Source organism: Micromonospora sp. WMMD1102 (assembly GCF_029626265.1).
Lineage (GTDB): Bacteria > Actinomycetota > Actinomycetes > Mycobacteriales > Micromonosporaceae > Plantactinospora.
The window spans coordinates 8,072,301-8,300,886 of record NZ_JARUBN010000001.1 but is presented as its reverse complement, the minus strand read 5'-3'; the positions used below and the strand labels follow the sequence as shown (position 1 = coordinate 8,300,886).

209 protein-coding genes, 1 tRNA gene, 5 pseudogenes and 2 riboswitches (2 of these 217 only partly in view) are annotated in these 228,586 nt (G+C 72.0%); of the genes and pseudogenes, 84 read left to right on the top strand and 131 right to left on the bottom strand.

The genetic code is table 11. The features are described from left to right. On the top strand, positions 1-741 hold the 3' portion of the coding sequence (locus O7626_RS37745; RefSeq protein ID WP_278065716.1) for a class I SAM-dependent methyltransferase. It extends 54 nt beyond the left edge of the window; the window shows 741 of its 795 coding nt (coding positions 55-795); the start codon falls outside the window, past its left edge; it ends in the stop codon at positions 739-741. A 47-nt stretch (positions 742-788) separates the two neighbouring features. On the opposite strand, the gene O7626_RS37740 is transcribed toward O7626_RS37745, so the two are convergent. After that, positions 789-1,877, bottom strand: a complete 1,089-nt coding sequence (locus O7626_RS37740; protein WP_278065715.1) for a UDP-N-acetylmuramate dehydrogenase — start codon at positions 1,875-1,877, stop codon at positions 789-791. Positions 1,878-1,941: 64 nt separating this feature from the next. Here O7626_RS37740 and O7626_RS37735 point away from each other — a divergent pair, with 64 nt between their 5' ends. Together O7626_RS37735 and O7626_RS37730 are read left to right on the top strand one after the other, a co-directional pair. Beyond that, a complete protein-coding gene (locus O7626_RS37735; protein ID WP_278065714.1) occupies positions 1,942-2,703 on the top strand; it encodes a maleylpyruvate isomerase family mycothiol-dependent enzyme in 762 nt (253 codons plus the stop codon). A 128-nt stretch (positions 2,704-2,831) separates the two neighbouring features. Beyond that, positions 2,832-3,848 (top strand): LacI family DNA-binding transcriptional regulator, encoded by a 1,017-nt coding sequence (locus O7626_RS37730; protein ID WP_278065713.1) that lies wholly within the window; start codon positions 2,832-2,834, stop codon positions 3,846-3,848. A 58-nt stretch (positions 3,849-3,906) separates the two neighbouring features. Here the strand turns inward: O7626_RS37730 and O7626_RS37725 are convergent, their stop codons facing one another. Both O7626_RS37725 and O7626_RS37720 read right to left on the bottom strand, forming a co-directional pair. Then, on the bottom strand, positions 3,907-4,440 hold the full coding sequence (locus tag O7626_RS37725) for an O-acetyl-ADP-ribose deacetylase (RefSeq protein WP_278065712.1): 534 nt from the start codon (positions 4,438-4,440) through the stop codon (positions 3,907-3,909). Then, positions 4,440-5,279: an EI24 domain-containing protein gene (locus O7626_RS37720; RefSeq protein ID WP_278066499.1), complete on the bottom strand. Its 840-nt coding sequence runs from the start codon at positions 5,277-5,279 to the stop codon at positions 4,440-4,442. The genes O7626_RS37725 and O7626_RS37720 overlap by 1 nt, the downstream gene beginning before the upstream one ends. 75 nt (positions 5,280-5,354) lie before the next feature. Here O7626_RS37720 and O7626_RS37715 point away from each other — a divergent pair, with 75 nt between their 5' ends. Then, positions 5,355-6,341, top strand: a complete 987-nt coding sequence (locus O7626_RS37715; protein WP_278065711.1) for a YafY family protein — start codon at positions 5,355-5,357, stop codon at positions 6,339-6,341. A 16-nt stretch (positions 6,342-6,357) separates the two neighbouring features. Here the strand turns inward: O7626_RS37715 and O7626_RS37710 are convergent, their stop codons facing one another. Continuing rightward, complete coding sequence (locus O7626_RS37710; protein WP_278065710.1) at positions 6,358-7,272, bottom strand: SDR family oxidoreductase; 915 nt, start codon at positions 7,270-7,272, stop codon at positions 6,358-6,360. After that, complete coding sequence (locus O7626_RS37705; protein ID WP_278065709.1) at positions 7,269-7,679, bottom strand: helix-turn-helix domain-containing protein; 411 nt, start codon at positions 7,677-7,679, stop codon at positions 7,269-7,271. The genes O7626_RS37710 and O7626_RS37705 overlap by 4 nt, the downstream gene beginning before the upstream one ends. A gap of 70 nt (positions 7,680-7,749) precedes the next feature. Here O7626_RS37705 and O7626_RS37700 point away from each other — a divergent pair, with 70 nt between their 5' ends. Then, a complete protein-coding gene (locus O7626_RS37700) occupies positions 7,750-8,616 on the top strand; it encodes a nitronate monooxygenase (protein WP_278065708.1) in 867 nt (288 codons plus the stop codon). Here O7626_RS37700 and O7626_RS37695 read toward each other — a convergent pair. The 9 genes from O7626_RS37695 to O7626_RS37655 all read right to left on the bottom strand — a co-directional run bounded on the left by O7626_RS37695 (position 8,609) and on the right by O7626_RS37655 (position 15,833). Beyond that, on the bottom strand, positions 8,609-9,346 hold the full coding sequence (locus O7626_RS37695; RefSeq protein WP_278065707.1) for an alanyl-tRNA editing protein: 738 nt from the start codon (positions 9,344-9,346) through the stop codon (positions 8,609-8,611). The genes O7626_RS37700 and O7626_RS37695 overlap by 8 nt on opposite strands. 267 nt (positions 9,347-9,613) lie before the next feature. Then, the gene (locus O7626_RS37690; protein WP_278065706.1) at positions 9,614-10,501 is read right to left on the bottom strand and encodes an alpha/beta hydrolase; all 888 of its coding nucleotides are present in this window, start codon (positions 10,499-10,501) and stop codon (positions 9,614-9,616) included. Next, positions 10,498-10,812 carry a DUF2516 family protein gene (locus O7626_RS37685; protein WP_278065705.1) on the bottom strand — a complete coding sequence of 105 codons (315 nt, stop codon included), beginning with the start codon at positions 10,810-10,812 and terminating at the stop codon, positions 10,498-10,500. Before O7626_RS37685 ends, O7626_RS37690 begins: the two co-directional genes overlap by 4 nt. A 136-nt stretch (positions 10,813-10,948) precedes the next feature. Further along, the gene (locus tag O7626_RS37680) at positions 10,949-11,599 is read right to left on the bottom strand and encodes a hypothetical protein (RefSeq protein ID WP_278066498.1); all 651 of its coding nucleotides are present in this window, start codon (positions 11,597-11,599) and stop codon (positions 10,949-10,951) included. Next, the gene (locus O7626_RS41660) at positions 11,593-12,219 is read right to left on the bottom strand and encodes a helix-turn-helix transcriptional regulator (RefSeq protein ID WP_347404835.1); all 627 of its coding nucleotides are present in this window, start codon (positions 12,217-12,219) and stop codon (positions 11,593-11,595) included. Before O7626_RS41660 ends, O7626_RS37680 begins: the two co-directional genes overlap by 7 nt. Positions 12,220-12,346: 127 nt before the next feature. After that, on the bottom strand, positions 12,347-13,309 hold the full coding sequence (locus tag O7626_RS37670; protein ID WP_278065704.1) for an asparaginase: 963 nt from the start codon (positions 13,307-13,309) through the stop codon (positions 12,347-12,349). Positions 13,310-13,355: 46 nt separating this feature from the next. Continuing rightward, the gene (locus tag O7626_RS37665) at positions 13,356-14,192 is read right to left on the bottom strand and encodes a 3-keto-5-aminohexanoate cleavage protein (protein ID WP_278065703.1); all 837 of its coding nucleotides are present in this window, start codon (positions 14,190-14,192) and stop codon (positions 13,356-13,358) included. Positions 14,193-14,269: 77 nt separating this feature from the next. Further along, positions 14,270-15,382 carry a folate-binding protein gene (locus tag O7626_RS37660; protein ID WP_278065702.1) on the bottom strand — a complete coding sequence of 371 codons (1,113 nt, stop codon included), beginning with the start codon at positions 15,380-15,382 and terminating at the stop codon, positions 14,270-14,272. Between the two features lie 22 nt (positions 15,383-15,404). Next, positions 15,405-15,833: a Fur family transcriptional regulator gene (locus tag O7626_RS37655; RefSeq protein WP_278065701.1), complete on the bottom strand. Its 429-nt coding sequence runs from the start codon at positions 15,831-15,833 to the stop codon at positions 15,405-15,407. A gap of 58 nt (positions 15,834-15,891) precedes the next feature. Here O7626_RS37655 and O7626_RS37650 point away from each other — a divergent pair, with 58 nt between their 5' ends. Further along, positions 15,892-16,752, top strand: coding sequence for an aminotransferase class IV (locus O7626_RS37650; protein ID WP_278065700.1), 861 nt, complete (start codon positions 15,892-15,894; stop codon positions 16,750-16,752). A 24-nt stretch (positions 16,753-16,776) separates the two neighbouring features. On the opposite strand, the gene O7626_RS37645 is transcribed toward O7626_RS37650, so the two are convergent. Then, positions 16,777-17,370 (bottom strand): heme-binding beta-barrel domain-containing protein, encoded by a 594-nt coding sequence (locus O7626_RS37645; protein ID WP_278065699.1) that lies wholly within the window; start codon positions 17,368-17,370, stop codon positions 16,777-16,779. 34 nt (positions 17,371-17,404) lie between these two features. Next, entirely contained in the window at positions 17,405-17,509 is a 105-nt protein-coding gene (gene mtfM / locus O7626_RS37640; RefSeq protein ID WP_278065698.1) for a small membrane protein MtfM, read from the bottom strand. Between the two features lie 25 nt (positions 17,510-17,534). Between mtfM and O7626_RS37635 the strand changes: the two genes are divergently transcribed. Beyond that, a complete protein-coding gene (locus O7626_RS37635; protein ID WP_278065697.1) occupies positions 17,535-17,897 on the top strand; it encodes a DsrE family protein in 363 nt (120 codons plus the stop codon). A 25-nt stretch (positions 17,898-17,922) separates the two neighbouring features. On the opposite strand, the gene O7626_RS37630 is transcribed toward O7626_RS37635, so the two are convergent. After that, positions 17,923-18,801, bottom strand: a complete 879-nt coding sequence (locus tag O7626_RS37630) for a hypothetical protein (protein WP_278065696.1) — start codon at positions 18,799-18,801, stop codon at positions 17,923-17,925. A gap of 54 nt (positions 18,802-18,855) precedes the next feature. After that, positions 18,856-19,329: a winged helix-turn-helix domain-containing protein gene (locus O7626_RS37625; protein ID WP_278065695.1), complete on the bottom strand. Its 474-nt coding sequence runs from the start codon at positions 19,327-19,329 to the stop codon at positions 18,856-18,858. 317 nt (positions 19,330-19,646) lie between these two features. Here O7626_RS37625 and O7626_RS37620 point away from each other — a divergent pair, with 317 nt between their 5' ends. Then, entirely contained in the window at positions 19,647-24,044 is a 4,398-nt protein-coding gene (locus tag O7626_RS37620; RefSeq protein ID WP_278065694.1) for a S8 family serine peptidase, read from the top strand. 183 nt (positions 24,045-24,227) lie between these two features. Continuing rightward, positions 24,228-25,007: a hypothetical protein gene (locus tag O7626_RS37615; RefSeq protein ID WP_278065693.1), complete on the top strand. Its 780-nt coding sequence runs from the start codon at positions 24,228-24,230 to the stop codon at positions 25,005-25,007. Positions 25,008-25,045: 38 nt separating this feature from the next. Here O7626_RS37615 and O7626_RS37610 read toward each other — a convergent pair whose 3' ends face one another. The 4 genes from O7626_RS37610 to O7626_RS37595 form a co-directional block, all read right to left on the bottom strand. Further along, positions 25,046-25,840, bottom strand: coding sequence for a GAF and ANTAR domain-containing protein (locus O7626_RS37610; protein WP_278065692.1), 795 nt, complete (start codon positions 25,838-25,840; stop codon positions 25,046-25,048). Positions 25,841-26,030: 190 nt separating this feature from the next. Next, positions 26,031-26,501, bottom strand: coding sequence for a hypothetical protein (locus tag O7626_RS37605; RefSeq protein WP_278065691.1), 471 nt, complete (start codon positions 26,499-26,501; stop codon positions 26,031-26,033). Positions 26,502-26,959: 458 nt separating this feature from the next. Continuing rightward, complete coding sequence (locus O7626_RS37600; RefSeq protein WP_278065690.1) at positions 26,960-27,448, bottom strand: MarR family transcriptional regulator; 489 nt, start codon at positions 27,446-27,448, stop codon at positions 26,960-26,962. Positions 27,449-27,456: 8 nt separating this feature from the next. Further along, complete coding sequence (locus O7626_RS37595) at positions 27,457-28,704, bottom strand: FAD-dependent monooxygenase (RefSeq protein ID WP_278065689.1); 1,248 nt, start codon at positions 28,702-28,704, stop codon at positions 27,457-27,459. 121 nt (positions 28,705-28,825) lie between these two features. On the opposite strand from O7626_RS37595, the gene O7626_RS37590 reads away from it, so the two are divergent. Then, positions 28,826-29,638, top strand: a complete 813-nt coding sequence (locus O7626_RS37590) for an alpha/beta hydrolase (RefSeq protein WP_278065688.1) — start codon at positions 28,826-28,828, stop codon at positions 29,636-29,638. Here O7626_RS37590 and O7626_RS37585 read toward each other — a convergent pair. Then, the gene (locus tag O7626_RS37585; RefSeq protein ID WP_278065687.1) at positions 29,613-30,107 is read right to left on the bottom strand and encodes a nuclear transport factor 2 family protein; all 495 of its coding nucleotides are present in this window, start codon (positions 30,105-30,107) and stop codon (positions 29,613-29,615) included. The genes O7626_RS37590 and O7626_RS37585 overlap by 26 nt on opposite strands. A 48-nt stretch (positions 30,108-30,155) precedes the next feature. Beyond that, the gene (locus tag O7626_RS37580) at positions 30,156-30,656 is read right to left on the bottom strand and encodes a hypothetical protein (protein ID WP_278065686.1); all 501 of its coding nucleotides are present in this window, start codon (positions 30,654-30,656) and stop codon (positions 30,156-30,158) included. A gap of 166 nt (positions 30,657-30,822) precedes the next feature. Here O7626_RS37580 and O7626_RS37575 point away from each other — a divergent pair, with 166 nt between their 5' ends. Continuing rightward, positions 30,823-31,287, top strand: a complete 465-nt coding sequence (locus tag O7626_RS37575) for a hypothetical protein (protein ID WP_278065685.1) — start codon at positions 30,823-30,825, stop codon at positions 31,285-31,287. On the opposite strand, the gene O7626_RS37570 is transcribed toward O7626_RS37575, so the two are convergent. From O7626_RS37570 to O7626_RS37535, 8 genes are all read right to left on the bottom strand, one after another. Next, positions 31,274-31,531, bottom strand: a complete 258-nt coding sequence (locus O7626_RS37570) for a hypothetical protein (RefSeq protein ID WP_278065684.1) — start codon at positions 31,529-31,531, stop codon at positions 31,274-31,276. The two genes, O7626_RS37575 and O7626_RS37570, sit on opposite strands and share 14 nt — an antisense overlap. Next, on the bottom strand, positions 31,521-31,823 hold the full coding sequence (locus O7626_RS37565; RefSeq protein WP_278065683.1) for a hypothetical protein: 303 nt from the start codon (positions 31,821-31,823) through the stop codon (positions 31,521-31,523). The genes O7626_RS37570 and O7626_RS37565 overlap by 11 nt, the downstream gene beginning before the upstream one ends. A 349-nt stretch (positions 31,824-32,172) precedes the next feature. Beyond that, positions 32,173-33,171 carry a helix-turn-helix transcriptional regulator gene (locus O7626_RS37560; RefSeq protein WP_278065682.1) on the bottom strand — a complete coding sequence of 333 codons (999 nt, stop codon included), beginning with the start codon at positions 33,169-33,171 and terminating at the stop codon, positions 32,173-32,175. A 266-nt stretch (positions 33,172-33,437) separates the two neighbouring features. Continuing rightward, on the bottom strand, positions 33,438-34,961 hold the full coding sequence (locus O7626_RS37555; protein ID WP_278065681.1) for a class I SAM-dependent DNA methyltransferase: 1,524 nt from the start codon (positions 34,959-34,961) through the stop codon (positions 33,438-33,440). Then, positions 34,958-36,457 (bottom strand): restriction endonuclease subunit S, encoded by a 1,500-nt coding sequence (locus O7626_RS37550; protein ID WP_278065680.1) that lies wholly within the window; start codon positions 36,455-36,457, stop codon positions 34,958-34,960. Before O7626_RS37550 ends, O7626_RS37555 begins: the two co-directional genes overlap by 4 nt. Further along, positions 36,454-39,945 (bottom strand): DEAD/DEAH box helicase family protein, encoded by a 3,492-nt coding sequence (locus O7626_RS37545; RefSeq protein ID WP_278065679.1) that lies wholly within the window; start codon positions 39,943-39,945, stop codon positions 36,454-36,456. The genes O7626_RS37550 and O7626_RS37545 overlap by 4 nt, the downstream gene beginning before the upstream one ends. A gap of 280 nt (positions 39,946-40,225) precedes the next feature. Further along, positions 40,226-40,705 carry an SRPBCC family protein gene (locus O7626_RS37540; RefSeq protein ID WP_278065678.1) on the bottom strand — a complete coding sequence of 160 codons (480 nt, stop codon included), beginning with the start codon at positions 40,703-40,705 and terminating at the stop codon, positions 40,226-40,228. Further along, positions 40,702-41,118: a metalloregulator ArsR/SmtB family transcription factor gene (locus tag O7626_RS37535; protein ID WP_278065677.1), complete on the bottom strand. Its 417-nt coding sequence runs from the start codon at positions 41,116-41,118 to the stop codon at positions 40,702-40,704. Before O7626_RS37535 ends, O7626_RS37540 begins: the two co-directional genes overlap by 4 nt. 150 nt (positions 41,119-41,268) lie before the next feature. Between O7626_RS37535 and O7626_RS37530 the strand changes: the two genes are divergently transcribed. Next, entirely contained in the window at positions 41,269-41,889 is a 621-nt protein-coding gene (locus O7626_RS37530) for a GIY-YIG nuclease family protein (protein WP_278065676.1), read from the top strand. Between the two features lie 14 nt (positions 41,890-41,903). Here O7626_RS37530 and O7626_RS37525 read toward each other — a convergent pair whose 3' ends face one another. The 15 genes from O7626_RS37525 to O7626_RS37460 all read right to left on the bottom strand — a co-directional run bounded on the left by O7626_RS37525 (position 41,904) and on the right by O7626_RS37460 (position 54,369). Continuing rightward, complete coding sequence (locus O7626_RS37525; protein ID WP_278065675.1) at positions 41,904-42,329, bottom strand: nucleoside deaminase; 426 nt, start codon at positions 42,327-42,329, stop codon at positions 41,904-41,906. Further along, entirely contained in the window at positions 42,326-43,177 is an 852-nt protein-coding gene (locus O7626_RS37520; RefSeq protein WP_278065674.1) for an LLM class flavin-dependent oxidoreductase, read from the bottom strand. The genes O7626_RS37525 and O7626_RS37520 overlap by 4 nt, the downstream gene beginning before the upstream one ends. Before the next feature lie 144 nt (positions 43,178-43,321). Next, positions 43,322-43,843, bottom strand: coding sequence for a signal peptidase I (gene lepB, locus O7626_RS37515; RefSeq protein WP_278065673.1), 522 nt, complete (start codon positions 43,841-43,843; stop codon positions 43,322-43,324). Between the two features lie 151 nt (positions 43,844-43,994). Further along, on the bottom strand, positions 43,995-45,299 hold the full coding sequence (locus O7626_RS37510; protein WP_278065672.1) for a serine hydrolase domain-containing protein: 1,305 nt from the start codon (positions 45,297-45,299) through the stop codon (positions 43,995-43,997). 232 nt (positions 45,300-45,531) lie between these two features. After that, positions 45,532-46,173, bottom strand: a complete 642-nt coding sequence (locus O7626_RS37505) for a TetR/AcrR family transcriptional regulator (protein WP_278065671.1) — start codon at positions 46,171-46,173, stop codon at positions 45,532-45,534. After that, a complete protein-coding gene (locus tag O7626_RS37500) occupies positions 46,068-47,435 on the bottom strand; it encodes a methyltransferase (RefSeq protein ID WP_278066497.1) in 1,368 nt (455 codons plus the stop codon). Before O7626_RS37500 ends, O7626_RS37505 begins: the two co-directional genes overlap by 106 nt. Positions 47,436-47,466: 31 nt before the next feature. Then, positions 47,467-48,144, bottom strand: a complete 678-nt coding sequence (locus O7626_RS37495; protein ID WP_278065670.1) for a hypothetical protein — start codon at positions 48,142-48,144, stop codon at positions 47,467-47,469. Between the two features lie 150 nt (positions 48,145-48,294). Then, positions 48,295-49,083, bottom strand: a complete 789-nt coding sequence (locus O7626_RS37490; protein ID WP_278065669.1) for a MerR family transcriptional regulator — start codon at positions 49,081-49,083, stop codon at positions 48,295-48,297. Between the two features lie 30 nt (positions 49,084-49,113). After that, the gene (locus O7626_RS37485) at positions 49,114-49,875 is read right to left on the bottom strand and encodes an ABC transporter permease (protein WP_278065668.1); all 762 of its coding nucleotides are present in this window, start codon (positions 49,873-49,875) and stop codon (positions 49,114-49,116) included. A 9-nt stretch (positions 49,876-49,884) separates the two neighbouring features. Beyond that, complete coding sequence (locus O7626_RS37480) at positions 49,885-50,682, bottom strand: ABC transporter ATP-binding protein (RefSeq protein ID WP_278065667.1); 798 nt, start codon at positions 50,680-50,682, stop codon at positions 49,885-49,887. A gap of 218 nt (positions 50,683-50,900) precedes the next feature. Further along, positions 50,901-51,230: a DUF1416 domain-containing protein gene (locus tag O7626_RS37475; protein ID WP_278065666.1), complete on the bottom strand. Its 330-nt coding sequence runs from the start codon at positions 51,228-51,230 to the stop codon at positions 50,901-50,903. Continuing rightward, on the bottom strand, positions 51,227-52,075 hold the full coding sequence (locus O7626_RS37470; RefSeq protein WP_278065665.1) for a sulfurtransferase: 849 nt from the start codon (positions 52,073-52,075) through the stop codon (positions 51,227-51,229). The genes O7626_RS37475 and O7626_RS37470 overlap by 4 nt, the downstream gene beginning before the upstream one ends. 169 nt (positions 52,076-52,244) lie before the next feature. Then, positions 52,245-52,322 (bottom strand): Ms5788A family Cys-rich leader peptide, encoded by a 78-nt coding sequence (locus O7626_RS41655; protein ID WP_311202345.1) that lies wholly within the window; start codon positions 52,320-52,322, stop codon positions 52,245-52,247. Positions 52,323-52,458: 136 nt separating this feature from the next. Further along, positions 52,459-53,271 carry a DUF2993 domain-containing protein gene (locus O7626_RS37465; protein ID WP_278065664.1) on the bottom strand — a complete coding sequence of 271 codons (813 nt, stop codon included), beginning with the start codon at positions 53,269-53,271 and terminating at the stop codon, positions 52,459-52,461. Positions 53,272-53,367: 96 nt separating this feature from the next. Further along, on the bottom strand, positions 53,368-54,369 hold the full coding sequence (locus O7626_RS37460) for a hypothetical protein (RefSeq protein WP_278066496.1): 1,002 nt from the start codon (positions 54,367-54,369) through the stop codon (positions 53,368-53,370). Positions 54,370-54,799: 430 nt separating this feature from the next. On the opposite strand from O7626_RS37460, the gene O7626_RS37455 reads away from it, so the two are divergent. The 7 genes from O7626_RS37455 (at position 54,800) to pstB (ending at position 62,276) form a co-directional block, all read left to right on the top strand. Beyond that, positions 54,800-55,513: a response regulator transcription factor gene (locus O7626_RS37455; RefSeq protein WP_278065663.1), complete on the top strand. Its 714-nt coding sequence runs from the start codon at positions 54,800-54,802 to the stop codon at positions 55,511-55,513. A 250-nt stretch (positions 55,514-55,763) separates the two neighbouring features. After that, positions 55,764-56,822, top strand: coding sequence for a polysaccharide deacetylase family protein (locus O7626_RS37450; protein ID WP_278065662.1), 1,059 nt, complete (start codon positions 55,764-55,766; stop codon positions 56,820-56,822). 40 nt (positions 56,823-56,862) lie between these two features. Beyond that, complete coding sequence (gene mshD, locus O7626_RS37445) at positions 56,863-57,816, top strand: mycothiol synthase (RefSeq protein ID WP_278065661.1); 954 nt, start codon at positions 56,863-56,865, stop codon at positions 57,814-57,816. Positions 57,817-58,079: 263 nt separating this feature from the next. Further along, entirely contained in the window at positions 58,080-59,183 is a 1,104-nt protein-coding gene (pstS, locus tag O7626_RS37440) for a phosphate ABC transporter substrate-binding protein PstS (RefSeq protein ID WP_278066495.1), read from the top strand. Positions 59,184-59,232: 49 nt separating this feature from the next. After that, the gene (gene pstC, locus O7626_RS37435; RefSeq protein WP_278065660.1) at positions 59,233-60,396 is read left to right on the top strand and encodes a phosphate ABC transporter permease subunit PstC; all 1,164 of its coding nucleotides are present in this window, start codon (positions 59,233-59,235) and stop codon (positions 60,394-60,396) included. Beyond that, positions 60,393-61,484: a phosphate ABC transporter permease PstA gene (gene pstA, locus O7626_RS37430; protein ID WP_278065659.1), complete on the top strand. Its 1,092-nt coding sequence runs from the start codon at positions 60,393-60,395 to the stop codon at positions 61,482-61,484. Before pstC ends, pstA begins: the two co-directional genes overlap by 4 nt. A 15-nt stretch (positions 61,485-61,499) precedes the next feature. Then, positions 61,500-62,276 carry a phosphate ABC transporter ATP-binding protein PstB gene (gene pstB / locus O7626_RS37425; RefSeq protein ID WP_278065658.1) on the top strand — a complete coding sequence of 259 codons (777 nt, stop codon included), beginning with the start codon at positions 61,500-61,502 and terminating at the stop codon, positions 62,274-62,276. Between the two features lie 82 nt (positions 62,277-62,358). Here the strand turns inward: pstB and O7626_RS37420 are convergent, their stop codons facing one another. Continuing rightward, the gene (locus O7626_RS37420; protein WP_278065657.1) at positions 62,359-63,192 is read right to left on the bottom strand and encodes an NUDIX hydrolase; all 834 of its coding nucleotides are present in this window, start codon (positions 63,190-63,192) and stop codon (positions 62,359-62,361) included. An 85-nt stretch (positions 63,193-63,277) separates the two neighbouring features. Continuing rightward, a complete protein-coding gene (locus tag O7626_RS37415) occupies positions 63,278-64,273 on the bottom strand; it encodes a helix-turn-helix domain-containing protein (RefSeq protein ID WP_278065656.1) in 996 nt (331 codons plus the stop codon). Between the two features lie 224 nt (positions 64,274-64,497). Between O7626_RS37415 and O7626_RS37410 the strand changes: the two genes are divergently transcribed. Together O7626_RS37410 and O7626_RS37405 are read left to right on the top strand one after the other, a co-directional pair. Then, complete coding sequence (locus tag O7626_RS37410) at positions 64,498-68,844, top strand: S8 family serine peptidase (protein ID WP_278065655.1); 4,347 nt, start codon at positions 64,498-64,500, stop codon at positions 68,842-68,844. A gap of 176 nt (positions 68,845-69,020) precedes the next feature. Next, on the top strand, positions 69,021-69,860 hold the full coding sequence (locus O7626_RS37405) for a hypothetical protein (RefSeq protein WP_278065654.1): 840 nt from the start codon (positions 69,021-69,023) through the stop codon (positions 69,858-69,860). Between the two features lie 208 nt (positions 69,861-70,068). Here O7626_RS37405 and O7626_RS37400 read toward each other — a convergent pair whose 3' ends face one another. Further along, positions 70,069-70,722: a class I SAM-dependent methyltransferase gene (locus tag O7626_RS37400; protein WP_278065653.1), complete on the bottom strand. Its 654-nt coding sequence runs from the start codon at positions 70,720-70,722 to the stop codon at positions 70,069-70,071. Between the two features lie 286 nt (positions 70,723-71,008). Here O7626_RS37400 and O7626_RS37395 point away from each other — a divergent pair, with 286 nt between their 5' ends. Next, entirely contained in the window at positions 71,009-72,004 is a 996-nt protein-coding gene (locus O7626_RS37395; protein WP_278065652.1) for a Gfo/Idh/MocA family oxidoreductase, read from the top strand. Between the two features lie 61 nt (positions 72,005-72,065). On the opposite strand, the gene O7626_RS37390 is transcribed toward O7626_RS37395, so the two are convergent. Together O7626_RS37390 and O7626_RS37385 are read right to left on the bottom strand one after the other, a co-directional pair. After that, complete coding sequence (locus O7626_RS37390; RefSeq protein WP_278065651.1) at positions 72,066-73,067, bottom strand: inorganic phosphate transporter; 1,002 nt, start codon at positions 73,065-73,067, stop codon at positions 72,066-72,068. A 6-nt stretch (positions 73,068-73,073) separates the two neighbouring features. After that, on the bottom strand, positions 73,074-73,700 hold the full coding sequence (locus tag O7626_RS37385; protein WP_278065650.1) for a DUF47 family protein: 627 nt from the start codon (positions 73,698-73,700) through the stop codon (positions 73,074-73,076). A 364-nt stretch (positions 73,701-74,064) separates the two neighbouring features. Between O7626_RS37385 and sigJ the strand changes: the two genes are divergently transcribed. Further along, positions 74,065-75,036, top strand: a complete 972-nt coding sequence (sigJ, locus tag O7626_RS37380) for an RNA polymerase sigma factor SigJ (protein ID WP_278065649.1) — start codon at positions 74,065-74,067, stop codon at positions 75,034-75,036. 75 nt (positions 75,037-75,111) lie between these two features. Here the strand turns inward: sigJ and O7626_RS37375 are convergent, their stop codons facing one another. Next, entirely contained in the window at positions 75,112-75,615 is a 504-nt protein-coding gene (locus O7626_RS37375; RefSeq protein ID WP_278065648.1) for a DUF402 domain-containing protein, read from the bottom strand. A 317-nt stretch (positions 75,616-75,932) separates the two neighbouring features. On the opposite strand from O7626_RS37375, the gene O7626_RS37370 reads away from it, so the two are divergent. Beyond that, positions 75,933-78,191: an ATP-dependent DNA helicase gene (locus O7626_RS37370; RefSeq protein ID WP_347404882.1), complete on the top strand. Its 2,259-nt coding sequence runs from the start codon at positions 75,933-75,935 to the stop codon at positions 78,189-78,191. Between the two features lie 101 nt (positions 78,192-78,292). On the opposite strand, the gene O7626_RS37365 is transcribed toward O7626_RS37370, so the two are convergent. Then, positions 78,293-79,555, bottom strand: coding sequence for an AI-2E family transporter (locus O7626_RS37365; RefSeq protein WP_278065647.1), 1,263 nt, complete (start codon positions 79,553-79,555; stop codon positions 78,293-78,295). A 123-nt stretch (positions 79,556-79,678) separates the two neighbouring features. On the opposite strand from O7626_RS37365, the gene O7626_RS37360 reads away from it, so the two are divergent. Further along, positions 79,679-80,017, top strand: coding sequence for a co-chaperone GroES (locus O7626_RS37360; protein ID WP_278065646.1), 339 nt, complete (start codon positions 79,679-79,681; stop codon positions 80,015-80,017). Positions 80,018-80,123: 106 nt separating this feature from the next. Here O7626_RS37360 and O7626_RS37355 read toward each other — a convergent pair whose 3' ends face one another. Further along, on the bottom strand, positions 80,124-81,827 hold the full coding sequence (locus O7626_RS37355; RefSeq protein WP_278065645.1) for a PrsW family intramembrane metalloprotease: 1,704 nt from the start codon (positions 81,825-81,827) through the stop codon (positions 80,124-80,126). Positions 81,828-81,893: 66 nt separating this feature from the next. Then, positions 81,894-82,015: riboswitch (SAM riboswitch) on the top strand. A gap of 46 nt (positions 82,016-82,061) precedes the next feature. Between O7626_RS37355 and O7626_RS37350 the strand changes: the two genes are divergently transcribed. Continuing rightward, positions 82,062-83,381, top strand: coding sequence for an aminotransferase class V-fold PLP-dependent enzyme (locus tag O7626_RS37350; protein ID WP_278065644.1), 1,320 nt, complete (start codon positions 82,062-82,064; stop codon positions 83,379-83,381). A 151-nt stretch (positions 83,382-83,532) separates the two neighbouring features. Here O7626_RS37350 and O7626_RS37345 read toward each other — a convergent pair whose 3' ends face one another. Next, the gene (locus O7626_RS37345; RefSeq protein WP_278065643.1) at positions 83,533-84,753 is read right to left on the bottom strand and encodes an FUSC family protein; all 1,221 of its coding nucleotides are present in this window, start codon (positions 84,751-84,753) and stop codon (positions 83,533-83,535) included. A 252-nt stretch (positions 84,754-85,005) separates the two neighbouring features. Between O7626_RS37345 and O7626_RS37340 the strand changes: the two genes are divergently transcribed. Beyond that, positions 85,006-86,400, top strand: a complete 1,395-nt coding sequence (locus O7626_RS37340; RefSeq protein ID WP_278065642.1) for an FAD-linked oxidase C-terminal domain-containing protein — start codon at positions 85,006-85,008, stop codon at positions 86,398-86,400. An 18-nt stretch (positions 86,401-86,418) separates the two neighbouring features. Here O7626_RS37340 and O7626_RS37335 read toward each other — a convergent pair whose 3' ends face one another. Further along, positions 86,419-88,239: a glycerol-3-phosphate dehydrogenase/oxidase gene (locus O7626_RS37335; protein ID WP_278065641.1), complete on the bottom strand. Its 1,821-nt coding sequence runs from the start codon at positions 88,237-88,239 to the stop codon at positions 86,419-86,421. Between the two features lie 66 nt (positions 88,240-88,305). On the opposite strand from O7626_RS37335, the gene O7626_RS37330 reads away from it, so the two are divergent. The 5 genes from O7626_RS37330 (at position 88,306) to O7626_RS37310 (ending at position 95,070) form a co-directional block, all read left to right on the top strand. After that, the gene (locus O7626_RS37330) at positions 88,306-90,984 is read left to right on the top strand and encodes a S8 family serine peptidase (protein ID WP_278065640.1); all 2,679 of its coding nucleotides are present in this window, start codon (positions 88,306-88,308) and stop codon (positions 90,982-90,984) included. Between the two features lie 106 nt (positions 90,985-91,090). Then, the gene (locus O7626_RS37325; RefSeq protein ID WP_278065639.1) at positions 91,091-92,059 is read left to right on the top strand and encodes a GNAT family N-acetyltransferase; all 969 of its coding nucleotides are present in this window, start codon (positions 91,091-91,093) and stop codon (positions 92,057-92,059) included. A gap of 192 nt (positions 92,060-92,251) precedes the next feature. After that, on the top strand, positions 92,252-93,730 hold the full coding sequence (locus O7626_RS37320) for an alpha/beta hydrolase (protein WP_278065638.1): 1,479 nt from the start codon (positions 92,252-92,254) through the stop codon (positions 93,728-93,730). Positions 93,731-93,777: 47 nt separating this feature from the next. Further along, on the top strand, positions 93,778-94,521 hold the full coding sequence (locus O7626_RS37315) for a MerR family transcriptional regulator (protein ID WP_278065637.1): 744 nt from the start codon (positions 93,778-93,780) through the stop codon (positions 94,519-94,521). A gap of 39 nt (positions 94,522-94,560) precedes the next feature. Continuing rightward, on the top strand, positions 94,561-95,070 hold the full coding sequence (locus O7626_RS37310) for a DUF664 domain-containing protein (RefSeq protein ID WP_278065636.1): 510 nt from the start codon (positions 94,561-94,563) through the stop codon (positions 95,068-95,070). A 74-nt stretch (positions 95,071-95,144) separates the two neighbouring features. Here the strand turns inward: O7626_RS37310 and groL are convergent, their stop codons facing one another. The 3 genes from groL to O7626_RS37295 all read right to left on the bottom strand — a co-directional run bounded on the left by groL (position 95,145) and on the right by O7626_RS37295 (position 98,431). After that, positions 95,145-96,767, bottom strand: coding sequence for a chaperonin GroEL (gene groL / locus O7626_RS37305; RefSeq protein WP_107257537.1), 1,623 nt, complete (start codon positions 96,765-96,767; stop codon positions 95,145-95,147). 325 nt (positions 96,768-97,092) lie between these two features. Further along, on the bottom strand, positions 97,093-97,878 hold the full coding sequence (locus tag O7626_RS37300; RefSeq protein ID WP_278065635.1) for a hypothetical protein: 786 nt from the start codon (positions 97,876-97,878) through the stop codon (positions 97,093-97,095). A gap of 349 nt (positions 97,879-98,227) precedes the next feature. Next, entirely contained in the window at positions 98,228-98,431 is a 204-nt protein-coding gene (locus O7626_RS37295) for a cold-shock protein (protein WP_203864050.1), read from the bottom strand. A gap of 328 nt (positions 98,432-98,759) precedes the next feature. Between O7626_RS37295 and O7626_RS37290 the strand changes: the two genes are divergently transcribed. Further along, positions 98,760-99,383: a GNAT family N-acetyltransferase gene (locus O7626_RS37290; RefSeq protein ID WP_347404834.1), complete on the top strand. Its 624-nt coding sequence runs from the start codon at positions 98,760-98,762 to the stop codon at positions 99,381-99,383. Positions 99,384-99,414: 31 nt separating this feature from the next. Here the strand turns inward: O7626_RS37290 and paaN are convergent, their stop codons facing one another. From paaN to O7626_RS37255, 7 genes are all read right to left on the bottom strand, one after another. Next, positions 99,415-101,088 carry a phenylacetic acid degradation protein PaaN gene (paaN, locus tag O7626_RS37285; protein ID WP_278065634.1) on the bottom strand — a complete coding sequence of 558 codons (1,674 nt, stop codon included), beginning with the start codon at positions 101,086-101,088 and terminating at the stop codon, positions 99,415-99,417. Between the two features lie 133 nt (positions 101,089-101,221). Next, on the bottom strand, positions 101,222-102,238 hold the full coding sequence (locus tag O7626_RS37280) for a GNAT family N-acetyltransferase (RefSeq protein ID WP_278065633.1): 1,017 nt from the start codon (positions 102,236-102,238) through the stop codon (positions 101,222-101,224). Between the two features lie 410 nt (positions 102,239-102,648). Beyond that, entirely contained in the window at positions 102,649-103,944 is a 1,296-nt protein-coding gene (thrC, locus tag O7626_RS37275; protein ID WP_278065632.1) for a threonine synthase, read from the bottom strand. A gap of 13 nt (positions 103,945-103,957) precedes the next feature. Further along, positions 103,958-104,074: riboswitch (SAM riboswitch) on the bottom strand. A 108-nt stretch (positions 104,075-104,182) separates the two neighbouring features. Beyond that, positions 104,183-104,995 (bottom strand): ABC transporter permease, encoded by an 813-nt coding sequence (locus tag O7626_RS37270; protein ID WP_278065631.1) that lies wholly within the window; start codon positions 104,993-104,995, stop codon positions 104,183-104,185. Beyond that, a complete protein-coding gene (locus O7626_RS37265; protein WP_278065630.1) occupies positions 104,992-105,972 on the bottom strand; it encodes an ABC transporter ATP-binding protein in 981 nt (326 codons plus the stop codon). Before O7626_RS37265 ends, O7626_RS37270 begins: the two co-directional genes overlap by 4 nt. After that, positions 105,969-106,940: a hypothetical protein gene (locus tag O7626_RS37260; protein ID WP_278065629.1), complete on the bottom strand. Its 972-nt coding sequence runs from the start codon at positions 106,938-106,940 to the stop codon at positions 105,969-105,971. The genes O7626_RS37265 and O7626_RS37260 overlap by 4 nt, the downstream gene beginning before the upstream one ends. Then, positions 106,937-108,544: a PqqD family peptide modification chaperone gene (locus O7626_RS37255; RefSeq protein ID WP_278065628.1), complete on the bottom strand. Its 1,608-nt coding sequence runs from the start codon at positions 108,542-108,544 to the stop codon at positions 106,937-106,939. The genes O7626_RS37260 and O7626_RS37255 overlap by 4 nt, the downstream gene beginning before the upstream one ends. 104 nt (positions 108,545-108,648) lie before the next feature. On the opposite strand from O7626_RS37255, the pseudogene O7626_RS41650 reads away from it, so the two are divergent. Next, a pseudogene (locus O7626_RS41650) lies at positions 108,649-109,059 on the top strand (response regulator); the annotation flags it as partial. Positions 109,060-109,352: 293 nt separating this feature from the next. On the opposite strand, the gene O7626_RS37250 reads toward O7626_RS41650, so the two are convergent. From O7626_RS37250 to O7626_RS37240, 3 genes are all read right to left on the bottom strand, one after another. After that, positions 109,353-110,696, bottom strand: a complete 1,344-nt coding sequence (locus tag O7626_RS37250) for an ATP-binding protein (protein ID WP_278065627.1) — start codon at positions 110,694-110,696, stop codon at positions 109,353-109,355. Between the two features lie 526 nt (positions 110,697-111,222). Next, positions 111,223-112,113: an ABC transporter permease subunit gene (locus O7626_RS37245; protein WP_278065626.1), complete on the bottom strand. Its 891-nt coding sequence runs from the start codon at positions 112,111-112,113 to the stop codon at positions 111,223-111,225. Then, positions 112,113-115,100, bottom strand: a complete 2,988-nt coding sequence (locus O7626_RS37240) for an alpha/beta fold hydrolase (protein ID WP_278065625.1) — start codon at positions 115,098-115,100, stop codon at positions 112,113-112,115. The genes O7626_RS37245 and O7626_RS37240 overlap by 1 nt, the downstream gene beginning before the upstream one ends. Positions 115,101-115,475: 375 nt before the next feature. On the opposite strand from O7626_RS37240, the gene O7626_RS37235 reads away from it, so the two are divergent. The 7 genes from O7626_RS37235 to O7626_RS37205 all read left to right on the top strand — a co-directional run bounded on the left by O7626_RS37235 (position 115,476) and on the right by O7626_RS37205 (position 124,713). Beyond that, entirely contained in the window at positions 115,476-116,780 is a 1,305-nt protein-coding gene (locus O7626_RS37235) for a hypothetical protein (RefSeq protein ID WP_278065624.1), read from the top strand. After that, a complete protein-coding gene (locus O7626_RS37230) occupies positions 116,770-119,907 on the top strand; it encodes a nitrate- and nitrite sensing domain-containing protein (RefSeq protein ID WP_278065623.1) in 3,138 nt (1,045 codons plus the stop codon). Before O7626_RS37235 ends, O7626_RS37230 begins: the two co-directional genes overlap by 11 nt. Further along, complete coding sequence (locus O7626_RS37225) at positions 119,904-120,374, top strand: roadblock/LC7 domain-containing protein (protein ID WP_278065622.1); 471 nt, start codon at positions 119,904-119,906, stop codon at positions 120,372-120,374. The genes O7626_RS37230 and O7626_RS37225 overlap by 4 nt, the downstream gene beginning before the upstream one ends. A 73-nt stretch (positions 120,375-120,447) precedes the next feature. After that, positions 120,448-120,996 carry a DUF742 domain-containing protein gene (locus O7626_RS37220; RefSeq protein WP_278065621.1) on the top strand — a complete coding sequence of 183 codons (549 nt, stop codon included), beginning with the start codon at positions 120,448-120,450 and terminating at the stop codon, positions 120,994-120,996. After that, positions 120,974-121,759, top strand: coding sequence for an ATP/GTP-binding protein (locus O7626_RS37215; RefSeq protein ID WP_278065620.1), 786 nt, complete (start codon positions 120,974-120,976; stop codon positions 121,757-121,759). The genes O7626_RS37220 and O7626_RS37215 overlap by 23 nt, the downstream gene beginning before the upstream one ends. Before the next feature lie 53 nt (positions 121,760-121,812). Continuing rightward, on the top strand, positions 121,813-122,226 hold the full coding sequence (locus tag O7626_RS37210; protein WP_278065619.1) for a hypothetical protein: 414 nt from the start codon (positions 121,813-121,815) through the stop codon (positions 122,224-122,226). 90 nt (positions 122,227-122,316) lie between these two features. Beyond that, the gene (locus O7626_RS37205) at positions 122,317-124,713 is read left to right on the top strand and encodes an AAA family ATPase (RefSeq protein WP_278065618.1); all 2,397 of its coding nucleotides are present in this window, start codon (positions 122,317-122,319) and stop codon (positions 124,711-124,713) included. Positions 124,714-124,768: 55 nt separating this feature from the next. Here O7626_RS37205 and O7626_RS37200 read toward each other — a convergent pair whose 3' ends face one another. Further along, positions 124,769-125,179 carry a nuclear transport factor 2 family protein gene (locus O7626_RS37200; protein WP_278065617.1) on the bottom strand — a complete coding sequence of 137 codons (411 nt, stop codon included), beginning with the start codon at positions 125,177-125,179 and terminating at the stop codon, positions 124,769-124,771. An 89-nt stretch (positions 125,180-125,268) separates the two neighbouring features. Here O7626_RS37200 and O7626_RS37195 point away from each other — a divergent pair, with 89 nt between their 5' ends. Continuing rightward, positions 125,269-125,850, top strand: coding sequence for a TetR/AcrR family transcriptional regulator (locus O7626_RS37195; RefSeq protein WP_278065616.1), 582 nt, complete (start codon positions 125,269-125,271; stop codon positions 125,848-125,850). Positions 125,851-125,868: 18 nt separating this feature from the next. Here O7626_RS37195 and O7626_RS37190 read toward each other — a convergent pair whose 3' ends face one another. Both O7626_RS37190 and O7626_RS37185 read right to left on the bottom strand, forming a co-directional pair. After that, positions 125,869-126,387 (bottom strand): GNAT family protein, encoded by a 519-nt coding sequence (locus O7626_RS37190; protein ID WP_278065615.1) that lies wholly within the window; start codon positions 126,385-126,387, stop codon positions 125,869-125,871. Positions 126,388-126,578: 191 nt separating this feature from the next. Beyond that, positions 126,579-127,418 carry a hypothetical protein gene (locus O7626_RS37185; protein ID WP_278065614.1) on the bottom strand — a complete coding sequence of 280 codons (840 nt, stop codon included), beginning with the start codon at positions 127,416-127,418 and terminating at the stop codon, positions 126,579-126,581. A 233-nt stretch (positions 127,419-127,651) separates the two neighbouring features. Between O7626_RS37185 and O7626_RS37180 the strand changes: the two genes are divergently transcribed. Beyond that, on the top strand, positions 127,652-127,864 hold the full coding sequence (locus tag O7626_RS37180) for a hypothetical protein (RefSeq protein ID WP_278065613.1): 213 nt from the start codon (positions 127,652-127,654) through the stop codon (positions 127,862-127,864). Between the two features lie 38 nt (positions 127,865-127,902). Here the strand turns inward: O7626_RS37180 and O7626_RS37175 are convergent, their stop codons facing one another. From O7626_RS37175 to O7626_RS37155, 5 genes are all read right to left on the bottom strand, one after another. Further along, entirely contained in the window at positions 127,903-128,286 is a 384-nt protein-coding gene (locus tag O7626_RS37175; protein ID WP_278065612.1) for a DUF3263 domain-containing protein, read from the bottom strand. 243 nt (positions 128,287-128,529) lie between these two features. Further along, complete coding sequence (locus tag O7626_RS37170; protein WP_278065611.1) at positions 128,530-129,546, bottom strand: ABC transporter permease subunit; 1,017 nt, start codon at positions 129,544-129,546, stop codon at positions 128,530-128,532. Further along, on the bottom strand, positions 129,543-130,556 hold the full coding sequence (locus tag O7626_RS37165; RefSeq protein ID WP_278065610.1) for an ATP-binding cassette domain-containing protein: 1,014 nt from the start codon (positions 130,554-130,556) through the stop codon (positions 129,543-129,545). Before O7626_RS37165 ends, O7626_RS37170 begins: the two co-directional genes overlap by 4 nt. Positions 130,557-130,743: 187 nt before the next feature. Beyond that, positions 130,744-132,051 (bottom strand): cytochrome P450, encoded by a 1,308-nt coding sequence (locus O7626_RS37160; RefSeq protein ID WP_278065609.1) that lies wholly within the window; start codon positions 132,049-132,051, stop codon positions 130,744-130,746. Between the two features lie 304 nt (positions 132,052-132,355). Then, positions 132,356-133,141 (bottom strand): DeoR/GlpR family DNA-binding transcription regulator, encoded by a 786-nt coding sequence (locus tag O7626_RS37155; RefSeq protein WP_278065608.1) that lies wholly within the window; start codon positions 133,139-133,141, stop codon positions 132,356-132,358. Between the two features lie 248 nt (positions 133,142-133,389). Here O7626_RS37155 and O7626_RS37150 point away from each other — a divergent pair, with 248 nt between their 5' ends. From O7626_RS37150 to nagA, 3 genes are all read left to right on the top strand, one after another. Then, positions 133,390-134,319 carry a sugar isomerase gene (locus O7626_RS37150; protein ID WP_278065607.1) on the top strand — a complete coding sequence of 310 codons (930 nt, stop codon included), beginning with the start codon at positions 133,390-133,392 and terminating at the stop codon, positions 134,317-134,319. 92 nt (positions 134,320-134,411) lie between these two features. Beyond that, the gene (locus O7626_RS37145; protein ID WP_278066492.1) at positions 134,412-135,365 is read left to right on the top strand and encodes an ROK family protein; all 954 of its coding nucleotides are present in this window, start codon (positions 134,412-134,414) and stop codon (positions 135,363-135,365) included. Then, positions 135,362-136,498 carry an N-acetylglucosamine-6-phosphate deacetylase gene (gene nagA, locus O7626_RS37140; RefSeq protein ID WP_278065606.1) on the top strand — a complete coding sequence of 379 codons (1,137 nt, stop codon included), beginning with the start codon at positions 135,362-135,364 and terminating at the stop codon, positions 136,496-136,498. Before O7626_RS37145 ends, nagA begins: the two co-directional genes overlap by 4 nt. A gap of 105 nt (positions 136,499-136,603) precedes the next feature. On the opposite strand, the gene O7626_RS37135 is transcribed toward nagA, so the two are convergent. Beyond that, a complete protein-coding gene (locus O7626_RS37135) occupies positions 136,604-138,697 on the bottom strand; it encodes a hypothetical protein (protein ID WP_278065605.1) in 2,094 nt (697 codons plus the stop codon). Further along, positions 138,694-140,628: an HSP90 family protein gene (locus O7626_RS37130; protein WP_278065604.1), complete on the bottom strand. Its 1,935-nt coding sequence runs from the start codon at positions 140,626-140,628 to the stop codon at positions 138,694-138,696. Before O7626_RS37130 ends, O7626_RS37135 begins: the two co-directional genes overlap by 4 nt. Before the next feature lie 276 nt (positions 140,629-140,904). On the opposite strand from O7626_RS37130, the pseudogene O7626_RS37125 reads away from it, so the two are divergent. After that, positions 140,905-141,210, top strand: a pseudogene (locus tag O7626_RS37125) (type II toxin-antitoxin system RelE/ParE family toxin); the annotation flags it as partial. Next, a complete protein-coding gene (locus tag O7626_RS37120; RefSeq protein WP_278065603.1) occupies positions 141,207-141,521 on the top strand; it encodes a helix-turn-helix transcriptional regulator in 315 nt (104 codons plus the stop codon). The pseudogene O7626_RS37125 and the gene O7626_RS37120, both read left to right, overlap by 4 nt. A gap of 4 nt (positions 141,522-141,525) precedes the next feature. Here the strand turns inward: O7626_RS37120 and O7626_RS37115 are convergent, their stop codons facing one another. The 4 genes from O7626_RS37115 to O7626_RS37100 all read right to left on the bottom strand — a co-directional run bounded on the left by O7626_RS37115 (position 141,526) and on the right by O7626_RS37100 (position 143,474). Then, complete coding sequence (locus O7626_RS37115) at positions 141,526-141,663, bottom strand: hypothetical protein (RefSeq protein ID WP_278065602.1); 138 nt, start codon at positions 141,661-141,663, stop codon at positions 141,526-141,528. A 243-nt stretch (positions 141,664-141,906) separates the two neighbouring features. Continuing rightward, positions 141,907-142,377 (bottom strand): hypothetical protein, encoded by a 471-nt coding sequence (locus O7626_RS37110; protein ID WP_278065601.1) that lies wholly within the window; start codon positions 142,375-142,377, stop codon positions 141,907-141,909. Further along, positions 142,374-142,640 carry a DivIVA domain-containing protein gene (locus O7626_RS37105; RefSeq protein WP_278065600.1) on the bottom strand — a complete coding sequence of 89 codons (267 nt, stop codon included), beginning with the start codon at positions 142,638-142,640 and terminating at the stop codon, positions 142,374-142,376. Before O7626_RS37105 ends, O7626_RS37110 begins: the two co-directional genes overlap by 4 nt. Positions 142,641-142,838: 198 nt before the next feature. Beyond that, positions 142,839-143,474, bottom strand: a complete 636-nt coding sequence (locus O7626_RS37100) for a hypothetical protein (RefSeq protein ID WP_278065599.1) — start codon at positions 143,472-143,474, stop codon at positions 142,839-142,841. Between the two features lie 135 nt (positions 143,475-143,609). Here O7626_RS37100 and O7626_RS37095 point away from each other — a divergent pair, with 135 nt between their 5' ends. Together O7626_RS37095 and O7626_RS37090 are read left to right on the top strand one after the other, a co-directional pair. Beyond that, the gene (locus O7626_RS37095; protein WP_278065598.1) at positions 143,610-143,813 is read left to right on the top strand and encodes a DNA-binding protein; all 204 of its coding nucleotides are present in this window, start codon (positions 143,610-143,612) and stop codon (positions 143,811-143,813) included. Positions 143,814-144,163: 350 nt separating this feature from the next. Beyond that, on the top strand, positions 144,164-144,397 hold the full coding sequence (locus O7626_RS37090) for a winged helix-turn-helix domain-containing protein (RefSeq protein ID WP_278065597.1): 234 nt from the start codon (positions 144,164-144,166) through the stop codon (positions 144,395-144,397). 60 nt (positions 144,398-144,457) lie between these two features. Here the strand turns inward: O7626_RS37090 and O7626_RS37085 are convergent, their stop codons facing one another. From O7626_RS37085 to O7626_RS37065, 5 genes are all read right to left on the bottom strand, one after another. Continuing rightward, a complete protein-coding gene (locus O7626_RS37085) occupies positions 144,458-144,898 on the bottom strand; it encodes a hypothetical protein (protein WP_278065596.1) in 441 nt (146 codons plus the stop codon). Further along, on the bottom strand, positions 144,891-145,508 hold the full coding sequence (locus O7626_RS37080) for a hypothetical protein (RefSeq protein WP_278065595.1): 618 nt from the start codon (positions 145,506-145,508) through the stop codon (positions 144,891-144,893). Before O7626_RS37080 ends, O7626_RS37085 begins: the two co-directional genes overlap by 8 nt. Further along, positions 145,505-145,765, bottom strand: coding sequence for a hypothetical protein (locus O7626_RS37075; RefSeq protein ID WP_278065594.1), 261 nt, complete (start codon positions 145,763-145,765; stop codon positions 145,505-145,507). Before O7626_RS37075 ends, O7626_RS37080 begins: the two co-directional genes overlap by 4 nt. Before the next feature lie 97 nt (positions 145,766-145,862). Next, positions 145,863-146,468 carry a transposase gene (locus O7626_RS37070; RefSeq protein ID WP_278065593.1) on the bottom strand — a complete coding sequence of 202 codons (606 nt, stop codon included), beginning with the start codon at positions 146,466-146,468 and terminating at the stop codon, positions 145,863-145,865. Next, a complete protein-coding gene (locus O7626_RS37065) occupies positions 146,447-146,911 on the bottom strand; it encodes a winged helix-turn-helix domain-containing protein (RefSeq protein ID WP_278064424.1) in 465 nt (154 codons plus the stop codon). Before O7626_RS37065 ends, O7626_RS37070 begins: the two co-directional genes overlap by 22 nt. A gap of 401 nt (positions 146,912-147,312) precedes the next feature. Here O7626_RS37065 and O7626_RS37060 point away from each other — a divergent pair, with 401 nt between their 5' ends. The 4 genes and pseudogenes from O7626_RS37060 to O7626_RS37045 form a co-directional block, all read left to right on the top strand. Next, the gene (locus O7626_RS37060) at positions 147,313-148,287 is read left to right on the top strand and encodes a class I SAM-dependent DNA methyltransferase (protein WP_278065592.1); all 975 of its coding nucleotides are present in this window, start codon (positions 147,313-147,315) and stop codon (positions 148,285-148,287) included. After that, a complete protein-coding gene (locus O7626_RS37055) occupies positions 148,242-148,850 on the top strand; it encodes an N-6 DNA methylase (RefSeq protein ID WP_278065591.1) in 609 nt (202 codons plus the stop codon). Before O7626_RS37060 ends, O7626_RS37055 begins: the two co-directional genes overlap by 46 nt. Continuing rightward, complete coding sequence (locus tag O7626_RS37050; protein ID WP_278065590.1) at positions 148,847-150,052, top strand: restriction endonuclease subunit S; 1,206 nt, start codon at positions 148,847-148,849, stop codon at positions 150,050-150,052. The genes O7626_RS37055 and O7626_RS37050 overlap by 4 nt, the downstream gene beginning before the upstream one ends. A 46-nt stretch (positions 150,053-150,098) precedes the next feature. Continuing rightward, a pseudogene (locus tag O7626_RS37045) lies at positions 150,099-151,709 on the top strand (DEAD/DEAH box helicase family protein); the annotation flags it as partial. 234 nt (positions 151,710-151,943) lie between these two features. On the opposite strand, the gene O7626_RS37040 reads toward O7626_RS37045, so the two are convergent. Further along, positions 151,944-153,056 carry an ISAs1 family transposase gene (locus tag O7626_RS37040; protein WP_278060713.1) on the bottom strand — a complete coding sequence of 371 codons (1,113 nt, stop codon included), beginning with the start codon at positions 153,054-153,056 and terminating at the stop codon, positions 151,944-151,946. 145 nt (positions 153,057-153,201) lie between these two features. On the opposite strand from O7626_RS37040, the gene O7626_RS37035 reads away from it, so the two are divergent. From O7626_RS37035 to O7626_RS37015, 5 genes are all read left to right on the top strand, one after another. Further along, positions 153,202-154,926, top strand: a complete 1,725-nt coding sequence (locus O7626_RS37035; protein WP_278065589.1) for a type I restriction-modification enzyme R subunit C-terminal domain-containing protein — start codon at positions 153,202-153,204, stop codon at positions 154,924-154,926. A 127-nt stretch (positions 154,927-155,053) separates the two neighbouring features. Continuing rightward, on the top strand, positions 155,054-155,977 hold the full coding sequence (locus O7626_RS37030; protein ID WP_278065588.1) for a DUF3105 domain-containing protein: 924 nt from the start codon (positions 155,054-155,056) through the stop codon (positions 155,975-155,977). Positions 155,978-156,080: 103 nt separating this feature from the next. Beyond that, positions 156,081-156,425 carry a metalloregulator ArsR/SmtB family transcription factor gene (locus O7626_RS37025; protein ID WP_278065587.1) on the top strand — a complete coding sequence of 115 codons (345 nt, stop codon included), beginning with the start codon at positions 156,081-156,083 and terminating at the stop codon, positions 156,423-156,425. Then, a complete protein-coding gene (locus tag O7626_RS37020) occupies positions 156,415-156,909 on the top strand; it encodes an SRPBCC domain-containing protein (RefSeq protein WP_278065586.1) in 495 nt (164 codons plus the stop codon). The genes O7626_RS37025 and O7626_RS37020 overlap by 11 nt, the downstream gene beginning before the upstream one ends. Beyond that, entirely contained in the window at positions 156,906-157,283 is a 378-nt protein-coding gene (locus O7626_RS37015) for a dihydrofolate reductase family protein (protein WP_278065585.1), read from the top strand. Before O7626_RS37020 ends, O7626_RS37015 begins: the two co-directional genes overlap by 4 nt. Here O7626_RS37015 and O7626_RS37010 read toward each other — a convergent pair. The 3 genes from O7626_RS37010 to O7626_RS37000 all read right to left on the bottom strand — a co-directional run bounded on the left by O7626_RS37010 (position 157,280) and on the right by O7626_RS37000 (position 159,701). Beyond that, entirely contained in the window at positions 157,280-157,555 is a 276-nt protein-coding gene (locus O7626_RS37010; protein ID WP_278065584.1) for a hypothetical protein, read from the bottom strand. The genes O7626_RS37015 and O7626_RS37010 overlap by 4 nt on opposite strands. A 95-nt stretch (positions 157,556-157,650) precedes the next feature. After that, entirely contained in the window at positions 157,651-158,925 is a 1,275-nt protein-coding gene (locus tag O7626_RS37005) for an APC family permease (RefSeq protein WP_278065583.1), read from the bottom strand. Positions 158,926-158,948: 23 nt separating this feature from the next. Continuing rightward, complete coding sequence (locus O7626_RS37000; protein WP_278065582.1) at positions 158,949-159,701, bottom strand: phosphatase PAP2 family protein; 753 nt, start codon at positions 159,699-159,701, stop codon at positions 158,949-158,951. A 97-nt stretch (positions 159,702-159,798) separates the two neighbouring features. Here O7626_RS37000 and O7626_RS36995 point away from each other — a divergent pair, with 97 nt between their 5' ends. Continuing rightward, positions 159,799-161,001 (top strand): DUF4032 domain-containing protein, encoded by a 1,203-nt coding sequence (locus tag O7626_RS36995; protein WP_278065581.1) that lies wholly within the window; start codon positions 159,799-159,801, stop codon positions 160,999-161,001. Between the two features lie 19 nt (positions 161,002-161,020). Here O7626_RS36995 and O7626_RS36990 read toward each other — a convergent pair whose 3' ends face one another. Next, on the bottom strand, positions 161,021-162,994 hold the full coding sequence (locus tag O7626_RS36990; RefSeq protein ID WP_278065580.1) for an NAD-binding protein: 1,974 nt from the start codon (positions 162,992-162,994) through the stop codon (positions 161,021-161,023). A 117-nt stretch (positions 162,995-163,111) separates the two neighbouring features. On the opposite strand from O7626_RS36990, the gene O7626_RS36985 reads away from it, so the two are divergent. Further along, complete coding sequence (locus tag O7626_RS36985; RefSeq protein WP_278065579.1) at positions 163,112-163,648, top strand: MSMEG_6728 family protein; 537 nt, start codon at positions 163,112-163,114, stop codon at positions 163,646-163,648. Further along, positions 163,648-165,162 carry an NAD(P)/FAD-dependent oxidoreductase gene (locus O7626_RS36980; RefSeq protein WP_278065578.1) on the top strand — a complete coding sequence of 505 codons (1,515 nt, stop codon included), beginning with the start codon at positions 163,648-163,650 and terminating at the stop codon, positions 165,160-165,162. The genes O7626_RS36985 and O7626_RS36980 overlap by 1 nt, the downstream gene beginning before the upstream one ends. Positions 165,163-165,195: 33 nt before the next feature. On the opposite strand, the gene O7626_RS36975 is transcribed toward O7626_RS36980, so the two are convergent. Together O7626_RS36975 and lhgO are read right to left on the bottom strand one after the other, a co-directional pair. Continuing rightward, positions 165,196-165,435, bottom strand: coding sequence for a hypothetical protein (locus O7626_RS36975; protein WP_278065577.1), 240 nt, complete (start codon positions 165,433-165,435; stop codon positions 165,196-165,198). Positions 165,436-165,532: 97 nt separating this feature from the next. Then, on the bottom strand, positions 165,533-166,723 hold the full coding sequence (lhgO, locus tag O7626_RS36970) for an L-2-hydroxyglutarate oxidase (protein WP_278065576.1): 1,191 nt from the start codon (positions 166,721-166,723) through the stop codon (positions 165,533-165,535). A 278-nt stretch (positions 166,724-167,001) separates the two neighbouring features. On the opposite strand from lhgO, the gene O7626_RS36965 reads away from it, so the two are divergent. Continuing rightward, positions 167,002-167,310 (top strand): hypothetical protein, encoded by a 309-nt coding sequence (locus O7626_RS36965; RefSeq protein WP_278065575.1) that lies wholly within the window; start codon positions 167,002-167,004, stop codon positions 167,308-167,310. Between the two features lie 49 nt (positions 167,311-167,359). Further along, positions 167,360-167,989, top strand: a complete 630-nt coding sequence (locus O7626_RS36960) for a hypothetical protein (protein WP_278065574.1) — start codon at positions 167,360-167,362, stop codon at positions 167,987-167,989. Between the two features lie 283 nt (positions 167,990-168,272). Here O7626_RS36960 and O7626_RS36955 read toward each other — a convergent pair whose 3' ends face one another. Beyond that, positions 168,273-168,743 carry an NUDIX domain-containing protein gene (locus O7626_RS36955; protein WP_278065573.1) on the bottom strand — a complete coding sequence of 157 codons (471 nt, stop codon included), beginning with the start codon at positions 168,741-168,743 and terminating at the stop codon, positions 168,273-168,275. Then, positions 168,740-169,459, bottom strand: a complete 720-nt coding sequence (locus O7626_RS36950; RefSeq protein WP_278066491.1) for an XRE family transcriptional regulator — start codon at positions 169,457-169,459, stop codon at positions 168,740-168,742. The genes O7626_RS36955 and O7626_RS36950 overlap by 4 nt, the downstream gene beginning before the upstream one ends. Positions 169,460-169,834: 375 nt before the next feature. Here O7626_RS36950 and O7626_RS36945 point away from each other — a divergent pair, with 375 nt between their 5' ends. After that, on the top strand, positions 169,835-170,113 hold the full coding sequence (locus O7626_RS36945) for a hypothetical protein (RefSeq protein ID WP_278065572.1): 279 nt from the start codon (positions 169,835-169,837) through the stop codon (positions 170,111-170,113). A gap of 1,140 nt (positions 170,114-171,253) precedes the next feature. Here O7626_RS36945 and O7626_RS36940 read toward each other — a convergent pair. Continuing rightward, positions 171,254-171,330: transfer RNA gene (locus tag O7626_RS36940), tRNA-Thr, on the bottom strand. A gap of 326 nt (positions 171,331-171,656) precedes the next feature. On the opposite strand from O7626_RS36940, the gene ugpC reads away from it, so the two are divergent. Then, a complete protein-coding gene (ugpC, locus tag O7626_RS36935) occupies positions 171,657-172,748 on the top strand; it encodes a sn-glycerol-3-phosphate ABC transporter ATP-binding protein UgpC (protein ID WP_278065571.1) in 1,092 nt (363 codons plus the stop codon). A 145-nt stretch (positions 172,749-172,893) separates the two neighbouring features. Here ugpC and O7626_RS36930 read toward each other — a convergent pair whose 3' ends face one another. The 7 genes from O7626_RS36930 to O7626_RS36900 all read right to left on the bottom strand — a co-directional run bounded on the left by O7626_RS36930 (position 172,894) and on the right by O7626_RS36900 (position 183,226). Further along, positions 172,894-174,498 (bottom strand): right-handed parallel beta-helix repeat-containing protein, encoded by a 1,605-nt coding sequence (locus tag O7626_RS36930; protein WP_278065570.1) that lies wholly within the window; start codon positions 174,496-174,498, stop codon positions 172,894-172,896. A 167-nt stretch (positions 174,499-174,665) separates the two neighbouring features. Continuing rightward, a complete protein-coding gene (locus O7626_RS36925) occupies positions 174,666-176,027 on the bottom strand; it encodes a pectate lyase (protein ID WP_278065568.1) in 1,362 nt (453 codons plus the stop codon). Positions 176,028-176,281: 254 nt separating this feature from the next. Continuing rightward, positions 176,282-177,514 carry a Gfo/Idh/MocA family oxidoreductase gene (locus O7626_RS36920; protein WP_278065567.1) on the bottom strand — a complete coding sequence of 411 codons (1,233 nt, stop codon included), beginning with the start codon at positions 177,512-177,514 and terminating at the stop codon, positions 176,282-176,284. Beyond that, a complete protein-coding gene (locus tag O7626_RS36915; RefSeq protein ID WP_278065566.1) occupies positions 177,511-179,010 on the bottom strand; it encodes a mannitol dehydrogenase family protein in 1,500 nt (499 codons plus the stop codon). Before O7626_RS36915 ends, O7626_RS36920 begins: the two co-directional genes overlap by 4 nt. Beyond that, positions 178,998-180,311 carry an enolase C-terminal domain-like protein gene (locus O7626_RS36910; RefSeq protein WP_278065565.1) on the bottom strand — a complete coding sequence of 438 codons (1,314 nt, stop codon included), beginning with the start codon at positions 180,309-180,311 and terminating at the stop codon, positions 178,998-179,000. The genes O7626_RS36915 and O7626_RS36910 overlap by 13 nt, the downstream gene beginning before the upstream one ends. Before the next feature lie 61 nt (positions 180,312-180,372). Further along, positions 180,373-181,809, bottom strand: a complete 1,437-nt coding sequence (gene uxaC / locus O7626_RS36905; protein ID WP_278065564.1) for a glucuronate isomerase — start codon at positions 181,807-181,809, stop codon at positions 180,373-180,375. 91 nt (positions 181,810-181,900) lie between these two features. Beyond that, the gene (locus O7626_RS36900) at positions 181,901-183,226 is read right to left on the bottom strand and encodes a Gfo/Idh/MocA family oxidoreductase (RefSeq protein ID WP_278065563.1); all 1,326 of its coding nucleotides are present in this window, start codon (positions 183,224-183,226) and stop codon (positions 181,901-181,903) included. Positions 183,227-183,485: 259 nt separating this feature from the next. On the opposite strand from O7626_RS36900, the gene O7626_RS36895 reads away from it, so the two are divergent. The 5 genes from O7626_RS36895 (at position 183,486) to O7626_RS36875 (ending at position 188,680) form a co-directional block, all read left to right on the top strand. Further along, on the top strand, positions 183,486-184,649 hold the full coding sequence (locus tag O7626_RS36895) for a LacI family DNA-binding transcriptional regulator (RefSeq protein ID WP_278065562.1): 1,164 nt from the start codon (positions 183,486-183,488) through the stop codon (positions 184,647-184,649). A 111-nt stretch (positions 184,650-184,760) separates the two neighbouring features. Continuing rightward, positions 184,761-186,011 (top strand): ABC transporter substrate-binding protein, encoded by a 1,251-nt coding sequence (locus tag O7626_RS36890; RefSeq protein ID WP_278065561.1) that lies wholly within the window; start codon positions 184,761-184,763, stop codon positions 186,009-186,011. Positions 186,012-186,208: 197 nt separating this feature from the next. Further along, complete coding sequence (locus tag O7626_RS36885; RefSeq protein ID WP_278066490.1) at positions 186,209-187,069, top strand: sugar ABC transporter permease; 861 nt, start codon at positions 186,209-186,211, stop codon at positions 187,067-187,069. Then, positions 187,069-187,938: a carbohydrate ABC transporter permease gene (locus tag O7626_RS36880; protein ID WP_278065560.1), complete on the top strand. Its 870-nt coding sequence runs from the start codon at positions 187,069-187,071 to the stop codon at positions 187,936-187,938. The genes O7626_RS36885 and O7626_RS36880 overlap by 1 nt, the downstream gene beginning before the upstream one ends. A 10-nt stretch (positions 187,939-187,948) precedes the next feature. Further along, on the top strand, positions 187,949-188,680 hold the full coding sequence (locus tag O7626_RS36875; RefSeq protein ID WP_278065559.1) for a hypothetical protein: 732 nt from the start codon (positions 187,949-187,951) through the stop codon (positions 188,678-188,680). Between the two features lie 32 nt (positions 188,681-188,712). Here O7626_RS36875 and O7626_RS36870 read toward each other — a convergent pair whose 3' ends face one another. From O7626_RS36870 to O7626_RS36840, 7 genes and pseudogenes are all read right to left on the bottom strand, one after another. Beyond that, the gene (locus tag O7626_RS36870; protein WP_278065558.1) at positions 188,713-189,981 is read right to left on the bottom strand and encodes a hypothetical protein; all 1,269 of its coding nucleotides are present in this window, start codon (positions 189,979-189,981) and stop codon (positions 188,713-188,715) included. Further along, positions 189,978-190,721, bottom strand: a complete 744-nt coding sequence (locus O7626_RS36865; protein ID WP_347404833.1) for an ATP/GTP-binding protein — start codon at positions 190,719-190,721, stop codon at positions 189,978-189,980. The genes O7626_RS36870 and O7626_RS36865 overlap by 4 nt, the downstream gene beginning before the upstream one ends. Beyond that, complete coding sequence (locus tag O7626_RS36860; RefSeq protein WP_278065557.1) at positions 190,702-191,073, bottom strand: DUF742 domain-containing protein; 372 nt, start codon at positions 191,071-191,073, stop codon at positions 190,702-190,704. The genes O7626_RS36865 and O7626_RS36860 overlap by 20 nt, the downstream gene beginning before the upstream one ends. A 48-nt stretch (positions 191,074-191,121) precedes the next feature. Continuing rightward, a complete protein-coding gene (locus O7626_RS36855) occupies positions 191,122-191,526 on the bottom strand; it encodes a roadblock/LC7 domain-containing protein (RefSeq protein ID WP_278065556.1) in 405 nt (134 codons plus the stop codon). Further along, positions 191,523-193,310 carry an ATP-binding protein gene (locus tag O7626_RS36850; RefSeq protein ID WP_278065555.1) on the bottom strand — a complete coding sequence of 596 codons (1,788 nt, stop codon included), beginning with the start codon at positions 193,308-193,310 and terminating at the stop codon, positions 191,523-191,525. Before O7626_RS36850 ends, O7626_RS36855 begins: the two co-directional genes overlap by 4 nt. A gap of 178 nt (positions 193,311-193,488) precedes the next feature. After that, complete coding sequence (locus O7626_RS36845) at positions 193,489-194,796, bottom strand: PQQ-binding-like beta-propeller repeat protein (protein WP_278065554.1); 1,308 nt, start codon at positions 194,794-194,796, stop codon at positions 193,489-193,491. Between the two features lie 328 nt (positions 194,797-195,124). Then, positions 195,125-196,195, bottom strand: a pseudogene (locus O7626_RS36840) (Hsp70 family protein); the annotation flags it as partial. A gap of 982 nt (positions 196,196-197,177) precedes the next feature. Here O7626_RS36840 and O7626_RS36835 point away from each other — a divergent pair. From O7626_RS36835 to O7626_RS36825, 3 genes are all read left to right on the top strand, one after another. Beyond that, a complete protein-coding gene (locus O7626_RS36835) occupies positions 197,178-197,759 on the top strand; it encodes a winged helix-turn-helix domain-containing protein (RefSeq protein WP_278065553.1) in 582 nt (193 codons plus the stop codon). 315 nt (positions 197,760-198,074) lie between these two features. Beyond that, the gene (locus O7626_RS36830; RefSeq protein WP_278065552.1) at positions 198,075-199,286 is read left to right on the top strand and encodes an NB-ARC domain-containing protein; all 1,212 of its coding nucleotides are present in this window, start codon (positions 198,075-198,077) and stop codon (positions 199,284-199,286) included. A gap of 20 nt (positions 199,287-199,306) precedes the next feature. Continuing rightward, a complete protein-coding gene (locus tag O7626_RS36825; protein ID WP_278065551.1) occupies positions 199,307-199,975 on the top strand; it encodes a tetratricopeptide repeat protein in 669 nt (222 codons plus the stop codon). Positions 199,976-200,369: 394 nt separating this feature from the next. Here O7626_RS36825 and O7626_RS36820 read toward each other — a convergent pair whose 3' ends face one another. The 3 genes from O7626_RS36820 to cysS form a co-directional block, all read right to left on the bottom strand. Further along, the gene (locus tag O7626_RS36820; RefSeq protein WP_278065550.1) at positions 200,370-200,966 is read right to left on the bottom strand and encodes a GNAT family N-acetyltransferase; all 597 of its coding nucleotides are present in this window, start codon (positions 200,964-200,966) and stop codon (positions 200,370-200,372) included. Between the two features lie 80 nt (positions 200,967-201,046). After that, positions 201,047-202,219: a 23S rRNA (guanosine(2251)-2'-O)-methyltransferase RlmB gene (gene rlmB / locus O7626_RS36815; RefSeq protein WP_278065549.1), complete on the bottom strand. Its 1,173-nt coding sequence runs from the start codon at positions 202,217-202,219 to the stop codon at positions 201,047-201,049. Then, positions 202,219-203,640 carry a cysteine--tRNA ligase gene (gene cysS / locus O7626_RS36810; RefSeq protein WP_278065548.1) on the bottom strand — a complete coding sequence of 474 codons (1,422 nt, stop codon included), beginning with the start codon at positions 203,638-203,640 and terminating at the stop codon, positions 202,219-202,221. The genes rlmB and cysS overlap by 1 nt, the downstream gene beginning before the upstream one ends. Before the next feature lie 117 nt (positions 203,641-203,757). Between cysS and O7626_RS36805 the strand changes: the two genes are divergently transcribed. Further along, positions 203,758-204,441: a helix-turn-helix domain-containing protein gene (locus tag O7626_RS36805; protein WP_278066489.1), complete on the top strand. Its 684-nt coding sequence runs from the start codon at positions 203,758-203,760 to the stop codon at positions 204,439-204,441. A 79-nt stretch (positions 204,442-204,520) separates the two neighbouring features. On the opposite strand, the gene O7626_RS36800 is transcribed toward O7626_RS36805, so the two are convergent. From O7626_RS36800 to O7626_RS36780, 5 genes and pseudogenes are all read right to left on the bottom strand, one after another. Then, a complete protein-coding gene (locus O7626_RS36800) occupies positions 204,521-204,802 on the bottom strand; it encodes a PIN domain-containing protein (RefSeq protein ID WP_278065547.1) in 282 nt (93 codons plus the stop codon). Positions 204,803-204,920: 118 nt separating this feature from the next. Beyond that, positions 204,921-205,118 carry a hypothetical protein gene (locus O7626_RS36795; protein ID WP_278065546.1) on the bottom strand — a complete coding sequence of 66 codons (198 nt, stop codon included), beginning with the start codon at positions 205,116-205,118 and terminating at the stop codon, positions 204,921-204,923. Positions 205,119-205,410: 292 nt separating this feature from the next. After that, positions 205,411-205,557 (bottom strand): annotated as a pseudogene (locus tag O7626_RS36790) (HAD family hydrolase); the annotation flags it as partial. Between the two features lie 30 nt (positions 205,558-205,587). After that, positions 205,588-206,997 carry a class II fumarate hydratase gene (locus tag O7626_RS36785; RefSeq protein ID WP_278066488.1) on the bottom strand — a complete coding sequence of 470 codons (1,410 nt, stop codon included), beginning with the start codon at positions 206,995-206,997 and terminating at the stop codon, positions 205,588-205,590. 75 nt (positions 206,998-207,072) lie between these two features. Next, positions 207,073-210,069, bottom strand: a complete 2,997-nt coding sequence (locus tag O7626_RS36780; protein WP_278065545.1) for a BTAD domain-containing putative transcriptional regulator — start codon at positions 210,067-210,069, stop codon at positions 207,073-207,075. Positions 210,070-210,312: 243 nt separating this feature from the next. On the opposite strand from O7626_RS36780, the gene O7626_RS36775 reads away from it, so the two are divergent. Next, a complete protein-coding gene (locus O7626_RS36775; RefSeq protein ID WP_278065544.1) occupies positions 210,313-210,567 on the top strand; it encodes a hypothetical protein in 255 nt (84 codons plus the stop codon). Between the two features lie 171 nt (positions 210,568-210,738). Here the strand turns inward: O7626_RS36775 and O7626_RS36770 are convergent, their stop codons facing one another. Continuing rightward, a complete protein-coding gene (locus O7626_RS36770) occupies positions 210,739-210,981 on the bottom strand; it encodes a hypothetical protein (protein WP_278065543.1) in 243 nt (80 codons plus the stop codon). A gap of 174 nt (positions 210,982-211,155) precedes the next feature. Here O7626_RS36770 and O7626_RS36765 point away from each other — a divergent pair, with 174 nt between their 5' ends. Next, positions 211,156-211,362, top strand: coding sequence for a hypothetical protein (locus O7626_RS36765; protein WP_278065542.1), 207 nt, complete (start codon positions 211,156-211,158; stop codon positions 211,360-211,362). A 37-nt stretch (positions 211,363-211,399) separates the two neighbouring features. Then, positions 211,400-211,834, top strand: a complete 435-nt coding sequence (locus O7626_RS36760; RefSeq protein ID WP_278065541.1) for a VOC family protein — start codon at positions 211,400-211,402, stop codon at positions 211,832-211,834. Between the two features lie 1,662 nt (positions 211,835-213,496). Here the strand turns inward: O7626_RS36760 and O7626_RS36755 are convergent. Next, positions 213,497-214,240 (bottom strand): phosphotransferase, encoded by a 744-nt coding sequence (locus tag O7626_RS36755; RefSeq protein WP_278065540.1) that lies wholly within the window; start codon positions 214,238-214,240, stop codon positions 213,497-213,499. A gap of 618 nt (positions 214,241-214,858) precedes the next feature. Between O7626_RS36755 and O7626_RS36750 the strand changes: the two genes are divergently transcribed. Further along, positions 214,859-215,137: a hypothetical protein gene (locus O7626_RS36750; RefSeq protein WP_278065539.1), complete on the top strand. Its 279-nt coding sequence runs from the start codon at positions 214,859-214,861 to the stop codon at positions 215,135-215,137. A 74-nt stretch (positions 215,138-215,211) separates the two neighbouring features. Here O7626_RS36750 and O7626_RS36745 read toward each other — a convergent pair whose 3' ends face one another. The 6 genes from O7626_RS36745 to O7626_RS36720 form a co-directional block, all read right to left on the bottom strand. Then, entirely contained in the window at positions 215,212-216,048 is an 837-nt protein-coding gene (locus O7626_RS36745) for a fructosamine kinase family protein (RefSeq protein ID WP_278065538.1), read from the bottom strand. A 112-nt stretch (positions 216,049-216,160) separates the two neighbouring features. Next, a complete protein-coding gene (locus O7626_RS36740; protein ID WP_278065537.1) occupies positions 216,161-217,840 on the bottom strand; it encodes a fumarate hydratase in 1,680 nt (559 codons plus the stop codon). A gap of 175 nt (positions 217,841-218,015) precedes the next feature. Then, the gene (locus tag O7626_RS36735; RefSeq protein WP_278066487.1) at positions 218,016-219,389 is read right to left on the bottom strand and encodes a PQQ-binding-like beta-propeller repeat protein; all 1,374 of its coding nucleotides are present in this window, start codon (positions 219,387-219,389) and stop codon (positions 218,016-218,018) included. A 137-nt stretch (positions 219,390-219,526) separates the two neighbouring features. Next, positions 219,527-219,835 (bottom strand): hypothetical protein, encoded by a 309-nt coding sequence (locus O7626_RS36730; protein WP_278065536.1) that lies wholly within the window; start codon positions 219,833-219,835, stop codon positions 219,527-219,529. Further along, the gene (locus O7626_RS36725; RefSeq protein ID WP_278065535.1) at positions 219,828-220,400 is read right to left on the bottom strand and encodes a type II toxin-antitoxin system antitoxin SocA domain-containing protein; all 573 of its coding nucleotides are present in this window, start codon (positions 220,398-220,400) and stop codon (positions 219,828-219,830) included. Before O7626_RS36725 ends, O7626_RS36730 begins: the two co-directional genes overlap by 8 nt. A gap of 109 nt (positions 220,401-220,509) precedes the next feature. Next, complete coding sequence (locus O7626_RS36720; protein ID WP_278065534.1) at positions 220,510-221,730, bottom strand: MFS transporter; 1,221 nt, start codon at positions 221,728-221,730, stop codon at positions 220,510-220,512. Positions 221,731-222,026: 296 nt separating this feature from the next. Here O7626_RS36720 and O7626_RS36715 point away from each other — a divergent pair, with 296 nt between their 5' ends. Further along, positions 222,027-223,055, top strand: coding sequence for a DUF5937 family protein (locus tag O7626_RS36715; RefSeq protein ID WP_278066486.1), 1,029 nt, complete (start codon positions 222,027-222,029; stop codon positions 223,053-223,055). Here the strand turns inward: O7626_RS36715 and O7626_RS36710 are convergent. Further along, entirely contained in the window at positions 222,971-223,501 is a 531-nt protein-coding gene (locus tag O7626_RS36710) for an Lrp/AsnC family transcriptional regulator (protein WP_278065533.1), read from the bottom strand. The two genes, O7626_RS36715 and O7626_RS36710, sit on opposite strands and share 85 nt — an antisense overlap. Before the next feature lie 135 nt (positions 223,502-223,636). On the opposite strand from O7626_RS36710, the gene hppD reads away from it, so the two are divergent. The 4 genes from hppD to hisC are packed head-to-tail and all read left to right on the top strand — an operon-like array spanning position 223,637 to position 227,856. Continuing rightward, on the top strand, positions 223,637-224,857 hold the full coding sequence (gene hppD / locus O7626_RS36705) for a 4-hydroxyphenylpyruvate dioxygenase (RefSeq protein ID WP_278065532.1): 1,221 nt from the start codon (positions 223,637-223,639) through the stop codon (positions 224,855-224,857). A 32-nt stretch (positions 224,858-224,889) separates the two neighbouring features. After that, the gene (locus tag O7626_RS36700; RefSeq protein ID WP_278065531.1) at positions 224,890-225,531 is read left to right on the top strand and encodes an RDD family protein; all 642 of its coding nucleotides are present in this window, start codon (positions 224,890-224,892) and stop codon (positions 225,529-225,531) included. A gap of 28 nt (positions 225,532-225,559) precedes the next feature. Next, positions 225,560-226,711, top strand: a complete 1,152-nt coding sequence (locus O7626_RS36695; protein ID WP_278065530.1) for an RDD family protein — start codon at positions 225,560-225,562, stop codon at positions 226,709-226,711. Beyond that, positions 226,708-227,856, top strand: coding sequence for a histidinol-phosphate transaminase (gene hisC / locus O7626_RS36690; RefSeq protein WP_278065529.1), 1,149 nt, complete (start codon positions 226,708-226,710; stop codon positions 227,854-227,856). Before O7626_RS36695 ends, hisC begins: the two co-directional genes overlap by 4 nt. Before the next feature lie 48 nt (positions 227,857-227,904). Here the strand turns inward: hisC and O7626_RS36685 are convergent, their stop codons facing one another. Continuing rightward, positions 227,905-228,586, bottom strand: partial view of a PQQ-binding-like beta-propeller repeat protein gene (locus O7626_RS36685; protein ID WP_278065528.1) — the 3' portion only. 701 nt of this gene lie beyond the right edge of the window; only the last 682 of its 1,383 coding nucleotides appear in the window; its start codon lies beyond the right edge, outside the window — the gene reads right to left on this strand; it ends in the stop codon at positions 227,905-227,907.

The following is a 228,586-nucleotide window of genomic DNA, read 5'->3' as shown; positions in this document are numbered from 1 at the left end:
GCGGCCACCTGCGCCGACCTGCTCCGGGACGCCGCCGACCCGCTGGTGGTGGACCTCGGCTACGGGGCCAGCCCGGTCACCGTGGTCGAACTGCGGGCCCGGCTGGCCGCCGCCGTCCGGCCGGACGTCCGGGTGGTCGGCCTGGAGATCGATCCGGTACGGGTGGCCGCCGCCGAACCCGCCGCCGACCCGCCGGGGTTGACCTTCGAACGGGGCGGCTTCGAGCTGGCCGGGCTCCGCCCGGTGCTGGTCCGGGCGTTCAACGTGCTGCGGCAGTACGCCGAGCCGGAGGTGGTGCCGGCCTGGCGGCGGATGACCGGAGCGCTGCGACCGGGTGGCGTACTCGTCGAGGGGACCTGCGACGAGCTGGGCCGGCTGGCCGGCTGGCTGCTCGTCGACGCCACCGGCCCGCGCTCGCTGACCCTGGCCGCCCGACTCTCCACACTCGACAGTCCAGCCACCCTGGCCGAGCGGCTGCCGAAGGCGCTGATCCACCACAACGTGCCGGGGACCGGCGTACACGGGCTGTTCCTGGCGCTGGAGCAGGGGTGGCGGGACGCGGCCCCGTACGCCACGTTCGGCCCCCGGCAGCGCTGGCGGCGTACGGTCGAGGCGGTCCGGGCCGCCGGCTGGCCGGTACTGGACCGGCCGGCCCGGTGGCGGCTCGGCGAGGTGACCGTGGCCTGGTCGGCGGTGGCCCCGCCGGACCCCGCAGCCCCGGAAGCGGCCCGCCAGCCCTGACCGGGAACACAACCGAACCGGCTCAGCGGGCGCGGCCGGTCCGCGGCTCAGAGGGCGCAGTTGACCAGTACCGGCTCCGGGTGCAGGGTGGCGCCGAACCGGTCGTGCACCCCGTCCCGGATCTCCCGGGCGAGCGCCAGCAGTGCCCCGGTCGAGCCGCCGTCCCGGTTGGTCAGCGCCAGGGTGTGCTTCGACGAGATGGCCACCCCGCCCGGCCCCTGGTAGCCCTTCGGGAAGCCGGCCTTGTCGATCAGCCAGGCGGCGCTGACCTTGACCGTGCCGCCCGCACCGGGCCAGGACGGCGGTTCGCCGAGCCCGTCGGCCCGCTCCCGCAACGCCTGGTACGCCCCGGCGTCCAGCACCGGGTTGGTGAAGAACGAACCGACCGAGCGGGTGTCCGGGTCGGCCGGGTCCAGCACCATGCCCTTGCCGGCGCGCAGTGCGCGTACCGCCGCCCGGGCGTCGACCAGCGGCACCCGGTCACCGACCTCCACCCCGAGTGTCCGGGCCAGCTCGGCGTAGCGCACCGGGGCGGAGAGCGTCGAGCGGAGCAGCCGGAAGTCGACGGTGAGCACCGTCCAGCGGTCGTTGTACTTGAAGACGCTCGACCGGTAGCCGAAGGCGCACTCGGCCGCGCTCATCCGGGTCACCTTCCCGGTCAGCCGGTCGTACGCCTCGACCCCGGTGACCGTCTCCGCCACCTCCTGCCCGTACGCCCCGACGTTCTGGATCGGGGTGGCGCCGGCCGACCCGGGGATGCCGGAGAGGCACTCGACCCCCGACCAGCCGGCCTCGACGGTCGCCGCCACCAGGTCGTCCCAGGGCTCGCCGGCCGCCACCCGGATGGTGACCGCCGTCTCGTCCCCGCCGACCACCTCGAAGCCCCGGGACCGGACCAGCAGCACCGTGCCGGGGAAGCCCTCGTCCGCCACCACCACGTTGCTGCCGCCGGCCAGCACCAGCACCGGCTCGTCCCGCGACTCCGCCTCGCGGAGTTTTCCCGGTATGTCATCCGTTCGGGTCGCGGTGACCAGTCGCCGGGGCGCACCGCCGAGCCGCAGGGTGGTAAACCCGGCCAATCGTGTGGGATCGGCTGCGTCGGCGTCGGTTATCGGGCGGGCGTTAACGTCTGGCACACCATTCACCCTAGGCTGAGAGGTAGCCCGGCCGGTGGCGGCCCGGTCGCACGGGAGGATCGTCATGACCAGACTGCACGGCACCAAGGACTTCTGGCTCGGGGCACTCCGCGCCGAGGGGCCCACCTTCGGCGCCGCGGTCGCCGAGGCGCCGCTCGACATCCGGGTGCCGTCCTGTCCCGAGTGGACCATGATCGATCTGGTGCACCATCTCGGCTCGGTCTACGCCCGGGCCCGTGGGATCGTCAGCCGGGGCAACACCGAGCGGGCCGACCCGCTCACCGTGCCGGCGGGGCTGCCCAGCGGGCCGGCCGCGGTGCAGTGGTGGCGGCAGGAGTTCGACCAGCTGATGACGGTGCTGGACCGGGTCGACCCGGAGGCGCCGGCGTGGAACTACGCGCCCCAGCCGAAGCGGGCCGGGTTCTGGCACCGCCGGATGGCCCAGGAGACCGCGGTGCACCGCTGGGACGCGCAGATGGCGGTCGCCGCCGGCGAGCCGATCGAGGCCAAGCTCGCCGCGGACGGGGTCGGCGAGGTGCTGGACACCCATCTGCCGGCCGGCCGGCGCGCCTCCGAAGAGCCGTTCCACGGGGTCGTCCACCTGATCGCGACCGATGCCGGCCAGGAGTGGTATCTCCGGCTGCGCGGCGTCGGCGTCGCCCTGCTGGACACCGACACGATCCTGGACAGCGACGACCACCACGCCCGGGCGCAGATCTCGGGTACGGCCAGCGACCTGCTGCTGGCTCTCTGGGGCCGGCTCGGCTTCGACGCCCTCGACAGCGCCGGTGACGCCCGGCTGCTGGAGGGGCTTCGGGTCGGCTGAGCCGGAGCCGGGGGCACCCGGCACCGTCCCGGTGTACGGGGTTCCCCGGCCGGTACCCGCCGAACGGGCTTGTTGACCTTCGGGCGCGCGTGGAACCATTTCCCCGGCGGCTGAGCTGAGGAGCGGAGATGGCGGTGACCCGCGCGCGGCCCACGCTGGAGGCGGTGGCTCAACGGGCCGGGGTGTCCCGGGCCACCGTGTCCCGGGTGGTGAACGGCTCGACCACTGTCGCCGAGCCGATCCAACAGGCGGTCCGGCGGGCGGTCAGCGAGCTGGGCTACGTGCCCAACCTCGCGGCGCGCAGCCTGGTCACCCAGCAGACCGACTCGGTGGCGTTGATCCTGCCGGAGGCATCCACCCGGGTCTTCTCCGACGACCAGGTCTTCCCCAAGATCATCCTGGGGGTCAGCCGGGAGCTGGAGGCCGCCGGCAAGCAGCTCGTGCTGACCCTGGCCGAGTCGGCGGCCAGCCACGAGCGGGTCGGCCGCTTCGCGATGGGCGGGCACGTGGACGGGGTACTCTTCGCCTCGCTGCACGGCGCCGACCCGCTGCCCGGCGCGCTCGCCGAGGCCGGCCTGCCGGTGGTGTGCAGCGGCCGCCCGCTCGCCGACTCCCCGGTCCCGGTGCCGTACGTCGACGTCGACCACGTCGCCGGGGTGCGCGGGGCGGTCCGGCACCTGCTCCGCTCGGGACGGCAACGGATCGGCACCATCGCCGGCCCGCAGGACATGGTGGCCGGGATCGACCGGCTCGCCGGCTACCGGGCCGAGATCCGGGACGCCGGACGCCGGCCGATCGAGGCGTTCGGGGACTTCACCCGGGAGTCGGGTGCGGTCGCGATGCGGCAGCTGCTGGCCCTGGAGCCGGAGCTGGACGCGATATTCGTCGCCTCCGACCTAATGGCACACGGCGCCCTGCGTACGCTGCGCGAGGCGGGTCGCCGGGTGCCGGAGGACGTGGCGGTGATCGGCTTCGACGACATCGAGCTGGCCGGCTACACGGACCCGCCGCTGAGCACCGTACGGCAGCCGATCCAGGATCTCGGCCGGACGATGACCCGGCAACTGCTCCGGCTGGCCGCCGGGGAGCGGATCGAGCCGACCGTGCTGCTGCCGACCGAACTGGTGCTGCGCGCCTCCACCTGACTGGGCGTGGGCGTCCAGCTCTGAGCGGGCGCGGGCGTCCACCGCCCCGCCGTCGCGGTCAGTTCGGCGGTGGCTGGTCGAATTCTCGGCGTACCCGGTGGGCGGTTTCGGCGGTGGTGGCGTCGAAGAGCACCAGCCGGACGGTGCGCACGCTGGTCGGGCGGGCGGCGGTCAGCGCGGTGAACGCCTGCCGGAGGGCGTCCTCGACCGGCCACCGGTAGATGCCGGACGAGATCAGCGGGAACGCCACCGAGGTCGCGCCCAGGTTGTCGGCGACGGCCAGGCTGTTGGTGTAGCACCTGCGCAGCAGTGCCGACCGGTCGTCCCCGGTCGAGAAGACCGGGCCGACGGTGTGCACCACCCAGCGGGCCGGCAGGTTGCCGGCGGTGGTCGACACCGCCGCCCCGGTCGGCAGGCCGCGCCCGTAGTGGGAGGCCCGCAGCGCCCGGCACTCGGCGAGGATGGCCGGGCCGCCCCGGCGGTGGATGGCGCCGTCCACCCCGCCCCCGCCGAGCAGCGACGAGTTGGCGGCGTTGACGACGACGTCCACCCGCTGCTCGGTGATGTCGCCCTGGACCAGTTCGATTTCCATCAGGCCGTCCCGGGAGAGGCTGTTCCGGTGCTGGTCGCGGGTGCGCGACTGTGCCGGTCGGTGGGCTGGTCCAGCGTCCGGCGGGCCAGCAGGGTGGCGCCGGCCACCGCGGCCGGGGTGAGCAGCACCGCGCCGAGCGGGATCAGGAAGCAGAGGAAGACCGCGACCCCGAAGCCCAGGGTCAGCGGCCGGCGCGCCCGCAGCGCCCGCTGCCGCTGGGCGAGCCGGAGCCCGCGCCGCTGGAACGGCACCCCGACCAGGCCCATCGCCAGGAACCAGCCGCCGACCATCGCGGCGACCACGGGTACGACGAACTGGCCGACCAGCGGCACGAACCCGGCGACGAAGAGCGGTATCCCGAACAGCACCGACCGGCCCAGCAGGCGCGCCGCGTCGGCGATGCTCCGCCGCAGCGAGCGCCAGAAGGACAGCTCCACCTCGTCCGGCACCCCGCCGAAGCGCTCCTCCACCCGTTCGGAGATCTTCTCGTAGAACGGGTCGCCGATCACCAACGTGATCGCGGTGAAGGTGACCACCCCGAGCAGGCCGCCCAGGCCGAGCAGTGCGAAGCCGGCGACCAGCCGGAGGAGTTGGCGCGGCCCGTCGGACCAGTCGTCGGCGAACGGGGTGATCAGCGCGGCCAGCTCGTCGGCGAAGTAGACGAGTGTGCCGAGGCCGGCCAGGTAGAGCGCCCCGGAGATCATCGCGGGCACGATGCCGAGCAGTACCAGCAGCGGGCTGCGGCCGTAGACGGCGAGTCCCCGGAACAGCAGCCCGACACCGGAGCCGAATTCGGAGAGGAACGAGCCGACCCGGCGGCTGCCCGGCTTCACGGGGATGGCGGTCTGCACGACCGGCAAGCCTATCGGTCCGGCGCACCACCGGCATCACGACGATCGGGGCGGCCGGGCAGGATGGTAGGCGTGCGAGCCGCCCGCCTGATCTCCCTGGTCCTGCTGTTGCAGAACCGCGAGTCGATGACCGGCGCCGAACTCGCCCGCGAGCTGGAGGTTTCGGAACGCACGATCTACCGGGACGTACTCGCGCTGGGCGCCGCCGGCATCCCGGTCTACGCCGACCGGGGCCGGACCGGCGGTTACCGGCTGCTCGGCGGCTACCGGACCCGGCTGACCGGGCTGAGCCGGACCGAGGCCGACGCGCTCTTCCTCGCCGGGCTGCCCGGCCCGGTCGGCGAGATGGGGCTGGCCGACGTGGTGGCGACCGCCCGGCTGAAGGTACTCGCCGCGCTGCCCAGCGGGTTGCGGGACGCGTCGACCCGGGTGGAGCGGCGGTTCCACCTCGACGTGCCGGGCTGGTTCCGCAGCACGGACCCGCCCGCCGGGCTCGGCGAGCTGGCCGAGGCGGTGTGGCAGGACCGGACCGTCGAGTTCGGCTACCGCCGGGGCGACCGGGAGTCGACCCGGACCGTCGAGCCGTACGGGCTGGTGTGCAAGGGCGGCGGCTGGTATCTGGTGGCCCGGGTCGGCAGTGGCCACCGCACCTACCGGGTGGACCGGATGACCGGGGTGACCGTGGGCGGGCGGACGTTCACCCGGGACGACTCGTTCGACCTGGCCGGTTACTGGACCCGCCAGGCGGAACGGTTCGTCCGGGAGATCCTGCGCGAGGAGGTCACGATCCGGCTCAGCCCCGCCGGCCGGTACGCGCTGCGTTTCGTCGCCGAGCCGCCCGCCGTACGGGAGGCGGAGGCGAACGTCGGGGAGCCCGACGGGCAGGGTTGGGTGGTCACCCGGCTGCCCGTCGAGTCCCCCGACGTCGCGTACGGCCAACTGCTCAGCCTCGGCCCGGAGGTCGAGGTGCTCCAGCCGCCGGAGCTGCGGGCCCGGCTCGCCTCGGCGGCCCGGCAACTGAGCCGGCTCTACGGGGCCGACCAGCGGTAGGTCGGCCGCCGGCCGGTCAGCGGTAGCCGGTGGCGTCGGCGGGCTTGCCGGTCGCCTCCACCTCCACCATGTACCGCCAGGCGTCCGGCTGGCTGCCGTCGACGTCGGTGAAGCCGTACACCCTGGCGAGCTGGCCGCTGGAGAGCGACTGCCCGGACCAGCGGGCCTTGTCGGGGTCGGCGGCGAGTGCGGCGACCGCCCGGCCGACGAAGACCGGGGTCTCCGAGATGACGAAGTGCGGCTGCTTCTCGATCGCGTCCCGCCAGTTCTCCTCGGTGACGCCGAACTCGTCGAGCATGAACTCCGAGCGCAGCCAGCCCGGAGTGAGCGCGACGGCCGTGCCGCCGTACTCCTTCAGCTCGTGTGCCCAGAGGTAGGCGAGCCGGTTCACCGAGGTCTTCGCCAGGTCGAAGAAGGCCGACAGCCGGTAGTTCTCGTCGTTGTAGTCCTTGGTGCCGTCGCCGACCTCCACCACCAGGCCGCCAGGGTTGCGGATCAGCAGCGGCAGCGCGAAGTGGCTGGTGATCATGTGCGTGTGTACGGCGAGTCGCAGCGTGCGGAAGCCGTCGTCCAGGTCCTGCTCCCAGATCGGCTTGTACCAGCCGATCAGCCGGTCCGCCCCCCAGACGTCGTTGACGAGTACGTCCAGTCGGCCCTGTTCCCGGTCGATCCGGGCCACCAGTTCGCGTACCTGGTCGGGGACGAGGTGGTCGACCTGTACGGCTATCCCGACGCCGCCGGCCTCGGTGACCAGTTCGGCGGTTTCCTCGATGGTCTCCGGCCGGTCGACCTCGGAGCGTTTGTCCCGGGTGCTCCGCCCGGTGGCGTAGACGGTGGCACCGGCGGCTCCGAGCTGCACGGCGATCTGCCGGCCGGCGCCCCGGGTGGCCCCGGCGACGAGCGCGACCTTTCCGGTCAGTTCTGCGGTCATGACCCCGACCCTGGCACCGAATCCTGACAGCCCGCGTCAGAATTTGCAGATGCGGTCGGGACCACCGAGAGTTCCGCCGCCCAGCGCTCGGACCAGCGGACCAGCGGACGCAGCGCCTCGTATGCCCCACGCCCCAGTTCGGTCAGGGCGTACGCACTGTCCGGCCCCTGGCGCACCAGTTCCGCGTCGAGCAGCTCGGCGAGCCGCTGGCGGAGCACGCTGGACGACATCGAGTCGCAGCGCTGCCGCAGCGCCCGGAAGCCGAGCGGCCCGCCGTGCAGCTCCCAGACGACCCGCAGGCTCCACCGCCGCCCGAACAGGTCCAGCGCGGCCATCAGGGGTCGGCCGGTGGCCGAGCCCCGGACCGCTCGGCCCGGTCTCGGTGCGCCTCCGCTCGTCCCGGTCATCGGTGCTCCGCCCTTCCGCCCGCACCGGCGCGGTGGCCGGACCCGGCACCGGCCCTCGGCGCATGCGCTGGTGCTTCGATCGTTCGGGGTCAACCTGGTGCTGGACTTCCCGGTCGCGGCCAACCTCGCGGCCTGCCTGGCCGAGGGCGTACCGGTGGTCTCCACGTTCTGGGGCGACCCGGCAGAGGTACACGGGCCGATCGAGGCCGCAGGGGCGATGCACCTGCACACCGTCGGCTCGGTCGCCGAGGCCCGGCAGGCCGCCGAGGCCGGCGTCGACGTACTGGTGGCACAGGGCTGGGAGGCCGGCGGGCACGTACGCGGCCAGGTGAGCACGATGGCACTGGTCCCGGCGGTGGTGGACGCGGTCCACCCGCTGCCGGTGGTCGCGGCCGGCGGGATCGCCGACGGCCGTGGCCTGGCGGCGGTACTCACCCTCGGCGCCCAGGCCGGCTGGCTCGGCACCCGTTTCGTGGCCGCCACCGAGGCCGGCAGCCACGACGAGTACCGGCGGGCGGTGATGGCCGCCGATCCCGGCGACGCCGTACACACGGGTTGCTTCGACGGCGGCTGGCCGGACGCGCCACACCGGGTGCTGCGCAACGCCACTCTGGACCGCTGGCTGGCCGCCGGCTCGCCAGCCGGCCCGGACCGGCCCGGCGAGGGCGACGTGCTGGCCACCGACGCCGAGGGCCGGCAGCACCTCCGGTACGCCGACATCGTCCCGGTGACCGGGATGACCGGACAGCTGGACGAACTCGCCCGGTACGCGGGCCAGTGCGCCGGCACGGTCCGCGACGTGGCTCCGGCCGCAGCCATCGTCGAGTCTCTGGTCCGGCAGGCGGCAGAGATACTGAACCGGCCCGGCACGAACCCGGCCGGCGCCGACTCGCCCGGCCCCAGTCTGCCCGGCACCGGCTCGCCCCGGATCAGTTGACGAGCCGGACCCGGACCCGCCGGTTGGCCCGGCCCTTGCTCTCCACCTTGACCACCTGGACCTTGCCGATCTGGGCCGTCGAGGCGACGTGCGTGCCGCCGTCGGCCTGCACGTCCAGCCCGACGATGTCGACGATCCGGATCTCCTGCTCGTCGGCGGGAATCAGGTTGGACTGGGTGCGGATGATGTCCGGCAACGCCAGCGCCTCGTCCCGGGGCAGCACCTTGACCGCCACCGCCCGGTCGGCGGTGACCTCGGTGTTGACCAGGTCCTCCAGCCGGGCCTTGAAGTCGGTCGGCACCTCCGGCAGGTTGAAGTCCATCCGTGCCTCGCCCGGTTCCATGTTGCCGCCGGTGACCAGGGCGCCGAAGTCCCGGAACACCACCCCGCAGAGCACGTGCAGCCCGGAGTGGGTACGCATCAGCAGGCTGCGCCGGATGTCCTCCACGGCGCCGGTCACCGCCGTACCGACCGGCGGCAGCGGGTCACCCTCGGCCGGGATCAGGTAGAGGTCGTCGCCCTTGCGGGTGCCGGCGATCCGGGTCTGCACGCCCTGCCAGAGCAGCACCCCGTGGTCCGGCGGCTGGCCGCCGCCGCCCGGATAGAAGGCCGACCGGTCCAGCACGATCCCCTGCTCCGGGTCGGCGGAGAGCACCGTGCACTCCCACTCCCGCAGGGTCGGGTCGACGAGGTCGAGCCGGTGTGTCCGGCCGTGCTGCGAAACGCCCATAGCCCGCCACGTTACCCCGACCGGCGCCCGTCCCGGGGGTACCGGCGTCCGGGGCGACGGTCGCAGGTCGCCGGGCGGGTGCACAGCCGGGGCAGCTCGACAGTCTGCCGACGAGGTGGTGCCACCGGGCCGACGGGGTGGTGACCGAGCCGAGGAGGTGGTGCCACCGGGCCGACGAGGTGGTGCACCGCCCGGCAGCGGAGATGCTGCACCGCCCGGCGACCCGCCCAACCCGGCCGTCGACCACCGCCCGAGCGGGCGGCCGGGTCAGTCGTTGAGGAAGCCGGAGATCCGTTCGCGCAGGTCGGTGCGGTGTGTCCAGAGCAGGCCGGGCCGGTCGTAGACGTGCAGCGTCGCCGCCGGCAGCGCCTCGGCGAGCTGCTCGGCGACCGCGACCGGATGCAGGTCGTCGCCGGCAGAGCCGATCACCAGGGTACGGGCGGTGACCGCCGCCAGCGCCGAGCGCTGCCGGACGGCGGTCTGACCGGCCAGATTCGCCAGCCCGGCGGCGAGACCGTCCCGGGTCAGCTGGTCCACCCGCTGCCGCAGGTAGGCCCAGCCGGCCGGGGTGTTCCGCACCGCCGGTGGCACCTCGAAGGCAACCGCCTCGGCCACCTCGGCGGCGTCGCCACCGCGTACCGCGGCGAGCAGCTCGGTGAGCCGCCGCCGGGCCACCTCCGGACGGGGTTCGTCGAGTACGGCCGGCAGCACGAAGACCGCCCGCTCGAAGCGCTCGGGGCTCTCCCAGAGCAGCCGGCAGAGCGCACCGGCGCCGAGGCTGATCCCGAGTGCCCGGCTGGCGCCACCGAGGTCGGCGACGGCCCGAAGGTCGCGGGCCAGGTCGGCGTAGCTCCACGCGCCCTCGGGCGCCTCCGAGCGGCCGTGCCCACGGAACTGGAAGAAGATCTTGCGCCCGTTCACCGCGCTGCCCAGCGGCCGGGTGGTGGAGATGCCGGTACCGAGCCCGTGCGCGAAGACCGTCACCGGGTCGCCGTCGCCGGTGACCAGCCGCTCCAGCCGTACGCCGTGCGGCGTGGCGACCAGCTCGGTCTCCGGATCGGGCAGTGCCGGCCGGCCGCTGCGCGGCGCGGTCGGCCCCGGGCCGTACGTCCGTGGCCCGCCGTCGGGCGGCGGTGGCCAGCGGAAATCTCTCACCAGAAGCCTTTGCCGTCGGTCAGGTCACGAAGTCCGACCCGGACGTCGAGCAGATAGATCAACGCCGCCGCGATGCCGATCAGCGCGAACAGGTTGAGCGGCCGGTAGAGCAGCAGGGTGAGCACCAGGCAGACGGCCAGGATGGCGACCCAGGCTCCCTTGGGGAGGGTGCCGATCGCCGGGAAGGCGTCGGACCGTTGGGTGACGCAGTGCACGAGCGCGACGCCCTGGATCACGAGGGCGAAGACGATCAGCACCAGGTTGATGATGAAGACGACGTCGTCGAAGAAGAGCGGCGCGGCTGTGCCCATGGCGGAAAGCTTATGCCGGTGACCCCGGGTGCGTGCCACTTGGCGCACCCAGCCGAGGTCACCGGCGACTGACCGAGCCGGCCCGGCGGCCGTTCTCGGTGGCCGCCGGGCCGGCTCGGTCTCGTCGTGCCGGGAACTACTTCTCGGTCGCCGGGCGGGTGCGCTTGGCGGCCGGGCGGGTCGACTTCGCCGCCGGGCGGCGCTTCACCGCCGGGGTGCTCGGGGCCGTGCCGGTGGCCCCGGCCGTACCGGTGGCCTCGGCTGCCGCGGCCGGCTCCTTGACCTGCTCGACGACCTCGGCCGGGGTGGTGCTCAGTGCCGGCTGCCCGGCGGCGGTCACCGCCGGAGCCTCGGTGGCGGCGATGTCCGCGTTCACGGTGTCGGCGGCCTGCACGACACCGGAGCCGACCACCCGCTCACCCCGGGCGACGAGTTCGCCGTAGACGGCCACGGCCCGCTCCTGCGCGGCCTGGGCGCCGGCCACCACCACCGCGGCGTTGCGGATGGTCGCCTCGCGCAGCCGGTCGAGGTCCAGCTCCCCCTTTGCGGCGCGGTGCCGCAGGTTCGCCGCGCCGATGTTGGCGCCACGCAGCGTCAGCACGGCCTTCTCGCGCAGCTCGGCGGTGGTCGTCACGGCCTTCTCCCGCAGCTCGGAGCGGGTCGACTCCTCGCCGAGCCCGGTGACCACGGCGGGCAGCCGGCGCAGCTGCTGGTAGGCGAGTTCGCCGGCACCGGCCACCGCGTAGAGCGGGGCGGGGATCCGGGCGGTTCGGGGCTGGGTCATGATTTCTCCTCCTCGTCAGCGGCCGGGGTCTCCGTCGGAGTCGACGGCGCGGCCTTACCGACCGCCTTGCGGGCGGTCTTCCTCACGGCAGCCGGCGGCGTGGACCGCCCGCCGGGCCGGTTTCCGGTCGGTGGTGCGGCGGCGCCCGCCTCGGTCACCGCCACCGATTCGAGTACGGCCTCCGCCGGCTGCCCGCTGCCGGCCGGGCCGGCGGTTCCGCTGGCAGCGGCGGTTGCCGGGGCGTCGGCGAGATCCGGGTCGGCCGGTACGTCGGCGTGCCGCAGGTTCTCCCGGCGGAACGTCTCGTAGATCTGGCTCAGCGACTGCTTCTGCGACACCGTCAGGTCCGGGTCGGCCGCGATAGCGGCGAGGACGCCCTGCCCCTCGCGGTCGTCGAGCAGCCCGGCCCGCAGGTACATGGCCGGGGTGGAGACCCGCAGGGCGCTGGCCAGCTGCTGGAGTACCTCCGCGCTGGGCTTGCGCAGCCCGCGTTCGATCTGGCTCAGGTAGGGGTTGCTCACCCCGGCCTGCTCGGCCAGCTGCCGCAACGAGATCTTCGCGTTGCGGCGCAGGTCACGGATGAAGCCGCCGATGTCCCGCGGAAGGTCCTTCGGATTGGCCATGTCTCGACGGTAACCAGCTCCGCTTGCTCCTGCAAGCAGAATGCTTGCCAAAGTTAGCAATAGTTACCGGCGTCTCATCCGCACCGGCCGGGGCACCGAGCCGGCCGGGCGCACCGAGCCGACCGCCTCACCAGCGGGCGCGTACCGCCCCGACGATCTCGCCGCCGCCGTGCAGCGGCGACTCGGCCAGCTCGTCGAGGACCGGAGCCTCCACCGACAGCCGGCGCAGCGCCGAGACCAGCACCGGCATCAGGCCCCGCGACGCCCCGTCGTCGATCTTGACGGCCACCGCGCCGACCCCGGGCACCGCCACCGCGACGACGCCCTCCGCGCCGCTCTTGCCGAGCAGCCCGGGAACCCCGGCCATCAGCCGGGTGTCGTACGCCTCCGGGCCGGTGCCGGCGACCATCTCCGGGTACCCGCGCATCGCGTCCGCAACCGTCCGGGCCGGCGAACCCGGCTCGGCCGTGACGAGCCGCAGGTACGCCCGGGCGAGCCCGACCAGCGAGACCGCGAGCAGCGGTGCACCGCAGCCGTCGACCCCGACCGCCGCCGGTGGCTCGCCGGTGAACTCCTCGACCGTGGCGGTGATCCGCTGCTGGAGCGGATGCTCGGGATGCCAGTACCCGGCCACCGGCCAACCGGCGAGCTGGCAGCTGAGCAGCATCCCGACGTGCTTGCCGGAGCAGTTCATGTGCAGCCGGGACGGCCCGCCGCCGGCCCGCAGCAGGGCGTCCCGGGCCGCCCCGGAGATCGGCAGGTCCGGCGGGCAGCGCAGCGCGGACGAATCCAGCCCGGTACGCCGCAACAGCGCACCGACCCGGTCAACGTGCCGGTCCTCGCCGTGGTGGCTGGCACAGGCGACGGCCAGGTCGGCGCCGGTCAGCGGCAGTCCCGCCCGGAGCATCGCGACCGCCTGGAGCGGCTTGTTCGACGACCTGGGGAAGACCGGTCCGCGTACGTCGCCGGCCTCGGCGCGTACCGCACCGGTCGGGTCCAGCAGCACCACGGAACCCCGGTGCACGGACTCCACGAAGCCCGACCGGACCGCCTCCACCAGCGGTACGCCGCCGTCGTAGCTCTCGCCCATGGTCGCGGACGGTACCCATCGGGCCGACGTGACGGCCCGGCGCCCCTCACCGCTGTGCCGCGAGTCCCAACAGCTCACGCGCCTGCGCCGGACTCAGCGGCGGGCGCTGGGCGAGCTGGGCCAGCCCGACCGCGCGGGCCACCAGTTGCATGTTCGACTCCACCGGACGCCCCTTGGCGTAGGTGATGGTGTCCTCCATGCCGACCCGCAGGTGCCCGCCGGCCGAGACCGAGGCGAGCATCACCGGGATGGTGCTCCGGCCGATGCCGGTCGCCGAGAACGTCGTCCCGGCCGGCAGGTCCCGCAGCGCCTGGCAGCAGGCGACCAGCGCCTCGACGCTGCCCGGCATGCCACCGGGCACCCCCATCACGAAGTCGACGTGCACGTGCCCGCCGGCCGGCAGGCCGTACCGGTCGAGCAGCCGGCGCAGCGCGGCCAGGTGGCCGAGGTCGAAGATCTCGTACTCCGGCACGACGCCCCGGTCCTGCATTCGGGTGTGCAGGTCGACGACGAACTCCCAGCGGTTGAGGAAGACGTCGTCGCCGAAGTTGACAGTGCCCATGGTGCAGGAGGCCATCTCCGGGCCGGCGTCGAGCACCGCCAGCCGAGCGGACTCCGGGTCGGTCACCGCACCACCGGTGGAGAGCTGCACGATCAGGTCGGTGCCGTCCCGCAGCGCGGCCACGGTCTCCCGCAGCCGGCCCGGGTCGAGGGTGGGCTCGGCCCGGTCGTCCCGGACGTGCACGTGGATCACCGCCGCCCCGAGCGCCTCGCACTCCTTGGCGGTGAGCAGCAGTTCGTCGAGGGTGACCGGCAGGGCCGGGACCTCCGCCTTCGCCGACTCGGCCCCGGTCGGCGCCACCGTGATCAACGTGCCCGTCATGCCGGGATCCTAGCCGAGGCGCCCGTCGACCAACGCCGTCAGCAGGGCCGGGACCGCCTCGGGTCTGCCGGACGGAACTACTCCGGGTCGATCGCCGCGGCCGAGCCCTCGACCAGCAGCGCCGCGCTGTCGGGTACCGACCGCTTCAGCACGGCGAGCGCGACCGGACCCAGTTCGAAGTGCCGGACCGCCGTACCGACGAAGCCGACCGTGCGCCCGTCGGCGGTGACCGGGGCGCCGGCCGTCGGCAGCTGGTCGGTGGTCACCCCGTCCAGGTGCAGCAGCACCAACCGGCGCGGCGGACGACCGAGGTTGTGCACCCGGGCCACCGTCTCCTGCCCCCGGTAGCAACCCTTGTCCAGGTGTACGGCCGAGGCCACCAGCCCGACCTCGGACGGGATCGTCCGGTGGTCGGTCTCGAAGCCGACCCGGGGCAGCCGGTGCGCCACCCGCACCGCCTCGTACGCCCACAGCCCGGCGACCGGTGTGCCGGCGACGACGAGCGCGTCCACCACCTCCGGCACGCTGGCCCGGGGCACCAGCACGTCGACCCCGAGCCGAACCCGTCGCGCCCAGCCGCCGCCCGGAAGCGTGCGGACGTCGTACACGACGCTCGGTCGGGGTGGCACGGAGCCGGCGGCGAACTTCGGGCCCGGCACCCCGAGCAGGTCCGGTTCGGCCAGCCCGCTGACCCCGAGCGCGGCGACCGCCTCGCCGGCACCTGGGCCGACCAGGGAGAGCAGCGCCCAGTCGGCGGTGGCGTCCCGGGGGTCGACCCGGGTGAAGAAACGCATCTTCTCCAGATAGCCGAGGAGTCCCGTGGTGTCGCCGGGCTCGGTGTCCAGCCAGGTCGTCTCGCCGTCCTCGGCGACCATCGCGTGCTGCTCGACGTGCCCGTGCGGGGAGAGCACCAGCAGCTCGCTGCCCTGCCCGGCGCGCAGCGAGGCGAGGTGCTGGCTGGTCAGGGTGTGCAGCCAGCCGGCCCGCTCGGCACCGGGCACGGCGATCACGCCCCGGTGCGACCGGTCGACCAGCCCCACGTCGGTGGCGAGCAGCCGCTGCTCGCGGATCGGGTCGCCGTAGTGCGCGGCCACCGGGCGTACGCCGGCCGCGGCGTGCTCCGGCTCCGGCTGGTCCCGGGTCTCCTCGTCGATCGCCTCGACAGCCACCGCACCCGCGATGTCGATCATTACCGCCGCTCCCCGTGCTCCATTACCGCCGCTCCTCGCAGTCGCTCCGCCCGCAGACGCCGAAGAGCGCCACGTGCCCGATGTCGACCTGGAAGCCCCGTTCCGCCGCGAGCTTCTCGGTCAGCGGCCCGAAGATCTCCGGATCGACCTCGTCCACCGCCCCGCAGATCCGGCAGACCAGGTGCACGTGGGTGTCCTCACCCGCGGCGTGGTAGGTCGGCGACCCGTGGGACAGATGTGTATGGGTAACAAGCCCGAGGCGTTCGAGTAGTTCCAGGGTCCGGTAGATCGTGGTGATGTTCACTCCGGCGGCGACCTCACGGACCGCCGAGTGCACCTGCTCGGGAGTGGCGTGCCCGAGCTCCAGCACGGCCTCGAGGACCAACTGTCGCTGCGCCGTCAACCGCAGTCCACGGGAACGCAGCATCTCCGCAAGTGACGATTCCGACACCGACAAAGCATAGTGCGCATCGGCCGGGGCCGACGGGTCGGCGGCTACCCTCGGCGCCATGTCGAACGAACAACGGGTCGTCGCCGTACTCGGCCGGGGGTTGGTGCCGGCCGACGAGCCGGTGATCCGGGTGGACGACCGGGGCGTGTTACGCGGGGACGGGATCTTCGAGAGCATGCACGTCCGGGCCGGCCGGCCCTGGCTGGTCGACGCGCACCTGGACCGGCTGGCCCGGGCGGCGACCACCCTGCGACTGCCGCTGCCTGCCGTGGCGGAGCTGCGCGACCTGCTGGACACCGCCTGCGCCGGCTGGCCGGCCGACGCCGAGGGCCGGCTGCGACTGATCTGCACCCGGGGGCCGGAGGACGACACCGGGCCGACGGTCTACGCCATCCTCTCCGCGGTGCCGGAGGCGTCCCGCCGGGCCCGCCGGGACGGCATCCGGGTGGCGACCCTGCCGCTCGGGGTCGCCGCCGACGCCCGCACCGGCCGGCCGTGGCTGCTCAGCGGCTTGAAGACCACGTCGTACGCGCTGAGCGAGGCCGCCCGGCGCTGGGCCGCCGCGAACGGCGTCGACGACGTGCTCTGGACCTCGACCGACGGGTACGCCCTGGAGGGGCCGAGCGCCAACCTGGTCTGGCTGGCCGGCGAGCGGCTCTGCACCGTGCCGGCGGAGCAGACCGGGATCCTGCCCGGGGTGACCGCCGACTGGCTGCTCCGGCAGGCCGACGAGCTGGCCTGGAAGGTCGAGCACCGGCTGGTCACCCCCGCCGAACTGCACACCGCCGACGGGGCCTGGTTCACCTCCTCGGTACGCGGCCTCGCCGAGGTCCGCGAACTCGACGGGGTTCCGCTGCCCGCCTCGCCGCACACCGCGGTACTGGCCGACCTGCTCGGCTTCCCCGTCCCGAGTCACTGACCGGCCGGTGTCGAGCGGCGCGGGTCAGCCGCCGACCCGGAGCAGCCGGGCGGAGAGGTGCGGGGAGAGCGGGTGCCCGACCGCCGCCATCTCCTGCGCGTAGAGCAGCGCCCCCTCGACGATGCCGAAGAGCCGGTGCCCGCCGGTGACCTCCTTGGCGGTCGCGCTACGCACCACCGCGTCGGTGGCGATCTCGACCCGGGTGCCGGTGACCTTGCCGAGGTGCAGCTCCATGATCCCGGTCGGGGTGGTCAGCAGCACCTCCAGCTCGTCGGTGCCCTTGCCGTCGGCGTCCAGCACCGCCCGCCACCAGCCGACCTCACGCCCGGCGGGGCGGACCGGACGGCTCTGCTCGTCCAGGATCCAGGCCCGCGACTCGTAGTAGAGGAACGGCCGCCCGTCGTGGGTGATCCGGATCTCCTGGGCGTAGTCGAAGTCCTCGATGCTGGGGAACCCACCCCGCCCCCGCCCCCGCCACAGCCCCACGTACGGCAGCAGGCCGAGCAGCGCCGGGTGCAGGTCCGGCCCCTTACGCAGGTCGTAGGTCTCCTCGTACGGGTACGGCTCGACCGGCGGCGCGTTCAGCCAGGGCGGCGGCCCGATCGGGTTGTCGCTCACGTCATCCCTTCCGTTGGTGGCTGCGACACCGCACTCACCAACGACCTCTCGAAATTCTCACGGCCAGGTAGACCAGGTAACCGGCGAGCGCGCCGAAACCCGCGACCAGCAGGCTGACGAACCCAATCTCGGTAACCATGACGGGTAGATCCTATGCTGGCGGCATGGCACGCACCCTGGTCGTCAAGGCCACCGCCGGATCGGATTCGCCGGAACGCTGCGCGCAGGCGTTCACCGTGGCCGCCACGGCGGTCGCCTCCGGGGTCGAGGTGTCGCTCTGGCTGACCGGCGAGTCGAGCTGGTTCGCCCTGCCCGGCCGGGCCGACGAGTTCGAGCTGCCGCACTCCGCACCCCTGGCCGAGCTGCTGCACGTGATCCTGGCCGGTGGCCGGGTGACGGTCTGCACCCAGTGCGCGGCGCGCCGGGAGATCGGCGAGTCCGACGTCCTTCCCGGGGTGCGCATCGCCGGGGCGGCGGTCTTCGTCGAGGAGGCGATGGCCGACGGCGCCCAGGCGCTCGTCTACTGACCCGGGCGCCCCTCCGCGCAGCCGGTCATCCGGCGCAGCCGGTGCTGACGGCGACCCGGATCTGGCCGGCGCCGCTCTCCACCAGCACGCTTGTCGGGCCGCTGCGGTAGGCGTACATCTCGGTGCCGTCGGCGACCACGACGGCGCCGGCCGGGCGGGGCAGCGCGGCGCTCAACGGTCCGGCCGGCGTGCCCCGGCCGGTGGCCCGCGCGGTCCAGGTGGTGCCCTGCCCGGGGCAGGGCGCGGCGACCAGCCCGACCGGAGTCGGCTCGGTCGCGCCGAGCGCGCCGAGCAGCCGGAGCGGGTCCGGCTCGGCCGCCGGCAGCAGCAGCGGCCCGGACCGGATCTGCGGTTCACCGGAGACCGGCCGGCAGCCGGTGGAGACGGTCAGCTCGACCACCCCGGGACCGGCCTGCCCGCCGTCGACCGCCACGAACTCGCCCGCGTCGGCCCGCAGCGCGTGCACGCTTCCGTCGGCGCTGTGCCGGACCACGGCCCGGTACGCCGCCGGCAGCCGGTCGGCGATCCGGTCCAGCAGGGCGGGCACGTCCGCGTCCGGGGCGTGCATCACGACCGTGGCGTCCAGCGAGGCGCCGTCCCGGACGACCGTCAGTTCGCAGCCGTCGGTGACCCGTCGTTCGGCGATCTGGACCGCGACGTCCGGCCCGGCTGCCGCGACGAGTTGGCCGAGTGCCCGGTCGACCACCGGTCCGGCCTGCTCGACGGTGCGTTGCTCCTTCACCGTCGGCTCGTCCCGATAGACCGAGACGGCGGTGAGTGCCAGCAGCAGCACCGCCCAGCCGACCGGGCCGACGAACAGCCAGCGCCGCCACCGGGGCGGGGCCGGAGGGTCCGGCTGGCCGGGCCAGGTCGGTGCCGGGGCGTCGATGCTCACGCCCGCCATGGTGGCACGGCAGCCGTCGGGGGTCAGTGTCCAGGGGCGGTAGCCGTCGGGGGGTCAGTGTCCAGGGGCGAGCCGGTAGCCGACGCCGCGTACGGTCTGCACCTGCGGACCGCCCTCGACGGCGCGCAGCTTGCGGCGCAGCCGTTTCACGGCGGAGTGCAGGATGGCGGTGTCGCCGAGGTAGGCGCCGCCCCAGACCGATCCGAACAGTCGCTCGTACGTCCACACCCCCAGCGGCGCGCTGGCCAGTCGGGCCAGCAGTTCGCGTTCCAGCCGGGTCAGCGCCAGCGGCTCGCCGCGCCAGGTGACCAGGTGGCCGCCCGGGTCGACGGAGAGGTCACCGAGGCTCACCGGCCCCGGTTCGACAGGTGTCCCGTTGCCGATCGCCGGAAACAACATTGCCCGCAACTCGGACAGATCCGAACAGATGACGACAGTGCCGAAGTCGTCGAGTCGTCGGACCACCCGCTCCCGCACCGCGACATCCGTGGACACGCACACGACGAGCGGGACTTCTCCGTTTGCCACCTCGCTCCACTCCTCCCCCGTCGACTGCGGGCCCTAGCCAAACGGGTTTGACCGGGCGAGTCAACAGCGACGCTAACCGATGTAGGGCAATCGGCTCCCTCCTGACCGACATACGCCTAGTTACTGCCTAGATACTGGCCGACATCGGGCATTGATCACTACCCCGGATCAGCCAGAGCATTACTCCAAGCCGATGTGGGGGGCGCTGTCCGTGAGCAATCGTCGGACCCACGCGTGCCGGCAGCGCCGGGCGACCCGGAGCTGGCAGGAACAGGCTCCCGAGACGGCTCGGGACGCCGACCAGTGGGGGAGGAACCATGTCGCATCGATCCGGCCGGAGCCGGGCTGACCGGCCGAGACGCTGGCGTTTGGTGGCGGCGGCCGCCGCCGTGCTGCTCGGGGTCACCGCACAACCCGCGGTCGCCACGGCCGCCGGGCCGGAGGCGGAGGTGAGTCGGGAACTGCTCGCCGAACTCGCCGCCGAGGGCAGCACGACCTTCACCGTCTACCTGCGGGAACGCGCCGAGCTGAGCGGGGCGGCGCGGGTCGCCGACGCCGACGACCGAGCCGGCGCGGTCTACCGGACGCTCACCGCCACCGCCGAGCGCAGCCAGCGCGACCTCCGCGCCGACCTGGACAAGCGGGGGGCGAAGTACCGGTCGTACTGGATCGCCAACGTGCTGCGGGTGACCGGTGACCGTGCCCTGCTCGACGACATCGCCGCCCGGGACGACGTACAACGCATCGATCCCGCTCGTAACTACGAACTGATCAAACCGGAGCCGTTCCGGGCCACCACCGACGCCGGTACGAACGCGGCCGAGTGGAACGTCACGAACGTCGAGGCGCCCCGGGTCTGGTCCGAGTTCGACACCCGGGGCGAGGACGTGGTCGTCGCCAACATCGACAGCGGCGTGCAGTTCGACCACCCGGCGCTGCGCGGCTCCTACCGGGGCAACACCGGCAGTGGTTTCGACCACGACTACAACTGGTTCGACCCGGCCGAGGTCTGCGCCAGCGCGGCGCCGTGTGACAACAACGGCCACGGCTCGCACACCATGGGCACGATGGTCGGCGACGACGGTGCCGGCAACCAGGTCGGCGTGGCACCCGGTGCGAAGTGGATCGCCGCGAAGGGCTGCGAGACGAACAACTGCTCCGACGGCTCGCTGCTCGCCGCCGGCCAGTGGGTGCTCGCCCCGACCGACCTGAACGGGCAGAACCCCCGGCCGGACCTGCGCCCGGATGTCGTCAACAGCTCCTGGGGCGGCGGCCGGAACGACGAGTGGTACAAGCAGACCGTGGTCGCCTGGCGGGCGGCCGGCATCTTCCCCAGCTTCTCCGCCGGCAACGACGGGCCGGGCTGCAACACCACCGAGAACCCCGGCGACTACCCGCTGACCTACGCGGCCGGGTCGTACGACGTCAACAACAACATCTCCAGCTTCTCCGGCCGGGGCGTGTCCAGCATCGACGGTTCGGTGAAGCCGAACATCGCCGCACCGGGCAGCAACGTCCGGTCCAGCCTGCCCGGCAACGGCTACGGCACCGGCAGCGGCACCTCGATGGCCGCCCCGCACGTCTCGGCCACCGTCGCACTGATCTGGTCGGCGGCACCCGGGCTGAAGGGCAACATCCCGGCCACCGAACGGCTGCTCGACGACACCGCCACCGACGTGGACGCGCTCACCTGCGGCGGCACGGTCGACGACAACAACACCTTCGGCGAGGGCCGGCTCAACGCGTACCAGGCGGTGCTGGCGGCGCCGCGCGGCGACTCGGGACGGGTCACCGGCACCGTCACAGGTGCCGCCACCGGGGAGCCGGTCGCCGGTGCGCAGGTGCGGGCCGGCGAGATCGGCACCGTCACCGACCCCGACGGCAGGTACGCCCTGGTGCTGCCGGTCGGCACCCACGAGCTGACCGCCGCCGGGTACGGCCTCGTCCCCGGCACCGCCACCGTGACCGTGGCCCAGGGCGACGTACTCACCCAGAACTTCGCCCTGGCGGCGGCCCCGATGGTCACCGTCAGCGGCAGGGTCACCGACGGTTCCGGACACGGCTGGCCGCTGTACGCGAAGATCCAGGTCTCCGGCCGCCCCGGTGGCCCGGTCTTCACCAACCCGGCGACCGGCGCGTACTCGTTCACCGTCCCCGGCGGCGCCACCTACCGGCTGGACACCACGGTCGTCTACCCCGGCTACCGGCCGGTCAGCACCGAGGTGGCGGTCGAGACCGCCGCGAAGACCGTGAACGTCAGCCCCACCGTGCTGCCGGCCTGCACCGCCGCCGGCTACACCGCCGGGATCAGCGACCCGCTGCTGACGGAGAGCTTCGACGGCACCTCGGCCCCGGCCGGCTGGTCGGTGGTGAACCGCACCGACAAGGGGGGCTGGGCGTTCGACGACCCGGCCGGCCGGACCAACCTGACCGGCGGCACCGGCAACTTCGCCATCATCGACAGTGACGCGCTGGGCGGCGGCAACACCCAGGACACCGACCTGGTCACGCCGCCGCTGGACCTCTCCGGGACCGGTGCGCCGCTGCTGCGTTTCAACAGCGACTGGCGGGCGGTCGGGGTCAGCGACACCGCCGACGTCGACGTCTCCACCGACGGCGGCGGCAGCTGGACCAACGTCTGGCACCAGACGGTCAGCCGGCGCGGCCCACGGGTCGAGGAGATACCGCTGGACGCGGCGGCCGGCGCGCCGGACGTCCGGCTGCGGTTCCGGTTCAAGGGCACCTTCGCCTGGTGGTGGCAGGTGGACAACGTCGCGCTCGTCAACCGGACCTGCACCCCGAAGCCGGGCGGCCTGGTCGTCGGCTTCACCACCGACGCCAACACCGGCAACCCGTTGAACGGGGTGACGGTGGCCAGCGACAACCAGCCGGCCGACAAGGGCGTCTCGGCGGCGACCCCGGACGACCCGAACATCCCGGACGGCTTCTACTGGCTCTACTCCAGCCTGACCGGCGCGCAGCCGTTCAGCGCCAGCCTGGCGCCGTACCGGTCGGCCGGCAAGCAGGTGACGGTGGTGGCGGACGACGCCAGGCGGGCCGACTTCGCGCTGAAGGCCGCCCGGCTGACGGTCACCCCGACGAACCTGGAACTGCACCAGCCGTACGGCAGCACCCGGAACGTCACCGTGAAGGTCACCAACACCGGCAACGCGCCCGCCACGGTGCGGTCGCTGGAACGGGGGGCCCGGTTCAGCGAGCTCTCGGCGAAGGGCGCGGAGCTGGTGGAGTACCGGATGAAGGGGCTGAGCAAGGGTCGGACCGGGACGGCCTACGGGCCCGGCACCGGCACCGCCGCCGCGGCGCCGCAGGTCGACGACGCCTGGACCCGGGTGGCGAACCTGCCGGCGGCGATCTTCGACAACTCGGCGGTGACCCTGGACGGCAAGGTCTACTCGATCGGTGGCGGTGCCGACACCGGCAACGAGCGGAAGAGCTGGGTCTACGACCCGGCGACGAACGTCTGGACGGCGCTGCCGGACATGCCGACCGCACGGTCGAAGCCGGCGGTCGCCGCGCTGAACGGCCGGATCTACGTGCTCGGCGGCTGGGGTGCCGGTGACGCCCCGGTGGAGACGGTCGACGTGTTCGACCCGGGGACCGGCACCTGGACCACCCTGGCCGGGGTGACCAACCCGGCGCCCAGGGCGGCGGCGGCGTTCGCGACCAGCGGCGGCAAGCTCTACGTCGTCGGTGGCTGCGGCGACAACGAGTGCTCGGTGGACACCGCCGACGTGACGGTCTTCGACCCGATCACCGGCACGTTCGGCAGCGCCGCCGACTATCCGCAGGGCTCCTCCTGGATGTCCTGCGGTGGCGTCGGCGGCAAGGTCTACTGTGCCGGCGGGGTCGGCACGGTGGAGTTCAAGAACGGCTTCGTCTACGACCCGGCCAGCAACGCCTGGAACTCGCTGCCGGACATGCCGCTGGACCTGTGGGGTTCGCAGTACGCGGCGGCCGGCGGCATGCTGGTGCTGGCCGGTGGCGCCACTGCGGCGTCGACCACACTCACCAACCGGACGATCGGCTACGACCCGGTGGCCGGCGCCTGGGTGAACCTGCCGAACGCGCAGTTCGCCCGCTATCGGGGCGCCGGCGTCTGCGGGGCGTACAAGGTGGGCGGTTCGCCGAGTTCGTTCGTCGGGTCGGCGGAGACCGAGCGGCTCGGCGGGCTGGAAGCCTGTCTGGAGGGGGGCGAGGCGTCCTGGCTGAGCACCACGCCGGACACCTTCACCCTGGCGCCCGGTGCGTCCCGGACGGTCACCGTCACCCTGACCGCCACCGCGGCGGCCGGGGTCGCCCAGCCCGGCACCTACGCCGCCGAGCTGGGTCTGGTCACCGACAGCCCCTATCCGGTACCGGTGGTCGAGGTGGAGATGAACGTCTCGCCGCCCGGCAGCTGGGGCAAGATCCAGGGTACGGTCCTCGGCCGGACCTGCGGTGGTGCCGAGGTGCCGCTGCTGGCGACGGTCCGGGTCAACCCGGCCGCCGACCCGGCCGCCGGCCACACCCTGGCCACCAGGGACAAGGGTTTGTACTCCTGGTGGCTGCCGAAGGGCCGGTACGACGTGATCGTCGCCAAGGACGGCTGGGTGCCACAGGTGAAGCGGCAGCAGATCCAGGCCAGCCTGGTCAGCACGCTCGACTTCACCCTGGAACCGGTGAACCCGTGTCCGGCCCGGCTGGGCGGGATCTGACCGGCGGTTCGGCCGGGTGCTGACCCGGCGGTGACCGACGAGCGGCGGCGCCCGCCGTCCCCGGGTGGGGGCGGCGGGCGCCGCCGTTGCCGTCCGGCGCCCGCCCGGTGGCGGCGGCTCCGGGCGGTGGGTCGGGCCGGGGACGTTGACACTGCGGCCGTACCCGTTGGTAACCTGCCGGGCGTGATCGACGAGGCCGGATCGCCGCCCCCGCAGCACGTGCTCTGTGTGCTCGGCGCGGGGCTGGACCTCGACCTGGTGGCCCGGCTGGCGGCCGAGATCGGCGGCCCGGACTGCACCCTGGACGCGGAGTACTCCCGACCCGAGCCCGACCCGCGGATGGTCGCCTCGTTCCGGTCCTCGCTGACCAGCCCGAGCTTCACCGACGCCGACCGGCGGGCGGTGCGGGAGCACGACACGGTGGCGTACCTGCTCTCGCCGCCGGCCACCCGGCAGACCGCGATCGAGGTGTCCCGGCGGATGCTGGCGCTGACCGCCGCGCTGCTGCGGGCCGGCGCGACGGCGGTACGCAACGAGAGCAGCGGCCTGGCGCACGGCCGGGACCGCTGGCTCGACCTGGCCGACCGGGCCGCCGCCGCGACCGACGAGCCGGCCCTGGCGGTGGTGTTGCACCGGGCCTGGGTGAAGCGGCCCATCACCGACGGCGTCGCGGTCTACAGCTGCGGGATGCATCTGCTCGGCGCGCCGGACGTCGAGCTGCGCGCCGGGCCGCCGACCGGACCGGCCGGGCCGGCCGAGGTCGACCCGCAGGTACGCCTGCTCGACGCCCTGGCCCGCTATCTGCTGAGCGAGCCGGGCGGCCGGCGGGTCCGCGACGGTGAGACGTTCGCGCTCGCCCCCGACGCCCCGCACTGGGTGCTCGGCAGCCGCGACTGCGCCCGTTACGACCCCGACGACCTCTACCGCAACCCGTACGGCTACTGGTGCCTGACCCCCGGCTAGGGTTTACGGGGTCACGGAGTCGCTGATCCGTCCGCCGACTACTCGGGGGCCGGGGCGCGGCGCTGCTCCGGGCCGAGTTCACCGGTTTCGGCCAGGATCCGCGCGACCTCCGACACCTTGACGTTCGTGTGCTGGCTCGTCCGGACCAGCAGCACGAACGCCTGGTCGGCGGTGAGCCGGTAGCGCTCCATCAGGATGCCCTTGGCCTGGCCGATCAGGTCCCGGGTGCCGATCGCCTGGCCGAGGTCGTACTCCCGCCGCGCTCCGGCCATCGCCACCGCGGCGTGGGCGGCGAAGAGCAGCCCCACCTGCTCCGACTCGTCGTCGAAGGTGCCGGCCTCCGGTGAGTACAGGTTGAGTGCGCCGAGGTTGTCGTGCTCGACGTACAACTGGAACGAGAGCATCCCGCGTACGCCCAGCTCGGCGGCCCGGCCGGCGAAGTCGGGCCACCGGGTGTCCCGGGTGAGGTCGGCCACGCGTACGGTCCGGTGTTCGAAGACGGCGTCCAGGCACGGCCCCTGGCCGGTGTCGTACTGCGCCTGGTCGACCCGGCGGGCCAGCTCGTGCGTCGCCGCCCGGGTCCACACGGAACGCTTGCCCTGCACCACGGTCAGGCCGGCGAACGCCGTCCCCGGGATGGTCGGGACGGCAGCCGCCACGATGCTGGTCAGCGTGTCGTCGAGGCTCTCCTCCAGCTGGAGGGTGCGCGCCAGCTCACTGAGCGTCTGGGCCAGGTGCTCGGGTTTGACCCCGCCGGTGTAGCTCACCGAGGGCTGGCCCTGGCCGCCTGGATGGCTGTGGCCGCCCGTGCCGACGTCGCCGCTTCCCGTCATGGAACCTCACCACTCCCCGCGGCCACGGGCCGAACCTGCTCGTCGCCCGGAGCCTCGACCAGCGTCTGACCACCACCCTGATCCGGCATCGCCGTATCCGAACGGTAGCCCGGACATCCGTCCGAGTCGAATGTCGGTTGGTACGACGTGCCCGCCGGGCCGATCCCGCGCACGTCGGCGCCCGGGGTGCTCACTCCGCCGCGTTCGAGGGCCGGTCACCGTCACCGCCGGCGCCCTTCTCGAAGAAGAGGGACACGTCCTCGAAGCGCGAGCCGAGATAGAAGCAGAGCCCGAGCACCGCCGCCGCCACCGCGAGGGTGCCCGGTCCACCGGTCGAGATGTCCGGGCCGAAGAGACCGACGAACCATGGCAGTACGGCGAGCAGCAGCAGGTTGACCAGGACACCGGTCAACAGCCAGCGAAGTTTGGTCCAGGTCCCGGTGCGCCCCGATATCCAGCCGGAGTAGCCGGTGACGGTGCCGATCCAGTCCAGCCCGGCGTTGACCAGATAGGCGGCGAGCAGCGGAACGACCCAGCCCCAGCCCCAGCCGCCGTCGAAGTCCATGCCGGGCAGGGCCAGGCCGAGCACGGCGAGGGCGGCCGTCGGCAGGACCGCGACCGGGCTGATCGTGAGGCTCACCCGCCAGGTCAGCCCTGCCATCCGGGTACTCCCTCCCGCACGCCGTTCGCCTCGGCCACCGGCCGGTCCGCGGCTCCCCGTCGTCGACATCCGGATCGTCGGCCATCCCGCCATGCTATCGGCGTGATTCGATCTTCGGCTGCTCTGCTCCGGGTTGCTCCGGGTTGCCCAAACTGTTGCCGTCACGGGGTGTCGTCGGCGTACGAGTCCCGCCGTGGAGCCAGGTGTGCCGGAACCTACACATGCGCGGACGTGTGCCCGGACGGGTCACACGACTCGCCCCGAGCGCCAGTGCTCGCGGCCGAAGAGCGACTCCCGGCGACCGCGCTCCCGACGGCCGACCGCATCGACAACACCGGGGTCAGGGCGGCGGCCTTCCTGGCCGTACTCCGTCTTGGGCGGGCGCAGCCGCGTCGCGGTGCCAGCGCTTTCGTCCACGCGGTTCGCACGGTGCGACGTCCGGTCCCCCCGGCGGCGGCTCAGGCGGACCGCTGCGCGGTGTCGCCGCCGCGAAGGCGGTCCAGTTCGGCGAGGTACATCGCCCGCATGCGGTCATAGTGCCGGACCAGCAGCATGACCTCCTGGACGCTGTAGCCGTCGACGAGCCGCTCCGCCCGCTCGGCGAACCGTTCGTACGGCTGCTCCAACTCGGCGATCCGCTCCGGCCGCAGGGCGACGATCACCCGCCGCCGGTCCGCCGGATCGCGCTCGGCCGTCACGTAGCCCGCCTGCTGGAGCCGGCGGAGCATGCTGGTCACGGCCCCGGTGGTCAGGTTGGTCCGCTCGGCGACCTGCCCCGCGGTGGCGGATCCGGCGTCCGCCAGGTAGTCCAGGCACTCCAGGTCGCTCACGGTGAGGCCCAGCCGCTCCGCGATGGCGTACCGGAACACCATGGACAGCCGCGACATCTCCCGCCCGGCGCGCATGAGGTCGGCGATCGCGGACGCCCGGGCCGGCTCGTGGGACATGCCCGCAATCATGCCTCCGGCACGGTGACCCGGTGCAACCGAGGTAACACGCGCGTCAGCACCCAGTGCGGTGCGGCCGCGCCCCCGGTGAGCCGGCGCATCAGCCCGGCGGCGGTGTCGACGGCGCGGAAGGCGTAGGGCACCATCTCGTCCTGGTAGCCGGCGATCGCTTCCTCGACCGGCGTGCCGTTCGCCCGCGCCCTGACGAGCCGGTGGCCGAGCAGGGCGGCGTCGCGGAGCGCGGTGTTGCCGCCGTGGGCACCGAACGGCGGCATGACGTGCACGGCGTCGCCCATCATCGTCGCCCAAGGCACCGCCCACTGGCGCGGGCGCTGACCGGTGGCGAAGAGGTTGAGTACCGTGGCGTCCAGCTCGGCGGTGTCGACCAGCCGCCGGATGAGCGGGTGGAAGTCGGTGCTCATCCTGGCCGCCAGCTCCCGCAGCGCCAGCAGGTTTCCGCGGATGCCGACGGGCACCTCCTCCTGCCGGAGCAGCAGTCCCCACATGACGTAGTCGTCGCCGGTGGGCGCATAGCTGCCCGGTGCCAGGCGCGCGAACGCGGCGCGCGGGCTTTCGCCGAACCGCATGGAGGTGAAGAAGAAGGCCCGGCCCGGCCGGTCGGCGATGGCCAGGACCCCGCTGGTACGCAGCGCGTCCGGGATGACGCTCTCGCCGCCCAGCCGCAGGGGCGACCGGCCGTAGATGCCCGCCATCGGGGTGTTCGTCGGGCTTGCGTCCGGCATGAGCTGCGCGCGCAGTGCCGAGCCGACGCCGTCCGCGCCGACGACGACGGACGCCGCGACGGCCCGGCCGTCGGAGAACCGCAGCCGCAGCCCGGCCGGGCCGTCGCTGTCCACCGCGACGGCGGACTTGCCGTAGTGGATGCGTCGGTCCAGCCCGGACATCAGGATCGACCGCAGGGTCAGCCGGTCGACCTGGCGGGTCGCGTGCGACTCGCTCTTGAAGTTGATGGTGAACGCGTCCCGCAGTCGGCTGTCGGTGAAGCGCAATTGTCCGCCGGGCTCGTCGCCGGTGGTCAACGCCAGCCGGTACAGCGGGCGGGGCAAGCTCTCGCGCAGCGCCCTGAGCCCGTACCGGTCGAGGATGATCCGGTAGCCCTGCTGCCGGACGAAGGGTCCCGGGTCCCGCTCGTAGACGTGCACGTCGATGCCGGCGCGCATCAGGTACTGCGCGAGGCAGAGGCCGGAGAGGCCGGCACCGGCGATCGCCACGGAGAAGCCAGTCGATATTCTCATGCAGTTATCTTAATGACCAAGATGATTTCGGCAAGGGCGCCAGCGTGTCATGATCGCTCCCTGTGAAGCGTGCCCGGCGTGGTGCGCGGACCATGGACGGATGACTGGTCGTGGTGAACGGATGACGTCCAAGGCCGCCTGTCGCGAGTCTTCGACGGTCTACGAGGCAGCCGACGGCAGCGAGCTGCCCCTGCTGCTCTTCGAGCCGGCCGAGGGCACCCGGAGCACGGCCGGGATCGTCCTGTTCCACGGCGGTGCCCTGCGCACCGGCTCGGCCGACGGGCTGGCCCCGCACTGCCGGCAACTGGCGTCGCGCGGGATCTTCGCCGTGTCTGCCGGATATCGGCTGCTCGGTCAGGGTGCCGGAAGCATCGACGACTGCGTCGCCGACGTCCGGCGGGCGGTCGGACGCTTCGGGAGGCTGGCCGCGTCACGCGGGCTCGCGGCGTCCTGTCTGGCCTCGGGCGGCAGCTCGGCCGGTGCCCATCTCGCTCTGGTCGCCGCGATGATCTCCCCTGGTGACCCGGCAACGGCGCCCGAGCCCGGCGTCGCTGCCGTCGTGGCCCTCAACCCGGCGGGCCTGGATCTGCTCGCCTTCGCACCGGAACTCCGGCGCTCCATCGAACAGGCGGCCGGCATCGCTGCGGGACGGGCGAGCGACTACTCGCTTGTCGAGTTCGTGCGGCCGGGAAATCCGCCGATGCTGATCCACCACGGCACCGACGACGATGTTGAGCCGATCGACCACGTGCGGCGGTTCCGGGACGCGATGGTGCGGGCCGGTAATTACTGCACGCTGCTCGAATACGAGCATGCCGAGCACGGGTTCCACTACCCCGGCGACAGCGGGCACTTCGACGACGTCGTCGACGCCACGGCCCGGTTCCTCGCCGACCGGGTCGCAGCCGCTAGCGGGGCGCCACCCTCGGCATGATCCGCTGTTCCCCGGTGGCGGCCATCGAGTGCATCGTCCCGCTGGCGAGCGGGATCAGCCGGGCCAGGCCGGACTGTCCGTTGCGCCGGGCCAGCTCGGGCCCGAGGCGGGTCATCAGCAGAGTGAGCGCCGGCAGAGGCCGGACATAGAGGGTGATCTCGTTGATCAGGCCGTCAACGCCCAGGCGCAGCCGCTGGGCCTCGTAGAGCCGCGTCGTGCCGAGCTGCGCCTCGTAGAAGAGCGCCACGGTACGGCCGTCGGCGACCTGGTCGGTGTAGGTGAGGTCGTCGATTGCGGCCAGGGCCACTTCGAGCAGGGTACGTATCTGCCGGTGGCCCTGGAAGGTGAACCGCTCGGTGATCGGCGAAACGAGAGTGACGTCAGGGCTGAGGGCGGCGACCGCTCCGGCGGCGTCACGGGCCTCGCCGGCGGCCCGCCATGCGGCCACAGCGTCGTACGACTGATCCACGGTCACTCCCAGGTCTGCTGTGGTTGCCGGGCGGCAGATGAGGTCGACTCACCGAGACGGAGCCGCTGATCTTTGTTGCCAGCCTTCCCGGGATCGGCGAGCGTAGGAAACGGTAGTCGCAACCAGCAACACCGCCCCGGTGAAAAAGTAGGTGTTGATCCCGATGCCCGCCCAGAACTCGCCCACCGAGATGTCCTGCGTCCCCACGAAGCCGCCGCGACGGATACCCGTGACCATCAACAGGTTCTCGGCCATGCCCGGGACGCCCCTGACGACGAGCAACACGCTCCCGATCCACAGTGGCGTCAGCAGCACCCACCGAGGGAGAAGGCGAGCCGGCGGGCGGGCTGTAGCCACCACAACGGCTGCCCCAACGGCCGACATGACGATGAGTACGACGTTGTAGACGACGTAAGCCGTCATGCCCCAGGGGCCGTCACCGGTCGGATCGTCACCGGGAAACAGCACCAGGACCACGTGGGACAGCACAAAGAAGATCAACCATGCCAAGGCGCCGTACGCCCAGCGCGAACTCCTGAGAACAGACATACCAGTACCATCGCGAGGCGGGTCCGACGACGCCTCCCGCCGCAGCCGGGTTCGGCTCCCTCAGCAGAGGGAGGCAGGGTGGTCTCGACATCCGCAGGCTCGTCATCGGCGGCCGGCTGTGAGAAAGGAAGCGGACACTCACGGTCGGCGGGAGATGGCTACCCTCGTGAGCGACCGAGCGGGGGTCGGCATGGCGGCGCTGATCGAGCACACCGAGCTGTACGTCGATGTCGACTATCGACTGTTTGCCATCATCGACGACAGCAACGACCGGCGCAACGTGCCACCCCCGCCACACGAGCTCGGTCACTGGGTCAGCTCCACGCCGGGCTACGTGCTGGTCGAGAACATCGACGACGCCGTGGTGCTGGGCAGCGACACCCGGCTGGAGACGTGGGACGGGCCCGCCGACTTCGACCCGACCGGCTGGGACCGCAGCGACGTCCTCGAGGTGGCGTTCGAGTCGGGCATCCTCGGGTTCTCCAGCGGCACGGCCGGCGGCATCGCCGACGCCTACCGCCTTCCCCCGGGCCGCCGATGGAGCGTACGGCTGGCCTGGCGCAACGAGGCGCCACCCGCCCCGGACGAGCTGCCGACCGCGTCAGTCCTCATCCAGTTCAGTCCGGCCTGAGCCGCCGGGCCGGCCGGCGCGGGACCAGGCGCCGCAGCCCGGCGAGATGGACGAACACCTCGCGCTTGTCGACCGCATCGCCGCGCCGGTCGAGCACATACCCGGAAAGCCAGACCCAACCGTGGTACGTCGGCCTCGGATCCACCGACAGCACCCGGAACACCAGCGCCCGCTCCCCGGCGAACTGCACCGACGCCCGACCGTCGATCCGCAGCAGATCCCCGGGCCGGGGACTACCCGGCATGCCTCGCCAGCACGTCCACCCGAGCCATCAGCTCCATACACGGCTTGTGTGGCGGCACGGACTCCCAATGGCAGCACAACGGATCATGGCCACGAATCCAGACCCAGAGGTGGCCGCCGTCGGAGCGGGTGATGCCCTTGTCGACCCGGACGATCCGGATGTCGACGTACCCCTCGACGTCGGCGCCCCGGCGGTGGTGCGACCACTCGCCCGACTCGAACCGGATCCGGGTGTCGACCGGCAGGTCCGGAATCTCCGGCGGCGGAATGTGCGGCGGCCGGGTCACCGGCATGGCCCCGCCACCCGCAGCCAGCGCCGGCCGTCCCAGCGGTAGTCCCGCACCCGACGGCGGCGCCGGAACAAGCTTCGTACGGTCCTCAGCACGTCGTGACCTCCAGGTACGCCACGACGCCCCGGAGCACAGCTCACGGAGCGCCGCTCAGTGGGCGAATCATCGAGGCCGGTCCGAGATGTCGGGGGACGGCATCCCGGACCGACCAGGAACACCAACCAGGCCCTCGGAGCCACATGACCCGGACGACGTCCCCACACGCAGCGTCACCCGGAAGGCACGGTGAGATCCAGACAGTGGGCGTCCGTTGCCTGTCCGGTGGCCCATGTCCGGTGATCCGGACAGGCCGTCAGCCAGCGATGGAGAGAGCTTCCCGGTACTCCAGGGTCCACTCGGCATCCCGCTGATCGTCCGGCAATCCGTTCAGTCCAGCACGGAGGTTGTCTGCCGCCGACACACTGTCGCCGAGAGCCAGATACGCCAACCCGAGACCCATCCGGGAGAACGTCGGCGTCAGCCAATACGCGAGGGCCGGCGGCGTCTCCGATTCGGCCGCCGTCGTCAGGTCGCTGGCCTCGCCGAGCAGTTGCAGGGCGGCGGCACGGTCACCGATCAGCGCGTATCCGTGTGCGGCCTGCACCGCGTCCCCGACGCGCTGAAGGGCGTACGCCCCAGGGGTGTGGTACGCCGAGAGGAAGTGCCGGACGATCCCGCGCGGGTTGCCACGCTGGCGCTCGACGTAGCCACGGAAGTTCTCGACCTGCGCCGCGAGCGGGCCGCTGTCGACCGCGTCGGCCTCGTCCGCAGCCTCGATCAGCACTCGCGTCGCCTCCGCGTCGCGGCGCCCCTCGGCGTACAGCCAGCCGATGAACTGGGTCCACTCGGCGACGACCTCGTACAGTTCGGCCGTGTGCGGGCCACGGGCCTGCACGGCGAGGCTCTGCACGGTGCGCCACTGCGGCACGGACCACGGCAGCATCGCCGGGGCGGGCAACGCATCGTCAAGCCGGCGCTGGGCGGCCAACGTGTCGGCGAGTGTTCGCACGGTGGCGGCGTCCAACCGTGACGGGCGTGCGGCCACGTACGCGAGCCGTTGATCGTCGTCTGGAGTGGTCACGGCCGGTGCTTCGACCACGAGCGCGGCGAGCGTCCCTTCCGCTTGAAGGGCATCGTCCAGTCGCCAGGCGGCTTCGAGGGTCGGCTTGGCCCTGGCCGTCTCAAGGTCGTGCAACTGGCTCTTGCTGTAGTAGGCGCGGCGGGCGAGGTCTCGCAGAGACAGGTCGCGAGCGGTACGTAGTTCGCGCAGGCGCGCCGGGAATCGCGGGTCAACGATCGGCGTGTGCGGCATGACGTACTCCCAGGTTACGGCTGGGCTAATGGCGCTCCGGGCCTTACCCCCCGGACCACCGCTTCGGACGGTACACCTCACAGTTGCTTAGTGCGACCATCGTCCTGCTCCCCGTCACGCACGTCGGCCGCTCGGCGAGCACTCGCATGATCAGGTAGCGTTCGGCCGGCCAGAACCGGCCGAACGCTACCTGATCACAGACGTGATGCCGTGAGAATTGGCCAGCGACGACTGTTGGGCAGGTCGGGTTCCTCCGGTACGCGGGCCTACCTCGACTCCTCCGGCATGGCCCCTTCGACCGTAGTTGTCGTCGTACGCGACGACAACGCCTCGGCGATGGCACTGAACTCGCGCAGCGCGGCCTCCAGGTCCTCCACGATCTCCTGGGCGATCACCTCGGGAGGCAACAGCGCGTCGGCGTCCTCCAGCGAGGCGTCCTTGAGCCAGGTGATGTCGAGGTTGACCTTGTCCCGGGCAATCAACTCGTCGTAGTCGAAGGGCCGGAACCGCTCGGTCTCGACCCGTTCGGCGCGGTCCTTGCCGGGCAGGTAACAGTCGACGAAGTCTTGCAGGTGCTCCCGGCGCAGCGGGTTCTGCTTGAGCGTGAAGTGCTGGTTGGTGCGGAAGTCGTAGACCCAAAGCTTCGTCGTCCATGGTTCCTCACGGGCGCGCTTGCGCTCGAAGAAGAGCACGTTGGCCTTGACCCCGCCGGCGTAGAAGATCCCGGTGGGCAGCCGGAGCAGCGTGTGCAGGTCGTACTGCTTGAGCAGCCGGCGCCGGATCACCTCACCCGCGCCGCCCTCGAAGAGCACGTTGTCCGGCAGCACCACGGCGGCGCGGCCGTCGATCTCCAGCAGCGACGCGATGTGCTGGACGAAGTTGAGCTGCTTGTTGGCGGTCGTGGCCCAGAAGTCGTCGCGTTCGATCTCCCGCTCTTCGCGGGTCGCCCGGCCGTCCTCGCCAACCATCCGGATCGAGGAGCTGCGCCCGAACGGCGGGTTGGCCAGGACCAGACTGGCCCGCCGCTCCGGCTTCTTGCCAAGGGCGTCCCGCACCTCGATCAGCGACGGGCCGTTGGGCGTGCCGATGCCGTGCAGCAGCATGTTCATCGCAGCCAGCCGGGCGGTGCCGTCGACCAGTTCGGTGCCGCCGATCGCGCCGTGGGCGAGCCGACGTCGCTGGTCGGGGGTCAGCGTGGCACCGTGGTTGCGCATGATGTGCTCGTACGCGGCGAGCAGGAAGCCGCCGGTGCCGCAGGCGGGGTCGGTGATCGTGTCGTCCGGGGTCGGCAACATGCAGTCGACCATCGCGGCGGTCAGGGCACGCGGGGTGAAGTACTGCCCGGCCCCGGACTTGGTGTCCTCGGCACCCTTGGCCAGCAGTTCCTCGTAGGCGTCGCCCTTGACGTCGACACCCGCCTGCGACCACTTCTCCTTGTCGATCAGGTCCACGACCAGCCGCTTCAGCTTCGCCGGATCCTGGATCTTGTTCTGCGCCTTGCGGAAGATCGTGCCGAGCGTGCCAGGCTCGTGCGCCAGCCCGGTCAGAATCCTCCGGTACTGCGCTTCCAGTTCCTCACCGTCACTGTCCAGCAACGTCTGCCAGCTCAGCTCGTCGGGAACGATCTTCTCCGACCTGAGCGGCCGATTCGCCCGCTCGTCGGCCATCTTGAGGAACAGCAGGAAGGTCAACTGCTCGACATAGTCGATTGTGGAAACTCCGTCGTCGCGCAGCACGTCGCAGTAGTTCCAGAGCTTCTGCACCAGCCGGCGCGAATCCACATTACTCACAGCGGCAGCTCTCCCTGCTGGTAGTCACGACCGATCACCCTGGTCGGCGGCGCCGGCTTGTCCTTCTGGGTACGACGTCCACGCGCCGCCCGCTGCTTCGGCGGTACAGCCGCCCGCTCCGCCCTGATCCGCGCCAACAACTCCGACGCCGGCTCGTCGTTCGGGTCCTGCGGCACGAGCCGACCGGCGAACGCTGTCGCCAGCAGTGCAGTGCGTAGCCCGACAGCCTTGCGACGGGCGGACTCGATAGCCTTTTCCATTCCGTCCAACAACGACAGGTATTTCTCTGCCAATTCAACCAGGTGCGCCTGCTCGGCTAACGGCGGCACAGGGACGGGGAACTCTTTCATCTTACGCAGACTAATCGAGGCGAGATTGACGCTCTGGAGCCCGTTAACCTCGAACCATCGTCGCCCGAAGCCGTTCGCGTGCCACGCTAGCAACTTGGGATGCAGGACACCCTCGGAGATTCGGGCACGGAATACGTGATTCTGATGGATGCAATCGGGCACCTGATCCTCCCAAATCCATCCCCGACCAAGTTTGTCCCGATCGCCACCCTCATTGAGAAGTACGTCCCCTTGCCGAAGCCGCAACTGTTGAGCCTTTTGCGGCGCAACCCGGATATGCGCCACGTCAGTAAGGTCCAGATACGCCCGTTGCACGTTTGCAACCCGGAGGTACGGAACCTCGACGAAGCTCGGATCAGATTGTCGCTTACCGTCCTTCGTAACTCCACCCACAACATCAGCAATTTCCCGCAGTCGCATCCATTTCCATGCTTTAGGAAGAGGTGGCAGCTTACCGTCATCAACACCAGCTGGGTCGAGACGAGTGCCCGCCACGCGATCGGAGCGAAGGCTGAGCTGACCAGTACTCGCAGCGAGCATAACTTGGTCACGAAATCGGCTGACGCGGCCAGTAAGCGCAGATAACTGCGCAACCCCCGAATCAACAACCGATAAATGATCTTCAAGAACAGATACGATGCGGCACTGCTCGGCGAGTGGAGGAACTGGAACCGGGAAGTTTTTGATCTTCGATAGACTAATCGAGGCAAGATTGACGCTTTGAAGGCCATTTCGCTGGAACCAATGTTGACCGAATTCATTAGCATGCCACGCCAAAATCTTCGGATGGAGGACACCACCTCGAACGCGAGCCCGAAACACATGATTCTGGTGGATACAGCCTGGAATCTGGTCCTCCCAGATCCAGCCACGCCCCAGCTTGTCGCGGTCGCCACCTTCGTTCAAGAGCACGTCGCCCGCAAGAAGTCGAAGGCTCCGAGCCTTCTCCTCCGACACCCGAATCGTAGCCACATTGGAGAGGTCAAGATAGCCTCGCTGCACGTTGGCAACTCTGAGGTAAGGAACTTCGACGAAGCTCGGATCGGACTGCCGCTTGCTGTCTTTGGTTACACCTCCGACAACATCGGCAATCTCACCGAGGGTCGTCCACTCCCAGGATGGAGGGATTTCGAACGGAGCGCTCAAGCGGACAACTCCTGGTTCAGCTCGGTGATCAGGGGGGCGGCTCGGGTGCCGAAGGCGTTCACGTAGCCATCCACCCCGCCCCGCTCCGTGAACGGAGCCCCGTCCAGGTCCTCCGGCCGGAGTTCCACGCTCACCGCTATCACGTCCTTGATCCTCTCCAGCCACCACTCCTGGTCGGCTGTGAACGTAGCGCCGCCCTGCTTCTGCTGGTGCAGCCACCCTCGGAACCGCTCCTCGACCAACGACCGGTACGGCTTCAGCTCCTCGTCGATCCCCAACTCATACCTGACCAGCGAGATCAGGTCGGTGACGCCCCGGTTGCCCGGCTCCGCCGCCGTACGCCCCAGCAGCACGTACGCCTGCCAGAGCGAGTCCGGGGTCCATGCCTGCGGTGGCCGGGCGATCCGGGCCGCCAACTCCTTGAGCTGGTCGAACCCGACCCGCCCCTTCCCCTCGTAGAACACCTGTAACGCGGTTATCTCGTCCCGGTGCGTCTCCAGATAGTCGTGCCAGCTCCGCACGGTGACCTGGGCCCGCTCCTCCAGCGGCACCCCGCGCGCCTCCAGCAGCGTGTCGAGGTTGCCCTCGTCGATGACGATGTCGTGCGCCCGCCGGATTTCCATGATCCGGTCCCGCAGCTCGGGCTTGGCGGCCAGCGGGCGCAGCGCGGTCGCCATCAGCCCGCGTACCGCCTCCGGGCCGGCCTCCCGGGCGGCGTTCAACTGTTCCGGCGCGACCGCGTCGACCAGGCCGCGCACGATCTCGTTCATCGGCTGGCCGGCCAGCTCGTCAAGCTCGCGCTTCTCCTCCTCGGTGAGCTGCTGGCCCAGCCGGGAGAGCCGGGAGACGAGGGTGGCCACCTCGTCCGGGGTGGCTCTGAGCCGGCCCGCCTTGCCGAGCAGCTGGCTCAGCGACACCTGCCGTTCGGTGTGCCGTTCCAGGGGCACCGCCTCGTCCAGGTCGGCCTCGGTCACCCCGACCGCGTCGACGAGAACGAACCGGTCCTTCACCTCGGCGTCCTCGGTCACCGCCTGGAACTCGGCCGGGTCGATGGTCCGGGCGCCCCGCCCCTTCATCTGCTCGAAGTAGGTGGCGCTGCGCACCGGGCGGAGGAAGAAGACGCACTCCAGCGGGCGTACGTCGGTGCCGGTGGCGATCATGTCGACGGTGACGGCGATCCGCAGCTCGGGGCTGTTCCGGAACGCCTGGATCAGGTCGTCGGGGTTGTTCCCCTCCCGCCGCGAGGCATAGGTGATCTTCTGCGCGAAGTCGTTGCCCCGGGCGAAGACCTCGCGGACCATTTTGACGATCTCCTCGGCGTGGTTGTCGTCCCGCGCGAAGATGAGCGTCTTCGGCACCTTCGACCGCCCCGGGAAGATCTCGCCGAACAGCCGGTCCCGGAACGTCTCCAGCACCAGCCGGAGCTGCCCCCGGGAGATGACCGACCGCCCGACCTGGCCGCCCTCGTACGCGAAATCGTCCTCCAGCTCCTGGTAGCGCTCGGACCGGGTCCGCCGGTCCCGCAGCGGCACCACCGTGCCGGCCTCGATCCGCTCCCCGGACTCGGTGATCTGCGTCTTGATCCGGTACACGTCGAAGTCGACGTTGACGCCGTCCGCGACCGCCTGCTCGTAGGTGTATTCCGAGACGAGGTTCTGCTGGAAGAAGCCCAATGTCTGCTTCACCGGCGTCGCGGTCAGGCCGACCGTGAACGCGTCGAAGTATTCGAGCACCGCCCGCCACTTGCCGTAGATCGAGCGGTGGCACTCGTCCACCACGATCAGGTCGAACGTCTCCGGCGGGATCTCCGGGTTGTAGCCGACCTCGGCCGGCTCGTCCAGCTCGTAGTCGTCGTACGCCTGGTCGTCGGTGTCGACGTCCGGCAGCTCGCTGCCGCGCAACGCCCCGTAGAGGCGCTGGATGGTGGAGATGACGACCTTCGACGAGCCGAGCATGCCCGCCCCGGAGAGCCGATCGACGTTGTACAACTCGGTGAACTTCCGCCCGTCCCCCGGCGTCTGGTAGGCGGCGTACTCCCGGAGGGTCTGCTTGCCGAGGTTGTTGCGGTCGACCAGGAACAGGATCCGGTTGGCCCGCGCGTGCCTGAACAGCCGGTAGCTGCCGGTCACGGCGGTGAACGTCTTGCCGGCGCCGGTCGCCATCTGGACCAGCGACCGGGACCGGTCCTGCGACAACGACCGCTCCAGCCCCCGGATCGCGTCGACCTGCGCCGGCCGCAGCCCGTCGCCGTCGAGCGCCGGCATCGCGCGCAGCCGGGCCCGCAGCGTCGGCGCCGCCGGATCGTCGTCCGCCTCCCGCATCCACCGCGCCAGCGTCTCGGGCCGGTGGAAGGCGAAAACCTCCCGGGTACGCGGGGACGGGTCCAAGCCGTTCACGAACGCCGTCTCGGTGCCGGTGGCCAGGTAGCCGAACGGCAGCGGCTCGTCCCGCCGCCACGCCCGGATCCGCTGCTCGGCGGTCAGCCCGCCCCGGTAGCGGTCCAACTGTGCCTCGGCGTTCCGGGGGGCGGTCCCCTCCCGCTTCGCCTCGACGACCCCGACGAGCTTCTGGTCGACGTAGAGCAGATAGTCGGCCCGGCCGGTGGCGAGGGTGACCTCGCGGACGGCGATCCCCGGCCCGGCGAAGAGGTTGAGCTGGTTCTCGTGCTGGACGACCCAGCCGGCCGCCGCGAGCTGGCGGTCGATCTCCTGCCGGGTCTGCCACTCGTTGAGCGGCTCCCGGGACGCCCGCCGGGCCCGGGAGATGAACTCCTCCCGCTTCGCCGCCGAGACCCGGACCGGCTTGCGGGCGTCGAACTCCCGCTGCGCGTATTCGGCCTGCGCCTCCAGGGTGGCGACCAGGTCGACGGTGGTCTCCCGGCGGGCGTCCGCCTCGCGTACCGCCCGGTCCGCCGCCGCGACCGCCTCCGCCCTGGCGGCGGCGAGCGACTTCTTGCCGGCCAGCAGCAGCTTGGTCTGCGCCAGCTCCTCCTGATAGCGGCGAAGCGCGGCATGCAGCCCGTCCACCACCGACTGCGGGACCTGCTGCGGCGGCGGGCTCGGCGGCACGAACCCGATCGGGGTACGGTCCCCGGTCAGCGCCCGGTGGAACCACACGCCGAGTTCGAAGCTGGTCCGCAGCAGCTCCAACGCGCTGCGCACCTCGCCCAGGTGGTCGTGCACCGCCTTGTTTCCGACGTCGCGCAGCCGGTTGAAGGCGGCGAAGATGTGCGGCACCAGCGCGCCGCTGGCGTTCAGCGCCTGCACCTGGTGGAAGAAGCTCCCGCCCGCCGGATTCGCCCCGGTACGGCGTACCAGGTCCCGGGCCAGCACGTCGCCGAAGGTCCGGGTCTTGAACATGGCCGCCTGGGCGTCCACATAGACCAGTGATTCGGCACTCGCGCCATACCAGAGCAGCAGTGGGTGTGCGTGGAGGAAACCGAAGTTGGCGGACTGCTCCGCCAGTTTGCGTGTGTACCGAGGATCCATGAGTCCCACTCGCTCCGTAGCCGTCGGCGAACAGGTCAGGATAGTGCGCGGCGAGTGGGGACGAAGACCCACGAACGACCGACAAATAAGCGGCTCCGGGCGACTCACCCGTTACGAGTACGATGAATATCGGCTGCTCAGGCAATTGTTGATCAGAGTGTCAGGCGCACCGGCGATCCGGCCGGCGGCGACCGTCCGGCACTGTCGAGAAGCCGACACCGGACGGCCACCACCGACCCCGGGCGGCCGGATATCCCGCCTTCGGCAATGGGCGGATCGGCTATCGCTGCGCCTCGAAGTAATCTTTCATCGCCGGGTAGTAGTCGTCGAAGTTCGGCGCCGGTCGACCCTCGTGCGACGCCACCAGCGCGTCCAGGTAGTACTCCCAACCCGGTCCGACGTCGCCGACGCTCCCGGTGTCGGTCAGGTGCTGCGTGAACCGCAACTCGGTCACTCCCGCGTCCTCGGCCAGCGTCATGTCCAGGTTCCAGGTGCCGTGCTCGTCCACGGCGGAAACCGCCAGCCGGCGCGGCGGCTCGCACGCGTCGATGGTCAGCTCCATCCAGGGCTCGCCCTCCTCGTGCACCATCTGGACCTTGACGGTGCGTCCCGGCCCCGCGTCGCCCTGCCAGGGGCCGAACCAGCGTGCCGTACGCGCCGGGTCGGTGAGACTGGCCCAGACGTCGGCGACGGGAGCCCGGAAGGTGCGGGTCAGGACGAGGTCGTTTCCGAACAGTCGGCCGGTCGGTGTCGGGCTCATGCGGTCTCCTTCTGGGCTGGGTGCCGCTCGGTGGTTGCCTGGGTTGTCTGGGTTGGGCGCCGCTCGGTGGCCGGGTGCCGGTCGGCGGCCGTCTGCCGCTCGCGGCGGGTGCGGTAGACCTCGGTCTCCAGTGCGTCGAGGCGGTGCTGCCAGCCGGACGGGCGCATCAGCCGACCCAGCCACCCGGTCAGCTCGTCCAGCGGCGCGGTGACCAGCGTGTAGACCCGCCGACGTCCGTCAACCGTGTCGCGCACCAGCCCGGCCTCGCGCAGCACCCGCAGGTGACGGCTGACCGCCGGCCTGCTGATCACGAACCGGTCGGCGACCTGCCCGGCCGAGAGCGGCTCGTCGCGCAGCATCAGCAGGATCTCCCGCCGCACCGGATCGGCGATCGCGTTCACCACCTCGTCCACCCCGAAAGCGTAACCTATAGGTTACGCTTTCGTCGACGCCGGGCGGCACCCCGGACGCTGCCTCCACGCTCCGCACATACACATTTACGGTCGTCGGACACGATGGCCAGCCCGTTCGGCGCGCACCTCTCGGCGCCTAGCATCGCACCGATGAACACTCCCGAAATGCGACCCCACTATCCCCGCACCGACGACCTCCGCACCGACGAGGCCCGGGTCACGGAGGCCCTACGCCTGCTGTCCGGCGCGCCACTCGAACTCGACGTCGCCGTCAGGCGACTCGGCCGCGGCAGCGGCGTCTACGCCTGGTGGGCCGCTCCTTCGACCCTTCCCGACCTCCCCGGGCCGCCGAACGGGACCGTCCCCTCGCTCCGGCTGCTCTACCTCGGTCGGGCGACCAGCCTGCGGGGCCGGATCCTGCGCAACCACCTCCGGCGTTCGGGAAGCTCGACGCTGCGCCGGACCCTGGCCGGGCTCCTCGTGGCCGAGGGTTACCGGACGACCTGGACCGACCGCGTCGTCCTGGTCCCCGAGGACGAGACACGACTGACCGCATGGATGCACACGCACCTGCGCCTCACCTGGGCCGAGGACGCGGAGCCGGAGACCGTCGAGGCCGAACTCGTCCGGCGCCTGCATCCACCGCTCAACGTGCACGGCGTCGACCCCGAACACGTCCAGCCGACCGTGGTCGCCGCGAAGAACGCCTACGACACCAGCAGCAGCCCGGCCGAGCGGGAGCGGGAAGCCCCGCCCGCCAGACCGCGGTAGTGGTTCCGTGCGCCCTAGTAGTAGCTGTCGATCGGCTGACGTGCCTCTTCGAACAGCGCCGGCCCCTCGTACCGCACCGGCGCAAGCGGCGGGGTGGCCGGCTTGACCTGCTCGAACTGTTCGGCTGACAGGGCGTACACCACCCGGCCGAGGCCGGACCGGGCGATCGCGGTCGCACACATCGGGCAGGGCTCGCAGCTGGTGAACATCGTGGTGGCCGCTGCCACCTCGGGGCTGAGTTCCCGAGCGGCCCAGCGGGCCAGCTTCAGCTCCGGATGGGCGGTGATATCCGAGTCGGAGACCACCGTGTTGTGGTCCTCGATCAGGACCGCACCGTCCGCACCGACCAGCAGCGAGCCGAACGGCCGTTCGCCGGCCGCCCCGGCCCGGCTCGCGAGTTCCACCGCACGGCGGAGGAACTTCTCGTCGTCCGAAGTCATCGGTCCTCCTGGGATTTCTGGTACGCGGCCAGGGCCGCGAGGGTCTGCCAGGCGCGTTCGGGCCGGCGGATCTCGGCCAGGTCGCCGTTGAACGGGTCGAGCAACACCGTATCGGCGCCGAGCAGGCGGATCTGCTCGATATCGGCGATGATCTGGTCGAGGGTGCCGACCCCGGCGAGCCGTTCCGGGTCGGTGACCGCTTCCCGGGTCTCCGGCACCGCGATGCGTGGCATCAGCGCGGGCACCGGGCGGCCCAGTTCGTCGGCGGTGGACTTCAGCCGCCCGACCGCCTCGACCAGCCACCCGGGCGTGAACCGCAGCGGATGCCAGGCGTCACCGAGCAGTACGGCCCGACGGATGCCGGCGTCGCTGTTGCCGCCGACCCAGATCGGGATCGCCGCCGTGTCGTAGTCGTCGGTGTCCCGCCAGGCGTCGCGGATCGCCCGGAGGTACTCGTCGGTCAGCGCACCGCGCCGCCGGAACGGCACGCCGAGCGCCTCGAACTCCTGCCGGGCCCAGCCGACACCGACGCCGAGGACGAGCCGGCCACCGCTGAGCCGGTTGAGGTTCGCCGCCATCCGGGCGGTGAGCAGCGGATGCCGGTACGGGACGATGAGCACCGTGGTGCCCAGCCGGACCCGGTGGGTCACCCCGGCCAGCCAGGACAGCGTGGTGAACGGCTCGTAGAACGGCGCCGGATACTGCTCGGCAACGTCCGGGGTCACCGCGATGTGGTCGGAGACCATCAGCAGGTCGAAGCCGAAACCCTCGATCGTCTGCGCCCACCGCCGCAGCATGTCCGGGTCGGTCCCTGGGCCGAAGTTCGGTACGTTCACGCCGAGTTTCACGGGTCCCAGGCTAGTCAGCCTGACTCCGGCTTGTGAACGACATGATCGCCGCCTTTCCTCGTCTCTGCCGTGAACCCCACCGGCAGATCTCGGATCAGCGTCGGCCACCTCGGCAGATCCCTGCCCGTGTCGGGTGCGTGCTGGTCAGTCGGCCATCACGGCGAAGACCGACGACACCGGCACCGGCCCGGCACACCGGGAGTCGTTCGACCGGGCGCGGCTGTCGCCCATGACGAAGACGGAGTCGGCCGGCACGGTGACCGCCGCGAACCGGCGCGACCCGCAAGAGTGCGGGTTCGGCGGCTCGTCGAGCGACGCGTCCTCGGCCACGTACGGCTCGGCCAGCGCTTTACCGTCGACGGTCACCCTGCCCGAGGTGTCGCAGCAGGCGATGGTTTCGCCGCCGACCGCGACGACGCGTTTGAGCAGCGGCGCCTCACGGTCACCCCAGAGACCGCCCGGGGAGCGGAGCAGGACGACATCGCCGCGCCGCGGCTCGTAGGTGCCGCCGACTGTCCGTACGGTGACAACCTGGCCGGACTCGACCGTCGGCTCCATGCTGACGCCGCCCTGGGTGAACTGTTCGGTGGCCCCCGTCCCGGTCGCCTCACCGTCACCGCAGCCAGCGACAGCCACCACGAGAAGGAGCACCATCAGTCTGCGCATCCGACGGATGCTGCCAGAAGCGGCGCTGCCGCGCGGCCCGCCGGGCAGTCGAAGCGCGGGACGGTCGACGTCGACCGGCACTCGGACGTGGACGTCTCGACGCCTCCCGGTGAGGACCACCGGGAGGCGTCGAGACGGTGCGAGAACGGAACTACTTCGTGGTGGCCAGGGCGGGTGCCGCGCTGTGCAGGTCCGCCAGCACCGAATCCGGCACCGGCTTGTCGAGCGTCTCGCAGACGGACGCGTCGGTCGCGGCCATCGCCACCTTGTAGTAGTGGTCCCACCGGGCGTTCGGCTCGGCGTCGATGGGCTCGGCGTTGGCGACGCTGACCACCGTACGCCGGCCGTCGGCGGTGGCCAGCGCGATGCTGTGGTGCCCGAGGGTGTCACCGCCGTGGCCCCACACCGTGCCGCAGGCCGAGTCGAGCCTGATCAGGCCGAGCCCGTAGCCACCCTTCATGCCGAAGCCCTCCGGCAGCTCGACGGTGGTCTTCATCTGCTCGAGCTGCGCCTTCGAGAAGAGCTTGCCCTGGAGTACGGCGGAGAAGAACCGGGACAGGTCGTCGGTGTTCGAGATGACGGCCCCGGCGGCACCGCCCCAGCCACCGATCGGCCAGCTGGCCGTGTCGACGTAGACCGGCTCCGGGCCGGCGAGCCGCACCCCGTAGCCGTGCGCATAGCCCGGTCCGGTGTGCACGGCGCGGGGGTTGGCGTAGTAGGTGTGCCTGAGGCCGAGGGGTTCGGCGATGCGCTGCTGCACCAGTACCGGCAGGCTCTTGCCGGTCAGCTTCTCGAGGATCATCCCGAGCAGGGTGTAGTTGGTGTTGGAGTAGGACCAGTCCTTGCCCGGCGGGAAGTTCGGCTCGTGCTCGAACGCCACGGCGAGCAGTTCCCGGTCGGTCCACACCCGCTGCGGGTCGCTCACCACGCCGGCCATGAACTCCTCGTCGGCGGTGTAGCTGTACAGCCCGCTGGTGTGGTTGAGCAGCATCCGGACAGTGATGTTCCGGCCGTTCGGGACGATGCCCGGCAGATACCGGGCGACCGGCGCGTCCAGCTTGAGCTGTCCCCGGTCCACCAGTTGCAGGGCGAGGACGGCCGTGAAGGTCTTCGTGTTGCTGCCCGCCTCGAACTGGTCGCGCGGGGCCATCGGCCGCTCGGTGGCGATGTCCGCGAGCCCGGCGGCGGTACGGCTCACCCGGTGGTCCTTGCCGATCCGGGAGGCGAACCCGGGCGGACCGGCCGCCATCATGCTGCGGGCGACGTCCTCCATCACGGCGTTCCGGCCGGGATTGCCGGGCCTGGCCGGGCTGGTCACCTCGGGGCGCTCGTCGGCCAGCACGGCAGCGGCGGTGCCGACACCGGTGGCGGTCAGCGCGGCGGCGGCCGTCACCAGGATCGCGGCCATCCGGATCGGGCGTGACTTCCTGCTCGGCAATCGCTCTGTCGTCGTCATGCATCGATCCTGTCGACTTCCGTCGGCAAGGTCATTGCAGCTCACTGGCCAATCCGCGATCAGACCGCACTACCGGCGAGGTAGTGCCAGCCCTACCTCACCGCCCACCGGCGGGTGCACGGACGGGGCAGCTCGACAGTCTGCGTTCGGGACATGCCGCCGCAGCCAGCGCCGTCCGGGGCGGTCCGGTCCGGGGCAGGACAGGACCCAAGCCGCCAGCGCCCGGACCGGGTCAGGACTCCCGGGTACGCCGGGCCGCGCGCTCGACCGTGGCCTTCAGCGCCCGCCGGGGTACCGGACCCAGCTCGTCCACCACGTCGACCAGCAGGGCGAGCTGTTCGAGCGCGGCGAACGCCTGGTCCGCACCCGCCTCGTCCACGCCCTCGTAGAGTTCGAGCCCGACGAACGCCCCGGAGACCGCCCGGGCCAGCCCGCCGACGTCGGCGACCTCGGCGAACGGCGACCCGGTGAGCAGCCGGCGGAGCACGGTCTCGATCTCGGCGACCCAGAGCCGCAGGGCGGCGGCGACCGACTCGGCGAGCCGCCGGTCGGTCTGGGCGCCGGCCAGCAGTTGCGCGAGCACCGAGACGTGCCCGAGTTCCTTCTCCCGCTCGTGCAGCGTACGGCCGACGTCGAGGAGTTCGCGCAGGGTGCGTACCTCGGCGAAGCGGGCGGAGTAGGCCCGGACCCGGGCGGCGGTGTTGACCGTGCAGGCCGCCGCCAGCAGTTCGTCCACGCTGCCGAAGTGGTAGAAGACCAGCGCCTGGTTCACCCCGGCGGCGCTGGCGATGGTCCGGGCGGAGACCCCGGCGATGCCGTGTGCGCTGACGGCGGCGAGGGCACCGTCGAGAAGTCGCTGCTTGGTGTCGGACATCCCTCTCCTCGCGGCCGGGCCAGGTGCGGTGGTGCGATCATCGCATCGGTCACCAGTTGGGCCAGCCAGGCCACTCCCGGCAACCGCAGCGACCAGCCCAGACAGGCCCAGCCCAGGGTGACGTGCTCCAGTGCGCGGGCGACGGCGGCGACCCCCCGTTCCTGGTGGCCGTCGCCGCCCGCGTACCGGGCCCGGCGCAGTCCGGCCGGGTGCTCCGCGGCCGGGCGGAGGAGGAGCCCGCGCGGTCCGCGCCGGTTGAGGAAACCGCCCACGGCGGCGCACGGTCCGCAGTCGTCTTCCAGCCAGAGCAGCGCCGCCGGCCCGTCCGACGGGTACGGTCGCCAGCGCGGCAACCACTCGCGGACCTGGGACCGGTACCGGAGCCAGTCCGGCCCGTACCGGTTCGCCAGGTCCCGCCGCTCGCGCGGGCCGGCCACGCTGATCCCGAACGCCACGGTGGCCAGCGCGGCGGCGGCGAGCCAGCCGCTGCCGGCGGCCAACGCCAGCAGCAGGAGCAGTCCGACGGTGCTCAGCTGCATCGGTTTGCCGACGTAGGCGTACGGGCCGGTGGTGACCAGCCGGCGCGGCGGATCCCACGGGTACGGCGTCCCGCCGCCCCGGACCGCGAACTCCCGCACCGCCGCGAGTGCCGGTACGGCCACCAGCAGGCCGAGCTGGGCCAGCACGAACAGCCAGGACGCCGGCAGGCGGCCGACCCGCCCCCACGAGCCGTCGCCGACCTCGAAGACCACAGTGGGCAGCAGCCACAGCACCAGCGCGGTGAAGACGACCAGTTGCAGCAGTACCCGGGCGGCCAGCCGGCGCCGGTCGGCGCTCCACCTGCCGAGCAACTGGGCGGGCAGCGCCACCAGGAGCAGTCCGACGACCTCACCGACCAGCCAGGACGGCCCGAGCTGGACCAGCGGGCGCAGCTGCGGCATCGCCACCGCGTCGAGCCAGCAGAGCAGGCCGAGCGCCACCGGCAGCGGCAGTGTCCGGCGCAGCAGCACCGGCAGCGGCCCCCACAGCAGGGCCCAGCCGAGCCACAGGTCGACCGGCATGTCCCGGAGCGCGCCGTCGACCGGGGCGAACGCGTACCAGCCGGTGCGGCGGGCCAGTTCGGTCAGGCCGGCGATCCCGACCGCCGCAGCGACGAAGGCGAGCAGTGCGGCGAACCTGGAATTACGGGCCCGATCCACCCGGGCGGCGCCCAGCGTCAGCGCCACGGGAACCAGCAGGCACAGGTAGCGGGCCGCCGTCATGCCCACCCGGCCACCGCCGTCGCCGTCGCCGTCATCGCAGGTCGAGCATGTCGAGCAGGTGGCCGGTCCCCTCGTGCAGCAGGACGTCCTGGAGTGGACCGAAATACCAGGAGGGGTCCAGACCCCGCTGGTAGCCGACGGTCAGCCGGATCTCGCTGTGCCCGGCGTCGACGGCCTGCCAGTGCAGGTCGGCCCGCTGCCAGGTCAACCACCGCCCGGTGATCGAGGTGTCCTCGACGAACCGGAAGCCGATCCGGTCCGTCGTCACCGAGTCGACCTCGGCGACCAGCTGACCACCGGGCCCGTGCGACGTGCCGTGGTAGCTGAAGGTCCACCGGTCGCCGACCTCCAGCCCGGTCCCGTGTACGTGCCTGGGCACGGGCACGCCGAGCATCCGCAGTGGAACGGACCGGACCCCGGTGGGTCGGGGGCCGGCGGCCAGCCGGCCGGCGAGGTCACCGGCCGGGACCGCGACCACCCGTACCGTCTCGACCGACTGGTCCGGCGCGAGCCGGAACCCGGGCGCGGTGCCCTCGAAGCCGCCGACCAGCAGCAGCATCGGCAGCCCGACGAAGAGCAGGGCGCTGTCGGCCCGGCCGGCCCGTACGGTGAAGACGAAGGCGACCACGCCGACCCCGGCGATCAGGCCGGCGAGGATCCAGTTCGCCCGGCTCCGCCGGCCTGCTCGCGTCTCGTCCCGCCCGTCCATCCGCCCACCCCGCAGGACGTCGTTTTGAGCGATCGCTCAAAAGTCAGGCTAGCCGAGTTTGAGCGATCGCTCAACCACACGTCCGGCCCGCCTCCCGGTCGCCCGCGGCGGATCAGCCGGCCGGTCGGCCGGGCCAGTCAGCCGAGCGGGTCAGCCGGGCGGGTCAGCCAGCCGCTCCATCCGGGTCCAGCCGGTCCAGCCGCGCTCACGCATCAGCTCCAGCAGCCGGCGTGCCCGAGGGTCGGTCTCGACGGCGAGTCCGTGCATGAGGTCGAACGGCAGAGTGTCGCCCATCGCCTCGCCGACATCTGCCTCGCCGGCCGCGTACGCCTGCTCGAACAGGCCGGCCATGAGGTCGGCGAGTTCCGCCAGCCGCGACTCGGCGGCCACGTCGGACGGATCGCTCTCGACGAGCTCCGAGATGAGCCGGTAGAGCTGGACCTGTCGCGGGTCGTCGAGCAGCGCGAACTTCCCCGGCATGAAATCGCGGAGGCGATCGGGCCAGCGGGCCCCGAGCAGGATCCACCCGTCCCGTTCACCCCGCACGACCCGCTCCGACACCCCCATCTCGCGCAGCCGATCGAGATAGCCGGTCACCTCCGGCGGGAGCATCAGACTGTCCCCGGCGGTGAGCTGCGCGATCTGTTTCCGGCTCGCCTCCAGCCGCTCGATCTCGTCACGCAGCTGGCTGTCGATCCGCTCGACCGCCTCGGCGAAGCTCGGCTCGTCGGCTTCGAGCAGCTGACCGATCCGGGCCAGCGGTACGCCGGCGTTGGCGAGGGTGCGGATCTTGATGAGAGCCACCACCGCCGTCGCGCCGTACCGCCGGTAACCCGAATCGTCCCGGGCCGGCTCGGGCAGCAGGCCGATCTGGTGGTAGTGCCGCACCGCCCGCACCGTGACACCGGCGTACGCGGCCAGCTGACCGATCGTGAGCATCCTCTGATCCTGCCCCAACCCGCCCCCGGCTCAGGAGATCCTGCGCCGGTAGGTGATATCCGCGAACACGTAGGCGACGACGAGGATGCCGACACACCAGGCGAGGGCGGTCCAGATGTCGTTGCCGACCGGCTGCTCGGTGAACAGGGCCCGGATCGTGTTGACGATGGAGGTCACCGGCTGGTGTTCGGCGAAGGCGCGTACCGGGCCGGGCATGGTCTCGGTGGGCACGAAGGCCGAGCTGACGAACGGCAGGAAGATCAGCGGGTACGAGAACGCGCTCGCGCCCTCCACGGACTGTGCGGTGAGACCGGGGATCACGGCGAGCCAGGTCAACGCCAGGGTGAACAGGATCAGGATGCCGGCGACCGCGAGCCAGGCCAGCACGCCGGCGCCCGAGCGGAAGCCCATCAACAGGGCGACACCGACCACGAGCACCAGGGAGATCACGTTGGCCAGCAGCGAGGTCAGGACGTGCGCCCAGAGCACGCCCGAGCGCGCGATCGGCATCGACTGGAACCGCTCGAAGATCCCACCCTTGATGTCCGAGAAGAGGCGGAACGCGGTGTAGGAGATGCCGGACGCGATGGTGATCAGCAGGATGCCCGGGAGCATGTAGTCCACGTACGAGACCGGCCCGGTGTCGATCGCGCCGCCGAAGACGTAGACGAACATCAGCATGATGGCGATCGGCGTGATCGCGGTCGTGACGATGGTGTCCATGCTGCGTGTGACGTGCCGCATCGTCCGTCCGGTGAGCACGGCGGTGTCGGCGAGGAAATGTGTCGTCATCGTCGTCCTCTACTTCTCGTTCCGGCCGGTGCCGGTGTTCCCGACGACCGCGAAGAAGATCTCTTCCAGGGACGGCTGCCGCTCGACGTACTCGGCCTTGGCCGGCGGCAGCAGGTCCCTGAGCTGGGCCAGGGTGCCGTCGACGATGATCCGGCCCTGGTGCAGGATCGCGATCCGGTCGGCGAGCTGCTCGGCCTCCTCCAGGTATTGCGTGGTGAGCAGCACGGTCGTGCCGCCCTCGGCGAGCTGCCGGACGGCCTGCCACACCTCGATCCGCGCCTCCGGGTCCAGCCCGGTGGTCGGCTCGTCTAGGAAGATCACCGGCGGGCTCCCGATCAGGCTCATCGCGATGTCCAGCCGACGACGCATGCCACCGGAGTAGGTCGCCACCCGCCGGCCCCCCGCCTCGGTCAGCGAGAAGCGCCGCAGCAGGTCGTCCGCGATCGCACCCGGGTCCTTCAGGTGCCGCAGCCTGGCGACCAGGACGAGGTTCTCCCGCCCGGTGAGGATCTCGTCGACCGCCGCGAACTGCCCGGTGAGACTTATCGCCCCGCGCACCTCGGCGGCCTGGCTCGCCACGTCGAAGCCCTCGACCCGGGCCGTTCCCGCGTCGGCGCGCAGCAGCGTGGCCAGGATCCTCACCAGCGTGGTCTTGCCGGCCCCGTTCGAGCCGAGCAGGGCGAAGATGCTGCCCGGCGCCACGTCGAGGTCCACGCCGCGCAGTACGCGCAGCTCCTTGTATGACTTCTCCAGGCCGCGTACCTGGATCGCGGGCCCACGGGCCCGGTCGGTTGTCGGGGTGCTCATGGCGAACAGCGTGCGGGGTTGACGTAGCGTCAGGGTCAAGCCCGAGTTCCTGTGCCCCGGCTCACTCGGCGCGGAGGCCGACGGAATCCGGGCGGCCGGCCCGGTGCTCTCGTCGCGCTGTCGGTGCTCGACGCAGCAGGCCGCTGTCGGTGCTCGACGCAGCAGGCCCCGCCCGCGTCGGGAAGGCGACGCCGGCGGGGCCGGTGGTTTGCGGAAGGTCAGGCGACCGTGACGGCCACCTCGTTGATGCCCCGGCCGGCGGTGACCGAGAGGTCGCCGTTGCCATGCCGGGAGAGCGCCCGCAGCGTCCAGGTGCCGGGCGCGGCGAAGAACCGGAACTGCCCGGCCGGCGAGGTGACCACCTCGGCGGTGAACTCGCCGGTGGAGTCGAGCAGCCGGACGTACGCCCCGGGAACCGGGTCGCCGTTCTCGGCGCTGACGACCCCGGTGATCACGGTTTCCTTCTCCAGGTCCAGGCTCGCCGGCAGCGGAGCCGCCTGGTCGGGTGCCGCGCAGCCGGCGGCGATCGGAGCGGTCATGGTGCTCACGCCTCCCCCGGCTCGTCGCCGAGCGCCACCGGCACGCCGACAAGCGAGCCGTACTCGGTCCAGGATCCGTCGTAGTTCTTCACGTTCTGGTGCCCGAGCAGCTCCTTGAGCACGAACCAGGTGTGCGAGGAGCGCTCGCCGATCCGGCAGTACGCGATGGTGTCCCTGCCGCCGTCCAGCCCCGCCTCGCCGTAGATCCTGCGCAGCTCGTCGTCGGACTTGAAGGTGCCGTCCTCGTTCGCCGCCTTCGACCACGGCACACTGATCGCGGTCGGGATGTGCCCGGCCCGCTGCGCCTGCTCCTGCGGCAGGTGCGCCGGGGCGAGCAGCCGGCCGGCGTACTCGTCGGGGGAGCGCACGTCGACCAGGTTCTTGCTGCCGATCGCGGCGACCGCCTCGTCGCGGAAGGCCCGGATCGACAGGTCCGGCTCCTGCGCGACGTACTGCGTGGCGGGGCGGGAGACGGTCTCGGTGACCAGCGGGCGGGCGTCCAGCTCCCACTTCTTGCGGCCGCCGTCGAGCAGCTTCACGTCGCCGTGGCCGTAGAGCTTGAAGTACCAGTACGCGTAGGCGGCGAACCAGTTGTTGTTGCCGCCGTAGAGCACCACGACGTCGTCGTTGGAGATGCCGCGCTCGGAGAGCAGCGCCTCGAACTGGGCCTTGTTCACGAAGTCCCGGCGTACCGGGTCCTGGAGGTCGGTCTTCCAGTCGAGCTTGATCGCACCGGCGATGTGCCCGCCGTCGTAGGCGGTGGTGTCCTCGTCGACCTCGACGAAGACCACGCCGGGAGCGTCGAGGTTCTTCTCGGCCCAGTCGGCCGAGACGAGTGCGGTGTCGCGACTCATCAGATCACTCCTTGGTGAGGATTGTGTGTGAGCCTGCGCGTGCGGATCGACCGATGTGGTTGTCGCATGTCACGCGCGGGACCCAAAGGACGGGATCACGGGTACGTGCGACGGCGCCGCTGCCGGGCGTGGGGAAAGGCTTCAGAGGGAACGCAGGACAGCCCCGCCGTCAGATGACGGGGCGACACAGGCAGGTGGCCACGCGGCACAGGTCGACCGCGCGCCGTTTGGTGAGGAGCGTCCCCATGAACGGGGAGCTTACCAGTGCGACGAAGGCGTTACACAGGACCAACCACGATCCGGGATCGCCGGGCAACGCCGACCGCGCCCGGCACGACGCCGGGTCCGGCCCCGCCGGGACCGGACCGCTCGACCGGCCTCGCTCAGCTGACCTCGCTCAGTGCCACGTCCCGGGCGCTGGCGGTGACGGCCAGCCCGTTCGGCAGTGGCCGTACCTCGTGCAGTTGCAGTGCGAACGGCAGCGGCGGCAGCGGCACCCGGACCGAGAGCTGCCGGGCGAAGTTGTTGACGAAGGTCTGGATCACCGGGTTGTCCGGCAGGTCGGCGGAGCTGAGCCGGTCGAAGGTGATCACGATGTCGTCGCCGTCGACCGTCACGTTCGCGGTGCCCTGGACGGTCAGCTCCTGGTTGATGATCGGCACCTGCACCGGCGCGGTGACGCCGAGCTTGCCCTCCTGCTCCCGCAGCTGCACCCCGGGCCGGTCGATCAGCGCCACCACGCTGTCGTACGCCACCGTCCCGGTGCCCTGGACCGTCTTCGCGGTGACCTCGCCCTGGCCGGAGCGGAGCGTGTCCAGCGACGCGGTCACGTTCCGGGCGTCCACCGTCAGCTCCGGCACCTTCACGGTCGCGTCCGTCCCCTCCACCGGCCCCTGCACGTCCCGGAGCAGCACCTTGACCGAGTCGTACCGGCCGCCCACCACCTGGGTCAGGAACGGGAAACCGCCGACGGTCACCTCCGGCGCCGAGGACTGGATGTTCTTCCGGGAAATCTCCTTGTCGACCTGCTCGGCGACCATCCGCTCGGCCACCCCGGCGGCGACCCGGTCGGCCACCACCAGCAGCCCGGCGAGCACCAGGAGCAGGATGACCAGGACCACGAGCGCCCGGCGCCCCCTGCGGCGGCGGGGCTTCTCGCCGTACGTCCCGTCCTCTGCCGGATAGCTGTCCGCCACGCCGCCTCCCTGCTCCGGTCCCGTCGCCGGCCCCTATCTACCCGATCGGGCAGATCTCCAACCGCCGGGGCGGACCGACGCTAACAGAGTCGTTTCCTACAGGAAGAAGACGCTCATCGCGTACGCCGCCGGGGCGGCCAGGGCGAAGCCGCCGAGCGGTCCCTGCATGTGCCGGGCCACCCACATCGTCGGTGGTTCGCCGGCCATCAGCCGGCCCGCCTCGGCGTAGCCGACCCCGAGGTCGGCCAGCACGGCCGCGGCGGCGGCGACCAGTCCGATCATCGCGCCGCTGGTCGGGGTGAACGCCACCAGGTAGCTGCCGAGGATGCCGGCGGCGAGGGTGCCGAGCATCGCCCCGATCACCACACCGGCGGCGCCGCGCGGCACCTGCGGGGCCAGCCGGGGCCAGGGCAGCAGCGCGTCGGTCAGCCGGGCGACGGTCAGCGCCACCGCCGCCGCCGTCAGGCAGACGAAGATCGCCTGGGTGCCCTTCGGGATCCGGCTCAGCACGATCAGGGTGCCGAACGCGACCACCCCGACCACGATGAAGAGGGTGGCGCCGAGCGAGTCGGTCACCCGGGCCCGGTCCGCCGACCGGACGAGTTGCCCGAGTACCCCGACGAGGAAGCCGCCGGCCGCCACGTACCCGAGGGGGGCGAGCGCGGCGATCTGCGGCAGTACGGCGGCGGCGTCGGCAGCGCCCGCCGCCAGCACCGCGACCCCGCCGACCAGCAGCAGGGCCGGCGGTCGCATCGCCATGGTCCAGGCCAGCACGAAGAGCAACTGCACCCCGAAGACGACCACCGCGAACGGCAGCCGGGCCCCCGGGCCGGCGGTCTGGGCCCCGAAGATCAGGCCGGTGCCGAGTAGTCCGGCGAAGCCGGCGATCGCCACCGAGAGCAGCCGGCGTACCGGTACCGGCGGCAGTTCCTCGTCGTCGTCGAGGTCCGCCGGGTCCACCTCGCTGTCCGGCCGCGCCCCGCCGCCGCCCCGGTGGCCGCCACCGGGGCGGGAGCCGTCCGGGTCCCGCGGAGCGTCGCCACCGCGCGGGCCGTCGCCACCGCGCGGACCGTCGGGCGTCCGGGGGCCGTCGGGCAGCCTTGGGCCGTCGGCCGGGCGGGGGCCGTCGAAGGGGCTGCGGGGGTCCGGGCCGGCGGGGCGACCGCGCGGGTCCGGGGCGCGGTGCGGGCCGGCCGGACCCGGGCGGTTCTCCGGCCAGGAGTCCCGGCCTGTCTCCGGTGGCGTCGAGGGGTACACGCCCTGATCGTGCCAGATCGGCCGCCCGACGCGCCGGGCCCGGCCGCCCTCGCACGGCAACACGATCCGGAAACCTGCCGGTAATGACCGATCACACAACCGATGAACCGAACGTGTGAGAACACCCGACGGAAGTTCCGATAGGGTTGAGCCTTACCTGCCCGTCAGTGACGCCGGGACGACCCCAGTCTCCAGCGGTCCCGGAGTTCCCCGCCCGAGCGCCGCTGGCCACCGCGCGGCGCTCGACGCGCCGCCGGGACGGAGGTGATGTGTGGAGATCCTGCTGCTGGTGACCGCGCGTGCAGGCGAACCGTCCGTTGTGCTGCCGGCACTCGATTTGCTCCCCCACTCGGTGCGTACCGCCCCCCGCGATGTCCGCACCCTCGTCTCCGGGCCCAGCCCGGATGCCGTGCTCGTCGACGCCCGCTCGGAACTGAGCGAGGCGCGGGCCACCTGCCGGATGTTGCACGCCACCGGGCTCGGTGTGCCGCTGGTGGCGGTGGTGACCGAGGCCGGTCTGATCGCGCTCAACGCCGACTGGGGCGTCGACGACGTGATCCTGGCCAGCGCCGGCCCGGCCGAGGTGGAGGCGCGGCTGCGACTCGCGGTGGGCCGGCTGAGCAACGCGACCGCCGCGGCCGGCGGGCTGATCCGGGCCGGTGAGCTGAGCATCGACCCCGACACGTACGCCGCCAAGCTCAAGGGCCGCCCGCTCGACCTGACCTACAAGGAGTTCGAGCTGCTCAAGTTCCTCGCCCAGCACCCGGGCCGGGTCTTCACCCGGGACCAGTTGCTCCGGGAGGTCTGGGGCTACGACTACTTCGGCGGCACCCGCACCGTCGACGTGCACGTACGCCGGCTGCGGGCCAAGCTCGGCTCGGAGTACGAGTCGATGATCGGCACCGTCCGGCAGGTCGGCTACAAGTTCGTCACCCCGCCCTCCCGGCCGCTGCCGGAGTCGGAGAACGTGCCGCTGCCCGTCTGACCCGACCCGTCTCGACCACGAAGGCCATCCGGCGGCGTGCCGGGTGGCCTTCTGGCGTACCAGCGGCGGCGGCAGGTGGGCTTCCGGAAGGAGCGGTCCGGGAAATGCCAAAAACATGAGGATTCAGGCAATACGTACGTAGCCTTGACCGGGAACGTCCGGAGGAGGCAGAGGTGGCACCAGCGGTTTCCACTGCGGTTTTCGGCACGGTACGAACGGCTGCCCCCGACCTCCGCACGGCGGCGCGCTGATGCCCACCGTCTCCCGGACCCACATGCTCACGGTCGCCACCCTGGTCACCGCCGCCGTGCTCGGCGGCGCGTACGCGCTCGGGCACACCCTCGGCCGCCCCGGCGGCCCGTTCGCCCGGCCGGAGACCCGGGCCCAGCACCATCCCCAACCGGGCGGTACGCCTGGCGACCGTCCCGGGGACCCGGCGGGAAACGACTCCACCGGCGGACGGGCCGAGCCCGGACAGCGCGACGGGCCGACCGGACGACCGGGTGGTCAGCCGCCGCCGACGCCGTCCGCCAGCGCACCGGCCCGCGGCAGCGGCCAGCCCGGTACCGCCGAGTCGGACCGGACCCGGGCGTACCAGCCGGGGCAGCTCCCCGCCGAGCCGGGCGGGCCGTACGGCGCCCGGGTCAGCACCGGAGGTCCCCAGGTGGCGCTGACCTTCGACGACGGCCCCGATCCCCGGTACACCCCGCAGGCCCTGGCCGCACTGCGCGAATACCACGTCAAGGCGACCTTCTGCCTGGTCGGCGAGAACGCCCAGGCCCATCCCGAACTGGTCCGGGCGATCGTGGCGGACGGGCACACCCTGTGCAACCACACCTGGCGGCACGACACCGACCTCGGCAAGCGCCCCGCCGCCAGCATCCGGGCCGACCTGGAACGCACCAGCGAGGCGATCCGGGCCGCCGTGCCCGACGCCCGGATCGGGTACTTCCGGCAGCCGGGCGGCGCCTGGACCGCCCGGGTGGTCGAGGTGGCCCGGCAGTTGGGCATGACCTCCGTGCACTGGGCGGTCGACCCGCAGGACTGGACCCGGCCGAGCGCGGCGACGATCGCGACCCGGGTGAGCACCGGCATCGCGCCCGGGTCGATCGTGCTGCTGCACGACGGAGGCGGCAACCGGCAGGGCACCATGGTCGCGCTCTACTGGCTGCTGCCCGAACTCGCCCGGCAGTACGCGCTCGCCGCGCTGCCGACCGGCCTGCCGGACCCGGGCAGCCCGTCGGCGAACACCCCTGGGGTGGCCGGCGGGCAGCCGACGCCGGGCGGGCAGCCGGCGGTCGGCGGCTGACCCGAGGCGGTGGACGCCTCGCGCGGGTTACGGTGGACAGGTGATCAACGGCCAGGGGACGGGCCCGCGGGTGGCCAGGCTCGACGAACTCGGCCCGGCGGACGTGCCGGCGGTACTCGCGCTGGCCGGTGCGGCGGGCGTCGCCGACGGTGCCGACCCGCTCTCCGAGCACGTGACGCTGCGACTGCGGCACGCCGGGGCGGGCCCCGCCAGTCATCTCGTCGTGCGGGACCCGGCCGGACCGCTTGTCGGCTACGGGTTCCTGGAGGGGCCGGACGAGGCGGGGGAGGTCGACGCCGAACTCGTCGTACATCCGGGGTGGCGCCGGCAGGGGGTCGGCCGGGCGCTGGTCTCGGCGGCGCTGTCCGGCGTACCCGAAAGCGGAGCGCTGCTGGTCTGGGCGCACAGCGACCATCCGTCCGCCGCCGCGCTCGCCCTCGACCTGGGGCTGCACCGGTCCCGGGTGCTGTGGCAACTGCGCCGGTCGCTGCGGGACCCGCTGCCCGAGGTCGGCCTGCCGGCCGGGGTCGCCATCCGGGCGTTCCGGCCGGGCGTCGACGACGAGGCGTGGCTGGCCGTCAACCGGCGGGCCTTCGCCAGCCATCCCGAGCAGGGCCGCTGGAACTCGGCCGAGCTGCGGTTGCGGCTCGGCGAGCCGTGGTTCGACCCGGCCGGTTTCCTGCTCGCCGTCGAGGAGTCGTCCGGACGGCTGCTCGGCTTCCACTGGACGAAGGTGCACGACCGTACGGAGGCGGCCACCCCGATCGGCGAGGTGTACGTGCTCGGCGTCGACCCGGACAGCCACGGGCTGGGGCTGGGCCGCGCGCTCACCCTGGCCGGCCTGCACCACCTGCGCGACGCGGGACTGTCCCGGGTGATGCTCTACGTCGACGAGTCGAACGCCGGGGCGATGGCACTCTATGCCCGGCTCGGCTTCGCCAACTGGCTGCGGCACGTCCGCTACCGCTGGTCCGACACTCCGACGGCAGCCTGACCGAGCTGCGAGGCAGCGCTCACCACCGGTCGTGAACCGCGCTAATAGCCCTACTCGTCACACCGGTCCCACGGTTCACGGAACGGACATCTTGCCCTCAGGATCCGGCCACCCAGCCGGCTCTCCCTGTTCACCCTGCGTTCACTCACGACCGGCGAACCGGCTACCTGGCGCTCCTAACTTCCCTACTAGCCGGCCACCAGCCGGCTCCCGGGGCCGCGCCCCGGGCTTGCTAGGCACACAAGGTGAAGGGAACCTTTCAGGTGAAGCTCCAGCGGCACGGCACCATTGCCTGTCTCGCTCTGGTCACGGCACTGGCAGTCAGCGCGTGCGGCTCGGACAATAACGAGCCCACCGAGCCATCGGCCTCCGGCTCCGGCGCGGCGACCGACTGCGCCACGGGGACCATCAACGCCCAGGGCTCCTCGGCGCAGAAGAACGCCGTCGACGAGTGGCGCAAGGCATACCAGCAGAAGTGCACCGGCTCGACCATCAACTACGAGCCGAGCGGTTCCGGTGCGGGCATCCAGGCCTTCATCGCCGGCACCGCGGACTTCGCCGGCTCGGACTCGGCGCTCAAGGAGGACGAGCAGCCGAAGGCCGACGCCAAGTGCCCCGACGGCAAGGCCATCCACCTGCCGATGGTGATCGGCCCGGTCGCGATCGTCTACAACGTGAACGGCCTGGACAACCTCCAGCTCAAGCCGGCCACCCTGGCGAAGATCTTCGCCGGCAAGGTCACCAAGTGGGACGACGCCGCGATCAAGGCCGACAACCCGGGCGCGACCCTGCCGTCGACCACGATCCAGACCGTGCACCGCTCGGACGAGTCGGGCACCACCGACAACTTCACCGACTTCCTGGCCAAGACCGCCGAGGCCGACTGGACCTTCGGCAAGGGCAAGGCCTGGAAGGCGCCGGGCGGCACCGGTGCGGCCAAGTCGGACGGTGTGGCCAGCGCGGTGAAGCAGGCCGACGGCAGCATCAGCTACGTCGAGATGTCGTACGCCGAGAACGGCGGCCTGAAGATGGCCAAGATCGGCAACGGGGCCGGCGAGTTCGCTGAGCTGACCCCGGAGTCGGCCGGTAAGACCATCGCCGGCGCCGAGGTGACCGGCGAGGGCGAAGACCTCAAGATGAAGATCGACTTCAACACCAAGGAGGCCGGGGCGTACCCGATCGTCCTGGTGACCTACGAGATCGTCTGCTCCAAGGGCCTCGCCGCCGACAAGCTGGCGCTGGTCAAGGGCTTCCTGGGCTACGCCGCCAGCACCGAGGGGCAGGCCGACCTGACCGAGCTGGGCTACGCCCCGCTGCCGGAGTCGGTCCGCACCAAGGTCGAGGCGTCGGTCAAGGCTCTCGCCTGATCTCCACACAGATCACCCTCATAACTTCGTCAACGGAGCGAGCGAGCAGATGGGCGACACCCCAGACCGCTCGGCCAACGCCGGCACCGGCGGATCCCGAGTGACCATCGGTCACACCGGGTCCGCCGGTGCCGCGCTGTCGGTCGACGTACCCGTGACACCCGCGGACGGCGCTCCGGACGGAGCCGGCCGGCGCGACGACGGCAGCAACGGCTCGGGCCGCAGCGGCGGCACCGGCCCGGGTGGCGGCGGCCCCGCCCTCGGCGGCGGCGGCGCGCTGCCCCGCCGGCGGGCCTTCGGCGCCGAACGCCTCTTCGAGATCTTCACCCTGGCCGCCGGCACGATGGTGCTGGTCATCATCGTGGCGATCGCGATCTTCCTGGTCGCCAAGGCGGTACCGGCGCTGAACGCCAACACCGCCAACTTCCTCACCTTCGAGGGCTGGTTCCCCAACGAGGCGGAGCCGAGGTTCGGCATCGGCGCGCTGGCCTTCGGCACCGTACTCACCTCCGTGCTGGCGCTGCTGCTGGCCGTACCGGTGGCGCTGGGCATCGCGCTCTACCTGTCGCACTACGCGCCCCGCCGGGTCGGCACCGCACTCGGTTTCCTGGTGGACCTGCTGGCCGCCGTGCCGAGCGTGGTCTTCGGGCTCTGGGGCCGGGACTTCTTCTACGGCCCGGTGCAGGAGTTCTCGGTCTGGCTGAACAAGTACTTCGGCTGGATCCCGATCTTCGGCGGGGACGGGCCGTTCGGCCGGTCGATCCTGCTCGGCTCGCTGGTACTGGCCATCATGGTGCTACCGATCATCACCTCGCTCTCCCGCGAGGTGTTCCGGCAGACCCCGACCGCGAACGAGGAGGCCGCGCTCGCGCTCGGCGCCACCAAGTGGGAGATGATCCGCACGGCGGTGCTGCCGTACGGCCGGCCCGGAGTCATCGGCGCCACCATGCTCGGCCTGGGCCGCGCGCTCGGCGAGACCATCGCGCTGGCGATGACCCTCGGCATCGTCTCCAAGATCTCGTTCAACCTCATCGAGAACGGCGGGAACACCGTCGCGGCCAACATCGCCAACGCCTTCGGCGAGGCCAACGACGTCGGGCGGGGCGCCCTGATCGCCTCCGGCCTGGTGCTCTTCTCGATCACCCTGATCGTCAACATCACCGCGCGGGCAATCATCTACCGGCGCCGGGAGTTCACGGAGTCTGCCGCATGACGACGACACTTACCCCGGCACCCCCGGCGGCCGCGCCGGGGCAGAGCCCGCAACTGCGTACCCGGAAACTGCCCGTGGTGGCGAGCCTCGGCATCGCGGTGGCCGCCGTGGTGCTGGCCGCCGTCCTGGTGCACGGCACCGGGATCGGCGGCAACGCCCTGGTCGTCGCCCTGGCCGTCGTCTTCTACCTGGTCGGCCTCTTCGTCGCCAGCAACGCGGTGGAGGGGCGGCGGCAGGCACGCAACCGCACCTGGAGCGCACTGATCCACTCCGCCTTCGTACTCGCCCTGCTGCCGCTCGCCTCGGTCACCTGGACACTCGTCAGCAAGGGCCTGGAACGGCTGGACGGGGACTTCTTCGGCACCTCGATGAACAACATCGGGGCCCGGGACCCGGACGGCGGCGCCTACCACGCCATCGTCGGCACGCTGGAGCAGGTCGGCATCGCCACCCTGATCACCGTGCCGCTCGGCATCGCCTGCGCGATCTACATCGTCGAGTACGGCCGGGGCCGGTTCGCCTTCACCATCCGGTTCTTCGTGGATGTGATGACCGGCATCCCGTCGATCGTCGCCGGTCTCTTCGTACTGGCCTTCTGGATCCTGATCGTGTCGCCGTACTTCAACGACGGCCGCCCGGGCTACTCCGGCTTCGCCGCCTCGCTGGCGTCGAGCGTGCTGATGCTGCCGACGATCGTCCGGTCCACCGAGGAGATGCTCCGGCTGGTGCCGGCGCCGCTGCGGGAGGGTTCGTACGCGCTCGGCATCCCGAAGTGGAAGACGATCCTGCGGATCGTGCTCCCCACCGCGCTGCCCGGGATCGTCACCGGCGTGATGCTGGCCGTCGCGCGGGCCGCCGGGGAGACCGCACCGGTGCTGCTGGTGGCCGGCGGCGGCGCGGCGATCAACTTCAACCCGTTCGAGAACAACCAGTCCTCGCTGGCGCTCTTCGTCTACCAGCAGGCCGGGGACGCCTCCCGGTACGCACCGGCCCGCGCCTGGGCCGCCGCCCTCACCCTCGTCGCCCTCGTGCTGATCCTGACGATCGCGGCGAAACTGTTGGCCCGCCGCAACCGGTTCGGCCGCTGACCCGAAGGAATGATCATGGCCAAGCGAATCGACGCGACGAGCGTCACCGCGTACTACGGCTCGTTCAAGGCGATCGAGGAGATCAACCTCACCGTCGAGCCGAAGACCGTCACCGCGCTCATCGGACCCTCGGGCTGCGGCAAGTCGACCTTCCTGCGCACCATCAACCGGATGCACGAGGTGCTGCCCGCCGCCCGGGTCGAGGGCAGCCTCACCATCGACGACCAGAACATCTACGAGCGGGACGTGGACGTCACAGCCGTCCGCCGGATGATCGGGATGGTCTTCCAGCGGCCGAACCCGTTCCCGACCATGTCGATCTTCGACAACGTGGTCGCCGGGCTGCGGCTCAACGGGGTACGCCGCAAGTCGGTCCTGGCGGAGGCGGCGGAGCGGGCACTGCGCTCGGCGAACCTCTGGGACGAGGTCAAGGACCGGCTCGGCAAGCCCGGCGCGGGCCTGTCCGGCGGCCAGCAGCAGCGGCTCTGCATCGCCCGGACGATCGCGGTCGAGCCGCAGGTGGTGCTGATGGACGAGCCCTGCTCGGCCCTGGACCCGATCTCCACGCTGGCGATCGAGGACCTGATGTTCAAGCTGAAGGACCGCTACACGATCATCATCGTGACGCACAACATGCAGCAGGCGGCCCGGGTCTCGGACCGTACGGCCTTCTTCACGATCGAGCGGACCGGCGACCCCGGCCGGCTCATCGAGTACGACGACACCCAGAAGATCTTCAGCAACCCGAGCGTGAAGAAGACCGAGGACTACATCACCGGCCGCTTCGGCTAACGCACACTGAGGTGCGAGGAAGGGCCCGTTCTTATCGTTCGCTGTAGAGGAAGGGCCCTTCCTTGCACGCACCTTCCCCGGATCAGTCGAGGTGGATACGAGCGGTTGCGAGGTCTCCGGCCAACTCGATACGGGGCAAGATCGGCTCTGCCGGGTTCCGTCCGGCGGCGGCGGCCGGCACGGCGGCCAGGTCCGGGCAGGCGGCAATCTCCGCCAGTGTGATCATGGTGGGCGGCAGCATCGAAATCTCCCCCGCCTCCGTTCGGGCGAGCGCGTCCGCCGGCCGGATCCACGTGGTGTGGTCGGCCTCTCCGGAGACGTCCCGGGGCCGCTGCCCCGCCGGCAGCAGCGCGACGAAGAAGTACGTGTCGAAGCGGCGCGGCTCGACTTCCGGGGTGATCCACCGGCTCCATGCCAGCAGCAGGTCGGAGCGGAGGGTGAGCCGGCAATCCCGGAGCAGGTCGGCGAAGCCGGTGCGCCGGTTGACCAGCGCCTGCCGGGCCCGCTCCCACTCCTCGCCGCTGACGTCCCCGACCACCGCCTCCGGGTGCGGGCCGGCGAGCAGCACGCCCGCCTCCTCGAAGATTTCCCGGGCCGCCGCGCAGACGACCGCCTGGGCCGCCTCGGCGGCCAGGCCGAGCCGGTCGCCCCAACCGGCGGAATCCGGCCCACTCCAGTCGAGCCGGATCTCCGAGTCGCCCGGGTCGACGCTGCCGCCGGGGAAGGCGTACATGCCGCCGAAGGTCATGCCAACGGCGCGGCGGATCATGTACACCTCGAAGCCTGACCGGCGGGACGGGTCCGGCCGGAGCAGCAGTACGGTCGCGGCCGGCCGGGGCGGCGCCGGCGTCTCGCCTTCCGCGTAGAACCGGCGGGCGTGTGCGGCAATCGACTCCGGGGCGGCAAAGCTGGTCATGCAGCGAGGGTAGTTCGCCGGTCCGCGCAGCCGCGATCTCGCGTACCGCGAGGCGTCCGGACCAGCTTGCGAGCTGCCGGATCGGTCAGAGCCAGCCCCGGCGGGCGGCCCGCACGCCGGCCTGGAACCGGTTTTCAGCGCCGAGTTGGTCGAGCATCCGCCGCATCCGCCGCCGCATCGTCCGCAGAGACCAGCCGAGCTGTCGGGCGATCGCCTCGTCCTTCAGGCCGCTGACCAGCAACCGCAACAACGACTGGTCGTCCTCGGCCAGGTCGTCGAGCGCGTCGGTGTCGCCGCCCGGGAGTCCCCGCAGCGGCAGCGCCTGCTGCCAGTAGCTCTCGAACAGGTCGAGCAGTGCGGCCAACAGTGTCGACGAGTGCACGACGATGGCCCGTACGTTGGTCATGTCGAGCGTCAGCGGCAGCAGCGCGATCCGTCGATCCGCGATCGCGAGTTTGATCGGCAGGCCGGGGAGCACCCGGGCCTGCTCGCCCCGGGCGATGAGCTGGTCGATCTCGTTCAACGCGCCGGGTACCTCCAGCGCCTGCGGGGCGTAGACGGCGCGGTACCGGACGCCCCGGCTCAGCGTCACCGGTTCGATCGGATTCGACGCGGCAAGGGCGTACGGGGGTCGGTCGAGGGTCAGCATCTCCTCGCGAGCGTCCCGCTGCATTCGTACGAACCAGCCGCCGAGTGCAGCGCGTCCGATCAGTACCTCGATCATCTCGGCGGACCGGCTGTCGGACTGGGCGGCGGTGAACAGCTCGGCCAGTTCGCCGATCGTGTCGCGGGCCCGGTCCAACTCTGCCCGGCGGGCGTTGAGCAGCGACTCCAGCGCCGATCGGGGTTCGGTCGGGGCGTACCGACGGCGACGACCGGCGAGCCTGGTGACCAGGCCAGCCGCGCGGAGCCGGTCGAGCGCGGCCACCACCCGCTCGGCCCGCTGCCCGACCACCGCGGCCACCTCGGCCGGGGTGGTCGCCGGCCGGCCGAGCACCGCTCGGTAGACCGCCTCGTCGGACGCGTTGAGGCCGGCGCCGGCCAGCGCCACCTCGGCCGCCGGCACCTGCGCGGCTGGCATCTCTGCGGCTGGCATTCCGACCACTGGCGAGCCAGGCGCGGACGGATCAGCCAGGGACAGTTCGTCGAACGGGCGCGTCTCGGGCCGGGTGGATCCTGGCTCAAGCATGCGATCAAGGGTGGCCCAAGGGTGCCGTCGACCGCAATAGGCCAGGCAAGATCATAGCGTTCGCCCTGGTCGTACCGCTAGGACAGATAGCACCGGGTGTGGAAGCAGGAGGAACGATGCGACGAGAGCTGCGGTGGACGACGGGACACCGGGGTGCTGGAGTACGGTGGATGGCCGCCGGGCTCGGCGTACTTCTGGTGGTGACCGGTCCGGTGGTGCCGGCCGATCCGGCGCGGGCCGCCGACGAACCGTTGCGCCGGGTCATCGTCGAGCTGACCGGCCCGGCGGCGATCACGGCCGTGCCAGCGGCCGCTGGCGCCACCGCGTTGACCTTGGACGCCGCAACGGCACAGCGGCTCGCCGCCGCCCGGCAGACCCTGAGCGGCCAGCATCGGACGCTGCTGGACCGCGCGGACCAGGCCGGGATCACGGTACGGGAGCACCGCTCGACGACCTTGCTCACGAACGCCATCGCGATGCGGGTGTCGGAGTCGCAGCTCGCCCGGTTGCGCGGCCTGCCCGGTGTGGCGGCGGTGCACCAGGACCGCCCGGTGCGGGCGCACGTAGAACACAGCGTGCCGCTGGTCGGCGCACCGCAGGTGTGGGATCGCAGCGACGCCGACGGCCGGGCGGTACGTGGGCACGGGACCACCGTCGCCATCCTCGACACCGGTGTCGACTACACCAACCCCAGCCTTGGCGGCGGCTTCGGCCCTGGCCGACGGGTGGTCGGCGGGTACGACTTCGCCAACGGCGACGCCGACCCGATGGACGACAACGGGCACGGCACCCACGTGGCCGGGATCGTGGCCGGCAACGGCGCGGTGACAGGGGTGGCGCCGGAGGCGGAGCTGACCGCCTACAAGGTGCTGGACGGCGACGGCGCCGGGTACGACTCCTGGATCCTCGCCGGGATCGAGGCGGCGGTCGATCCGGCCAACCCGCACCGAGCCGACGTGATCAACATGAGCCTCGGCGCCCCCGGCGACGGTACGGACCTGATCGGCCGGGCCGCCACCGCCGCCACCGAGGCCGGCGTCGTGGTGGTCGCCTCGGCCGGCAACTCCGGGCCGGCCGCGCAGACCATCGGATCGCCGGCCGCCGCCGACGGGGTCATCTCGGTCGGCGCCTCGGTGAGCGGCCTCCGGCTCCCGACAGCCCGTCTGGAGGAGCCGGTACAGGCACCGCTGCAGACCTACCGGGCCGGTGTCTCGGCCGGGCCGCCGGCACAGCCGCTGCGCGGCGAGGTGGTGGACGTCGGCATGGGCGGCAAGGAGGAACTCGACCGGGCCGGCGACCTGCGGGGCAAGATCGTCATGATGATCGCCGACCCGCCGGAAACTCCTGAGTGGACCTCGCCCTCGTTCATCGAGCAGGCGCGGGAGCTGGAACGCCGCGGCGTACTGGCCGCGCTGACCTACCCCAGAGGCGGCGCTGGGCCGATGAGCTGGGACGCCACCACCGGAACGGCCACCGGCACCGTCGGCGGCGACGCGGCCGGCGAGGTCCTCGCCCGGCCCGGCACGCAGGACTCCGGCGACAGCTTCCGGTTGGAGAAGCTGGTCGTGCTGGGAATGGACCCGAACCAGCGCGACGAACTGACCCGCCACCTGGCCGCCGGGCCCGTACGGGTCTCCATCAGCGGTACGGACGCGACCGACCGGCTGGCCAGCTTCAGCTCGCGGGGACCGAGCGACCGGTTCACGCTCGAGCCGGACCTGACCGCCCCCGGCGTGGAGATCCGGTCGACCTGGCCGACGCGGCAGTGGGCGCCCGGCGAATTCCGGCTCAGCGGCACCAGCATGGCTGGCCCGCACGTCGCGGGAGCCGCCGCGCTGCTACGCCAGGCCCGGCCGACCCTGTCGGTGCCGGACCTCCGGTCGGCGCTGGTCGGCTCGGCCAAACCGCTGGCCGACCTCGGCCCGACCGAGCAGGGCGCCGGCCGGCTCGACGTCGCCGCCGCGGTCGTCACCGAGGTGGTCGCCGAGCCGGCGACGCTGAGCCTGGGACTGGCCGACATGTCCGGCACGGGAACCAGGGCCAGCGGGACGGTCCGGGTCCGCAACCTGGGCGACAAGCCCGCCGCCGTACGCTTCGGTGCGACCCGGGCCGGCGGCTCGATCGGCACCGTCGAGGTCACCCCGGACCGGGCGACCATCCCGGCCGGCGGCGCGGTGACCGTCACGGTACGGGTAGTGGCCGGCAGCGTGGACCTGGCCCGGGACAGCGAGCTGTCCGGCTGGCTCACCGCCGACCTGCCGGGCGACGCCGACCTGCGGGTGCCGTACCTGCTGGCGGTCCGGCCACTGATCGTGCACAGCACTCCGGACCCCTCCGACGGCCGTACCGAGGCGTTCGTCTTCAGCCCGGCGCCCCTGCGCGGGGAGCCGACGGTCCGGGTGGTGCCCCGCCGGGGCAAGCCGTTCGAGGTGGTCGCCCGGCACGACCACGACTCCTGGTACAGGGCCGAGATCGAGGTGGAGAAGGACGGCGTCTACCGGGTCGAGGCGCGAGCCGCGACAGCCACCGGACAACGCCTGATCGGGGCCGACGCCTTCGAGGTCGTCCCGCCAGAGAACCGGACGGGCGGGGACCGCTGGGAGATGGCCGGCCCGAACTCGAGCGCCTGGCAGCTGACCACCATTCCGAACGCGCCCCAGCGGGGCATCCTGACGACGTCCGCCTCGGCGGCACTGTGGCTGACCGACAACCGGGGCGAGAGCTGGCAAAGGGTGGACCGGCTGCCGGTGGCCAGGGGCGGGCGGGCCTCGGTGGTCGTCGACCCCCGCGACGACCAGCGGATCTGGTACGCCGTCAACGGCCGGTCCGGCGGCGCGCTGAACCACCTGTTCGACCCGACGTACCAAGGCAAGATCCTGTTCACCGAGAACAGGGGGAGAACCTGGACCACACTGGACTTCCCGGACACGCACATCTACCACCTGCTGAGCACCACGGACGGCCGGGCCCTGATCGCGGTGACCGCGGACGGGTTCCACCTCAGCCACGACCGGGGACGCACCTGGACGGCGTACCCGCAGGACTGGGACGATGCCCTGGTCTCGGCCGCGATCAGCGGAAACACCCTGGTGGTAGCCACTCTCCGGACGGTCTTCGCGGTTCCCGGGATGACCGGTGGACCACAGCCGGCCCGCCGGGTGCACGAGTCGGGGACCGACCAGGTCCGCGGGCTCGACGCGAACGACGACCGGACGATCGCGGTACGCAGCGACCGTACCGTCTGGGGCGCCACCGACCCGGCGGGCCAGTGGCAGCAGCTCGGCATCCTGCCCGGCTCAGGGGCCGGCACGCTCGAACTCCTCGACGGCGACACGTACGCCGGCGGCTTCGCCGAGGACTACGTCAGCCGGGACGGCGGGCGTACCTGGACCATCCAGGCGAAACCGGTCCGGGGACCGATGGACAGCGACTTCGACCGCTGGCCCGGCCAGCCCGGCACCGTGCTGGTCTCCGCTGAGCGGGGTGGGCTGTTCCGCACCGCGGACGGCGGCGCCAGCTACACCCGGCTCGGCGTGCCAGGGCTGACCGCATACGACCTGGTCGTCGGCCAGGGCGCGGACGGCGCACCGGCGCTCGTCGTCTCGACAGACTCGGACAGCTACCGCCGCCCCCTGCCGACCGGGCAGCTCCGGCCGACGGACACCGAGTGGGGAACCGCGGAGGAGGGCCGGCTGACCGGCACGGAGAGCCTGCTCGCCGGGGCGGCCCGGGATCCCCGGGTGATGTGGAAGTCCCTGGCCTATCCGTTCAGCGCCGAGGATGAGCTTCAGCGCAGCACCGACGGTGGCGCCACCTGGACCGCGAACCGGCGCGTCTGGGGTCGGGTGACGAGCCTGCACGTCCACCCGGCCGACACCAACCGGGTGGTCGCGGGCATCTTCGACGCCGGGTACGGCTTCGGCCTGGCCGTCACCCGGGACGGTGGCACGACCTGGAAGAACCTGTACCACGACCACACCTTCACCGCGGTGGCCGGTGACCCGGCCAGACCGGACCGGCTGTGGCTGGGTACCGCCGACGGGCTGTACCGGTCGGATGACCTAGGTCAGACGATCACGAAGGTCGGCGGCGCCGTCGACGCGGTGTACGTCGGCGCCGACGGCCGAGTCGTGGCGGGCGGCGAGCAGATCCGGGTCAGCGACAACGGCGGGCGTACGTTCGCGGTGGCCGACACCGGCGGGCTGCCGATGCGGGTCAGCGACATCGTCGCCGTGCCCGGGAAGCCCCGCACGCTCTATGCCGGGACCGACGCCCACGTCGCCTACGGCCTGCCCCGCAACGGCCGGGGCGTGCTGCGCAGCACCGACGGCGGACGGACCTGGCAGAACATCTCGGGCGGGCTACAGGCCGCCTCGGTGACCAGCCTGGCGGTAAGCCCGGACGGCCGTTGGCTGTTCGCGGGAACGGTGGACGCCGGAGCGCACAGGTTACGGATCCGCTGACCGGGCGGCGCCACCGGTTCGAGGCGGCGGCGAGGATAAGGCCGGGTCGGCCGGTCCCGCCCGTGATGACTCAGCACCACGGGCGGGACCGGCTTTCGGTCGGATGGCAGGGCGGAGAGGCCCGGCCGGGCTTGCGGCGTGGCCCGGCGCGGCAATCGATAAGGATTTATGACAGCATGTGCGATGATCGGATGGTGGACGAATACCTCGTTGACGCCGGCCTGCACCTGTTCGACTGTCGGAAGTTCCGCGAGCGGGTGGTCCCAGCCTTCCGCCAGTTGCACGGCGACGACGAGGCCGAGCCGTGGCTGGCGCAGGTGTGGCGGCCGGCCAGCACCATGTCGGCTCCCGTCCCCCGCTTCACCCCGCACCTGCGCCGCGTCACCGCGGCCCTGATGGCCGCTCCGGACCTGACCGGGTGGTGGCCGTCCGAGCTGGCCGTACCAGATCCACCACGGCCGAAGCGGCGAGTCCGAACACCGCCCGGGGACGGTCGGGCACCAGTCCCCGCGGCCGAGCCGGAGCCGGTCGAGGGCAGGCCAGAATGGGAAGACCTGTGCAGCCTGATGCTGGCGGTGCTGGAGCAGACCTGCCTTGGCGAAGGCGTCGCGGTCGCCGGCCACAGCCTGCTCGACTGGTGTGTGGACTCGCCGGAAGCCATGCTCCCGTACGACATCGAGGTCAGACAGCTGATGGAGTGGCTGGAGGAACGGTCGATGGCCTGGACCGCCGGAGACGAGGAGCAACCGGTCGGCGTCCGCGGGTGGCTCGACGCCGACGAATCGTGGCTGCTGGCCGACGCCCTGAGCTGCCACCAGCCGATCTACCAGGCGGCCACGATCGCCGAGATCGAGGCCGCCCGGCGCGTGCCGGGGGCGACCTGCTCCGACGGCAACAGCCACCCGTGGCAGCTCGCCGCGATCCACTCCATCGCGGCGATCGCGGCCGAACAGGGTCAAGGCATCGCCTTCGGCTGGAATCTGGAACCCGGATACCCGCCCTCATCCGCCGGCTGATCGCGCAGTCCGGTGCCAGAGGCCGCCGGCTTGGCCCCGCTCGCGACACCAGTACCAAGACCCGGCCGACCCATTACACTGGCGCAGGACCTCCCATGGCGGTCGTGCCTGCGCGTGTGACGCACGGGCCGGCCGGGTCATCGGTCGGCAGGCCCCGCCTTGTCGTCGACCGTCACTGCGACCCACACTGCGGACGCGTGTCAGGGCACTACAACATCCCGGGCTTGCGTGCCAGGAGAAAGGCCTGCTGGACCTTCTCGCGCGGCTCCGGCCCGCGGAGCAGCCGGGTGTGTTCGACCAGGCCGGCCTGCAGCAACAGCTCGGCGACATGATCAGGTGTCAACCGGTAGGCGTCGAGCGACACACTGTGGCCGTACCCCGGCTCGATGTGCAGACGCTCGTTGCCAGCTTGGAACGCGATCAGCGCATGGCCGCCTGGAGTCAGCACCCGGTGAAACTCGGCGAACACCACCGGCAACAGCTCTGGTGGTGTGTGGATGATCGAGTACCAGGCGACGATGCCGCCGACAGAACCCTCCTTCAGGTCCAATTCGGTCATGGACCCGTCGTCGAACCGCAGATCCGGGTACGTCCGGCGAGCCTCCGCCACCATCGCCGGCGACAGGTCGATGCCGAAAGCGGTTAAACCAAGAGAGCGCAGGTGTGCCGTGATACGGCCCGGGCCGCAACCGATGTCGGCGACCGAGCCGGCGCCAACGGACCGCACAAGGTCCGCGAACGCCGCAAGCATCGCAAGGTCCAGCGGCGTTTCCGGAGGTTCCGTACTCAGGAGGTTGGCATAGTCAACGGCGACGGTGTCGTAGGCGGCACGGGTGGCGCTCAAGTAGGACGGCTCGGTCACTTCGAGGATCGTAGCCGCTGCGTGTGCCCGGCTGCCGACAGCGACTTCAGCGATCAGCCGGTGAACCAGATCTGGTTCTCGTAGCTGTTGGTGCTGCCACCGGTATCTCACGGAGTACGTGGCGCTCATGCAGTCGCCGATGGCGCTTGTCGGCTCTCCTCGGCGTTCGTAGACTCCCCACTAGATCGACAAGGCGACGCGGCGCGGGCGACACGCACGCCGCAGACGCCATCACGACAGCCAATCTGGCGACCCAGGGCAGCCCGGGACAGATTGAAGGGGTGCCATGGCTCAGCGATACAGCCCTGGGAGAACGACACGTTGGGGCATCCTGGCCACCGGCTACATCGCCGCCACCTTCGTCGAGGACCTCCGGCTGCTGCCGGACGCGGAGGTCGTCGCCGTCGGCTCCCGCACGCTGGAGACCGCCCGCGCCTTCGCCGACCGCCACCAGATCCCCCGGGCGTACGGGTCGTGGCAGGAGTTCGCCGCCGACGACGACCTCGACGTGGTGTACGTCGCCACCCCGCACGCGGCGCACTTCGACGCCGCCAGCGCCTGCCTGGACGCCGGCCGGGCGGTACTCGTCGAGAAGCCGATCACCCTGGACCGGCCCGCCGCGCAGCGCCTCGTCGACGCGGCCACCGCCAAGGGGCGCTTCCTGATGGAGGCGATGTGGATGCGGTGCAATCCGGCCGTACTCCGGATCCTGGAACTGATCGCCGACGGGGCGATCGGCGAGGTGACCGGCGTGCAGGCGGACTTCGGGGTCGGCGGGCCGTTCCCGCCGGAGCACCGGATGCGGGCCCGCGCGCTCGGCGGTGGTGCGCTGCTGGACCTCGGGGTCTATCCGATCAGCCTGGCGCACCTGCTGCTCGGCGTGCCGGACCAGGTCCGCTCCTGGGCGAAGATCAGCCCGGAGGGGGTGGACGAGAACACCGGGGTCATCCTCGGCTACGACTCCGGCGCGGTCGCCACGCTGAGCTGCGGCATGATCGGCGCGACCCGGGTGGCGGCGACGGTCACCGGGCGGACCGGCCGGATCGAGCTGGCCCCGCCGTTCTACCGGCCGGGCCAGGTCACCCTGCTGCGCGACGGCGCCGACCCGGAACTGCTGCCGGTCGAGCTGGCCGGCTCGGGCTACCAGCACGAGGCGGCCGAGGTGCAGCGCTGCCTCGCCGCCGGGCTGCTGGAGAGCCCGCTGGTGCCGCACGCCGCGACCCTCGAGGTGATGGCCCTGCTCGACGACATCCGCGAACAGCTCGGCGTCACGTATCCGTGAAAGGAAGGGCCCCCGCTTATCGTTTTCTGTTGTAGCGGGGGCCCTTCCTTACACCTTCTGCCTAGAAGAGGGGGTTGACGAGGAAGTACATCAGGGCGCCGATCGAGCCGGCGGCCGGGAAGGTGAGCACCCAGGCGCCGACGATGTTGCCGGCGACGCCCCAGCGGACGGCGGAGAGCCGCTTGGTCGCCCCGACGCCCATGATCGCCGAGGTGATGGTGTGCGTGGTGGAGATCGGTGCGCCCAGCACCAGGGCGTTGAAGTAGAGCACGCCGCTGGCGACGGTCTCGGCGGCGAAGCCCTCCGGCGGACGCAGGTCGATGATCTTCCGACCGAGGGTACGGATGATCCGCCAGCCGCCCGCGTAGGTGCCGAGCGCCAACACCGTCGCCGAGGTCCAGAACGCCCACTCCGGGATGTGCTCGGCACTGTCCTGGTAGCCGCCGACGAAGAGGGCGAGCACCACGATGCCGATCGTCTTGGCGGCGTCCTGCATGCCGTGCCCGATCGACATCGCCGCCGCCGAGGCGGTCTGCGCCCACCGGAAGCCCCGGTTCAGCTTGCCCGGCTGCCCGTTCCGGAAGATCCACTGCACGGCGACCATCACCAGGTAGCCGAGGAGGAAGCCGACCAGCGGGGAGAGGATCATCGGCAGTACGACGTCCTCGCCGATGCCCTTCCAGAGCACCGTGCCGGAGGCGGCCAGTGTCGAACCGACCAGCCCGCCGATCAGCGCGTGCGAGGAGGACGACGGCAGGCCGAAATACCAGGTGACGAGATTCCAGGTGATCGCACCGATCACTCCGGCGAAGACGATGCCCAGGCTGGAGACGCCGGTCGGCAGGTCGACCAGACCGGAGCCGACCGTCTTGGCCACGTCCGCGCCGAAGTGCGCCCCGATGAAGTTGCCGATCGCCGCCATGGCGAGCGCGACCCGGGGAGTCAGCGCCCGGGTGGAGATGCTGGTGGCGATCGCGTTCGCGGCGTCGTGGAACCCGTTTGTGTAGTCGAAGAGCAGCGCGACGGCGATCACCGCCAGTACGGCGATGAGTTCAGGAGACACGGCGGGTCAGCTTTCCTTCACCGCGATGGTCTCGACCGTGTTGGCCACGTGCTCGAAGGCGTCACAGGCCGCCTCCAGCTCGTCGGCGACCTCCTTCATCTTCAGCACCGTCAACGCGTCGTACTCGCCGGAGAAGAGCCGGACCAGCAGCATCCGGTACGCCTGGTCGCCGTCGTTCTCCAGCCGGTTGCACTCGATCCAGTAGTCCTCCAGGTCCTTCATCGCCCGCAGCCGGGGCATCGCCTCGGCGGTGAGCTTGGCCTGCTGGTCGAGGACGTTCACCAGTTCGTGCATCTCCCGGGGCAGCGACGGCAGCTTGGTCAGCCCGTAGAGGTAGAGCAGGTTGCCGACCGCCTCCAGGTGGTCCATCACGTCGTCGAGCAGCGAGCCGAGCCGGTAGATGTCCTCCCGGTCGAACGGCGTGACGAAGGTAGAGTTGATCTTCTTGTACAGGTCGTGGGTGATCTGGTCGCTGTCGTGTTCGACCTCGGTGAGCCGCTCGCTCACCGACTGCACGTCGACTCCGGGCAGGGCCAGCTCGTTCAGCAGCTCGGTACCGCGTACCAGATTCTGAGCGGCTCTGCTGAACAACTCGTAGAAGGCGCCCTCGGAAGGGCGGAGGGAAAACTTCACGGCTCGGGTACCTCGTTGCGGTCGGCGGACGGGTGGCGGCGGGCCGCAGGAGGCTGCCCCTGGGGAATGCTAGGAAACCTCGGATCGGGATTCTCGCCCGCCCACCCCTGGTCGAGGGCGGTTCACCTGTCATTCACCCAACGTTCACCTAATTCCCCGACACGAGGGCACGAACCCCGGCGAACCGGCCCGAACGACAGGGGTGTGAGATTCGCCGCCCCGGCAACCGCCCGGCCACGCCGTCGGCGCCCAGTTCCACCCTTACCTCCCGGTCCGGGCACGAACTCGGCGGACACCCGCCTGCGGCCGCCCCCGCGCCGGAGCTAACCTCGCGACAGGGGACGTACGGCGGCAGGAGGCGGCGGTGCGGGATCTGGCCAGCGAGTTCGAGGCCGAACGGGAACATCTGACCATGGTCGCGTACCGGATGCTCGGCAGCCGGGCGGAGGCCGAGGACGCCGTACAGGAGACCTGGCTGCGGTACGCCGCCGCCCTGGCCACCCCGCAGGCCCGCGCCGAGGTACGCGACCTGCGCGGCTGGCTCACCACCGCCACCGCCCGGCTCTGCCTCGACGTGCTCCGCTCCGCCCGGGTACGCCGGGAGGCGTACCCGGGCGAGTGGCTGCCGGAGCCGATCGTGAGCCGGCTGCCCGGCCCGGCCGCCGACGGGACGCACGGGTTCGCCCCCGACCCGGCCGAGCGGGCCGCGCACACCGAACAGGTCGGCATCGCCCTGCTGACCGTGCTGGAACGCCTCAGCCCGGAGCAGCGGGTCGCGTTCGTACTGCACGACGTCTTCGCCGTGCCGTTCGCCGAGATCGCCACGGTGCTGGCCACCACCCCGGCCGCCGCCCGGCAGCTCGCCTCCCGGGCCCGGCGCGCGGTCACCGCCGACGGCCCCCGCCAGCCCGCCGACCCGGCCGAACACCAGCGGCTGGTCAGCGCCTTCCTCCGGGCCGTCGAGTCCGGCGAACCCGAGCGGCTGCTCGAGATACTCGCCCCGGAGGTGGTCTTCGTCGGCGACGGCGGCGGTCTCTTCCCGACCACCCGGCAGCCGGTGGTCGGCGCGGCCAAGGTCGCCCGGTTCGCGCTCGGGGTGATCCGCCGGGCCGCCTGGGAGACCGAGAACCTGCGGATGCGACCGGTACTCGTCAACGGCGCGCTCGGCCTCCAGATCGAGGGGGACTACCGGCCCGGCCAGCCGCTGCACGGCGTGATGTGGTTCGCCACCGCCGGGGGCCGGATCACCGCGGTCTACCACCAGCTGAACCCGGAGAAGCTGACCCGGGTGCCCCGGATCGCCCACGACGAGCACCGCTGGCTGCCTCAGGCATAGCATCCGCCAGGCGTCCGCGCCGCTGCCCCGGCCGTCCGCGCGGGTGGGGCTGGGTGGGGCTGGGCGGTGTCGGGATCAGACCACCAGGGCGAGCCACTTGCGGTACGCGGTCGCGAACGGCTCGGTGCCGTCGCCGAGCGCCCCGAGCAGCCACTCCGCCGCCGCCCTGGCCTGCGCCACCGTCTCGTCGGAATAACCGAACCGGACCCGGTGCTCGGCGAACTCGTCCTCGTCGCGCAACTCCACCAGCCCGGTGCCGCGCCGACGCACCACGTCGAGGTCGAGGTCGACCAGGTGGACGGTGTCCCCCTCCCAGCGGGCCGGGCTGGCGATGTCGCAGTAGACCTCGCTGGTCCGGGGCGGCGGGTTGAACATCGCACTCCACCAGGCGTCGTGCGGCACCAGCAGCACGAACGGGATCTGCTCCACCGAGGGCCGGCCGTGGTAGACCGACTCCGTCCCGGCGGTCACGCCGAGCCACACGCCGAGGTCGTCCTCGGCGAGCCTGCGGGCGGGGTAGTCCCGGTGTGCGGCGCCGTCGTACTTCCGGTAGACGACTCGGACCACATCGCTCGACATGCCCGCACCCTAACCGATGTAACCCAATACACGCCGTGCGCGAAGCGTCCGGTAGGCGTCGAAATCCACAACCCCTCCGGCTGCCCGGGAGGCAGGCGGGCACCCCTGGTCCGAGGGACCGGTCCGGGCCGTCGGGACCCGCCGGGCCGAGGGAGCGTGGCGGCGTCGGGCTCGACGGGTACGGTCGCACAGTGACCGTGCCCGCCACCGACTCCAGCGCCCCCACCCTGATCGGTTCCGAGGCGGAGGACTCCGGTCGGCCGCCCGCACCCCGGTCCCGCCGACGGCGTCGGGGCGACCGCCCCAGCGGGACGGAACTGCTCGCCGCGGCGGTCGGCGCCGTGCCCGGCGGAAAGGCGCGGCCGGGCCAGCAGCAGATGGCCACCGCGATCGAGGAGAGCATCCGCTCCGGCGAGCACCTGCTGGTGCAGGCCGGCACCGGCACCGGCAAGTCCCTTGCCTACCTCGCCCCGGCGCTGACCGTCGACGGCCCGGTGGTGGTCTCCACGGCCACCCTCGCGCTCCAGTCGCAGCTCGTCGAGCACGACCTGCCCCGGCTCGCCGACGCGGTCACCCCGGTACTCGGCCAGCGGCCGACCTTCGCGGTGCTCAAGGGCCGGCACCACTACCTCTGCCTGGCCCGGCTGGAGAACTCCACAGAGGACGAGCCGGAGGACGCGCTCTTCGACGCACCCGGCCGTGGCGGCGGTGCCGGTGGCAGTGGCGGTGGCGGTGGCGGTGGCGTCAAGTGGCTCGGTGAGGCTGGGCGGCTCGGCAAGCAGATCGAGCGGATCCGGGACTGGGCGATGGAGACCGAGACCGGTGACCGCGACGAACTCGACCCCGGCGTCGACGACCAGGCGTGGCGGCTGGTCTCGATGCCGGCCCGGGAGTGTGTCGGCGCGGGCCGCTGCCCCTACGGCGCCGAGTGTTTCGCCGAGGCGTCGCGGGCCCGGGCCCGCGAGGCGGACGTGGTGGTGACCAACCACAGCCTGCTCGCCGTCGACATGCTCGCCGGCCGGCACATCGTGCCGCCGCACAGGTTGCTGGTGATCGACGAGGCGCACGAGCTGGCCGACCGGGTCTCCTCGGCGGCCCAGGCGGAGCTGATCCCGGAGCTGATCGACCGGGCCGCCCGGCGCAGCCGGCCGCTGCTCACCCCGGAGCTGGCCGAGTCACTGGTCGCGGCCGGCGACGCGCTCGCGGTCGGGCTCGCCGAGGCGCCGGGCGGGCGGATCACCGGCGAGTTGCCGGGGCCGCTGCGCGAGGCGTGCACGCTGCTGGACGCGGCGACCCGGGGTGCGCTGGAGAAGATCGGCGACGTCAAGGCCGACGATCCCGACCCGGTGCGCAAGCAGCAGACCAAGGCGGTGCTCGACGACCTGTCGAAGACCGCCCAGCGGCTGCTGGAGGAGGCCGAGCACGACGTGGCCTGGGTGGAGAAGCCGGACGGTGGTGGCGCCGGCCGGCGGGCTCTGGTCGTCGCCCCGCTCTCCGTGGCCGGCACCCTCTCCACACACCTCTACGAGGACCGCACCGTGGTCGCCACCTCGGCCACGCTCGCCCTCGGCGGCAGGTTCGACACCGTGGCCCGGGCTCTCGGGCTGGCCGCCCCGACCGAGCCGGCGGCCGACCCGACCCGGCCACACCCCAGGGCGGCGGCACTGCGCTCCGGACGCCCGGATCCGGCCCGACCCGGCACGCCGACGGGCCCCAGCGAGGCGCCCCGGAGGCAGGCGGACCAGACGCAGGCCGGCGGGACGCAGGCTGACCGCGCGCAGGCGGGCGGCACGCAGGCGGGCGGCACGCAGGCCGACCGGACGCAGGCGGACGGGGCGAAGCCGGACCGGACGCAGGCGGGTGGGACGAGGTCGGACAGCGCGGCGGACAGCGCGGCGGCGGACGCCGGGTGGCGCTCGCTCGACGTCGGCTCACCGTTCGACTATCCGCGCCAGGGCATCCTCTACGTCGCCGCGCACCTGCCCAGGCCGGCTGCCTCGGGCCTGCCGGCGGCGGCCGGTGAGGAACTGCTCGGCCTGGTCGGCGCCCTCGGTGGCCGTACCCTCGGGCTCTTCTCGTCCCGCCGGGCGGCGTTGCAGGCCGCCGAGCTGCTCCGGGCGCGTACCGACCTGCCGATCCTGCTCCAGGGCGAGGAGGCGCTGCCACTGCTGGTCCGGCGGTTCCGCGAGGAGCGGGCGAGCTGCCTCTTCGGCGTGATGTCGCTGTGGCAGGGCGTGGACGTGCCTGGCGACGCCTGCCAGCTCGTGGTGATCGACCGGCTGCCGTTCCCCCGCCCCGACGAGCCGCTGGCGGCGGCCCGGGCGGCGGCGGTGGACGCCTCCGGCGGTTCCGGGTTCGCCTCGGTGAGCGTGCCGATCGCCGCCGTACGCCTGGCCCAGGGGGTCGGCCGGCTGATCCGGTCCACCGGGGACAAGGGCGTGGTGGCGGTACTCGACTCGCGGCTGGAGACCGCCCGGGGGTACGGCGCCTTCCTGCGCAGGACGCTGCCGCCGTTCTGGTACACCACCCGGCCGGACGTCGCCCGGGGCGCCCTGGAGCGCCTCGGCAAATCCTGACCGGTCCTGCCCCGACGGCTGGTCCTGCCAGGTCCTGCCCCGGCTCGTCCGGTGGCGCGGCGCCATCTCGGCCGCCGCGCCACACCGGGTACGGCGGCCGGCTACGGGGCCTTGGCGGCGACCACCACGGCGTCCGGCGGCACCTCGGGCGTCCGGCGGTGCGCCAAACGGCGGACCGCGGTGTTGAGCACCGCGATCAGCGGCACCGAGACCAGTGCGCCGACGATGCCGGCCAGCACCACACCGGCGGCGATACCGACGATCACCGCGAGCGGGTGGATCGCCACCGCCCGGCCCATGATCAGCGGTTGCAGGATGTGTCCCTCGACCTGCTGCACCCCGATCACCACGGCGAGGATGACAAGTGCCCGTACCCAACCGCTGTCGACGAGGGCGACAAGCACCGCCACCGCGCCGGAGAGGGTGGCCCCGACGATCGGGATGAACGCACCCAGGAAGACCAGGGCGGCCAGCGGGAACGCGAACGGGATGTCGAAGACCACCAGGAAGATGCCGATCCCGACCGCGTCGATGAACGCGACGAGTACGGTCGCCCGGACGTACGCGACGAGCGTCGCCCAGGAGGCCCGGCCCGCGTCGTCGACCCGCCAGCGGGCGGCCACCGGGAGCAGCCGGACGAGGAAGCGCCAGATCTTCTCGCCGTCCCGCAGGAAGAAGAACGTCGCGAAGAGCACCAGCAGCGCACCGGTGAGCAGCTCGGCGACGGTGGCGGCGGTGGAGACCGCCCCGCTGGTCAACGCCTGGGTGTTCTCGTTGATCCACTGCTCGCCCTGCTCGATGTACGAGTTGAGCTGGTTGTCCGACAGGTGCAGCGGACCGGTCTTCAACCACTCCTGGATCTGCCGGATGCCGTCGGTGGCGTTCCGGCTCAGGTCGGGTACGCCCTTGACGAACTCGTTCACCACCAGGGTGAGCGTGCCGACCACGGCCGCCAGGCCGGCGACCAGCACCACCGCGGTGGCCAGGGACCGGGGGAACCGGGCCCGGAGCAGCAGGCCGACCAGCGGGGCCAGCAGGGCGGAGAGCAACAGGGCGATGGCCAGCGGGATGATCACGATCCGGATCGTGCCGACCACCTTGAGCAGTGCCCAGGCGACCAGCCCGATCACGATCAGCCGCCACGACCAGGCGGCGGCGATCCGCAACGCGTGCGGCACGTCCGCGTCGTCCCGGCTCGACGTCGACGGGTGTACTTCCTCCTTGACCGGCTCGGGCACCACCGGCGCCGGCTCGGGCGTGGTCACCGCTGGCGGGTTCGCCGCCGCGACCTGGCCGCCGGACGGGTCCGACGAGGACCCGGACGCGCGACGGAGCCTTGCTCGTAGCTGCTCGAAACGGCGCAAGCGGACCTCCCACGGCGGATTGGCCTCCCTACCGTAGCCGCACCGGCACAGGTCGGCTCGGAACGCCCGGCGGGGTGACGGCCGACAACCTGCCTGGTGGCGGCACGCGGTACCGTTCCGGGCGTGATCGCCGAGGAAGACAACGACAACGGCCTGCCGATCCGCCTGCTGCACGACCGGGTGCTGGTCCGGGCGGACGGCGGCGAGGGCGAGCGGCGTTCGACCGCCGGCATCGTCATCCCGGCGACCGCCTCGATGGGCCGCCGGCTGGCCTGGGCGACCGCGGTGGGAGTCGGCCCGAACGTGCGCTCGATCGTCTCCGGTGACCGGGTGCTCTTCGACCCGGACGACCGGTCCGAGGTCGAACTGCACGGCCGGGAGTACGTGCTGCTCCGCGAGCGTGACGTGCACGCCGTCGCCGCCCGGCGGGTGGAGACCGACTCCACCGGCCTCTACCTCTAGAGGTCCGCCGCCGGCACCGCCGAAGGTTCCGGCCGACGACCGGCCCGCCTCTCGCCGGCCGGGCGGTGCCAGCCCGCCCCGCCGACCGGCCGCCGGGCTGGCCCGCTCAGCGCTGGTACGACCCCGGCCACCCGCCGCCGGCCGCTGGCGGCCCGCCGTACGAGCCGGGTGTCCCCGGGTACCCGGCAGGTCCGCCGCCGGGTACGCCCGGCACACCGGGGTACGGAGTAGGCGCCCCGCCGTACGGGCCCGGGTACGGTCCGGGTGCCCCGCCGTACGGGCCCGGGGTGCCCGGGTACGAGCCGTGGCCGGGGCCGGGGCCGGGGCCGGGGCCGGGGCCGGGGCCGGGGCCGGGTGGATAGCCGGCGGGAACAACCGGGGCGGGCGGGGGCGGTGGCGTCAGCAGTACCACCGGGATCGGCACCACCGGCTCGGCCGGTGCCGGCAGGGTGCGCCGCGAGCCGTCCGGGAAGGACAGGTGGTAGCGGGAGCCGTCCCAGATCCCGGCCGGTGCCTGCGGATCGCGGCCGACGAAGACGGTGCGGGCGGCCCGCATCGCGTCCAGCAGCCGGCGTTCCTCGTCCTGCCTCCGGGCGAGCTGCTCCGGCCGGCTGTGCAGCCCGCGCACCAGGCCGTCGCGGAGCAGGGCGAGCCGGCTCGCCGAGACCTGGAACGCCCGCATCGCCTTGAGGCCCTCGTCACCGGCGACCCGGCGGGCCCAGCGTCGGGCCGCGTGCCGCCGGCCGAGGGTGCCGAGCGCGGCCAGTTCGGGCGGCGTGAGCCAGCCCGCGGAGACGTAGTCGGGGAGCCGGCGCTGGGTCAGCCGCCCCTCCCAGCTGCGGACCCAGACGGCCAGGCCGACCACGCCCAGGAAGATCGGCACCATCAGCCCGACGTAGGTGTAGAGCAGGATCAGCGGCTCGCCGGAGAGCTGGGTGAGCACGGCGGCCAGGTTCCAGGCGCCGTGCAGGATCATCGCCAGCAGCAGGCCGGCCAGCGGGGCGAGGATCCGGATCGGCCGGCTGGCCGACCGGGCGGCGATGCCGAGCCCGATGCCGGTCATCGAGGTGAAGAGCGGGTGGGCGAAGCCGCTGATCAGGACCCGCAGGATGAAGATCCCGAACAAGTTTTGCGCGCCGGTCGCCGGGCCGTACCGGTCGACGCCCTCGGCGTAGCCGTGCAGACCGAAGTAGAGGATGTTCTCGACCATCGCGAAGCCGACCGCCGATAGGCCACAGTAGACGATGCCGTCGGTGATCCCGGACCACTTGCGGCGCTGGTAGAGCAGCAGCAGGAACGGCCCGAGCGCCTTGGTCAGCTCTTCGATGAAGGGCGCGACCAGCACCCCGACCAGCGGCAGGGGCAGCTCCAGGGTGTCACCGGCGAAGGTGTTGGTGCGCAGCGCGGCGAAGGTCGACACCGCCGCGCCCCAGCCGAGGCAGAAGGCGAGATACTTGATCGGTTCCGGGTCGTACCGGTCGAGCCAGAGGAAGCAGGCGACGAGCACCGGCACCGGCAGCGCCGCCGCGGCCAGTCCGATCAGCGGCGGCGTCACCCCGGCCGGTGACACCAGTTCCCACGCCATCAACACCGCGCAGACGACGATCAGGGTGACCGCCCCGATGGCCGTCAGCCGGCGGGCCAGGCTGGGCCGCTCGGAGGCCGCCGCCTCCGGCCCGCTGGCCGGTGGCGGCGGGAGCTGCGGCGGCGCGGCGGGCGGCCACGACGAGGTCGGCGACTGCGAGGTCAGCGACTGCGAGGCCGGCGACTGCGACTGCGGCGCCGCTGGACCGGGCGGGGTGTCGGCCATGTGATCAGCGTAGTTCCTCGCAACCGCCTGGCCCGACCACATCCGGCCCGGTTATGCTTCCGGGCAGGTCACGAGTGCCAGCGTCCAAGCCCCGGCTTGCTGGCCGGCAACCCTCGTCGAGGTTCGCGGTGGGGTGCCCCGGGTGATGACCGGGCTCGGTGCGGTTCCGCACCGGGCAAGCGCGGACCCCGTCTCCCGCCCTCCCGGGGTCCCTGACCACCGGAGGTGGCCCCGATGATTTCCCTTTCCGCGCCCGAGGTTCCCGTCCCGGCGCCCGCCGAACCGGGTCGCACCGTCACACCGACCGAACACCGCGCCGCGGCGGTCGACCGGGCCGCGACGGCGGGGCCGCTCGCCGTGCTCGGAGTGCCGGGAAAGGTCAACCTCGACTATGCCGCCACCGCGCCCTGCGCGCGGGCCGCTGCCGACGCGGTGGCCGAGCTGCTGCCCTGGTACGGCAGCGTGCACCGGGGCGCCGGAGCACTCTCCCGGCGCAGCACCCTGGCGTACGAGCGGGCCCGGCAGTGCGTCGCCGACTTCCTCGGGGTACGCCCCGACGACTCGGTCGTCTTCACCCGCAACACCACCGACGCGCTCAACCTGCTGGCCCGATCCCTGCCGCCCGGTTGCCGGGTGGTGACCTTCGCCAGCGAGCACCACGCCAACCTGCTGCCCTGGCCGGCGGGCACGGTCCGGCTGCCGGTGCCCGGCTCGGCCGCCGAGGCGGTGCGGGCGGTCGACGCGGCGCTGCGGGAACTGCGCCGGGGCAGTGGGGGCGGTGCACCGGTCCTGGTCGCGGTGACCGGGGCGAGCAACGTCACCGGCGAGTGCTGGCCGGTCGCCGAGCTGGCCCGGGTCGCCCACCGGCACGGCGCCCGGATCGCGCTGGACGCCGCCCAACTCGCCCCGCACGCCGTACTGGACATCGCCACGCTGGCCGTCGACTACGTCGCCGTTTCCGGACACAAGCTGTACGCGCCGTTCGGGATCGGCGTACTTGCCGGCCGGGCGGACTGGCTGGACGCCGCTGCGCCGTACCTGGCCGGTGGCGGTGCGACCCTGGCCGTCGGGGCGGCCACCCACGACGTGCGCTGGGTGGACGGCAGCGCCCGGCACGAGGCCGGTACGCCCAACCTGCTCGGCGCGGTGGCGCTGGCCGCGGTCTGCACCGCGCTGGGCGAGGCGGACCGGGCAGCGCTGTACGCGCGGGAGCAGTCCCTGCTCGCCCGGCTGCGGTCCGGGCTCGCGGCCCTGCCGGACGTGCTCGAACTGCGTACCTTCGACGATGCCGCGCCCCGGGTCGGCATCGTGTCGTTCGTGGTCGCCGGCCGGGACTCGGCGGCGGTCGCGACCGAACTCGCCCGGCGCTGGCAGCTCGGGCTGCGCGACGGGCTCTTCTGCGCGCATCCGCTGGCCCGGCGGCTGCTCGCCGAGGCGGCTGCCCGCAGTGGCCGGCGGGACCTGCCGCCGACGGCGCTGCGGGCGAGCATCGGGCTGGGCAGTACGCCCGCGCACGTCGACCGCCTGCTGACCGCCCTGGCGACACTGGGCTGAACCGTCCCGCCCGACCGGGCACCACCAGCCGTCCTCACCCGCCCGACCGGGCACCACCAGCCGTCCCGCCCGGCTGCCGCACCGGTCCCGATGGCCGGTGTGGCAGTGCCGGTCCCGCTGACCGGCTGCCCACACCGGTCCGCCTGACCGGCTACCGCACCGGTCCCGCCGCCGCGGGTGGGCCGTCCGGCGCCCGGTCGCCGGGTTGTCGGGCGGCCTGCCGGGCGGCCTCGCCGGAGTGCCCGCCGGCCGCCCGCCGGACCAGCTGGTTCGCCTCCGCCCGATCGACGCCGGTGGCCCGGAGCAGGTCGCTGCCGGTGGTACGCACCTGCGCGACCACCACGCTGCCGGAGAACCCGACCCCCTCGGCGTACGCCCGACCGGCCTGGCCGATCGCCTGCAACGCCTGCTCCCGGGCCGCCTCCGGGCGTACCCCGAGTCCGAGGTCCCGGCGCAGCAGCCGAACCGCCTCGGCGAGCAGCGCCACCGCCTCCGACATCGCCTCCGGGACCGGTTCGGCGTCCTCCAGCGCGGTGACCGCCCGCCGGACCAGGGTGCCGCTGTTGTGCACGGCGTGGTCGATGTACTCGGAACTCTCGACGTACTGGGTGAGCGCTCCCCGGCGGCTCCAGCGCACCGGGGACAGGATCGTCGTCTCCCGGCCGCCCTCCAGCGCCTCCTCGAAACCCTGGAGGTGCCGCTCCACCTCGCGGAGCCGGTCCAGCGCGCCCTGCGCCCGGTCCGGGTCGCGGGCCCGCAGCGCCGCCGCGGTCTCGGCGAGTTCCTCGGTGAGCCGGGTCAGCGCCGGCTTGGCCGCCCGGTCCACCACCCGCAACGGGTTCAACGGCAGCACCAGCGCGATCACCACCAGCCCGGCGAAGCCGCCGATCAGCGCGTCGACGACCCGGGGCGCCTCGATGTTCATCTCCGTCGGCATGTCGACGGTAACGATCAGCACGGCGGTCGCCGCCGCCTGGGTGACCACGGCCGGGCCGCCGCCCAGGAAGATGGTGACCACGATCGCCATGAACACGATCACGCCGAGCTGCCACGGCCCGGTACCGGCGGCGAAGACCAGGGCGTCGCCGAGACCGATGCCGACCGCCACCCCGATGATCAGCTCGATGGTCCGGCGGAACCGCTGGCCGACCGAGGAGGCGAGGGTGCCGATCGCGGAGATCGGGGCGAAGACCGGCGACGGGTTGCCGAGGAACTCGTGCGAGCCGACCCAGGCCAGCGCCGCCGCGACCCCGGCCTGGAGGGCCAGCACCACGTTGAACTTCACGGCCTGCCAGCGGTCCCGCACCGTCGCCCGGGACCGCTGCCGGAACTCCTTCGCCAGCTCGGCGATCCGCTCCCGGTCGAGGTCCACGGGCCTTCTGACCCTGGTGTCCCGGACCGAGCGCATGGCGGGGACTACCCACTGACGCACCCGGCGAACGCGTCAGCCACCGACGCACCGGGCGAAGTCGTCCCACCGCCGACACACCGGCACAACACGTCCGGACCCGTCGGTTGGTCCGGGGCCGCGCCGGTTGGTCCGGGCCGCGCTGTCCGGACCGTCCCCGGTCGGCCCGGAAACGACCCTGGTCGGTGTACTCGTCGGGCGGCTAGCCTGCCAGCCATGCCGGATCTTCTCGACGACCTGCGGGCGGCGCTCGGCGAGTCCGCCGTACTGACCGACCCCGACCTGCTCCGCGGCCACCAGCGGGACGAGGCCGACCTCTGCCCGGCCGGGATGCCGGCCGTGCTGGTCCGGCCCCGGACCACCACGGAGGTGGTCGCCGTGGTCCGGGCGGCGGCCCGGCACGGCGTACCGGTGGTGCCGCAGGGTGCCCGGACCGGGCTGGCCGGGGCCGCGAACGCGGTCGACGGGGCGGTACTGCTCTCCACCGTGTCGATGGACGAGATCCGCGAGGTCGACCCGGTGAACCGGATCGCGGTGGTCCAGCCCGGAGTGGTCAACGCCACGCTGGCCGCCGCCGTCGCCAAGCACGGCCTGCGCTATCCGCCCGACCCGGGCTCGTGGGAGTCGTCCACCATCGGCGGGAACGTGGCCACGAACGCCGGCGGGATGTGCTGCGTCAAGTACGGCGTCACCACCGAGTACGTGATCGGCCTGGAGGTGGTGCTCGCCGACGGCGAGGTGCTGCGCACCGGGCGGCGTACCGCCAAGGGGGTGGCCGGCTACGACCTGACCAGGCTCTTCGTCGGCTCGGAGGGGACCCTCGGGGTGATCACCGAGGTGACCGTCTCGCTGCGTCCGGCCGCCGAGGAGTCGCTGACCCTGGTCGCGGTCTTCCCGTCCACCACCGCCGCCGGCCGGGCGGTCGCCGAGATCTCCGCGCGTGGGCTCAGCCCGAGTCTGCTGGAACTGCTGGACCGCACGCACCTGGGCGCGATCGAGGCGTACCGGCCGATGGGGCTGCGCACCGACGCCGAGGCGCTGCTGCTGGCCGCCGCCGACACCGGTACCCGGGCCGCCGCAGACCTCGCCGTACTGGCCGAGGTCTGCACGGCCAGCGGCGCCGACGAGGTCTTCGCGGCCACCGACGCGGCGGAGGCGGCGGCCCTGCTGACGGCCCGCCGGCTGGCGCATCCGGCGATGGAGCGTTTCGCCGCCGCCAGCTGTCCGGGCGGCAACGGCGGGCTGGTCGTCGACGACGTGGCGGTACCCCGGCACGCGCTGGCGGCGCTGCTCGACGGGGTGGCCCGGATCTCCGCCGAGCACGACGTGCCGATCGGCGTTGTCGGGCACGCCGGGGACGGCAACATGCACCCGAACATCGTGGTCGACCGGGCCGACCCGGCGAGCCTGGAGCGGGGCCGGCGGGCCTTCGACGCGATCATGGAACTCGGCCTCTCGCTCGGTGGCACCTGCACCGGGGAGCACGGGGTCGGCCTGCTGAAGCGGGACTGGCTGGCCCGGGAGATCGGGCCGGTGGGGCTGCGGGTGCACCGGGCGATCAAGGACGCACTCGACCCGACCGGCCTGCTCAACCCCGGAAAGGTGCTCTGACCGGCGCGCGGGGGCGGGTCAGCCGGGTAGTTCCACCTCGTCCAGGCCGCCCCGGTCGGCGGCGAAGCCCCGTACGTCCGGCGCGCCCAGCCGGGCCGCGTCCGCCGTGGCGTCGTCCGGCATCCGCTGCGACTGCCGTTCCGCCCGCACCCGGGCCAGGTAGTGCTCGACCTCGCGGGCCCGGACCGGGGCGTCCCAGCCGAGCACCCGGCCCATGATCTCGGCCGCCTGCCCGGCCGACTCGGCGCCGCGGTGGGACGTCTCGAACGAGATCCGGGTACGCCGGGTCAGCACGTCGTCGAGGTGCAGCGCCCCCTCGGCGCGGGCCGCGTACGCCACCTCGGCGGCCAGGTATTCCGGTGCGCCGGCCAGCGGGGAGCCGAGCAGCGGGTCGGCGTCGACCATGGCCAGCAGTTCGGTGCCGAGGTTGCCGTACCGCTCCAGCAGATGCTCGACCACCCCGGCGGGTACGCCGTGCCGGCGGGCCAGGTCGGCCCGGTCCCGCCACAGCGCGGCGTACCCGTCGGCGCCGAGCAGCGGCAGGTCGGCGGTGCGGGACGGGCGTACCTCGCCGAGCCGGCGGGCGGCCCGGTCCACCACGTCGGCGGCCATCACCCGGTACGTCGTGTACTTGCCGCCGGCCACCAGCAGCAGCCCGAGCATCGGCTCGTAGACCGCGTGCTCCCGGGAGAGTTTCGAGGTGGAGTCCGCCTCGCCGGTCAGCAGCGGGCGCAGCCCGGCGTAGACGCCCTCGATGTCGGCGGTGGTCAGCGGGCGGTCCAGCACGGTGTTCACCTGGTCGAGCAGGTAGTCGATGTCCCGGGCCGAGGCCGCCGGGTGGGCCCGGTCGAGCCGCCAGTCGGTGTCGGTGGTGCCGATGATCCAGTGACCGCCCCAGGGGATGACGAAGAGCACCGAGGTCGGGGTGCGCAGGATCAGCCCGGCCTCGCCGGTGATCGCCGAGCGGGGCACCACCAGGTGCACCCCCTTGGAGGCCCGTACCCGCAGCCCGCGGCGTACCCCGACGTCGCCGAGGAAGTCGGACATGTCGTCGCTCCACACGCCGGTGGCGGCGATGACGGTCCGGGCGCGTACCTCGAACTCGGCGTCCGGGGAGCCGGGCGGCGCCTCCATGTCCCGGACCCGTACCCCGGTCACCTCGCGGGCCTGCCGGAGCAGGCCGACGACGCGGGCGCTGGTCACGGTCGCCGCGCCGAGGCTGGCCGCGGTGCGGGCCAGGGTGACCACCAGGCGGGCGTCGTCGACCTGCCCGTCGAAGTAGCGGATCGCCCCGGCTATGGCGTCGGCCCGCAGGCTGGGGAAGGTCCGCCGGGCTCCCTCCCGGGTCAGGTGCCGGTGCAGCGGCATCCCCCGCCCGCCGCCGAAGATCCCGGCGAAGGTGTCGTAGGCGGCGACCCCGGTCCCGTAGTAGGAGCGTCGCCAGGCGCGCGCGGCGAGCCCGGCCGGGCCGCGGCCGGCGGGCAGCGGCACCAGGATCGGCACCGGGCGGACCAGGTGCGGGGCGAGCCGGGTGGCGAGCAGTCCGCGTTCGGTGAGCGCCTCGTGGACCAGGTGGAACTCCAGCTGCTCCAGGTAACGCAGCCCGCCGTGGATCAGCTTGCTGGACCGGCTGGAGGTGCCGGCGGCGAAGTCCCGGGCCTCGACCAGGGCCACCTTGAGCCCTCGGGAGGCGGCGTCGAGCGCGGCGCCCGCGCCGGTCACCCCACCACCGATGACGAGTACGTCGAACCGCTCGCTGCGCAGCCGGCGCAGGTCGGCGGCGCGGCGGGACGGGGAGAGCCGGCTGGCCGTGTTCCGGGAGAGGCTGGGGTCACGCACCCGTCCACGGTAGCCGCCGCAGCAGCGAAGTCGGGCCTGCCGGGGCGGCGGGCGTACTGTTCGGTGATGCAGGATGGTCCGCCGCCGCCCGCCGAGCAGCCGTCCCCCGCCGAGCAGCCGTCCCCCGCCGAGCAGCCGTCCCCCGCCGAGCAGCCGTCCCCCGCCGAGCAGCCGCCGCCCGCCGAGCAGCCGTCCCCGCCGCCGGGCTGGTCGGCCGGAGCCGCACAGCCGTGGCCGGCCGGAGCCGGACAGCCGGGCTGGCCGGCGCGACCGGGCCCGCCGGTGCGGCCGGCCGGAGCCGGGGTGTGGCCGGTGGTCGCCGCCGTGCTGGTCGGAGTCGGGACGGTCGGGGTGACCGTCGGCAGCCAGGGCGTCGCCTGGCTGGTCGAACAGGTCCTGCTCGTCTCCGGCCTGGACGGGCAGGTCTGGCTCTGGCCGACCACCGGCGTCGTCAACGCGCTGCTCGTCGGGGTACCGGCCGGTCTGCTGGCGGCGCTGCCCCGGTCACCGTCCGTCCGGGCCGCCGGTCGGGCCTGGCTGCTCGGCGCGCTCGCACTCGGCGCCCTGGGACTGCTCCGGGCGGTACCGCCGCGCCTGCCGGAGGTCTACCTCGCCGGGCTGGCGGTGGTGGCCGGACTGGGTGCCCTGCTGATCCGGCGGTTCGGCGGCCGCCCCGAGCAGGTCCGGGCCGAGCCGGCGGCGGTCGGGCTGGCCGTGGCGGGTGGACTGGTACTGCTGCTGCCCTGGGTCTGGCTCGGCGCGCTGGGCGGCGTACTGGAGACGGTCTGCGGGCTGCTCGCCTCGGCCGCCGTCGGCTGGTTGGCCGCCTCCGTCCTGGATGGACGGTTCTGGGCCGGCTTCGAGCGAGTGGTCCCGGGTGGCCGCCCGACGCCGGAACGGCCCGTCGGCGGAGCCGGCCCGGTGGCGGTCGGAGGGGCCCGGCTGGTCCTGGTCGGCGGGCTGGTCGCCGGGGTGGCACTGGCGCTGCTCGCGGGCGGGATCGGCCAGTCCGGCGCGCAACTGGCCGCCCTGCTCGTCCTTCCGCCGGCCGGCTTCGCCCTCGCCGCGCTCCGGGTCACCTCCCGACCCCGCCCGACGATCCCGAGCGGCGCGCCGTCAGCCGAACTCCGGCCGGTCGGCTCCGCGGCGGTCGGCTGGCTGGTCGGCGTCGCCGCCGCCGGGCCGCTGCTGCTTGTCGACCCGGAGGAGATCACCCTGCTGCTGGCCGGTGCCCGGGACGTGCCGTTCTGGGCCGCCGTCGCCGCCGTCGGCTCGCTCGCCGTCGCGCTGCTGCTCGGCATCGGGTACGGCGTCGGCCTCGGCCGCCGCCGCGCACCCGTCCCGCGCCGGCCGGTCGCCGCGGCCGTGGCCGGCGTCCTGCTGCTCGCCACCGGCGCGGTGTACGCCGGCCCCGGCTCCCCCGGCTGGCACGGCGAACGCCTCTTCGTGGTGCTCCGCGAGCAGGCGGACCTGACCGGCGTACCCGCGCAGACCGGTGCGGCCGGTCGGCAGGCCAGGGGCCGGGAGGTGTACCGCCGGCTGGTCGAGACCGCCGAGCGTTCCCAGGCGGACCTGCGCCGGGAACTCGACCGGCTGCACCTCGACCACACCCCGTACTACCTGGTCAACGCGATCGAGGTGGACGGCGGTACGGCGGTACGGGCCTGGCTGTCCCGGCGCGACGACGTCGACCGGGTACTCGTCAGCCAGCGGTTGCGTCCGCTGCCCGCCGCCGGCTCACCGAGGCGGGGCGACGAGGCCGCGCCGGCCGTACCCGTCTGGAACCTGGGGCTGGTCGGCGCGGACCGGGTCTGGTCGCAGCTCGGCGTCGACGGCTCGGGGATCGTGGTCGGCGGCTCGGACTCCGGCGTGGACGGCCGGCACCCGGCGCTGGCCGCCGGCTTCCGGGGCGGCGACGACTCCTGGTACGACCCGTGGAACGCCGCCTCCGCCCCGACCGACCTCGGCGGCCACGGTACGCACACCCTGGCCACTGCCGTCGGCGACGAGCGGGTCGGGGTGGCACCCGGTGCGCAGTGGGTCGGCTGCGTGAACCTGGACCGGAACCTCGGCAACCCGGCGCGTTACCTGGACTGCCTCCAGTTCATGCTGGCGCCGTTCCCGCCCGGCGCCGACCCGTTCACCGCCGGCCGGCCTGACCGGGCACCGCAGGTGCTCAGCAACTCGTGGGGCTGTCCGGCGATCGAGGGCTGCGCCGTGGATACCCTCCGGCCGGCCACCACGGCACTCGCCTCGGCCGGGATCTTCTTCGTCGCCGCCGCCGGCAACACCGGCTCGTTCTGCGGCTCGGTCGACGACCCGCCCGCCCCGTACCCGGAGGTGCTGACCGTCGGCGCGGTGGACCGGCAGCGCCGGGTCACCTCCTTCTCCAGCCGTGGCCCGACGCCCGACGGTTCGAGCAAGCCGGACCTGGTCGCACCCGGCGAGGACGTGCTCTCGGCGCTGCCCGGCGGCGGGTACGGCTCGCTCAGCGGCACCTCGATGGCGGCCCCGCACCTGGCCGGGGTGGTCGCGCTGATGTGGTCGGCGAACCCGGCACTGATCGGCGACCTGACGACGACCCGGCGGATCCTGCTGGAGACCGCCGGCCCGGCCGAGCCGACCTACCTGTCCCGGAGCAGCGCCGACACGTGCGGCTCGGAGCGCAACATCACCGGCGAGGGCCTGGTCGACGCGTACGCGGCGGTGCGGGCCGCCCAGGAACTCGGCCGAACCGGCGGCTGACCGTCACCTCGGCTGGCCGTCACCTCCGCAGGCGATCATCTCGGCTGGCCGGCACCCCTCGGCTGGCCGGCACCTCGGCAGGTGGGCTCGGCTATGGTCGGCGACCATGAGCGCCGAGCCGTCCCTCACCGAGCTGACCGACGACCAGCTGCCCGCCGTGGTGCGGCTCTGCCGGTCGGCGCTGGACCTGCCCGACGACTCGGCCGAGGCGGCGCAGATCGTGGCCCGGCTCCGGGACGACTCGCCGCTGCCGGGCGCCGCCGGGCCACGCCGCACCGTCGGGGTGGCGGCGTGGCGGGACGGTGCGCTCGCCGGGGTCGCGCTCGGTTCGATGGCGGACCGGGGCGGGGACCGGGCCGTCGGCCACCTCGACCTGGTCGCGGTCCACCCCGAGCTGCGCCGCCGGGGCATCGGCCGGGCCCTGCTGAGCCGGGTCGAGCAGGCGCTCGCCGGGCTCGGCGCGACCCAGGTACGCGTCGCCGGCAACCCGCCGCACTACGTCTGGCCCGGCATCGACGTCCGGTACACCCCGGCGATCTGCACCGTCCTGGCGCTCGGCTACACATCGGAGGAGACCGCCTGGAACATGACCGCCGACCTTTCCACCGAGTCCTCCCCGGCGCTGCGCCCGACCGGGGCCGCCGAGCGACGGCTGGCGGAGCGGGGCGTCACGGTACGCCGGGCCGAGCCGGCCGACCTGCCGATGCTCACCGACTTCGCCCGGTCGACCTTCGGCGGCACCTGGGACCTCGAACTGCTGCACTCGGTCGGGCGACCGGACGCCGGCTGCCACCTCGCCGTTCGTACCCCGACCGACGGCGGTACGCCGGAAGTGCTCGGCTTCGCCGCGTACGGATCGTCCCGGCCGAGCTGGTTCGGACCGATGGGTACCGCGCCCGGGGCACAGGGCCTGGGCATCGGCGGCGTACTGCTGCGCCGGTGCCTGCGGGACCAGCGGGCGGCCGGACGCCCGCGGGCCGAGATCGGCTGGGTCGGCCCGGTGCCCTTCTACGCGAACAACGCCGGAGCGCGGATCGAGCGGGTGTTCTTCCTCTACCGCAAACAGCTCCGCTGACATCGCGAACAGAGCCGCTGACATCGCGAACAGAGCCGCTGACACCGCGAACAGCTCCGCCACCCCCGTCCGCATCCCTGTGACCCCGGATACGAATCTCGTCCGGAGCCGGTCTCTCGGTGGACTGTGCCCCGAGGGCACAGGTTGGAATGGGGCGAGCCCGTCGACGACGGGCCGACAGGAGGCGGGAAGATGTTTCGAAGGCGTGGCATCGCCCTGGTGGGGGTACTTGGCATGGTCGGTGCCCTGGTCGCGGTCCGACCGGCCACGGCCGGGGAGTCGACGACGCGGCTGGCGTGGGCGGCGTGTCCCGAGGGAGTCGTGGTGTCGCCGGCAGTACAGGTGCAGTGTGCGCGGGTGCCGGTTCCGCTGGACTACCGCGACCCCGACGGCACCCAGATCGAGATCATGGTGTCGCGGATCGCGAGCACGAAGCCGGAGAAGCGACGCGGCGTGCTGATGTTCAACCCGGGCGGGCCGGGCGGTACCGGGCTGGACCAACCGGGGTTCCTGGCCGGCAGGGGGCTGCCGAGCAGTGTCCTGGACGCCTACGACCTGATCGGCATGGACACCCGGGGCGTCGGGCATTCGGCGCCGGTGAGCTGCGGCTTCACCGCCACCGACGCCTACTGGGCCAACATCCCGCCGTACGCGCCCGACGACGCCGCAGTGACCCGGCAGGCCAAGATCGCCGAGGAGGTCGCGGCCCGGTGCGCCGCAAACGACACCGAGGGGCGGCTGCGACACCTGACGACCGCCAACATGGCCCGTGACCTGGACCGGATCCGGGCCGCGCTCGGCGAGGAGAAGACAAGCTTCTACGGGGCGTCCTACGGTTCGGCGTTGGGCGCGGCGTACGCCTCGATGTTCCCGGAGAACACCGACCGCATCGTGCTGGACAGCAACATCGGCGACACCCACCTCGACCGTGCCGGTCTGCGCCGCTACGCGCTCGGCATGGAGCAGACCTTCCCCGACTTCGCCAGCTGGGCGGCGGAACGGCACGACTCCTACGGCCTGGGCCGCACGCCACGGGAGGTACGCGGGACCTACCTCGCCATCGCCGAGCGGCTGGACCGGACACCCGCACCCGACGGGCTCACCGGGGCCATGTTCCGGGCCGTCACCTTCGCCTCCCTCTACGGCGAGGTCCAGTACGGCAACCTCGCGCGGACCTGGCAGTCGTACCTCGATCCCGGCGAGGCGCCGCCGGCACCGGCGCAGCCGCAGGCTCCGAGCCCGGCCGACAACTCCCTCTCGGTGTTCCTCGCCGTCACCTGTAACGACGTCGAGTGGCCCGAGGACGTCGCGACCTACCGGCGCGCCGTCGCCGAGGACCGCGAGCGGTACCCGCTGTACGGGGCCGCCAGCGCCAACATCCTCCCGTGCGCGTACTGGAAGTACGAGCCGTCCGAGCCGCCCGTCACGATCTCCGACCAGGGGCCGGGTAAGGTGCTGCTCCTACAGAACCGGCACGATCCGGTCACGCCGCTCGCGGGTGGCAAGCTGCTGCGCGAGAAGTTCGGGCAGCGGTCGCGGCTGGTGACCGCCGACGAGAGCGGGCACGGCGTCTACGTGCTCGGCGGCAACGCCTGCGCGCTGAACATCACCACCTCCTACCTGGTCGAGGGCAGGATGCCGGCCCGGGACACGACCTGCCGGAGCGACTGACCGGCAGCGGACCGGCGTGCCCCCGGGGCATGGTGTCGAATGTCGGTATGCGGACGAAGCGGGGCTGGAGCACGCGTGAGCTGGCCGAGATCGCCGGAACCACCCTGAAGGCCGTGCGGCACTACCACCGGATCGGGCTGCTGGACGAGCCGGAGCGGACGGCCAACGGCTACAAGCAGTACGGGATCAGGCATCTCATCCGGCTGTTGCGGATCCGCCGTCTGGTGGAACTCGGGGTGCCGCTTGCCGACATCGCCGTGGCGCAGGAGTCGGACGAGGGTGCGGAGCAGGTGTTCCGCACCCTCGACGCCGAGCTGGCGGCCAGCATCGAGCGCCAGCAGCGGATTCGCGAGGAGCTGGCCGGTATCCTGCGGCACCCCGACCGTGCCGAGCTGCCACCGGGGTTCGGCGAGGTCGCGGGTGGCCTCTCCGATGACGAACGGGCGTTCCTGCTCGTCTGTTCGCGGGTCTTCGAACCGTGGGTACTGGAGACCCTCCGGGAGCTGCACAGCGTGCCACGCACCGTGCTCGCCGCGGAGTTCGAGGCCCTGGCCGAGGATGCGAGCGACGAGACCCGGCAGAGCCTGGCCGAGCGGTACGCCCCCGAGGTGTACCGCGAGCAGCAGAAGCATCCGAATCTTCGGAAGCTCAGCGACGAGGGCGCGGCGGGGCGTGGGCCACACAACTGGGAGGTCTTCCTCAGGGGGATCGTCGAGCTTTACAATCCGGCGCAGATCGACGTCCTGCAACGCGTCGAAGCCATCAACGCCCGGAACGCCGGCTCCGGGTAGCGCCCGGAGCGGCAGCGGGCCCTGGCGGACAATGTCGGGATGACGATTCCGTTTCCCGCACCGACCGTTCCGGCATCGGGGCGGACCGAGGTCTTCCTGCGCTACCTCGACTACTTCCGGGAGACGGTGCTGTCGAAGGTCACCGCGCTACCCGACGACGAGCTGCGGCACAGCCGGCTTCCGTCGGGTTGGACCCCGCTCGAGCTGCTCAAGCATCTGCGTTACGTCGAGTTGCGCTGGATCGAGTGGGGCTTCCAGGGGAGGGATGTCGGGGACCCGTGGGGAGACCGGCGCGAGGACCGGTGGTACGTCGCACCCGAGGAGACCCTCGACGGCCTGGTCGGCGCGCTCCGGGCCCAGGGAGCGCACACCTCGGCCGTGGTCACGGCGAACCAGCTCGGCACGGTGGGTGCGCCCGGCCCGAGATGGGACGGTGCGGACCCCGCCTCGCTGGAACGCGTGCTGTTCCACCTCGTCCAGGAGTACGCCCGTCATCTCGGACACCTCGACGTGGTCACGGAGCTGGCCGGCGGTCCGACCGGCGAGTAGCCCGGGCACGCCGGGTACGCGAGGAAGGGGCGGACCGCTGACGCGGGCCGCCCCTTCGACGTGGAGTTCTGGACTCAGAAGTCCATGTCCCCGCCGCCCGGCGCAGCCGGGGCGGCCGGGGTCTTCTCCGGCTTGTCCGCCACCACAGCCTCGGTGGTGAGGAACAGGGCCGCGATCGACGACGCGTTCTGCAGCGCCGAACGGGTCACCTTGGCCGGGTCGATGATGCCGGCCTGGAGCAGGTCGACGTACTCACCGTTGGCCGCATTGAGGCCGTGCCCGGCGTCCAGGTTGCGGACCTTCTCCACCACGACGCCGCCCTCGAGGCCGGCGTTGACGGCGATCTGCCGCAGCGGGGCGTCCAGCGCGATCTTGACGATCTGCGCGCCGGTCGCCTCGTCGCCGGCCAGGTCCAGCTTGTCGAAGGCGGTCTTGCCGGCCTGGACCAGCGCGACACCACCACCGGGGACGATGCCCTCCTCGACGGCGGCCTTCGCGTTGCGCACCGCGTCCTCGATGCGGTGCTTGCGCTCCTTCAGCTCGACCTCGGTGGCCGCGCCGACCTTGATCACCGCAACACCGCCGGCCAGCTTGGCCAGGCGCTCCTGCAGCTTCTCGCGGTCGTAGTCGGAGTCGCTCTTCTCGATCTCGGCGCGGATCTGGTTGACCCGCCCGTTGATCTGGTCGGCGTCGCCGGCACCGTCGACGATGGTGGTCTCGTCCTTGGTCACCACGACCTTGCGGGCCCGGCCCAGCATGTCGAGGCCGACGGCGTCCAGCTTGAGGCCGACCTCCTCGCTGATCGGCTGCCCGCCGGTCAGGATGGCGATGTCGCCGAGCATCGCCTTGCGGCGGTCACCGAAGCCCGGCGCCTTGACGGCGACCGACTTGAAGGTGCCCCGGACCTTGTTGACCACCAGGGTCGCCAGGGCCTCGCCCTCGACGTCCTCGGCGATGATGGCCAGCGGCTTGCCCGACTGCATGACCTTCTCGAGGATCGGCAGCAGGTCCTTGACCGTCGAGATCTTGCTGTTGACGATCAGGATGTACGGGTCGTCGAGCACGGCCTCCATCCGGTCGGGGTCGGTCATGAAGTACCCCGAGATGTAGCCCTTGTCGAAGCGCATGCCCTCGGTCAGCTCAAGCTCGAGCCCGAAGGTGTTGCTCTCCTCGACGGTGATGACGCCTTCCTTGCCGACCTTGTCCATCGCCTCGGCGATGATCTCGCCGACGCTGGTGTCACCAGCGGAGATGGAGGCGGTGGAGGCGATCTGCTCCTTGGTCTCGACGTCCTTGGCGAGCTTGCTCAGCTCCTCCGAGACGTTCGCGACGGCGGCCTCGATGCCCCGCTTCAGGGCCATCGGGTTGGCGCCCGCCGCGACGTTGCGCAGGCCCTCCCGGACCAGCGCCTGGGCGAGGACGGTCGCCGTCGTCGTGCCGTCTCCGGCCACGTCGTCGGTCTTCTTGGCGACCTCCTTGACCAGCTCCGCACCGATCTTCTCGTACGGGTCCTCGAGCTCGATCTCCTTGGCGATGCTCACACCATCGTTGGTGATGGTGGGGGCGCCCCACTTCTTCTCGAGCACGACGTTGCGGCCCTTCGGGCCCAGCGTCACCTTAACGGCGTCGGCGAGGGTGTTCATGCCCCGCTCAAGGCCGCGGCGCGCCTCCTCGTCGAACGCGATCATCTTGGCCATACGGCGTTGTCCTCCTGGACACTCACGGCCGCCGGAGCCTTTGTCGGCCCCGAACCTGCCGCCTGATTACGCACCTTCGGACGTCACTACGGCACTGGCGGACGGGGCCGTCGGCACCCATTGGTGCCCCTCGACTCCGTCGCGCTGTGCGACAGTGACGTCCGCCGGCCGGGCCGGACAGCCCGCGACGACCGGCCATGTGCCGCGCACCCGCTGTGCGGGCCCGCGACCGTGGCCCTACCGCCCCGACCTGGCACTCACGCTATGCGAGTGCCAACACCTGTTTAGCACTCTCCCATGCCGAGTGCAAGCCGCTCACCGACCCTCAGGAGAGTTCGGCGGCAAGTCGGGCGCTGTTCACCGGGGCCTCGTGACCTCGCTGCTCGGTGTAGGTGACCAGGATCCCGACAAGCAGCGCCAGCTGGAGCGGTGCGCCGAGCACGGAACTGACGAGCGTGCTCACCACGGAGACGGCGGAGACGGCGGGCGGCGCGAACATCTCCCCCGGGGTCGCGGCGGCGGGGCCGAGCGTCACGATGCTCTCCAGCACCGCCAGCACCAGGCCGCCACCGAGCACCACGGCGGCCACCGCCGCGACCCGGCCGAGCACCATGCCGAACCGGGCGTGCGCCAGCTGGAACGTCCGCCCGATCGGATTGCGCCGCTCGAAGAGGTAGATCGGGCCGACGAGGCTCGTCGCGAAGGCGAGGTACACACCGGGCAGGAAGCACGCGCAGAGGCCGGCGAGGACCAGCAGGCCCGCCAGCAGGCTCCAGCCGAAGAGACCCGGCGCGCGGCGCAGCCCGTACCGCAGGGCGGCCCCGAGCGCCACCTCCTGCCCGGTCGCCTGCCGGGTGATCACCCAGGTCCCCGCCGCCCAGCCCAGGCACTGCACCAGGCCGGCGACGAGACCGACGGCCAGCACGATCCCGACGAGCAGCAGCAGGTCGCCCCAGAAGCCCTGCAACTCCCCCGGCAGGGGCTCGCCGCTGGGCGAGACGGCCGGCGGCCGCGGTTGCAGGGGCAACATGGCCAGGCCGACGGCCGCGGTCGGCAGCACCTCGGTGAGCAGGACGATCCACAGCAGCGGTCGCCCACCCCGCCGCGCCACCGACCAGCACCGTTCCCACCAGACACCGAGTCCGGCGCCGGGCGGCGGAACGAGGGGATCGCCCGGATCCGGATAGCCAGTCCAGCCCGAAAAGCCAGCCCCGCCCGGATAGCCGGGCTCACCCGTGAAGTGTCCTGAATTGCCGGTAGGGGGCGGCTCGACCACAGGCTCTCCTCTGGGCAGAGACGAAGGGAATCAACGCGGCACCGATCCTGCCGCCCGAGCATCCGTACGCCCGACCAGGAAAAGAGCTTCCGCGACCTCGGAGCTTCCCGCGGCCGCCGACGGGAACCGATCAGACCGACACAGAAAAGCCGATCCCGTGGCGAGCCAGGAGAGGCGCCGACGGTCAGGCGATGAGCCGGACCTGCTCCGCCTGCGGACCCTTCTGGCCCTGGGCGATCTCGAACTCGACGCGCTGACCGTCGTCAAGCGCCTTGTAGCCGTCCATCTGGATCGCGGAGAAGTGGACGAAGACGTCCTGCCCGCCATCGACCGCGATGAAGCCGTAGCCCTTTTCGCTGTTGAACCACTTCACGGTGCCCTGCGCCACGGTGCACTTCCTTACTTCGGTCGCGTCGGAGCTGCCCGAGCTCCGGCGACGCCCTATACCTGCCGGGGCCGTCGAGTCGTTTTCCCCAAATTCGATCATGAATTGAACGGATCCAACGAATCGAGCGGCCGAACCCGCACCGTACACCAAGGTCGGGTCGCAGCGCACTAGTCCAAAACGGTCACCAGGCCGAGAACCGGACGGTCAATTTCCCGGCTCTCACCCATTGGCGACCGTCGCTGCCCAGCTCAACCGGCCCGGACCGGACGGGCAGCTGCTCCGTCACCCGCCGAAACCGGGCCCCGTACGGCGTGCGACCATGACGGACGTGCCGGCTCCCATCCCGCAGACCACCGCCGCACCGGAGTCGGACCACTCCGCCGACCCGCCCGGCACGACCGGCCCGACCCGACCCGGCGGTACGACCGAATCCGGTCTCCGGCCGGCAGTCGCGCCGCCACCGGTCCGTCGGGTACGCCCCACCGACGCCGCCCGGATCCGGGCGATCCGGCTGGAGATGCTCGCGGACTCGCCACTGGCCTTCCTGGAGACGCTCGCCGACGCGGCGGCCCGGCCGCACGCCGAATTCGCCGCCCGGATCGCCGGGATGTCGGTCGGGTCCCGGACGGCGGCGTTCGTCGCCGAGGCCGGCGGCCGGGTCGTCGGGCACGCGGGCGGGCAGGCGGCGCCGGGCCAGCCGGGCGTCACAGTGGTCTTCGCCGTCTACCTCACCCCGGCCTGGCGGGGCACCGGCCTGCTGGCCGCCCTGGTCGAGGCGGTGGCCGACTGGTCCAGGGCGGCCGGGCGGCCGGAGTTGCTGCTGGAGGTGGTGGTCGGCAACGACCGGGCGGTCCGCGCCTACCAGCGGCTGGGCTTCGTCGACACCGGGGTGCGGGTGGCCCACCCGACCGTGCCCGCACTCCGCGAACTACAGATGCGCCGGAGCGCCTGACCCCGCCCGCCCGGTGTCGCCGGGCATCCGCTCAGCTGTGCCGGCGGGCCTGCACCACCCGGAACCGGTTGGCGACGTACGCGCCGTCGGTCAGGGCCGCGTTCGCCGCCGGGTTGGCGCCGCTGCCGTGGAAGTCCGAGAAGGCCGCCGACTGGTTCACGAAGACCCCGCCGGTGAGGTTGCAGGACAGGTGCACCCCGGTCTCGACCGCCGCCGTCTCGGCCTCGTCCAGCACGCTGGGGTCGGTCGAGTAGACCGAGGCGGTCAACGCACCCCGCTCGCCGACGGTCTGCCGGAGGACGGCCAGGCTGTGCGGGGTGGAGTCGGTGGCGATCACGAACGAGACCGGCCCGAACCACTCCCGCCCGTACGTGCCGATCTGGTCGGCGTCGAGCCTGGCGATCAGCGGCGTACGCACCACCGCGCCCGGGTAGTTCGGGTGCTCGACGGTCCGGGACGGCAGCACGGGCTCGCCGAGCCCGGCCGCCTCGTCGAGCCGGGCGAGCACCCCGTCGTTGACGATCGCGCCGGTCAGCTCGACGGCACGGGCCGGGTCGCCGGTGAGCTTGCCGACCGTCGCGGCGATGCCGGCGGCCACCTCGTCGACGCTCTTGTGCCCCTGGTCGGTGGCGATGCCGTCGCGCGGCACCAGGATGTTCTGCGGGGTGGTGCACATCTGTCCGCTGTAGAGGGTCAGCGAGAAGCCGATGTTGCGGCACATCCCGGTGAAGTCGTCGGTGGAGTCGACCACGATCGTGTTGACCCCGGCCTTCTCGGTGTAGACGGCGGCCTGCCGGGCGTTCGCCTCCAGCCAGTCGCCGTACTCGGTGGAGCCGGTGAAGTCGACGATCCGGACCTCGGGGCGGAGCGCCAGGGTGGAGGCGAGCTTCTCGCCGGGCGCCTCGGGGGCGAGCAGCACCAGGTTCGGGTCGAAGCCGGCCTCGGCCAGCACCTCGCGGGCGTACCGAACGGTGACGGCGAGCGGCAGCACGGCCCGGGGGTGCGGCTTGACCAGCACCGGGTTGCCGGTGACGAGCGAGGCGAAGATGCCCGGATAGCTGTTCCAGGTCGGGAAGGTGTTGCAGCCGATCGCCAGCGCCACCCCGCGCGGCACGACGTGGAAGTTCTTGGTCATCCGCAGCGGGTCGCCCTTGCCGGCCGGCTTCTCCCAGGCCGCCGTCGCCGGGTGCCGGGTCATCTCCCGGTACGCGTAGGCGAGCGCCTCCAGCGCCCGGTCCAGCGCGTGCGCGCCGCCGGCCTGGAAGGCCATCACGAACGCCTGCCCGCTGGTCGCGTGCACCGCGTTGGCCAGCTCGAAGATGTTGGCGTGCAGCCGGGCGAGGATCTCCAGGCAGACCCCGACCCGGGTCTGCGGGCCGGGGTCCCGCCAGGCCGGCAGCGCGGTCGAGGCGGCGGCCAGCAGCACCTCCGGGTCGGCGTGCGGGTAGCTCACCGCCAGGTCGATGCCGAACGGGCTCGCCTCGGTGGCCACCCAGTCGCCGGTGCCGGGCTGGTCGAGCGGGAACTTCCCGCCCAGGTACGCCCGGAAGGCCGCCTCGCCCTGCGCGGCGGCCGTCTCGCCGTAGACCCGGGGGCTTGGTGACTCGGGGTGGGCGGACCAGTAGGACCGTTCGGTGATCGCGGTCAGCGCCCGTTCCAGGGTGTCGGTGTGCCGGGCGTACAGCGGGTGCGGGGTCTCCGTCATCCCGCCATCATGCCGCACCCGCCCGACCCGGCCCAGCCTGCGCACCCGGGGCGGAGGTGGCCGCGACGCCTGCCGCCCTCCGGCGACACCCGGCGGCTGCCTGCGCTGGTCAGCGCCCTGCCGACCGGGTGCGTCAGAGCGTCGCCTGCCAGGAGTTGAGCCCGGCGACGGCGCGGAAGCCGAGCGCCTCGTTGATCGAGATCATGTAGTCGTTCACCGCCGCGTTGTAGGTGTCGACGCACCGCAGCGCCGGCTCGTACTCCCGGATGTGCCGCAGGTTGTCGACCTTGATCAGGGTGCCGAGGCGGTGGCCCCGGTGTGCCGGCTCGACCAGGGTGATCTGCTGGAAGGCGTGCCAGTCGCACCCGGCGTTCATGCCGATGCCGGTCCAGGCCACCAGCCGGCCGGTGGCGTCGTGCCGGGCACCGCTGTTGTACCAGCGCTGGCCGCGCTCGTGGTGCGCCTGCTCCATCTCCCGCAGCCGGCCCACCTCCGGCCGGGCCGCCTCCCAGGTCAGGTCGCCGATCGGCGCGTCGCTGACCAGGCGGCTGTCCAGGTAGGCGACGTCCTCGGCGTACTCCTCGGGGGTGGCGCCCCGCCAGCGCACGATCGAGTAGCCCCCGGCGCGGGCCTGGCTCGCCGCGAACAGCCGGTCGAGTTCCGGCTCGTCGAGCGCGGTCAGGTCGAGCCGGCGGCGGATGTCGGCCAGCGCCGGCTTGGCGCCCATCGCGGCGGCGAAGGCGTCGCCCGGCGTCGTCGGGGCGGACTCCGGGCTCATGTTCGCCACCTCGCCGATGATCCGTTTGCGGCCCTCCTGGCGGGCCAGCCGGGTCGCGTACTCGTAGAGGGCCCGGCCGACGCCCTGGCGGCGGTGTTCCGGATGGACGGCGAGGGTCAGGCCGGCGTTCTCCAGGTTCTCCCGCTGCGGCAGCGAGACCGCGAGGTAGCCCACGGCCACCCCGTCGAGGTAACCCAGCGCGTGCCGGTCGTCGTCACCCGGCCACGGGCGCCGGACTCCGGCGAGGAAGCGTTGCCGGGGCAGCGGCGGCACGTCGGGCTGGGCCGCCGCGCGGGCGGCTGCCTCGATCTCGTACGCCCGCTCGACGGCGGCGGCGTCGGCGATGTCCAGTGGGGTCACCACGATGTCCATGTGGTCGAGCGTGCCGGTTGCACGAACCAGGCGCGACCGAATATCCCCGAGCCGTCACCGGGGCGCGGAAGACCCGTTGAGCACACCGGCCAGGCGACGAGTGTCGGCCCGGCCGGTGCGGAAGTTTGGTCGAGAGGACGCCCGCACAACGCCTCCGGCGCTGGGTCGTAAGAGCTTTGAAAGTCTACGGCGGTGCGTCCTCCCGCACGGAGCATCTTGCGTCGTGCAGATGCAGGCGTCAAGCCCCCTTCCGCGTGTTTTCGTCACGGGTGGCAAAACTCCAGCTACGCAGCGCATCCGTACCACCGGAACGGGCGCACCCCGGGCGGAGCCGAACGTTTCACCTGCAAGTTGCACGTGCATCTGCCCGGGCATGTGCGCGGCCACGCGGAAAAATCTTGGGAAGTTTTTCAGCCGAGCAGGCCGGCGTCCCGGGCCGCCCGCAACGACGGCTTCACCCGGTATGTCGGACCGACCTGTGCCGCCACCGCGTCCAGGGTCTTCAGCCCCTCGCCGGTGTTGTAGACCACCGTCTCGGCGTCCGGGTTCAGCCGGCCGCTCGCCACCAGCTTGCCCAGCACCGCCACGGTCACCCCGCCGGCGGTCTCGGCGAAGATCCCGGTGGTCCGGGCCAACTGCCGGATCGCGGCACGGATCTCGTCGTCGTCGGCGTAGTCCATCCAGCCACCGGTGCGGCGGACCGCCTCCAGGGCGTAGAGCCCGGCGGCCGGGTCGCCGATGTTCAGCGACTTGGCGATCCCGGTCGGCCGGACCGGGGTGATCACGTCGGTGTCGCCGTGCAGCGCCACGGCGATCGGGTTGCAACCCGCCGACTGGGCGCCGAAGACCTTCCAGCCGTTGGCCGGGGCCTCGACCAGTCCGATCTCGACCAGCTCGCTGAACGCCTTGTCGATCTTGGTGAGCAGCTCACCGCTGGCCATCGGGATGACCACCTGCTCGGGAATCCGCCAGCCCAACTGCTCGGCGACCTCGTAGCCGAGCGTCTTGGAGCCCTCCGCGTAGTACGGCCGGACGTTCACGTTCACGAACGCCGTGTCCTCGAACTCGTCGGTCTCGACCAGCTCACCGCAGAGCCGGTTGACGTCGTCGTACGAGCCGTCGATCGCGACCACGTCGCCGCCGTAGACGGCGGTGGTGATCACCTTGCCCTGCTCCAGGTCACCGGGGATGAAGACGATCGACGGCACCCCGGCCCGGGCCGCGTGCGCGGCGACCGAGCTCGCCAGGTTGCCGGTGGAGGCGCAGCCGAACCGGGTGAAGCCGAGCCCGCGGGCGGCGGTCAGCGCCACCGAGACGACCCGGTCCTTGAACGAGTGGGTGGGATTGGCGCTGTCGTCCTTGACCCAGAGCGGCGCCCGGATGCCCAACTCGGCGGCGAGACCGGCGGCCGGGACCAGCGGAGTCAGCCCGGGATCCAGGGTCACCCGGGCGGCCGGGTCCTGCCCGGTCGGCAGCAGGGCGGCGTACCGCCAGAGGTTGTCCGGACCGGCCTCGATGTCGGCCCGGGTCACCCCGGCCAGGGTCGCCGGGTCGTAGCCGACCTCCAGCGGGCCGAAACACTCGTAACAGGCGTGCTGGGCGATCAGCGGATATTCGGTGCCGCAGCCGCGACAGACGAGTGCCCGAGCCGGGTTGGGGGCCACCGGGCTGGTCTGGCTGGGGGTCGCGTCGATGATCGACGTCATGGCGATTGCCGTCCTCTCATCTTTCCCTGGCGCCGCACGGCGCGGCGGGGACGGATTTGGCACCTGCTCCGCCGTGGAGTGGTTGCCGGGGCGTCAACGGGCCGTATCCCTCAGCCCCTCTGGATGAGGTATGAAGTTGTGCCGCCAGTCTACGGGTACCCGGTCCGGCTGTCCCGGGTCTCTTCCCGGTGTGAGGAACATCCCGCGCCGGGACGGGGGGTGCCGGCCGGGTCCCGCCTCAGAGCGCCCGGGACTCCCGGACCAGGCGCCGGCCCGCTCCCGCCGCCGCGACGACCGCGACCGCACCGAGCAGCACGAGGTGCGGCCAGGCACCGGCGAAGCCGTCCAGCAGCGCCGCCCGCAGCGCGGCGACCCCGTGGCTGACCGGGTTCGCGTCGGCCAGGACCCGCTGCGCCGGACCGAGGTGCTCGACCGGATAGAACGCCGGACTGCCGAAGAGCAGCACCGGGACCAGCACGTTCACCAGTACGCCGTACCGCCGCCGCTCCCGCACCACGGTGCCGAGCAGCAGGCCGAGCGCGGTGAAGGCCAGCGCGGCGAGCAGCAGCCCGCAGAGCAGCGCCGCCCAGCGCTCCGCCGGCCACCGGCTGCCGAACAGGGCCGCCGAGACCGCCAGCGCGGCCACCGCCTGCCCGAACACCAGGGCGGAGCCGGCGAGCAGCTTGCCGGCGACGTACTGCCAGCGGGTGAGCGGGTACGACCAGAGTTCCAGCGCCATCCCGGCGGCCCGTTCCCGGCACAGCGCCGTACCGGAGGCGGTGGCGGCACCGAGCAGCGCCGCGAACACCAGCCCCGGGATCACGAAGTCCGGATAGCCGACGGTCCGGCCCCGGTAGGTCACCGTGCCGGCCAGGTCGGCGAGCGAGGTCGCCAGGAGTGCGATGTAGACGGCGGCCGGTACCGCCGCCAGCAGCAGGCCGACGCGGTCCCGGGTGAGCAGCAGCCACTCCCGCCGCAGCGTCGCGGTGAACCCGGAACCGTGCCAGGGCGGCGCGGCGGTGTCGTCGTCGGCCAGGCCGGACAGGCTCATCGGCTCGTCACCTCCGATCCACGTCCGGCACCTTCGCCCGGACCACGGGCGCCCGGACCACGGGTCAGGAAGACGGACGCCTCCTCCAGGGCGGCCGTCACCAACTCCACGCTGTCGACCCGGATCTCCTGGTCGGCCAGTTCGGCCAGCAGCCGGGCCAGCTGCCGCCGCAGGTCCGGACCGGTCAGCACGATCTCGTCGCCGCCGCGGGCCGCGGCCAGCCCCCGGCGCAGCGCACCGGCGGCGATCGCCGGCCAGCCGTCCACCGATCCGCTGCGCAGTACCGCCCGCACCTCGCCGCGCTCGTCGCGCAGCTGCGCCGGGGCGCCGTCCCGGACCAGCCGGCCGTGCCGCAGCACCAGCACCCGTTCGGTGTTCCGCTCCACCTCGTCGAGGTGGTGGCTGGTCAGCACGATCGTCGGCTCGTGCTGCCGGCGCAACTCGTCGAGGCAGGCCCAGACCCGGCGCCGGCCCTCGGCGTCCAGCCCGGCCGACGGGTCGTCGAGCAGCAGGACCCTCGGCACCCGGAGCAGGGCCCGGACCAGCTGGAGCCGGCGCCGCTGCCCGGCCGCCAGGGTGTGCACCGGCCGGTCCTCGCTGCCGGCCAGTTCGAAGGCGCCGAGCAGTTCGTCGGCCCGGGGGCGGGCGCGGCGCCAGGGCAGGCCCCGGAAGCCGGCGGCGATCCGCAGGTTGTCCCGGACGGTCAGGGTCAGGTCGAACGGTACGGACTGGTGCACCACCGCCACGTCCCGCCGGGTCGCCGCGTCGGGCTGGCGGCCGTACACCAGGATCCGGCCGGAGCTGGCCCGGGAGGCCCCGCCGACCAGCTTGAGCAGGGTGGTCTTGCCGGCTCCGGCCGGGCCGAGCAGCCCGACCGCCTGGCCGGGCGGAACGCTGAAGGTCAGCCCGTCGAGCGCCGGGGCGGTGCCGCCGGGATATCGCTTGACCAGGTCGATCGCGGCGATCGCCGGGGTCATGGCGCACCGTCCGGCGCGGGCCGCGGAAATCCCGGCAACGGGGGTACGCCGAGCGCGGCGAGGATGCTCCGGATCGCGGCCACCGGACCGGTCTCCCGCAGCGGCGGGCCGGGCCGCAGATGGTGGTCGACGTCGTCCGGGGCGATCACCGGCAGGCCGTCGTCGTTACCGGTCACCGGCAGCCCGTCGGCGTCACCGGTCAGCGGCGAGGCACGGTCGGCGGCGGTCACCGGCAGGACGGCTCCGGTGCCGGTCGACGGCCGGGCGGTCGACCGGTCGGCGGTGCCGGGCCGGCCCGGTGGGCCGAACCGACAGCCGAGCACGATGTCGAGCCGGTGCGCCGGCCGCACCGCGCGGTCGTACCCCGGCAGGCCGGTACGCAGGTCGTCGACCGGGCGTACCGCTGCCGGGGAGATGCCGACGGTCACCCCGCCCAGCGCGTCGAGCGCGTCCAGCGCCCGGCGTACCCGGTCCGGCAGGGCGGAACCGGCGGCGAGGTGGCGTACCCGGACCAGGGCCGCCGGTCGGTGCCGGCCCGGCGCCGGAAGCTGGTGGTCGGCCTCCGGTACGGCCCTGGCCGCCGCGCCGACCAGCCAGACCGTGACCCCGGCCGGCAGCGGGAGCGGCGGCCCGCCGACCGCCGGGGCGCGCCGCGGCCGGGCGGCGACCTGCGGCACCCGGCCGAGCAGTGCCGCCCGGGGCACCGGCGGGTCGTACAGCGGCATGTCGTCGCCGACCGTCAGCAGGTGCTCGGGCAGCCGGCTGACCACCCGGTGCACCACGATCCGCTCGCCGTGCTGGTAGGCCACCACCTCGCCGGGACAGACCTGCTCGAAGTCGACCGGCTCGACCAGCACGGTGCCGTCGGGGCTCACCGGCAGCATGCCGACGCCGGTGACGGGTACCCGGGCCAGGCCCCCGGCGGCGAGCGTCGCGCGTACCCGATCGGCGAAGCCGTTCCCGCTCATCCCTGGCCATCCTCTCCGCCGCCGCTCTCTCCGCCGCTGTCCTCGCCGCCGCTGTCCTCAGCGGCCGGCGCCGCCGGCCCGGCCGGCCGGAGCAGGTCCCGGGAGCGCAGCAGGCCGACGAACTCGCGGACGTCCCGGGCCACCACCTCGCGCTCCCGCCCGTCGGTCCCGCCGAACGCGTCGGCCAGCTCGCGGACGACGGTCGGCAGGTCGGTGCCGGCGACGAGCCGGCGCCAGATCCGGGCGCCGCTCGCGTTGAACGTCTGGAACTGGCCGTCGTCCGGGTTGTAGAGCCGGACCTCCGCGTCGTCGTCGACCCAGACGATTCCGGTGTTGATCCCGAGCGTCACGTGGCACCTCCCGAGGTTGTCGGCGGTGGAAGCGGTCGGCGGGCGCCGCCGGACCGGGTCCGGACGTGCCGGGTTCCCGTCCGGCCCGACGTCGGCGTGGGTCGGCACGTCGTCGGGCTCACCGCCGTCCGGCATCCCGTCGGCGACCGCGGGCGGGGCGAACATCTCGCGCAGGGACTGGCTCCGCAGGTTGCCGACCCGGTGCGCCGGGCCGGCGGCCGACTCGCGCGGGTAGACGTCGCCGCGCGGGTCCACGTGCAGGTCGATCCCGCCGGGTTCGCGGTCGACCCGGACCGGGTACGGCCGGACCGGGCCCTGGGTGAGGATCTTCCGGGCCACCGGCCTGGTCCAGCCGGACCGCCGTACCCCGGGCGGCGGCTCGCCGCCGGGGTGGTGGTCCCAGCCGAGGGGCGGACCGTGCGGGCTGCCCCCGCCGACGGCGGTGCGGCTCATCATCCGGACCTTGCTGAACTCGATGCCGTCGAGGAATGCCATCAGGTCGTCCAACGCGGCGATGTTCTCCGGCGACACCACATGGTCGATCGCCGGCTTGACCCCGGCCGCGTTCAGCAGGGTCAGCCCGCGCACCGTCCGGGCCAGCACGTCCTCGCCGGCCACCGGCCCGGCCACCTGGTGGCGGTCGCCGTCCAGACTGACGGTGACCCCGGCGAAGGTGTCGGCGATCCGCCGGGCGGTGCCGGCGTCCCGGATCCGGCTGCCGGTGGTGACCAGGTCGACCCGGAGTCCGCGGTCGCGAGCACGGTCGGCCAGCTCGAAGAGGTCGGGCCGGAGCATCGGCTCGGCACCGGTCAGGATCAGCAGCCCGGCACCGAGCTCGGCGATCTGGTCCACCAGGTCGAGGGACTCGGCCGGCTCAAGCTCGCCGGGGAGCGGGTGGGCACAGGCGGCGGTACGGCCGTCGTGGCAGGACGGTCCGCAGCCAGCGGTGACGGCGTACCGGACCGTCCGGAGCACGGGTTCGGCCGCCCGGACCCGGGGTACCTGGTCCGGCAGGTAGACCAGCCAGTTCAGGACCAGCGCGGCGAGGACCCGTTCGATACGCCGGTCCGGCCCGGTGCCGCCGTACGGCGGCGCGGCGCCGTCGGCGAGGGCGCGCAGCAGCCGGAGTTCGTCCTCGGTGAGTACGGTCCAGGCGGCGAGTCGCCGGTTCTCCACCAGATAGCGGTCCCGGCACCGGAAGTAGCCGAGGTCGTCCGGGACGACCAGGGAACCCCACATCTTCGACAGTCGCATCTCCGGTTTCCCCCCGTCCCCACTGGAGAAAAGGATCACCGACAGTCATCGTCCGATACCAGAAAGCAAAAGTGGCGTCTTGACATCGGGTCGGACGGGATTTAATGTCCGGTTCCCCTGCCGCCCTCCGTTCCGGGCTGCGGGGTCACCTCCCAGTGGAAGGCGAGGTGTTGTCTGTCGTGCCCGCGATCTCGGTCTCCGTGGTCGACGACGACCGGATGCTGCTGGACGGCATGGCCGCCTGGCTCGGCTCGGTTCCCGACCTCCGGCTGCACTGCACGGCCGCCACCGTCGACCAGCTCCTCGACACCGAACCGGGCCCGGCCGACGTCGTCGTACTCGACCTGCTGCTCGCCGACGGGTCGGCGCCGGTGGAGAACGTACGCCGGCTGGTCGGCACCGGCCGGCCGGTGCTGGTGGTCAGCGTGGTGCCGCACGTGGTGCACGGCGTGGACGTGATCCGGGCCGGCGCCTCCGGCTACCTCACCAAGGACCACGACCTGCCGAGCCTGGCCGAGGCGATCCGGACGGTGGCCCGGGGCGAGCTGGCGCACTCCCCCGAGCTGGCCTTCGCCTGGTCCTGTGACGAGCGGCCGGACCGGCCCCGGCTGGCTCCCCGGGAACGGGCCGTACTTGTCGCCTACGCCTCCGGGATGACGCTGAGGGCGGTGGCCCGCAAGGTCGGCATCCAGCCGACGACCGCCCGGCAGTACCTGGACCGGGTCAAGGCGAAGTACTGCGACGCGGGCCGGCCGACGTACACCAAGCTCGACCTCGCCGACCGGGTACGCGAGGACGGGCTGCACCGCTATCCGGCCGGACCCGCCCCGTCGGCCGCCGCCGGCTCCCCCGGCGCGTCCGATCCCTCCGGCGCGTCCGACGCGTCCGGCTCCTCGGGCGGCGACGCCGGCCAGAGCAGTTCCACGCTGGTGCCGTGACCGGGCTCGGAGAAGAGCCGCAACTCGCCGCCGACCTCGGTCATCCGTTCGCCGATCGAGCGGCGTAACCCGAAGCCTCCGTCGACGTTCCCGGTGTCGAACCCGGCCCCCCGGTCCACCACCCGCACCCCGAGCACGCCGTCGTACCAGTCGACGGTGACCCACGCCTCGCCGGTACCGGCATGCCGGGCCACGTTGTTCAGCGCCTCCCGCGCCGCGTCGCAGACCGCCCGCACCACGTGCCGGGGCGGCTGGGTCGGCACGGTGCCCGAGCGCAGGTGCACCCGCAGGCCCAACCCGGTCGCGTCGGCCACCACCTCGGCCAGACTGGCGCCCAGGGTGATCTCCGCCTCGACCCGGTCCTCGGTGACCAGGCCGCGGATGTAGTCCGCCTCCCGGCCGCAGCGCCGCCGGACCTCCTCGCCGTGGTGGTCCAGCCCGCCCCGGGCGATCGCGGTGAGCGTGGCCAGCGCGGTGTCGTGCAGTCTGCGGTAGTGGTGCAGGCGTTCGGCGTACCGGGCCGCACCGGCCGCCGTCGCCGTCTCGGCGGCCAGCCGGCGCTGGGTCGCCTCGTCGACCGCACTGGCCTGGGCGCAGAGGAAGCGGCGGGTGAAGTGCAGCACCAGCGCGAACCACAGGCTGGAGTTGACGTGGTTGACGAAGCCCGACTCCCAGGGCGGCAGGCCGCCGATCTGCACCGAGGCGGCGGCCACCGCGGTCGCCACCAGCAGCCCGAGCCCGACGAGCAACGCCCGCAGGCTCAGCACCGCACCGACGAGCGCCGCCGAGCCGAGGGCGAACTTGCCGGCCCAGTTCGCCGCCGACAGCTCGTAGCCGGACCGGATGTTGCCGTTGACCACGACCAGCAGCGCGCAGGTGACCGTCACGTCCAGCACCACGTTCCCGTAGCTGAACCAGCCCCGCCGCCAGACCATCGCGCCGAGCAGCACGTTCCAGCCGACGACGCCGAGCAGCAGCGTGGTGTTCAGGGCCGGGCTGTGGTAGCGGCCGTCGCCGCTGGTCATCCCGAGCAGGGCCGGTGCGATGTAACTGGCCCGCTGGCAGAACAGCACCACCGCGACGAACCGCAGCGCGCGTTCCCGGCCGGGCATCGCGACCATCAGCCGGGCGTCGATCCAGCCCACCCGCGCATCGGCGAGGAACCGGCTGATCCGCCGGGGCGGTCGCCCGACCCGGGTGGCAAGGTCCAGCATGCGGGCACCCCCTGTCGCAGGGCCACCGGCCGCTGCCCGCGACCCGTGGCCGACTATAGGGCAGTACTGCCAAGGGTCGGGAGCGGTCAGCCGGGTCGAAGGCGCGCGCAGACAACCGGACAACGATCGCGCAGGACATCGCGCTGCTCGCCCGCGCCTGGGGAACCTCGGACGGGGAGGTCGTCACCCGGCTGTTGGAGGAGTTCCGCCGGCCCCGGCGAACCCACGAACCGACATCGGACGAGGTTCTGGTGCACGTCGTCTACCAGGGTCGTCGTGTCGAGGGGCAGTTCAGTCCCGCTTCCGAGCGGCTGACCATCACGACGGGTCCGTTGGCAGGCCAGACCTTTCGCAGTCCAAGCGGCGCCGCCATAGCCGTGGTCAGCGCACACAACTCAGAAATCAATCCAAACCGGAACGGCTGGACCTTCTGGCTGGTGACCGGGACCGGCAAACCCCTGAGGACCCTACGCTCGACTCCAAACCGGTAGGGCCGGCCAGGCCGGCACACTTCGGTGCGGCTGCCCTACGACACCACGTCCTTACGGGTGAAGCGCCAGAAGGCGAGCGCCCAGAAGGCGGTGGCGTAGCAGATCGCCGAGATCGTCCCCTTGACGATGTCGTCGGTCTGCACCGGTGTGGAGAGCAGGCTGAGCCAGGCACTGCTGTAGTGCGTCGGCAGGAAGTCGCGGAGCACCCCGAGCGCGGTGATCTGGTCCAGGATGCTGGAGAGGATCCAGAGCAGCACGGCGCCGCCGACCGCGCCGAGCGCGGCGTCCGTGGTCACCGAGAGCAGGAACGCCAGGCCGGCCACGACCAGGAGTACGACCGCGAGGTAGCCGAGGATGCCGAGCAGCCGGAGCAGCCCCTCATCCGCCGGGATCTGCGCGGCCACCGTGCTGGACAGCGGCGCCCAGCCGTACCGGAGGGTGCCGGCGAGCAGGGCGGTGCCGGCCAGCAGCAGCAGGGCCAGCAGCGAGTACCCGAGCGCGACCACCAGCTTGACCGCCAGCAGGCGGGCCCGGGGCACCGGTACGGCCAGCAGGTAGCGCAGGCTGCCCCAGCTCGCCTCGCTGGCCACCGTGTCGCCACAGAACAGCGCCACCACGACGACCAGCAGGAACGACGACGAGACAAGCAGCGCGAAGAGGGTGAAGTTGAGTCCGCCGGTGGTGGCCAGCTCGATCAGGCTGCCGAACTCGCCCCCGCCGTTGTCGTCGTCACCGGAGCCCTCGAACTGGAACGCGACCAGGATGACAAGCGGCAGCAGCACCATGAAGCCGAGCGCGAGCTGGGTACGCCGCCGGGACGCCTGGCGACGCCACTCGGCGGCGATCGAGAGGGTGGCCCGGGGCCGGTACCCGGCGGCACCGCCGGCCGCGTCCGGCGCCGTCGGTGCCTGCGTGCTGGTGCCCATCAGCGGTCCCCGCTTCCCCGAGAGTTCTCGCCGACCAGGGCGAGGAAGGCGTCCTCCAGACGGCGGCGCGGCACCACCCGGTCCACCCCGACACCGGCCCGGACCAGCTCGGCCACCACCTCGCTCCGGGCGGTGCCGTTGGTGTCGACCACCAGCGCGCCGTTGGACTCCGGCAGCACCCGCACCCCGTCGAGCCGCTCCAACACCACCCGGGCGGCGTCGACGTCGGAGACGTCGAACTGGGTACTCGGCGACTCGCCGACGATCTCCTCCACCCGGCCGGACGCCACGATCTGCCCCTTGTGCACGACGACCGCGTGCGTGCAGGTCTGCTCCACCTCGGCCAGCAGGTGACTGGAGACCAGCACCGCCCGCCCGTCGGTGGCGTACCGGCGCAGCACCCGGCGCATCTCGGCGATCTGCGGCGGGTCGAGCCCGTCGGTCGGCTCGTCCAGCACCAGCAGCTCCGGCAGCCCGAGCATCGCCTGGGCGATCGCCAGCCGCTGCCGCATGCCGTGGCTGTACTTCCGGGTCCTCCGGTGGATCGAGTCGCCGAGCCCGGCGATCTCCAGCGCCTCCTCGAAGTGCGCGTCCGCCTCCGGCCGACCGGTCGCCCGCCAGTACGCCCGCAGGTTCTCCAGTCCACTCAGGTGCGGCAGGAAGCCCGGACCCTCGACGAGTGCGCCGATCCGGGACAGCACCGGCGAGCCGGGGACCAGCCGGTGCCCGAAGACGTGGATCTCGCCGGTCGTCGGCTGGGTCAGCCCCATCAGCACCCGCAGCGTGGTGGTCTTGCCGGCGCCGTTCGGCCCGAGCAGGCCGACCACCTGCCCCCGGTGCACCTCGAAGTCGATCCGGGAGACCGCGACGAAGCCGTCGGCGTACTCCTTGCGCAGGTCGCGGACGACGAGCGGGATGTCGGCGTACTCGGGATGCACCGAGGTGTCGTGCCGGCGGTGCCGGCGGCGCAGCACGGCGACCACCACGACGAGCCCGAGCACGATCGCCGCGACCAGGCCGGCGAGCGCCCATCGCCAGATCACCGCCGGGGTGGCGATCGGCTCGCCGGGTACGGTCGGCAGCCGCACCTCGGCGCCGGTCAGGGCGGCCCCGGCCGGCGCCCCGGGTACGGCCCCGGCCGGCTGGCCGGCCAGCGCCACGGTGTAGGTGACCGGCTCGACCGGGGTGGCGTACCCCTGGTCGGAGGTGGCGACCACGATCCGCAGCCGGTGCCCGGCCTCGATCCGGCGCACGATCGCCGGCAGGGTGACCGTCACCGGGGTGGCGGCGGCGACGTCGGCGGGCAGCCCGGTCAGCCGGACCGGCGCCACCAGACCGTTGGAGAGCGCGGCCGGGCCGTTCGGGTCGACGTCGTAGAGCTTGACGAAGAGCACCGCCTCGCCGGTCGGCGACGCGGCCCGGATGGTCACCGTGGGCGAACCGACCACGTCGACGGCCCGGGGCAGCGGCTCCGACTCGAACCGGGCGTGCTGGCCGGGCAGGTCCCCGGCGATCCCGTCGAGCAGTGCCGAGAAGCCGCCGCCGCCCGGCAGCGCGGAGATCGCCGCCGGGTTGCCGGCCGGCGGGTTCGCGATCCGCTGTGCCGGGCCGGCGACCGGGACCGGGTCGCCGGTCGTGCCGCCGACGCCCGGGTAGTCGGCGACGGAGAAGCCGGAGGCGACCAGGCCCCGGTCGAGGGCGTCGAAGCCGGCAATCCGCGACCAGGTGAAACTTGTCGACGGCGGCTCGCCGGAGCCCTTGACGTAGTGCCCCAGCCACTGCGCCATCAGGAAGCGCAGGCGGTCCCGGTCGGTCTGCGGGCCCTCGCCGCCGTCGTGTCCGCCGGTGAACCAGGCGACCCGGACCGGGGTGCCGCCGGCCGCGATCCCCCGGGCGTTGGCGTCCGCCTCGGCGAGCGGGAAGAGCGTGTCGGCGGCGCCCTGGACCAGCAGGGTGGGCGCCTTGACCCGGTCCAGCGCCCCGGCCGGGCTGGATCGGCGGAGCAGTTCCACCGCCGCCGGGTCGGCCCGGCCGGTGGTGGCGATCCGCAGGTACGCGGCGCAGACGTCGGCGGCGAAGCGCCCGCAGGCCGGGTCGGCCGGGGTACCGCCCGGTGCGGCACCACCCGGGACCGTGCCGGGTGCCGGCTCCCCGCCGCCGGCCGGTCCACCCTGCTCGCCCGGCCCGCCGGAGTCTTCGCCCGGCCCGCCTGCGTCACCCGAGTCACCCGAGTCACCCGAGTCGGAGCCGCCCGGGGCGCCGCCGGGCACGGTCAGGCCGCCGAGACCGCCGCTGCCGAGGCCGCCGCTGCCGCCGCTGCCGAAGAAGATCCCGGCCCAGCCCTTCTTGAAGACCCCGTCGACCGGTTCCCGGCCGGTCGCCTCGGGCAGGAACGAGCGGGCCAGGTCGTTCCAGGTGATCATCGGCACGATGGCGTCCACCCGCTGGTCCTGGGCGGCGAGCAGCAGGGCCAGGGCACCGCCGTACGAGCCGCCGACGACGCCCACCCGGGGGTCGCCGGCCGAGTCCTTGCGGATCTCCGGCCGGGCGGCGAGCCAGTCCAGCAGCCGGGCGGCGTCCCGTACCTCGTAGTCGGGGTGGTCCAGGTGGATCTGCCCACCGCTGCGCCCGAACCCCCGGGCGGTGTACGTCAACACGGCATAGCCCAGCTCGGCCAGGTCCTCGGCGTCGGACTCCACGGACAGTTTCGTACCGCCGAAGCCGTGCGCCAGCAACACCGCGGGTACCGGCCGCTCCCCGCTGGCCCCGTCCGGCAGGTAGAGCCGGGTGTCCAGGTCGACCGGCTGGTCGCCGTTGGGTCCGGAACGGACGGTGAGCATCGCGTCGGTCGTGGCGTAGGACGGGCGCTCGGGCCACACCGCCCAGCCGACCAGCGCGGCCACCACCACCAGCACGGTCGCACCGGCCAGCATCCGGCGCCGGGTGGGCCGGGCACGGCGCAGCCGCGCCAGCAGTCGGGAAGGCATGGGTCACACCGTACGGCGCGACAGCTGAGCGTTGGCTGAGATCCGCCGTACGTCTGTCCGGCTGGTCCGTTCGGTGCCGGGAAGTCGTCGTCCGCATCGCACCACCGGGTATCCGGCGTGGCAACTTCGGACTGTGTGAATTCCGATTTTTAGGTGCACTCGCCACCAATCGATACATGCGCCTAGACAACTATGCACCAGGAGTCACAATTTTGCTCACCGCGTGTTACCTGTACCCAAGTGACGCATAACTGACTGCTCGACCCGGATCGAGCGGGTCCGACGTCTACTAGTTTTCCGGTCCGGTGGACGGGACCGGGCGGCCTCCCCACGCCCGCCACGCTGTTCGACCCCTCGCGCCGATGGAGATGGACGATGACACTTCCCGCGCAACGGTCCCGGCGCGCCTCGAACCGGACCGGTACGGCGCTGCGTGTGCTGCTGGCGGTCGCCCTGCTGGTGCCGGTGGGCGTGCTCTTCGGCTCGGCCTGGAGCGACGTCGACGACCGGCTCACGTCCACCGAGCGGGAGCGGCACGGCGTGGAGTACCTGCGCTCCCTCGGGCAGGTGACGCTGGCCCTGGTCGACGCGCAGTCCGGTGCCGTGGCGGGCCGGTCGGCGGCAGCCGCCGCACTGCGTACCGCCGTCGAGGAGACCAGCGCGATCGACGTCCGGTACGGCGCCGAGCTGCGTACCAGCGAACGCTGGGCCGGGCTGCACGCCAAGATCGAGGCGCTGCCCGACCGCCCGCCGGCCAACCCGCAGGACGCCTGGACGGTCTACACCGAGACGACCGACCTGCTGCTGGCGCTCTACGCGAAGGTGCGGGAGAGTTCCGGGCTGCTGCGGGACCCGGACCCGGACTCCTACCACCTCCAGGACGCGGTGGCCGAGGAACTGCCCGAGGCCCTGGTCGCGGCCGGCCGCCTCGCCGACCGCTCGGTACTGGCGATCGGCCGCCCGTCGAGCGAGCGGGTGCGTATCGCCAGCGAGCTCGCCCTGGCCCGGGCCGAGGTGCTCGGCCCGGCGGCCGACCTGGTCGAGAACCTGCGCTCGGCGGTCGAGGACACCGCCAGCCGTACCCTCGGCGGCAACCTGCTCAGCAAGCTCGACGGCTACCAGCGGGCGGTGGAGGATCTGGCCGCGCTGACCCGGAACACCGCCGCACCCAACCCGATCCAGGTCGGCGCGGCCCGGGCCTCCGCCCAGCTCGCCGGCTCCGGCCTCGCCGGGATCATCCTGACCGAACTCGACGTCCTGCTCCGGGACCGGGCCGACGCGCTGTCCGGCGAGCGGCAGATCGCGGTCGGCGCGCTGGTCCTGGCCGTACTGCTGGTGCTCGCCCTCGCCGCCCTGCCCCTGCTGGCCGCCCGTTCCGCCGCGCGGAACCGCCGTACCCCGGCCGGTGTCGGCCTGAGCACCGACGGGCTGCGCCCGGCCGCCGGCCCCGAAGGGCCGCCGACCGGCCCGCCGCCGGTCGAGTCGCCGCTGCCGGTCGGCGCGACCCTGGCCGGCCCGCCGCCCGGCGGGATGCCGCCGCTGCCCGAACGCCGGCCGCTGCGGTCCGAGGGCGACCCGGGTCGGCGGTCGCCGCTGTCGGACTGGCAGGATCCGGTACCCGCCGGCCAGCCGGCGGCGGTGGACAGCCAGGCCCCGTGGGGACGTCCCGATGCTCGGTAGGCTCCGGATCCGGGGCCGGCTGGCCCTGCTCGTCATCCTGCCGCTGCTCAGCACCCTCGGCCTCGCCGTCCCGGTGCTCGCCGACCGGATCGACTCGGCCCGCCGGGCCGCCGACACCGCCGACACGGTGCGCCGGGCCGGCCAGGTCGGCACCCTGGTGCAGGACCTCCAGCGGGAGCGGCTGCTCTCCGTCGGCTACCTGCTGAACATGGTCGACCGTTCCCAGCTGGTCCAGCAGACCGCGCAGGTGGGCGACCGGATCGCCGACCTGCGGGCCGACCTCGGCGGCCAGTCGACCCCGGAGATCGAGAACGCGATCGCCGGTGTCCGGCGGCTCTCCGACGTACGGGCCGGTGTGCTGGCCCGGCGGGCCAGGGCGGATCAGGTGATCAATGCCTTCGGGCAGGTCGACGAGGCCCTGATCGAGTCGTTGGGGCTGACCCGGGCCGCCGAGGCGAGCACTCCCGAGGGGCGGCAGATGATCGCCCTCGACGCGGTGCTCCGCACCGACGACGGGATCAGCGCCGCCGCCTGCCTGATCATGATCGTCGCCGCCACCAAGAACCCCGCCGTCGGGATGGCGTACGTCGGCACCATGGCCCGGCTCGAATCGCACCTGGCCCGGTTCCGCAGCTTCGCCACCCCGGCACAGAACGAGGTCTACCGGCTCATCGAGCGGGCCACGACGGCCCGAACCGGGCCGGACTTCTTCCGCACCGGCGCGACCGACCCGACCGGGGCGATCGCCACCCTGGATTTGGCGAACCTCTTCCCGGCCGCCACCTCGCTGATCACTCTCGGCCAGTTCATCGAGAAGAAGATCGTCACCGACGTGATCGCCGAGGTGACCGACCAGCGGCAGCGGGCCATCGCCGGGGCATACCTGGTCAGCCTGCTGGTACTCCTGATCATCGCGCTGATGATGCTGCTCAGCCTGGCGGTGGCGCGTACCGTCGCCCGGCCGCTGACCCGGCTGACCGTCTCGGCCGAACGGATGGCCAGAGCCGCCGAGGAGGAGCTGACCCGGATCGTCGACGAGGAGTCGGAGTCGTACCAGCCGATCCGGCTGGACCCGGTCGACGTGGACGGCCGCGACGAGGTCGGCGACCTGGCCCGCGCCTTCGAGCGGGTGCAGGGCACCGCCGCCCGGCTGGTGGAGCGGCAGGCCGCCAGCCGGCGGAACGTGGCGCAGATGTTCGGGCACGTCGGGCGGCGTACCCAGAACCTGGTCGGCCGGCAGATCGCCCTGATCGACCGGCTGGAACACCAGGAGACGGACCCGGGCCGGCTCCAGCACCTCTACCGGCTCGACCACGTCTCCAGCCGGCTGCGCCGCAACGCCAGCAGCCTGGTGGTGCTCTCCGGCGGGGCCGGCGGGGACGGGCACGTCGCCCCGCTGCCCCTGGGTGACGTGGTCCGGCTGGCGCTCGGTGAGATCGAGGACTTCACCCGGGTCGACGTGCAGGTGCGGCTCGACGTCGCGGTGGCGCCCGGGGTGATCGGCGACCTGGTGCTGACCCTGGCCGAGCTGATGGAGAACGCCACCGCCTTCTCCCCGCCGCACACCCGGGTCACGGTGCTCGCCGAGGTGGTCCCGGGCGGGGTACGCCTGAACCTGGTCGACCACGGCATCGGGATGACCCCGGAACGGCTGGCCGAGGAGAACGCCCGGCTGACCCGGCGGGAGCGGCTCGACCTGGTCCCGACCGAGGTGCTCGGGTTGTTCGTGGTGGGCCGGCTGGCCCGCCGGCACGGCTGGCGGGTCACCCTCTCGGCGACCACGCCGGGCGGCGGGGTCACCGTCGGGGTGGAGATCGACGACCGGCTGCTGGTCAACGGGCGCCCGGACGCCGAACTGCCGACCCCCCGGGCGAGCGCGTCGGCGCCACTGCCGGTCCGTCCCGTCCGGCCCTCGGACGCCGGCACCCCGCTCGGCCGGGCCACGGTCCCGACCGCCGAGCCGGCCCCGGCCAGGCCGCTCGAACCGGTCTCCGCCGGGCCCGCCGGGCCGACCCCGACCAGGTCCGCCGGGCCGACCCCGACCAGGTTCGCCGAGGAGCTGACGCCGGGGAGATTCGCCGACGAATCGGCCCCGACGAGGTTCACCGAACCGGCTCCACCCAGGTTCGCCGAACCGACCCCGGCGAGGTTCACCGAACCGGTCCGGACCGGGCCGGCCCAGGCGGCCCCGGTTGCCGAGGAGCCGTTGCCGGTCGAGCCGACGCCGGTGTTCCGGCTGCCCGAGCTGATGCCGGTGGCGGTGCCCGCCGGGCCGGTCTTCGACGAGGAACTGATCCGCCGGGCCACCCGGTCGCTGACGTCCGGCCAGCCGTGGAACGCCTTCCTGACCCGCCCGGGGGCCAGCGCCACCGAAGTGGAGCCGGCGGGAACACCGGCCGGCGGTACCCCGGTCGGCCGGCCCAACGGGGATGTGGGCGGCGGCCCGGCGAGTTCCGGTGCGCCGGCGACGCCGTCCGCCGACAGCGGCCCGGGATCCGCCACGTCCGGCCCCGGCACCGGGCTGCGCCAGCGGGTCCCGGGCGCCCAACTGCCCGACACCACCAGCCGGAGCCGGCCCGAACCGACCCCGGCCGACCCCTCGGTCGTCCGGGCGCTGATCGAGGAGTTCGAAGCCGGGGTACGCCGGGCGCAGCGCGAGCAGCAGGTCCGGCCGGCCCGGCCGGACGTGCCGCCCGCCGGCTCGCAGCCCCGGCCCGAGCCGGCCGGCACAGGCCCCGCGCAGCCGCGCCACGGTGGGACGGAACCGGCGCCCACCGGCCCGGATCCGTCCGACCCACCGCCCGGCGGCACCCCGGCGGAGCGGCACGGCCCCCACCAGGAGGGCGGTACCCTCGGGCCGGCGGGTTCCACGTCCCGACCCAACGGCAGCGGTACGCCCCCCGCCGCGACCGGTGCCCCACCGCGCCTCAACCGGCGGGTCCCCGGGGCAAACCTGAGCGTCCCGCCGCCGACCACTCCGCTCGGCCAGGCGCCGGCCGCCGCCACCGCCGGACCGGACGACCCGGACAAGGTACGCGAGCTGATGACGCAGTTCGAGTCCGGCGTCGCCCGCGCGCTGAGCGAAGTCCGAACTGAACACCGCCACGAAGAGGGAACCCCACGATGAGCACTCCCTTCATCCGTACCGAGCAGGACCAGCAGGCAGCGGGCACCGGCGAGCTGAGCCAGGAGGCGCGTACCTTCAACTGGTTGCTGGACTCGTTCACGTCCGGCACGGCCGGCGTAAAGGAGGCGATCGCGGTCTCCTCCGACGGCCTGCTGATGGCCATGTCGTCGATCAAGGACAGGTCGAACGCGGAGCGGCTGGCGGCGGTCGTCTCCGGGATGACCAGCCTGGCCAGCGGCGCCGCGAACTGGTACACGCTGGGCGCGCTCAACCGGGTGGTGGTGGACATGACCGACGGCTACCTGCTGGTCAGCGCGATCAGCAGCGGCTCGGTCCTCGGGGTGGTCGCCGACCGGTCGGCGAACCTCGGCACCGTCGCCTACGAGATGACCCTGTTCGCCGGTCGGGCCGGAGGCGCACTCACCCCTCGGCTGATCGTCGAACTTAAGAACTCCGTCCAGTCGTGACCGCGGGTGCTGCGGTGGGCGGCCCGCTGCGCCGTGCACCGTACGGCGTCCCCGAACGGACCGGGGGACCGGCATGACCGAACGCGGAGAGGGCTTCGAGCCGCCCGGCCACCGGCTCGGCGACCCGGAGCGGAGCGACCTGCCGGAACCGGAGCTGGAACCGAACTCCGACGTGCTGCCGACGGTCCGGATCCGGCCGTACCTGAAGGCCGTACTTCCGGAGGAGTCCGAGCCGGCCGGTGACACCGGCGAGCTGCCGACGGTGCAGCCGGTGCCGACCGGTCTGCGCCCGTTCGTGCTGACCTCCGGCCGGGTCACCGGAGCGGACCCGGCGATCGGGTTGGAAACCCAGGTGACCGCCCGGATCGACGGCACGTCCTGGATCAGCCCGCCGGTCAACCGGCTCTCCTCGGAACTGCGGGACATCGTCGCGCTCTGCGCCGAGCCGATGTCCGTGGCGGAGATCTCCGCCCGGCTGCGGATGCACCTCGGCGTCACCAAGATCCTGGTCGGTGACCTGCGAGCCGCCGGCCACCTCGACGTGCACGTGTGCGCCGTCGAGGATGCCCACGACCCCGACCTCATCATGCGAGTGATCGATGGACTTCGTGCGATCTCCTGACTGGCCGGCGTCGTCGCCGGTCGGCCCCCTGGCGAACAGCGCACCCGGTCGGTACGGCAGCCCGGCCGGACACGGCGTGGGGACCGGTCGGGGGCTGCCCGCCGGGTACGCCCCGCCGACCCGGCAGACACCCGGCCGGCATGCCCGGGAGACCGGGGCCGGCCCGGCCGGCGCGACCCGGCCCGAGCAGCGACGTGGCACCGCCCCGCCGATCCCGGTGAAGATCCTGATCGCCGGTGGCTTCGGGGTCGGCAAGACCACCACGGTGGGTGCCATCTCGGAGATCGCGCCGCTGACCACCGAGGCGGAGATGACCACCGCCGGAATCGGGGTCGACGATCCGGGGATCCGCTCCGAGAAGACCACCACGACGGTGGCGATGGACTTCGGCTGCGTCACGATCGACCGCAGCCTGAAGCTCTATCTCTTCGGCACCCCTGGACAGTCGCGGTTCGGATTCATGTGGGACGACCTGGCCCGGGGCGCCCTCGGCGCGCTGGTGGTGGTGGACTCCTCCCGGCTCGACGACTGCTATCCCGCCATCGACTACTTCGAGCGGGCCCGTCTACCCTTCGTCGTCGCGGTCAACGCGTTCGACGGCCACATCGCGCACGACCTGACGGCGATACGTTGGGCCTTGGCGATCGGGGAACACGTCCCGTTGGTCCAGTTCGACGCACGAGATCGACTTTCGGTACGCGACGCCTTACTGATCGTGCTGGATCGGGCTCTGGATCGAGCGATCCAGGAGCGGGAGACTTAGCCCGCGACGGTCCGGCCGCGACGGGTCGGCGGTTGGCCGGGGAAGGTGACACGATGAGGGGCGAACTGGACGACGCACTGGCACGGATGGAGCGCCGGGAGGCGCTGCAACGACGGCGGGCCCAGGAGGCGGCGGCCCGGGCCGGGTCACCTGTCGACGAGGTGACCGAGGCGGTCCAGCGGGTCGTCGCGCAATATCCGAACGTGGCGGTCACGATGTGGGTCGCCGACGGGCCGAACATCTCGGCGATGCACGTGGCCTGGTCGGACGGGACGGTCACGGTACGCCCCGCCGCCGAGCCGGCGCTGCCGACCGCCGGGCAGCCGCCGCACTCCTGGCCGCTGTCGGTGAAGACGGTGCCGAGCTGGGCTGCCCCGGAGGATCCGCCCAGCCCGGACGCCGCCGCCCGGCTCGCCGACCTGATCCGCCGGGACCCGTCCCTGCTCGGCCCCGAGGACCAGCCCTGACACACCGGCAGGACCAGCCCTGAGGCACAGGCGGCAGTTCGAAGGGTCGTCGCGTCCCGGCGGCTGCTCGACGGTCGGTACTCTCGGCCGGTGACGGGTCGGGATCTCACGCTCACCGCCAGCCTACGGCCGGCCGCGCTGGACGCCCGCCGGGGCATCGTCCGGCTGCATCCGGAGGTACTCACCGCGCTGGGTCTGCACCCGGGCGCTCCGGTACGGCTCACCGGGCGGCGTACCACCGCCGGGATCGTGGCCCGGGCGGAGCCGTCGGCGAGTCGCGCCCTGCTCTACGCCGACGATCTGGTGCTGGGCAACCTCGGGGTACGCGACGGCAGCCAGGTCACCGTCGCGCCGGCTCCGGTGGTGGCCGCCCGCCGGGTGGTGCTGACCGGGCCGCCGGAGATCGTCGCCGTGGTCTCGCCGGAGATGCTCCGGCTGGCGCTGCTCGGCAAGGTGGTGACCGCCGGTGACGATGTCTCCCTGCTCCCCCAGGACGTACTCCCGGACGCGGCGGTGCGGACCCTGGTCGAGGCGGCCCGGCGCAGCCTGGCCAACACCGTCGGCTACGCCTGGACCAGCACCCTGCTGACGGTCATCTCGGCGGAGTCGGCGACCGGTGCGCCGGCCCACCTGGCAGGCCCGGCGGCGGGGACGGCGGCCGGTGCGGCGGGGACGGCGGCCGGTGCGGCGGGGACGGCGGCCGGTGCGGCGGGGACGGCGGCCGGTGCGGCGGGGACGGCGGCCGGTGCGGCGGGGACGTCCGGAACGTCCGGTGCCGGCGGTGGGGTCGACTCGGTGCTGGTGACCATGGACAGCGTGGTCGGCTGGCAGGACGGGCACGCCACACACGGCAGCACCAGCGCCGAGGTGCGGGCGGTGACCGGCGGGACCCGTCCGGGGACGCCGGGTGGCCCGGCGCCGGCGCCGGCACCGGGCCTGGACGAGCTGCCCGGACTGCGTGCCCAGGCCGAGGAGCTGACCGAGCTGCTGGACCTCGGCTTCCACCACCGTGAGGTGCTGGGCCGGCTCGGCACCACCGTCTCGCTCGGCGTACTCCTGACCGGCCCGGCCGGGTCCGGCAAGTCGGCGCTGGTCCAGGCGGTCTCCGGGGCGGTGGGTGCGCGGTTCGCCGCGATCTGGGCCCCGGAGGTGGCCGCGCTCACCAACGACGCCGCCGCCCGCCGGCTGCGCGAGGCCGCCGCCTCGGTCCGGGACGCGCCACCAGCGGTGCTGCTGGTCTCCGACGTCGAGGCGCTGGCCCCGCGCGACACACCCGGACCGGTGGGTACGGTCTTCCGCCAACTGCTCGCCGAGACGGTACGTTCCGGTGCCGCCGTGGTCTGCACCACCGGCCGTCCCGAGTCGGTGGACCCGGCGCTGCGCTCCCCCGACCTGCTCTCGCTGGAGATCGCGATCCCGCTGCCGGACACCGCGCTGCGGCGCGAGCAGTTGACGGTGCTGACCCGGGGGATGCCGCTGCACGAGGACGTCCGGCTGGACGAGGTGGCCGCCCGTACGCCCGGATTCGTCGCCGCCGACCTGGCCGCGCTGACCCGGGAGGCCGGGGTACGCGCGGCGCTGCGACAGAAGGAGGCGACGGCCCCGACGGTGGCGATGGCGGACTTCTCGGCGGCGCTGGAGGTGGTCCGGCCGACCTCGATGGCCGAGTCCTCGGTGCTGGAGCTGGCGGACATCACCCTGGACGACGTCGGCGACATGGCGGAGGTCAAGGAGGTGTTGACCGAGTCGGTGCTCTGGCCGCTGAACTATCCGGACACCTTCGCCCGGCTCGGTGTGCGGCCGCCGCGTGGCGTCCTCCTCTACGGCCCGCCGGGCTGCGGCAAGACCTTCCTGGTCACCGCGCTGGCCGGTACGGGGCGGGCGAACGTGCTGTCGGTGAAGGGTGCCGAGCTGCTCTCCAAGTGGGTGGGCGAGAGCGAGCGGGCGGTCCGGGAGCTGTTCCGGCGGGCCCGGGAGGCGGCTCCCACGCTGGTCTTCCTGGACGAGGTCGACGCGCTCGCCCCGCTGCGTGGTCAGGCCACCGACGGCGGTACCACCGACCGGGTGGTCGCGGCGCTGCTCACCGAGCTGGACGGGGTGGAGCAGTTGCGCAACGTGGTGGTGGTCGGCGCGACGAACCGGCCGGACCTGGTGGATCCGGCGCTGCTGCGGCCGGGCCGGCTGGAACGGCTGGTCTACGTGCCGCCGCCGGACGGTGCCGCCCGGGCCGAGATCCTGAGGGCGGCGGCCCGGTCCGTGCCGCTGGCCGAGGAGGTGGAGCTGGCGGCGCTGGCCGAGGAGCTGGACGGGTTCTCGGCCGCGGACTGTGCGGCGCTGGTCCGGGAGGCGGCGCTCGCGGCGATGCGGGAGTCGCTGGAGGCGAGCACCGTGCACGCCGGGCACGTGGCGGCGGCCCGGGAGCGGGTCCGGCCGTCGCTGGACCCGGCCCAGGTCGCCTGGCTGGCCGCCTACGCCGCCCAGCGGTGACTGGCTCGGCTCGGCTCAGTTCGGCTCGGCCCGGCTCGGCCCGGCTCAGTTCGGCTCAGTCCGGCCCGGCCGCCAGGGCCAGCGCGGCCGGGTTCTGGTACTCCCGCCAGTGTGCGATCCGGCCGTCGTCCCGGACCCGGAGTACCGCGATGAACTGGGCGGAGCCGGAACGGCCGGTGGTGGTCACGGTGGCGACCAGCTCGTACTCGACGACGATCACTTCGGGGTCGGTGGTCTCGTGGATGACCACGTTGCGGCAGTCGTCGAACCGGAGCGGCAGTTCGGCGCGGCCGGCGGCGGCGAAGTCGAGGAACTCCCGCCGGCCCTCGATCCGGTTGGGCCGGCCGGGTGCGGCGAACGGCATCTCCACCACCACGTCCTCGGCGAGCTGGTCGGGCTCGAAGACGGGCGTGTTGGCCAGGAAGTGTTCCCGGATCCGGGCGAAGACCTCGGTGGGCGTGCTCATCGCAGCGCCTCCTCCCAAATATGATGAGTGGCTACTCAACTTAGGACGATAATGAGTCAGGACTCACTTTGCAACGGAGGCTGGACCGGATGACGACCGCCGACCCCGGCCGGCCGCTCCGGGCCGACGCGCAGCGCAACCGGATCCGGATCCTGGCCGCCGCCGAGGAGGTCTTCGCCGAGCACGGCGTCGGGGCGTCGACCGAGGAGGTGGCGGCCCGGGCCGGCGTCGCCATCGGTACCGTCTTCCGGCACTTCCCGACCAAGAACGACCTGCTCGCCGCGATCATGAAAGGCGTACTGGCCGGGCTGGTCGAGCAGGCCGCGACGCTGAGCGCGGAGGACCGGGACGGCACCGGGCTGTTCACCTTCTTCGCCCGGACCGTCGAACAGGCCGCCACCAAGAAGGCCGTGGTCGACCTGCTCGCCCGGACCGGCGTCGACATCCCGCTGCCCGAGGTACTCGACGTGCTGGTCGAGGCGGTGCACGACCTGCTGCTCCGGGCCAGGGCGGCCGGCACCGTCGACCGGCGGGTGGGCCTGCCCGAGGTGATGGCGCTGCTGGCAAGTACCTGCCAGGGCGCGCTGCACGGGAACTGGGACGCGGAGTTGCGGGACCGTACCCTGGCGATCATCTTCGCCGGGCTGCGCCCCGGCGCCGTCGCCGACTGAGGCGGGACCACCCGGCCCTCACCAGGCGCCGGCCACGTCCTCGTTGACGCCGAGCCGGATCTCCGCCCGGACCACCGTACCGTCGCCGTCCAGCACCGCGCCGCAGCGGCTCAGCAGGTTCAGCGCCGGCAGGTTGTCCGGTTTGGTTTCGGCGATCACCCGCTGGGCACCAGCCTCGATCGCCTCGGCGAGGAGCAGCCGCAGGGCGATCAGGCCGATCCCCTGCCCCCGGGTGGACTTGCCGAGCCACATCCCGGTCTCCAGGGTGCCCGGCTCGGCGTGCCGGGCCAGCCGGGCCATCCCCACCACGTCGCCGTCCTGGACGATCGCGTACATCAGGTTGCCGGTCGGGCCGGACAGGCCGCCGAAGTTCGCCCGGTGGAACTCCCGGAACGCGTCGCGGCGCGCCTGTGACCAGCCGGCCGGCGCCTCGACCGGTGGCATCACCTCGTCCGGCTCGGTCTCGGCGGCCGCCACCGACAGCAGCGGTTCGAGATTCTGCTCGTCTACCGGCGTCAGCCGTACCTCACGGGTCATGATCTCGATGCTTCTCGCCGCCCCGCCGCCGCGTCCACCGGTTTGCCGGCACCCGCTCCGTTCGGCCCACCCGACCCGACCGGCCGACCCCCTCGGCGCCTGGCTGGTCGTGCCGCCCGCGGCGCCGGCCGGCCGACCACCGCGATCCGATCATCAAGGGCGGCACCGAGAGCTGGCGGGCGGGCCGGTGCTCAATCGTCGTCGAACTCGCAGAGTACGGCCGTCGCGTCGTCGTGCCGCTTGAAGCCGGCCCGCCGCTGGCCGTCGCCGGCCTCGACCAGCCGGACCCGGCGGATCAGCTCGCCCGGCCCGGCGTCGCCGAGCAGGTCGAGCAGGCCACGCCAGTCGAAGAGGCCGAACTGCTCGACCGCGACCGAGGCACCGTCGGTGAGCAGCGCGGCCCGGCGCAGCCGCTCCGGCCCGCGCAGCGACAGGCTGCCGGTGACCGCGTGGTACGCCGCGTCCGGATTGGCGGCGGCCACCCAGTAGCCGTGGGTACGGTTCATCCGCTCCCGCTGCAACGCCACCGCCCGGCGGAACCGGGTGGCCGGGTCCGCGTCGCCGCCGACCAGGGCCACGGTGTCCGCCTGCTGCCGCAGCTCCGCCATTGCCGCGCCCAGCCGCTCGTCGGAGACCACCTGGATCCGCTCGCCCCGGTCGAGCACCAGCGGGCTGTCACAGAGCACCAGGTACTCGACGTGGTCGCCACCGTCCCGCAGCAGGCACACCGTGGCGGACGGGGTGCCGGGATGGTCGAGGTCACAGTTGCCGCCGTGGTCGGCGCGTACCGCCAGGATCGCCGCGGCGAGGTTGCCGGTCAGCGCGGCGGCGGGCCGGTCGGCGGCGGCCAGGCAGAGCCGCGCCGCGAGCCGCCGGACGTACCAGGCCGGTCCGTGTACGCAGCCGGTGTCGAAGCCGTCCGGCACGGTCGCCCCGTCGAGTACGCCGACCAGCTCCCCGTACCGGAAGACGTGGTCCTCGTTCTCCAGCCTGCCCGGCACGGGCGCCGAGGCCGACCGGACCCGCATCATCGGCGCGGCTCCGGCCGCTTCCGGCCTGGCGGTGTCATCGGCGGCTCCCGGCGCTCCGGCGACTGGTCTCCCCTCCTGTCTACCGTGCGGCCGGGCCCGACCCTGCCGAAATTGACGCCCCGACCAGCCCGACCGGCCCGACCGGCTACCCATCCTGGAAACCTGCCGACCAGCGGCGATTACTGGCGGTAGCGTCGAGGATCGGGGGACGCGACCGCGAGGGGGGAGCGCAGATGTTGGAGCACCTGCACCGGATGGGCCTGCGGGCCGAGCACATGTACATGGCGGGCATGGCAAGCATCGGGCTGTCGTTCGTGAGCTGGGTGATGTCGAAGCAGATGGAGAACGCCGGGATCGACCGGGCCGATCGCTGGGGCATCTTCATCGGCGAGTGGGCGCCGACCTTCATCGCGCTCGGCAACGGACTGCGCACCTACGAGAAATAGCCGGCCTCGTCCGCGCCTGCCGTGGACCGGCCGTCGCCTCAGCGGCGGCGGTTGCGGCTGCGGGCGGCGCGCAGCCGGCGGAGCCGGGCGACAAGCACCGGCTCGGCCGCCAGCGCGGCCGGATTGTCCAGCAGTCCGTTGAGGAGCTGGTAGTAGCGGGTCGCCGAGAGGTCGAAGGCGTCCCGGATCGCCTGCTCCTTGGCACCGGCATGCTTCCACCAGCGCCGTTCGAAGGCCAGGATCTCGCGCTCCCGCTCGGACAGCGCCGGGTCGGCCGGCGGTGCCGGTGCGGGGATCTCGGGTACGTCCGCAGTCTCCGCGCCGGATGCCGGCCGTGGCTGCGGTACGTGCGGCGCCCCGGCGGGCCCGGGATCGGTGCCGCCCTCGGCGGGGTCGCCGGCCGGAGCGGAGGCGTTCCTCATGGCGCTCCTCGCGGAGGTGGACAGGGCTCGACCTGGGGCTCACCAGCCTACCGACGCCAGCTCAGGACCGCACCGGTCGCCACCGGCGACAACCGTCACCCCGTCACCCCGGCGACCCGGCGACCCGGCGACCCGGCGACCCGGCGACCCGGCGACCCGGCGACGATCGTCACCCGGCCGCCGGGGACGGCGCCCCCCGGCCGCCGCCCCCGACTTCCGACCCCCGATCCCCGTGCCGCGGCGTCAGGTGATGTCCCGCCGCCGGATCGACCAGATCGCCCCGCCGAGCACCACCACCAGGCCGACGGCGAGCAGCACCGACGAGTCCTGCCAGGTGATGTCCTTGGTCAGCGCCTGGCAGTCCCCGGTGTATGACGCCTGGCAGGCATCCCAGTTCTGCAAGGTGACCTTCTTGTCCATCCAGGCCAGCAGGTACGTCGGCAACAGCCAGCTCTCGATGAACTTGACCTGGGCCATCGCCATCACGATGCCGAGCCCGAACTGCCCGACCACCATCACCCCGAGTACGCCGCCGAGGGCCAGTGCGGTGTGCCGGCCGAGCGAGGCCAGGCCGAAGCCGAGCGTCCCGGCCACCAGCACCAGGACCAGCCCGCGCAGTCCGGTCAGGCCGAAGGACTGCCACGCTCCGGAGGTCATGCCGGCGGTGTTGCCCCGGAGGCTGCCGGTGGCCCAGAACGCCGCCGTCCACGCCGCGGCGGTCAGCACCGTCACGCCGAACAGCGCGGAGAGCAGCGCGGCCAGTTTGGTGAGGAGTACCCGGATCCGCTGCGGTCGCCAGAGCAGCAGGTTCATCATCCCGCCGGTACTCCACTCGGCGCCCACGAACGACGCACCGCCGACGAACGCCACCAGGGCGAGTACGGCGGTCAGCGTGGTGACGGTGGCGGCGAACTCCTCGCGGAACTCGAAGGTGGCCGGCATGTGCCACTCGGCCCGGAACACGTCCCGGGGCGGCGGCTGGATGACGCTACAGTCGTCCGGGAAGCCCTCCGGCGAGGTGCCGCCGGCCGCCTTCGCCCGTTCGCAGTCCTGCCGGTGCCGCTCGGTCATCGCGACGTTCTGCTGGTACTCCCGCTCCGCCGCGCGGTTCGCCGCGGCGACCTGCTCCGGCCCGACCTTCTGGTTGGTGAAGAACATCCCGACCGCGACGGCGACCAGCACGAGCAGGCCGGCCAGGGTCAGATAGCGGATGAACCGCCGCTTGCCGAGCCGGCGCAGTTCCGTGGTGTAGAGGTTCACACTCCCCACCCCCCGTGGGTGCCGGAGTCGGCCGCCGGGCTGCCGTCCACCACCACGGACTGGTCCACCTGGCGGTGCTGGCCGGGCACCGGCGCGGTGGCGGTCAGCTCCAGGAAGACGCTCTCCAGGTCGACGGTGACCGGGGCCAGCTCGCTGACGTAGAGGTCGGCGGCGGCGAGGGTGCGGGTGACGGTGGCCGGCTTGTCCACCTCGTGCACCAGCAGGTGGTCGTCGTGCCGGGTGACCCGGGCGCCGGACCGGGCGAGCAGGTCGGCGGCGACCGGCAGGTCGGTGACCGCCTCCAGCCGCACCCGCAGCCCGCCGCCGGAGTGTTCGGCCAGCACCTCGCCGACCGGGCCGGCGGCGACCCGGCGACCGAGCGAGATGATGGTGACCGAGTCGCAGATCAGCTGCACCTCGCCGAGGATGTGGCTGGAGACCACCACCGTCATGCCGGAGGCGGCGAGGTCGCGCATCAGGGTGCGCATCTCCCGGATGCCGCCCGGGTCGAGACCGTTGGCCGGCTCGTCCAGGATCAGCAGCTTCGGGTTCTTCAGCAGCGCGGAGGCGACGGCCAGCCGCTGCTTCATGCCCAGCGAGTAGGTCTTCACCCGGTCCTTGGCCCGCTCCCGCAGCCCGACCAGTTCCAGCACCTCCATCACCCGGGTCTGCGGCACGCCACCGGCGCCGGCCAGCAGCGAGAGGGTGTCCCGGGCGGAGAAGTGCGGGAAGAACTGCGGGGACTCGACGATCGCGCCGACCTGGCCGGCGACCGTGGGCAGGGCCGCCGGCACCTCCTGGCCGAGGATCGCCATCCGGCCGCCGTTGGGCCGGATCAGCCCGAGCAGCGTACGCAGGGTGGTGGTCTTGCCCGAGCCGTTCGGGCCGAGGAAGCCGTGCACCTGGCCCGCCTCGACCCGCATGTCGAATCCGTCCAGGGCGCGTCGAGTGCCCCGACGTCTGCTCCGATAGGTCTTCCGTAAACCCTCGATTTCCAGTACGGCAGCCATCTCGGCCTTTCTGTCACGTCACGTCCGGTACCGGATCACGTCCGGGTATCGGCGACACCGTACCATCGCTTTGCGTGCTACTACGCTATGCACGCTACCGGCTTGCCGAGCGACGGCCATGCGGTGACGTCGAGGACCGGCCCCAAGGGCGCCACCAGGAGACGACGGGGCGCAGGGGCCGAATGAGCTACGCCGGAGCGGTGGCGACCGGATGCCAGCCGCCGGTCAGCGCGGCCGGCAGAAGCAACCCGTCGGCGACGGGCGTCACGCTGGCCAGCGGCGGCAGGTCCAGCCGGTAGTCACGAGCCAGCACGGCGGTAACCGCGGCGAGTTGGACCGTGGCAAGCCGCGACCCGGGGCAGATCCGGGGACCCGCGCCGAACGGAAGGTAGGCGTGCCGCGCGTGTGGCCGTTCCCGCCCCAGCCACCGCTCCGGATCGAACCGCTCCGGATCCGACCACCACCGCGGATCCCGGTGGATCAGGTACGGGCAGATCAGCACCTCGGTACCGGCCGCCAGGCGGTGACCGGCCAGCTCGACCGGACGACGGGCGGTTCGGGTGATCATCCACTGCGGCGGATACAGCCGTACCGCTTCCTGGATGACCGCCGAGGTGTACGGCAGTGGGGTCGTCGCGGTCAGCGGGGCCTGCCGCGCCTCGGCGGCCACCCGCTCGGCGACGTCCGGGTGCTCCGCGAGCAGCAGGGCGATCCAGGACATGGCCGCGCCCGGGACCCCGTGCGAGGCGAACATGATCGTACGCAGCACGCTCACCACCCGGTCCAGGTCGACCTCGGACCGGGCACCCACGAGCAGCCCGTCGAGCAGGTCGCGCGGCTGCGGCGGGCCGGACCCGGCGTGCCGGCGCCGTACGATGCCGCCCAGTAGCGCCAGGAGCCGTTCGTTGGCCGCGACGGCCGCCCGCGCCGCCGGACGTGGCCACCAGCCGACCCGGCCCTCGCCGCCGACCAGCGACCGGACCGCGGCCAGGAAGAGGTCGTCCGCTGCCGCGCAGAGGGTCGTCAGCCCTTGCCGCTCAGTTTCGTCGCCACCGAGACAGAAGTCGACGATCGCGCGGCCGAGCATGGCCCGGCTGGCCTCCACCACGTCGACCGGACCGTTGGACCGGGTGGCGAGATCCTCGGTCAGCATGCCCACGAAACGGTGCATGTGTGTCTCTGTTATCCGGTCCGCGATCGCCTTCCAGACGTCGCGCCGTACGCTCATCCACCCGCCGATGCGGGCGTCCTGAGCTGCCAGGTGCCGCTTGCTGGCACGGAAGCCATTGTCCACTGTGTACGAGTCGTTCGTGGCGACCAGCACCTCGTGTCCGAGTTCCGCGTCATGCACCACCACCACCTGGGGCGACAACCGCACCAGGTCGCCATACTCCGCCCGGCTTCGGGTCAGCCATCCGATGCGGTCCCGCTGGTACGCGGTGACATCGCCGACGAGCCACCGTCCCCGCGGCCCCGGCACGGTGCTACGTGCCATCTCGTACCTCCGGAGAGGCGAGGGCGGCCAGCCGTGCCTGCCGCCCTCGCCGATCGACGCTACCGTCCAGCGAAATAAACGCCTACCGGCCCCTACAGGTCGTCCGTCTTCGAGCCGGGCCAGCCAGGCCTCTCGCAGATTGTAGGTATGTACAGGTAGGCCCCGCTGACCCGGGACCGCCGTACCCGCCGACTTACGGCACGTAGATATGCCACCATCGCACTCACCTCCCTCAGGACAGTGGGCACATTACTCTCGATGAATGTTGTGGATCAAGAAGGCGTGCCAACCGTTGGCGGTCGGTTCAGGCGCGGACCACGGTGACGCCAGCGTCCCGGAACGCCTGGATCGTCGCCGGGTCCGCGCCCGAGTCGGTGACCAGGGTTTCGATCCGCTCCACCGGGCAGATCCGCGCGAAGGCGTGTCCGCCCAGTTTGGATGAATCGGCGATGATCACCACCCGCTTCGCCCGGGCCACCATCAGATTGTTCATCGACGCCTCGCCCTCGTGGTGCGCCGCCGCCCCGAGCTGTACGTCGATGGCGTCCACCCCGAGCAGCGCCACGTCGAGGGTGACCTCGCGGAGCAGGGCGCCGCCGAGCGGACCGACCAGCTCGTACGACTGCGGCCGGACCACTCCGCCGGCCACCACGATCTTCATCCGGGACCGGACCAGCAGCTCGTTGGCGATGTTCAGCGCGTTCGTCACCACTGTCAGCTGGGCGCCGTCGGCGCTGCTGTTCAGGTCGGGTCGGACCGCCAGCGCCCGGGCCACCTCGGTGGTGGTGGTCCCACCGTTGAGCCCGACCACCATGCCCGGGGCGACCAGGGCCGCCGCGGCGGCGCCGATCCGCTGCTTCTCGGCCGAGTGCTTGGCGGTCTTGTAGCGCAGCGGCAGGTCGTACGAGACGCCGTTGGCGACGGCTCCACCCCGGGTACGCGTGATCATCTGCTGCTGGGCGAGCTGGTCGAAGTCGCGCCGGATGGTCGCCTGCGAGACGTCCAGCCGGGCGGCCGCGTCCTCCACACTGACCCGACCGGAATCGGTGAGCAGTTCGAGCAGTGCGTTCCAGCGCGCGTAGCGGTCCACCCCGGGCCTCCCGCCTCCAGCTCCGTTGCGGATCCAGCTCCGTTGCGGAGATTCCGTGCACGATAGTGCGCGAAACGCCCGGCCGCAAAACTTTGTGCTGCGCAAAGCTGCGCGCGGTTGCCACCACCGTCATGTTTCGCGCAGAATAACGCGCGAAAGATCGTCTAACCGAGCCGTATTGCGCAGGCCGGTCCGCCGTCACATGGCGCCGTCCGCCGGTGCGGCTTCCCGCCCCGCGAGGAGCTGCGATGGGCCACGTCGACGCGGAGATCAGCAGTCAGCCCGAGTGCTGGCGACAGGCCGCCGCGCTGGCCGCCGACTCCACCGCCGCGCTACCCCGGCCCGGCGAGCGGGTCGCCGTCGTCGGCTGCGGCACCTCCTGGTTCATGGCCATGGCGTACGCGGTGCTGCGCGAGCGCGCCGGGCATGGCGAGACCGACGCCTTCCAGGCCTCCGAGTTCCCGCTCGACCGCCGCTACGACCGGGTGCTGGCGATCACCCGCTCCGGCACCACCACCGAGGTGCTGGACATCCTCGCCGCGCTGCGCGACCGTCGGCCGAGCACCGTACTGGTCGGCGACCCCGCCTCGCCGGCCGTGGACCTCGCCGGACAGGCCGTGCCGATGCCCTTCGCCGACGAGCGCTCGGTGGTGCAGACCCGGTTCGCCACCAGCGCCCTGGCCCTGCTCCGCGCCCACCTCGGCACCGAGGTCTCGGCACTGGCCGCCGACGCCGAGGTGGCGGTACGCGCCCCGCTGCCGTTCGACCCCGCCCGGGTCGAGCAGATCACCTTCCTCGGCCGGGGCTGGACGGTCGGGATCGCCCACGAGGCGGCGCTGAAGTGCCGCGAGGCGGCGACCGCCTGGGCCGAGGCGTACCCGGCGATGGACTACCGGCACGGCCCCATCTCGATCGCCGGCCCGGGGCGGGTGGTCTGGGCGTTCGGCGAGATCCCGGACGGGCTGGCCGAGGACATCGCCGCCACCGGGGCCGCCTTCGTGCACAGCCGGACCCACGGCGTGCACGCGGTGATCGGCGGCTGGGCGGCCGGGCGTACCCCGGTGGACCCGATGGCCGACCTGATCCTGGCGCAGCGCTTCGCGGTCGCCCTGGCCAAGGGGCGCGGCCTCGACCCGGATGCACCCCGGCACCTCAGCCGTTCCGTGGTACTCACGTGACCTACCCCGCCGGGCCACCGCAGCCGACCGCCGGAGGCGGCCCGCGCGACGGCAGCGGTCGGGGCGACGGCAGCGGTCGGGGCGGGCAGGTCGTGGTCGCCCTCGACGTCGGCGGTACCGGGATGAAGTGCGCCCTCGTCCGCCCCGACGGGTGCGTCGCGCACACCGAACGGCACCCCACCGGTGCCGAGCGCGGGCCGGCGGCGGTGGTCGGCAGCATCCTCGACGTGGCCGAGGGACTCGCCGGCAAGGCGCGGGCCGACGGACTGACCCCGGTCGCGGTCGGGCTCGCCGTGCCGGGGGTGGTCGACGAGACCACCGGCCGGGCGGTCTGGTCGGCCAACCTGGGCTTCCGGGACGTACCTCTGCGGGAGCTGGTCGGAGCGCGGCTCGGGCTGCCGGCGGCGCTCGGCCACGACGTGCGGGCCGGCGGCCTCGCCGAGGCGCGGCTCGGCGCCGGACGTGGCATCCGGCACGTGCTCTTCCTCGCCATCGGCACCGGGATCGCCGCCGCACACGTGGTCGACGGCGCGGCCTTCCCGGGGGCGCACGGTGCCGCCGGCGAGCTGGGCCACGTCGTCGTCCGCCCCGACGGGCCGCGCTGCGGCTGCGGACGGCTCGGCTGCCTGGAGGCGGTCGCCTCGGCCGCCGCCGTCGGCCGGCGCTACACGGCACTGGCCGGTGTCCCGGTCACCGCCGCCGAGGTGGTCAGCCGGGCGACCGGCGGTGAGGAGGCCGCCGCGCGGGTGTGGCGGGAGACGGTCGACGCCCTGGCCGACGGGCTGGCCGTCGCGCAGGCGCTCTACGACACCGAGGCCGTCGTGCTCGGCGGCGGGCTGGCCGAGGCCGGCGCCGCGCTGCTCGACCCGCTCGGGGTGGCGCTGCGGCAGCGGCTGACCTTCCAGACCGAGCCCCGGCTGCTGCGCGCGGCCCTCGGCGACAAGGCCGGCTCGCTCGGCGCCGCCCTGCTCGCCCTTGACGCAATCGACCGGTCGGAAGACAGCGACGCAATCGCCCGGTCGGAAGACAGCGAGGAGACGACATGACCGCCCGGATCAGTGGCAAGGTGGTAACCCCGACCGGCGTGATCCGCCAGGGATGCGTGGAGCTGGAAGGCGACCGGATCTCGGCGGTCGCCGAGTACCCGTCGATCCGGGACGGGCACTGGATCGTGCCCGGCTTCGTCGACATACACAGCCACGGCGGCGGCGGACACACCTTCACCACCGGGGGCGCCGACGAGGCGCGGGCCGCTGCCGCCTTCCACCTCGGACACGGCACCACGAGCATGCTGGCCAGCCTGGTCAGCTCACCCCACGAGCTGATGCGGGAGGCCACCGAGGCGTACGCGCCGCTGGTCAAGGAGGGCGTGCTGGCCGGCGTGCACTACGAGGGGCCGTACCTGTCCGGGGTGCGCTGCGGGGCACAGAACCCGAAGTTCCTCCGCGACCCGTCGCTGGACGAGCTGACCGAACTGCTCGCCCTCGGCGACGGTACGGTCCGGATGGTCACCCTCGCCCCCGAACTGCCCGGTGCGCTGGCCGCGATCGAGCTGCTCGTCTCCCGGCGGGTCGTCGCCGCGATCGGGCACACCGACGCCAGCTACGAACAGGTCGGCGCCGGGGTGATCGCCGGGGCGACCGTCGCGACCCACCTCTTCAACGGCATGCCCAGCCCGCACCACCGGGAGCCGGGGCCGGTCTTCGCGCTGCTCGGCTCGCCCAACGTGGTCTGCGAACTGGTCGCCGACGGCGTACACCTGCACGAGGGCACCCTGGCGTTCGCCGCCGGGGTCGCCGGGCCGGACCGGGCGGCCCTGATCACCGACGCGATGGCGGCGGCCGGGATGCCGGACGGCGAGTACGAGCTGGGCGGCCAGCCGGTCGTGGTGGCCGACGGTACGGTCCGGCTGGCCACCCCGGACTCCTCGCCGGCCTCCTCCCCTGGCGCGATCGCCGGCAGCGTGCTGACCATGGACGTGGCACTGCGCGCGGCGGTGGCGGCCGGCATCCCGATGGTGGACGCCTGCCGGATGGCCGCCACCACCCCGGCCCGGGCGATCGGGCTCGGCGAACGGCGGATCGGTGCCCTGCTGCCCGGCTGGCGGGCCGACGTGGTGGTGCTGGACGACGACCTGAACGTCGTCCAGGTGATGCGCGGCGGCGAGTGGACGGACTGACGTCCACTCCGGACGACTCGGTCAGGGAGCGGACAACTCGATCCGCCTACAGCCCGGGCAGGTGCGAGGATCGGCAGCGCACCTGCCCACAGGGGATCGTGACCGTCACTCGTCGTCGTAGTCCAGATCCTCCTCGTCGAGGTCGTGGTCGGTCATCACCCGGGCGGCCTCGTCCTGCCTGTCCTGCGCCCGAAGAGCCTTGACCAGCAGGATCGGCCCGGCCCACGAGTCGGGATCGGCGCCGATCGCCGCCCTTGCCTCGTCCTCCGCCTCGGCCGGCCGACCGGCGTGCAGCAGCAGCCGGGCCCGGCTGCCGCGGATCTCCGCCGCCTGCTCCGGATCCGAAAGGTCACCGAGCAGGGCCACCGCCTGGTCCAGCCGCGACATCGCCTCGTCGAACCGGTCAGCTCCGGCCAGCACCTTTGCCGCCGCCTGGTGGAGGATGACAAGGTCTTCCGCCGACGTACCGGGGGCCGCCGGGAGCAGCCCGTTGGTCTGGCCCGCCGGAAGCAGCCCGTCGATCCGGGCCAGCACGGCCAGGCCGAGTTCGCCTGCCGGCTGGCCCGACAGCCGGACGAGCGCCTTGCGCAACGTACGGAACTCACCCGCGATCGGATCTTCGTCCCCGGCCTGACTTCCGTCCACGGCCCGGATCCGGTGCCGGTCGGCCGCCTCGATCAACCAGTCGACGGCCTCGGAAGCCGGGGTCCGGTCAGCCGCCCCCTCCAGCAGCACCTCGACCGCCGGCACCTCCGCCGGCAGCCGCTCGGCGGCCACCAGTGCGGCGAGCTGCTCGGCTACCTCGGCGCAGTGCTGGTAGATCCGGCCGGAATAGAGCTGCCAGAGCAGGTATCGACAGCTCAACGTCAGATCCGTCAGCCCGGCCCCGGCAAGTGACCGCAGCGCCTCCTCGGCCGCCTCCACCGCGTCCTGCCAGTCGCCGCTCCCCTCGTGCAGCGTCCGGGCGACCTCGAACCGGGTCCGGGCCGCTCCGGTCTCGTCACCTGCGGCGAGTTCTCCGGCGAGCCGCTCCAGCAGCCGGTCGAGGGTTTTCCGCAGCGGATTGCCCTGGTCGGCCGCTGCCCGGCCGGCGAGCACGGTCAGCGGTAGCCGGTCGACCACCGGCTCAGCCGCCATCCGTGCCTCGACCCGGGCACTCTGGTGGGTGTTGCCGTTGCGGGCGTCGAACCGGGCGGCCAGTTCCCGCGCGTGCGCGACAAGCTCGTCGTGCAGCCGGGCCACGCTCGTCTCCTCGCGCCGGCCGTCGTCGAGCCGGCGCCGCACGACCAGGTCGCCGTGTCCGGCCGCCCGCAGCCGACCGAGTATCTGTGCCGCGGCCGAGGCGAACTCCATCGCCGCGTACGGCGACGACGGCCGCTCCAGCCACCCGAGATGCCGCTCGACGAGCTCCAGCCCGTGCGTCTCGTTACCGGTGAGCCCGCAGAAGTGCAGGTAGCGGCCGATGTTGTCGAGATGGTGGCGGTCGTTGCGGACCAGCGCGTAGCCGCGCCGGAACGCGTCGACCGCGTCGTCGAGCCGGCCGGTGTGCAGCATCGCCGGCAGCAGCTCGGCGAGCATCCACTGTGGCTGCTCGGTGCATCCGCCCCGCTTGTACGGCTCGCCGACCGTGTTCGCCTCCTCGTACCGGCCGAGGGAGACCAGGTGGCGGACCTGACCGGAGGGTACGCAGGCCCCGCAGTCGGAGAGGCTGTCCCGGGGCGCCGTGAGCAGCCGGTCGTACCACTCCTGGGCGGCGGCGAAGTCCCCGACGTGGTGTGCCACCAGCCATCGGTGCTGGTAGACGGCGTGCAGGCTGTGCCCGCCCAGCAGATAGCGGCGTTCCATGTCGTCGAGCACCGCCGCGGTGCGCTCCAGCGGGATCTCCGGAAACTGTGGCAGGGACCAGACGACCCACTTGAAGTTCCAGAGCAGCGAGCGGGCATCGTGCTGGTGGGCCACCTCCGGCTGCTTGTCGAAGGTGGCCAGGCACCAGGAGAAGGCGAGGAAGAGCCGGGTCGGGTCGCCGCCGTGGTGGAACCCGCTCATGGAGTTCATCCGGGCCCGGAAGGCGAACTCGACGTTTCCGGCGGCGTCGGCGTGCCGGAACACCGTGTCCAGCGCGGCGAACCGGGCCGGGCCGTCCGGCAGGCTCCACGCCTGATGGAGCATCTCCTGCAGGTCGTGCTCCGAGGCGGTCACCGGTCCTCCTCCGACCCCGACGGCTCCGACTCCGACTCCGACTTCAACGGCGGCTCGGACTTCGACGGCGGCTCGGACTTCGACGGCGGCTCGGACTTCGACGGCGGCTCGGACTTCGACGGCGGCTCGGACTTCGACGGCTCGGTGCCGGCGGCCATCGCCCTGCCGAGCAGCCCGAGGAAGGACTGGTTGAGCGCGGCGGTGTCGACCGGGCGCAGCGGCTGATGGCCGAGGAGCAGGGCCTGGACGTACAGACCTTCGACAGCCAGCACGGTCAGCTGTTCGTCACCGACGCCGATCGCCTGCCGGACCAGCGGGTTGCGGTGGTTGAGGACGAGCCGGGGCCGGTCGTCGTGCCCGGCGGTGAGCGATCCGAGGATCGCCGTCCACGTCTCGTCGGCCTCCTGCTGCCGCTGCCGCAGGTCCATCTGCAGGGCGGTGTCGCCGTCCAGCAGATAGAGCGCGGGCAGGCTGATCGGGTCGAAGGCGTTGACCTGCACCTCGACGCCGAACCGGTCCAGGGTGCGCTGCGCGGTGGCCAGGAACGGGCGTACGGTCAGCGCGGTCGCCGGGTCGAGGGGCTCCAGCTCGGCGGCGAGGTCGGTCGAGCTGAGCGCCTCGACCTGGATCGCCGGGTCGAGGTCCGGCAGCCGGGCCACCAGCTCGGCCTCGTAGACGTAGCCGGCGTTCACCACCGGAATCGACTGGGCGGCGGCGACCGAGGCGATCTGCCGGAACTCGTCGACCGAGGGGGTGTAGCGGACGGCTCCGAACCGGTCCCGGAACTCGGCGAGGGTGAGCCGGCCCTGGTTGGTGTCGAACGGCCACCACTGGTCGACCAGGCGCAGCATCTCGTCGTCGTGCACCGCAAGCGCCTTGACCCCGAGATGGTGGATCCGGAGGAACTCGGCGAGCTGCTGCGACCCGCTCCGGCCGAGCTGGGTCAGCCAGCCGCGCAACCGGTCGCCGAGGGCCTCGCGCACCTGCTCCAGCAACGAGTCCTCGTAGAGCGCCTCCCGGCTGGCGGTCGGCCGCAGTTCGCTGGTGTCGACCACGCAGCGGACGAAGAACGCCCACTCCGGCAGCAGCCCCTCGATGCTCTCCGACAGCAGCATCCGCTTGAGGTAGACCCGGTGCGCGACCCGGGTCGCCGGGTTCGCCGGGGCCGGCAGCACGAAGGCGACACCCCGCAGCCCCGCCTCCGGCACCGCCAGGTCGACTGTGGCGAACGGCGTGAACCCGAAAACCTCCTGGGCGTACGTCGCCAGCCGGCTCCGCCGGGCGAGGCCGCTCTCCGCCGGATCCGTCTCCCAGGGTGCCGGCCCGGCGGTGACCGGCAGGTCGTCGACGCGTACCGGGATCGGCAGCATCGAGCCGTAGAGCGCGGCGAGCCGGTGCACGGTCTCGGCGTCCAGCCAGTGCTCCATGTCCCGCCGGGGCGCCAGGGTGACGGTGGTGCCCGGTTCGGGGCGCTGCCGGTCGGCGGGTGCCAGCTCGACCTCGTAGCGGCCGTCGGCATAGCCGGTCCACTCCACTGTGGGGGCGTCGCCCTGCCGGGTCCAGACCCGGATCTCGTCGGCGACCAGGAAGCAGGAGAGCAGGCCGATGCCGAACTGGCCGAGGAACTCCTGCCGGGCGAAGCCGAAGTCGTCCCGCTTGGAGCTGCGGCCGATGGTGGCGAGCAGTTCGTGCACCTGCTCCTCGGTCAGCCCGATGCCGGAATCGTGGATCCGCAGCGTCCCGTCGCCGGTCGAGGTGGGTGACTCGAACCGGACGTCGCCCCGGACGCCGGGCTCGCCGATCCGCCGGGCGGCGATCGCGTCAACCGCGTTCTGCATCAGCTCCCGGACGTAGACTTGCGGACTGGCATAGAGATGATGGCTGAGCAGATCGACAATGCCCCGCAGATCGACATGGAACGTGTATCCCACCCGAGCAGCCCTCCCCGTTCGCGCGCCAAGGCGAGTGCACAGTACCGTCCCGCTCCGACTGACGACACCCGGTTGTCGGGGCAGGCATCCGGGGCCACCGCGCAACCCCACTGGCATGGCGTGCCGAGACATTTGTCGTCCCACCTGAGCGCGAGCGGGTATAGATCGGGCTATAGTTTGCTGGTGCCGCCCGAGCCGACCCACCGTTGGACGATCAAGGTGACAACCGACGTCCGCGAGTGGCTCCGTACCCTGCGCTAGTCGGACGCGGACGCGTACCGGTCTGTCAACGTCGTCATCGACATGCTTGCCGAAGTCGGGCCCGGGCTCGGTCGCCCACTTGTCGACACGCTGCGGGACTCGAACATCGGCAACCTGAAGGAGTTGCGGCCGAGGTCGGGCCGCGACGTCGCAATCCGGGTCATCTTCGTCGTCGACCCCTGGTCCCAGGCGGTGCTGCTGGTTGGTGGCAACAAGGCCGGCAACTGGTCGCGATGGTACGAAGCGATGATCCCGATAGCGGAAATCGCGTACGAGAACTGGTTGGCTTCCGAGAGAAAACGGAGGGAGGAGGAATCGTGAGCGAGTTCCACGATTGGGAGGAAGTCCGCGCGGAGCTGCACGATGGTGACGACGACGCGCTCGCCGTGGAACGTGCCCGCACCGAGGCGTGGGGCAACGCTTTCCACCTGGCTGAGGAACGCAAGCGGCTGGGCCTCACCCAACGTCAGGTTGCTGAACTGATGGGCGTGACGCCCGGTCGTGTCAGCCAGATCGAGAACGGCGACCTGGACGTCAACGAGGTTGCCACGCTGAGTCGTTACGCTCGTGCGCTCGGTGCACGGATGCGGATCATCTTCGACTACGGCAACGACCTACGCCAGATCGCATGAGGTGTCAGTCCCACCAGAAGCTCCAGATCGGGGCGTTCATCAGCCGCTCGGCGTAGGCGGTGAGCGTGTGCGCGCCCTGCTTGCCAGACGTTGTCCGGGCAGAACGCGAAGTGCTCCGCCGCCACCCGGGTGGCCTCCGCACGATCTGATGGTAGGGCGGCCACGCTCAGATACAGCTCGGCGAATCCGACCCCTATCAGCCGAGCACCGAACCGGTCCTCCCAGGATCGCAACACAGCCGACAGCTCTGCGGTGTCGTTGACGTAGTTGACCGCGCCCTGCCAGTGGTCCGCGTGTTCGTCCGGATCTACCCGGCACCGCATCGCACCGGCTTGGCGCAAGGCACTCCAGCGCTCTGGGTAAGGGTTGCGCGGGTTCGGTACTGCTAGTCCGCTGCCCACCGGGTCGCGAGCACGTCGACCTCGGCCAGGAAACCGGACAGCTCGTCGTCGGAGAGTGGCCGGAGGAGTTTCCAGAGCAGCAGCATCTCGGCCTCGATGACGGCGTCGGGGTCGAGGTCGTCCAGGTCGTCGGCGTCGCTGATGGTGGCAGCCCCGATGAGCCGTTCGGCGGTTCTCGGGTCGACGTCGAAGCTTGTGTCGGCCATTTCGGCACGGGCGTCGGCGACGTACCAGATGATTTCCACCCGGTCCGGGAACGCACGCGGACGCAGCCGGACGGCGAGGAAGAACGCGGCGCCGACCACCAGCCCCAGGTCCGCCCAGCCGGTCTCGTCCAGTTGCGCGCACCGCTTGCGGTATGCCTCCGCGTCGCCTCTGACCAGTTCCCGGATCAGTTCGAGATAGCCGGTCCAGCGGCTGGCCGGGGCGGGCGCGTCGAGGTCGGCTCCGTTCACCAGTGCCCCCGGTTCGGCGTGTGTCGGTGCGGGTCGACGATCCAGCAGCGGGCGTGCCGGGTCTGCCACTGCCGCAGCGCCTGCCGGAAGCGCTCCACCTCGGTGCGGGCCATGTTCTCGGCCTGCCGCAGGTACTCCAGTTCGTCGGCGAGGCGGCCGAGGTAGGCGTACACCTCTTCGGGGTCTAGGCCGCGCCACCGCGCACCGAAGGTGGCGGCACGGACCTGGGGCGGCTCGATGCGCCGCCGGGCTCGATAGATCATCGTGGCCTCCGGCCCGCTGCCGGCGCGCTGGGCTGTCGTCGCATGTCGGTCCTCCGGGAGGGGTGGCGGGCGGGCGGCGCCGAGGCGGACGGGGTCGGTCGCCGGCTGTCCGGACAGCCGGCGACCGGAGCCCGGCATCCGCCCCGGGCCCTTTTCCCGCTTCCGGCCGCCATGCCCTCACGGCGCCCGGAAGAGGCTCTAGCTGGTCGCGCCGGTCAACCGATCGGTGTACGAGGCAAGCGCGCCGGCCGCCTCGGTCAGGCTGGCCGTCATCAGGCCGAGCTGGTCGGCGGCCTGCGACCACTGCTCGGTCACGGTGTCGGTGGAACAGTCGGGGTCGCCCGCGTCCCGGAGCCGCTGCCCGGCCCCGCGCAGCCGGTCGGGCAGCCCGGCGATCCGCTCGGCCGCCTCGGCGAACTGGGTCTGCGAGATATTGAGGGTGCCGGCGACCTGCCCGATGCTCGTCACGTCGTCGCGACCGAAGCGCTCGTGCACCCGGCGGATGCCGCTGCCGACCAACCGCTCCGCGTGGTGCGCCAGGTCGAGCGCGTCCTCGGTGCAGCGGCGGGCCTGCCGCAGCTCCGGGTGCGCCGAGCCGGCACCGGTCCGTTCGAGCAGCGCGCCGGCCGCCGCGACGGTCAGGCAGGCGTCCCGCAGTTCGCCCGCGACCTGCTCCGCCGCCCACGCCGCACTCGCCTCCGGCGTGTCCACGGGCACGTCCTGGGCCGGCACGGCGACCGGTGTCGTGGCTGGTGTTTCGGCTGGTGCGTCCTCGGTGGTGGCCGCCTCCGGGGGCGGTGTGGTGGTGGTCGACTCCAGGTCAGCGCTGAACATGGCAACCCTTCCGTTGGCCGCTCATTCGATGTTTCCTACGTTGACTGGTGACTACAGTACTAGTCAAGAGTGTTCAGCATGTTGCTGTCTGACAAGTTGACTTGCGCCTCTTGACGGGCGCCTACGGTCACGGTCATGCGACTGATGGGCGCACACGAGATCCGGATGCGGCTGGGTGGGATCAGCCGGCAACGGGTCTACGCCATCACGTCCCACCGGGCGTTTCCGGCACCGATCGCCGAACTGCAACAGGGCAAGGTGTGGCGCGCGTCCGACGTCGAGAAGTGGATCGCGAAACACCGCCCGGAGCTGGTCGGCGAGGGCGACGACGAGCAGTAACCCGAATACCAGCGCGGAGCTTGCGGGAGGCGTGACCATCGCCGCCGGCGGACGGGCCAGAATCTCCTTCCGCTAGAGATCCGCGTGTCGGGCCGGGGCAGCCCGAACCACAAAGCAGGTTCGGGTCACTACTCGGTGGCCGACAGCCACCCCGGCACGTTCCCGGGCAGGGCCACCCGGGGGGAGCGGAACGCCTGGCTTGCCGAGCGAGGAGTGCCGCACGCCGAGTCACGCTACTCGGGCATATCAACGAAGTCAATGAGGGCAATGAGGTCAATGAGGTTGTCGGCCTTGTTGTGCATGGCTTGCGTGCCGTGGTCAACTAGTGGTGCCGAGCGAGGAGTACCACCATGACCATCAGGACGCCCGACTACCTGCGGATCGTGAACGGCATAACCGAACAGATCCGCAGCGGTGAGCTGACACCTGGCGACAAGCTGCCGACCTACAGTCAGCTCGCCGAGCACTACAAGGTCGGCCTCTCGACTGCGCAGGCGGCGTTGCGCGTCCTCCGCGAACGCGGCTTCATCGAGAGCCACCCGGGCAAGGGCACCTACGTGGCAGAGAATCCGCCACAGGCGTAGATCAAACCGCTACTCGATCCCACGCACGCCTAACGGCGCCGACAAACGAGCCCGTTGAAGCTACTCCCCTTCAGCCCACTGCGCCGAGAGCGAGTCGACCTCAGCCAGGAACCGCGACAGCTCATCTGCCGACAGTGGCCTGAGCAGCTTCCACAGCAGCAACATCTCGGACTCGATGATGAGGTTGGGATCAACGTTGTCCAGCTCGTCAGTATCACCCGTTGTCGTCGCCGCGAAAAGCTTCTCAGCCACCGCAGGATCAAGGTCGAAGCTGGTGTCCGCCATCTCGGCACGGGTCTCTGCAACGTACCGGATGATGGCTGCTTCGTCTTGGAAGGTCACCCGGCGCTGGCGTGCGGCGAGGAAGAAGGCAGCACCCACGACGATTCCAAGCTCGTCCCAGCCCTTCTCGTCCAGTTCCGCACAGCGCTCGCGGTATGCCTCCGCGTCGCCGTTGACCAGCTCTCGTATGAGTTCAAGGTAGGCCGTCCGGTCAGTCACGCTTTGGTTCCTTCCTCTTCCTTCGCGAGCTTGCAGCCTTCAGGGCGACCGCCACCACCGCAGCAGCCGTCACGACCAGAGCTTCAGCCGCGTCACCCGGCGTCCCTGCCGTTGTCGGATTCCTCGGCGTCGGAGGCAACGGTTGGGTGGTCGAGGCGGTGCCCGACGGTTTCGACTCCGCCAGGAAGTCAACCAGCTTCTTGCCCGTCTCCCCAGCCGACTCCGCCTTTTGCGCGATCCTCCTGCTGAACCCACGGAGGCCGCGTTCAACCTTCTCAGCCTCACTGACAAGCTGCTCGCCTGAGGGACCCGCATCGGTGGCCTGATCCTTTGAGATGGCCGAGCCGGGAGCGATCACGTTGGCGTAGGCGGCTAGGTGACCGGCGGCCTCTGCCAGGAGACGGGCCGCCTTTTCGGACTTGGCTGCCGCCTCACTGCTCGCCGTCACTGCCGTCCGGATCAGCCGATGATCGCTGCCCTGCCCCACCTCGGCGAACAGGTCGCGGGCCTGTCCCGTCTCGGCCTGGCCGCGTCCAGTAGCGACAACCGCGCGGTCCAGGCGCTCAACCACTGCCTTCAGTTGAGCGACGACCTCACCGACGCTGGTCATCCAAGCGTCTCCCGGTACTCGTTGGCGGCCTCGACACTGATGTCGATGCGCCGGACGACCAGATCCAACTCATCGGTAGCCGACTTCAGACACGCCAACGCTCTCGTAGCCTCGGGGTGCTCGCTGTCGTACAGAGTGGTTTGAGCGAGCCGAGCGGCGTCCCCGGTATCGGTTGCGATGGCCTCGATGATCGTTCTAGCTACACCGGCCGACTCGACGCCCTGCTGAAGCCTTGCCTTCGCCTCTCCGACACTCACAGCGCCTCGATCACGATCGCCCGACCTCGATCGGTCCACGTTGGCGGGCAGGGGGCACGCGACTGCTACAGAGGTTGAAAGGCTGAGGTTCGGGCTGTCACGGTGGTTCGGGGTCGAGGGTCATGCCGGTGTTGGCGAAGAAGCCGGCGAGGAGATCGGTCTGTTGCTGGCAGGCGCGTAGGCGGTGTTTGACCAGGTCGGCGAGGTGGTCGGCGCCGTGGGCGGCGATGTTGGTCAGGCCGCGTTTTATCCATCGCCAGACTCCTTCGGTCGGGTTGAGATCGGGTGCGTACGACGGCAGCCGGATCACGGTCAGCCACGGCCGGGCCGCGATCAGGGCGTGCATGCGGCGGCTGACGTGGGTGTTGAGGTTGTCCCAGATCAGCACGATCGGTGTACGTAACCGCTGGTGAGCCTGGCCGAGGAAGGCGATGTAGTCGTCCTCGCTGAAGCTGCCGCGTTCGCCTTTGCGGCCGCGGTGCAGCCGCGTGCGCCACATCAGCCGGCCGCGTTCGCCGGGCTTGAGGCAGACCAGGCCGGCGATCGACACCCGTCCGGAGCCCTTGCCGGAGATCTCCACGACGGGTGTGCGGCCGCGGCGTGCCCAGGTCTTGGCTACCGGCGGGCGCAGCACCTGGCCGGCCTCGTCCTGGAAGCAGATCCAGGCGCCGCGGGCCGCGGCTAACCTCTTACCGACGGCCACCGCCTGCGGTGCCAGGTCGCGATCGCCTCGGGGTCGCGTTCGATCGCCCGTCGGGTCGGGACCTGCTGGCGGTAGCCGATGCGGTGCAGCAGGTAGGACACCCCGCGCAGCGTGTAGGAGACGCCGAAACGACGTTCGATCACCTCGACGACCCGCGCCAGAGTCCACCGGGCGTCGGGCCAGCCCTGCTCCACCGGCCCCCGGTCGAGCAGGTCGGCAAGCTCACCGAGCTGCTCTTCGGAGAGCTTGCAGTCCGAACCACCCGGCCCCGACGATGCCAGAGCCGCAGTCCCGCCGGCAGCCCAGCGACGTCTCCACTCACGGACCGACTTTGGGGAAACTCGCAGCTCAGCAGCGATCTGCGTGGACGGTTTGGACTCCTCGAACATGGCCGCGGCCTGCATCCGGACCTTCTCACGCCGGACCCGGGCTGCCGCGTTCATGCCACCACCAGCCGGATACCTCATGCCTCCGGCCTACCGAAACCATCGACGCAGATCACGCAGACACGCCGACGACCGTCAGCCTTTCAACCTCTGTATCGGACGGCCCGCGCTCCGGGTCGGTCGGCCGCGCATACCAGTGGTGCGCTACACGGCTGAAGCCCACTGGAACGACGACAAGGGGCATTGGGGTCCTTCCCGACGTCACGGATGCCGCCGACCCTACCGAAACAGCCACGCCGCGTCAGCCCTCTAGCAACGGGCGGTGACCGGGCAGCTTTCCTCAATCGGCTCCCGGTGCCGGGCGTCCGGCCTGACGCCTGACCTCACCCATCGACGGATCGGCGTACCCTACGTCCTCGAACGTCCTTCATGTACTGAAGACCTGGGGAAGTAGCTACGTGATCACTGGTGAGCTGAAGAGTCGGATAGACCGGATCTGGGATGCCTTCTGGTCCGGTGGCATCTCCAACCCGCTTGAGGTGATCGAGCAGATCACTTACCTACTCTTCATCCGTAGGCTGGATGAGCTGCACGAACTCGCGGAGAACAAGGCCACCCGGACGGGCAGGCCGATCGAGCGCCCGATCTACCCCGACGGGACCGACCCGCTCGGCAGATCGTACAAGGACCTACGCTGGTCGCGCTTTAAGAACGCCGAGCCGGGCGAGATGTTCGAGATCGTCGGGCAACACGTCTTCCCGTTCCTGCGCACGCTCGGTGGTGACAGCTCCACCTACTCCACCCACATGAAGGACGCCCGGTTCACCGTCCCCAACGCCGCCCTGCTGTCGCGCGTGGTCGACATGCTCGACGACGTGTCGATGGACGACCGCGACACCAAGGGCGACCTATACGAGTACATGCTCGGCAAGATCGCCAGCGCCGGCCACAACGGACAGTTTCGGACTCCTCGGCACATCATCCGCCTCATGGTCGAGATGATCGGCCCCGGACCGGACGACACCATCTGCGACCCGGCGTGTGGCACCGCCGGGTTCCTAATGGAGGCCAGCGAGTACGTCCGGCGCGAACACCCGCACGCCTTCCACGACCCCAAGCGCAACCATCACTTCCACCACGACATGTTCCACGGCTTCGACTTCGACAGCACGATGCTCCGAGTCGGCAGCATGAACATGCTGCTGCACGGTGTCGAACATCCGGTCATCGAGTACCGCGACTCGCTCGCGCAGAGTGTCAGTGACGAGGCCGAGAAGTACTCGGTCATCCTCGCCAACCCGCCTTTTGCCGGGAGCCTTGACTACGAGAGCACGGCGAGGGACTGCTCCAGATCGTCAAGACCAAGAAGACCGAACTGCTGTTCCTGGTGCTTCTCCTGCGTTTACTCAAGCCCGGCGGCCAAGCAGCGGTGATCGTACCCGATGGAGTCCTTTTTGGATCGACCAAGACCCACAAAGAACTTCGTCGGATGCTCGTGGACGACCATAAGCTCGACGCGATCGTCAAGCTTCCCGGTGGCGTCTTCAAGCCGTATGCTGGGGTGTCGACTGCCATCCTCTTCTTCACGAAGACTAACAGCGGTGGCACCGACAACGTCTGGTTTTACGAGGTGACCGCCGATGGGTGGAGTCTCGACGACAAGAGGGCTCCATTACTCACAGGCGAGAAGCTTGGCCCGACGCCGTCACTTGACTTCACAGAGGCGGACCATCCGAAGAACAACCTGCCGGATGTCCTAGCGCGATGGGCGGAACGGAACGGCACCGAACTGAAGCGGGCACGGAACGAGCAGAGCTTCTGTGTTCCGAAGGACGACATCGTCGCCCAGGACTACGACCTCAGCCTCAGCCGCTACAAAGAGGTAATTCACGAGAAGATAAGATACCGCACACCTCTGGAGATCTTGGCAGACCTCGAACGGATTGAAGCCGAGATCCAGCAGGGAACGTCGAATCTGAAGGCGCTGCTCGGATGAGCGGCTGGCAGACTAGTAGACTCGACGACTGCTGCGAGATCGTGTCAGGCGCCACGCCCAAGACGAACGTCAAGAAATACTGGGACGGAGAGATCCGATGGGCGACACCAAAAGACGTTAGCGGTCTTTCTGGAGCATTCATTGACGACACGCCACGGAAGATCACTCGAGCTGGCCTAAATAGCTGTGCAACCTCCGTGCTTCCCGCAGGTTCTGTGCTGCTCAGTTCCCGTGCACCTATTGGTCATGTTGCCATTAATAGTGTTCCGATGGCAACGAATCAGGGATTCAAAAGTCTTGCACCAATCCCCGATCGACTGAATGCAAAATATCTCTTCCACTGGCTCCAAATGAAGCGATCCTACCTTGATAGCCTCGGGAACGGTGCTACATTCAAGGAAATCTCCAAGGCAGTCGTTTCATCTGTCGAGATTCCCCTGCCGCCAATGGAAGAGCAGCGGAGGATTGTCGAGGTGTTGGATCGGGCGGACAAGCTACGCGCTATGCGCCGCCAAGCACTCGCCCACCTCGATAGCCTCGGCCAGGCGCTCTTCTTGTCGATGTTCGGTGAGCCGCGTTCCAATCCGAAAAGCTGGCCGATGACACCGCTCAGAAACCTAGTCTCGGAGTTCCGCTACGGAACATCGAACAAGTCAGGCGCCCAAGGCAGGCCCGCGCTACGCATCCCGAATGTAGTTAGAGGTGCACTGGATCTATCTGAGATCAAACTTGTGGAGGTGTCTTCCTCCGACTTCAATCGTCTAAGATTAGCCGAGGGCGACCTGCTGTTTGTGCGAACAAATGGCAACCCTGATTTCGTGGGCCGATGTGCAGTCTTCGATCCGCATATCGTGGAACATGCCGGCTTTCCGACAGGCCAATATATATATGCGTCGTACTTGATCCGGACGCGGCTAACCACCGAGTTCGTTCTTCCTATTTTCGTAAGGGAATTCATGGGTAGCACTGCGGGGCGAGCGGCCCTGCGCGAGCGCTGCAAGACTTCTGCGGGCCAGTACAACCTTAATATCCAGGGTCTCGGCTCAGTGTTGATCCCAGTTCCTCCCCTCGATCTACAGCGGAATTTCGTAGACCGGGTTGCAGAGGTAGAGACATTAAGGGAGGCCCATCAGTCGCAGCTGTCCAAGCTGGACGAGCTGTTCGCCTCGTTGCAGGATCGGGCTTTCCGCGGGGAGCTGTGATGTGTCACTATCGAGGGCTGCCCACCTCCCGGGGAGATCATCTTCGATGAGCAACTTCGCGTTCCTCCACACCGAGTGGCCCGAGCTGTTCACCGAGGCGAGGCGAGCCGAACGATACGTCTATGCCGACACCCGGATGACCTGCCTCTATGCCCGCCGGTGCCTGGAACACGCTCTGCAGTGGCTCTACCGTGCCGACAGCACTCTCCGCTTGCCGCGCAGGGCCACGCTCGACACGATGATCACCGAGCCGACCATGCAGAATCTGGCCGGTCCCCCGATCACCACCAAGATGCACCTCATCCGGCGGTTGGGCAACAAGGGCGTACACGATGCCCGTGTCGTACCCGAGCGGGAGGCCGTCGCCGCCGTCCGCGAGCTGTTCCACGTGACGTACTGGATCGCCCGCCGCTACACCCGCGACCCGGCGGCGATGCCACCCAGCGCGCTCGCCTTCCACGCCTCGCTCATCCCTCGCCCGACGGACATCCGCGCCCAGACCCGGGCCGAGTTGAAGGCGCTCAACGACCGGCTCACCGCCCAGGACGAGGTGCTGGCCAAGGCCGAGACGGCAAAGGTCGACCTAGACGCCGAGATCGCCAAGCTACGCAAGGAGGTCGCGGCGGCCAAGGCCACCAACGAGCGTCGGCCGGACACCCACGACTACGACGAGAAGCAGACCCGCGACCTCTACATCGACCTGCTGCTCGCCGAGGCCGGCTGGCGGCTCGACCAGCGGCGCGACCGGGAGTTCCCGCTCACCGGCCTGCCCGGCGGCTCCGGCAACGGCCGGGCTGACTACGTGCTCTGGGGCAACGACGACAAGCCGCTCGCCGTGATCGAGGCGAAGCGGACCCGGCGCGACCCGATCAGCGGCCAGCAGCAGGCCCGGCACTACGCCGACGCGTTGGAGGCGAAGTACGGCCAGCGGCCCGTCATCTTCTACACGAACGGCTACGAGATCTGGCTCTGGGACGACACCGCCTATCCGCCCCGCCAGGTGCAGGGCTTCTACACGAAGGACGAGCTGCAACTGCTGGTCCAGCGCCGCTCCACCCGGCGACGGCTCGCCAATCAGCCGATCGACTCCGGGATCGTCGAGCGCCCCTACCAGCACCGGGCGATCCGGCGGATCGTGGAGACCTTCGAGGTTGACCGGCAGCGCAAGGCGCTGGTGGTGATGGCGACCGGGGCCGGCAAGACCCGCACCGTCATCGCCCTGGTCGAGTTGCTGATGCGGGCCAACTGGGCCAAGCGGGTGCTCTTCCTCGCCGACCGGCGGGCCCTGGTCAAGCAGGCCACCAACGCGTTCAAGGCGCACCTGTCCGACGTCACCACGGTCAACCTGGTCGAGGACAAGGTGGCCGAGGGCCGGGTCTACGTCTCGACGTACCCGACGATGCTGGGCCTGATCAACCAGACCGACGGCGACCTGCGCCGGTTCGGGCCGGGCTACTTCGACCTGGTGGTGATCGACGAGGCGCACCGGTCGGTCTACCAGAAATACCGGACCATCTTCAGCTATTTCGACTCGCTGCTGGTCGGGCTGACCGCCACCCCGAAGGACGAGGTCGACCGCAACACCTACGGCCTCTTCGACCTGGAGGACGGCGTCCCGACCGACGCCTACGACCTGGAGGAGGCGGTCGGCGAAGGCTATCTCGTCCCACCGAACGTCGTCGCCGTCGACCTGCGCATCCAGCGCAAAGGGCTGCGCTACGACGACCTCAGCCCGGCCGAGAAGGACCGCTGGGACGAGTTGGAGTGGGGCGACGAGGACGGCGAGATCCCCGACGGGGTCGACCCGGAGGCGGTCAACAAGTGGTTCTTCAACGCCGACACCGTCGACCGGGTGCTCGAATATCTGATGACCCGGGGGCACAAGGCAGGGTCATTGCGTTCTGGGGTAGCTGCTGGTCATTGCAGTGATGAGGTCGTGCGGGCGACGGTCGGCGCGTCTGGTGGCGCGGGCGATGTTGGTATCGCCGTTGGTGCGGTGGTAACTGGCCGCGGTGTTACGTAGCGTCGCCATGATTGCGGGGCCGGTGCCGGTTCTGGCTTGGTGGAGGTCTTCACGGAACGTGACGTCGCGGACATGATGGACCTGATTCTCGATCAGCCACTCGTTTCGGGCCCAGGACTGCAGGTCCGCGGGTTGGGCGTGCTCGGCGGGGAGGGAGATGGTGTAGTAGGCGGTTTCCCTGGTGGTCTTGCCCTTGAGGGTGCGGGTGCGGGTGATCCGGACGGCCTGCTCGGCGTGAGGGAACAGCAGACCGCCGGGGGTGGCTACGGTGAGCGCCTTGACCGTGCGGGTCTCCCGCCGGCCGTGACCGGTTTCGCGGCGTCGGTCACCCACCGGGACCTGGGCCCAGGGCAAGGCCTTGAGCTGGGCAAACACGGTCGGCTGGTTACCTTTGACCGGGATGAGCAGGTCGGCGCCGCGAGCGGCGACCTCGGTCGCGTGGCTGGTCTGTGTATGGAGGGCGTCGGCCACGAAGATGAGGCCGTCCAGGCTACCCAGAACCTGTTCGACCGCGTCCAGCAGTGGGGTGAACGCGGGGATTTCGTTGCTTTTCGCGGCCACGGTGACCTGAGCGAGCACGATGCCGGTGCTGGTGTCCAGCGCGGACAGCAGGTGGACCCGGCTGCCATCGGCGCGGCGGGCGCCGCGCATGGTCTTGCCGTCGATGGCGATGACGATCCGGTACCGCCGAGGTCGGGGCGTGACCGGAGGCGGGACGCGGGTACGCAGCCAGTCGGCGAGCACGGTGGCCAGCAGGTCAGCGTCCAACCTGGTCAGCAGCCGCCAGATCGTGGTCGCGGCCGGGACGGCGCGGATGAACCCGAGCCGGGCCCTGGCGAGGTCATCGAGGTCGTGCAGCCAGTCCGCGATGGCCGCGAACGATGATGCGCCGGCGGTCACGGCGCACACCGCGACGGTCAGTAGCCCGACGAGCGGGTAACGCGCCCCACGCGGGGACCGGGGGTCCGCGATGGTGGCCAACGAGTGCTGGAGCCCAGCTTCTTCACCCTCGGTGACAAGGCGCGGTGGCGAGTCGGTGGGGGTGCGAACTGCGGACAGTACCTGAATCGGGCATGCTGACATCGCGGGTGAGGTCCTCAAGGTGTCCGGGAGCGTCGAGAACTCCATGATCACCTACAGGCCTCACCCGCCTTCCTCAACCCCGCAAGGGTCCGCCCACCCCGGGAATCCCCAGTTCAACGGCCACTCGACCAAACACGCAATAGCCCTGGGGCACAAGGTCGCCGGCGGTGACCGGATCGGCAAGACGATCATCTTCGCCAAGAACAACAACCACGCGAAGTTCATCGCCGAACGCTTCGACGCCAGCTTCTCGCGCTACAAGGGTGACTTCGCCCGGCTCATCACCCACCAGATCGAGGGCAACCAGAGCCTCATCGACACCTTCTCCATCCCGGAGCGTGCCCCGCACATCGCGATCTCGGTCGACATGCTGGACACCGGGATCGACGTACCCGAGGTGGTGAACCTCGTCTTCTTCAAGATCGTGCGGTCGAAGACGAAGTTCTGGCAGATGATCGGCCGGGGCACCCGGCTCCGGCCGGACCTGTTCGCCCCCGGCGTCGCCAAGAAGGACTTCTTCGTCTTCGACTTCTGCGGCAACTTCGAGTTCTTCGGTCAGAACCCGACGACCAGCGAGGGCTCGGTGAGCCCGTCACTTACCGAGCGGATCTTCAAGGCCAGGGTGGAGCTGGTCAGCCAGCTCGACCAGCGGCTCGGCGGCACAGCCGGCAACGACCGGGCCGCCACCGACACCGCCGAGGACGACGCGACCGACGGCACGCACAGCGAAGCCGGCCTACGCCGGGATCTGGCCCGTGACCTGCACGCCCGGGTCCGTGGCATGCGCCTGGACAACATCGTCGTACGCCCACACCGCCGCGCCGTCGAGTATTTCGTCGACCCCGCCAACTGGCAGACGCTCACCCCCGAGGCAGCCGACCAGCTCGCCCACGAACTGGCCGGACTGCCCAGCGAGGTCGCCGACGACGGCGAGGAGGCCAAACGGTTCGACCTGATGATCCTGCGGCTCCAGCACGACGTGGTCACCAGCTCCGCTCGACACTTCGCCAGGGTGCGCGCCGACGTGCAGGAGATCGCGTCGGCGCTGCTGGAGCAGACCACCATCCCGGCCATCCGCGCCGAGCTGACGCTGCTCGACGAGGTCGCCGCCGACGAGTGGTGGCAGGACGTCACGCTGCCCATGCTGGAGCGGGCGCGTCGGCGGATCCGCAACCTCGTCCGGCTGGTCCCGAAGGCGAGGCGGACCATCATCTACACCGACTTCGCCGACCAGGTCGACAGCGTCACCGAGCTGGAGTTCGTCGGGGTGAGCGTCGGCACCGACCGGGAACGGTTCCGCGAAAAGGTACGCGCCTACCTCCGCGCGCACGAGGATCACGTGGCCCTGCAGAAGCTGCGGCGCAACCGGCAGCTCACCAGCGCCGACCTCGGCGACCTGGAACGGATGCTCGCCGAGAGCGGAGTCGGCGACAAGCAGGACATCGACCAGGCGCGGCGGGCCGCCGAGGGCCTCGGACTCTTCATCCGGTCCCTGGTCGGGCTCGATCGGAACGCGGCCCGGGAGGCATTCGGCGAGTTCCTCGACAGCCGTACGCTGAACGCCGCCCAACTCGACTTCGTCAACCTGATCATCGGCGACCTGACCGCGAACGGCGTGATGAAGCCGGAGCGCCTCTACGAGTCCCCGTTCACCGGAGTCGCACCCCGGGGCCCGGAAACTCTCTTCGGCTCCGAGGACGTCGACCGGATCATCACGATCCTCGACTCCGTACGGGCGAGGGCGACGCCGAAGACCGATGCTGCCTGACCTGCCGCTCGGCGGGCTGGACGGACGGGCTCGACCGGCCACCGCCGGCTGCCGAGCCACACGCGGTCCGGCGCGCGCACAACCCCGATAGGATCGGCCTTCCGCACCCCCTCGGAGGCGAGGCACGATGAGCAATCCCGAGCAGCCGTCAGCCGAGCAGCCGCCGGCTTCCCCGCCCGGCCCGCTGCCTCCGACGTACGCCCCGCCGACCGCGCCGCTGCCGGCGCCCGGACCGGCTCCGGCGACACCGGGCTATCCACCGGCCGGAGCGCCGCCGGGTTACGGCACCCCGCCGGTACCGCAACAGGGCTACGGCCAGCCCCAGCCCGGTTACGCCCAGCCCCAACCTGAATACGGTCAGCCCCAGCCCGGATACGCCCAGCCACCCGGCCAGCCGCCAGCGCCGCCGCCCGGATACGGGCGGCAGCAGCCGGGGTACCCGTACCAGCAGGGTCAGCCGGTGCCGCCCGCGCCGAAGTCGGGGCCGCGTACCGGGCTGATCGTCGGGATCGTGGCCGGCGGGGTGGCGCTGCTGCTGCTCCTGGTCTGCGGCGTCGCCGGGTTCTTCTGGTACCAGCAGCGGGACAGCGGCGGCGACCTCTCCGCCGTGATCAACTATCGGCAGACGAATCCGGGGGCGCTCTCCACGGACCACGTCCAGGAGCCGGTCAGCTATCCGATGACCCCGCCGGCCGGCGGACCGCACTTCCCGCGCTGGCAGAACTGCAACGGCGACGTCTACACCGAACCCATCGCGGACGGCAACGCCGTGCACAGCCTGGAGCACGGCGCGGTGTGGATCACCTTCCGGCCGGGCCTGCCGCCGTCCGAGGTGGGCAAGCTGAGCACCCGGGTACGCGGGCTGTCGCACATGATGATGAGCCCGTACCCGGGGCAGTCGTCGCCCATCTCGCTCCAGGCCTGGGGCTACCAGCTCACCGTCGAGGACGCCGACGACGACGCGATCGGCGCGTTCATCTCGGCCTACCGGGTGACCGCCGCGATCGAGCCGGGAGCGCCCTGCGGCGGCGGGATCACCACCACCCGCTAGCCGACGGCCGCGACACCGGCGGCGTGATCTCCCTGGTCGTCGCCAGTACGCCCGGAACACTTAGCCCTTGCGCTAAGTGTTCCGGGCGGTAATACTTAGCCGCATGGCACAGTATTCGCCGCAGCTCGACGGAGTGTTCGTCGCCCTGGCCGACCCGACCCGGCGCGACGTCGTCCGGCGCCTCGGACGTGGCCCGACGAGCGTCGGCGACCTCGCCCGCGAGTTCCCGATGACCCTTCCCTCGTTCATGAAGCACGTACGGACGCTCGAGGCGAACGGCCTGATCCGCACGGTCAAGTCCGGCCGGGTACGCACCTGCGTGCTCAACCGGGAGCGCCTCGGCCTGCTCGACGACTGGCTCGCCGAGCAGCGCCGGATCTGGGAGGAGCGCACCGACCGCCTGGAACGGCTCGTCACCGACCCACAGGAGAACCACGATGAACCCTGACCGCACGATGAACCCCGACCTCGACCTGGCCCTGACCCGGATCATCCGCGCTCCCCGCCCCGTCGTCTGGCGGGCCTGGACGGACCCGTCCCGTTTCGCGAAGTGGTGGGTGCCGGCGCCCAGCCTCTGCCGCGTCGACCGCCTCGACGTCCGCCCCGGCGGCGGGCTGGTGACCCGGCTCAGCGACGACGGGGTGGAGTTCGTCCCGCACATGGACGCGAGCTTCCTGGTCGTCGACGAACTGGAGCGGATCGTCTTCACCAACGCCATCGACAGCGGATGGCGGCCTACGCTCCCCGACCCGATCGCGATGACCGCCGAGATCACCCTGGGCGACCACCCGGACGGCACCGACTACCGGATCCTGCTCCGGCACGGCGACCCCGCCGCCCGCGCCCGGCACGAGGAACTCGGCTTCGTCGACGGCTGGGGGTCGGTCGCCAAACAACTCGCCGAGGTCGCCGAGAGCGAGGCGGCCCGATGAAGGTCACTCTCACCCAGTTCGTCACCCTGGACGGGGTCAGCCAGGGCCCCGGCTCACCGGCCGAGGACCCGTCCGACGGTTTCACCCGGGGCGGCTGGCTCGTACCCCACCTGGACGAGCTGTTCGTCCGGCGTACCTCGCAGTGGATGGACCTCGCCGACGGCCTGCTGCTCGCCGGCCTGGTCGACACGCTCCGGCTGGTCGTCGCGCCCACCGCGACCGGTGCCGGGCGGCGGCTGCTCGACCAACCGGGCACCGCCGTCGGCTTCCGGCTCGTCCGGTCCGAGGCGACGGCGACCGGCCTGCTGCTGCTCGAATACGAGCCGGGCACCGCGGCGGTGGCCGAATACCAGGGCGTCGGCGCCTTCGTCTAGTCGCGGCCGGCTCCTGGCCCGTCCGCCGCACCGCCATGCCCGGCTGCCGCCCGCCGCCGTCGCCACCACGAACGCGCGGCCAGTCCGATCAACCCCGCCGAGACGACCCCGGGACCACAGTGGACCAGGAGCACTCCGGCCAGGCTCGGTCCGCCCCAGTCCTGCTGGTAGGTGGCGGGATCGGACATGTCGATCACGAACGGCTCGGCGACGGCCCGGACGACCAGGTAGAGCCCGAACAGGATTCCGACGGCGCCAAGGGCCTTCTTCATGCCGCAGAGGTTAGGAGAAGAGGTGCGGTGTCCGCGTCACCCGGCGGTAGCACCGCCGGCCTCGTACCAGAAGGGTATGGCCGGCCGCCGGCCAGTCATGGGCCGGTTGTCGAGTCCCGGCCCGGTCGGGCGAACCGGCGGGCGGCGTAGCCGAGCACGCCGACGGCGAGCACGGCGAACCCGGCCAGCACACTGCCGACCGGCAGGGTGACCGCAAGCAGCAGGCAGCCGACCAGCCCGACGGCGGCCACCGCCCGGACCGGCAGCCGGCGGCCCGGATCCCGGCCCAGGGTCAGCGCGGCGGCGTTGGTGATCGCGTAGTAGACCAGCACCGTGCAACTGGAGAAGCCGATCGCGCCCCGGACGTCGCCGAGCGCCACCACCAGCACCACCACCGCGGCAACGGCGAGTTCGGCGCGGTGCGGCACCCGGTACGTCGGATGCACGGCGGCCAGCCCGCCCGGCAGGTCGCGGCGGCGGGCCATCGCCAGCGTGGTCCGGCCGACCCCGGCGACCAGCGCCAGCAGCACCCCGAGCACCGCCACCGTCGCACCGGCCCGGACCAGCCAGGCCAACCCGGGCAGCCCGGAGGCGTCCACCAGCTCGGCGAGCGGCGCGGCGGAGGCCGCCAGCCGGGCCGGACCGAGCACCGAGAGCGCGACCACGGCCAGCCCCAGATAGATCACCAGCACCAGACCGAGCGCGGTCGGCACCGCCCGGGGGATGGTGTGCGCGGGGTCGCGTACCTCCTCGCCGAGGGTGGCGATCCGGGCGTATCCGGCGAAGGCGAAGAAGAGCAGCCCGGCGGCGGTGAGCACACCGGCACCGGCCGGCCCGCCGACGGCGTCACCTAGGCGTGCCGGCCGGAACTCGCCGCCGAATAATCCCACCAGGGCCACCAGGGCGAGCACCACCAGGGTGACCGTCACCAGCCAACGGGTGACCCGGGCCGTCTTCCGCACGCCGCGCAGGTTCACCCCGGTCACCGCCAGCACGGCCGCCACCGCCACCGGGCGGGCGTAGCCGGGCCACAGGTACGCCCCGATGGTCAGCGCCATCGCGGCACAGCTCGCGGTCTTGCCGACCACGAAGCCCCAGCCGGCGAGAAAACCGGCGAACGGGCCGAGGCGCTCCCGGCCGTACACGTAGGTGCCGCCGGACTCCGGATAGCGGGCGGCGAGCCGGGCCGAACTGGTGGCGTTGCAGTAGGCGACCAGTCCGGCGACGGCCAGCGCGCCCAACAGGCCGAACCCGCTGCCGGCGGCGGCCGCCGCCGGGGCGAAGACCACGAACACCCCGGCCCCGAGCATCGACCCCAGGCCGATGACCACCGCATCCCGTACGCCCAGCCGGCGCTCCAGCTCTGACACGGCGCTCTCCATGACGGCGAAGCCTAGAGGTCGTCGGTGAACACTCCGCGACGGTGCAGTCCACCGGGCAGGGCGGGCAGCGGCAGGTCGTCCCAGGGCACCCGGTCGAGCAGCCGGCCGAGGAAGAGCCCGAGCAGCAACCCGGCGACCGAGTCGGTGATCCAGTGCCAGCCGAGGTAGGTGGTGGTGCAGAAGACGATCACCGGCGGCACCAGCCGGATCGCGGCGTAGAGCGCGGGCGGGGCGTCGGGGCGGTCCAGCGTACGCAGCAGCGCGGCGAACAGGAGCGCGATCGCGGCGTACCAGACGACGGCGTTCGCCACGTGCCCGGACGGGTACGCCGTGCCGTCCACCGGGTCGCTGAACAGCTCCTCCGGATGCGGCAGCTCGAAGTTGTGCGGATAGCCGCGGTCCAACCACAGCTTCATCGGGCCGATCGTGAACGAGGTCAGCACGAACGCGCCGACCGGCACCAGCAGTGGCCGGACCGACCGGGTACGCCAGCCGACCAGCGCCGCCAGCCCGAACGCGATAGGCATCAGGAACCAGCCGCCCTGGCCCAGCGAGTTGAACACCCGGGCCACCCAGTACGCCGGCCCCGGCCGGTGCGCGTCGACCCAGTCCCGTACTGCCAGATCCAGGCCGAGCAGCTGGCCGGCGGCGAGCGCGGCGGTCAACCCGACCACCGCCGCGACGAGTACGCCGTCGAGCCACCAGCCGGCCGGACGGACCGGGCGCAGCCGCAACGGTCGGCGTACCGTGGTGGTTTCCCGCATTCGCACCACGCTACCGGGCCGGTCGGGCGGAGTCGGCGGTGTGTGCCCGCCCACGCGGAGCGGCGCGACGCGCTCCAGAGCGGCATGCTTGGTACCCGTGCGGATCACCTCGGCCCTCGTCGACCCGGCGCTGCTCGACCTTCCCTGGTCGACCCCGCTGGAGCAGTGGCCCGCCGACCAGTTGGTGGCGCTGCCCCAGGGAATCTCCCGGCACATCGTCCGGTTCGTCCGGCTCGCCGGCACCGTCTACGCGGTCAAGGAGACCGGCGAGCGGGTGGCCGAGCGCGAGTACGACCTGCTCCGTTCGCTGGAACGGATCGACTTCCCGTCGGTGGAGGCGGTGGCGATCGTCGCCGACCGACACGACGAGCGCGGCGAACCGCTCGACCCGGTGTTGATCACCCGGCACCTCCAGTTCAGCCTGCCGTACCGGGCGCTCTTCTCGCACACGCTGCGCCCCGAGACGCTGAGCCGGCTGCTCGACGCGCTCGCCGCGCTTATCGTCCGGATGCACCTGACCGGCTTCTTCTGGGGCGACTGCTCGCTGTCCAACACCCTGTTCCGGCGGGACGCCGGTGCCTTCGCCGCCTACCTGGTCGACGCCGAGACCGGTGCGCTGCACTCCCGGCTCTCCAACGGGCAGCGGGACGAGGACCTGGAGATCGCCCGGGTCAACATCTTCGGCGAGGCGCTGGACCTGGAGGCCGCCGGCCTGCTGCACCCCTCGATCGACCCGGAGGTGGTCTGCGAGGAGGTGGTACTCCGCTACCAGCGACTGTGGCACGAGATCACCTACGAGCAGCAGGTCGAGCGGGAGGCCCGGCACGACATCGAGGGCCGGATCCGCCGGCTCAACGAACTCGGCTTCGACGTCGCCGAGGTGGCGATGTCGGTGGTGGACGGTGGGCGCTACCTGGTGCGGCCCAAGGTGGTCGACGCCGGCTACCACACCCGTCGGCTGCTCCGGCTGACCGGGCTGGACGCCGAGGAGAACCAGGCCCGCCGGCTCCTCAACGACCTGGACACCTACCGGGCGGAGAGCGACCTCACCGACGAGCAGCAGGCGGCGCACCGCTGGCTGACCGAGGTCTTCGAGCCGGTGGTCCGGGCGGTGCCGGCGCACCTGCGCAACAAACTCGAGGCGGCGGAACTCTTCGCACAGGTCATCGAGCACCGCTGGCGGCTGTCCGAACGGGCCGGCCGGGACGTCGGGCTGGCGCCGGCCGTGCAGTCGTTCCTCGCCGACGAACTGGTGCACCGCCCGGACGAACAGGCCGTACTCGGCGTCGACGTCGGCTGATTCGCTACCTGCCTACTGGCTACTGCGGATCGGGGCCGCGGGACGGCGACGGGTTCGGCTGGATTCGCCGGGTCGGCCGGCCCGGCTGGCTCCGGGTGGCCGCCCGGCCCGACTGCCGGGGTACCGTCCGCCGGCTGGGCCGGCTCGGATCCGACGACCAGCCCGCCGGGTCGGCCGGTCGACCCGCCGGCACCGCACCCGAGTCCAGAGCCGGCGGCGGTGGCGTACTCGCCTCCCGGAGCAGCCGGTTCAGGCCGGCCCGCCGGACGACGACGGTCAGCACGTCCCCGGGGCGGAGCTGGTGCTCCGCTGCCGGCGACCACTCGGAACGCCGCTGACCGGCACCGGTGAGCGCGACCACCCGGACCCACTCCGCCTGGCCGACCACCCCGAGGCGCTGCCCGGCCAGGGCCGAGCCCGGCGCGATCGGCACCTCGGCGACCAGCAGCGCGTGCCGGGCGACCGGGATCGTCGCGATCACCGCCCGGTTCAGCAGGGCCGCCGAGAAGGAGGGCGCGGCCAGGTAGGAGACGCTGCGGGAGACGCCGATCCGGAAGGTCTTCTGGATCCGCTGCGCGAAGTCGCCGTCGAAGAGCCGCAGCACCACCCGCAGCTCGGGGCGGAGCGTCCGGGCGTTCAGTGCCGCCTGGAGGTTCGTCACGTCGTCGGTGGAGACCACCACCAGGGCCTGCGCGGTGCCGACCGAGGCGGCGTCCAGGGTCTCCTCCCGGGCGGCGTCGCCGATGATCAGCGGGATGTCCAGCCGGCGGGCGACCGCCGCGCCCCGGGCCTCCGGGTCCTGGTCGATCGCGACCACCTCGACGCCGAGGTCGTTGAGCTGCCACATCACCCGGGTACCGACGTTGCCCAGGCCCACCACCACGACGTGTCCGCTGCGTTCGCCGGGCAGCAGGCCGGCGTCCAGCGCCAGCCGGGCCTTGACGATCCCGTCCACCACCGCGGCGGTGATCAGCGGGATCAGCGCCAGCCCGGCCAGGTTCAGCACCACCTGGAGTATCTGGGCCGCCGCGCCTTTTTCGAGGTCCGGATCGGCGCCGACGATCGTGGTCACCAGGGTCAGGTAGATCGCGTTGCCGATGCTGGTGTGCTCGGCGAGCGAGAGCATGGCGCCGAGCACCACCATCACCGCGAGTACCGCGATGGTGGCCATCCCGATCTTGCGGGTGGCGAACGAGCGTACCGCCCGGAGCAGGGCCGCGATCCGGTGCCGCCGCCAGTGCTGGGTACGCCGCTCACCCCGCTGCCGGCGCAGCAGCCGCCGCCGGGTGGCCTGCTCGGTGCCGACCTGGCCGTCCGCCTCGGCCAGCACCAGGTCGGCGTCGGCGGGGTCGGCCGGCAGCACCACCGGATGGTGCGGGTCGCGGGTGTCGGCCAGCCCGCAGACCACCTGCTCCGGCCGGACCTCGCTCCGGTCGGCGACGAAGAGGGTACGACCGCCGTGCCGGAAGTACGTCGGCGCCACCTCGCCGAGCGCCGCCGCGACGAACGCCGGGGCGGCCATCGAGGCGTCGGAGAGTACGGCGCTGTTCGGGAAGAGTTGCCGGATGCCGTTGCCGAGGCTCATGTTGAACATCCGCAGCACCACCCGCAGGTCCGGTTCGACCTCCTGGGCGCAGAGTGCGGCGTGGATGTTGCCGACGTCGTCCTGGTGCAGCAGGGCCAGTCCGTCCGCCCCGACCAGCCCGGCGGTCTTGAAGGTCTCCTCGTCGAGCCGGTCCGACTGGACCACCCGGATGCCCCGGATCGCGCGGATGTCCGGCCCGTCGGGGCGGCGCCGGTGCGGCACGATCACTGTCACCCGTACGGCGCTGCCCTGCGGATCGTTGCCGAGCAGTTCGCTGACCAGGTGGACGGCGAGGGCGTCCTGGCCGCAGACGACGTAGTGCGGGCGGTGGTCGCCGTTGGTCCGCAGGCCGTCCCGCAGTCGGGTCTCGAACGCGCGCCGGGCCCGGGTACGCCAGAGATCCGCCATGCCCGCCGATGGTAGTCACTGTGATCAGCAGACGGGAGCCACTCGAAACCGGACGAGACCGTACAATTACCTACCGTGGTGAAGCATGGCGAACCCGGTCACGGGTAGTGCATCCGGATGCAGACCTTCCTGCCGTATCCGGACTTCGGCGAGACCGCCCGGAGTCTCGACCAGTTGCGGCTGGGCAAGCAGCGGGTCGAGACGATCCAGGTGCTCCGCGGCCTGGTCCGCCCCGGCTACGGCTGGCGGCACCATCCGGCGGTGAAGATGTGGGCCGGCTACGAGGAGGCGCTGGTCCGGTACGGCCTCGACATCTGCGCCGAGTGGGTCTCGACCGGCCGGGCCGACACCTGCGCCGCGACCCTGGTCGCCGACCTCGCCGCCACCTGCGGCCTGACCGAGGTACGCCGCCAGCCCGAGCTTTCCACCGCCGGTGAGCTGCCACCCTGGATCGGCCGGGAGGAGCTGCACCTGAGTCACCGCTCCTCGCTGCTGCGCAAGGATCCGGTGCACTATGGACCGATCTTCGGCGACGTGCCGGAGGTGCCGTACGTCTGGCCCGCCTCGGACCGCCCACCGAGCTGCCGCCCGCCGTCCCCGCCGTCCGCGCCGTCGCCACAGTCCCCGCCGTCGCCGCCGTCCGAGGAGTCGTGATGCGACGACGGCCAGCCGAGCCGGTCGGCCCGGGTCGGGTCCGGCAGCCCACCGAGGCGCTGGTCGTCGGTGGCGGAGTCGCGGGCATCTCGGCGGCGATCGTGCTCGCCGAGCGGGGTGTCCGGGTCACCGTGCTGGAGGCGCGTCCCCGGCTCGGCGGCCGGCTCGACACCCGGTCGGAGACGCTGGCCGACGGCACGGTCGCGCCGGTAGACCACGGTTTCCACGCCTTCTTCCGGCAGTACTACAACCTGCGGTCGATCCTGCGCCGGATCGATCCGGCGCTGGCGCTGCTCCGGCCGGTACCCGGTTACCCGGTGCTGCACGCCGACTGGCCGGCCGAGGACTTCGGCCGGCTGCCGGCGAAACCGCCGTGGAACCTGCTCGCCCTGCTGGCCCGCAGCCCCAGCCTGCGCCTGGCCGACCTGCGCCGGATGGACACCCAGGCCGCACTGCCACTGCTCGCCTACCATTCCCGGCACACGTACGCCGAACTCGACGACACCAGCGCCGCCGAGCTGCTCGACGCACTCCGGCTGCCGGACCGGGCCCGGGCGATGCTCTTCGAGGTCTTCTCGCACTCGTTCTTCAACCACGAGGCCGACCTCTCGGCGGCGGAACTGCTGGCCAACTTCCACTTCTATTTCCTCGGCAATCCGGAAGGGCTCGGCTTCGACGCCCCGGACCGGGACTACGAGTCGGCGATCTGGACGCCGCTCGCCGCGCACCTGCGCCGGCACGGCGCCCGGATCCTGCTCGGGCAGCCGGTGACGTCGGTGCGGCCCGACGGCGACGGCTGGCGGCTGGAGACCGCCGCCGGGGAGCGGCACCGGGCCCGGGACGTGGTGCTGGCGGTGGACCCGCCGGCCCTGGCCGCGCTGCTGGCCGGCTCGCCGGAGCTGGCCGCCCGGGCACCCGTACTCGCCGGGCAGGTGGCCCGGTCCGGCACCGGGCCGCCGTACGCGGTCGCCCGGTACTGGCTGGCCGGCGACGTCTCCCCGGACCGGGCGGTGTTCAGCGGGGTGTCCCGACAGGACACCCTGGACTCGGTCACCCTCTACCACCGGCTGGAGGCGGAGTCCCGCCGCTGGGCCGCCCGGACCGGCGGATCGGTGCTGGAACTGCACGCGTACGCCTGCCCGGCGGAGGTGCCCGCGCCGGAGCTGGCCCGGCGGATGCGGGCCGAGTTGGCCGGACTCTGGCCCGAGGTGGCCGACCTGCCGGTCCGTGACCTGCGCTGCCGGGTCGAGCGGCAGGCCCCGGCGTTCCCGCCGGGCCGCTCGGCCGACCGGCCCGGCGTGCTCACCGACGCGGACCGGCTCTACCTGGCCGGTGACGGGATCGGGACCGAGCTGCCCAGCGCGCTGCTGGAGCGGGCCGCCCTGACCGGCATCCTCGCCGCCAACCACATCCTCCGGCGGGCCGGCGCCGGCACCGAACCGGTCCGCACCATCCGCCGGTACGGCCTGCTGGCCCAGCGTTCCCGAGCCGGCCGCCCCCCAGCCGGCCGCTGACCCGGCGCCGCTGACTCCGTGCCGTCCAGGGGCTCAGCGTCCGCCGCCGACGGCGGCCCAGCCGACGGCGGCCAGGCAGATCAACAGGACGATGCCAACACGGCTGGTAGCGATCCGGGTCATCGCCCACGCGGTCCCACGAAGTCCGGGCAGGCTGGCCCGGATCTTGCGGTAGTCCGTCCAGGCCCGCCGGGCCATCGCGTACGCGACGCCCGCGAACAGGCCGAACGCGACCCCGACCAGCAGCATGGCGACGGGTACGGGGCGCTCCACCAGGCCAGTGTCACCGGCGACGGTCGACGATCACCATCACCCGATCCGGTGACGGAACGTGATGATTGATGGTGGTGATGATCGATGGTGGCGATGGTCAGCGGTCGACGGGGAGTCTGTCGACGATGTGCCGGGCGATCTCGAACGAGCTGGTCGCGGCCGGGGACGGTGCGTTGAGGACGTGCACCTGCCGGTCCGCCTCGACGATCAGGAAGTCGTCCAGCAGCGTGCCGTCCGGGCGTACCGCCTGGGCGCGCACGCCGGCGCCGGCCGGGACGATGTCGGCTTCGGTCAGCTCCGGCACCAGCCGGGCCAGGCTGGCCGCGAAGCGCCTGCGGGACAGTGACCGGGCCACCTCGGTCAGCCCGTACCGGTAGTGCCGGCGGGCCAGCGCCCACAGGCCGGAGTAGCCGACCTGCTCCCAGACGTCGCGCCTGTCGAACCGGCGCCACGAGTAGCCCTCCCGGGCGGTGGCCAGCACCGCGTTCGGGCCGGCGTGCACGGTCTGGTCGACCATGCGGGTCAGGTGTACGCCGAGGAACGGGAACTGCGGGTCGGGCACCGGATAGATCAGTCCACGGACCAGCTCTCGCCGCTGCGGGACCAACTCGTAGTACTCGCCCCGGAACGGCACTATCCGGGCCGGCGGGTAGATGCCGGCCAGCCGGGCGAGCCGGTCGGCGTGCAGCCCGGCGCAGTTCACGAGTACGTCGCCGGTGACATCGCCCGCGTCGGTGCGCACCACCAGCTCGCCGGGTCGGGCCTGGATCCCGGTGACCCGGGTGCGCAGGCGCAGCTCGGCGCCGCTGCCGGCGAGGAGTTCGGCGAGCCGCCGGCAGACCGCGCCGAAGTCGACGATCCCGGTCGAGGCGACCCGCAGCGCGGCGACGGCGGCGACGTGCGGCTCGTACTCGGCCGCCTCGATCGGGTCGACAAGGGTCACCGGCAGCCCGTTGCCGACCGCCCGCTCGTGCAGGGCGTGCAGCCGGGACAGTTCGGCCGGTTCGGTGGCGATGACCAGCTTGCCGCAGACCTCGTACGGCAGTCCCTGCTCCGCGCAGAACCGCACCATCGAGGCGCTGCCGGCCCGGCACAGGGTCGCCTTCAGGCTGCCCGGCCGGTAGTAGACCCCGGCGTGGATCACCCCGGAGTTGTGGCCGGTCTGGTGGGCGGCCCAGCCGGACTCCTTCTCCAGCACGGTCACCGTGTCCCGGGGCCGGTCGGCACGCAGCCGGTGCGCCACCGCGAGCCCGAGGATCCCGCCGCCCACGATCACGTACCTGGTCATCCGCGCTCCCCGGCCGGTGGCATCGGGCCGATGGTATGCGTCGGTGCACCATCGGCGTCCGCCGTGACCACACCCCCCGGCGCGGGTCCGGACAGGACACTGTCGGGTTGCCGACTGATCTACCCCCGATCCGGCGACTCGCCACAAATATCAGTACTAGTCTGGATCGCCCCAATTCAGAGAACTATTCACAACGGGAGGTCCGATGCTGACCTGTGAGCGGCAGCGGCCGGCGGAATCGTGGTCGACCCGGAACGGGCAGTACGGCGAGCTGGCGTGTGGATGAACTGGCACGACTCCTCCCGTCCGGCGGGCTCGGTGCCGTCGGCGTCGGAGGCCTGCTCGTCATGATCGTGTCGTACCTGCTGAACGCCAATCGGGCCGACCGCAAGGAGTACCAGGAGGCGATCGACCGGGCGGAGCGGCGCGCGGACGACGCCGCCCGCCGGACCGACGCCGCCGAGCATCGGGCGGAGGAGCTGCAACAGGCCGTCGACGAAGCCCGCCGAGCGCGCCGGGCCGCCGAGGACGCCCTCGCGATCGTCGAACGCGAACTGAACCGCTACCGCCCGGACCGCCCGGCGTAGCCCGACAAGGTGCCGGCCCGACACCCCGGCGCGGCGAGGAGACGACGCGATGTCCGAGGAGACGGAAACCTTCCGCCGCCGGATGGACCGGCGTATCCGGCGGCGACTCGTCATCGTGGTGGTGGCGACCGCGCTGATCGCGGCAGCTGCCGGCTGGGGCTGGGCCCGGCTCGGCCGGCAGGCGGCGGTGGAGCAGCGCCGCGCGGCGACCGCCGTCTCCGGCGCCGAACAGCTCTGCCAGCAGGTACGCCAACTCGGCGGGGACTGCGTGGTCGACCCCGCCAAACTGCGCGGCGCACCCGGCCCGGCCGGGCCGGCAGGGCCGCCGGGACCACCGGGGTTGCCCGGCCGGGACGGCGACCCCGGCCCACCCGGCCCGCCCGGTGCACCGGGGCCGCCCGGTGAGCCGGGCGCGCCCGGTGCACCCGGTGCGCCGGGGCCGCCCGGCCCGAACGGCGGGCCCGGTGCCGCTGGCCCGGAGGGGCCGGCCGGTCCGGAGGGGCCGACCGGTCCGGAGGGGCCGACCGGTCCGTCCGGTCCGTCCGGTGAGCCCGGCCCGCCGGGCCCGAGCTGCCCGGCCGGTACGAGTCTGGTGACCGTCACCGTGGTCACCCCAGACGGACCACGGGAGATCGCCGCCTGCGTCGTCACACCGACGCCGCAGACCCGTACCCGGTAGGACCCCCGGCTCGTCGCCCGAGCCCTGTTCCGACAACGGGAGAATCAGGCAAGAGGGGGCGAGCATCCTTCTACTGCGTCACCTCTCCGATGGTCAGATGGATGTACCCGGATCCCACGCAGCAGATCTCGCTGCACCATCGAACAGGTGACGAACGATGCGGATCGCAATCGTCGTCGGCGCCAGCTCGGCATCGGGCAGAGTGCGGCGGTGCAACTCGCCAGCCGGGGCACGGGCGTCGTAGTGACCTACCGCGACAACCCGGCGGGCGACGGGGTGCCCGTCATCCGATGTGCGGCCCTCCACCGTCCAACCAGTGTCCGATCCGCAGCCGCACCGACTCGTGCATCCGAAGGTCGGCTACGGCGGCCGGATCGAACCAGGCGACCTCGGTGGACTCGACACTTACCGCCAGATTTCCGCCAACCGGGCGAGCGGTGAACGCAATCACGAATTCCTGCCGCACCTCGCCATCGGCGTACGCGATGACGTGCCGGGGGTCGGTGTAGATCCCGAGGATGCCGGTCAGCTCGACGTCGAGCCCAGTCTCCTCCCGGACCTCCCGCACCACGGCGGCGCCGAGCGTCTCGCCGAGTTCCATCGTGCCGCCCGGCAGTGACCAGTTTCCGGAGTCCGCCCGCCGTTGCAGCAGCAACCGTCCCTGTTCATCGACAACCACGGCGGCACCCCCGGGAACCAACGAGGTAGCTGCCGGGGCCGACGGGTCATCGAAGTAGTCCATCCTTCGGCTCACCGGCTGACCTCGCGCATCTGTACCGTTTCCCAGACCTGTAGGAACTGCTCGGCGAAGGTCTCGAAGATACCGAAGGCGGACAGCCGACGCAGGTGCAGTGCGGGATGTTGATAGCCGCGGTACCGGAACAGATGCGGAGTGGCGATCGCCTGGTTGTCGAACCGGAACCACGAGTTGTAGAGATGGACCGCGTGGGTGCCGACCTGCACGCCGTCGACATCGGCGATGCGGCCGAGCATCGTGAACGCGTTCCGGATCCTGCCCGACAGGGTCCCGCCGAGCTGCTCCAGCTCGTCACGCTCCTGGACGTGGTCACAGTCCGGGTCGGCGAGCGCGATCCGGACCCGGCAGCCAGCCGCGCACTTCTCGGCGATCAGGTCATGGACCCGCGGCGTCAGTTCGAACACGAACGGGGCGGCGTACCCGAGGATGTCGATCTGATCCCGGGCCCCGGTCAGCAGTCCGACCCACAGGTCAGTGGGCACGTCGGCACGGTGTGCGTACGCCGACACCACCTCGCCGGTTGACGCGAACCCGGGCGCCTGGTCCGGCCGGGACGTTGGCCAGAGCGCGGCCTCCTCCTCGCCGAGCGCCTCGGCCACGGCCAGCCGGTTACGCCGATGCGGTACCCGGCCGCCGATCCACCGATCGATGGTCTTGCTATCTACCCCGAGCCGCTGGCCAAGCGCGGCAGAGTCGAATTCGGCCCTCAGCATGGCAGCCCGCAACCTGTCGTTTACCGTCACGACGGCACGGTATCGGGACGATTTCGAAGAGTCAAAAAGTCTCTCAAACCGTCCTACGCGCCGTTCAACCGTCCCTTCGCTCTCCGTAGCGACCGCATCACGGGCGCCGGTCGGTTGTACGGCCGGTCCGGACGTCGCCCCCGTCTACGCCCGGACCGGTCCCAGATATCCGCCCACTGAGCGGCGCTCCGTGACCTGTGCTCCGGAGCGCCGTGGCGTACCCAAAGGAGACATCGTGATCATGTGGCGTACCCGCGGTTGGATCTGGAACCGGATCAACCAGGTCAAGGATTACCGCTGGGATCCCATCCGGCAGCGGTGGGTGCGAGTGGCAGGGCCGGACCGATGACGTCGATGTTCGACGGCTGGTCGACCACACTGGAGGATCTCACCGCCCGTCGATTTCTGCACATGCACCGCAACGGCGCCCGGTGCTGGCAGTGCGACACCGACGGCCGCTGCCGCTTCCTCACCTGGGCAGTCGACTACTTCACCCAGGCCGGCAACCCGATCCCCGGACAGGCCACAGAGATCCTGGCCCGCGCCTGCCACCCCGACCAAGTGTCGGCCGCCGAACTCCGGCAGGTGGCGCAGGATCTGCGGGGACGGGTCTGCAATGACTGACACGACCATGTGCATGCCAAGCCGTTGCTCGGTTCGCCTCTCGATCGGGCTCGCCGAGGTTCGTGCAGGTGAGAGAGTTTGGAGCCACGCCCGGGCCGCCACGTCAAGCGCACCCTGACAGACGGACGAGCGCTTGCGGGCCGGGCGGTGGCCTGCTCGGCTCGCCCGGGTCGCCGGCTGGCGGGATGGCCCGCGCAACCACCCTCGGACCGCAAGCCGCCGACGGGTTTCAGCCGTCTCGGAGCCTGAGCGCCCCCGCCGGAGGCGCAGTCCCCCCGGCCCACCGCCAGCTCGCCGATGCCGGCCGCCGTGCGCTTCCCTACGCCGCGCGGGATCGTGGCCGCGCGGCCCGGCCAGCTGCCGGCCCACACCTCACCGGTCAACGGCCTGTCGCTCCGCGGCGGCCCCTTGGGGTTTCCGCTCACCGCGCCAGCCGCCGGGCGTGTTGCGGGGCCGGAGTCGGAGCGCCAGCGGAGCGACGGACGCGCGCCGAGGCGGCGCGTGCGGCCCGTTCAGGGCCGCTTTGAAGACGTACAGAAAGTTTGAACCACTCTTGCCGGCAGCCGGGTCGTGTCCCCGGTAGAGGACGAGGGCGCGCTACGGGTGCAGCAGACGGCTCAGCGGATCGTCGGGCATCTCCACATCCTGGACGCCAAGACCGAGGACTCCGAAGCGGTGCTTCCGCTACCCGAGGTGATCTGGCGCGCCCCGCCGGAACGCCAGGAGCGCCAGGAGCGCCAGGAGCGCCAGGAGCGCCAGGAGCGCCAGGAGCGCCAGGAGCGCCAGCAAGTCAAGCGGGTCGCCCTGGCCGAGGTCTGGAGGGAACGCGGCTTCGTCTTCCCCTCTCAGCGGGTTACCCCGATCGAGCCGCGCAACCTGAGCCACGCATTCGCCCGGCTCCGGGAGACCATCGGGCTGTCGGCGTCGGCCTCCACGCTGGAATTGAGCGTCCCGCCGCACATCGTGCAGGCCATCGCCCGGCATGCCGACATGAAGATGACTCTCAAGGTCTACGCTCACGCCAACCTTGACGCCATGCGGCAGGTGCTCGACATGCGGCTGTCATGGCCGACCCTGGTGTCAGCGTTGCTGTCAACCCGGCCGACCGGACGGCTCCGTCACGGAACGCCCCGGTGGTGTTGGAGCCCCCGGCCGGGCTCGAACCGGCGACATCTCGCTTACAAGGCGAGTGCTCTGGCCAACTGAGCTACAGGGGCGCGATGTTCGTGGTCAGCATAGCCACAGATGCCCTCCTAGCACGTGCGGCGCGGATTCCGATAGCCGACACCGGGCGACGCCGGCAGGGCTTGCGGGGTGGACCATGCCCAGATGCCCGAAATGTTCGTCAGATGCGTCCCAGGAATGCCGCCCGACCTTGGCACATGAGAAAAACCCGTTTACCGTGGCGTGACGCGGATGACAACCGGGGCCGGCCACGGCTGCCCCGGACGCCATCCACGGCACCGGTGCGGGGCTCCGCGCCGGTCGTTCTTTCACTCGGATCGTCCGGCACGTTCCTGCCGGTGGAAGGAAGCGCTGCACCATGGCTACGGTCACCTACTCGAAGGCCACCCGGATCTACCCGGGTACCGAGCGCCCAGCGGTCGACCACCTCGACCTGGAGATCGGCGACGGCGAATTCCTCGTCCTGGTCGGCCCCTCCGGCTGCGGTAAGTCCACCAGCCTCCGGATGCTCGCCGGGCTGGAGGACGTCGACGACGGCTCGATCTACATCGACACCCGCGACGTCACCCACCTGCCGCCGAAGGCCCGCGACATCGCGATGGTCTTCCAGAACTACGCGCTCTACCCGCACATGACGGTCTACGAGAACATGGCGTTCGCGCTGAAGCTCCGCAAGACCTCGAAGTCGGAGATCGACCGGCGGGTGAAGGAAGCCGCCGCGCTGCTCCAGCTGGAGGACTACCTCAGCCGCAAGCCGAAGGCGCTCTCCGGCGGTCAGCGCCAGCGGGTCGCGATGGGCCGGGCGATCGTCCGCGAGCCGCAGGTCTTCCTGATGGACGAGCCGCTGTCCAACCTGGACGCCAAGCTCCGGGTGCAGACCCGTACCCAGATCGCGACGTTGCAGGCCAAGCTCGGCGTCACCACCGTCTACGTCACGCACGACCAGGTCGAGGCGATGACCATGGGCCACCGGGTGGCGGTCATGCTGGACGGCGTGCTCCAGCAGGTCGACACCCCGCGTGAGCTCTACGACAGCCCGTCCAACGTCTTCGTCGCCGGCTTCATGGGCTCCCCGGCTATGAACATCAAGACCGTGCCGCTGACCGAGGGCGGTGCCCTCTTCGCCGAGATGACCGTGCCGCTGACCCGCGAGCAGGTGGCGGCGGCCCAGGCCGAGGGCGGCAACGGCAAGGTCACCGTCGGCTTCCGTCCGGAGGACTGCGACCTGGTCTCGGAGACCGAGGGCGGCCTGCCGCTCGTCGTCGAGCTGGTCGAGGACCTGGGCTCGGACGCGAACGTGTACGGCCACGCCGCGATCGACGGCGCCTCGGAGCGGTTCGTGGTGCGGACCGACCGGCGGCACATGCCGAACATGGGCGACACCGTGTACGTGAAGCCGCGTACCGGCCGGAACCACGCCTTCAACGCCGTCACCGGCAACCGGATCTGATCCGGCAGCAGGACAAACCGCGTCGGGGCGGTCGCTTCTCGTCGGAAGCGACCGCCCCGATCGTTTCCACCGGACCTCCCGCCCGGCGTAGCGCTGCCGGCCGACGTCGGCGGGCACAGGTCAGGTCACGGTGGAAGCGGCCCGGTCAGAGGCCGATCCGGCCGGTACCGGCACCGCTGGTCACGATCGACTTCACGCTGCTGGCGCCGTCGAGCTGGTGCGGGTACGGAATCCCGGCCACACTTCCGCCACCGCTCTGCGGCGAGCCGGAGCCGACGAAGTGGTTGTTCCGCTGCACGATCGCCCCGGGGTCGGAGTCGGCGTACCCGACCAGGGTCGGCTCGTCGACGTTCTCGAAGTAGTTCCCCTCGACCAGAACTCCGGCACCCATCGTCGAGGCGACGCCGTACTCGTTGTCGTAGTAGTAGTTGTTGTAGACGTGCACCGGGTTGCCGAACCGCACCCGGGGGTGCCGGGTCCCGGAGCCGTCGAACCAGTTGTGGTGGTACGTCACCCGCAGGTGCCCGACGTCCTGGCTGGCGTTGTCGTCGCTGTGCCCGAGCAGCATCGACTTGTCGTGGCCGTAGACCCGGTTCCAGGAGACGGTGACGAAGTCCGAGCCGCGCTTGATGTCGACCGCGCCGTCGTACCCGTCGGTGAAGCTGTTGTGGTCCACCCAGACGTTCGTGGCCCCGGTCTCGACGTTTATCGCGTCGTCGTCCCAGACCCGGAAGTTCAGGTTGCGGACGATGACGTTGCGGTCGCCGTTGATCGTGAAGCCGCAGCCGGAGATGGTGGCGCCGGAGCCGACCCCGACGATCGTCTTGTTGGAGCGGACCCGGAGCATTCCGGAGCAGGAGATGGTGCCGGAGACCCGGATCACAGCCGCGCTGCTGGAGCCGACCGCGCTGGTCAGCGCCGACGCGCTGGTCACCGTCGTGGCCGCGGCGTTGCCGCCGCCGGAGGTGCCGCCGTTCTGGGTGGCCCAGCCGACCAGCCCGGTCTGCGGCGGCAGCGTCGGACCCGTCGTCGGCGGGGTCGTCGGCTGGCCGGTCGGTGGGGTGGTCGGCTGGCCGGTCGGCGGCCGGGTGGTCGCGGTCGGCGGGTTGGTGGGCGGCTGCGAGCCGACCGTGTCCACGCTGACGTCGTCGTAGATGGCGCTGGCGTAGACGGTCACCAGAGCGATCCGGCCGGCGCTCTGCGCCGAGTTGCTGCCCGAGCCGACCTGGCCGCCGTTGACGAAGCCCTGGATCGAGCTGCCGTCGGCCACCAGACGCAGGGTGTACCAGCTGCCGGTGGTGACGGAAACCGACGCCGAGCCGAGTACCGTGATCGAGCTGCCGTTGACCGCCTGCAACTCGGCCCGGTTCGCGTTGACCAGCGCCAGCCGGTACATCCGGGTGGCGCTGTCCACCCGCGCGGCGATCGCGACCAGGCGGTTCGAGCCGTTGAAGGACAGCGGTTTGACCCGGGCCTGGACCTGGTAGTTCGTCCAGCCGGTGTCTCCGGCGAAGCCCCGGGCCAGTTCGCTGCCCGCGTTGCCCTGCCGGTATCCGGGCGAGCCGTCGGTGACCACGGTCCAGTCGCCGCCGGACTTCGACCATCCGTCGGCGTTGCCGTCGTCGAAGTTGTCCGAGTACAGGGTGGCCGCCTGGGCCGGGCCGGGGATGATCCCGACAGTCAGCGCGACGGCCAGCAGGCCGGCGCCGGCCGCGACCAGCAGGCCGCGACAATTTCTTCTGTTCCGCACCTCGTCCTCCGATGTCCGCCGCGCACGCTCGGTCGCGCGGCACGTGATGGTGGAGTGACGGCCACCGCGACCCGGTGTCCGCCGTCTTCGCCGGTTCGGGCGGCGTCGTCAGGTCGGCAGCCGGCCGGCTCCCCGTCGTCGGACCGGCAGCCAATCGACTCCCGTCGTCAGACCGGCAGCCGGTCGGCTCCGGCCAGGGCCTGCACCACCAGCGGCACCAGCGGGGCGGGCAGTACCGGCCCGGAGCGCAGCGTCGGCGTCCAGCCGACGTCGCCGCCGAGGTCGGGCTCGTGCTCGGCGTTGTACGCCGCCAGCAGGCTCACCAGCCGGGCCGGCCCGCGCCCCTCGCGTACCCAGTTGCCCCGCTCGGTGATCGCCGTGCCGCTCCAGTCGTAGAGCAGGTCGGCGGCGGTGATCCCGGTGCCGAGGGTGAAGTGGTTGTGCTCGGCGTACACCGCGGACTGGACGCCGACGCCGATCGCGTACCCGAATTCGGCGCCGGCGAGCCGGTAGGCGTTGTTGTAGATTTCGACCCGGCCGAACCGCACCCGGGGCAGCCGCTGCATGGTGCCGTCGAAGAGGTTGTGGTGCAGCGTGACGTCGAGCCGGCCGACGTCCGGGCCGACGGTGTTCGACGAGCCGATCAGCATCACCTTGTCCCGGGCCACGAACCGGTTGTACGAGGCGGTCACCCGGCTGGCGGTGTGCGTTATGTCGAGCGACCCGTCGTGCACCGTGTACGGCCGTCCGAAGTGGACCGGCAGCCCGCTGTCCGGGTTGTCGCCGTCGGTGAAGGTGTTGTGGTCGACCCAGACGTTCTCGCTGCGGCGTACCGACATCAGGTCGAACTGGGAATTCCAGTTGCCGGCGTCGCCGTCCGTCGGCGACCAGGCCGGGAAGCAGTCCCGGGCGTCGGAGAGGGTCAGGTTGCGCACGATCACGTTGTCCGCGGTGTCCACCATCAGGGTCAGCCCGGACAGGGTGGCCCCGCGCAGCCCGACGATCGTGGTGTTCGACCCGACGTTTATCTGGGTCTGCCGGGTCTGGTTCGCAACCGACCTGACCCGGGCCTGCTCCAGCGGCCCGGCCGGTGCCACCCGTCCCCAGCTCGCCGGGTCGTACGCGGCCAGGTAGGCGTCCAGCGAGTACTCCGGGTCGGCCAGGTCGGCGCAGTCGAGCAGCCGTCCGTCGGCGGCCTCGAAGCCGTCGACCAGCCCACGGACGAAGATGATTTTCGGGGTGGTGTTCTGCCGGTTGGTGGCGTTGTCGCCACCTAGGGCGTGCACCAGCTCGGTCCGGGTGCGGACCACGTGCACCTGGTCCGGGGTGGCCGCCGCGCCGCCGGAGGTGCCGGGGCCGGCGGCGGCCCAGCCGTCACGGGCCGGCAACGCCTGCCGGCCCAGCAGCCGGGCCGGCAGGGACAACCCGTCCCGCCCGTGCGCGCCGGCCGGTTGTGCCGCCGCCACCAGGGCGCCGGAGACCACGAGAAGACTGCCGACCACGGCGGCGGTCAACCTGCTCGATCGCATGCCACTCTCCGCGTCTGTCCACTGTTCACCGGATCTCGTAACGACGACGAAATCTTTCTGTTATTGAACGGTAGGTAGCGGCAGTTAAAAGTGTCAATGCAATCTGTTTGCAGGAATGTTGCACGAAAGGAAGGCAATATCTATTGTCCCGGCGACCATTCGCCGAGAAGAGGGATATTGGGTCCGTTTTCTATCGGACGGTTGTCCCCATGATTTGCAGTCTCCAGCCCGTTCTCACGCAGGAACTCCGGTGCTCAGTCATCGCCCGCCTCCCGTTCCACCGCCGCCCGGTGCGGCTTCACCGCCCACGGCACGCCCAGCTCGGACAGCAGCGCACCCTCGGCCGCCGCCCGGCGCAGCGCCGCGTTGACCCCCCGGATGGTGAACACCCGGTCCGCTCCCCCGCCGGTCGCCAGCACCCGCTCACCGCCGACCAGCTCCGGTTCCGGCGCCGCGATGATCGCCTGCGCCAGCGCGGTGAACGCCGCCGTACGGGCCAGCGGCGCGACCAGCGGCACCCCGCCCGGGTCGGCCCGGTGCGCCAGCAGGTTCTCCAGCAGGTTCACCCGACCCGGCACCGCACGCGGCCCCGGATCGCTGGGCAGCGTCAACCGGTCAGTCGTGTACTCCAGCACCGCCCGGCCGGCGCTGCCGTGCACGACCACCTCGCCGGCGACGAACTCCTCGCCGGCGAGCGTCACCGCCGCCAGCACCGGCAGGCCGCAGCCGAGGGTCGCCCGCAGCGCGGCGGTGTCGTCCACCTCGATCGGCCGGGTCCGGTAACGCTCCAGCTCAACCTGGGCCGGCCAGTCCGGCGCGACACCATCCACTGTGGCCAGCGGCGCCACCACACCGGCGGCCACCGCCGCACCGGCCACCGCCAGACACTGCATCACCGCGTGCGCCAGCGGGTTCACGAGTACGCCGTCCAGCGCCGGCCGGCCGTCCAGGCTGCGCCGGCCCGCCCACGGTGCCCGCGCGTAGTAGCCGTCGGTGCGTCGCCAGCAGGCGACCGTGCTGATCCCGGTGACCTGGCCCAGCCGCCCGTCGGCGACCGCCGAGGTCAGCTCGCGCAGCGCCGCCGAGCCGAGCGCCTGGAAGCCGATCTGGGCCACCCGGCCCGACCCGGCCAGCGCGGCGGCCAGGGTGCGGTGCTCGGCCAGCGACAGCACCGGCGGCTTCTCCAGCAGCAGGTCCACCCCGGCCGCGATCGCGTCCAGCGCGATCGGCAGGTGGGTGTGCGGCGGGGTGCAGATCACCACCACGTCAGGACGGGTCGCCGCCAACATCTCCCGGTGGTCGACGAAGACCCCCGCACCCGGCGGGACGGGCGCGTCCGGTGCCGCCTCCACCGGACGTACGTCGACCAGGGCGACCAGCTCCAGCCGCCCGGCGTCGTGCAGCGGGGCCATCGTGCGGCGGTGCCACATCCCGTGCCCGCTCGCCCCGACCAGGGCCACCCTCGGCGGGGCACCCACCCCCGTCATGCCGCACCCGCCAGTGTCCGCTCCACCCCGTGCCGGTCCAGCGCGGTCAGCCAGCCGACCACCAGCTCGCGTACCTCGTCGTCGGCGGCGAGTTCGACCGGGAAGACCTCGGTCAGCCCGAAGAGCGCCTCCGCCGCCCCGGCCGGCGAGTCCCGGCCGGCGGCCAGGGCCGCCCGGATCCGGTCGGCGAGCGGGTCGTCCAGCGGCAGCTGCGTACCGTCGTCGGCCCGGCCCTGGACGAAACGCATCCAGGCCGCCACCACCAGGGCCGCCCACCGGGGCCGGGCCCCGGCCGCGCGCAGGTCCGCGATGGTGTGCAGCACCCGCTGCGGCAGCTTCTGCGAGCCGTCCATGGCGATCTGGATGGTCCGATGCCGGAGCACCGGGTTGGCGAAGCGCTCCAACACCTGCTCGCCGTAGTCGACCACCGAGACGCCCTCCGGCGGGGCGAAGCTCGCCGCCACGTCCTCGGCGATCAGCCGGCGCAGCACCCCGGCCAGGTGCGGGATCTCCAGCGCCTCGGCGATGGTCTCCCGGCCGGCCAGCGCACCCAGATAGGCGGTCGCCGAGTGCACGCCGTTCAGTGCCCGCAGCTTCAGCCGCTCCCACGGGCCGGCGTCGTCGGTAAGCACCACCCCGGCCCGCTCCCAGGCCGGTCGCCCACCCGGGAACCGGTCCTCGATCACCCACTGCCGGTACGGCTCGGCCGCCAGCGCCGCCAGGTCGCTCACCCCGAGCGCCGCCTGCGCGTCGGCCAGGGTCTGCGGGGTGCTCGCCGGCACGATCCGGTCCACCATGGTCCCCGGAAACGTGACGTTCTCCCGCAGCCACCCGGCGATCCGCTCGCCCCCGCCGTCGCCGACCAGGCCGAGCGCCTGGCCGACCAGGCTGTGCAGCCGCTCCCCGTTGGACGGCAGGTTGTCGCAGCTCATCAGCGCGATCGGGCCGGCATCGGCGGCGAGCCGGGCGAGCAGGCCCCGGACCAGCAGGCCCGGCACCGTCCGCGGCGGCCGGTCGCTGCCCAGGTCGGCCAGCACCGCCTCGTCCGGGCGGAGCAGGCCGGTCGCCGGGTCGAGCTGGTACGCCTTCTCGGTCACCGTCAGGGTGACCACCCGGATCGCCGGGTCGGCCAGCAGCGCGACGATCGCCGCCGGATCGCTGGCCGCGTGCCGGACCCCGGCGAGCGCACCGACCACCCGGGTCTGGTTGCCCGCCCCGGAGCTGCTGGTCACGCTGAACAGGCAGTCCTGGGCGGCGAGTTTGCTGACCACATCGGTGCTGCGCGGCGCCACCCCGACGATGCCCCAGTCGCCGCCGGCCGCCGCCACCGCCTCCTCGGTGTAGACGGCCTGGTGCGCCCGGTGGAACGCGCCCAGCCCGAGGTGCACGATCCCGGCCGGCACGGCGCCGGGCCGGACCAGCGGGCGGCTTCCCGCCGGCAGCCGGCGCAGCGTGCCGAGGCCGAGCCGGGACGCGTTGACCGTCACGCCGCCCATACCGGGCCGTCCGGGAAGGAGTACTCGGCGATCGAGGCCGGCTTCATCGTCGCGCTGTAACCGGGCTGCTCGGGCAGCAGGTAGCGGCCGTTCCGGGTGCGTACCGGGTCGACGAAGTGCTCGTGCAGGTGGTCGACGTACTCGACCATCCGGCCGTCCAGCGAGGTGCCGACCCGCAGATAGTCGAAGATCGCCAGGTGCTGGACGTACTCGCAGAGGCCGACGCCGCCGGCGTGCGGGCAGACCGGCACACCGAACTTCGCCGCCATCAGCAGCACCGAGAGCACCTCGTTGACGCCGCCGATCCGGCAGGCGTCGATCTGGCAGACCCCGATCGCCCCGGCCTGCATCAACTGCTTGAAGATGACCCGGTTAGCCGCCACCTCGCCGGTGGCCACCCGGCAGCGCCCGCCGGAGAGTCCGGTCACCGCCTCGGCGATCCGGGCGTGCCCGAGTACGTCGTCGGCGTGCGTCGGCTCCTCGATCCAGTACGGATCGAACTCGACCAGCCGCGACATGTTCCCGATCGCCTCGTCGACGTCCCAGACCTGGTTGGCGTCCATCATCAGCAGCGCGTCCGGGCCGATTTCCTGGCGGATGATCCGCGCCCGGCGTACGTCGTCGTCGACCGGGCCGCCGACCTTCATCTTCATCGCCCGCCACCCCTGGGCGTACGCCTGGCGGGTCAGTGCCCGGACCTTCTCGTCCGGATAGCCGAGCCACCCCACCGAGGTGGTGTACGACGGGAAGCCGTCCCGGTCCAGCTCGGCGAGCCGGTCGGCGAGCCCGACCTGCCCCTTGTCGAGGAGCGCGGCGGCCTCGGCCGGATTGATCGCGTCGATGACGTGGTGGAAGTCGACATTGCGGACCAGTTCCTCGGTCGGCATCTCGGCGAGCAGTCGCCACAGCGGCTTTCCCGCCAGCTTGGCCCGCAGGTCCCAGACCGCGTTCACGAGCGCGCCGGTCGCCATGTGGATGACGCCCTTCTCCGGCCCCAGCCAGCGCAGCTGCACGTCGGCGGTGAGCGACCGCCAGAACTGCACCGGCTCGGCCGCGATCTCTGCCATCGTCTTCCCGACGACGTGGTGGGCCAGGGCGCGGATCGCGCCGCAGGTCAGCTCGTTGCCCCGGCCGTTGGTAAAGGTGAACCCGGCGCCGAAGGTCCCGTCCGGCGCGTCGGTGCGCAACTCGACGTAGCTGGCCGAGTAGTCACCCCGGTTGATCGCGTCCGAGCCGTCCCCGGCCGCCGCCGTCGGAAACCGCACGTCGTGCACGTCGACGCCGGTGATGGTAACCGTCACTGAGCCTGCCTTCCGTTCGCGACTGCGGGCCTGGATCGCTGCGCTCGCTCATTCCTCGCGCTCACCGGGCCCCGCTTCCGAGCTTGAAGACCTTCTTGGGCAGGTGGTAAGCGAGGTCGACGATGGTCTCGGCGGCCTCGTCCAGCGGCAGCCGGTCTTCGGCGACCAGCCGGGCCAGGAAGCCGGCGTCGATCCGCCGGGCGACGTCGTGGCGTACCGGGATCGAGCAGAACGCCCGGGTGTCGTCGACGAAACCGGCGGTGTTGTAGAAGCCGGCGGTCTCGGTGACCGCCTCGCGGAACCGGCGCAGCACCTCGGGCGAGTCCAGGAACCACCAGGGCGCGCCGAGGTAGAGCGCCGGGTAGCCGCCGGCCAGCGGGGCCAGTTCCCGGGTGAAGGTGTACTCGTCGAGCGTGTAGACGACGACCCGCAGCCCGGGATCGTTGCCGTACGCGTCGAGCAGCGGGGTGAGCGCGTGCAGGTATTCGGTGGCCTGCGGGATGTCGCCGCCGACGTCCCGGCCGTGCCTGGCGTAGAGCCAGCGGTTGTGGTTGCGCACCGAGCCCGGGTGCAGCTGCATCACCAGCCCGTCGTCGATGGACATCCGGGCGAACTCGACCAGCATGTGCGCCCGGAACGCCTCGGCGTCCTCCGGCGTCGCCTCGCCGCGCAGCCCGCGTTCGTAGAGCGTGCCCGCCTCGGCCTCGTCGAGTCGCAGGGTCAGCGCCGTCGGATGGCCGTGGTCGGTGGAGGTCGCCCCGGCGGCGATGAACGCCTCCCGACGGCTACGCAACGCGGCGAGATACCCGGCGTACCGGCCGGTGTCCTCGCCGGCGATCTCGCCGAGGCGTACGACGTTGTCGGCCCAGCCCTCGAACTCCATGTCCACCACGTTGTCCGGCCGGAAGGTGGTGACCACCCGGCCGCCCGGCCCGCCCCAACCGTCGGCGGCGAGCTTGGCGTGCCGGCCCAGCTCGTCCAGCGGCGACTCGGTGGTGGCCAGCACCTCGATGTTGAACCGCTCGAAGAGTGCCCGGGGCCGGAACTCCGGCTGGCTGAGCTGCGCCGCGATCGAGTCGTAGATCTCGTCGGCGGTCTCCGGCGAGAACCGGGACCCGATCCCGAAGACGTTCCGGAAGGTCTCCTCCAGCCAGAGTCGGCTCGGGGTGCCCCGGAACAGGTGCCAGTGTGCCGCGAACCGCCGCCAGATGGTCCGCCCGTCGCTCTCCACCGGCTCGCCGTCCACCGCCGGTACGCCCAGCTCGGCCGGGCTGACACCCTGGCTGAGCAGCATCCGGGTCAGGTAGTGGTCCGGGACGATGATCAGCCGTGCCGGGTCCGGGAAGGCGATGTCGTCGGCGAGGATGCCCGGGTCCACGTGCCCGTGCGGCGAGATCAGCGGCCGGTCCCGGACCAGCGCGTACAGCTCGCGGGCGATCGCCCGCTGGCTGGGCTCGGACGGGAAGAGCAGGTCGGGCCGGTCGGACTGGGCAGACACCAGCGAACTCCTTGGCTGGTCGGTGGTGTAAGGAAGGGCCCCTGCTTATCGTTTTCTGTTGTATAGGGGGCCCTTCCTTGCACCCGGGTCATCAGATGGTGAGCAGCTCGGCGACGGTTACCGGGTGGCCGGTCTCGAAGGAGCGGTTCGCGGCCAGGCCGGTGAGCAGGGCGAGTGCGCCGTCCCGGGCGGTGGCGGCCCGGTTCATCGGGTCGGTGTGGCCGCCGAAGAGCACCGCGGTCATCCGGGCGTCCGCGCCGCCGTGTCCGGTACGGGTGTAGCCGGTCACCGGGATCTCCCGGGGCTGCTCCCAGAACGGCCGCAGGGTGAGCTTCGCCCAGCCCTCCTCCACGGCTGCCTGCACCCCGTGCAGTGCGGCGCCCTTCAGCTCGCCGGCCGCCTGCGGGCTGACGAAGTCGCTCTCCACCACCTCGAGTTCGAGCCGTCCCCGGCTGCCGTTGAACATCACCCGGTAGCCCTCCCAGGGTGCGTACGCGGTCAGGTGGTAACTCATGCTGGCCCCGTTGTCGTACTGCGCCAGCACCGCCATGTCGTCCTCGATGGTGACCCCGGGGGCGAAGACGTTCTGGTCGCGGTGGTAGCCGTCTTCGGCTTCCGCCTCCAGATAGAGCGCCCGCAGCCGGGGGTGGTCGGCCAGGTGCAGCGCGAACGGGTCGTCGGCGGCGTCCGGGGAACCGTGCGCCCGGTCGTACGGGCGGGCGTAGCCGTGTCGCCGGCCGGCCTCGTCGCCGTAGAAGAAGAGCCGGCCGGCGGCGTAGACGCGCACCGGGTTGGCGTCCAGCCACCAGTTGACCAGGTCGAAGTGGTGACTGGCCTTGTGCACCATCAGCCCGCCGGAGTTCGCCTTGTCCCGGTGCCAGCGCCGGAAGTAGTCGGCACCGTGGCGTACGTCGAGCAGCCACTCGAAGTGGACCGAGCCGATCTCGCCGACGGCACCCTCGGCGAGTACCTCCCGGACCTTCTCGTGCAACGGGTTGTAGCGGTAGTTGAAGGCGACCGAAACCTTCCGGCCGGTTTCCGCGACGGCCTTCAGGATCCGCTCGCACCGGGGCGCGTCGGTGGTCATCGGCTTCTCGGTGATCACGTCGCAGCCGGCCCGGAGCGCGGCGACGACGTACTCGTCGTGGGTGCGGTCCACGCTCGTCACCAGCACCACGTCGACCCGTTCCTTCTCCAGCATCGAGGAGAACTCGCCGGCCAGGTAGGTCGGCACCGGCGCGAAGTCGAGTTCGGCGAGCCAGCCGTTGTGCGCGTCCATCCGGGCCTGGTTGACGTCGGCGAAGGCGACGAGTTCGGCCGTGTTCGGGTGGTCGAGCACCAGGGCGCGGACGAACATCTCCGCCCGGGCACCCGCGCCGACCAGTGCGAAACGCTGCCTTCCCGGGGTTACCGACATCCCAGCTCGCCTCCATGGCTGCGAAGGTTCATGGCTGCAAAGGTTTGCAGGAGAAGTAACCACGCAAGCCGGGCGCCCGTCAACGACTTGGTGCGAAGCTACGTCCTTTATCCATATTTGCAACTTTGGAAGTGCTCCCACCGCTGCGCACCGCAACAGAGCCGTAACGAGGCACCGTTGACACAGGAGCAACCGTTTGCATTAATTGGCCAACCCAACCAAGTGACGGCAGACACAGGCAGCCACGGAGAGGACTCGCGTGCCAGCCACCATTCGAGACGTCGCGCGGGCCTGCGGGGTGCACATCTCCACCGTCTCGCGGACGTTCTCGGCCCCGCACCTGGTCAACCCCGAGACCCGGAACCGCGTGCTGGCCTGCGCCGAGAACCTCGGCTACCGCCCCAACCGGGCCGCCCGGGCCCTGATCACCGGCCGCACCCACAACATCGGCCTGATCATCGCCGACATCGCCAACCCGTTCTTCCCGCCGCTGATCAAGGCGGCGGAGAGCCAGGCCCGGCAGCGGGATTACCACATCTTCATCGCCGACACCAACGAGGACCCGGCGGTCGAGGAGGACCTGGTGCACGCCCTGGCCAAGCAGGTCGACGGCGTGCTGCTGTGCAGCCCCCGGATGAGCAACAGCCTGATCGAGCAGCTCAGCCGCGAGGTGCCGCTGGTCGTGATCAACCGTCAGGTGACCGGCCTGCCGGCGGTGGTGATGGACGTCGGCCAGGGCGCCCGGCTCGCCGTGGAACACCTGACCGGGCTCGGACACCGCGACCTCGCCCTGCTCGGCGGGCCGCGCGGCTCGTGGACCAACCGGGAGATCCGCCGGTCGGCCACCGCCGCCGCCCGGGCCGCCGACGCCGCCCTGACCGTGCTCGGACCCAACCCGCCCACCGAGGGCGGTGGCATCGCCATGGCCGAACAGGTACGCCGGACCGGTGCCACCGCCGTGCTCGCCTACAACGACCTGATGGCGATCGGCCTGATGGAAGGGCTGGACTCACTCGGGCTACGGGTGCCCCAGGACATCAGCGTGGTCGGCATCGACGACATCGCGCTGAGCCGGCTCACCCGGCCCAAACTGACGACGGTGGCCACGCCAGCCGCGGCCGCCGGCCGGACGGCCGTCGACATGCTCCTGCAACACGACGGTTCCTCCGCCGCACGCGCCGGGCGCGGCGGCGGACGGACCAGCACCGTCGACGACCGTCGCACCACCGCACAGGTAAGCCTGCAGACCGAGTTGGTCATCCGCGACTCGACGGGCGTGGGTCCGGCGGCACTGTCCGCCCGGCCCGCAGCGGCGGCCACCGCCGACCGCCCGGACGCGGCAGCTTCCGCCCGCCCGGGTCCGCACGGCCAACCGGCCCCGGGCGGCACGGCCGCGACCACCCCCGAAAGTGTCGCCTCCTAACGCCGAGGAGTGAACACGATGCACCCCGCCACACCCCCGACGGCCAACGCGCCCGCGCGTGGCCACCGCCTCCTTCCCCGTCGAGACGTGCTCCGCCGCATCACGGCCGCGATGGTCACCCTGCCCCTCGTACTCGGTGCCGCCGCCTGCGGCGACGACGAGGCTGAGCCGGGCGGTCCGGTCAGCATCGAGTTCTTCTGGTGGGGCGGCGAGGCTCGGGCCGAGATGACCCAGAAGGCCCTCGACCTCTACAAGCAGAAGAACCCGAACGTCACCGTCAACGCCGTCTGGCAGGCGTTCGACGGCTACTACGACAAGCTCGCGACGATCTCCGCCGGCGGCAACGCCCCCGACATCTTCCAGATCGACGACAACGGCCTGGCCGAGTACGCGGGCCGCAACGTCACCCTCGACCTGACGCCGTACGTCAAGAACAACAAGATCGATCTGAGCAAGCACGCCGAGGGGCTGACCAGGTACGGCCAGATCGACGGCAAGCAGGTCGCGGTCGCCACCGGCGAGAACACCCCCGCCATGATCTACGACAGGACCAAGCTCAAGGAGCTCGGTCTTCCCGAGCCGCAGGAGGGCTGGAGCTACGAGCAGCTCTTCGACTGGGCCGCCCAGGTGACCGCCAAGGGCGGCGGCAAGTACTGGGGCACCATGGACACCAGCTCCGACTACAAGGCGCTCTGGCTCTGGCTGCGGGCCCAGGGCAAGGAGTTCTACGACGGCAACAAGCTCGCGTTCACCGAGGCCGACCTCGCCAACTGGTTCAAGCTCTGGCAGGGTGCCCGGGCCAAGAACGCCACCCCGCCGGCCGACATCGTGCACGAGGCGGTCAACGGCAGCGTCGCCACCCAACTGGTGGTGACCGGCAAGGCCGCCACCTCGTTCATGTGGTCCAACCAGCTCGGCGAGCTACAGAAGGCCACCAAGAACGAGCTGGGCATGGTCGCGTACCCCGGCGACCCGAAGGGTCAGTGGGCGCGGGCCTCGCTCTACTGGGCGGGCTCGCGCAGCACCGAGCACCCGGAGGTGGTGGCCGACGTCATCAACTTCCTGGTCAACGACCCGGAGGTGGCCAAGCTCTTCGGTGTCGACCGCGGGCTGCCGTCCAACATGGACACCCGGGCGGCCATCGAGTCGTCCATGACCGATCCGGCGATGAAGACGACGGTGACCTTCGAGAACGCCCTGGCCCCCAAGTTCGGCCCGGCCCCGACGCCGCCGCCGAAGGGCCACAGCGGGCTGCGCAACAAGCTGCGTGACATCGCGGAGAGCGTGACCTACGGCCGCGCCACCCCCGAGGACGCCGCGAAGCAGTTCTTCGCCGAGGCCCAGACGGCGCTCGCCGGCTGACACCCGGCCGGGGGCGGAGGTCGCGAACCGGCCTCCGCCCCGGCCGCAGCGTCCCTCGAGAGGAGAACCAACCCGTGGCTGTATCCACGGCGGCCAAACCACGTCCCGGCGACGCGGCGCCGGCCGGCACCCCGACCAGGTCGACGCGGGCCAGGCGGCGACGGCACCGCGCCGAAGGCGTCGCCGGCTACGTCTTCCTGTCCCCCTGGCTGATCGGCCTGATGGCGATCACCGCCTTTCCGATGCTGTTCTCGCTCTACCTGAGCTTCACCAACTACGACGTGCTCTCCAGTTGGGAGCTTGTCGAGTGGGTCGGGCTGGACAACTACCGGCGGATGTTCGGCGAGGACCCGGCGTTCTGGCACGCGGTGACGGTCACCCTGACGTACGCCCTGGTCGCCGTGCCGCTCAAGCTCGCCGCCGCGCTCGGCGTCGCCCTGCTGCTCAACCGCGAGCGGCGCGGCGTCGGCCTGTTCCGCAGCCTGTTCTACCTGCCCTCGCTGCTCGGCGGCAGCGTGGCGCTGGCCCTGGTCTGGCGGGCCATGTTCGGCGGCGACGGCGCGTTCAACAGCTTCCTGGGGCTCTTCGGCATCCAGGGCGAGGCGTGGGTGAACGAACCGACCTGGGCCCTGGAGACACTGATGGTCCTGGCGATCTGGCAGTTCGGCGCCCCGATGGTGATCTTCCTCGCCGGGCTGAAGCAGGTCCCGACCGAACTCTACGAGGCCGCCTCGGTCGACGGCGCCGGCCGGGTACGCCAGTTCTGGAACGTCACCCTGCCGATGCTCTCCCCGGTCATCTTCTTCAACCTGGTACTGGAAACGATCAACGGATTCCAGGGTTTCACCTCGGCATACGTGATCAGCAACGGTACGGGCGGACCGGTCTACTCCACGCTGCTCTACACCCTGCACATCTACGACCAGGGCTTCGGGGAGTTCCGGATGGGCTACGCCTCCGCACTCTCATGGGTATTCCTGCTGGCGATCGCGGTCATCACCGTGCTCTTCTTCAGCACCGGCCGGTTCTGGGTGCACTACTCCGACGGAGACGACTGATGGCAGTCCAGGCAGTTCGGGCCACCCGCGCACCCCGGCGCCGCTGGCGCGGCACCGTCCGGGTCGTACTGCTCGTCGGGGTGCTCGGCTTCGTCCTCTACCCACTGCTGTGGATGGTCGGCTCGTCGCTGAAGTCGCCGAGCGAGGTCGTCAGCAACCTCTCCGTCATCCCCCAGGACATCACCTGGGCCAACTACCCGGACGGCTGGAGCTACGTCCGGAACCTCAGCTTCGGCCGGTTCTTCCTCAACAGCACAGTGATCGCCCTGGCCACCGTGGTCGCCAACGCCGTCTCCTGCCTGGTGGCCGCGTACGCCTTCGCCCGGCTGAGGTTCCGGCTGCGGCGGGCGTGGTTCGCCGTCATGATCGGGACCCTGCTGCTCCCCAGCCACGTGCTGATCGTCCCGCAGTACGTGATGTTCAACTACTTCGGCTGGATCGACACCCCGCTGCCGCTGATCGTGCCGAAGCTGCTCGCCACCGAGGCGTTCTTCGTCTTCCTGATGGTGCAGTTCATGCGCGGCATCCCGCGCGAACTCGACGACGCCGCCAAGATCGACGGCTGTTCGCCGTACGGGGTGTTCCGGCACGTGATCCTGCCGCTGAGCCGGCCGGCTCTGGTCACCACGGCGATCTTCTCGTTCATCTGGACCTGGAACGACTTCTTCACCCAACTCGTCTACCTGCCGAGCCCGACCAGCTACACGGTGCCGATCGGGCTGCGCCTCTTCATCGACTCCAGTGGTCAGACGTCGCTCGGGCCGATGTTCGCGATGTCGGTGCTCTCGCTGCTGCCGGTCTTCGTCTTCTTCCTGGCCTTCCAGCGCATGCTCGTGCAGGGCATCAACACCAGCGGGCTCAAGGGCTGAGGTGGCGGCGGTGCGGACTGGGACAGGTGGCGGCGGTGCGGACCGGGGGGAGGTGTCGGCGGTGCAGACTGGCAGTCCGTCCGAGCCACCCGCGCCGGACTGGCCCGAGCAGCCCGCCCCGGCGGCCCGGCCGGACTGGCGGGACACCCTGCGCGACGCCGCCGACCTGGCGCTGCTCGGCATCCTCACCACGGTCGCGGCGCTGCCGGTCGTCACCGCGGGCGCCGCGGTCGGCACCGCCAGCGCCGCACTGCAGCACTGGGTCGAGACCGGTTCCTGGCCCGGGGCGCACACGGCGCTGCGCGGCTTCGGCCGTACGGTGCTGCCCGGAGCCGGTGCGACGGCGGTGGCCGGGGTCGTCGCCGCCGTACTCGCGCTGAACCTGCTGGCGTTGGGCCGGGGCGCCGTACCGGGCGGGCCAGTGCTGGTCGCGGTGACCGTGGCGCTCGCCGTGGCGGCCGGCGGCTTCGCCGGGCTGACCGTCGTGCAGCTCGGCCGCCAGGCGGGGCAGGGCTGGCGGCGCGCCGTACGCGGTGCGGCCCGGACCACGGCAGCCCGTCCGGCGACCCTGCTCGCCACCGCCGGCACGATCGCACTCGCCGCGCTGCTCTGCACGCTGGTGCTGCCGGTACTCACCCCGCTGCTCGTCGGCTACACCATCTTCGGGCTGCACGCGGCGACCCGCCGGGTAGCCGGGACCGCCCTGCCGACCGGCCCGGACGGCGGTTCCCGACCGGAATAGGAGTTCCGGACCGGCGGCAAGGCTGAGCCCGCTCAGTCGACGCCGCGCCGCGGGACGGACCGGAAGCGCACCGGGATCGACTGCGGGGTACGCCCCCACGGCGAGGGGACGGCCTGCAACTCCTCGGCCGGGACGGCCAGCCGTACCCCGGGCAGCAGGTGCAGCGCGGTCTCCACCGCGGTACGCACGATCAGCCGGGCCGGAATCTGCGCCGGGCAGGCGTGCGGGCCGGCACCCCAGGACAGGTGCGCCCGGTTGCCGACCTCCCGCCACGGCTCACCGGTCGGGTGGATCCGCGGGTCGGCGTTCGCGGCGGTCATCCCGAGGATCATCGCATCGCCGCGCCGGACCGGCTGCCCGGCCAGCTCGGTGTCCCGCAGCGCGTACCGGGCCGGTGCGTTCGTCATCGGCGGGTCCCGCCACAACACCTCCTCGACGGCGTCGTCCACGCCGAGCCGGCCGCCCCGGAGCCGGCCGGCGAACCGCTCGTCGGTGAGCATCAACCGCAACGTCTGGGCGATGCAGCTCATGGTGTTCTCGTTCGCCGCGACCAGCATCAGCACCATGGTGTCGTAGACCTCGGCGTCGCCGCGCAGGTTCGGGTGCTCGACCAGATAGCTCGTCAGGTCGCCCGAGGGCACCCTGCGGCGGGCCGCCACCACGTCGGCGAGGATCCGCATCACCTTCTCCCGGGCGGCGAGCGCGTCCGCGCCCCAGGCGAACATCGCGGCCAGCCCGGCCTGTAGCTCACGGCTCTGCACCGCGTCCAGGCCGAACCGGTCCGCGATGGCCAGCACCGGGACGATCGCCGCGTAGTCGGCGACCAGGTCGGCCTCGCCCCGGCCGGCGAACGAACCGATCACGTCGGTGCAGAGCGCCGCCACCGCCCGGCGCATCGCCCGCTGGTCGATCTCGGCCATCCCACCGGCGATCGGGGCGCGCAGCCGGCGGTGCCGTTCCCCGTTGACGAAGAAGGCGTTGTCGTACGGCGACATCATCGGGCGCAGCAGCGAGTCCGCCGGCAGGCTGCCGTCGTGGTGCGCCGCCCAGTCGTCCGGGTCGCAGGAGTAGACCTGCTCCTGCCGGGTGACCGTGAGAATCTCCTGGTAGCCCATCACCAGCCAGGCCTGCACCCCGGGCTCCAGCTCGACCGGGGCGACCGGGCCGTGCTCGGCCCGCAGCCGGGCGAAGACGTGCTGCGGGTCCGGGCAGGCGGTGGTGGCGGCCAGCGGCACCAGGCCGGTCAGCTCGGCCAGCGGCTTGCGGAGGCTGGTGCCCTCGATCGCGGAATAGGTTGTCACGAGACCAGTTCCTCGGAGACGGGGATGTGCTGCGGGTCGGCGGGATTGTGCGGCGGCGTGGTGGCGACGCGGCCTCGCGGCATGGCGGCGGGGTCCTGTGGCGCGGTGCCGGAAACCTGTGGGACGGCGCCGGAGTCCTGCGGCGTGCTGGCGGGCGTGACGTCGAGGGCGTGCTGGACGAGGGCGGCCAGCGCGGCCAGCGCGGAGCCGCGGTCCCGGGCGTCGCAGTCCAGGACCGGCGTCTCCGGCAGCAGGTCCAGGGCGGTACGCAGCTCGTCCGCCGAGTGCTGCACCGTGTCCGGGAAGTGGTTGACCGCCACCACGAAGGGCAGCTCGGTGCCGATCTCCAACTGGTCGAAGACCTCGAAGCTCGCCTCCAGCCGACCGGGCCGGGTGTCGACGAGCACGAGTACCCCGGCGGCACCCTCGGCGAGCCCCTCCCACAGGTCCCAGAACCGCCGCTGCCCGGGAGTGCCGAACAGATAGAGCGCCAGGCTCTCGTTCAGGGTGATCCGGCCGAAGTCCATCGCCACGGTGGTGGTGTGCTTGTCGTGCACGCCGTGCAGGTCGTCGACCCCCTCGCTGACCTGGGTGACGATCTCCTCGGTACGCAGCGGCCGGATCTCGCTGACCGAGCCGATCAGGGTGGTCTTGCCGACCCCGAAACTGCCGACCACGAGGATCTTCACCGACTTGGTGACGGTCCCGGGCAGGTAGCCGTCAGAGCGCGCGGAGACCATTGAGCACCTCTTGCAGTAGTTCCCGGGGAAGCTGCGCGGCCTGGGGACTTCCGGCCCGCGCGGTCAGGTGACCCGAATCGACCAGGTCGCTGGCGAGCACCCGTACGACGCTGACCGGCAACTCCAGCCGGGCGGCGACCTCGACCAGCGAGAGCAGTCCCCGGCACATCGCCAGCAGGGCGCGTTCCTGGCGACCGGCCGAGACCGGCAGTGGCGGCGGCGGGTCGGTCGCGATCAGCAGCGTGTCGACGCTGACCGTGTTGCGCGACGGACGGGCCCGCCCCTTCGTGAGCACGTACGGCCGCAGTGCCGAGTCGCGGTAATCGCGGCTCCGGTCGTCAGAAGGGGTCATCGACGCTCCCCGGTCCGGTCCGTCATCTGCCGACCCCGCCGCCTGAGGTCATGCCTCGGCGCCGTGCCGGGCCGTCGTGGCGAGGTTGCCTTCACCGATCCTGTTGACCTGGGCCTGCATCTGGTGCGCGATGAGCGCCGGGTCGACGGCCGGTTCGGTCACCACCGCCAGGTGCGAACCGTCGCCGGCCCGCCGGACGAAGAGGTACCCGCCGTCGAACTCGATCAGCAGCGAACGGAGCGAGCGCCCGCCGGAGCCGAACTCGCGGCCGACGCTCCGGCCGAGGGACTGCAGTCCCGAGCAGGCCGCCGCGAGCCGGTCGGCGACGTCCTGGTCGGTGTGCTCGGACCGGACCATCGCCAGGCCGTCGGCGGAGAGCACCACGGCGTGCCGGACGTACGGCACCGAAACCACCTCGGCCAGCATCCAGCTCTGGTCCTGCTTCGCGCTCATCGTTCGTCATCCTTCGTGGTCGTCGGCGGCCAGCTGGAGCCTTCCGGATCCCGTCCGGCACCGGCCCGACCGCCGGAGATGAAGGCACCCATCCAGGAACCGGCCTGCTCCGGCGTCGGCTCCGCGGACGCCACCGGCTCGGTCGACGCCGCCCGCCCGCTGGACAGTCCTGGCTCGGTGGACGCCGCCGGACCGGTGAACGGCGCCGCGGCGGCCGTGGCCTCGCCCCGGCGGGACCGACGGCGGGGCAGGGTCGTGTCGGACGCCGGGTCGACCGATTCGGCCACCACCGGCCTCGGCCCCGCCACCACCGGCTCCGATCCGACCACCGGCGCTGACGCCGGCTGCGGTCCTGACGCCGAATGCGGTCCTGACGCCGGATGCGGTCCTGACGCCGGATGCGGCGCCGACTCCCGGTGCGGCTGCGGCGCCGGTCCCGGCTCCCGCGCCCACTCCCGGTGCGGCGCTTGCGGCTGCGGCGCGCCGGCCGGCGGATGTGCCGGCACCGTGGCCGGCGGACGCATCACCACCGCCTCCGGCGGGTCCACCGTCTCGACGACCTTCGACGGGATCAGCACCACCGCCCGCAGCCCGCCGTACGGGGACTCGCTCAGATCCGCCCGGAAGCCGTGTCGCCGTACGTAGTGGCCGACGACGGCGAGCCCGGTCTGCGGGATCTCGCCCAGCTCGCCCAGCCCGACCGGACGACGTCCGGAAACCGTCTCCCGGGCCTGCTCCAGCCGGTGGTCGTCCATCCCGACGCCACCGTCGTCGATCTCGATGACCGCGCCGCGCTGCACCCGCCGCACCGTCACCGGAACGACGGTGGCCGGCGGCGACGACTGGGTGGCGTTGGCCAGCAACTCCGCCACCAGGTGGATGACCGGCTCCACCACCTCGGCGGCTACGGCCACGTCCTGGTCGCCGGAGACCTCGACCCGCTGGTACGCCAGGATCCGGGCCGACGCGGCCCGCACCACGTCCACCATGGCCAGCGGCTCCTGCCACTGCTGCCCCGGCCACTCTCCACAGAGCACGGCCAGGCTCTGCGCGTGCCGGGCCTGCTGCGCGGCGGCGTGGTCGACCCGCATGCTCGACTCCACAACGTCCGGGTCGTGCTGGTGCCGGTCCGCCATCAGCGAGACCTGCTCCTGGATGGAGTGCGCCGCCGTCTGCACCCGCCGGGACAGCGCCACCACCGCGAGCCGCAGCGACTCCTCGCGCTCGTCCGAGCGCTTCAGCGCACTCGTCGCCTCGGCGAGGATCCCGTCGACCAGTCCGGCCGTCCGGTCGGCCAGCATCCGGTCCGGCGGGGTGGCCGGCACCGGCGCCCCGGCCAGTACCGCCGGAAGCCGGACCCGGCGCAGGTGTTCGAGCGCGTCGTCGACCGCCGCCGAGCGGGCCTCGGCCCGGTCCCGCCACTGTGCCTCGCGCTCGGTGAACTGCTGCTCGCGCTCGGTCAACTGCTGCTGGCACTCCGTCAACTGCTGGCGGTAATCGGTCAACTGCTGCTGGTAGCCGCGCGCCTGCCGCTCGAACTCCCACTCACGCCCGGCGGAAGCGACCCGGGCGGCCTGTTGGTGGCGCCGGAGCACGGCCAGCAGCACAAGCGTCGCACCGGCGGCGCCGGCCGCCAGCGCGGTGACCACCAGGCCGAGCGGGTCGGCGCCGAGCAGCGCGGCGGCCACGGCCGCCGTACCGGCCAGGGCGGTGAGGAAGAAGGTGGCCGACCATACCGGACGGTCCCCGGGCGAGGGACGACCTGACGATTCAAGCGGTGTCATGTTCACCTTCGAGCGGAAGATCCGGGCAGGACGGAGCCCCAAACCGCAGTTCAGGCACATTGATGGATCAGGATCGTACCCGATCGGGCCGGGATCACCCGCCCCCTGAGTGGACGGGTGTACCTCGAACGGCGGCGGTTCACCCCGGCCGGTCCGCCGGTGGCCGGTGCGAATTCGGCTATCCGGCGGTGAAGCCGGCGACGACGAACTCGGAGCGGGCACCGCAGACGACGACGGAGGTGTTCCAGGAACAGGAGGCGGGCACCACCTCCTTGAGCTGCCCCAATTCGGTCGGTTCGCCGGATTCGGCGACCACCCCGGCGATGCTGACGTCCTGGCTGTACGTAGCCGGCTCCTTGGCGAAGACCAGCAGGTTGCCACCGTCGACCCGGGCGGCGATCCCGTCCCGGCTCATCTTCTCGGCACCGTCGGTGGCGAAGAGCTTCGACACCGGTTCGGTCACGCCGAGCCGGACCAGGGCGCGTTCGCCGACCGGCAGCAGCTCCTGTGCCTGCGGCACCTTCTTCCGCCAGGCAGCCCGCTGGCTGTCGTCCTGGTCGGTCCGGACCGCCAGCAGTTCGGTGGTCGCGGCGTCCGACCCGGCGGTCTCCAGCAGGCAGACCTGCCGCTCGCCGCAGGGTTGCAGGGCCGTCGGCCGCCGGCTCTTGTCCGCCGCCCGATAGATGCTGGTCGGCGCGGCGAGGGTGGTCAGGTCGTACCGGGCCAGCCCGTAGCCGTCGGCCTTCGGCGCCACGAAGAGCTGCCCCTCGTACGCCAGCACCACGTCGTCGGTGTCGGCGGCGTCGGGCCGGCTCTTCAGCACCCTGCCGTTCGTCACGTCGACGACCCGGATCGAGTCGTCCGCGCCGATCTGCACCAGTCGCGGCTCGTCCCCCCGGTTCGGCAGCGCCGCGTCCCCGCTCGACCCGGCCGGCCCGCCCACCTCCCGGACGGTCCGCACCGGATAGACGGCGGAGTCGCTGTCGTACTCGCCCTTCGGGCTGGGCTGTCTCCACTCCCTGCCGGTACGGGCGTTGATCCCGACCAGCGTGTCGGCGGTCCCGTCGAGCACCACGACGTACTTGTCGAAGAAGTAGAACTCGTCGGCGCCGTGCACCTGCCGGCTCCACAGTTTCGCACCGTTCGCCGGGTCGTAGGCGATCAGGTCGCCCGAGTCGGTGCTGCCGACGACGTCCGCCTTGACCAGCAGCACGTCCGGCAGCGCCTTGATCCAATTCCACCGCTCGGCGCCGGCTTCCGTGGTGATCCACCGCTCGACCTTCGCCGACTCGGTGTCCAGCACCGCGATGTCCAGCCGCCGGTCGGTCCGCTGGTAGGCGCCGTACGCCCGGTCGCCGGCGGTGGCGGTGAAGAACACGGACGGGTCCTTCTCCTGGGTGGCGATCCGGTCGACCTCCCGGAACGGCACGAAGTCGAGGCCGGGATAGGGATCGCGGTTCAGGTAGAGCAGCGTCGCAACCACCACCCCGACCAGGCCGAGCAGCGCTCCGGCGCCGACCAGGAACGCGCGGCGGCGTACCAGAGCGGCCAGCCCCCCCCGGTACGGCGCCGCCGGCTGGCACGGGCGGGGCGGAGACCGCAGCGGCCTTCCCCTGGTACCCCCGGAACTGTCCCGGCACCCCGACGCTGCCGGCGGCGACCGGATTCGCCCCTGGGCCGCCATGCTGGGCCGGGGCGCCATGCTGGGCCGGGGCGCCGCCGCCAACGGCGGCCGGGACCGGCAGTTCGGCGAGCGCGCCCTCCGCGACCGGCAGTTCCGGCTGTTCGAGTACGGTCGGCGCGATGCCGAGTTCGGCGTGCAGCATCCGGGCTACCAGCGGAACCCGGGAGGAACCCCCGACCAGGAACAGCCCGGCGAACTGGTCGACGCCCAGCCGCGAGTTGGCGATCACCGACGCGGCCTCGTGCACCCCTCGGCGCAGCAGCGGGGTGACCACCCTCTCCAACTCGTCCCGGGTCAGGTGCAGCGCCTGCTCGACACCGGGCACCGGGACCGGCGCGGTCACGGCCCGGGACAGCATCTCCTTGGCTCCGCGTACGTCGTCCCAGAACTGCCGGCGGGCGCGCCACTGGCTCGCCGTGGCCGGCTGGCGCAGCTGCTCCCAGACCTGCGGATGCGCGGCCTGGACCAGCCCGCCCAGGTGTTCGACCAGGGCGGCGTCCAGGTCCAGCCCACCGAGGTCGGCGACGCCGCCCGAACCGACCACCACGAAGCGCGGCCGACCGGTCTCGTCGGTGGCCTCGTTGCGGACCACGGCCACGTCCAGGGTGCCGCCGCCGAGGTCGAAGACGGCCAGTGCGGACCGGACCGGCACCGGCCGGCGCAGCACGTCGACGAAGTAGCGGGCGGCGGCGACCGGCTCCGGCACCAGCAGCGTCCCGCCGGAGGAGCGGGCCGCCAGATCCGTCCGCCCTGCCGGATCCGTCCGGACAGGCGGCCAGCCGGCCCGGGCGACGGCGGCGGCCAGCGCCTCCCGGCGCCGGGCGCCCCAACCGGCCGGATAGCTGAGTACGGCTGGCGGCAGGAACCCGACCGCCTCCACCGCCGCGCCGGCCACCGCGCCGAGCACCCCGGCCAGCAGGTCCACAGTGGGGAACTCCCGGTCACCGAGGCGTACCGCCGGCTCGTCGATCCGTCGCTTCGGGTTCGGCTCGTAACGCGCCGGGTCGGCCTGGGCCAGCCGTTGGGCGTCCCGCCCGACGTGTGGCCGCCCGGTGCCGTCGAGGAAGACGCCGGACGGCAGGATCGGCTGCCCGTCGAAGAGCAGTGGCCTGGTCCGGCCGTCGGGCCAGCGCAGCACCGCCACGGTGTGCGAGGTCCCGAGGTCGACGCCGAGCCCGTAGCCGCCGTCCTGACCCGCCATGACCTGACTCCTCCGCCGGGCGAGGGGTAGCCCGGCCCTGCATGGTACGGGCACCGGAGTTGCCGCCGAGTGCACGAGCACCTCCCGACCGGGGCCGACAGGTCCGTCGCGGACCGGAGTCGGTCGACTGACGGGCCGGGGACCGGCCGCCCGCGCGCTGTCGACGCCGGCACCGACCACAGCCACGGACGACAGCATCGTCAGCGCGCCGAGCGCGGCGGCCAGGAGTCTGGGGGCTCCGCCTGCTGATTGGCATACGGATTTTTCTCCAATACATTCGAGGGTCTTTGTTTCGAGGGGTTTGCGTGAGGCACGGATCTCAGTTACCGGCCACCGGGTCCACTTGCCACCCCAGGTGTTTCGTAAATGCTCAGATTGGGCTTCACCTGATGGGCGATGACGGGCTCGGTCGCCGAGGACCCGACTGCGGTCGCCGCGACCTGCACAGCGCCACCGAGAGACAGGGCGACAGCGGCGACGACGGCAGGCCGCAGAATCTGCGACCGCAGCAGCCCTGGACCGTAATGACTCATTGAATCCTCATCCCGATCTTCATCTAAACGAATTGCCGGACGTTTCTCGTCGGACGGGACCACCACCCACAATCTGCTGCCGGTCGATTGCGGAACACGCGCGTCGGACGCCGCGGGTTCCACACGGGCGCCGAAAATCCCCTCTTTGTCGATGAGGCAAAAGGCTAGGGATTGACTGCATATTTCTGCGCATAGAGATGGACATGCTTCTCCGTCCCGTCAGGCATTTCCACAGGCCGGCGGGGGGCGGGGTAGCGGCCGGCGAGGCGCACACCCGCGTCCGACAGAATCCGGAAACCATGATTAGATGCCGCTTGGTGATCGTCACATCACCATCAGTGATCGGCGGTCACTCGCCACTGCTGCTGGGAAGACAGCGCAACCATCGCCGGACCAGAAAGCCATCGCTCCACGGCGTCCGGTGCGGGTCCGCCCTCCTGAACCGACGATTGCAGGAGCAGGGCACTGGAGCTAAATTCGCCATGTCGTCTGGGAATCGGGGGCCCAAGATGCGGCTGGAAGTACGTGTCATCGGACCGCTCACCGTGCGGCGAGCGGGTGTCGCCCTTTCGACGGGCCCGCCGAAACAACGGGCGCTGCTCGCGTTGTTGCTGCTCTATCGCAGGCAGACCCTGTCACGGGAGCAGATCGTCGACGAGCTGTGGGGCAGCGGTCCTCCGCCGTCGGCGATCGCCAATCTACGCAGCTATCTCACGAATGTCCGGCGGCTGCTGGCTCCGGAGGGGAGGATCAGCTGTCGGGCCGGGCGCTACCAGCTCCTCCTGGACCGGACGCATTTCGACATCGACATCGACCTCGACCGTCTGACGGAGCTGGCCGACCAGCGTGGCTCGGTCGGGGAGGTCGATGCCCTCGGGACAGCGTCCACACCAGCGCTCGTACTGTGCCGGGATGAACCGCTCGAGGACGTACCCGCTGGTCGGCTGCTCGGCGCCGCGCGGGACCGGCTGCTCGGCCAACAGCTGGCCGTGGTCGAGAACTTGTTCGCCGCCCGGCTCGCCGCCGGCTAGGGTCCGGCGCTGGCGGGTCCGCTCCGGGAGCATCTCGCGATCCACCCGCTGCACGAAGCGGCCTGGGCCCAGCTCGCGGAGGCCCTCCACCAGGGCGGCGACACATCCCAGGCCCTGGCGGCGCTCGCCGACGCACGCCGGGCACTCCGGGACGGTCTCGGCGTCGACCCCGGCCCCCGCCTGCGGCAGCTGCAACAGGACGTACTGCACCGCCGCCCCGCCGCCCCGGCCGTCGGTGCCCGCCGTCGGTCGCCCGTCCCCCGGCAGCTCCCACCCGACGAGCCTGCCTTCACCGGCCGCCGGCACGAACTCGACATGCTCCGCGACGTCGCCAGCCGGCCACCGGCGACCGTGGCGCTGCACGGCGCTCCCGGATTAGGCAAGTCCACACTGGTGCTTCGCGTCGCCCACCAGCTGGTCGCCCGCTTTGCCGACGGCCAGCTGTACATCAACCTACAGGGCGCGACGCCTGACACCCGCCCGCTCTCGCCGCTGGACGCGCTGGGCCGGCTGCTGCGGGCGTTCGGGAGCGGTGACGAGATCCCGGCCGCCGTCGACCAGGCCGCAGCGCTGTTCCGGTCGATCACGGCGGACCGCCAGGTGCTGGTCATCCTAGACAACGCGCTGGACAGTGCGCAGGTCCGGGCACTGCTGCCGGCCGGTGGCGGCTGCACCACCCTGGTCACCTGCCGGCGACCGCTGCTGCTGCCGGGGATGACCGCGCAACTTCCGGTGGACCGGCTCCCCGACGACGAAGCCGTGCAGTTGCTCCGGGCCTACACCGGCACGCGTCGCGACGACCTGGGCCAGGACGAGGCGGGAGGCATCAGCGAACTCTGCGAACGACTCCCGCTCGCGCTCTGCCTCGCCGGGACGCGACTGGCGCACCGGCCGGACCTGAGCACGTCGGCCCTGGCCGCCCGACTGGCCGACGAGCGGTACCGGCTCGACGAGCTGCGCCACGGCGACGTGGCCATCCGCTCCAGCCTCGCGGTCGGCTACCTCGCCCTGGCCGAGTCGGAGTCCGAGTCGGAACAACTGGCGGCGCGGGCCTTCCGGGCGATCGGCAAACTGCACCTGACGGACTTCGATCCGATGCTTGTCGCGGTCATCCTGGAGTTGCCTACCGAGCGGGCGACGCACGTCGTGGACTGCCTGGTGGGGACGCACCTGGCAGTCCACGGGGCAACGGCCGCTACCGGATGCACGACCTGGTCCGGCTCTACGCCACCGAGCTGCCCTTCGACGAGCCGGAACAGGTGCTCCACCGCGTCCTACGACACCTGTTCAGTACGGCCCGCCTCGCCGGTAACCTGTTGCGGCCGCAGCGCGATCACCTCTCCGAGACACCCTTCCTGGGCTCCACCGGTGCCGAGGCGACTTCGCTGGCCGATCCCGAGGATGCGGTCAGGTGGATCGAGTCCGAACGGGCCAATCTGCTCTCCTTGGCCGCGCAGGCCGCGGACCATGCCCGGGAGGTCGGCCGGTTCGCCAATCGGATTCACCTGGCGCTCAACGGCTACCTGACGAAACGCCACTACCGCGACGTGGATCGGCGGCTGAGCGAGTTGAGCCTCCAGGTGGCGCAGCGTCATGGTGACGAGACGGGCGAGATGCGTTCGCTGGCGAGCCTGGTCCGGATAGACGCTTACGACGGACGGTTCGACGAGGCCAAACACCGGTACGAACGCGCCTTCGCCATCAACCAACGGCTCGGTGACCACGGCGGTGAGGCGATGCTCCGGCTCAACGTCGGGCTCACGCACCACTTCGCCCGAGAGCCGGATCTGGCGATCGAGCAGTTTCACGCCGCGTTGGCGCTGGCCGACCACCTGCCCAATGGCGACGCCTTCCGCGGTGCCGTGCTGTTGAACCTCGGCGAGGTGTACACCTGCCTCGGCGACTGGAAGACCGCCTCGGTGGTACTGCGGGAGAGCCACAACTACCGGGTCGCCAGCGGTGATCCGGCCGGCCAGGCGATGACGCTGGTCGCGCTCGGCCTGACGCTCACCGCTCTCGGCCAGCCCGACGACGCGGACCAGCACTTCGAGGCGGGCCTCGAACTCTGCGAACGCACCGGCAACCCAACCGACGAGGTAAACGCCCGGATCGGGCGAGCCGGCCTGCGACTCCTACGAGTTCGCTGGCGCGCCGCGCCTCGGCCGTCGCGTCGGCAATCCGTTCCTGGGGGCGCGCTCTGGCTATTCCGCCGGTGAGGCAGCCGCGCTGCGGCTGCTCGGATACATCGAGCGCAGGACCGGAAGCATGGCCGCAGCCCGGGACTACGAGGAGGCCAGTGCCACCAGCTATGCCCGGCTCGGAACGGTACGTGACGGGATGGTGGAGGCATACCTGGACACCGTGATCATGTTTCGAAACCCGTGACCGTCGCCGTCAACACCCCTCGGCGGCAGGAACCCGACCGCCTCGACGACCGCACCGAGTACCCGGCCAGCAGATCCACAGTAGAGAATTCCCGGTCACCGAGGAGTACCGCCGGCTCGTCGATCCGTCGCTTCGGGTTCGGCGTGATGCGCCGGGTCGGCCTGGGCCAGCCGTTGGCGCGCCATGAACCGACCCCTCTACGCGCGAGGGGTTGCTCGGCGCATGTTAAGGGGCAGGCACACCGCCGCCGATGAGCGGACGGGGGACCGGGGACTGTCGCGGGGTGGCCGGGCGCAGGTGCAGGTGCCCGTCCCGGGGGAATGGCGGCCGGGCCGGAAGCGTTCGGTCGAACCGGTAGCCGGTCTTCTCGGCGACCCGGCAGGAGGCGGAATTGTCAACCTGGTGCAGCAACGCCAGCCGGTCCACGCCCAGGGTGTCGAACGCCCAGCCGCTGAGGACGTCGAGCGCCCGGGAGGCGACTCCCCGGCCCCGGGCGTACGCCGCCGTCCAGTAGCCGACCTCGGGCAACCCGACGACCTGGCCGGGCGTCTTCACCACCACGTTGCCGAGCAACCGGTCCGAGCCGTCCGGCTGCTCCGCCACGACCGCGAAACTGAGCCGGCTGCCGTCCGCCCAACCGTTCCGCTGCACCGCCAGCCAGCGCAACGCATCCTCCGAGCTCTCCACCGGAAGCCTCGTCCACCGCCGCAACGTCGGATCACGGTACGCCTCCACCAGCGGCTCGGCGTCCGCGCCGTTCCACGGCCGCAGCAACAGAGCCGGGACGGATGTTGTCGGTTCCGCCCGCAGTATGACGGTCACGCCGCTGCCCTCCGCTACTACGGTCCACACCTGGTCGTGGCGTCTGAAAGGCGCCGGTCAGCCGGCCAGGTAGCGCCGGGTCAGGCCGCCAGGCGGCGCCGGGAGACCTCGGCGAGCGCCACCGCCGCCGCCACGCTGGCGTTGAGCGACTCGACCTCGGAGACCATCGGAATGCCGACCCGCAGGTCACAGGTGGTGCCGACCAGCCGGGACAGGCCGCGTCCCTCGGAGCCCACCACCACCACCAGCGGGCCGACCGCCACCTCCAGGTCGTACAGGTCGGTCTCGCCGTCGGCGTCCAGCCCGACCACGACGAACCCCTCCTGCTGGGCCAGCTTGATCGCCCGGGTCAGGTTCGTCACCTGGCTGACCGGTACCCGGGCCGCCGCGCCGGCACTGGTCCGCCAGGCGGTCGCGGTGATGCCGGCGGCCCGCCGCTCGGGTACGAAGACACCCTGCGCGCCGAAGGCCGCCGCCGAACGGATCACCGCACCGAGGTTGCGCGGGTCGGTGACCCCGTCGAGCGCGACCAGCAGCGGCGACGGCTGCTCCAGCGCCATCGCCAACATGTCCTCGAACGGCTCGTAGGCGAACGGCGGCACCTGCACGCCGATGCCCTGGTGCAGCACCCCGCCGGTCATCCGGTCCAGCTCGGCCCGGCTGACCTCCATGATCGCGATGCCCCGGTCGGCGGCGGTCCGGACCGCCTCGTTCACCCGGTCGTCGATGTCGATGCCCTGCGCCACGTAGAGCGCGGTCGCCGGCACCTGCGCACGGAGCGCCTCCACCACCGGGTTGCGCCCGACCAGCAGCTCGGCCGCCTCCCGCCCGGGAGCCGACCGGCGGCCCGGCGCGACCCGGGGACCACCCGGGCGCGGCGCCGGCTTGCCACCGGTACGCCCGGCACCCCGACCGGCGCTCGCCGCACCCCTACCGGCGCTGACCGACGACTTGCGGCCGCCCTTCTTCGTACCGGCACCCCCGGCACCCCAGGTGGTGTCCTTGCTGCCGGGTACGCCGACCTTCGGCGCCCGGCCCTCCTCGGCGGCGGCCCGGCGCTCCTTGGCCTGCTTCCACGCGGTCCGCTGCGGCACCTGCTCGGTGCCGGAGTACGCCTTGTGCCAAGGGCGCTCGTCGGCCGGCAGGGTCTTGCCCCGGCCCTTGAGCGCACCCCGGTTCTTGCCTCCGGAGCCCGTGACGGCGCCCTTCTTGGCGGTGACCCGACGACCCTTCCGGGCCGAGTTTCCGGGCATCAGTCCTGTTCTCCGATCGTCCAACGCGGCCCGTGCGGGGTGTCCTCGACCACCACGCCCGCGTGCTTGAGCTGGTCGCGTACCGAGTCGGCGGCGGCCCAGTCCCTGCGGCCTCGGGCCTGTGCCCGCTGCTCCAGGGCCAGCGCCACCAGCGAGTCGACCACCGACCGCAGCTCCCCATCCTGCCCGTTCGTGCTCCACGCGGCGTCGAGGGGGTCGAGACCGAGCACGTCGAGCATCGCCCGCACCACGGCCAGCGCCGCCCCGGTCCCGGCGTCGTCCCCGCCGGCCAGCGCGATCTGGCCGTCCCGGACCGTGTCGTGCAGCACCGCGACCGCGGCCGAGGTGTTGAGGTCGTCGTCCAGGGCGGCACCGAACTCGGCCGGCAGTTCGCCGAGCGTGCCCGCACCGACCCGTTCCGCGGCCCGGCGTACGAAGCCCTCGACCCGGCGGTACGCCACCGCCGACTCGCGCAGCGACTCGTCCGAGTAGTCGATCCGGGACCGGTAGTGCGGGGCGACCAGGTAGTAGCGTAGCTCGACCGGGCGGACCCCGATCGAGGCGACGTGGTCGAGGTCGACGACGTTCCCCAGCGACTTGCTCATCTTGGCCTCGCCGAGGTTGAGCAGCCCGTGGTGCACCCAGTACCGGACGAAGGGCAGCCCGGCGGCCCGGGACTGGGCCTGCTCGTTCTCGTGGTGCGGGAAGGTCAGGTCGAGCCCGCCGCCGTGGATGTCGAACTCGGCGCCGAGATAGCGCCAGCACATCGCCGAGCACTCGATGTGCCAGCCGGGGCGGCCCGGCCCCCACGGTGACGGCCAGGCGGCGTCGGCCGGCTCGCCCGGCTTGACGCCCTTCCAGAGCGCGAAGTCGTTGGCGTCCCGCTTGCCCCGTTCGGCGGCCTCGTCGGCGATCTGCGTCTGGGTCGCCTCCGGCCGCTGACCGGACAGGTCGCCGTAGCCAGGGTAGGACCGGACGTCGAACCAGACGTCACCGGAGTCGTCGTCGGCGACGTACGCGTGCCCGGCGTCGAGCAGCTTCCCGATCAGCTCGTGCATCTCCGGGACGTGCCCGGTCGCCCTCGGCTCGTAGGTCGGCGGCAGCACGTTGAGGCTGCGGTACGCCGCACCGAGCAGCACCTCGTTGGCGTAGGCGATCGACCAGAACGGGCGGCCCCGCTCGACCGCCTTGACCAGGATCTTGTCGTCCACGTCGGTGATGTTGCGGATGAAGGTCACCTCGAAGCCGCTGCGCAGCAGCCAGCGCCGCAGCACGTCGTAGTTGACCCCGCCCCGCAGGTGACCGATGTGCGGCGGAGACTGGACGGTGAGGCCACACAGGTAGATCCCCGCCCTGCCGGCGCGCAGGGGGACGAAGTCCCGCACCGATCGGGTGGCGGTGTCGTAGAGGCGTAGCGTCACCGTACAAGGGTACCGGCCGATGTCTCCCCGGGCTCACCGCGCGACCACCGCCCGGAACGCCCCCGGCCGTGGCCGTCTGCCACGTCGACCGTGACCGGCCGTACGCTGCCTGGTGTGGTGAGGGTGGCGGGCGGTACGGCGGCCGGTCGGGCGGAGGAGCCCGCCGGCCGGGCCGGCGAGACGGCGCAGACCCTGGACCGGGGACTGCGGCTGCTGCACCTGGTCGCGGAGGCGCCCGGCGGGCTGACCGTGACCGAGGCGGCCGCCCGGTTGGGCGTCGGCCGGGCGGTGGTGTACAGGCTGCTCGGCGCACTCACCGAACACGGGCTGGTCCGCCGGGACGCGGCCAACCGGCTGCGACTCGGCGCGGGACTGCTGCACCTCGCCCGCCGGGCGCAACCGCTGATCGCCGACGGTGCACTGCCGGCGCTGCGCCGGCTGGCCGAGCAGACCGGGGCGACCGCGCACCTGACCGTGGTCGACGGCGCCGAGGGGGTGGCGCTGGCGGTGGTCGAGCCGAGCTGGACGGCGTTCCACGTCGCGTACCGGACCGGATCCCGGCATCCGCTCGACCGGGGCGCGGCCGGGCGGGCGATCCTGGCCGGGCGGCAGGGCCGGGCCGACCCGGTGGCGAGCAGCGGCGAACTCGAGTCCGGCGCCTACGGGGTGGCCGCACCCGTGCTCGGTGTTCCCGGCCTGGAGGCAAGTGTCGGCGTGGTCGCCCTGGCTCCCCTCGACCTGGCCAGGACCGGCACCCAGGTCCGCACCGCCGCCACCGAGATCGCCGCCGCGCTCTCCTAGTCGACGGGAACAGGGCAAGGTCATCGAGACGTACGACTGCGCGAGTTCGAATCAGCCGCGCACCGTGCGTTGCCACAAGCTAGGAGACGTCGAAGAGACGGAGCCCGTCGTACTCGGCGAAGTCAGCGTAGTCCTTGCCGTTGAAGGTCGCCAGCGGTAGCCGATCGACGAGCCAGCAGGCCGCGACCCAGGAGTCGTTCGTTGGTCGAGGCCGCCCACGACGCTGCGCCCGCGCCTGGAGTTGCCCCCAGGTCGTGGCCACCGCCTCATCGAAGGGCAGTAGCACGATCCCGGACCGCCACTGCGCCAGGTCAGCCAGCTTCCGGGGACCCCAGCTTCGGAGCGCGGTCCACTTGGTCAACTCCCCGAGCGTGACGAATGTGATGCAGAGGGTCTTTCAGCCAGTCTGGCACGGAGCCGGTCATGCAGCCGACCCCGGAGGATCGTCGACGCGACGTCGGTGTCCAGGACGACGAGGCTCACGCGGTACCGGTCCGTCGGGAGGCGTAAAGGTCCGCGAGAAAGTCGTCCAGCTCGTCGTCGGACTCGAACAGATCGGGGCGGGCAAGGTCGTCAACCGAGGCGATTGGTCGGACCCCCTGACGACGGGCCAGCTCCTCCGCCGTTACGTGCTCGGCGGTCGGCCACTCGGGCATCTGCTCGGCATTTGTCGACATCAGGCTCACCTCCTCCAGGTCACAGCGACCCTATTGTCTCACGTAAGGCGCCCTGCGCAGGTCGTGTCGGTCGTGTGTCAGCTACGCCACGGACAATGCACTAAGCCGTCTTGGAGCGACTCATCTCAATACTAGAACTCCGTTTCCCTTCGCCCGAACGACACACCCCTCGACAGCCACCACAACGAGCGAGCCACCACAACGAGCGGCGTCAGCCGGCCGCCGCTACGGGCTCTGGTGCAATCTGCCGAGCACGGCGGGCAACTCCGGCCCGCTCGGCGAAGACGGCGTCCCAGTCACCCTCGATCTCGGCCAGCGTGACGTCTTCGGCGGCCGGGGTGAGCCGCCGCATCTCCTCCAGCACGGCGACCAGAGCGGCGGTCACCGCCGGCCGCAGGTCGACCAGGGTCTCGTCGGCGTCGAAGACCACCGTGCGGATGTCCACCCGGCAAGGGTAGGTGCCGGAGCCTCAGGGGTGGGTCATCCGGAGTACGTCGAGGGCCTGGTCGAGCTGCTCGGCGGTGAGCCGGCCCGCCTCGACGTGCCCCCGGGCGAGCACCACCTCGCGGATCGACAGCTCCTTGGCCAGCGCCTCCTTGGCGATCGAGGCCGCCTCGTCGTAGCCGAGGTAGCGGTTGAGCGGGGTGACGACCGACGGTGACCCCTCGGCGTACGCCAGGGCCACGTCGACGTTCGCGACGAGCCCGACCACGCAGCGGTCGGCGAAGAGCCGGCTGACGTTGGCGAGCAGCCGGATCGACTCCAGTACGTTGCGGGCCAGCACCGGCAGCATCACGTTCAGTTCGAAGTCGCCCTGCGAGCCGGCGAAGCCGACGGTGGCGTCGTTGCCGATCACCTGGGCGCAGACCTGCCGGACCGCCTCGCAGACCACCGGGTTCACCTTGCCCGGCATGATCGACGAGCCGGGTTGCAGGTCCGGGATCTGGAGTTCGCGGAGCCCGGCCCGGGGACCGGAACCCATCCAGCGGATATCGTTCGCGATCTTGTAGAGGCCGACCGCCACGGTACGGAGCTGACCGGAGACCTCGACCAGGCCGTCCCGGGCGCCCTGTGCCTCGAAGTGGTTGCGCGCCTCGGCCACCGGCAGCCCGGTCATCTCGCGCAGCTTCTCGATCACCTTCGGGGCGAAGCCGGCCGGGGTGTTGATCCCGGTGCCGACGGCGGTGCCGCCGAGCGGCAGTTCGGCGAGCCGGGGCAGGCAGCTCTCCAGCCGCTCGATGCCGTACTGGAGCTGGGTGGCGTACCCGGAGAACTCCTGGCCCATCGTCACCGGGGTGGCGTCCATCAGGTGGGTACGCCCCGCCTTCACCACCTCGGCGAACTCGTCCACCTTGGACTCCAGCGCGAACTCCAGGTGCCGCAGCGCCGGCAGCAGGTCGTGCACGACCGCGTGGGTGGCAGCCAGGTGGATCGAGGACGGGAAGACGTCGTTGCTGGACTGGGCGGCGTTCACGTCGTCGTTCGGGTGCACCTCGCGGCCCAGTTCCCGGGCGGCCAGGGTGGCGATCACCTCGTTGGCGTTCATGTTCGACGAGGTCCCGGATCCGGTCTGGAAGACGTCGATCGGGAACTGGTCGTCGTAGCCGCCGTCGGCGACGTGCGCCGCCGCCGTGGCGATCGCCCGGGCCACCTCCTCGTCGATCACCCCCAGCTCGGCATTCACCATCGCCGCGGCACCCTTGATCTGGGCCAGCGCCCGGATGTGCGCCGGTTCGAGCCCGCGTCCGGAGATCGGGAAGTTCTGCACCGCCCGCTGCGTCTGGGCCCGCCACAGCGCGTCGACGGGCACCTCCACCTCGCCCATCGTGTCGCGTTCGATCCGGTAGCCGGCCGCCTCTGGTGTGGTCACGTCCTCCATCCTGCCCCGCACCGGGCCGCCCCGCAGATGATCGCCGTCACCCCAGCCAGCGCGCGGGGCGCGGGGGCCGGGGACTCAGCCCAGCTCCTGTAGGGCCCGCCGTACCTCGTGCTGGTCCGGGGAGTTGACCGAGATCAGCAGGGCCAGCGCGCGGGTCCAGTACGAGCGGGCCGCCGCCGGGTCGGTGCCCCGGAGGCAGCGGGCCAGCCCATCCAGCGCGCGGGCCTGCTCGTACGGCGTCTGGATCTTCATGGCGCCGAGCAGGGCCTGCCGGTGCAGCTCCAGCGCGGCGGCGGTGTCTCCGAGATCGAGCATGGCCCGCCCGAGGAGGTTCCCGGCCGCGCACTCGCCGGCCCGGTCCCCGGCATCCCGCATCGCGGCCAGCGCCTCCCGGTGCCGCTGCGCCGCCGCCTCGGGCCGGCCGCGCTGCCGCTCGATGCTGCCGATCTCGTTGAGCAGGTCCGCGACGGCGAACTGGTTGCCCCGGGCCTGCTGGATGTGCAGCGCCACGGACATGTAGCGCAGTGCCCGGTCACGCTGGCCCAGCCGCCCGTAGACCCCGCCGATGGTGCCGAGGGTGTCCGCCACCAGGGCGATCTTGCCGATCTGGCGGGCCATGAAGAGCCGGTTCCGGAGCACCCGCAGCGCGTCCGGGTAGCGGCCGACGAAGAGGTAGACGCTGCCCAGGTTGGTAAGCGCGTTCGGCATCGCGTGCCAGCCCGGGGTCTGCCGGGCCAGCGCCAGCCCGAGTTCGAGGTAGTGCACCGCCTCCCCGGTCCGGCCGAGCATCATCAGCGGCAGGCCGAGGTTCACCGTCGCCACCGACCGGCCGGCGGTGTCGCCGAGCCGCTCCCAGATCGCGATCACCACCCGCAGCGACTCCACCGAGCGCTGGTACTCGCCGAGCCGGAAGTACGCCGAGGTGAGGTAGTTGTGCATGATCGCGATCCCGGCGTCGTCGCCGAGCGCCTCCGCCGCCCGCAGCCCGTCGGTGTGCGTCTGGATCAACTCGTCCAGGTGGCCACCGAGGAAGAGCTGCCGCCAGTTGGCCCGGGCGAGCTGCCAGGCGTACCGGTGCTGGCCCTGCTGCACCGCGAGGTGCACCAGCGCGACCAGGTTGCGCCGCTCCGCCTCCAACCAGTCCCGACCCTCCCGGGCGGCGGCGACGACCAGGTCGGGCCGGGCCGGCTGCCCGGGTACGGCCATCCGCAGGTTTCCGGTCGGTTCGAGGACCTGGCTCACCGAGGCGGCGGTGTGCAGGTAGTAGTCGAGCAGCCCCTGCAACGCCTGGCGCCGCTCCGGCTCGCCGCCGACCACGGTGACCAGTTCGTTCGCGTACTCCCGGATCAGGTCGTGCAGCCGGAACCGCTCGGCGTCCAGCTCGTCGACCAGGTGCGCGTCGACGAGTTCGTCGAGGTGTTCCCGGACCACCCCGAGCGGCAACTCGGTCAGCGCGGCGGCGGCGTAGTGGTCGAACTGCACCCCGGGATGTATCCCGAGCAGCCGGAACGTCCGCTGCACCGGCTGCGGCAACTGGGCGTACGACAGCGCGAAGGCGTCGGCCAGGGTGCGGTGCTCGACGGCGAACTCGGCGAGTACCGGCCGGTCGGCGTCGCCGAGTCGCTGGGCGAGGTCGGCGACCCGCCAGCGCGCCCGGTGGGCCAGCCGGGCACCGGCGAGCCGGATCGCCAGCGGCAGGTAGCCGCAGCGCCGGACCACCTCCTCGGCCGCCGCCGGCTCGGTCCGGACCCGGTCCGGGCCGACGATCCGGGCCAGCAGGTCGACCGCCTCGGCCGGCTCCAGCACGGTCAGCGACTGCGCGCGCACCCCGTCCAGGCCGACCAGCCGGCGCCGGCTGGTGACCACGGTCAGGCAGCCGGGCGCGGCCGGCAACAACGGGCTGACCTGGGCGGTACTGGCCGCGTTGTCCAGCACCAGCAGCACCCGCCGGCTGGCCAGCTCGGTGCGCCACAGCGCCAGCCGGTCGTCCAGGTCGGCCGGGATCCGCTCGCCCGGCACGCCGAGCTGGCGCAGCAGCGTGCCGACCGCCGCACTTGTCGGCAGCGGGCTGTTCAGGCTGTGCCCGTGCAGGTCGACGAAGAGGTGCGCGTCCGGGTACGCGGCACCGAGCGCCGTCGCCAGGTGTACGGCCAGCGCCGTCTTGCCGCTGCCCGGCATGCCGTCGATGACGTAGACGGCGGAGTAGTTCGGCCCGGCCTCGTCGATCTCCTTGCGCAGCCGGGCGATGGTCTCGTGCCGGCCGGTGAAGTCCTCGATCGCCCGGGGCAGGGCCCGGACCGGCGACCGGGGCGAGGGCTCCTCGTCGGCCGGCCCGACCTCACCGGCGAGTACCCGTCGGTGGATCTCCCGCAGCGCCGGGCCGGGCTCGATGCCCAGCTCGCCGGAGAGGATCTCCCGGCCGGTCCGGAACACCGCGAGTGCCTCGGCCCGGCGGCCGATGTCGGCGAGCGCGAGCATCAGTTGTCCGCGCAGCCGCTCGCGCAGCGGATGCCGCTCGACCAGGTCGGTCAGCTCGGCGATCAGGTCGCCGCCGCGCCCGCCGAGCCGCAGCTCGATCTCGAAGCCGTCCTCCATCGCCAGCATCCGCTGCTCGTCCAGCGAGGCGGCACTCCGGCGCACCGCCGTACCGGTGATCCCGGCCAGCGCCGGGCCGCGCCAGAGCGCCAGGGCGGACCGGTACCCTTCGCGGGCCTCCGGCCAGTTCTGCTCGGCGGCGGCGCCGCGCGCCGCGGCGACCAGCCGCTCGAAGACGTGCGCGTCCAGGTCGTCCGGCCCGAGCGCGATCCGGTAGCCGGCCGGCCCGGTCACGATCGTCTCGCCGGGCACCCCGGCGACGGCGAGCAGCCGGCGCAGCCGGGAGACACAGGTCTGCAACTGCCCCCGCGCGGTGACCGGCGGATCGGCGTCCCACACCGCGTCGACGAGTTCGTCGACGGGCACCACCTGAGGGGCATGCAGAAGTAGCACCGCCAGGACGACTCTGTCCCGACCGGCGGTCACCGTCGTCTCGCCACCGCTCACCTGGAGCGGCCCAAGGATCCCGAACCGCATGCCAGCTCCTGACCGAGGTCGCATCCGGCAGCAGAGTAACCCGTCAATCACGCGCAGCAGAATCGACTTGAGAGCGGGCTGGCAGTGGAACGAGAGTGCCACCGCCCAAACTGTGGGGTGGGACGCACGACAACAGGTGAGACACATCGACGGGGGCGGTGCGTCCGCCGGCCCGTGGGGGCGACGGACGCACCGTGTCGGAGCAGCGGTTTCGCCGCCATCCACACCTGAGGAGACGCCAGCATGGACGCCTCTGCAAGACCCGAGCGGTCCCGGCCGGTGCCGGCCGCCGGGGACGTGTTGCAGTTCGATGAATCCGACTACTGCTATGGAACCGGCCCGCTCGTCCTCCGGGTCACCGGGGTCGGCGTGGACCTTGGCCGGTATCCGAAGCTCGAGTGGCTGTCGCTGCGCGGCGTGGAGCTGCGTGGAGACGGCAGTGCCGGACCCGAACGGCAGGTGCTGGTTCGCACCAGCGCCCTGTCCCGCATCGGCTGATCAGCCCACCAGCGCGCCGCATCGACAGCGCACCGGCGCAGCAGCGCGCGGGCTGAACAGCGCACCAGCGTCGTCCGCCGGGCAGCGTCGCCCGGCGGCCAACGCGGCACGTACGTCCGCCCCTCCGGGCTCAGGCACCGACCGGGATCCGCTCGGCCGGGATGGTCGGTATCAGCTCTCGCCGTCCCGGATGATCTGGCGGATGCGCTCCCGGCTGTAGCCGGTGACCTCCACGATGTCACGCTGTCGGGTCCCGTCCGCCGCCTCCGCCCGGATCGCCTCGGCCAACTCCGCCCGAGCCTGGTCCACCCGGGCGCGAGCCTCGGCGATGAGCCGGGCGGCCCGCTCCTCGGCATGGGGTACCCCGGCCTGCGCCGCGCGCAGTTTTCGTACCGCCGACCTGAGGTCCGCCATTTGGCCATTCCAGCAGGCCGAATATTAGGCCAACTCATATATCCCCGGACTTGGCCAAGCAGCGAGCACGATATTTGGCCAACCGTCTAGTGTTAGGGTTGGCATGTCGGGCAGTCGGCCGGACGCAGTCTCTCGGCCGCTCGACAGGACAACTCCGAGGATAGGGAGGATCAGGTGGCCAGCTTCGCGCCTACGGAGATCCCGGTGGTCGGTCCGCGTGAGCTGCCGGCGGACGGGCGAGTGCGGGTCTGGACCGACAGCGGTTCCGGCCACGGCCACGAGATCACGGTCTGCGCCGAGCACCTGATGCTCTCCGTCCTCGACTCCGGGACGGGCGAGACCGCCATCTACGACCTTCGGATCTTCTACTGCCGGGGCTGATCCGCCCAGGTCGGAGGCTTGGCCCTATGGTGGACCGATGGCATCGGCAAGGCAGTTCCAGGTCACCTTCGACTGCGCGGAACCCGAGCGCGTCGCCCGCTTCTGGTGCGAGGTGCTGGGGTACGTCGTACCGCCGCCACCGAAGGGGCACGCCAGTTGGGGCGACTACGAACGCACGCTGCCGGCCGAGCAGCAGGGCGCCTGGTTCGCCTGCGTCGACCCGTCGGGTGTCGGCCCGCGGCTGTACTTCCAGCGCGTCCCCGAGGGCAAGGTCGTCAAGAACCGGGTGCATCTCGACGTACGGGTCGGCGTCGGGCTCGTGGGCGAGGAACGCCTGGCCGTCCTCGAAGCCGAGTGCGCCCGACTGGTCGCGCTCGGCGCGGTGCGCGAGCGACTGCTGCCGGCCGACGACGACAACGAGTCGTGCATCGTGATGCAGGACGTGGAGGGCAACGAGTTCTGTCTCGACTAATCGGCCCAGGCGAACTCGCGAACGATGCCGACTGGCGCATATGTCGAGACCGTACGGTCGGCGCATGGTCGAATCCCAACGCAAAGCCGTACCGCGCAACGACGGGGGCGAAAGCACTTGTAGTATGGCGCCGAGTGCCGTGTCGCCCGCCTTCTCGAGCAGAACGGAGATTCGCTCGAGAGTTGCTTTCACCCAGCTCTGGTCAGGCCGATCGCGACGAGATTGGTCTTCTACCAGCTTCGCCAGGGTTGCCACCCCTTCGGCGTCGTGTTGTTCCAGCCGCAGCAGCGGAATCGACTCGAGTAGGGCCTGGCATAGTCGGCTGACCCCCTCAGAATCAAAGCCCTTGTTCTCAATCGTCTGTTCGTTGTGGTCACCCCACGCGAGCTGACTATTGCTAACTGGTCCATGAATGTGGGTCTCATAACTTGCGCCGCGCTTGCGCTCCGTGTATCTCGCCACCGATCCACCGTCGCTTTCGATGCAGTCGATACCCTGGTCTGTAATTTGAGGCACGATCGAGAGTGTCACATCGTACAAATCTCCGTATTCGACAAGATCCTTCGCATTGAGGTACGCGACAGCACTCCGCAAATTTCTTGGCGATAAAGGCACTCCGCCGTAGAGACACAGAGGGCTGCCGTAGAACCACTCAATTGTCCACGAGTCACCCGAACCGCGTTTTTGGGATCTTCGATATCGGTTCTCCCACAACCACCGCAGCATCCCATCTCTGGCGGCACGCTCGGCAGCGGCGCCGGTCTGGTGTGTCAGCTGTTCATAGCGATCCGCTTCATTGACACCAGTCCGGCGAAGAAAAATGCTCTTGCCTCCTTCGTGCGACTCGATCGACCCGCGCCCCTCAAGTCGATCAAGGGCTGCTGCGGCAACGATCAACTCGTCGCCGGACCACAGAAAGTCCGAAAGTTGCGCTCTCGGCTTTGCTTTGCGAGCCACATCGTCCCTGAGTACGTCCCATTCGGTCCGATTCATATGCCATCGCTTGTGATGGCGGAGCCAGAAGAGAAGCCGAATTTCCATGGCTTCCACATAATCCACGAGCACCCTCCGGCTATCGATTGTCGGTACGATTGGTCACTGGGCAATCCCTTTTCCAGCCCGAGAGTACCGGTGTTCAGGAGAGCATCAGAGTGCGAAATCGTGATCACTTGCCACCCGACACACAACGAGCTTTTCCTGACCTTTGTCAAGCTCAAGATTAAGCGCGCTCTTCCCTTGCCGATCGTGCGCGCCCCAACTCTACTGTGCGCGTGCCGTGCGCGACAGCCGCCGATCCGCCACCGCAGCGCAGACGTTGTGATCGGGTCGCCAACCGTTTCACGGGCGGACTGATCCTCTATCTCCATCTGCAGCGCCACGCCTTCTCGGCCTTGATCCAGTCGGCGAGGTCGAACCTGCTGCCGCACAGGCCGCTGGTGGCCGCCTGCCGGAACAAGGTAGGTAAGGTCCTCGGCGACTGGTCCAAAACCGACGAGTCCAAAACCGACGAGGAACCCCGCGCGGCGTCGGGCGGCACGACGTTCCTTCGGGCACGCCGCTTAGCCTGCAGTCGTCACGCCCCATAGCCGCCTGCTCGCGGGGAACCGGTACCGCGAATCTGGCGATTCGAGTCGTCGCCGACTGCCACGCACGAGCCGCCGTCTACGACATCGCCCGTTCCAACGTGACATGGTGCTCGGCTGTCCACTGATAGGCCCCCCGCACCTCGTCCACCACGCCGAGCGCCCGTAGTCGCGTCATCGCCGGCTCGCCAGCCGCCGCGCCGGCCTCGATCCCCCGCCAGCAGCGGTCCTGCCACCACAGAACCGTTCGAATCAGTTCTCCTCGGGTCCGCAGGCCGTAGGCATCCGCGATCAGCCGCACCAGCCTCGCCGCCTCACCGACGTCCGACCCCGGCCCCAGGCCGACAAACTGCCAGCACACCTGGGCCACGTCATGCACCCGAGACCCCGGCGCCGCCAGGTCCCAGTCGATGAACGCCACCGGACGCAGACCCTCTCCGAGGTCGCGATAGACAGTGTTCTTCGGCGACAGGTCGTTGTGGCACACGACCTCCTGGTCACCGGCGAGACCGGTCCCCGCGGTCAGATCATGAAGCTGACGCACCAAGCGGGCCACCGCCGCCAGACTCGCGTCCGATCGCACCTCTGCCGGCTGCACCGCCGCCCAGGCCACATGCCCGGGCAGGAAGGTGAGTACCTCACGGCCCAGTTCGTCGAAGCCGAGGTGCCGGGGCGCCCCCGGCCAGTGACGATGCCCGAGAAACCGCAGAAGGTCCTGAACGAAACCACCGGACGCCGACACCGGTCGCCGCACCGTGTCGCCCACCCGCACCACAGCATTCACGAAACCGCCGGGCAGCGGCTCCGGCCCGTCCGCGCTCACGCCCACGGTCCTCGGCACCTCCTCCGCACAGACCACTACCTTCGAACAGAATCGCCCCACCGTAAGGCTCGTACAGCAGCCGTAGATCATCCGGAACGAGCAATCCCGCCGGCACGAGCGGCGGACCAGCAGGTGGTAGCAGGCGACACTGTCGACGTTCAGCGATCTCGTCGAGGACCCGCGCCAGCGGCTCCCTCGTCCCCTCCACCAGCGTCACGATCGCCAACCTACTGGCCACCGAAAACCTGTGTCCCGTCACCGGGCCGATGTCCGGACTGAATGAGTACGGGCATCGGACCGTCGTACCCGCACGTCATGGTGAGAGCTGGGATGCCGCGGGGCCGGCCGGAGCCCGGATCGACGACCCCGCACCCGGCCTTGCCGGATAGTCTGGAATCCATGGCCACCATGATCCGGAGGACGTCGTCCAGCGCAGTCGTCGCCGTTGTCGGCGCTGTCGTTCTCGCTGCCCTCACGTCGTGTTCGGCGGACTCTCCGGACGGGTCCGGTTCCGAGTAGTCTGCGTCCGGCGGAACGTCGACTCCCACCCAGGCGGCCACACCGTCGCCTTCACCGACCGGGCCGTGCTCAGGCGGGACGTGCCAGGTCGAGGTCGCCGTGGGCGACGTCGTGGCCGTGCCGGAAAGGTACGGCCTCGGGCCGATCGAGGTTACGGCGATCACCGCAGCCGAGGTCGAGATGGTCGCGCCGCTGACCGGGTCGGGCTACAGCGTTTCGGGCTGTTCCGGTGGCGGCGGCGTGACGTCGCAGGGCGGCGGTGGTGTCCGGTTGAGCTGCAAGGTGGGAACCGTCGCGACCGTCAACGACGTCATGAGCCTGGAGGTCGTCAAGATCGGCGATACCGTCGCCGTCCTGCGTATCGAACCCGCCGGGTGACGTCATCAGGTAGGCCGGCGGCTCCAGCTCCCTCCGAGACGACCGCGCGTGACCAGCCCGTAGGCCGGGGCAGGTCAGATCCGGGCGCGGAACGGGGCGAGGGTGGCCCGGATCTGGTCGGCCGCGCCCCAGTCGTCGTCGAACTGGGCCAGTACGGCGAGGTGTTGTCGTAGCTGGATGATCGGCATGCGGGACCGCCAGTCGTCGTCCAGAGTGGTCAGCTCCGCGTAGACCTCGAAGAACCGGCGCGCCTCGGGTGGCGGTGCGGTGGTCCAGACGTGCGCGAGGTCGACCTCGGCCCACATGTAGGACACCGCCGGGTCGATGAGCGCCGGCTGCCCGTCCGGGGTGGCCAGGACGTTCTGCGCCCACAGGTCGCCGTGCGTGAGGCAGGCCGGCCGGTCCGGCAGCAGCTCGGGGAGCCGGTGACAGAGCCGCTCCAGCGCCGCCCGGTCCGCGGCGTCGAGTGCCGCGTCGACGCGGGGCTCGCCGAGCCACCGGAGCAGCCGGTGCTGCGCGAAGAACGCGTAACCGTCGTCGTCCCAGGTGTTGACCTGCCGGCGGCGGCCCAGCCAGTTGTCGCGGTGCCAGCCGAAGCGCGGACGGGTGGTGCTGGCGTGCAGCCGGGCGAGCGCGTGCGCGAACCGCTCCCAGAAGGTCTCGCTGGGTGGCCTCGGCCGCAGCAGCGACAGCACCAGCAGTTCCCGGTCCGCCAGGATCACCTCGGGCGTCGCCATGCCGCCGAGGTCGCGCAGCGCGGCCAGCCCCTCGGCCTCGGCGACGAAGACGTCGTCGGCCGGCGCCTCGGCGAACGCCTTGACGAAGACCGGCGGCGCATCCCGCCGGATGGCTATGCCCGCGAGCGCCGCCAACCCACCCGCCGCCGGCTCCACCGTGACGACGTCACGCATCCCGGCTGCACGGAGGAGCTCCAGCAGCAACGGCACCGAGGATGTCACGGGCGGCCCTGCCTGCCCGGCTGCCGACGGCGCTGTCCGGCTGCGGACGGCACGCTGTGCGAGGTCAGGAGCGCGCGCCGATCTGGAGCAGGTTCCTCGGGCGGGTCACCTCGGCGAAGAAGTCGTTGCCCTTGTCGTCCACCACGATGAAGGCCGGGAAGTCCACCACCTCGATCTTCCAGATCGCCTCCATGCCGAGTTCCGGGTATTCCAGCACCTCGACGTGCTTGATGCAGTCCTGCGCCAGCCGGGCCGCCGGGCCGCCGATCGAGCCGAGATAGAAGCCGCCGTACTGCTGGCAGGAGTTGGTCACCTGGTCGGACCGGTTGCCCTTGGCCAGCATCACGTGCGAGCCGCCGGCGGCCTGGAACTTCTGCACGTACGCGTCCATCCGGCCGGCGGTGGTCGGGCCGAACGAGCCGGAGGCGTACCCCTCGGGGGTCTTCGCCGGGCCGGCGTAGTAGACGGCGTGGTCGCGCAGGTACGCGGGCATCGGCTCGCCCGCGTCCAGGCGTTCGGCGATCTTGGCGTGCGCGATGTCCCGGGCGACCACAAGCGGGCCGGTCAGGGAGAGCCGGGTCTTCACCGGGTACTTCGACAACTCGGCCCGAATCTCGTCCATCGGTCGGTTGAGGTCCACCCGGACGACCTCGGCACCCTCGTCGAGCTGGGCGTCGGTGACGTCCGGCAGGAACCGGGCCGGGTCGGTCTCCAGCCGTTCCAGCCAGACCCCGGACGGGGTGATCTTGCCCATCGCCTGCCGGTCGGCGGAGCAGGAGACGGCGATCGCCACCGGGCAGGAGGCGCCGTGCCGGGGCAGCCGGACCACCCGCACGTCGTGGCAGAAGTAGCGCCCGCCGAACTGCGCGCCGATGCCGAACTGCCGGGTCAGCTCCAGCACCTCGGCCTCCAGCTCCAGGTCGCGGAAGCCGTGCGCCAGCATCGAGCCGGCGGTGGGCAGGTTGTCCAGGTATTTCGCGGAGGCGAGCTTGGCGGTCTTCAGGGCGTACTCGGCGGAGGTGCCGCCGATGACCACGGCCAGGTGGTACGGCGGGCAGGCCGAGGTGCCGATCAGCCGCAGTTTCTCCTCCAGGAACTGCATCATCCGCTTCGGATTGAGCAGCGCCTTCGTCTCCTGGTAGAGGTAGGACTTGTTGGCCGAGCCGCCGCCCTTGGCCATGAAGAGGAACTTGTACGCGTCCGGGTGCCCGTCCGGGTCCTCGGCGTAGATCTCCACCTGGGCCGGCAGGTTGCTGCCGGTGTTCCTCTCCTCCCACGTGGTCAGCGGGGCGAGCTGGGAGTACCGCAGGTTCAGCCGGGTGTACGCCTGGTAGACGCCCCGGGAGACCGCCTCGTCGTCGGTCCCGTCGGTCAGTACGTGCCGGCCGCGCTTGCCGAGCACGATCGCCGTACCGGTGTCCTGGCACATCGGCAGCACCCCGCCGGCGGCGATGTTCGCGTTGCGCAGCAGGTCCGACGCGACGAACCGGTCGTTCGGCGACGCCGCCGGATCGTCGATGATGGCGCGCAACTGGGCCAGGTGCGCCGGGCGCAGGTAGTGCGCGATGTCGTGCATCGCCTCGGCGGTCAGCGCGGTCAGCGCGCCGGCCTCCACGGTCAGGAAGCGACGGCCACCCGGCCCGTGCACGACGTCGACGCCCTCGTCGGTGACCAGGCGATATTCGGTCTGGTCGGCGCCCACGGGCAACAGGGGAGAGTACGAGAACGGCGCGCCACTGCTCATAGCCGGCAAGCCTAGGCCAGCCTGCCGGGCCCGGCCCACCCGCCGGTCCACCCTGCGCTGCCGCTCTCACCCGGCCCGCCCGACACACCGGCACAGCTCGGCGCCGACGGCGGTCAGCGCCGCCCCAGCCGGAGACGACGCCGGTCAACGCCGCCCCGGCCGGAGACGACGCCGGTCAGCCGTCCTTGCCGTTCTCCGGTGGACACTCCGGCTGTTTCGGGCCGCCGCACTCGATGCCGGGACCCGGTTCCTGGCCGCCCGGCCCGGCGGTCGGCGCCGGAACACCGGCAACCACCCCCACGAACTGCAGGTACCCGATGTCCCGCCCGTCGCCGATCACCATCCCGGCCGGGCCGACGGCGAGCACCTCGGCCGACGAGCGGACGTTCACCAGTTCCCGGCCGCTGCGCGGGTCGAGCGCGATGATCCGGTCCGGCCGGCGGTCGACGAGTACGGCGGCGTTGCGGGCCAGCGCCGCACCGCCCTCCGGGCTGACCGGCCGGGTCCACCGGGCCCGGTCGATGGCGAGTTCACTGCCGATCACCGAGCGCTGGTCGGCGGAGCGGGAGAGGGCGTACCGGTCGTCGACGGCGAGCAGCTTCTCGCCTTTCGGACCGGTCCAGAGCACCCGCCCGTCGTACGCGTCCACCACCGCCTCCCGGGCGTCCGGCCCGACGCCGACGAAGACGTTCTCCCCGCCCTGCGGATCCTCCCGCTGGGCGCACCCGGCACCGTCGGCGGTACGCAGGTTGAGCCCGTCCCGCCGCCACACCTCCTGCCCGGTCGCCGGGTCCCGGGCCACCAGGGTGAAGTAGCAGGTGCCGTCGGCAGCGCGGGCCTCGATCCGCAGCATCCGGCCGCCGACCACCACGATCCGGTCCTGCTGGCCCGGCTCCACGTCCTGCATCACCCGGCCGGTGGCGGTGTCCACGATGTGCACCCGGCCGTCGACGGAGAGCCCGATCAGCGGCGGCATCTCCACCGGCCCGCCGGCGTGCTCGTGCACCTGCCGGGCGGTCAACCGCCGGGTGCCGAGCGTGTCGGGGTTGCCGGCCAGCGGCCCGGTCTCCACCCCGGGCAGGAAGGTCGTCCAGATCGGATTGCCGCCCCGGGGGTCCCAGGCGTTCAGGGTGCAGTCCCGGGGCTCCCGGCAGCGCACGTCTACCAGCGCGTTGCGGTACGTCCAGACGCCGACCGCCGCGCCGTCCTTGCGGCGTACCGCTCCGGTTTCCGGGTCGAGCAGTTCGTAGCCCTTGCTCAGCAGCTTGCCGACGGCGACCACGGCGTCCCGGTCGCCGCCCGCGACGGCGGCCCAGTCGGCCTTGCGCTCCCACAGCCGCAGGCCGGTGGTGAGGCTGCGGGACTCGACCCGGGTGCGGTAGCGGATCACCACCGTGTTGCCGGCGATCGTGACGCTCTGCGGGGTACCGCCGATTCGCTGCTGCCAGACGACGTCCGGCTCGGAGATCGGCTCGTCGCGGTTGACCCAGTCCCAGACTCCGGGGAAGGGATTCCAGACGTTTGTCGCGGCGAGCACGATCACCGCGATCAGCGCGATGGCCAGGGCGGACATCGCGCCCGCGCCCCGGGCGCTCCCCTTCGCCATCCGGCTACCGTAAACGAGAGCGTCCGGCAAGTCCTGCTAGGCGTTATGTCCGTGTCGCGAATTCGGCCGCCGGCCGTGCCTCACACTGGATAGCCGAGGGTCGCGAAGTTGTCGCACACAACCCCGTGCTCGGCCTCCTTGATCCAGAAGGAGCAGAGCACCATGGTGAAGGCGCCTGGCCGGCCGACCGCGGTACCCCGGATCCGGACCGACCACAGGTCCGGGAACCCGGGCTCCCGCTTGGCGCCCTCGTAGGGATCCTCCATCCGAGTCAGGATCCACTCCGCGACGACGATCCGAAGCTCGGTCGGGGGGTTGTCGCGGTCGGCCCAGGCGTCGAAGCGATCCTCGAAGTCGGCCAACTGCCACAACCCGCGCCCGTCAGGCACTCCGTTCCAGTTGCGCGCGCATCTGGGCGATCCGGGCGCGCAGCCGCTGCGGGTCGTCGGGGTGCGGGTCCGGGTTGCGACGCGCCTCGGCACCCTTGAGGATGGCGCGCATCTCGGCAGCGTCCACCGGGAACTCGTCGTCGTCGTCCACCGCGCCGGCGGTGCTGAAGTACTCCCGGATCCACTCCAGTTCGATCCTGGCCGACTCACCGGGCATCCTGGCGGTGTTGGCGTACTGCCACGGCGTCTCGGAGTGGGTGAGGTGTTCCAGGTCGGTGCCGGTGAGCTTGCCGTACCGGCTGACGACGTAGCCGACGGTGTTGAGTTCCGCGTCGCCGAGTTCCCGGTGGGAGCCGGGAGTGTCCCCGCTGCGCTCGGCCCGCCAGAGGGCGCCGACCACGGGCCCCATGTCCCAAGCCGAGATCGTCTCGTCGAACAGGGGCGCGCCGAACGCGGCGAGATGGTGCCCCTGGCAGTAGTAGAGAAGCTTGTGCAGTTTCTTCGTCGGCAGGCCGGGCAGCCGGTGCCGCAATGCTGCGGCTATGTCCTGGGCTGACACGGTCATTGCGCCAGCCTACTTTCTCGATCTCCGCCACGGGGGGCGCCACGCGTCACCGGTTCCTCGCACATGCGTACGAGACTGGCAGGTGCCTGTGACAGGATGGCGGTCCGGGTCAGGACCGGTCGACGGGTTCCGGGCGGAGCCAGCGCCACAGCAGCAGGGTGGCGGCCATCGAGGCGATCCCGGCGAGCGCCATCACCCGGCCCGGCGCGAGCCACTCGGCGAGCAGCCCGGCCAGCCCGGCGGTCAGCCCCTGTGCGGTCATCAGCCCGGTGGCCAGCAGCCCGAACGCCTGCCCCCGACGCTGCTCCGGCACCGCCGCCAGGAACCGCCGGGCCAGCCCCAACTGGAAGGCGAACCCGAAGGTGGCCAGCCCGAACAGCGCGGCTGCGGCCGGCAGCCCCGGTCCGGCCAGGAAGAGCGGCATCGGAGCGCCGAGCAGCAACGCCAGCCACGGGGCCAGCCGCTCCCGCCGGGCCGGCCCGACCCACCGGCCCAGCACCAGGTCGCCGACCAGCATGCCGGAGGCGGAGGCCGCGAAGAGCACCCCGGCGCTCGCGCCGGGGCCGAGCCCGTCGGCGTACGGCACGATGACGCCCTCGGCGCCGACCAGCAGCGAGCCGGGCAGCCAGTGCACCAGCAGCAGTCCGCGTACCCGCCGGTCGCGCAGGAGCAGGCCGTTGACCTGCCAGGTCTGCCGGACCACACCGGAGGCGACCGCCGTCCGGCGTGGCCGCTCCGCGACCCCGTACCGGACCAGCAGGGCGGAGAGCGCACAGGTGACGGCGGTCAGCCAGAGCGCGCCGTACGGGCCGACCAGGCCGAGCAGCAGGCCGCCGAGGGCGAACCCGAGCACCTGGGTGGCACCCGCCGCGACGGTGAAGAGCGAGCGCCCGAGCACGTAGTCGTCCCCGGTCAACAACTCCGGCAGCAGCGCGTTGCGGGCGGCGGTGCTCACCGGGGCGAGCAGCCCGACCGCGAAGACCAGCCCGAGCATCCCGGCCGGCGGCAGCACGCCGATCGCGAGGACCGCGACGGCGGCCAGCCGCAGCAGGTCGTAGCCGACCATCAGAGCGCGGAGCCGCCACCGGTCGGCGAGGGCGAGCAGCAGCACGCCGCCGAGCGCGTGCGGCAGGAAGCCGACCACGTACGCCAGCGCGGCGAGCAGGGTGGAGCCGGTCCGTTCGTAGAGCAGTACGGCGAGGGCGAGCATCTTCACCGTCTCGCCGACCATGAAGACGCCGAAGCTGGCGAAGACCGCCCGGAACTCGGGTACCGCCAGCACGCTGCGGAAGGTCGCCTGCTTCTCGGTCGAGCCTGTCGTGGTGCTCACCCGGCCAGCGTGCGGGAGCGTGCTGCACCGCACTATCGTTTCGGGCAGGAGCGAAAGGTGACGGTGGCCGGCGGGCGGGGCGATACTCCCGCGCGCAGACTGTCGAGCTGGGTGCACAGGCGGGGCAGCTCGACAGTCTGCGCCGGAGGTAGTGCCCGGCAGCGGATGCGGTAAGGCTGAAGGGTCCGGGGGTCCGCCGCGTTCCCCGGCCGACGAAACGCCCGCCACGAGTCGCCCGCCACGAGGCAGCGGAGAAGACGAGCACCGGTGGGCGCGGGAGGAGTCGGGCGGTGACCATCCGGATCGAGGTGACCTCGGCGGACGTGGCGGCCAGCCGGTTCGCCGTCTCGCCGCTCGGCGAGGCGATGTCGGCGCTGCGGCTCTGCGCCGGTCAGCACCGGTCGGCCGCGCTGGACCCCTGGTTGGTCCGGGCCCGGGACCGCTACCTGCGGCTGCGGCGGGACCGGCCCGCCGTCGGGGCGCTGCTCTCGCTGCTGCGCCGGGACGGCTACAACGCGGACTTCATCCAGCCGCCGCCGTCCGCGGTCGGGCTGAGCTTCGCCGACGAGCTGGCCGTGATCCGGGCCACCCCGCTCGACCAGGCCCGCGAGGAGCTGGCCCGCAACCTGGCCGGGCACCACACCCCACCGGCGTACGCCCGGCGGGTCTTCGAGGCACCGGACGTGGTCGACCGGATCGCCGACGCGATCGAGGCGGCCTGGACGGAACTCGTCGCCCCGGACTGGCCACGGCTGCGGGCGCTGCTGGAACGGGACCTGCTGCGCCGGGCCGGGCAGCTCGCCACCTACGGCTGGGCGGCGGCGCTGCACGACCTCGATCCCCGGCTGCGCTGGACCTCGGACGGGGCGGACGGGGTGATCGAGGTCGACTGTGCCGACCGGGGCACCCGGAGGCTGGCCGGCCGGGGACTGCTCTTCGTGCCCACCGCCTTCGGGCCGCTGATCAGTTACACCGAGCCGCCCTGGCCGTACGCGATCGTCTATCCCGCCCGGGGCATCGCGGACCTGCTCGGCCCACCCCCGCCGGGCCGTACCCCGGACGCGGTGGACCGGCTGGTCGGCACGTCCCGGGCGGCGGTGTTGCGGGCGCTTGCCGTCCCCGCCACGACCAGCCAGCTCGTCGCCCAGCTCGGCAGCGGGCTGGGCAGCGTCGGCGGGCACCTGGCGGTACTCCGGGACGCCGGGCTGGTCAGCCGGACCCGGCTGGGCCGGTCGGTCCGCTACGAACGCACCGCGCTCGGCGACGCGCTCGCCGCCGATGCGTCACCGACCCCAGCCGAGCGGAGCAGCGGCAACACCCGGTAGGGGATCTTCTCGGCCAGCGCGATGATGCTGGACGCCCGGGCGATCTGCTCGTGCGAGACGATCTGGTCGAGCACCCGTTGCAGGTCGGCGTTGGACCGGGCGACGATCCGGCAGAGCACGTCGCCGGAGCCGGTGATGGTGTGCGCCTCCAGCACCTCCGGGATGCCCCGCAGGTGGGTGCTCACCGGGTCGTGGCCCGGACGCTGGTGGATCTCCAAAGTGACGAAGGAGGTCACCGTGAAGCCGAGCGCGGCTGGGTCGAGCTGCGGCCCGAGCCCGGCGATCACGCCCCGGGCGAGCAGCTTGTCCAGCCGGGCCTGCACGGTGCCCCGGGCCACCTGGAGCCGCCGGGAGCACTCCAGGACCCCGATCCGTGGTTCGGCGGCGAGCAGGTCGATCAGGCGGACATCGAGCTGGTCGAGCTGAACAGCTTGCACAGTACTCACGACCGACGACCATACTAAATGCACAACCTGCCCAACGTTTTGCGGGTCGGTTGCCCAGTTAGCACCAGGGCGGGATGCTCCCGGAAAGACCGGCCGGGCCTTCGGCCGGTCGCGGCACCCCAGGGAGGCAGGACGATGACCAGCGCACTCCACCAGCCGTCCACCGCCGGCTCGGCTCTGGACCTCGACGTCGACGTCGACCGGCTCGTCGGGGCCGTCGCGCACGACGACGCCCGCGACCCCTTCCCGGTGCAGGGCATCGACCACATCCGGTTCATGGTCGGCAACGCGAAGCAGACCGCGCACTACTACTCGACCGCCTTCGGGATGACCCGGGTGGCCTACCGGGGGCCGGAGCAGGGCTACCGGGAGCACGCCGAGTACGTACTCACCAGCGGCTCGGCCCGGTTCGTCTTCACCGGCGCGGTCCGCCCGGACGCCCCCGACGCCGACCACGTGGCCCGGCACGGCGACGGCGTACTCGACATCGCGCTGGCGGTGCCGGACGTGGACGCGGCGTACGCGCACGCGATCGCGCAGGGTGCCACCGGCCTGACCGAGCCGTACGACGTCACCGACTCGCACGGCACGATCCGGATGGCCACCATCGCCGCGTACGGCGACACCCGGCACTCACTCGTCGACCGGTCCCGCTACCAGGGCCCGTTCCTGCCCGGCTTCGTCGCGCAGGGTCCGATCGTCGACCGGCAGCCCATGATCGACGCGGGCGTACAGCCGAAGCGGTTCTTCCAGGCCGTCGACCACGTCGTCGGCAACGTCGAACTGGGCCGGATGGACGAGTGGGTGGAGTTCTACCGCCGGGTGATGGGCTTCACCAACATGGCCGAGTTCATCGGCGACGACATCGCGACCGACTATTCCGCGCTGATGTCGAAGGTGGTGGCGAACGGCACCCGCAAGGTCAAGTTCCCGCTGAACGAGCCGGCGGTGGCCAGCCGCAAGTCGCAGATCGACGAGTACCTGGAGTTCTACGGCGGCCCCGGCGCGCAGCACATCGCGCTGGCCACCAACGACATCCTGGCCAGTGTCGACGCGATGCGGGCGGCCGGCGTCGAGTTCCTGGACACCCCGGACTCGTACTACGACGACCCGGAGCTGCGGGCCCGGATCGGCAAGGTGCGCGCCCCGATCGAGGAGCTGAAGGCCCGGAAGATCCTGGTCGACCGGGACGAGGACGGCTATCTGTTGCAGATCTTCACCAAGCCGGTGCAGGACCGTCCGACGGTCTTCTTCGAGCTGATCGAGCGGCACGGCTCGCTCGGTTTCGGCAAGGGCAACTTCAAGGCGCTCTTCGAGGCCATCGAGCGGGAACAAGAGGCGCGCGGAAACCTGTAACACTGTCCTGCGTGAGCCAGCAGCCTCCCCCCATGCCCATGCCACCCGGCCACGCCCCGCCGCCGGGATACGGCCCGCCGCCCGGTTACGGCCCGCCGCAGTACGCGCCGGGGCGGCCCGGCGGTCCGGTGCCCGGGTATCCGGTGGCGCCGCCGCCGGTCAGCCCGTCCGGCCAGCCCCTCGCCTCGTTCGGCGACCGGCTGCTGGCGCACCTGATCGACGGGGCGATCCTCGGCGGCACGATCATGTTGATCGCCATCCCGGCGTTCTTCGTCTTCTTCGCCACGGTCGGCGCGGACTTCTTCACCATTCCCGACCAGGATGTCGGCACGGTCGAGATGAACCCGTTCGAACTCCTGGTGCCACTGCTGCTGCTGGAAGCCGGCATCTTCCTCGTCGCGCTCGCCCTCCAGTACGTCTACCTCGTGGAGCTGCCGAAGCGGACCGGGCAGACCGTCGGCAAACGGGTACTGAAGATAAAGATCATTCCGCTGGATCCGGCCGCCACGATCGGGCGGGGTCAGCTCGCCCGGCGCTACCTGGTCCAGGCGGCCGGCAGCCTGCTACCCGGGCTGACCTACCTCGACGGGCTGTGGCAACTCTGGGACAAGCCGTACCAGCAATGCCTCCACGACAAGTTCGCCCGGACCGTGGTGGTTAAGGTTCCAGCGTGAACGTCAGGACTTCACCAAGGTCGGCCCGGTGACGGTACAACCGGGCTGGTACGCCGACCCCGCCGAGCCGACCACCCAGCGGTACTGGGACGGCGAGGGCTGGATCGGCGCGGCCCTGCCCGTCGACGCCACCCCGCCGTCCGGCCCGCCACCTGAGGAACCCGAGGAAGCCGAGCCGCCCGCCGCACCCGCCAGCGGTGCCGGGGCACCCGGTTTCCCCGCCACACCGGGTTCCCCCGCCGCGCCCGGCACACCGGCGACGCCGCCGCCCGGGGCGCCCGGAGGACCGGCCGCGCCCTGGGGAGGACCGCCCTGGGGCGGGCCACCGGTCAGCGCACCGCCACCGGGCGGTACACCGCCGGTGAGCGGGGCACCGCCGAGCGGACCACCCGCCGCCGGACCACCCGCCTCGGGGCCACCCGGCTCCGGGCCGCCGGTCCCGCCCGGCTGGCCCGGTGGGCCGGTTCCGCCCGGCTGGCCAGGCGCCGGGCCGGCGGGGCAGCCGTACCCGCCGGGGATGCCGTACGGGCAGCCGCCGCCAGGCTGGCCGCATCCGTACTGGGCCGCGCCGCCGCCCCGGCCACACGGGATGGAGCTGGCGCCGCTCGGTGCCCGGGTGCTCGCCCGGCTGATCGACATCAGCGTGGTGCTGCTGCTCAACGTGGTGGTGAACGGCTGGTTCGTCTGGCGTTTCGTCGAGGAGGTCGGGCCGGTCACCCGGGAGATCTTCCGACGTGCCCTGGCCGGCGAGTCGACCACCGAGAACCTGCCGCAGGCCAGCGCCCAGGCCGACGGCCTACAGGTGGTGATCCTGCTGATCGCCGTCGCGCTCTGGTTCGCCTACGAGGTGCCGTCGGTCGCCAACACCGGGCAGACCTTCGGCAAGCGGGTGATGCGGATCAAGGTCGTACCGCTGGCCGAGACCGAGCAGTTGGGCTTCGGCCGCTCGTTCCGGCGGTGGAACCTGCTCGGCCTGCCGGTCTTCCTCTGGTCCTGCTGCGGCATCGGCTTCCTGATCCAGCTCGTCGACTGCGCGCTCGCCTTCTTCGACCGGCCGCTGCGACAGTCCCTGCACGACAAGCGGGGGCAGACCGTGGTGGTCCGGCTGCCCGCCCCGGCCGCCTCCCCGGCCGAGCCCACCGACACCCCGAACGACCGCTCCGGAGGCCCAACGTCATGACCGGTCCGACCAGTCCCGCCCCCGGCGCCGAGCGGCGGCCCGGGACGCCCCGGCTGACCCGCGCCGACCTCGACGCGCTGCCGAACTACGTGCCCGGACGCAGCCCGGCGGACCTGGCCCGGGAACTGGGCCTGCCGGAAGCGATCAAGCTGGCCAGCAACGAGGTGCCGTACGGGCCGCTGCCCGGGGTGGTGGAGGCGGTCGCCGAGGCGGTCGCCGGGGTGCACCGCTACCCGGACATGGGCGTACTGGCGCTGCGTGCCGCGCTCGCCGAACGCCACGGCGTGCACCCGGACCGGATCGCCACCGGCTGCGGGTCGGTGGCGCTGGCCGAGCACCTGGTCCGGGCGACCTGCCTGCCGGGGGACGAGGTCGTCTATTCGTGGCGTTCCTTCGAGGCGTACCCGATCATCGCGGCGACCAGCGGCGCGACGAGCGTGCGGGTGCCCAACGACGCCGGCCACGGGCACGACCTGGCGGCGATGGCGGCGGCGGTGACCGACCGGACCCGGCTGATCCTGGTCTGCAACCCGAACAACCCGACCGGGACCAGTTTGCGCCGCGCCGAGCTGGACCGGTTCCTCGCGGCGGTACCGGACGACGTGCTGGTGGTGCTCGACGAGGCGTACCGGGAGTTCGTCACCGACCCCGAGGTGCCGGACGGGCTGGCGGTCTACGGCGACCGGCCGAACGTCGTGGTGCTGCGCACCTTCTCGAAGGCGTGGGGGCTGGCCGGGCTGCGGATCGGTTTCCTGGTCGGCTCGCCGGAGGTGGCGGCGACGGTACGCAAGGTGGTCACCCCCTTCTCCACCAGCCTGGCCGCCCAGGCGGCGGCGCTGGCCGCGCTCGACCAGGCCGACGAGGTGCGGCGGCGCTGCGCGCTGGTGGTCGCCGAGCGGGAGCGGGTCACCGAGGCGCTGCGCAAGCGGTTGCCGGCCGGCGCGAACGTGCCGGAGAGCCAGTCGAACTTCGTCTGGTTGCCGCTGGGCGACCAGTCGGTGCCGTTCGGGCAGGCGTGCGAGGCGCGCGGGATCATCGTCCGCCCCTTCGCCGGCGAGGGCGTACGCGTCACCATCGGCACCCCGGCGGAGAACGACGCCTTCCTGGCCGTGGCGGAGTCGGCCGCGAGCCTGCTGCCCCGCTGACGCCGGAACCCCGCCGGGTGCTCAGGTGCTTCAGGTGCTCAGGGTGCTTCAGGTGCCGGCCAGGATGACCGGCTGGGCGGCCAGGTAGTAGCGGTCGTCCCCGGCGGCCGGGTCGACCGGCTCGGCGAGCCGCTCCACCGCGACGAACCCGCCGGCCGCGTACGCGAACCCGGGGGCCCAGGTGGTCGAGTCCCGCCCGTAGGTGAACGGGAACCGCGACCGTTCCGCCCCGGTCGCCGCGTCGAGGGTGACCAGGTCGCCTCCGGCGGTACGCAGGTGCACCCGGCCCGGTTGGGCGGCGACCAGCCGGACCGGCCCACCCGCCGGCCCGCCCTGTCCTCGGTCGACCGGGGCCTCGGGGCCAGCCGTGTCCGACCAGCGCCACAGGTCGGCGCCGGTCCGTGCCGAGCGGGCCACCAGCCCGGTCCCGCCCAGCGTCACCGCGACCTCGTCGACGAGTACGGCCTCGGGTGCGTCCAGCGCCGGTGCCGGTACCGGGCGGGCGCCGTCGAGCAGCCAGCCCCGGGTCACGCCCCCGGCGACCGTCCGCAGCGCCCGGCAACCCGATCGGCCGGTCAGGCAGCCGACCGGACCCAGCTGGACCGGCTGGCCCGAGCCCTCCGGCCGCCAGCGACCGGCCAGGGCGCCGGTGGCCACGTCGTGGAATACGACCTCGTCCGCCCCGGCACAGCTGTCGGCCACGGCGAAGAACCCGTCGGCTGTGGTGAGC

Excerpts from the sequence above, each read along its gene's own strand:
- O7626_RS37560 (WP_278065682.1), bottom strand. The coding sequence starts at position 33,171 with ATGCCGCACACGCCGATCGTTGACCCGCGATTCCCGGCGCGCCTGCGC.
- O7626_RS37325 (WP_278065639.1), top strand. The coding sequence starts at position 91,091 with ATGAGCGCCGAGCCGTCCCTCACCGAGCTGACCGACGACCAGCTGCCC.
- O7626_RS37010 (WP_278065584.1), bottom strand. The coding sequence starts at position 157,555 with ATGAAGAAGGCCCTTGGCGCCGTCGGAATCCTGTTCGGGCTCTACCTG.
- O7626_RS37270 (WP_278065631.1), bottom strand. The coding sequence starts at position 104,995 with ATGAGCCTGTCCGGCCTGGCCGACGACGACACCGCCGCGCCGCCCTGG.
- O7626_RS37530 (WP_278065676.1), top strand. The coding sequence starts at position 41,269 with ATGAACACTCCCGAAATGCGACCCCACTATCCCCGCACCGACGACCTC.
- O7626_RS37260 (WP_278065629.1), bottom strand. The coding sequence starts at position 106,940 with ATGAGCGGGAACGGCTTCGCCGATCGGGTACGCGCGACGCTCGCCGCC.
- O7626_RS37030 (WP_278065588.1), top strand. The coding sequence starts at position 155,054 with ATGAGCAATCCCGAGCAGCCGTCAGCCGAGCAGCCGCCGGCTTCCCCG.
- O7626_RS36945 (WP_278065572.1), top strand. The coding sequence starts at position 169,835 with ATGACGTCGATGTTCGACGGCTGGTCGACCACACTGGAGGATCTCACC.
- O7626_RS37100 (WP_278065599.1), bottom strand. The coding sequence starts at position 143,474 with ATGTTCAGCGCTGACCTGGAGTCGACCACCACCACACCGCCCCCGGAG.
- O7626_RS36865 (WP_347404833.1), bottom strand. The coding sequence starts at position 190,721 with ATGGTCTCCGCGCGCTCTGACGGCTACCTGCCCGGGACCGTCACCAAG.
- O7626_RS37225 (WP_278065622.1), top strand. The coding sequence starts at position 119,904 with ATGAGCACTCCCTTCATCCGTACCGAGCAGGACCAGCAGGCAGCGGGC.
- O7626_RS36700 (WP_278065531.1), top strand. The coding sequence starts at position 224,890 with ATGCCCATGCCACCCGGCCACGCCCCGCCGCCGGGATACGGCCCGCCG.
- O7626_RS37635 (WP_278065697.1), top strand. The coding sequence starts at position 17,535 with ATGGCACGCACCCTGGTCGTCAAGGCCACCGCCGGATCGGATTCGCCG.
- O7626_RS37630 (WP_278065696.1), bottom strand. The coding sequence starts at position 18,801 with ATGGCGGGCGTGAGCATCGACGCCCCGGCACCGACCTGGCCCGGCCAG.
- O7626_RS37395 (WP_278065652.1), top strand. The coding sequence starts at position 71,009 with ATGGCTCAGCGATACAGCCCTGGGAGAACGACACGTTGGGGCATCCTG.
- O7626_RS37210 (WP_278065619.1), top strand. The coding sequence starts at position 121,813 with ATGAGGGGCGAACTGGACGACGCACTGGCACGGATGGAGCGCCGGGAG.
- O7626_RS37580 (WP_278065686.1), bottom strand. The coding sequence starts at position 30,656 with ATGTCTGTTCTCAGGAGTTCGCGCTGGGCGTACGGCGCCTTGGCATGG.
- lepB (WP_278065673.1), bottom strand. The coding sequence starts at position 43,843 with ATGCGCAGACTGATGGTGCTCCTTCTCGTGGTGGCTGTCGCTGGCTGC.
- O7626_RS36860 (WP_278065557.1), bottom strand. The coding sequence starts at position 191,073 with ATGACCCCTTCTGACGACCGGAGCCGCGATTACCGCGACTCGGCACTG.
- O7626_RS37235 (WP_278065624.1), top strand. The coding sequence starts at position 115,476 with ATGACACTTCCCGCGCAACGGTCCCGGCGCGCCTCGAACCGGACCGGT.
- O7626_RS37035 (WP_278065589.1), top strand. The coding sequence starts at position 153,202 with ATGATCACCTACAGGCCTCACCCGCCTTCCTCAACCCCGCAAGGGTCC.
- mtfM (WP_278065698.1), bottom strand. The coding sequence starts at position 17,509 with ATGGTTACCGAGATTGGGTTCGTCAGCCTGCTGGTCGCGGGTTTCGGC.
- O7626_RS37025 (WP_278065587.1), top strand. The coding sequence starts at position 156,081 with ATGGCACAGTATTCGCCGCAGCTCGACGGAGTGTTCGTCGCCCTGGCC.
- O7626_RS36770 (WP_278065543.1), bottom strand. The coding sequence starts at position 210,981 with ATGGCGGACCTCAGGTCGGCGGTACGAAAACTGCGCGCGGCGCAGGCC.
- O7626_RS41655 (WP_311202345.1), bottom strand. The coding sequence starts at position 52,322 with ATGGGGACGCTCCTCACCAAACGGCGCGCGGTCGACCTGTGCCGCGTG.
- pstC (WP_278065660.1), top strand. The coding sequence starts at position 59,233 with ATGGGCGACACCCCAGACCGCTCGGCCAACGCCGGCACCGGCGGATCC.
- O7626_RS37240 (WP_278065625.1), bottom strand. The coding sequence starts at position 115,100 with ATGCCTTCCCGACTGCTGGCGCGGCTGCGCCGTGCCCGGCCCACCCGG.
- O7626_RS36760 (WP_278065541.1), top strand. The coding sequence starts at position 211,400 with ATGGCATCGGCAAGGCAGTTCCAGGTCACCTTCGACTGCGCGGAACCC.
- O7626_RS36780 (WP_278065545.1), bottom strand. The coding sequence starts at position 210,069 with ATGCGGTTCGGGATCCTTGGGCCGCTCCAGGTGAGCGGTGGCGAGACG.
- O7626_RS36890 (WP_278065561.1), top strand. The coding sequence starts at position 184,761 with ATGGTCACCCTGCCCCTCGTACTCGGTGCCGCCGCCTGCGGCGACGAC.
- O7626_RS37080 (WP_278065595.1), bottom strand. The coding sequence starts at position 145,508 with ATGACCAGCGTCGGTGAGGTCGTCGCTCAACTGAAGGCAGTGGTTGAG.
- O7626_RS36950 (WP_278066491.1), bottom strand. The coding sequence starts at position 169,459 with ATGCTGAGGGCCGAATTCGACTCTGCCGCGCTTGGCCAGCGGCTCGGG.
- O7626_RS37165 (WP_278065610.1), bottom strand. The coding sequence starts at position 130,556 with ATGGCTGCCGTACTGGAAATCGAGGGTTTACGGAAGACCTATCGGAGC.
- paaN (WP_278065634.1), bottom strand. The coding sequence starts at position 101,088 with ATGACGGAGACCCCGCACCCGCTGTACGCCCGGCACACCGACACCCTG.
- O7626_RS37160 (WP_278065609.1), bottom strand. The coding sequence starts at position 132,051 with ATGGCACGTAGCACCGTGCCGGGGCCGCGGGGACGGTGGCTCGTCGGC.
- O7626_RS36960 (WP_278065574.1), top strand. The coding sequence starts at position 167,360 with ATGTCCGAGGAGACGGAAACCTTCCGCCGCCGGATGGACCGGCGTATC.
- O7626_RS36985 (WP_278065579.1), top strand. The coding sequence starts at position 163,112 with ATGCAGACCTTCCTGCCGTATCCGGACTTCGGCGAGACCGCCCGGAGT.
- O7626_RS37020 (WP_278065586.1), top strand. The coding sequence starts at position 156,415 with ATGAACCCTGACCGCACGATGAACCCCGACCTCGACCTGGCCCTGACC.
- O7626_RS37050 (WP_278065590.1), top strand. The coding sequence starts at position 148,847 with ATGAGCGGCTGGCAGACTAGTAGACTCGACGACTGCTGCGAGATCGTG.
- thrC (WP_278065632.1), bottom strand. The coding sequence starts at position 103,944 with ATGACGTCGATCATCGACGCGACCCCCAGCCAGACCAGCCCGGTGGCC.
- O7626_RS37450 (WP_278065662.1), top strand. The coding sequence starts at position 55,764 with ATGCCCACCGTCTCCCGGACCCACATGCTCACGGTCGCCACCCTGGTC.
- O7626_RS37190 (WP_278065615.1), bottom strand. The coding sequence starts at position 126,387 with ATGACCCGTGAGGTACGGCTGACGCCGGTAGACGAGCAGAATCTCGAA.
- O7626_RS37500 (WP_278066497.1), bottom strand. The coding sequence starts at position 47,435 with ATGACGGCGGCCCGCTACCTGTGCCTGCTGGTTCCCGTGGCGCTGACG.
- O7626_RS37730 (WP_278065713.1), top strand. The coding sequence starts at position 2,832 with ATGGCGGTGACCCGCGCGCGGCCCACGCTGGAGGCGGTGGCTCAACGG.
- O7626_RS37705 (WP_278065709.1), bottom strand. The coding sequence starts at position 7,679 with ATGACCGGGACGAGCGGAGGCGCACCGAGACCGGGCCGAGCGGTCCGG.
- O7626_RS36900 (WP_278065563.1), bottom strand. The coding sequence starts at position 183,226 with ATGTCGGTAACCCCGGGAAGGCAGCGTTTCGCACTGGTCGGCGCGGGT.
- O7626_RS36925 (WP_278065568.1), bottom strand. The coding sequence starts at position 176,027 with ATGCGATCGAGCAGGTTGACCGCCGCCGTGGTCGGCAGTCTTCTCGTG.
- O7626_RS37095 (WP_278065598.1), top strand. The coding sequence starts at position 143,610 with ATGCGACTGATGGGCGCACACGAGATCCGGATGCGGCTGGGTGGGATC.
- O7626_RS37570 (WP_278065684.1), bottom strand. The coding sequence starts at position 31,531 with ATGCCGGGTAGTCCCCGGCCCGGGGATCTGCTGCGGATCGACGGTCGG.
- O7626_RS37485 (WP_278065668.1), bottom strand. The coding sequence starts at position 49,875 with ATGACGACACATTTCCTCGCCGACACCGCCGTGCTCACCGGACGGACG.
- O7626_RS37310 (WP_278065636.1), top strand. The coding sequence starts at position 94,561 with ATGACGATTCCGTTTCCCGCACCGACCGTTCCGGCATCGGGGCGGACC.
- O7626_RS37590 (WP_278065688.1), top strand. The coding sequence starts at position 28,826 with ATGACGTCCAAGGCCGCCTGTCGCGAGTCTTCGACGGTCTACGAGGCA.
- O7626_RS37230 (WP_278065623.1), top strand. The coding sequence starts at position 116,770 with ATGCTCGGTAGGCTCCGGATCCGGGGCCGGCTGGCCCTGCTCGTCATC.
- O7626_RS37185 (WP_278065614.1), bottom strand. The coding sequence starts at position 127,418 with ATGATGCGGGTCCGGTCGGCCTCGGCGCCCGTGCCGGGCAGGCTGGAG.
- O7626_RS37470 (WP_278065665.1), bottom strand. The coding sequence starts at position 52,075 with ATGAGTCGCGACACCGCACTCGTCTCGGCCGACTGGGCCGAGAAGAAC.
- O7626_RS37350 (WP_278065644.1), top strand. The coding sequence starts at position 82,062 with ATGATTTCCCTTTCCGCGCCCGAGGTTCCCGTCCCGGCGCCCGCCGAA.
- O7626_RS37725 (WP_278065712.1), bottom strand. The coding sequence starts at position 4,440 with ATGGAAATCGAACTGGTCCAGGGCGACATCACCGAGCAGCGGGTGGAC.
- O7626_RS36745 (WP_278065538.1), bottom strand. The coding sequence starts at position 216,048 with ATGCGTGACGTCGTCACGGTGGAGCCGGCGGCGGGTGGGTTGGCGGCG.
- O7626_RS37180 (WP_278065613.1), top strand. The coding sequence starts at position 127,652 with ATGTTGGAGCACCTGCACCGGATGGGCCTGCGGGCCGAGCACATGTAC.
- nagA (WP_278065606.1), top strand. The coding sequence starts at position 135,362 with ATGACCGCCCGGATCAGTGGCAAGGTGGTAACCCCGACCGGCGTGATC.
- O7626_RS37195 (WP_278065616.1), top strand. The coding sequence starts at position 125,269 with ATGACGACCGCCGACCCCGGCCGGCCGCTCCGGGCCGACGCGCAGCGC.
- O7626_RS37015 (WP_278065585.1), top strand. The coding sequence starts at position 156,906 with ATGAAGGTCACTCTCACCCAGTTCGTCACCCTGGACGGGGTCAGCCAG.
- O7626_RS37525 (WP_278065675.1), bottom strand. The coding sequence starts at position 42,329 with ATGACTTCGGACGACGAGAAGTTCCTCCGCCGTGCGGTGGAACTCGCG.
- O7626_RS37565 (WP_278065683.1), bottom strand. The coding sequence starts at position 31,823 with ATGCCGGTGACCCGGCCGCCGCACATTCCGCCGCCGGAGATTCCGGAC.
- O7626_RS37220 (WP_278065621.1), top strand. The coding sequence starts at position 120,448 with ATGACCGAACGCGGAGAGGGCTTCGAGCCGCCCGGCCACCGGCTCGGC.
- O7626_RS37490 (WP_278065669.1), bottom strand. The coding sequence starts at position 49,083 with ATGCTCACGATCGGTCAGCTGGCCGCGTACGCCGGTGTCACGGTGCGG.
- O7626_RS37090 (WP_278065597.1), top strand. The coding sequence starts at position 144,164 with ATGACCATCAGGACGCCCGACTACCTGCGGATCGTGAACGGCATAACC.
- O7626_RS37265 (WP_278065630.1), bottom strand. The coding sequence starts at position 105,972 with ATGACCCCGGCGATCGCCGCGATCGACCTGGTCAAGCGATATCCCGGC.
- O7626_RS37410 (WP_278065655.1), top strand. The coding sequence starts at position 64,498 with ATGCGACGAGAGCTGCGGTGGACGACGGGACACCGGGGTGCTGGAGTA.
- O7626_RS36830 (WP_278065552.1), top strand. The coding sequence starts at position 198,075 with ATGCTCCGCGACGTCGCCAGCCGGCCACCGGCGACCGTGGCGCTGCAC.
- O7626_RS37540 (WP_278065678.1), bottom strand. The coding sequence starts at position 40,705 with ATGAGCCCGACACCGACCGGCCGACTGTTCGGAAACGACCTCGTCCTG.
- O7626_RS37420 (WP_278065657.1), bottom strand. The coding sequence starts at position 63,192 with ATGACCAGCTTTGCCGCCCCGGAGTCGATTGCCGCACACGCCCGCCGG.
- O7626_RS37715 (WP_278065711.1), top strand. The coding sequence starts at position 5,355 with ATGGTAGGCGTGCGAGCCGCCCGCCTGATCTCCCTGGTCCTGCTGTTG.
- O7626_RS37000 (WP_278065582.1), bottom strand. The coding sequence starts at position 159,701 with ATGCGGGAAACCACCACGGTACGCCGACCGTTGCGGCTGCGCCCGGTC.
- hppD (WP_278065532.1), top strand. The coding sequence starts at position 223,637 with ATGACCAGCGCACTCCACCAGCCGTCCACCGCCGGCTCGGCTCTGGAC.
- O7626_RS37375 (WP_278065648.1), bottom strand. The coding sequence starts at position 75,615 with ATGTCGAGCGATGTGGTCCGAGTCGTCTACCGGAAGTACGACGGCGCC.
- O7626_RS37610 (WP_278065692.1), bottom strand. The coding sequence starts at position 25,840 with ATGACGGGAAGCGGCGACGTCGGCACGGGCGGCCACAGCCATCCAGGC.
- O7626_RS37495 (WP_278065670.1), bottom strand. The coding sequence starts at position 48,144 with ATGGACGGGCGGGACGAGACGCGAGCAGGCCGGCGGAGCCGGGCGAAC.
- rlmB (WP_278065549.1), bottom strand. The coding sequence starts at position 202,219 with ATGCCCGGAAACTCGGCCCGGAAGGGTCGTCGGGTCACCGCCAAGAAG.
- pstB (WP_278065658.1), top strand. The coding sequence starts at position 61,500 with ATGGCCAAGCGAATCGACGCGACGAGCGTCACCGCGTACTACGGCTCG.
- O7626_RS37480 (WP_278065667.1), bottom strand. The coding sequence starts at position 50,682 with ATGAGCACCCCGACAACCGACCGGGCCCGTGGGCCCGCGATCCAGGTA.
- O7626_RS37620 (WP_278065694.1), top strand. The coding sequence starts at position 19,647 with ATGTCGCATCGATCCGGCCGGAGCCGGGCTGACCGGCCGAGACGCTGG.
- O7626_RS36725 (WP_278065535.1), bottom strand. The coding sequence starts at position 220,400 with ATGACCGTGTCAGCCCAGGACATAGCCGCAGCATTGCGGCACCGGCTG.
- O7626_RS37280 (WP_278065633.1), bottom strand. The coding sequence starts at position 102,238 with ATGGACATCGTGGTGACCCCACTGGACATCGCCGACGCCGCCGCCGTC.
- O7626_RS37250 (WP_278065627.1), bottom strand. The coding sequence starts at position 110,696 with ATGCTGGACCTTGCCACCCGGGTCGGGCGACCGCCCCGGCGGATCAGC.
- O7626_RS37415 (WP_278065656.1), bottom strand. The coding sequence starts at position 64,273 with ATGCCAGCCGCGCAGGTGCCGGCGGCCGAGGTGGCGCTGGCCGGCGCC.
- groL (WP_107257537.1), bottom strand. The coding sequence starts at position 96,767 with ATGGCCAAGATGATCGCGTTCGACGAGGAGGCGCGCCGCGGCCTTGAG.
- O7626_RS37065 (WP_278064424.1), bottom strand. The coding sequence starts at position 146,911 with ATGAACGCGGCAGCCCGGGTCCGGCGTGAGAAGGTCCGGATGCAGGCC.
- O7626_RS37735 (WP_278065714.1), top strand. The coding sequence starts at position 1,942 with ATGACCAGACTGCACGGCACCAAGGACTTCTGGCTCGGGGCACTCCGC.
- O7626_RS36775 (WP_278065544.1), top strand. The coding sequence starts at position 210,313 with ATGGACGCCTCTGCAAGACCCGAGCGGTCCCGGCCGGTGCCGGCCGCC.
- O7626_RS37215 (WP_278065620.1), top strand. The coding sequence starts at position 120,974 with ATGGACTTCGTGCGATCTCCTGACTGGCCGGCGTCGTCGCCGGTCGGC.
- hisC (WP_278065529.1), top strand. The coding sequence starts at position 226,708 with ATGACCGGTCCGACCAGTCCCGCCCCCGGCGCCGAGCGGCGGCCCGGG.
- O7626_RS37405 (WP_278065654.1), top strand. The coding sequence starts at position 69,021 with ATGTGCGATGATCGGATGGTGGACGAATACCTCGTTGACGCCGGCCTG.
- ugpC (WP_278065571.1), top strand. The coding sequence starts at position 171,657 with ATGGCTACGGTCACCTACTCGAAGGCCACCCGGATCTACCCGGGTACC.
- O7626_RS37650 (WP_278065700.1), top strand. The coding sequence starts at position 15,892 with ATGTCGAACGAACAACGGGTCGTCGCCGTACTCGGCCGGGGGTTGGTG.
- pstA (WP_278065659.1), top strand. The coding sequence starts at position 60,393 with ATGACGACGACACTTACCCCGGCACCCCCGGCGGCCGCGCCGGGGCAG.
- O7626_RS37330 (WP_278065640.1), top strand. The coding sequence starts at position 88,306 with ATGCAGGATGGTCCGCCGCCGCCCGCCGAGCAGCCGTCCCCCGCCGAG.
- O7626_RS37600 (WP_278065690.1), bottom strand. The coding sequence starts at position 27,448 with ATGTCCCACGAGCCGGCCCGGGCGTCCGCGATCGCCGACCTCATGCGC.
- O7626_RS37665 (WP_278065703.1), bottom strand. The coding sequence starts at position 14,192 with ATGACGGGCACGTTGATCACGGTGGCGCCGACCGGGGCCGAGTCGGCG.
- O7626_RS37175 (WP_278065612.1), bottom strand. The coding sequence starts at position 128,286 with ATGAGGAACGCCTCCGCTCCGGCCGGCGACCCCGCCGAGGGCGGCACC.
- O7626_RS37710 (WP_278065710.1), bottom strand. The coding sequence starts at position 7,272 with ATGACCGCAGAACTGACCGGAAAGGTCGCGCTCGTCGCCGGGGCCACC.
- O7626_RS37320 (WP_278065638.1), top strand. The coding sequence starts at position 92,252 with ATGTTTCGAAGGCGTGGCATCGCCCTGGTGGGGGTACTTGGCATGGTC.
- O7626_RS36850 (WP_278065555.1), bottom strand. The coding sequence starts at position 193,310 with ATGACACCGCTTGAATCGTCAGGTCGTCCCTCGCCCGGGGACCGTCCG.
- O7626_RS37685 (WP_278065705.1), bottom strand. The coding sequence starts at position 10,812 with ATGGGCACAGCCGCGCCGCTCTTCTTCGACGACGTCGTCTTCATCATC.
- O7626_RS37340 (WP_278065642.1), top strand. The coding sequence starts at position 85,006 with ATGCCGGATCTTCTCGACGACCTGCGGGCGGCGCTCGGCGAGTCCGCC.
- O7626_RS37255 (WP_278065628.1), bottom strand. The coding sequence starts at position 108,544 with ATGCGACTGTCGAAGATGTGGGGTTCCCTGGTCGTCCCGGACGACCTC.
- lhgO (WP_278065576.1), bottom strand. The coding sequence starts at position 166,723 with ATGACCAGGTACGTGATCGTGGGCGGCGGGATCCTCGGGCTCGCGGTG.
- O7626_RS36980 (WP_278065578.1), top strand. The coding sequence starts at position 163,648 with ATGCGACGACGGCCAGCCGAGCCGGTCGGCCCGGGTCGGGTCCGGCAG.
- O7626_RS36915 (WP_278065566.1), bottom strand. The coding sequence starts at position 179,010 with ATGGGCGGCGTGACGGTCAACGCGTCCCGGCTCGGCCTCGGCACGCTG.
- O7626_RS37505 (WP_278065671.1), bottom strand. The coding sequence starts at position 46,173 with ATGTCCGACACCAAGCAGCGACTTCTCGACGGTGCCCTCGCCGCCGTC.
- O7626_RS37605 (WP_278065691.1), bottom strand. The coding sequence starts at position 26,501 with ATGGCAGGGCTGACCTGGCGGGTGAGCCTCACGATCAGCCCGGTCGCG.
- O7626_RS37355 (WP_278065645.1), bottom strand. The coding sequence starts at position 81,827 with ATGGCCGACACCCCGCCCGGTCCAGCGGCGCCGCAGTCGCAGTCGCCG.
- O7626_RS37695 (WP_278065707.1), bottom strand. The coding sequence starts at position 9,346 with ATGGGCGTTTCGCAGCACGGCCGGACACACCGGCTCGACCTCGTCGAC.
- O7626_RS37660 (WP_278065702.1), bottom strand. The coding sequence starts at position 15,382 with ATGATCGACATCGCGGGTGCGGTGGCTGTCGAGGCGATCGACGAGGAG.
- O7626_RS37245 (WP_278065626.1), bottom strand. The coding sequence starts at position 112,113 with ATGGGCACCAGCACGCAGGCACCGACGGCGCCGGACGCGGCCGGCGGT.
- O7626_RS36920 (WP_278065567.1), bottom strand. The coding sequence starts at position 177,514 with ATGACGGGGGTGGGTGCCCCGCCGAGGGTGGCCCTGGTCGGGGCGAGC.
- O7626_RS37150 (WP_278065607.1), top strand. The coding sequence starts at position 133,390 with ATGGGCCACGTCGACGCGGAGATCAGCAGTCAGCCCGAGTGCTGGCGA.
- O7626_RS37595 (WP_278065689.1), bottom strand. The coding sequence starts at position 28,704 with ATGAGAATATCGACTGGCTTCTCCGTGGCGATCGCCGGTGCCGGCCTC.
- O7626_RS37200 (WP_278065617.1), bottom strand. The coding sequence starts at position 125,179 with ATGAGCACGCCCACCGAGGTCTTCGCCCGGATCCGGGAACACTTCCTG.
- O7626_RS37510 (WP_278065672.1), bottom strand. The coding sequence starts at position 45,299 with ATGACGACGACAGAGCGATTGCCGAGCAGGAAGTCACGCCCGATCCGG.
- O7626_RS36855 (WP_278065556.1), bottom strand. The coding sequence starts at position 191,526 with ATGAGCGCGAAGCAGGACCAGAGCTGGATGCTGGCCGAGGTGGTTTCG.
- O7626_RS36880 (WP_278065560.1), top strand. The coding sequence starts at position 187,069 with ATGGCAGTCCAGGCAGTTCGGGCCACCCGCGCACCCCGGCGCCGCTGG.
- O7626_RS36785 (WP_278066488.1), bottom strand. The coding sequence starts at position 206,997 with ATGGAGGACGTGACCACACCAGAGGCGGCCGGCTACCGGATCGAACGC.
- O7626_RS36990 (WP_278065580.1), bottom strand. The coding sequence starts at position 162,994 with ATGGCGGATCTCTGGCGTACCCGGGCCCGGCGCGCGTTCGAGACCCGA.
- O7626_RS37105 (WP_278065600.1), bottom strand. The coding sequence starts at position 142,640 with ATGATCTATCGAGCCCGGCGGCGCATCGAGCCGCCCCAGGTCCGTGCC.
- O7626_RS37545 (WP_278065679.1), bottom strand. The coding sequence starts at position 39,945 with ATGGATCCTCGGTACACACGCAAACTGGCGGAGCAGTCCGCCAACTTC.
- O7626_RS41660 (WP_347404835.1), bottom strand. The coding sequence starts at position 12,219 with ATGGCCAATCCGAAGGACCTTCCGCGGGACATCGGCGGCTTCATCCGT.
- O7626_RS37315 (WP_278065637.1), top strand. The coding sequence starts at position 93,778 with ATGCGGACGAAGCGGGGCTGGAGCACGCGTGAGCTGGCCGAGATCGCC.
- O7626_RS37670 (WP_278065704.1), bottom strand. The coding sequence starts at position 13,309 with ATGGGCGAGAGCTACGACGGCGGCGTACCGCTGGTGGAGGCGGTCCGG.
- O7626_RS36795 (WP_278065546.1), bottom strand. The coding sequence starts at position 205,118 with ATGTCGACAAATGCCGAGCAGATGCCCGAGTGGCCGACCGCCGAGCAC.
- O7626_RS36740 (WP_278065537.1), bottom strand. The coding sequence starts at position 217,840 with ATGAGCAGTGGCGCGCCGTTCTCGTACTCTCCCCTGTTGCCCGTGGGC.